Source organism: Leptobacterium meishanense, from assembly GCF_037645805.1.
Classification (GTDB): domain Bacteria; phylum Bacteroidota; class Bacteroidia; order Flavobacteriales; family Flavobacteriaceae; genus Leptobacterium_A; species Leptobacterium_A meishanense.
The window spans coordinates 1-230,686 of record NZ_JBBEXE010000006.1; the positions used below are offsets into that span (position 1 = coordinate 1).

Genomic DNA, 230,686 nt, shown 5'->3' on the forward strand with positions numbered 1-230,686 from the left:
TACCCAACCTCCCACTGCCATAAATGGCATGTTCGGTAAGGGTACTGTTGTTATAGATGGCCAACATCCAATGCGGCAGTCTGGCGCGTTCGCTAAAAATGTCTACCAGACATTTTTTATACGCTCCGCCCTCGGCCACGTCCCGCACATAATAGTCTGTTCGTGTCAAAGAACCACTTGTATTATAAATCTCTTTCTTTACCCGGTGGCCTTCCCTGCGCCTGCCGGCTCCTTCGCTAAAAACACCCACAGGGTATTTTCTTTACGCTCGGCCCTATAATACAACCGTATCAAAGGTACATTATTTTTTTGTACCTCGGAACCAATCCACTGGGGTATTGTTCTCAATTACTCATAACCCCAATGGCAACCATGCCCTAATTTGAATCATTACCACTCTTAATAGTAATATATCTTAGTTTGGGTTATTGTCTTTTCGAGACTTTACAAAAATATGCCAGAGAAAATATAAAATTATAGCTATAAAATTAACCCCAAAAATGTATGCTTTATCTCCATAAGTGAGGCCTAACTCGAACCTAAGACTAATAGCTTGAGTAGTATCATATATTTTGTTAGGAAGTTCATACTTACCACTTCTTACATAAATAGTTAACATTTGTGGAACTAACCATAAGTTTATTAGAAAAGGATATTTAAATTGACCTTTTACGAAAAACACAACTGTAACCAATCCTATAACTGATATAATAAGCGAGAGCAAATCAAACTCATCTCTATTAATATTTTGAATAATGGCAATCATACTGATTGTAACTATTAAAAGGATAGAAAGGATATAACTATTTTTACTTTTTTTCATAAAGCTCTTTCAAATAGTTTCCAAGATAGTTGTTTTTATAGTAACCTATAATAAATCTATCTTTACTTAATAATTTAAAAAGTATTCCCTTATTAGAAGTCTCACAAATTCTATATGTTATTAGTCCTTTTTCACTTTGTATTAATAGATTATACTCCTTAATTATATTAGGATGATTTATTAAGGTTGATTTATTATATACCAATAAATCAATTATTTTTCCTGTTTCAATACTATCCTTAATAAGAATATTTTTATTCAAAGTTTTATATTCAACACTTGGATTTCTTGTCAATCTAATATCTGAGATAAACATATTATCAAGTTCAGTTACATCATTGATAATTTGTAGTGCTTCATTTAAGGTATATTTCTTAAAAAGAGAATTAAAAATAAAAAATATAGATGTAACGATTAAAATCCCTGAAACTAATCTAACAAAAATTTCTTTCTTCTTTAAGAAAAAAGAAACAGAACTAATTAGGATTAATAGATAAATTAATTTTTCAAAGAAAAACTCAAAGTAAATACTTTTCATCTAAGTGCTATTGAAATACTCTTGTATAAGTTCTGTTTATAGTATAACTCGGACTTCCAAAATTTGATAAGCCTAATCCAAAACCTCTCGAAACTTCACTCTCAATAAAAGATCCATTCAAATTTACTCTCCAAGGTGTTGTTATGTCGAGAGTATTTGTTGTACTCCACCCGTTATAATCATCTAATGTTAAAAGACTATTATGCTTACGGGAATAATGATAATTTATACTTAAAGAGATCGAAAGTGAATTACTAGTAGACAGAGCAGCTCCACCGTTAACTGTTTTGCTCCAATTTCCATATGAATCGCCTACATATGACCCCCCAAATGTGCCAGACGGAACCCCAGGGATTCCAGTATATGGAACTGTAACTTGAGCTATTAATTCTAATCCATCTGGAGCAGCATTATATGCAGCATCAGCAATCGTATTTCTCACATCAGCAACAAAATTATCAGGGATATTTCTGATACGATTTAGATTCTCATTATTAATCCGATTCAATCTTTCTGCTTCATCATGAAACCCAAGTTCATGCAATTCTGTTACCTCTTGCCCTCCAAATCCGAATATGCTTTTAAATCCTCCCCATAGTCTGGCAAAAAAGCCTTGCCCTCTTGCAGTAACCGTTACTTCATTTAATTGTACAGCAGCAATATTATTACACGGAGGGTCCGGGCAATCCATTCCCCCATCGGGGTCAATCCTGTTCACCCAATTGTTCCCCATGGAGAGGTAGGGGCTATGGTACTGCCCTGCCGGGTCGGTAGTGAGCCACCTGTTAATCCTCGGGTCATAGAGCCTAAGTTCAAAGGCCGGTTTCCCTGTCTCAGGGTCGGTTTCTGCAAAGTCTCCCTGGTAGCCATATCTATAGGTGCCATCGGTAAGTTGGCGGTTTGGCATGGGCATCCCGCCTGGGTAATAATCCGTGGCATTGGTCAATCCGCCACTGCTAACCACCGCCCGTACATTCCCTAAATGGTCGGTGAGTTGGTACACACTACTGCCACTCTGCCTAAAGTAAATACCTAAACGATTGTTGCCATAAATGGGCTGTTCTACAAGGGTAGGCCCTAAAGGCGATGGAGACAAGGCATCTTCTGTATAGATAGCCATTACATTCCCTGCAACATCTCTTACATAATAGGTGTTTGTGCCTACTGCACCCACTCCTGTCGTTTGTCGTTGCTCTTTTTTTATACGTTGGCCACGGTCATTATAAAAAAAAGAGACACTGCTATTAAAACAAGGTGTAATTCCACCACAATTTTTACTCACTTTTGTTACCAAACCAGAAGCATTATACGTATATGTAAGAAATTCGTTTTCATCTTTTATGAGCTGTCCAATACTATTGTAAATATAGTTATTTATTGGTTGTGTTTGCAAATCATCTGCTGCGGTAGGTGTTGTTACAGCATCTTCTACATGATCTAGTTGGTTAGTCCCTAAAGTATAATGATACGTAAAAGCATCCATGGCATTGGTGTTGCTTTCGGTGTTTTTGTTGCGGTTTAGGGTCTGTATGTTGCCATTGGCATCGTAGGTAATGCCGGTTACGTTGTAATCGCCATTGGTGTTTTCTTCAAGACCGCCCACATCTACAATTTTAGCAGTTACCGTACTGCCCCCTTGCCCATGAAACCCGGGCAGCAGGCGAATGCTGTTGGTGGCCTGCAGGTTGAGGGTGTTGCCACTGGTTACAACAGTAGTAGCGGTCACGTCTTTTTCGGCAATAATACCGGTTGGCGTGCTGTACTGGCCAAACTGTGCGCCGGTGAGCCAGTTATTGCGGTTGTAGCTGTAGCTATAAATGTTCTCGGCACCGGCCAGGGGCTGAAACCCATTGTTCCACCGTAAGCCTTTGATGTTGCCGTCAAAACGGTCGGTACCATAGGTGGTGGTTTCTATTTTGTTGTTGTTGCGCAGGTAATCGGCACTATGGTAGTCAATGGCCATCCCAAAAAGGTCGTTGGCATCGCCACCGGGGTCTTTGGTGGGGCTTAGGCTGGGGTGGTTAATGTTTTTCAGTTGTCCTGCAAGGTTGTACACATAATCTATGCCCTGTAGGCCCTGTGCCAGGTTAACGCGTTTTAGGGCACCAGTTTCGTAATATTCGTAATCGGCATGGGTGGTGTAGTTAAGGTCATCCGTAGAGGTCTCCACTTTAATCAGTTGAGAAGCCAAATCGTACGTATATTTATGGATAAATGTTTCGGCAGGGATGTGTTTTTGGTAGATGGCTTTACTGATGTTCCCTTTTGCAAAGTCGTATTCATAATCGATGGTTTTTATGCCCAGACCAGAGATATCTTGTACCAACCATACCAATCTGCCATAAATATCGTAGCTGTACCAACTGGTAGTGTCCTCGTTATAGGTTTTGGACACATTGCCGGCCACATATCGCTGTTTGTATAAGAAAGAAGCGATTCCTGCCGTGGTTAACTTATCGTCTAAAGTTGCCTGGTCCGGGATGTCGTACAAAGTTACTTGTTGTTCGGTGGTATTGGCAGAAGTGAGGGGTGCATCGGGGTCAGCAGTAGTAAAATCCATTCCGAAAACCACGCCACTTTCTGTGGGCCTTCCCAATGCATCGTAATTGGTGTAGGAGAACTCGCCCGTAATGGCTTGTTTGCTGTTTTGGGAGTAGCGTATCTGCCCATCTTTCCGGTATTTAAACCTGGCAGTACCTTCGTCGGGGCTAGTGGTTTGCTGTAGCTGTCCCAATGAGTTGTAGGCAAAGGTGGTGCTAAGGTGGTTCAGGGGTTGCCTGGTGTCTATAAGCCGGCCGGCTTTGTCGTAGTAATTTAGGGCATAATCGTAATAATTTTCCTGATAGCTAAGGGTTATGGGATTGTAAATGTCATAATCTACAGGTAGTGTAACTTTGATACGGTACAACCCGGGGGGCAATGAGGCGGGTGATTCAAAAACACTCTTCTCGGTAGTAAGGTCATACATTGAGGTAAGCACAAAATCCGGATAAGGGTTTGTTATTGTAATTCCGCTACAACCGGTAGGAAGATGGATATCTACGTAGCCTTGTTTTCCTATGCTGAGCGTCATAAGACGTTTGGGCAACAAAGGGTTTTCTTCATTGCCACTACGTGCAGTGGCGAGGATGTTCCCGTCGCTATCGGAAAAGGTGACGGTTTCAATACCGTGCGGGTCGCGGGAGACAGTTTTTAATACTTTTCGGGAAACATTGCTATAGCCGGGATCGTTAAAGGCACCTGCTTGTGCCAGTTCTTGTGCCGCAGGCATGGTAAAGGAATACGATTGTGGCCATAGTTCTTCTGTTCCGGTGTTTACCTTATTCCCGCCAATAGCTTTTAGGATAGTACCGGGGGTGAGGGTACTGTACACGATTCTTGAGAACGGATAATCGGTCATGTCCTGAAAAGGTTCATCGGTATTGTTGTTGCTGTAATACCAACCCAATGTGCCTTGTATGGGGGCCACTTTTTTTGGGTTGTCAATGGTGTTCAGCAATACATTGGTGGCGTTGGTATCGTAATCGGCCACAGAATAGGGCTCATTATTGGTGGCTTTCAGTACAAAATTGTCTTCATAAGCAAACAAACTTCCGCCAATGGGGGTGCCAAAGGTTTGCAGTGCGTTCCTGCCGTGGTAATCGTAATAGGTTTCACTAATCCACCGTTTCCCGGTAAGCACGTCCCAGTTTTGTGTTTGGACGGGCTTTCCCAACAGGTTAAAGTAATTGACGTTTTTAAAAACGGTAGTGCCCTGCAAATCATAACGGATGCCACTTATCCAGTTTTTATTGTCGGCAGGAACAGGGGCAGGTTCTTGGGCGTTTACTAAAGAGTTTATGAATATGATAATAAAAAAAAGTCTTTTCATAATGTTGTATTTATCAGTCTACATAAAAAATTAAAATATTGTATTACATCTGTCGACTTCTGTCTTTTCTATACTGCAATTGGCAGTAATCTTGGTAACCCGGCAACGTATTAGTGGACACTCGAAAGAGGGTCCGGAAAATCCATTGGTTGCCTCCGATACAAAAAATGAGGTTCCGCCTCCTTCATAGGGACTCCATGTGCTAGTATTGTAATTCCAGTAGCTCCATTCGATGATATATTCACTTAACGAAATGTCGACATTAGTTCCGGAAGTATTATCGTATACATTAGCCCAATGCCGTTCTAGATCAAAAGTATCAGGATTGTAATTTGTCACTTCCAAATAGATACTTTGAATGGCAGAATCGCAAATGTTTGGCGGGATACAGTTGTCTATAGTCTCCTCACAACCGGCAACTGCCCCGTCTTTGTATTTATAGGTGTACTGGTTGGTAAGCTTAAAGCCTCCTGTTTCACCTGCTTGGTCAATGGCTTCGTTATAGGTTTTGCACAGCCGGCCTGCCGCGTCATAGACAAATCCGGTAGCCAGGTTGTTGGCATCTAAAATATATTTGAGCTCGTCAGTAGCGTTGTCGTACACATAACTGTTAATACTGGCATAGACAGGGTGCATGGTAAAATCATCAAAATAACGGTTGGCTACGATTTCATCGGTCACATAAAGGTTGACCGTGGTATTGTTTTGCAGTGGCACATAAAAATTATACTGTTCCCAACAGCCGGCAGTTACTTTTTCACTGGCATTGTACCGGGCCCCATTTAAGAAAAGGGTGGTGTTGCCCGTATCGCCAAAGTCAACCTTTTTTGACCAAACGGATACTTTATAGGTCCCCGGGCGGAAATCGCCGGCTCCGGTCCCCGAAACGATATCGCTTACTGTTCCGTTTATTTCAAAAGCTTTTTGTCCTAAACCAGTAGTTTTTACCGAATATTGACCGGTATGGGCTTCTTCCCTGGTACGGAGATTTGCCCCCAATACACCGCCGGGGAAGGTATTGGCTTTTACGGCTCCATATTCAGCCCCTGAGTAGTAAATTTCCGAGTACCGGGCATTGCCGGTTACCAGTACCTTACTTTCGTTATCTGCCATTTTGGTAGCAACATAGTTATTGTTTACATCCATGATCTCTAATGGTGATGACCAACGGTTGTAGCGGGTAATTTCGGTAGTTTTTAACCATTGTGAATTAGTTTGTACGGCTCCGTAGCTCCAGTCAAAGTAACTAGGGTCCAATTCTATTCCGTAAGTACCTTCGGCATCTACCACATCTTTCCACACAAAGGTTTGGTGTTTTCGCCATATATTGTCTGTTGGGAGCTTGTTTGCCGCCCCGTCAGGCCAGTTTTCTTTCCAGGTAGTGACATTGGCATCGATGGTTTTCCATTGCCCTGCTGTAAATACAGAGGTAACATTCATGGCTTCCTGGGTAAGCATGTTGGCGAGCAAGCGGTTGTCTGTTTTGGCCCCCATACCGGTATAGTTTGTGTAGGCGGGTACTTTTACCGTTTTTAACTGCGTGCCGTCACTAAGTTCGCTCCGGGTCTCGGTAAAGGAGCCAAGATAAGGGTCTATATTTGTGTAAACAAGGGTCTGTTCACCTACGGGCGAGTAATTGGTTACGGTACCGAGCATGTTGTTGTATTCGGTCCTGGAGGAAACACTCAACAGCCTTTTGGTTTCATTAGTATATATCGTAGTACCGTTGTCATTGGTACGGAAAACAGTTTTCATGGCATTGAACGATTCTTTTACATATCCTTTCCCTTCTTTATTGACCAGGTTCCTCCCGTTAATGTATTGGTTTTCTGTTTTTGAAATGACATGGCCAAGGCCATTGAGCTGTTCTATTGATTTTAGCTGACCTATCATGGCAGTATTAACGTAGAGGTCTATCTTTTTTCCGGCTACTTTTTTGGTATTATTCCCGTCCAGCACTTCTTGAACGCTTGCCCAGAAGATGTTGTCTTCTGAAGTATTGTTGGGATCCATAGCCTCCATGCTGATCTCCGGGTCAAAAATATTAAACACAGGGCGGAGGACATTGAACCGATACCTTGAGGCCGCTTGTGTGTTGTTATTGACATCTTTTTGTGATACGGTCACATATTCATACATTACTCCGGGAGGGGGCAATTCCGATTGATAAGGGATAAATTTTAGCCCATTTACGGGCGCGTAGGAAGTGATACCGGAGGTATTGCCCTGTAATCCATGACCCTGTGGGTAGGTATAATCATAGTCGGTTATATACGTGCCTTCATCAGAGATGGTGGTAAGCCGGCTGACCCGTAACCCGCCACCGGTTTCGTCTTCGGGGACTCTGTTTGCTAATAATCTATACTTAAAGCGTTTATTTCCATCACTTAACCAACCACAACCATCTCCTCCAAAAGGGGCTCTAAAATTTACAAACCGATCAACAACGCTTGCAGTACTGGATGTACCAGAATAATGACGAGAATAACTCCATGGATATTGACCACAAGTATTTCCGTTTCTATATGTGGTATTCGTATCATTAGGAAGTTTAATCTTTATCAATAAATTGGATAATGAAACAATTTCAAATGAACCCGCAAAATCAGCAACTCTATGTCCACAACTACCACAACTTGGGTTTCTGAAATATTGTGTATCTAAAAATATATTTTCATTTGAGTCAAAGTATTGCGTAAAATTGATGGTTTCATTTGTTATCACATTTGGATCTTGCCTAAAATAAATATATTTTATTCCATTCTCTAAAGTGAATTTTGCTTCTAAACCATCTTCCCAAAACCGCCTACCAAAAGCTTCGGTCCAGTACGTGTCTTGTTCATAATCTAGTTGTATTTTAGCCCCGGTGGGCATGGTAATTTCTTTTAAGCTCCAGGCTTTTATTTTGTCTTCGCCATTATACACGCCTTCTAAATAGCCCCAGTCATCCAGCTTTTCTTTTCTTAGGGCATTGTACTGTTTACGGAATTCAATATCTGAAAGCCCTTGCCCTATACTGCTTTTGGAAATATTTATTAAGCCTTCCATATAGTAACCATATTTCATAGGGGGCATGTATTGTTGCCCTCCTTTGCCAAGGAACAACACCTGATCTAAGGTGAGTTTCCCACGATTAGGGTTTCTATTGACTATTTCGGGAGGTGAAGAAGGGGAACTTTTGGCCAAGGTGTAACTATGGTTCAGCTGTACTACTCTGAGTGCTTTTTCACTTATAAAGGATTGTGGAATGTCATTGATGTCAATAACATTGTCTTCCTGATGGATCCCGTAACTATAGTTGGAACCGTAAACACTGATAAAATCTACTGACCGCCACAGGGGTTGGTGGTTTGTATCAGGAGTATAACCACTTATGTAACTTCCTAGCGTAGTATTGCTTTTAACCTTGGAAATAGTAGCAGCATCTTCATTCTTTACGAGTACAATTTTATCGAGCTTTAGGGAGTATTCACGGGCATAATTTACTTGCGATTCAAGTACATCAATAGGAACAGTTTGGTTGAAGCCTGCATTGGCGCCTGTGGGGCTCATTGTATTTATGTTGCCATCCGGATTACCAAAAATAGTACGGTCATTGTAGTTGTCGAATCTATATTGTAGATTTTGACCAACGGCATCGTATCGGATGTCTTTTACAAAAAAGGCGGTATGGGTACGGGTTTTTACCTTATCCAGGTAATAAAGTTGTTTTCTGCCAAAAGTATAGTATCCCCAATCATCGTCCAATATTTCATTTTCAATATTCGTATTGTAATCCTGTATGCCTTGCTCATAGGGTGTCCGCCATACAAAACCATCTGACCACTTGCCATATTCCAATTCTACCCAATAGCCTTCATCACCTTCGCTTAGGTAATTATCCCCATTGTCTAAATAATCTGGTCCTGTGATCCCGGTCAAAAGCCAATGGGTCGCATACTTGCTGTATTGCCTTTTTTCATTTACATGCCTTGCATTGCCATCATTTTGTTCTTTTTCATTCAATAAGGTCCTGTACACATACTCATAATGATAAACCGGAAGTGAAAAATGGTAGGTTTTCCCGTCGGGAGCTGTAATTTTATAGCCTCCGATGCCATCCGGGTCAAATTTTGAGATATTGCCCCTATCAATATCGGGAATGTTTTGAGGGGTAATTAATCCCTGACTCCTTGCATAACCACTAGCAATCTGACTATTGGTGTACACTTCAATAAAAGATGGGGTACGTGCCCTCCCATGTGCGTTTACATAGTTAGAGGCATGTCCTCCCCCTGACAAGAAAAAATCTATCCTACTGCCGGTTGAATTAATGATGTTACTAGGAGTTACAAGTTCGCTACTGGTAAATTGCCCATCAAAATAGAAATAAAGATCATTTGCTCCTTGACCAAACTGACGAGTGGCCACATTGGCATTGTTGTTTGTGCCATGATGGTAAAAGGTATGTATTTTTCTTCCATCTACATCGCTTTGAGAGTTGTCACCTTTCCCAAATAGGGTTATATTTTGAAAAATTCTAGGCTTGATGCTTCCCGTTACGCCTTGAGCGCTTACGTTGAAGTCATCATACCCCATGAAAGTGAAGTTTATTTTTTCATTTTCTGATTCTTGGTCTGCAACAAATTCTTCTTCCGGTTGGGGAAGGGTTTGGTGGTATATATCCATAGAATAGGTACGGTTTTGATAATCGGAGAACTCGGTATTGGCAAATCCTACGGGATTGGTACCAGCATTTGTTGCTTCAAAATAATTGGAAGCATACAAAGCACCCCATTCCCTGTGGTTATATCCTTTTCTGAGTTTATAGGTAACTTTTGAACGGCCAAATCCTAATGTAAGTGGAATACCGATAATGTGCAATGGCAAGGCAATATTTGTACTCTGCTGATTAATACTATAATCGCCTGAGGAAAAACTACTGGTGTTTAAGCCGGTTCCTCCACCGGTATTTCCGCTGGTTGTACCATTGCCACTAATATTTACTCCTGAATTTATTGAAAATCCTCCATTGGAAGAGAAATTGACACCGACAAATGCCTGGTTTTTATACCCTCCTTTGCTTGTCCATTCTTCACTTACGATTCTTGGCCCTCCTGAAACACTCCACTGGTTTTGTGTGGAATAAGATATCCCTCCACCAACTCCTAAGGGGCTATTCTGACCTCCTATGGCACTTCCTGCGCCAACACCCACAGTAACATTACCTGTCGTAGAAATAGCAGCTGAAGCAAAAGCAAAACTACCGCTCACGGTACCTGACAAACCTCTGTTGCCTCCCCAGTTTAAACCTACGCCTACAGATGCCCCTGCCGGAAAACCAACATCTGCACTGATACTGAAAAAGGTTTCTGACTTACTGAATGAAATGAAATTAATACTCTTCCCTCCATTCCAATCATCCGGAATTGCATTAAGGTTCCTGTTTATGGCTCCCGGATTTAAATACCAACCTAAACCGACCCATGAGGCATTTATGTCAGATGTAATACCGGCATGATATGATAAATTTACAGGGAATCCCCCTTCAGGGCTTGGGATTTCCATTAAAGGTAATACGTAAGATAAATCTCCTGATGACAGATTAACCATATCCGTAGCATCTACCGGCTCAAAACCGGCTGCTTCGGCTGCATTAGGACCTTGAGCTTTTATTCCATTTTGGACTAGTAAACTCAAGCAAAAAATTAAAATAACCTTGATTCTGTGGTGGGGTTTGGTTTTTGTCATAGTTATTAACTGTTAATAATAAAGCCCTTCGACTACGCTCAGGGCAGTTTTATTTAAAATTTTAATTTTGGTTCATTTTTTAAAGGGGCTACCAATATTTTAAAGGTAACTTCGCCAGTAAATAGCCCTATATCTTCAATACTTATGTTTATGTATTTTTCGTTTGTTATTTTTTCATCTCTAGGATAGACAAGCATCATGGTAGTGCTATTGCTCATCCCGTACATTCGTGGATATATGTAATCCAACAGTGGGATGGTGTCTTTTTTTGAGGTATAGAGGTGTACTTTGTCCCCCATTCCAAAAGCAAGCTGATTGACCATAGCTCCGAACTGGTTTTTATTACCGGCCACATTGCTTAACAATTCCCTGTTGTTTGCAGCCATGGAAAGGTTGAAATACAGGTATTGCCCATATTTGTTGCGGAGGCTATCAATGGTATGCTGCGTAGCATTTTTGGGTAATTCTTGTTTGACAAGCAAATCAGTAGGGCGATAAATAATGTTATAGGTTATGCCATTTACTAGTTTTTGATGTATGTACCCGTTTTTTTCTTCTTTGAGGTGTACCCAAAGAGCTTCTTCGGTATCGAAAGTTTTTGAGGTGCAACCGGAAAGGGCTAAAACGATTAGAAAGATGGAAGTCGGAAGCGGGAAGATGGAAGTTAGGAGTTGGGGACTGGAAGTCCGGTGGCAGAAGCAGGAAGCAGGAAGTTTGAAGGATATGCCACGTGCTTTTTTTACCATATTTAATAGCTGTTTCATCATATTTTCTTTTTAAACGCGGTCATCATATTCATTAATTGGTAGCAGTCATTATAAAAACCGTCGAATTCTTTTTTTAAAATATAGTTTCTTCGGTGCGATTTATGCAGGCATGTTATTACTTCTGCCAAAACTCCCAACTCCAAGCATTCCATCTCTGTTAATCATTTACTTTCCTTCGTATTGTTTATTGAGCCCCTCTAATATTTCTTGAGTAAGATTAGAAGCCTCGTCTGCATACATTATATTTCCACTACCACTGGCACCAAATACAATTCGGTAGCCTTTGTTCTTCCCATATTCTTTTACATAATCGTTAATGTCATTAATGACGGTTTGGGTTACTTTTTGGTCTTCTTCTTGGATCTGACGTTGTATAGCCTGCTGATAATTATTGAGTTGTTGTTGTTTGTTGCTTAAAAGCTCTTGCTTTAATTCCAACTCTTTTTTGGTCATGGAACTTCGTTCTCTCTCGTATATTTTTAATTCGTTTTGCCAGTCGACCAATAAGCTGTCTACGTTGGCTTTAAGGGCGGATGCTTTTTTATTGAATGCTTCACGTTCTATTTTGGTACGGGTATATCCATCGAGCAATTTATTGACATCTACGTAGACGAGTTCCGACTGTGATTGAAAGTAAAAAAAAGAGGTAATGCTTATTATAAAAGCAACAAGGGCAAGGGGCAATGTTATTTTATTCATTTTTATAGTTGTTAGTATGTAGTTTAATTTGTTGCCCCTTCGATTGCGCTCAGGGGACAGTTTTTTTCAGTTAAACGTTTTAATCATTGGATTGGGAATTAGTAAGCAGGAACTTTTCCAGTCTGGCCAATCGCGCTTCAAGCTCTTGATTTCTGTTCTTCTGTTTCTCCAATTCTTTTTCCTGTTGAATGGTATATAGTGTTAGTTCCTCTATTTTTTCGAGCAGTTTCATGTTCATAACCCCGAGTTCAATACCATTGGCTTCCATATTTTTAGCAGAAGGGATGTTGGGTAAATGCTTATTTTCTTTAATATAGTTTTGTAGTTCTTCTAAGGAGCGTAGCTTATAATCCTCATGAAACACGTAATCGGGACCGGGAACAGATAAATCTATTAATACCTCTTCAGAATGGATTACACCTTTTACCGTGAGTTTGGCATCAGGAACAGTTGTACCGATACCTACATTGCCATAATTAAAATAAGAATTCCCATTTGGATGTAACCTTATTTTCACCTCATCATTTTGATTTTTTATTAGGATCGGTTGATTATCAAGAGCATCAAAATTTAAAGCATTCCCTATATATCGGAATCTCATAGCATTTCCTGTAAACCTTACAATTTCTGCTCCATCAAACACTCCTTGATTGTTTCTGAACTTTAAGGAATAGTTATTATCTAAAATTATATTTCCTAATGATACATCCAGTTTCTCTGAAGGTGACGTATTTCCAATCCCTACATTGCCGTCACTATTATTGATAAACATACTTACTTTCGTAGTGGAATAGTCATTTTCGGAATGTAGTGGCGTTCTGGTAAACGCCAACCCATAATTATTTTCTGTACTATTTTTTAGTATTTCTAGTCCATTCGTTATGTATGAAGTTCCTGAACCGGACCATCTGTTCAAAAGTATAGCAGGCTCCTTACTGGAGCTAGGGTTCGCCGAAGTATTTATAGCTCCTATAGAAATTTTCATATTTGAACCATCTTTTATTTGAAGTTTTGATGATGGTGTAGTGGTGCCGATACCTACATCTCCATTAAAAATACCGCCATCAAATGTAGGTGTTATCCATTGCATGTTATTAGTTGCAATAACTGCACCCCAGCCATCTTCCGAGCTATATATACTCAATCCACCGCCATCATTTCCAGTTACTTCAGGGTAATCAGGATAAAAGTTAAGATCGTAATAAAGTAATCCATCTACTGCTGTGTGACTCCCTTTTTCTGTATTCAAAAAATCAATAGAAAATATTTCCTGAGCTAAAATTACACATGGAACCATCATTATCATGGCAAATAGCTTCTTTGAAAAATTGTATACTTTCATAATTACACTTTTATTATTTCTTCTTATAATTTTGTTCTATCATTGATAATCTTTTCTCTAAGATTTTTTGATATTCATGTTGTTCCATAATATAGAGTGTCAACTCCTCTATTTTTTCCAACAATTTCATGTTCATAGCTCCAAGTTCAATACCGTTGGTTTCCATGTCTTTGGCGGAAGGGATATTGGGTAAATGTTTGTTTTCTTTAATATAGTTTTGAAGTTCTTCCAAAGAGCATAGTTTATAATCCTCATGAAACACATAATCGGGAACGGGAACGGCTAGGTCTACTTTTACTTCTTCAGTATGGATTTTCCCTTTTACTGTGAGTTTGGTATCGGGGGTGACGATGCCAATACCTATATTCCCATTGGCAAGCATCGTCATATGCTTTGTAGTATAGCTTGTCCATTCAAATAAAGGTGGAGTTTGGATAGGGCCTGTTGGCCTTCGAGCATCAAAGTTTACCAAGGCATTGGTACCAATATCATTGGCTTCGGATGTTTTTCCAATTATCTGTATTGAAGATCGATTATCGCTTTCATGATGTCCTTCTATCAGAAGGATAAACTGCCCATCTGCTACTGTAGGGTTCACAATACTTAAATAATCTGCAGGAGCATCTTTTACTCGTAACCTCAAAAAAGCTTCCGTAGGTTCGTGCTGATTAATGATATCTAAATGATATGACGGGTTTCCTGTTCCAATCCCCATACGGCTTGCTACCAACAAATCGGAAGCAGGATATACAGAACCCCAGCCTACCGACACATTATGACCCGTATTATAGTTTAGGTATAGTCGGTCTATTTCTGTAGAGTTTGTTTGTTTGCTGTCAATATGCCGGGTTTTTAAATGATAGTTGCCATCTGCACCTATAGTAACATGTCCTTTTACCGTAAGCTTGGCATCAGGAGTAGCGGTACCAATACCCACATTTCCGTCAAATTGAACATTTTTAGGTCTAATAGCCAAAAGAGCATCCTCCCATACCCCATTTTTCCATGTAGATATTTCCATGGCATTTCTGGATTCATACCATCCAATAAACATTTTCTTATCATCGGATGTATTTGACAACTGTAATTGCCAATTATCAATGCCTTTAACTTCCAAAGGGAGTTCAGGGGTTGTCGTACCAATCCCTACAGAGCCTGTTATAGGAAATGTATTTTGAGCACTCACATAAGTGAGTACAAATAATAAAACAAATAATATAACTTTTTTAGTCATAATAATGTGAGTATTATTCGTACAAACATATATTTTTTTACCGTAAAAAATAACTTAATTGTTAATATTTTATTAAGAATATAAAAATTACTTTTCTTATTTTTGCTTCAAATAAAACAGAAATGCCTTATAATCAATTTGATATAAAGTTGAAAGCATTTAATCTTCAGGAAATGCTTATTGTGTTGGCCATTATTGGGGTTTTATTGTTGATTGCGTTGCCTAATTTAATGCCGCTTATTACTAAGGCTCGTACTGTAGAAGCCCAAACACAACTAAAAGCCATTTATAATGCACAGACCACCTACCGATATCTATATACCAAATACAGTATAAATTTTAATGAATTAGATTACGAAGCTCCTGTAACTGTATTACAAAACGGCACCGCTAATTATGTTTATGAACTCTTTGAAGCTACCAATACCACATTTAAAGCAAAGGCTACTGCAATTACTGATTTTGATGGTGACGGAATTTTCAATATATGGGAAATAGACGAAAAAGGTATTCCGAAACAAGTAGTAAAAGATTAAATAAATGTATCTTATAAAAATACTACTTATACTAGTTTTATTACTTGTTTTTTATGAAGATATTTCAGATAAACTAGTGCATTGGTTTTTATTCCCTATTCTAGGTTTTCTATTGGGATCACTTCACAAATCCTCTGTCGAAGTAAGTGTTTTTTTGGTTACTATTGGAATAAACATATTATTGGTTTCTATAGTTTTATTGTTATTATATGGCTATAGCAAACTGATTTTGAGATCAAGATTTTTAAATAAGAGTTTTGGCCTGGGTGATCTATTGCTATTTTACGCATTGAGCATTGGGTTTCCTACGGTTACTTTTGCTATTTTGTTTGCCTTTTCTATCTTTTTTAGCCTTGTTATACACCTGTTGATCAATAGATTAAAAAAAGGGAAACAAACCGTGCCATTAGCTGGATATATATCATTTTTTTATGCAATGGTATTTATCGGTTCTTTTTTTGATAATGTGCCTTCTTTATATCGATACTAGTCCTCATGGAAAATGCAACCTATCAAATACCCGTATCCTTACAACAACTCATTTCTGCTGAACAGGCTTTTCATTACCGTATTGTTCCTTCGGAAGCACAGAACGATCAGATTATCTTTAAAACAGATTTTGCAAACACCGAGGTATTGAGTAGCGAATTGCAGGTTATACTGAACAAAGAAGTTGCTTTATCAGTAGTTTCTTCCGATGAATTGGAAAGGTATTTGACTACTAATTACAGAAAATCTGAAAGGAGGCAATCGCAGGCATTGCATTTTACACCTGATTTTCTGGAAAATGTACTGCATACTGCCAAAAAGATAGGAAGTAGCGATATTCATTTTGAACCTTATGAACATATATGCCGTATCCGTTTTCGATTGGATGGGAAGCTTATAGAGCAATATGAGATCCCTATTGAGGAATATCCTGTTATTATCAATAAGATTAAGATCCGAAGCGGACTGGATATTTCGGAAAAACGCTTGCCACAAGATGGCCGGATTACTGTAGAGAGTGATTTTGACGCTTTTGACATTCGGGTTTCTTCATTACCAACACTTCATGGGGAAAAAATAGTGCTCCGTATTTTGAGCAGGGATTCCGGAGCTGTCCATTTGGCTGACTTGGGTTTTACCAAGGAAGAATTGAACATATACAAAGAAGCCATCAGAAATCCACACGGTATGATTTTGATATCCGGCCCTACAGGGTCGGGAAAAACAACTACGCTCTATGCTACACTAAAGCTGCTAAATGATAGCAAAACAAATATTTTAACTATTGAAGACCCTATTGAATATACACTAGAAGGAATCAATCAGGTGCAGTTAAAAGAAAATATAGGGTTAGACTTTGCCACTGCTCTACGTACATTTTTAAGACAAGACCCGGATATTATCATGGTAGGCGAAATACGGGATATGAAAACAGCCAATATGGCTATACGTGCCGCACTTACAGGGCATTTAGTATTGTCTACTATTCACACGAATTCGGCCTGGGCTAGCGTGTCGCGTTTAATCAATATGGGAATTCCTGCTTTTTTAATTGCCAGCACCTTAAATATTAGCGTAGCACAACGGCTAGTACGAAAACTTTGTGTGCATTGCAAACGGAGATCTAAAGTATTAAAAGAGATGCTCCCTGATGATTTTGTAATTCCTTCAGCGTTTACTTTCCATTATGAGGCTGTTGGTTGCAATGAGTGTTACCATACCGGTTATTATGGAAGAAAAGCAATTTATGAGATTATACCTATTTCTCGGGAATTGGTAATGCATATCAAAGAAAATGAACTGGAGATTGATCATTATCTCAAAGAAAATAATATAAAAACATTAAAAGACAATGCCATACAACTCGTGAAAGAAGGAACGACTTCCATTGATGAGGTGTATGCCATATTGGCCCATTGATTATGATTAAAAAATATATCCTACTAATGCTTGTTTTATACAGTTTTATAACTTATGGACAAGAAAATCAACGCCTTCAAAACATTAAGAACAATCTGGAATTATTGGCACAAGAGAATAAAGGGCTGACTGAAGGCCTTAAAATTGATATTAATGTGGCCAATGTAACGCTTTCTAATTTTCTTTTAGCCGTTTCCAAAGTACATAAAGTAAACCTTAATGTCGCTCCGGAATTAAGCAGTATTACATTGGTTAATAACTTCTCCAATGTTACCGTAGCCGATCTATTGGTGTTTCTCGTCAAAGAATACAATTTGGATATCGACTTTACAGGAAACATTCTTTCTATTAAGAAATACCAGCCGGCACTTATTCCCATCCCGAAAAAAGAAATCCCCATAGTATATGACGCTTTACAGGATGTGGTTTCCATTGATCTGAAAAACGATCTGCTTTACGATGCTTTTAGGACGATTATGGACAAAACCGGAAAAAACCTGGTTTTTTCTCCGGAAATAGAAGGAAAGCAGCTCACAGCATACATTACCGGAAGTGCCTTTGATAGTGCTATGGATAAATTAGCATTTGCAAATAATTTACATGTGTCTAAAACAAAGGATGGGTTTTATTTGTTTGAAAATAATGGACCAAACTTAACCAGTAATACAAACAATACTAATGTGAATAATGTGCAACGCCAACGTCCGGCAAGAAAAAGTTCAAACTTCTACTATCGTGTTTTAGATACAGTAAATAAAATTGTGGCAGTCGATTTTGAAAATATCCCTATAAAAGATATTATCAATGATATAGGGACGGATCTTCACATTAATGTTTTTACGGCAAAACCTTTGGATGAGGCTGGCACAGCTTCTTTAAAAGCAAAGTATATTGCTTTTGATGATTTGTTGGATAACATTTTTGAAAGCCAAGGAATAGCAATTCCTCCCACCCCAAACAATGGTATAAATAACAATCCTTCAAGACCCGGTGCTCCTGTAACTACTTCGGGAGTGTTTACATATAAAAAAGAAGGGAATATGTATTTTTTTGGAACCTCCGATCAGTTAAGCGTCCGAAAAATAGAGGTAATACAACTTATGCACCGCTCCGTAGAACTTCTGGGCGATCCCTCAGGTTCAGGGACCATCAGAAGTGCAGGAAGAACGGCACAAGGTGCTATAAATTACATTGGTGGGCCTCAAAATAATACCAACAACCCTGGATTCAGTAACAACTTTAATAATCCGAGGGTAAACACAACTACAACTTCTCGAGGTTTTAATAGCAATGAAAGTAAAGGGGAGGCATTGGTAAACATTTTGCCCGATGATGTAATAGGAAACCTTGACATAAAAATGGATTTTGAACTAAATAGTTTTTTAGTAAGCGGTCCGGCAACAGATGTGAATCGGTTTAAAGCTTTTATAGAACAAATTGACAAGCCTGTCCCTGTTATCTTAATTGAAGTAATGTTGTTAGAAGTAAGCAGGTCGTCTACCGTAGAAACAGGTATAAGTTGGGGAATTGGTGATGAACCTGTAGAAACAAGAGGCCGTTTATTTCCTGATACTGACATTACACTAGGCGCAGAAACAGTGAATAAAATTATAGGCGGATTTGATGGTTTTGGTTCTATCAATGTAGGGAGGGTAGTGCCTGAATTTTTTGCCACTATTAAGGCAATGGAAGCCAATGGAAACATCAAAGTGCGTTCTACTCCAAAACTCTCAACACTCAACGGACATAGAGCCACATTGTCTATTGGCGAAACTACTTATTATGTAGTGACCAGCCAGAATTTCTTTGGTTCGCAAATACCACAATCTTCTGAAATCAGAAACTTTCAGCCTATTGATGCCGAGTTGGCGGTAAGCATAAAGCCCCTGGTTTCCGGTGATGGGCAAATAACATTGGATATTAATGTAATTCAGTCTGATTTTAATGGAGAACGGATTGATGAAGAGGCCCCTCCAGGGCTTACTTCACGAGAATTTAACTCTATCATACGGGTTCGCGACCAAGATTTAGCCGTTTTAGGAGGATTGGAAGAGAAGGTAAAGAACGATTCCGGAACAGGAGTCCCTTTATTATCAAGAATTCCTATTATAAAATGGTTCTTTAGCACCCGAAAGCGGGAAGATTCTAAAAAGAAGCTTACCATTCTGATTAAACCTACTGTAATTTATTGATGCTTCGAAATGTTTTAACATATATAAAAGAAGGGAAACATTTTACAGGTGTGGAATGGGTTGAACATAATAATGAGCGTGCCATATATGTTAAATCACTTCTTTTTAAGAAAAATGAGTTAATGCCTCTGAATGCAATAAAAGTAGGCTCTTTAGAGGCTTTTAAAATAAATTTCAACAAAAGTATCCCTGTTTTTTTAGTTATTAATTCAAATCAGGTAATTACCAAATTCATGACACTTTCAAATGACACTTCACTTAACCTTGTAAACAAGGTATTTCCGAATATCAATATCCATGATTTCTATTATGAAGTGTCCAATTTAGGAGATAGCACCATGGTTTCTGTATGTAGAAAATCCTATGCAGAAGATGTGTTAAACAGATTTGAATCTCAAAAAATAATTGTAGCCGGATTATCGCTCGCTTTTCATCAAATTCGACACGTAAAAGCGTATATACAATCAGACACCATTGCTTTATCCACAGGGAACTTAACCAAGACTAGTAAGCAATATGAATTTGAAAATAGAATGTCTAAGGAAGCAATCAACTATGACATTAACGGAATTGCTGTAAAAAGTGAATGCCTGCTTTCTTTTAGTGCTGCATTACAACTCTTTTTTAAAAAGAAAGTCGACCATTCAAATTTTGATACACTAAATGAAACGCTACAAAAAACATTTTACCAGAAACGGTTTTTAAAACTTTTTCCAAGAGTTGCTATCGGATTTTTATTGATACTTCTGTTAATGAATTTTTTGACATTCAATTATTATTACAGAGGGGTCAGCAGATCAAAACTGGCTATGGAAGTAAACAATATTAACAAAAAAAAATGGGAACACATGAATGCGCTTGTGACCAATAAAGAAAAGCTTGCAAATGATATTATAAATGCAAATACCTCTAGAAGTGCTTTCTATATTGATGGTATTACTGCCTTGCTTCCTGCCTCCATTTTGCTAGATGAGATCAATTACCAACCGTTCAAAAAAAACATAAAAAAAGAAGAAAAAATTGTTGTTTACAAGAAAAGAATCCAAGTTTCCGGCAAATCAAAAGCAAGTGCGGAATTTTCTAAATGGGTTGAGCAGTTGGAAAAGCAGTCGTGGGTAAAAAATGTAGTTGTAGCAGCTTATGGTTATAAAAATAGGGATGTATTATCATTTACCATTTTAATTACACTAAATGATGAACCATAAAACAAAAAGCAGAGCCTTTATAGTTGTCTTTATTATACTGCTATTCTTATCGTATAAATTCGCAATTGTAAATACTTTGAGATATAGAAAAGAATATTCAGCACTTGTACATGAGCAACAAATATTCAATGATCTCCCAAAACAATTAGCATTATTAAATGAACGAAATGCCCACTATAATTCTTTACTTCAACGATATCAAGTCACAGAAACTTCTTTACAGAATAACTTATTAAAGTATCTTAATAGGATAGCTGAAGTACATCACTATAAACTGATAACTTTTAATGAGCCTCATGAATTTGCTTATGAAGGAGTCACAAGGAAAACCTACCGTTTTACAGTTGAAGGAGCTTATGAAGCTGTTCTAAAACTTATTTATCAACTGGAACAGAAAACAACCTATGGGGAAGTGATACATGTGTCTTTTGAAAAACAAAAAAATCACAAAACCCGAAAAGAGTATTTACAAGCTACCATAGCAATCCAGTATACTGATTGAATTGATGCACGAAAAAGAAAATTTTAGTAACTGTGGTGACATATTCTATTTAAAAACTCGATAGTTTAAGTCTATCTAGAAAGATTATGTGCTTATTACAATAACAAAATTTGTAAAGAAATTTAGCTTTAACAAAAAAGAACTTTAATAATCGTGATTGTTGTAATGTGATGAGTTGCCTATTATAATTCAATTTTCCAAGAAAGCAGGAAAATTATGCAATATTTTCTTGAGGATTTAGCCCCCTAATAAATATAATTTAGAGCCATGGCCCTAAAAAATAAAAGACTTGATAAGAGAGAGCACACCATCATAGTCACATATAGCGATAAAGTTCCCACATACGAGTATTGAATACAATTATACTGAGATACCATATAAGAGTGTGTCTTATTATTTAGGTTTTTTACTTCTCATTTGATTGCTGCATTAAATGCGTGATGCAGTCGTTGTTATATTGCGGTTTTTTTGGATTCCTTAATATTTTAGAACATCAAAATATAAGAGAGATTTTTCCTAAATGGATATACATAAGTGATTTTAGGTTTTGAAATTGAGATTCTAAAAGCAACTTTGACCTCTGCTTTGACCTTAAAATAAAAAAGCACCTACATTTAATTATAAGCGCTTGATTTTAAATGTGATCGCGACAGGATTCGAACCTGTGACCGTCTGCTTAGAAGGCAGATGCTCTATCCAGCTGAGCTACGCGACCATTCTACTTTTGATCTTTATTTGTCGGGGTGGCAGGATTCGAACCTGCGGCCTCCTGCTCCCAAAGCAGGCGCGATAACCGGGCTACGCTACACCCCGAAGTGCGGAGAGACAGGGATTCGAACCCTGGCGACAGTTTCCCGTCGACAGATTAGCAATCTGCTCCATTACCACTCTGGCACCTCTCCGTTGCAACAATTATTTGCGGATGCAAATGTAGCAGTTCACAAAATAGCACACAACTTTTTTTTTGTTTTTTACAGCTTTCCTATTCCGGATATTCAACTCTTAGATGATAGATGTTTGTTAACTTTTGTTTCAATACTTTTTTAACCATTTCAATCTCCTTAAATGTAATATTCGCATTTAAAAATTGTCCCACCTCTATTTGCTTATTAATTATTTTTTCCACAAACTCATCTATCACTAAATATGTAGGGTTTTTTAGGCTTTTAGAAGCTGCCTCAACTGAGTCTGCCATCATTAATATTGCTGTTTCTTTGGAAAAAGGAATAGGTCCTGGATACCTGAAATCGTCATCATTAAAACTTTCTTCGTTCTCTTTTTGTTTCCTGTAGAAATAATACACATATGTTGTTCCATGGTGTGTTCTTATAAAATCAATCACCCTATCTGGTAAGTTCGCTTTCCTTGCCATTTCTATACCTTCTATCACGTGCCTGATAATGATGTTTGCACTTTCTTGAGGTGATAGTTCGTCATGTGGGTTCACATTGGTTGTTTGGTTTTCAGTAAAATAGGTAGGGTTATTCATTTTGCCTATATCATGGTAAAGCGCCCCTACCCTTACCAACATGGCGTTGGCACCTACTTCATTAGCTGCAGCCTCTGCCAAATTAGCTACTTGAAGTGAATGGTGAAATGTACCGGGAGCCGTGTCTGAAAGTCTTTTCAATAATTTTGAATTGGTATCTGATAATTCTAAAAGCGATACATCGGAAACCAAACCAAAAATTTTCTCATAAATATAGATAAGTGGTTGGGCAAACAAAGTAGCCAACCCGTTTAAAATGAACAGCCCGAACATTATCCAGCTAATATTTCGGACACTTCCTTCATGAATAATATAGAAGGCAAAGTATGCTAAAACATAAATGAATGTTATCTGTCCTACTGATATAAACAAATTGGCCCTTTTATAAAGCTCAGAAACTGTTTGGATGGTCACTATTCCGGCAATTATTTGTAAAAAAACGTATTCAAATCCATTAGGTACTATAAAGCCTAATAATAAAACCGTAAGAACGTGTGTGAACAACCCCAGTCTAGCATCGAAAAAAGCCTTTAGAATTAATGGGAGTATACATAATGGAACTACATAAACATAAGCTGCATCATATTTTACGACAAGAGTGGTTAAAAATATCATGATAACCACATTGAAAAATATAAATGTTACTTTAGTATTGTTTTCAAATATTTTTTTTCGATATCTCTTCAAAAAAAGTAATAACATGAAAAGTGCAAGGGCTACAAGGATGGTATATCCGGAAACAATCCAAAAATAACTTTGCTCGTTCCACAATTGTGATTGGTATTCTTTTTTTAATGAATTGAGTATTGCATAATTCTCTCCTTCTACGACCTCTCCCTTTGCAATAATCCGTTTACCTCTATCTACATACCCTTGGGTTTCCACTATTTTATTAAGTGCCTCCTCTAGTGATTTAACGGTAAAATTCTCATCATAGTTTACATTTGCCCTAATGATGTCAAAAAATAGGTTATAATAAATGTCTAAATAAGCTATATCTTTTGTATTTCTCAGTTGAGAACTGATGAAAGGGCTGAGCTCTTCCAACTCAAAAAAATCTCCAAAGGTCAGCGTTAATTCCTCATTATTTTTAATGAGATAAACAATAGTTCCATTATCATGCTCCTTTTGAACAAAAATCACCCCATTAGCATAGATTTTATCTAGCATTTCTAGCCCTTCTTCTTTTAACCTTTTTCTTTGATAAAAAGGAATCGTATCTTTAAAGTAAACGGAAAAGCTTTTTTCAAAATCTTGGTAAACTTCCGTTACTATATCATTTTGATATGAATAGTAGTCAACATGATTATCCCGGACTTGTATTTTTTCACTCTCAATCTCTTCTTCTGTTTTATAAATAGCAAAATCAAAAGGTGCATATAAATTCTCGTGTTGCCATGGCTTTCCTTTTTGAAATTCATATTTGAATTTACCTCCCTTTGGAAATAAGTACACAATTAGGGCTGTTGCAATTACAAATAGAAAAACTTTGTATATAACCCCTTGATTTCTATATAGTTTATTAAAAAAACTTTTCATTTATTTTTAATATTACACTCAAATGTAGCAAAAATAGCTTGTTTAAACAGGTAATATGACATGCTTTAATTTATGAATATCTTTATAATTTGACTAATTTCGCAAACAGATAAAAAACTAAACACGGAATAATATGCCAAATAAAGTAGTGATCGTTTCAGCAGCAAGAACTCCTATAGGAAGCTTTATGGGGTCTCTTTCTAGTGTCCCTGCTCCAAAACTGGGTGCAATCGCCATAAAAGGAGCCCTGGATAAAATAAAACTTGACCCTTCATTGGTTAATGAAGTCCTCATGGGTAACGTTGTACAAGCAGGTGAAGGACAAGCTCCGGCAAGACAAGCCGCTATTTATGCAGGAATTCCTAATAGTGTTCCTTGTACTACCGTAAACAAAGTATGTGCCAGTGGTATGAAAGCAGTGATGCAAGGTGCTCAAGCTATTGCCTTAGGTGATGCAGATATTGTAGTAGCCGGTGGTATGGAAAACATGAGTGCCATTCCGCATTATATTCATATGAGAAACGGAGTGAAGTTTGGACCATCTACACTCGTAGACGGTATGCAAAAAGATGGACTTGTTGATGTTTATGATGGAAATGCGATGGGTGTATGTGCTGATCTTTGTGCCACTGAGCATAAATTTTCCAGAGAAGAGCAAGATACTTTTGCAATACAGTCATATAAACGCTCAGCCGCTGCATGGGCTTCCGGAAAATTTGCTGATGAAGTAGTGCCTGTTGAAGTGCCCCAGAGACGTGGAGAACCTATAATTGTTTCTGAAGATGAAGAATACAAAAATGTCATTTTAGATAAAGTGCCTAAGTTAAAACCTGCTTTTACAAAAGAAGGAACCGTTACTGCGGCTAATGCTTCTACTATAAATGATGGTGCAGGCGCAGTTGTTTTAATGAGTGAAAAAAAAGCAGTAGAAATGGGATTGACTCCCATGGCAACCATAAAAAGTTATGCAGATGCTGCACAAGAACCTAAATGGTTTACTACGGCTCCTGCAAAAGCTTTACCAAAAGCTATTGCTAAAGCAGGTATCAGTATTGAAAATGTAGATTACTTTGAATTTAATGAAGCTTTCTCTGTAGTAGGGCTTGCCAACATGAAACTGCTAAATTTGTCCGATGAAAATGTGAATATAAATGGAGGTGCTGTATCGTTGGGGCACCCTCTAGGTTGTTCGGGGGTACGAATCATTATTACGCTCTTGAATGTTCTTAAACAAAACAACGGAAAAATTGGAGCTGCAGCTATATGTAATGGTGGTGGTGGCGCATCTGCGATTATTGTTGAGCGAAATTAATTTAAGACACAAGTTCATTAATGCTATACGGGATTTCTAGCCTTAGTGTTATTCCAATGCGGATAGAACCTTCAGATACTTCTGAATTAATATCACAAATACTTTATGGTGAATTTTTTAAAGTTTTAGAACAACGAAAAAAATGGAGTAGGGTTCGAAATGCTTTTGACAATTATGAAGGATGGGTAGACAATAAACAATTTTCTTTAATTACTCAATCGGAATATGAAATATTAGAAGATACTCCTTTACAACTTTCAACAGATCTTATTGAATCAATTATAGATAATTTAGGTCACTTAACACCTATTGTCGCCGGAAGTAATATTAGTTCTTGTAGTTTTCTTGATCAGAAATATGAAGGGAATTTTACTGAAAATAAAAAAAGTAGAGATAATCTTATACAAGTTGCTTTTCTATATTTGAATGCTCCTTATTTATGGGGAGGGAAAACTCCTTTTGGGATTGACTGCTCGGGCTTCACTCAAATGGTGTATAAGATAAGTGGTTATAAATTGCTGAGAGACGCATCGCAACAGGCCACACAAGGAGAGGCATTGAGTTTTATAGAAGAAAGTTCTGTGGGAGATCTAGCATTTTTTGATAATGATGAAGGTGATATTATTCATGTTGGGATTATCATGAAAGAAAATCATATTATTCATTCACATGGAAAGGTACGTATTGACCGAATTGACCATACTGGTATATTTAATGTTGATACTAAAAAATATTCCCATAAATTAAGAGTCATAAAAAAAATTATCTAATAAAAAAGCACCTTCTTAAGGTGCTTTCAGTTTTTATAAATTATAACATAATTATTGCTCCAATGAGGCTAATTTAGTCTTCATTTCTTTGTATTTGTCATTCTCTCCTAGAGTACCATATATGTTCATTAAAGTTCTAACTGCATCCACATCATTAGGCTCTATATCTAATATTTTTTGCAAGTATGGTATCGCTGATCTATATAAGTTCTCTCTTTTTTCTTTTAATTCATCATATCGTGCATTATCTGCTCTGGAAGTTCCTAAACCATTCATTTCATCTACAATAGCCACCTCTTCGGAGAGAATCAATGAAGATATGTTCAAATAGCTATCTTTATAATTAGGATCTACTTCAATAGATTTTTCATAGTATTTTTTTGCTGCTTCATTGTCTCCTTGTTCAGCTGTGATGACACCTAAATTGAAATACAATATTGCATTATTAGGGTCTCTCTCTATAGCCTCTTCCATTGCCGCTTTAAATTTATCTTTTTGCCCTAATTTAATATATAAATTGGCCTCTGTAAGCAATAAACTTATATCTTCAGGGCTCGCTTTTCTAGCTTCTTTTATAGCTTCAATAGCTTTTTCATTTTCTCCTTTTTGGGTGTATATGAGTGCTATATTTTTTATTATCTCCGGAAATTTAGATTCGGTGTCTACTTCTCTAAAGTTTTTATAATCTTTAGATTTTTTAAAGATATCATATTCTGTTTTAGAAACTTCTTGCTCTTCGTTTGTAGAAGCATCCGTTACATAGTATTTCTTAGAAATCCCTGTATACCCTATATCCTTAAGCTCTATATAGTACTCTAGGGCTTTGTCATAATCCGGGATGCTTACTGCTGTAGATGCTGCAAAATATAAATAATCTGTTTGAGTCTTATTCAACTGATATGCCATGTATAGTAATTTACTCGACTTAGCATAATCTTTTTGCTCATTAGCTTTTACTGCATCATTGACCATATCTCCAAAAATAGTTTCCAGCAACTGATTTGCCTCATCTGTATAGGTCTTTTTACCACTTTCTTCTATACTTATAACTTTTTTGAATGATGCAATAGCTAGTTCATAAGAATCTCCTTTTTTAGCAGCATCATGATTAATTTTCCCTTCAATCAGGTAATATTGAGCTTTTGTTTTATCATCAGCAGATGCTATTAATGCTTTTGCGCTTTCTAAAGCTACTTTTGCTCCAGCTACATCTCCTTTACTTAGTGATTTTTCCGCTGTTTTTAATTCTTTTTTTTGTGCAAAAGATATCGTAGAAACTAATATTGCAGAAAAAATTAAAATCTGTCTTTTCATTTTTTTAATTGTTTTTTTTCAAAAATAAATAACTTAGATAAAATTTATTCAATTGTCGTGCCATTATTTTCATTTTCTTCACTTTCTTCCTCTTCTTTCATTACTTTCGCTACGCCAGCTATAGAGTCATCCCCTTTAATATTTATCAATTTCACTCCCTGAGTAGCTCTTCCCATTGTACGGAGGTTCTCGACTGCTAATCTAATCGCTATCCCTGATTTATTGATAATCATTAAGTCATCATTATCAGAGACATTTTTGATGGTTACCAATTTTCCTGTTTTTTCAGTAATAGAAATTGTTTTCACCCCTTTACCGCCTCTGTTTGTTATTCTGTATATTTCTTCACCGCTCTCAGGATCATTAATATAGGTTCTTTTTCCATAACCATTTTCAGATACTACTAAGACAGTCTCTTCTTCCGGGTTATTAATGGTTACCATACCTACTACTTCATCATTTTTATCAGCAAGGGTAATTCCACGAACTCCTGAAGCATTCCTTCCCATAGGACGGGTTTTCTCTTCTTCAAAACGGATTGCTTTTCCTGATTTTACAGCTAACATCACTTGGCTATTTCCCGTAGTGAGTTTGGCTTCTAAAAGTTCATCATCTTCCCTGATTGTAATTGCATTAATTCCATTTTGACGGGGTCTTGAATACTGTTCAAGAGAAGTTTTTTTGACAACTCCTTTTTTGGTTGCCATAATCACATAATGATTATTGATGTACTCTTCATCCTTGAGATCTTGCGTGCATATAAAGGCCTTTACCTTATCATCCTGTTCAATGCTTATAAGGTTTTGAATAGCTCTTCCTTTGGAAATTTTACTTCCTTCGGGAATTTCATATACACGCATCCAAAAACACTTTCCTTTTTGGGTAAAGAATAACATATACTGGTGGTTGGTCCCAACAAAAAGATGTTCCAGAAAATCTTCATTTCTTGTAGCAGACCCTTTTTGCCCTACCCCTCCTCTGTTTTGTGTTCTATATTCAGTAAGAGGCGTTCTTTTTATATATCCGGCGTGGGAAATAGTTATAACTACTTGTTCATCCGGGATCATGTCTTCAATACTTAAATCCCCTCCGGAATATTCTATATCAGAACGTCTTTCATCGCCATACTTTGCTTTAACTTCTAATAGTTCCTCTTTTATGATTTGCATTCTACGTTCCTTATGGGCTAAAATATCTTTACATTCTTCTATGAATTTTTTGATTTCTTCATATTCTGATCGGAGTTTGTCTTGTTCAAGCCCTGTAAGTTGGCGTAATCGCATTTCAACAATAGCTCTTGCTTGTATCTCTGTTAGTGAAAAACGTTCTATCAATTTTTCACGGGCTTCATCTGCATTACCTGATGCCCTTATGAGTGCGATAACTTCATCAATATTGTCAGAAGCAATAATTAACCCTTCCAGTATATGCGCACGCTCTTCTGCTTTCTTAAGTTCATATTCTGTACGGCGAACCACCACATCATGCCTGTGCTCTACAAAATAGCGAAGCATCTCTTTCAAATTGAGTAATTGAGGTCGCCCATTTACTAGCGCAATATTGTTCACACTAAACGATGATTGAAGTGCAGTATACTTGTATAGTGTATTCAAAACAATATTTGGAATAGCGTCACGCTTTAGCACATATACAATACGCATTCCTTTTCGATCCGATTCATCCCTGATATTAGAAATCCCATCAATTTTTTTATCATTTACTAAATCAGCAGTTTTTTTGATCATATCTGCTTTATTAACCTGATAAGGAATTTCTGTCACAATAATACATTCTCTTCCTTGAATCTCTTCCGTATGTGCTTTGGCACGCATTACCACACGTCCTCTTCCGGTCTTAAATGCTTCCCTTACACCTTCATATCCATAGATGATACCACCGGTTGGAAAATCAGGAGCTTTTATGTATTGAAGCAGTTCATCGATCTCAATATCATTGTTTTCTATATAGGCCACTGTTCCATCAACAACCTCTGCTAAGTTATGAGGTGGCATATTCGTTGCCATACCTACTGCGATACCAGAGGCTCCATTAATAAGAAGGTTCGGTATTCTGGTTGGTAATACTTTTGGTTCTTTTAGAGAGTCATCAAAATTCAATTGATGGTCAACGGTATCTTTGTCAATATCTGCCAACATGTCTTCCGAAATCTTACGAAGTCGTGCTTCTGTATATCGCATTGCCGCAGGGCTATCACCATCAACAGATCCAAAATTTCCCTGACCATCTACCAGCATATACCGTAAACTCCATTCTTGTGCCATGCGGACCATCGTATCATATACAGATGTATCTCCGTGTGGGTGGTATTTCCCCAGTACTTCTCCAACAATCCTTGCCGACTTTTTATAAGCTCTATTGCTCAATACACCAAGTTCATACATTCCATATAGAACTCTTCTGTGTACTGGTTTCAGTCCATCTCTGACATCTGGAAGTGCACGTGACACAATGACTGACATTGAATAATCAATGTAAGCCGATTTCATCTCATCTTCAATGTTAATAGGAATCAATTTTTCACCTTCCGCCATATCCTTAAATTTTATTGTTTTTCGTATTTACAAATCGTGCCAATATACATATTTTATTATTTTTTTGTTGCTAATGAAAGTCCATTTTTCATAGTATTTATTAACAAAATCCTGTTAAATCATGTACTCATTTGCACACTCCTAATTATCAATTGGTTTTACTAAAAAAGTTGTTATAAATTTTAAATAATTTAACGGTGTTCACTTTGGATTTTCTTGTTTTTTTTCGTCTCTTAGCCAAGAATAACTGGTTTTAGGTATAGTTTTTGACTTATTAAAGTTGTTTTTACTATTTTTAAATGATGAAAGGAGATTATTATGGATGATAATTTTTCACCAAGAGTAAAAGATGTTATTGCATATAGCAAAGAAGAAGCCCTGCGTCTTGGCCATGATTTTATTGGCACAGAACACCTAATGTTGGGATTATTGCGTGATGGGAGCGGAAAAGCTATCAATATACTTAATGCATTAGAAATAGATTTGGATCATTTGAGGAGAAAAGTAGAGATTCTGAGCCCTGCAAACCCCAACTCGACGCTTGTAGCCAATGACAAGAAAAACCTTCACCTTACACGGCAAGCAGAACGGGCACTAAAAACAACTTTTTTAGAAGCTAAGCTTTTTCAAAGCAGTGCCATTAATACTGCACATTTATTGTTATGCATATTAAGAAATGAAAATGACCCCACTACAAAGCTTTTAAATAGGCTTAAAGTTAATTACGATGGTGTTAAAGAGCAATTTAAATACATGATCACAAGCGATGATGATTATTTGGATTCCCCTTCCGCAGAATCTTTTTCTGATGATGCAGGAATCCCTGAAGAATCTAAAGAGAACCCTTTTAGCAGTTCATCAGCAAGCGGAAAAAGTAATAAAAAATCCAAAACACCTGTTTTAGATAATTTTGGACGCGATCTTACCCAATTAGCAGAAGAGGATAAGCTTGACCCTGTAGTTGGAAGAGAAAAAGAAATACAACGTGTTTCCCAAATATTAAGTAGGAGAAAGAAAAACAACCCTCTCTTAATAGGAGAACCGGGAGTTGGAAAATCAGCTATTGCTGAAGGCCTGGCACTACGGATAATAAAGAAAAAAGTATCTCGCATACTTTATAATAAACGTGTTGTTACGTTAGACCTTGCTAGCTTGGTTGCAGGTACAAAATACCGAGGGCAATTTGAAGAGCGCATGAAAGCGGTAATGAATGAGTTGGAAAAAAATGACGATATTATCCTCTTTATTGATGAAATCCATACTATCGTTGGAGCAGGTGGTGCTACCGGAAGCTTAGACGCTTCAAACATGTTCAAACCTGCTTTAGCACGTGGAGAAATTCAATGTATCGGAGCCACTACCCTAGATGAATACCGGCAATATATAGAAAAAGATGGTGCACTAGAGCGACGTTTCCAAAAAGTAATGGTAGAGCCTACATCTGTTCAGGAAACTATTGAAATTCTACACAATATAAAAGAAAAATACGAAGACCATCACAACGTAAATTACACTGATGAGGCTATTGATGCATGTGTAAAACTTACGCACCGCTATATAACAGACCGTTTTCTCCCCGATAAAGCCATTGATGCACTTGATGAAGCAGGTTCCAGGATACACATCATTAATATGGAAGTACCTAAACAGGTATTGGACTTGGAAAAACAATTGGAAGAAGTACGGGAATTAAAGAACTCCGTGGTAAAGAAGCAAAAATATGAAGAAGCTGCAAAGCTACGTGATGATGAAAAACGATTGGAAAAAGATTTAGCCACAGCACAAGAAAAGTGGGAAGAGGAAAGCAAGCTCCACAAAGAAATTGTAACAGAAGACCACGTAGCAGATGTAGTATCGATGATGAGCGGTATTCCGGTAAACAGGATCGCACAAACAGAAAGTAACAAACTGGCCAATCTTCCTGATTTAATTAAAAACAAGGTGATTGGGCAAGATGAAGCTGTTAATAAAGTTGCAAGAGCTATCCAACGAAACAGGGCCGGATTGAAAGATCCTAACAAACCTATCGGGTCATTTATTTTCCTTGGCCAAACAGGTGTCGGAAAAACTCAACTAGCAAAAATACTGGCACAGGAATTATTTGATTCTGAAGATACACTGATCCGAATTGACATGAGCGAATACATGGAAAAATTTGCTGTCTCAAGACTTATAGGAGCACCTCCCGGATATGTTGGTTATGAAGAAGGCGGACAGCTTACTGAAAAAGTCCGCAGAAAACCGTATGCCGTTGTATTGCTCGATGAAGTGGAAAAAGCACATCCCGATGTGTTCAACATGCTTCTACAAGTATTAGATGATGGCTATTTAACAGATAGCCTGGGAAGAAAAATCGACTTTAGGAATACTATTATTATAATGACTTCAAATATTGGGTCTAGACAATTAAAGGATTTTGGACAGGGTGTAGGGTTTGGTACATCTGCCAGAAAATCCCAAGCGGAGGAATACCAAAAAAGTGTTATTGAGAATGCACTTAAAAAAGCTTTTGCTCCTGAATTTTTAAACCGTATTGATGATGTAGTTGTATTTAATTCATTAAGTAAAGAACACATCAATCAAATCATTGATATTGAATTGGATAAGCTCTATGCAAGAATTAAAGATATTGGATATACTTTATCACTAAGTAAAAAGGCAAAAGATTATATTGCTGATAAAGGTTTTGATGAACAATATGGGGCACGTCCTTTAAAAAGGGCTATTCAAAAATATGTTGAAGACGCACTGGCAGAAGAGATTGTTAATTCTAAAATACAAGAAGGTGACAGTATTTTTATTGATATAGGTAAAAAAGAAGATGATCAGCTAAAAATTGAAATTAAAAAAGCGGAGAAACCTACAGAATCATAATAGAAATAGTCCTCCAAAATAAAAGCATATGAACAAAACATATGCTTTTTTTATTAGAAATAAATATCTTTATTTGTATTCATACTACAATAAATCGACTAAATGCTCAATAATAAAACTGTTATAGGAAGTGAAGAATGGGTTTCATTACCAGGACTCGCTATTCCTGCTATAAAAGTACGTGTTGACAGTGGCGCAAAAACTTCGGCGCTTCATGCTGTGAACATTCAGCCATTTCAACGAAATAATGAAACCTGGGTTACTTTTGACGTTTTTCCCGTTCAAAATAATGGTAAGAAACTGATCCACTGTGAAGCATTGGTTATCGATAAACGGATCATAAAAAGTTCTACAGGAAACAGGGAGAGCAGGTATGTAGTCCGTACTGTACTCAAAGTAGGTGATCAGAGTTGGGATATTGAAATCACCCTTACCAACCGCGATACTATGGGATATCGAATGCTTCTTGGCCGTGAAGCTATGAAGGGAAAAATGTTGGTTGACCCTGAAAGTAGTTTTTTATTAGGTGACTTGACTGATGAGGAAATCGATGCGAAATACAAAATCAATGTCAATAATTACTCCGGTTTAAAAATTGGGCTATTGGCAAGCAATCCTAACCTATATAGTAATAGAAGAATTATTGAAGCAGGAGAAAGATTAGGTCATGACGTACAGTTCTACAACATTCGCCAATGTTATATGAAACTGGATGCTAAAACTCCCGAAATCCATTACAGAGGTGGAAAAATACTGAATGATCTGGATGCTATAATCCCAAGAATAAGACCTAGCATGACGTATTATGGCTGTGCCTTGACTCGTCAGTTTGAAGCACTCAACATATACTGTCTAAATACTGCTGCTGCTATTAGCCAATCTAGAGATAAACTATACTCCCTCCAATTATTACTAAACAATGGGATAGGTATTCCTACTACCGGGTTTGCCAATTCTCCTCTCGATACCAATGACCTTATTAAAATGGTTGGAGGGTCACCTTTAATTATAAAATTACTAGAAGGAACACAAGGAAAAGGTGTTGTATTGGCCGAAACAAAAAAAGCAGCAGAAAGTGTGGTTAATGCGTTCAAGAGCTTAAATGCCAATATACTAGTTCAAGAATTTATAAAAGAAGCCAATGGAAAAGACATTCGGTGTTTCGTGATCGATGGAAAAGTAGTAGCAGCTATGCAGCGTGAAGCTCCTCCCGGAGAATTTAGGGCCAACATGCACTTAGGAGGTACAGCATCTATCATAAGAGTCACCTCGGAAGAGAAAAAAATTGCCGTGAAGGCCACCAAAGCTATGGGACTAAGAGTAGCCGGTGTAGATATCATCAGGTCTTCCAAAGGCCCTTTATTACTAGAAGTAAATTCTTCTCCTGGACTGGAGGGCATCGAAACGGCTACTGATAAGGATATAGCCTCTTTGATGATCAAGGCTATCGAGAAAAACGTGAAACACAAAATTGCTAAATAAAACTAGCTAGCGGTTTCTTTACGTTTAAAGATGAAAATAGCCTGTTTATCTATTTTTTTCTCCATTAAACGTTTTTTACAATACATTTATCGATGTATGTAATTGATAATGTAATGATTACGATCTATTAACGACTTTTTTAGTGTAACAAACGTTAATTTTCCCATAATGAGCAAAAAAATTAATTTTAACTTTGGTTCTTTAGAATTTCACGACTGCTACGCAATTGGGATAATCAATGAAGGAGAAAACGTAAGGTCGGATGAAAACCGACATTTAATAACTATGTGTGCCGAAAACTATTTAAATAAGCCATTTGGGTACATATACAATCGGACAAATTCATATTCTATTGATCCTACTATATATCTGGAAACTTCTAAAATGCGAAACCTTGTCGCAATAGCTGTTGTTACTTCCAATAGAATGCAGCGATTGAATGTAGAAATTGAACGTATTTTCTTTAATAAACCTTTTGAGCACTTTAATACCGTTGAAGAGGCAGAAGTATGGATGCGAAAAATGGTAATACATGCTAATCGTCAAGAAAGAATTCTTCAATCTCAAAACTCCTGAGAAATGCTACCGTTTCTACTATATCAGTATGTAGTATGCGGTCATTAGCGATAAACCCTACACTTTCCCTATACTTTTTCAATAATTTTTCCAGATAAGGTGCTGTTTTTACAGGTTCCCTAAATACTAGTGCTTGTGATGCGCTCATTAGTTCTATCGCTAATATTTTTTCTACATTATCAACAATTCTTTTACACTTAGTAGCTGCATTAGCTCCCATGCTCACATGATCCTCTTGCCCGTTAGAAGATACAATGCTATCTACGCTTGCAGGAGTAGCTAGTTGCTTGTTCTCACTAACAATACTTGCTGCTGTGTATTGTGGGATCATTAACCCTGAATTCAATCCAGGGTCATTTACCAAAAAGGTAGGAAGCCCTCGGGAACCTGATATTAAATGAAATGTTCTTCGCTCCGAGATACTTCCCAGTTCTGCCATAGCAATAGCTAAATAATCCAATGCTAGCGCTAGTGGTTGTCCATGAAAGTTTCCGCCTGAAATAATAGCATCAGTTGCTTCAAATATGTTTGGATTATCAGTAACTGAGTTAATTTCTGTCTTAAATGTTTTTTGTACAAAATCTAAGGTGTCTTTTGTTGCCCCATGCACTTGTGGAATGCACCTGAATGAATATGGGTCTTGTACATGGTGCTTTTTTAATTCTGATAACTTACTGCCTTCAATAATTCTTCTCACCTTCTCAGCAGTTTTTATCTGTCCGCCATGAGGCCTTATATGATGTATTCGTTTATCAAATGGTTCTAATCTTCCTAAGTAGGCATCTAAAGACATACTTCCTATAATGTCTGCTATGTGAGAAAGCTTATATGATCTGGACAGAACAGTTACACCATAGGCGCTCATAAATTGAGTTCCGTTAAGCAACGCCAATCCTTCTTTTGCCTGAAGGCCAATAGGTTCCCAACCAAGCTTTTTCAAAAGCTCTTCACTTCTTATTTTTTTTCCTTCATAATATACTTCTCCCTTTCCTATAAGCGGAAGTGCCAAATGTGCAAGTGGCGCTAAATCTCCAGATGCTCCCAATGAGCCTTGTGTATAAACTACAGGGTAAATGCCATTGTTAAAAAAATCAATAAGCTTGTTTACAGTTGCTAACTGTACTCCGCTATGCCCATAACTCAATGATTGTATTTTTAGAAAGAGCATTATTTTTACAATCCGTGCAGGCACTTCCTCTCCCATTCCACATGCATGGGACATTACCAGATTTTCCTGTAACTTGGCTAAGTGATTTTTGGATATTTTTACGTTACATAAAGAACCAAAACCGGTATTAATACCATAAACAGGCTCTTTTTGCTTTGAAAGTCTATTGTCCAGATATGATTTACACTTTTCAATATTAATTTTTGCTTCATCCGACAGTGCTAACATTTTACCGTTGTCAATCGCACCATTTATAGTGGCTATATCCAATATGTCAGAACTTATATAATGTATTCCTTTTTTCATGAATGATTAATGGTTATTTTGTCTTTAGATATAATAGTCCTATATGCTTCCCCTATAGCATCTATCAATGCTGTTGCTGTAAGTGCTTCCTCTCCATGTTGGGCTGCTGCACAATCACCCGCTTTTCCATGAAGGTACACTCCAAAAATAGCTGCTTTTAAAGGGTCATGTCCTTGTGAAACAAGTCCGGTAATCATTCCCGCAAGTACATCGCCACTTCCAGCTGTAGCCATCCCCGGATTTCCAGTAGTGTTAATATACAAATGATCTTCATTTATTGTGATTGTATGAGCTCCTTTAAGTACCAAAATAACAGCATGTTTTTGAGCAAATGCCTTAGCTTTCTCTAGTTTATCGAAATCGTTCTCCCATGTTCCTATCAAACGTTCTAATTCTTTCGGATGTGGTGTTAAAATAGACTTTGGTGGTAACAATTGAAGTCCTTTCTTTTGCTTTGATAATATATTCAATCCATCTGCATCAATTACTAAAGGGGCCTTATTTCCTTCGAGAAACTTCAAAAAGGCTTCTTTTGTTTCATTGCTGGTGCCTATTCCCATTCCTATACCTACAACTGTAGGGGTAAAATCGTATATGATCTCCGATAGTACATCTTTTCTTTCATCTGTTAAAACCATCACTTCTGGAACAGCTGTTTGCATAATATCATAACCGCACTCTGGCACATATGTTGTGACCAACCCAGCACCAACTTTGAGGCATGATTTGCTCGACAATACTACAGCTCCTATTTTACCATAACTCCCTCCAACAATGAAACTGTGTCCATAAGTCCCTTTATGGGTAAACTTTTCTCTAGGTCGATACAATGAATGGGCTGTATCCTCAATTACCAAATGTATGTTTGATTTTGTGTTTTTAATAAAATCCATATCTAGCCCGATATCCAATACCTCCCAATTCTTTATATATTGCCCTGTTTGGGGTAAAAAGAAGACCAATTTGGGTAACTGGAACGTCCATACATGGTCTGCCTTTATTACTGCTTCCTGATTTTCAGGAACCGCATACATATACATTCCCGATGGAATATCTATCGAATAAATAAATGCTTGTGTTTGGTTTAGGTATTCTATTAATGCAGCAACCCATGTATCCGGCTTTCTATTTAAACCTATTCCAAAAAGAGCATCTACGATAAGGTCATTTGCCTCTATTTTTGGAAAATCTTTCTCATTTGAAATTATTGTAGGTTCATAATTAAGTGATTTTAAACGATCCCTGTTTATCTGAAAATCTTTGGAGCGCTGTTGGCTAAAATTCACCTCATAAGCTGCCACATCATAACCCTGTGCTTTAAGCAACCTACATAGTACCAATCCGTCGCCTCCATTATTGCCCGTGCCACAAAAAATATGAATTTTTGGTTTTAATTCTTTATGACTTAAATGAAACGAATTAAAACAGCAAGTAGCTGCACGTTCCATCAATTCATCACTTGTGATTTTTTGTTTCTGAATTGTGAATTTATCAGCTTCATAAAGTTGTTCTACTGTTAATATATTCATTTTACAATAAAAAAGTTTTGAACCAATAACTTAACAAAAATATGACAACTATTTATACAGGATAGTAAATGTACTATTTTTAGTGTGATAACATGAAACAAATAACGACAAGCAAGTATAAAAATGCTATGTCTTTAGAGTTTGTATTTATTTTTTTAATATTGGGGATTTTATTAATGATGAACCATTAACTTTTAATATTTATATTAAAAATAACTTACAAAAAAGATGATTGTTATGTATAAAATGTAAAAAGGAGGTCTTATTTGTTATATTTTATCCACCACTACTTTATACGTTGGATCTTCAAGAACATTGACATCTATTATCTCTTCTGCATTTTTGAGTAGTTTTCTGCAATCTTTGCTTAGATGTTTCAAATGCACTTTCTTTCCTACTTTTTGATACCGTTCTGTAATTTTGTTGAGTGCTTCTATAGCCGACATATCTACGACACGACTTTCAGCAAAGTCAATAATTATTTCATCGGGATCGTTTAATATATCAAACTTTTCATTAAATACAGTGACAGATCCAAAAAATAAAGGCCCATATATTTCATAATGCTTTACGCCGTTCCCATCTACATATTTCCGAGCCCGAATCCGTTTGGCATTATCCCACGCAAAAACCAACGCTGCAATAATAACTCCAATAACTACTGCCAAAGCCAAGTTATGAAGTACTGCTGTTACCAAAGTAACTAGTACCATTACAAAAATATCAGATTTTGGCATTCTTCTAAATGTACGCAAACTAGCCCATTCAAAAGTCCCTATGGCCACCATAATCATCAATCCGGTCAGTGCTGCCATAGGCAACTTCTCTATCAGGTTAGCTCCAAACATAATAAACACCAATAGCATTACAGCTGCTACAATACCTGATAGCCTAGCTCTTGCTCCGGAAGAAATATTAATCAAACTCTGCCCAATCATGGCACATCCGCCCATACCTGAAAAGACTCCGGAAAGTATATTAGCTGTCCCTTGCGCTACCGCTTCCTTATTGCCCCTACCTCTTGTTTCTGTAATTTCATCAATAATATTCAATGTCAATAGACTCTCTATCAAACCAACACCCGCCACAATACCGGCATAGGGTAAAATAATACTGAATGTTTCTATATTCAGTGGAACATCGGGCATATGAAATGGAGGGAACCCCCCTTGAATGGAAGCCATATCCCCCACTGTTTTGGTATCGATACCCAATAAAATAACTACTCCAAAAACGACCAATATGGCTACCAATGATGCAGGGATAGCTTTACTAATTTTAGGTAATCCCCAAATAATGAGCATGGTAATGAGTACCAAAATTAATAATGTATGCAAAGGTGTTCCCGTCAACCATTGACCTGAGGCATCTTTAAATTGATCTAATTGTGACATAAAAATTATAATAGCCAGCCCATTGACAAATCCAAAAATAACAGGGTGAGGCACTAAACGCATTAATTTTCCTAATTTTAATACCCCGGCTATCACCTGAATAACCCCTGCCAAAACAACTGTAGCAAAAACATATTCTACCCCATGTGACTTTGCTAAAGCGGCAATAACTACGGCAACAGCTCCCGTAGCCCCTGAAATCATTCCGGGACGCCCTCCAAATACAGCCGTCACAAAACCCATTACAAATGCCGCATACAGTCCAGTTAATGGCGAAAGGCCTGCTATTAAGGCAAAAGCAACTGCTTCCGGTATAAGTGCCAAAGCAACTGTTAACCCCGATAGAACTTCTGTTTTATAATTAACTTTCTGGGATAAATCGAAAAGATTAAAATATTTTTTCATTCAATTCAAAATGTGTCGTTCCTGATTTTATTTTTAAGCCAACAAAAGTAACATTTTCAAGATCATAAATATCTTTTATTAAATATAGATAAAACCATCATGAACATATAAAGCGTGTATATCATTAGGATAAATAATGTAGTCTTTTGAAAAACAATTAAATAAAACAAAAAAAATAACTTTATTTAATTATATAACATTATATTTGCAGATTATACTAATTTATTAACTTATTTATAATGATAAAAGGAACAGTAAAATTTTTCAACGAATCAAAAGGTTTTGGTTTTATTACGGAAGAAGGATCAAAGAAAGAACATTTTGTTCATCATTCCGGTTTAATTGATAATATTCAGGAAGATGACGTTGTAGAATTTGAATTACAACAAGGTAATAAAGGATTGAACGCAGTAAATGTCAAAGTAATTTAATATATACGCTTTAATTTTTTATAAAAAAGGCCTGTCATATATGACAGGCCTTTTTCTATAGTAGTTAAAGCTTATTAAAAAATAATACAATTAATTGTTTAATTAAAAAATGTAAAGTATATTTGTCATATTGTAAAATATATTTAACTTTTAATATAATTAATTATGAATAAAAAACAACTGCTAGAATGTGAGCGCAAACGAATTCAAAAACTTAAACTTCTACCTAATGTATACAAGAAAATAGGTTGGGGCTTATTGATAACCGCTATTATTGTACTCATTGCATTAAAACTAATCCCTGGTGAAATAGAAATAGCAAAGGATATAACCAAGAAAGCATTATTGGTTTCTTTACTATTCCTTTCTGTTTCGAGAGACAAAATTGAAGATGAGTTAACAATAAAGTTACGTGCACACTCTTATTCATTAGCCTTTGTTATGGGGGTCATCTATGCATTAATACAGCCTTATATTACCTATGTAGTAGCGTTTGTGATCAAACCCGAAAAAGCTGCTTTCACCGAATTAGACGGTTTTGTCATCCTATGGTTTATGTTGATCGTTCAATTATTGTTCTTTTATGTGCTAAAAGCTACCCGATAATGCAGAATAAGATAAGAATAGAACGGGCTATCTTAGCTATTACACAAGAAGAATTGGCTAATAAGATCGGTGTTTCAAGACAAACCATTAACTCTATTGAAGCCAACCGATATGTACCCTCTACCGTACTAGCATTAAAAATGGCAAAAGTGTTTGGAAAAACTGTCAATGAGTTGTTTCAATTGGAAGAAAGCGATTAAATTAACCGCTCTATATCCTGTCAGTTCAAGCTATTTTTCAATAACTTTGCGCCAATTTTGAAATGAAATCTATGAAAAATACGGTCCTTACCAAAACACATATTGCCTTGGGGGCAAAAATGGTTTCTTTTGCAGGATATAATATGCCTGTTCAATATGATGGTGTAACTGTTGAACATGAAGCTGTACGTGATAATATAGGAGTTTTTGATGTAAGTCATATGGGTGAATTTTTGGTCAAAGGTGATCATGCATTAGCACTTATTCAAAAAATATGTAGTAATGATGCATCTAAATTGATAGATGGGCAAGCACAATACAGTTGCATGCCAAATGACTCAGGAGGGATTGTAGATGATCTAATTGTTTATAGGCTGAAAGAAGATGAGTATTTGCTTGTAGTAAATGCTTCCAACATTGATAAAGACTGGGAATGGATCAATAAACTTAATACTGTAGGGGCTAATTTGGTCAATATCTCTGATAATTTTTCATTACTTGCTATTCAGGGGCCAAAAACATTAAAAGTCATTCAACAACTCACTTCAATCAATTTAGAAGCTATAAAATATTATCATTTTGTCGTGGGCGATTTTGCCGGTATTGAGCATGTTATTATATCAGCAACCGGTTATACCGGAAGTGGTGGCTTTGAAATCTATTGTCACAACGAACATGTAGAACAAATATGGGATCGGTTAATGGAATTAAAGGTAAAACCCATAGGATTGGCTGCCCGCGATACCTTACGGCTCGAAATGGGTTATTGCCTCTATGGAAATGACATAGACGATACTACCTCTCCTATTGAAGCCGGATTAGGATGGATTACCAAATTCAACAAAGAATTTACCAACAGTAAAGCCCTTAAAAAGCAGAAAGAAGAAGGCGTATCCAGAAAATTAATTGGTTTCGAACTTCAAGAACGGGGCATCCCAAGACAGGGCTATAACATTGTAGACAACAATGGTAATCGTATTGGAAATGTTACCAGTGGAACCATGTCCCCCACACTTGGAAAAGGCATTGGGTTAGGGTACGTTCCTTCAGAAATGGCTTCTCCGGAAACTACTATATATATCCAGATACGAAAAAATGCAGTACCTGCGAAAATCGTAAAGCTTCCTTTTTATAAAAAGAAAGACTAAGTAATTTTAATTAAAAGTCAACTTTTAATGCGGATACTGATTCTGGGAGCAAGCGGATTTATAGGGAATACTTTATATAAAGAGTTTTGCTCTTATTTTGATACCTACGGAACGTATTTCACAAATAAATCTTACGCTGAAAATGGGCACTTTTATCCCTTCGATTTTGAAAAAGAAGGAATTGAGTCATTGATAAAATCCATACGCCCTACACACATTATTTCTTGTGTACGGGGAAATTTTGAAGCACAAATCGCACTACATGAAGAGCTTGCCGTATATGCTTCATCGTCTAGATGCAAAATTATTTTTCTATCGTCAGCAAACGTATTTGATGCCTTTACTAATTATCCTTCCTATGAATATGACAAAACGCTCTCTGAAAGTATTTATGGCCGACTGAAAATTAAAATAGAAAATATTTTATTAAAACTTCCTGAATCGCAATATATCGTTGCAAGGTTACCTATGGTTTTTGGACATGCCTCTCCCAGGATAAAAGAACTTAAAAAACACCTGGACCAAAAAGAACCTTATGAAATCTTTCCTAATTTGGTTATGAACACTACTACTGCTAATAAACTAGCGCAACAAATTCATTATATTATCAACCGAAAGAAAAAAGGGATATATCACCTAGGCAGCTATGATCTTATACATCATGATGAATTTATACGCGAACTTGCCAAAAAGCTAAAACACAAAGAACCGCTGTTCAAAAATGTATATACCTCTAATTTTGATCGTTTTTTAGCAGTTCTTCCAAAAGATAATCTACTCCCTAAAAACCTTCGTATTACCTGCCAGGAAGTTATTAACGAGAGCACAGAACTTTATTCGGATTAACCAGTTATTCTTTTATTTTTATAAAACAGCAATTTCGTTAAATTTACACTCTAAAAACACATTTCTATGGGAAGAGCTTTTGAATTTAGAAAAGCACGAAAAATGAAACGTTGGGCTGCCATGTCCAAAGCATTTACACGTATAGGGAAAGATATTGTAATGGCCGTACGAGAAGGTGGCCCACACCCTGAATCTAATGCACGCTTAAGAGCTGTTATTCAGAATGCCAAAGCTGTTAACATGCCAAAAGACAATATAGAACGAGCCATAAAAAAAGCTTCTGATAAAAATACTGAAGATTACAAAGAAGTCCTTTTTGAAGGATATGCCCCTCATGGCATTGCTGTTTTGGTAGAAACAGCTACTGATAACAATAACCGAACAGTAGCAAATATCCGTAGCTATTTTAATAAATGTGATGGTAACTTAGGAACGAGTGGATCTGTAGAATTTATGTTTGACCACACTTGTAATTTTCGAATCAATCCAGAAGGAATTGATGTAGAAAAATTAGAGCTCGAATTTATTGATTTTGGTGTGGAAGAAGTTTTTGTAGATGACGATGGTATCTTACTCTATGCGCCTTTTAATAGTTACGGAATCATTCAAAAAGAGCTGGAAAACAGAAACATTGAAATCCTTTCTTCCGGTTTTGAACGTATCCCTCAAATGACTAAAAAATTAATCTCGGAACAAATGGCAGATGTGGAAAAATTACTGGAAATGATAGAAGAGGATGATGATGTGCAAAACGTATATCATACCATGCAAGAAGCTTCCGAATAATGATCAATTAATTTTATCTCTTAACCCCATGTCAGGATTGCATCAATAAGTGCGACTAATATTAAAATATGACCATGAGAAACTACTTTTTTTTTCTATTCATAGTTACTTCCTTTTATAGCTATGCACAAAATATGAATACTGATAAAATTGGAGAAATTATATACCGTATAGCGGACAGTGTACAAGTGAATGGAAATGCATGGCAGTTTTCATATAAAGACCGTATTCTCATCTGTATCACTGATGAGAATGCAAACCGCATGCGTATCATCTCTCCCATTGCAGAACGTAGCAAACTAAGTGAAGATATGCTTCTTAATGCCCTCGTGGCCAATTATCACACCGCATTAGATGTAAAATATGCAATCTCAGATGAAATCATGTGGTCTATATTTGTACATCCACTAAAAGAGCTTTCAGAAGCCCAAATAGAAGATGCTATTTCCCAGGTATATTATGCCAATTATACCTTTGGGTACACTTACTCCAGCACTTCGCTTGTGTTTCCCGGAAATGAGAAAAAGAAAGAACCAGAGGAAAAATTAATAGAGAAAAAGTTCTAAATCTAATATTTATCATTTTTTCATCCTTTTCTTTTGATTAATTTTATAAACACAACACATAAAGAAAATATAATGAGAAAAATAATTAGCATTGTTATAGCGGCTGGGTTGATGGGCTGTTCTTCAACAAGTTTGATTAGCAGTTGGAAAAATGAAAATAAACCAAGTTTTTCTCCAAAAAAAACATTAGTGGTGGGCATGACGCAAAACTTATCTGCAAGGCAAAAGTTTGAGTCCTCGCTAAAAAAAGAATTTCTTGAACGAAACAGTATTGCAGAAGAAAGTCTCATCGAATTTGGACCTCATTTCTCACACAGTCAAAAATCAGAAGAAGAAATTAAAAATGCTGTGGAAGAATTAAGAAAAAAAGGATATGATGCTGTTTTAACAACTGTAGTGAAAGGTGTTGAAAAGAAAACTAGCTATACCCCTGAATCACTTGGCGTACAGTATCGAGGAACACGCTTCGGACGTTATTATTTTTTATATCAAGACATCTATTATAACCCCTCCTATTATAAAGAATACAACGTATATCGGGTAGAAAGTGCTTTATACGATATTAAAAATGACTCTCGTGAACCGGTATGGGTTGGAAATTTTGCTATTACTGACCCTGCTAATGTGGACAAAACTGTAAAAGATTATGTAAAAGCCATTATTCAGGAACTGGAGAACCAAAAATTAATATCTAATATCAATTATTAAGTGTAAGCAGGGATTTTTCCTGTTACTCCTTTATAAAATGCTCTCATCGAATCAAAATCAGCCTCTTTATTAGCTGTCGGATAAAAAGGTTCGGATATTTTTACCTCTTTTTTACCATAATCAAAAGCCACCATTACAATGGGGGCTTCAGCTTCTTTTGCTATGTAATAAAAACCTGTTTTCCATTCCGTGACTTTTTTTCTTGTTCCCTCAGGAGCCATCGCCAACCTAAACTGATCCCGGTCTTTAAATAATGCTGCTATTGCCTGCACTTTATTCTGCCCGGAAGTACGATCGATAGGCGCCCCTCCTGTCCATTTGAAATACCACCCAAAAGGTGGTTTAAAAAGTTCTTTTTTTGCAACATAGTTTATTTTTAGCCCGATTAAACTCCTAACATAAAGGCCTAGATAAAAATCGTGCCAGCTGGTATGGGGTACTACAATTATTACACATTTTTTAAGGTTAGGAAAATCCCCTGTTAATTTCCATTTCATTATTTTGTAAAAAATAAAACCTATTATTTTCCTAAGCATTATTGTTTTATTTGGTGAATTATGTTTTAAACAAATTCCAAAATTTGTTTAAGGGTATCTACCGTACGATAACCCCCATTGTCATCATCCTCATCTACCTCTTCATGAGTCCAAGTAGTATGAAAAGGCACATGAATAGCCTTTGCGCCAATATTTACCAAAGGTAAAATATCTGATTTTAGGGAATTTCCGATCATCAAGAATTCCGATACTTCTATTTCAAGGTGTTCTAGCAAATTTTGGTAGTTTGCTTCTTTTTTGTCGCTTAACACTTCAATATGATGGAAATATTCGGACAACCCTGACTTTTCCAATTTTCTTTCCTGGTCTAGCAAGTCTCCTTTCGTGAGCAATATCAAACGGTATTTTTTACTGAGTATTTGTAACACTTCTTCAACACCATCCAAAAGTTCTACCGGCATAGAGATCATTTCTTTTCCTAAATTGATAATCTCTGAAATAACCTCTGTCTGAATCTTTCCGTTGGAAAGGTCAATGGCCGATTCTATCATGGAAAGCATAAAACCTTTAATACCATAACCATACACTCCCAGGTTTTGCATTTCCATTTTGAATAGTTCCTGATCTATTTTATTTTCTGTTTCATATGCAGATAGTAGTTGTGCAAACTTATGCTCAGTTTCTCTAAAATAGGTTTCATTTACCCATAAAGTATCATCCGCATCAAAACCTATTACTTTAATTGCATTATAGTTCATTTTGAAAATATTTTTGAGCATTTTTCAAATCTTCAGGGGTATCTATCCCTATTCCGGAGATGGGGGTTTCTACCATCTTTATTTTTTTTCCATGCTCTAAATAACGTATGGCTTCTATCTTTTCTGTAGCCTCCAGAGGGTGCATGGTCATTTTCGGGAAATCAATCAATGCCTGCTTCCTGAAAGCATAAATCCCTTTGTGCTTAAAGTAGCGTACTGCTGTTTCCTTATCTCTGGGATATGGAATTGGAGAACGTGAAAAATACATAGCAAAGTTCCGTTGATCAACAATTACTTTCACTATGTTTGGGTTCTTAATTTCTTCCCAATCTGTCATAGGTGTCATTAGCGAAGCCAAGTCTATCTCTTGATTGGAATCATTATTAAAAACTTTTAATAATCTGGCAAGGCTTTCTGTATCAATAAACGGTTCATCTCCTTGTACATTTACTATAATATCTACCGCTAATTTCTCTGCGGCTTCTGCTATACGGTCGCTACCACAGTCATGCTCTTTTGTGCTCATAATAGCTTTTCCACCATTTCTAGTTATTTCTTCAAAAATGACAGCACTATCAGTAACTACATAGACTGCATCAAAGAGGGTTGTACTTTCAGCAGCTTCATATGTTCGAAGAATAACAGGCTTTCCCCCCAGGTTTTGCATAAGTTTTCCGGGAAAACGAGAGGCCTCATAACGGGCAGGGATCATTGCTATGGTTTTCACTTGCTGCTTTTTGTTTAAATAACTTTCAAAAATAAGTGTTCTAAATGGATTTTTATTTTCCTAAGCCTACTTTTAATAACGATCATATGAAAAAATCATCTTTAAAACCTATAAGGTACAGCTGGTTTTTGGCACGTGTAATTGCTGTATAAAGCCACCGCAAATAATCAACATCTATGCCGTTAGGCAGATAGGGCTGCTCAATAAAAACGGTTTCCCATTGCCCTCCTTGTGATTTATGACAGGTAATGGTATAAGAAAATTTTACTTGAAGCGCATTAAAGTGTTTGTTGTTCTTCACTTTTAAAAACTTTCGGTACTTCGATGTTTCTTCTGCATAATCTTTCATAACTTCTTGATAGAGCTTGTTAGATTCTTCATATGAAAGTGCCGGGGTTTCTGAGTGGATGGTATCTAATAACAGAACCGTTTCAAAAGGCTTTTGGTTGGGGTAATCCACCATTCGGATTTTTACTTCTGCAAATTTAAATCCATACAACTCTTTGATGGCAAAAATTTCCAGAATCTCGATAATATCCCCATTAGCTATAAAACCGGCTTCTGATGTTGCTTTTAGCCAAAAATAATTGTTCTTGACTACCATCATATAATCGCCTACGGCCAGTTCATTTTCAAGAAACAATATACGGCTTCTTATTTGTTGGTTATATTGGTTTGCACGCTTGTTTGAACGAACAATAATAACCGTTTCTTCTTTTCCATTTTCCCTATAAGCTGTGTCAATGGCCTCTTGTATTTCGTGTCCGTCAACAAGCCTAATAATATCCGTAAAACCATTTAGTTGGAATTGAAAACTTTGTGTGATTTTTTGTTCTATCTGTTCTCTTAAATTAGTAGCGTTTAATAATATTCCTGAGTCTTGTTCTTGGCGAACTACCTCATCAAGTTCCATTTGAACAACCTCCTTGTTATAATTCAGTGAAAGCGTACCGGCATTCAATGCCGGGCTTATGGACAGGTTTACCGGTGGTAATTGTGCAGTATCCCCAATCAAAATAAGCTTGCAGTTATGCCCTGAATAGACATAATAAATTAAATCATCTAACAGTGACCCGTTCTCAAATAGTTTAGAGTCACCTTGCATATCAGATATCATAGAAGCTTCATCTACAATAAAGAGTGTTTTCCTGTGTTTATTAGGTTGTAGTACAAAACTAACTCCTCCACTTTTTTGTTTTCTTGGAAAGTAAATACTTTTATGTATCGTAAGTGCGCCTTGCCCTGAATAGCTAGTGATTACTTTTGCTGCCCTTCCGGTGGGAGCTAATAGTACAAATCGTAGTGTAGCCCGCCATAAATTAGTAACCAATGTGCTTACAATGGTTGTTTTGCCTGTACCAGCATACCCTTTTAAGAGAAATAGTTGGTTATGGTTTGCTTCAAAAATAAAATCGGAAAGTTGTTGTAATACAATATCTTGCTTTAAAGTAGGTGTATGGGGAAATTTTTCCTTTAGCAATTTATAAAAAGAAGATGTATCCATGAAGCTTTTTTCCTTTTCAAAGTTAATGATGTTTTTTAAGGCAAAAACTTTCATGAATAAAAAAAAATTGTAGATTTGCGTAAACCCTTTTTAATATAACACTAAATAGTAAAATGAAAGCAGCTATACAAATTGTTCTTTGGTTATTATGTATTTTCTTTGTCTACAAGATATACCAATCTATTAACCAGCCTATTCAGTTTGAAAAAGTAAAAAAAGAACGGTATTCTGCCGTTATTGCAAAATTAAAAGACATTCGGGACTCCCAGGAAGCACATCGTTCTATAACAGGAAAATTTGTGGGGACTTTTGATAAGCTTATCTCATTTATAGATACTGCTGATTTTGTAATCACACAACAGAGAGATTCTTCCTATCTCGAGTATGACCCTGTCTATCGGATCGACATGCTAAAAGAAGTTGTTATTATTGACACTTTAGGCTTTGTTAAAGTAAAAGATTCATTATTTAAAGGTTCTGACCGATATAAAACTATGATGAATGTCCCTTATGCAAAAAATAATGAAAAATTTGCCTTAAAAGCCGATATTATTGAAAAAAGCGGCTACAAAGCAGCTGTTTTTGAAGCAAAAGTGGCTAAGAGTGTTATTCTTCATGACCAACCTAGATATTTAGTTGCACAAGAAAATGAGATGATATCAATTGATGAAGTTAATGGTCCTGAAATCATTGTAGGTTCATTATCAGAAGTTAGCACCAGTGGAAACTGGCCCGACATATATGACGCTAGAGAAAATAAGTAATATATCCAATCCAAAAGAGAAAGAACTGTCCATTCAGGTAAGCTTGAGTGGGCTTTCTTTTTGTGTTTTAAACCCGATCAAAAAATCCACCGAAGAATTACAGTATTATAGGTTTAGAAACATTGACAACCCTAATAAATTATTAAATGAAATTATTCCTTTATTTGATAATGCCCCAGATTTTAAAAGTTTAAAAAAAATAAAAGTATTGCATAGCAATGATCTCTCATCAGTAGTTCCAAAAAACTTATTTGATGAAAATAAACTTTCTGATTACTTAAAGTACAATATCAAAATACTTAAAAATGACTTCATTGCTTATGATACTATTGCAAATGGGGAAATTATTAATGTATATGTTCCTTATGTAAATGTGAATAATTTTTTACTTGACCAGTTAGGCCCCTTTGAATACCAGCACTCCTCTAGTATTTTGATTGATACACTTATAAAAAATACGCTTCTTGATGAAAAGCCTATCATGTATATCCATGTAGAGCAAACCCATTTTGAAGTCATTGTCATCCAAAATAAAAAATTAGTGTTTTATAACACATTCCACTACCAAACAAAAGAAGATTTTATATATTATATTTTATTTACAGCAGAGCAGTTGAAATTAGATCCAGAGGAGTTTCATTTACGTTTTTTAGGAGTAATCGCAGAACATGATGCAAATTATCAAATGGCCTATAAATATATTAGGCATATTACCATAGAAAATGATGCCTTTCATAACTATTCGGAAAATAGTTCTCCAAACAACCTTTTTTCTGATTTCATCTTACAAAATGCTTTTTAATGCGTATTATCTCTGGCAAATATAAAGGCAAGCGTATAACAGTTCCTAAAAAAGCTGCTGCTCAGGTGCGACCCACTACTGATTATGCAAAAGAGTCATTATTCAATATCTTAAACAATTATTATTCTTTTGAAGAAATTACCGTAGTTGATTTGTTTGCCGGCACCGGAAATATTAGTTATGAATTTGCCTCTCGCGGATGCAAAGATATTTTGGCTGTAGATAAAAACACCCAATGCATAAAATATATTGAAAAAACTGCCAATTCCCTTGTGATGCCAATAAAAACACTGAAAAATGATGTTTTTATGTTTTTGAAGCATCTCTCCATGAAAGCCGATATTATCTTTGCCGATCCTCCATATGCTATGACAGAAGAAGCTTTTGCTTTGATCCCTCAACTAGTTTTTGAAAATAAATTGCTTCATCCCGAGGGACTTCTAATTATAGAACATGCTAAACAAACTGACCTATCACATCTATATTATTATAGCCATACCCGAAAATATGGGAGCAGTGTTTTTAGTTTTTTTAAGCTATCAGCATAAATATAGTATAAAAGAGCATAGGGATTTTTAGGATATTTTCTTTATTTTCATTAATTTAGTTATCTCCCAATTTGAAAAAAACCTGAACCAATTTCTCCTATTGTGTTTATGTAATTCAAACAACTAATTAAACCAATAAATTATGAAAAAAGTCATTATTGTCTGTTTAACAGCTATGCTATTAATAGCCTGCCAAAAGCCTGCTCCCAAGCAGTATTTCACAGAAGCTCCTGAAATTGACCTTATTAAATCAAATGTAGGTTACTACCTTTCCGGGGATTGGGAGGGATTAAAAAGCACATATATAGATACTGCCAAAATATATCATAACAGTACTTCAGCTGTAAATGTAGATATTTCTATTGAACAGCTTAAAGAAGATATCCAAATGCTATCAAATTACGTCATGAAAGATTCTATTTTCTATGAAATGGTTGTAGAAGATGATGGGGATCGCTGGGTCAATATGTGGGGAAATTGGCAAGGCACTATAGCAGGAAGTGAAAAAGTAGTTGAAGTGCCCATACATATCACCTCAAAAATAAAAGATAATAAAATAATCGAGGAATATGGCTATTGGGATAACATGCCTATATATATGGCTGTAAAAGAAGCCTCAAAAGAAGAAGCAATAGAAGCACAAGAAGAATAAAAATCTGATAACCAACCAAAACAAAAGCATCTTATCCTAAGTTTAAAATCTTAGGTAAGATGCTTTAAATGAATAATAAAAAGCATGCTTATAAGCCGGATTCTGTAACTTAAATTAAAGCCCCTTATCATCTATCTGGGATATTAGTTGCCCAATACCTCTAACCGCCTACCCTCCAACGTTGGGCGAGCTGCCCTAATAATGTTGGTTTACATGGCGTTGCACCACATAGAGTTTACCTGATTTCACTACAGCATTACCTGTACATTCTTTCTGTTGCACTAGTCCTCACTTTTCAGCGGACGGGCGTTACCCGCTATGTTGCTCTACGGTGTCCGGACTTTCCTCGAAATCACTATTTCGCGATAAGGCAGCATGCTAATGCAAAGCTACATTTTTTATACCAAAAAAAGACATATGCCATTTCGGCATCTATCAAAATAATTTTTTTATGTACCTTATTTGTTGATAACTCATTCTAAAATACAACGTTAGAATCGAATAATCTGATTGCAATTTTTATCTTTGTGAATAATCCTGTTTTTTTGATGGAACATTTCATTGTATCAGCCCGTAAGTACCGTCCTCAAACATTTAAAGATGTTATAGGGCAACAAGCTATTACCAATACACTGATCAATGCCATCGAAAACAATCACCTAGCTCAAGCACTTCTTTTTTGTGGACCAAGAGGGGTTGGGAAAACAACATGTGCACGAATTTTAGCTAAAAAAATAAATCAAGACGGAACTGAGCGCCCTGATGAAGATTTTGCTTTTAATATTTTTGAATTAGATGCTGCATCCAATAATTCTGTCGATGATATCAGAAACCTCATAGACCAAGTACGCATACCCCCGCAAGCAGGGAAATACAAAGTATATATTATTGATGAAGTCCATATGCTTTCACAGGCAGCATTTAACGCCTTTTTGAAAACATTGGAAGAGCCCCCAAAACATGCTATATTTATTTTAGCGACTACTGAAAAACATAAAATAATCCCTACTATCTTATCCCGGTGCCAAATATTTGATTTTAAACGAATAACAGTAACAGATACTAAAGAATATCTAAGACGTATTGCTGATAGCCAAGGGATTGAAGCTGAAGATGATGCACTGCACATTATAGCACAAAAAGCAGATGGTGCTATGCGCGATGCGCTCTCTATCTTTGACCGCGTGGTGAGTTTTACAGGAAAGAAACTTACAAGACACGCTGTAACAGAAAATTTAAATGTATTGGATTATGATAGCTATTTTGCTATTACCGATCTTATCTTAACACGTAATATTCCACAGTTACTCACAAAGTTTAATGATATTCTTGCCAGAGGTTTTGAAGGACATCATTTTATAACCGGATTGGCTTCCCACTTCAGAGATCTCATGGTTTGCAAAAATGAAAGCACCATTCCGCTTTTAGAAGTTGGAGAAGATGCTAAAAAAAAATATCTAGAACAATCTAAGAAAACATCTCTCGAATTTCTAATGAAAGCCATTGAATTGGCAAATGAATGTGATTTAAAGTTCAAAACCAGTAAAAATCAACGGTTGCTCGTGGAGCTTTGCCTTATGCAGCTTGCCTCTATCAATTTTGATAGTGAAAAAAAAAATGATGGGCATTTCATAATCCCTCCACAACATTTCCATCAAAATGATACTGTCCAAAAAACACAAATTATAAAAAAACCTACAGATTCTCTTTCTGAAGAAGTCATTTCAATACCATATACAACAACAGAAGAAAAACCTGTGGCTGTTGCCGAAATTGCTCAACCTGTCTATACAAAGCTGAAAATAAGAAAACCGTCTCAAAAGATTTCTGGGTTATCTTTATCCAGCATAAAGGCTAAAAAAGAACATGAGAGAAATAAACATGATGCCCTAAAAACTGAAAAACTTCCTTCAGAACATTTCTCTGAAGAAAAGATGCAAAAAACATGGGAAACATATACCAAAATATTAGAAAAAGAAGGTAAAAAAATCATGGCCTCTAACCTTGCTGCAGATACCCCAAAATTAAAAAATGACAAAATCATTTGGATAGAACTTCCTAATGATACTATGAAAAAAGAAATTGAAAGGGAACAACACTTGCTATTAGATTATCTTAAAAAAAAGCTCAATAATTATACTATCAAACTTCAAATTGATGTGAATGAAACTACTGAACAAAAGTATGCATTTACTCCCCAAGAAAAATATGATAAATTAAAAGAAATTAATCCTCTTATCGACAAACTTAGAAACGATTTTAATTTAGATATTTAAAAACCCATTCGCTTTACGCGAAGCTTTAACTTCTGATATGCTGTTATTTGAAGCTTAGAGTAACCTGAAAAAACAGCAACAAGCTATGAAAAAAACGATCTATAGTATCATTACGGGATCAGGAAGTTATATCCCTTCGAAAATTGTTAAAAATGAAGACTTCTTAAACCATCATTTTTATGATTCTACCGGAAAAAAAATACAAAAAAGCAATAAAGAAATTATCGATAAATTTTTAGAAATTACTACTATTGCCGAACGCAGGTATGTGACGGACGATCTTGTAACTTCTAATATTGCATATCTTGCAGCAGAGAAAGCTATCAAATCCGCAGACATTGATAGAGAGACTCTTGATTATATTATTGTAGCCCACAATTTTGGTGATGTAAAACATGGCAGTAACCGATCTGATATGCTTCCAACTCTGGCAGCACGTGTGAAATATCAACTTAAAATCAAAAATCCCAATACAATAGCTTATGACCTTCCTTTTGGATGTCCAGGATGGATACAAGGTATCATTCAGGCTGATTATTTTATAAAGTCTGGTGATGCTAAAAAAGTTATGGTCATTGGGGCAGAGGTATTATCTAGAGTGTGTGACCCATACGATAGGGACAGCATGATTTATGCCGACGGAGCCGGTGCTACGATATTAGAAGCTAAAGAAAGTACTGAACCAGTTGGTATACTTGCCCATAAAACAAGGTCTGATACGTTCTTATATTCGAAAATGCTTGTTATGGGAAACTCCTATAAAGATGACCCTAGAATAAGTGATGATTTATTTCTAAAAATGAACGGGCGGAGGTTATACCAATATGCGCTAGAAACAGTTCCACAAACTATAAAGGAGTGTGTAGAAAAAAGCAATATACCTGCCGAGGATATAAAAAAATTACTCGTTCATCAAGCCAATGGAAAAATGGACGATGCTATTTTAAAGCGGTTTTATGAACTTTATGGTATTGTTGATATACCTAACGATATAATGCCTATGACCATCTCATGGTTAGGAAACTCATCTGTAGCCACCGTCCCTACACTTTTAGACTTAATTTTAAATAATAAACTCGATGCACATACAATCAATAAGGATGATATTATTGTTTTTGCTTCTGTAGGGGCGGGGATGAATATCAATGTTGTCACTTATAAAGCATAAAGCATGTACTAGAAATCTTATTTTTTGTTTATGATAAAAATTGTCTTAATTGTTTTACTAAGCATATTTTTTGTGTTAAATGGGATTAATCATTTTTGTAATAAAAAGATATTGGAAGAATATGCCCATAAGCGTGGGCTTTTTTCTCCAAAATTATCGGTCAGACTTGGTGGTGTTCTCCTTATAATTGGAGGTATCCTATTGAATTGGCACTTTACACAAAAAATAGCCATCATCTCATTATCTGTATTCCTAATCATAGCTACATTTACTATCCACAGTTTTTGGCTGGAAAAAGATCGTCAGCAACGCATGCTTGAGGTTATGAATTTTTCAAAAAACTTAGCCATATTAACAGAGTTAATTTATATTGGTTTTGCATGAAGTAATAATTATCTAAATTAAAATTTGATGCTTGGATTAAAATTGCCTACTGACCCTCGTTGGGTAAACATCGTAGAAAAAAACATACAAGAAATTTTAACGGATCATGCCTATTGTGAACAAAAAGCAGCTAGTACCGCTATTTCCTTAATTGTATCTTTTCCTGAGAAAAGCAAACTTGTTGAAGCAATGACCGCTCTAGTAAAAGAAGAAATCAGTCATTTTAAAATGGTTCATGACAAAATTCTAGCAAGGGGATGGACTTTGGGAAGAGAACGAAAAGATGAATATGTAATTGAGCTTATGAAATTTTTTCCAAAAGGAGGTAGTAGAGAAACGCATTTGATACACCGGTTACTATATGCTGCACTTATTGAAGCGCGAAGCTGTGAACGGTTTCGGTTACTTTCAGAAAACATTAATGATGATGAACTTGCTCATTTTTACAAAAGCCTTATGGCCAGTGAAGCCAATCATTATACCATGTTTTTAAAATTTGCCCGAAAATATGGCATACGAAAAGAAGTAGATGAAAAATGGCGAAGTTTACTGGAATACGAAGCTGAAATAATGAAAAGCCTTGGAAAAAAGGAAACAATGCATGGATAATCGTTATATGCCTTGTTTTTTAACGATTTATTTATAGTATTACCAAAAATCTTGTCTTATTTTTGAAGAAACCATAAAAATCAATTCATAATGAAATTAAAGACTTTTTTACTTGCCTTTGTTATTGCATCAATCTTTATTGCCTGTAATAAAAAGGGAAAAGATGATAGCGCATTTTCTGTACCGGTTGATTATTATAAACTCGACAATGGCCTTAAAGTAATATTATCCGAGGACAAAACAGCTCCTACTGCAGTTGTTGCAGTTTATTATAATATTGGTTTCAGGATTGAACCAAAAGACCGGACCGGTTTTGCCCACTTATTTGAACATATGATGTTCCAAGGTTCTCAAAACTTAGGAAAAATGGAATTTATAAAATTAGTTCAAAGTAATGGTGGCGTACTAAACGGCTCTACTCGATTCGATTTTACCAATTATTTTGAAATTATCCCTTCTCACAAAGTAGAAACCATGCTCTGGGCAGAAGCAGACAGGATGAGAGGCTTGAACATTACACAGGAAAATCTTACCAATCAACAAGGTGTTGTTAAAAATGAGGTGAAGGTAAATGTACTCAATCAGCCTTATGGTGGGTTTCCATGGTTGGATATGCCACAATATGCAAACACCAATTGGCACAATGCCCACAATTTTTATGGTGACCTCAAAGATCTAGATGCTGCTAACCTAGATGATGTTGCTAGTTTTTTCAAAACCTATTACGCACCAAACAATGCTGCCATAGCCGTTGTTGGTGATTTTGATAAGGATGAGATAAAAGGGTGGATTGAAAAGTATTTTGGAAATATCCCATCCTCCGAATTACCAGAAAAACCAGATATCTCTGAGCCTAAACAAATTGAAGAAAAAACATTTGTAAAAGTTGATTCATTAGCAAATAAACCTGCTATTGCTATTGCTTATCATATGCCAGAACGAAACACTGCTGAATACTATGCAATGGGGCTTCTAGATCAAATTTTAGTACAAGGTGATAATGGCCTGCTTGTTCAAAAACTGGAAAATGAAAAAGGATTTACATCTAATGTTTCAGGAGGGATAAATTACCTAGGGAACATGTTCAACTACAAAGGCCCAATGTTATGGATGTTCAACCTCACATACGATAATGAAGAAGACCGGGATGCTATTGTTTCCTCTGTGGATGAAGTACTAAATGAGCTCCGTAAAGGCATTTCAGAAGAAATGTTAGCTGATGCATTGGTAAAAGGCCGTTCTCAGTTATACGATGCATTATCAGGATTAGGAAGAGCAGATTTACTATGTAGTTTCGCGCTGTTTGATGATGACCCATCCAGAATCAATTACTTGGAAGATGAATTTAAAAAGGTTACCCCGGAATTGATCAATAAAACCATAGAAGAATATTTGAGACCTACTAACAGAACGATTTTGACACTTAAACCGTTAAATACTAAAAACTAAGTCCAATGAAAAAGTTATTTATTATATATTTCTTATTGTTTCTTGCAATTCCTTTAGTTTCTGCACAAGAAAAAGAACTTCCTCCAAAAGGAGGAGAACCTAAAGATTTTGCGCTTCCCGACAGAGAAGAAATCACCCTCGATAATGGATTAAAAATTGTATTAGCTCCCTACGGAGCTATCCCCAAAGCTACTATACGAATGGTTGTTAAGACAGGTAATATCCATGAGACTGAAAATGAAATCTGGTTAAGCGATCTTGTTGGTTCTATGATGCAAGAGGGAACTTCAGAATTCAATGCAAAACAATTGGCTGATAAAATGGCCCGTATGGGTGGTGACCTCAATGTGTTTGTAAATCAACATACCGCTAATATTTCTAGTGCCGTCTTATATGAGTTTGCTCCTGATGCCATTAATTTGATGGCTAAAGTACTAACGGCTCCTTCTTTTCCGGAAAGTGAATTAGACCGATTAAAAGGAAACTTAAAAAGAAACTTATCTGTAGCGCTCACCCGTCCACGTGCCCAAGCCTCTGCCAGTTTTTACAAAGGATTATATCCCGATCATGCTTATGGCAGAATATATCCTACACAAGAAATGATTGACAGCTATACGGTTGAGCAAGTAAACTCTTTTTACGACAATCAATTTGGTGCAAAAAGAACTACTGTTTATGTCGCAGGGAAATTTGATAGAGACAAAGTGATAAACACCATAAAGAATGCTTTTAACACATGGAAAGAAGGACCTGAAGACACATATCCTATCGCTACACCTGCTACTTTTGATAACCTTACAATTCAGATAACCGATCGTCCTAATGCACCGCAATCTACAATCTATTATGGATTACCGGTAGCGGATGTATCTAATTCGGACTATATTGCATTGGATGTTACCAATTCACTTCTTGGTGGCTCTTTCGGGTCAAGAATAACCAGTAATATTAGGGAAGATAAAGGATATACCTATTCACCAAGTAGTAGGCTAGATAACAAATATAAATCTGGAATATGGATGGAGGTTGCCGATGTTACCACGGAACATACCGCAGCTTCATTAGAGGAAATAAAAAATGAGATTATCCGCCTCCAAAATGAACCTCCTTCTAAAGAGGAATTGGCAGGAATCCAAAACTATGAGTCAGGGCTTTTTGTATTGCGAAACTCAAGTCCGGGGGGTATCATTAATCAACTCGTCTTTATAGATATCCATGATATGGATGATTCTTATTTGAAAAATAGGGTTAACAATATTATGAAATTAACTCCTGAGGACATTCAAAACATGACTAAAAAATATATCAACCCTGAGAATATGAATTTGGTTATAGTAGGAGATAAAGAAAAGGTTGAAAAACAACTTAAAGAAAAGTCAATCCCTATAAAAGATTAAAAATTTACACGAGTAGCAATAAAAAAGGGGAATTAAATTCCCCTTTTTTTATCAAATTATTTTTATTCTTAATCGTCTACTTGCATTTCACCACATACCACTCCGTGGGCAATTACATATATTTCTCCGGATAATCCTGTAACAGTATAAGAATCTGAAGTAGCATCTTCTAGATCATGCTTATATGGGAATTGCCCGGGGGCCACCGTGTATTTATTCCTTTTTTTAGGATATGGATCATTCCCTACATATAAATGAGTTTCACGCATTGTATAACCAGCATCAAGTGTATACGTGACTTCTGCTTCTCCTGTATTTTCATCATAAGCTACTGTCACCGTACCCACTAATGTTCCTTTGGAAATATCACACTGTCCTGCGCCTGCATATAAGTCGAAGGAATATTCGCCTCCGGAAAGAGGGCCATTGGTCCATCCCCAACGATTAAAACCATCTTCAATAAAACACATTGCATTATCATTCCCTTTTGCAAACATCGTTTCACATTTAAATTCTGTTTCTTCTTCTTCACACGAAAATTTAAGATTGTCTATTGCACCGGAATTGTTTAACAATAATTCCATTCTTGCAACGTCAGGAGTCGACTCCAAATCTACCAATTGTTTAGAATTGTCTTCTCCGGGAATAATCTCTTTGGTGAAAATTAAAGCATCACTTGCATCATATAGATTAACTACTGTAGGACTTAATGAAGGGGGATCTAAGTCGAGCATATCAAAAGAATGCAACGTAACCACTCCGGTACCTACATTACTGAAATCAATGTCATACTTAGAACCATCTACAAAGCTGTCGTCAGGATCTGAACTATTCAAATCTTCTGATAAAATCAATACTTTACCCAAAAAAATGTCATTAGATGGTTGATCACCATCAGCTGAAATACCGGGGCCTCCAAAAAGCGAATTAGGAGTCCCTAAATCATAATCTTCCCCTGTAGGATTTTCAGAATCAAAAACCATGGCCACATTTTGTCCCGGGAAATTAGGATTGGTTCCAAAAACTGAAATCCTTCCTGAACAACCCGGTGATACCACGGTTGAGACAATGTCTCCTGTATTGAATTCTTCAAAATCAATTACATACATTTCTTCTGAGCTAGTCTTAGCCAGAACATTATCAACAGGGGCATCTGAAATTGTATCAGCTTGTTCGACGTCACATGAAAGTAACATCAATACAACTAATACAAACAATGTGTTTAGTTTTTTCATATTATTTATATTTATTGGATAGGTACTATAAAATTATGACTAAACCATTGACTCTAAGAATTTCAACGACAAAAGGGAGTATTTGTCTTTGTTCCGTATAGTATAGTTACACTTATAGAATATTATCTGCTACCTTGCAAGTAATTGATCGCTATACTTTTTAGCTTCTTCAAAGTAAAGAAGTTTTATCATTCCGTCCGATAACCCTATCTTGGGAACATGTATTTTTTTTGCCCCGCTCCATTTTGTTGCCATTAAATAAATACGGGTAGCTGGAATAATTACATCAGCCCTGTCAGGGTTTAAACCGAGTTCAGAAATACGGTCTTCATAGCTCATCTCTTTGAGGAACTGATATTGTGCATTCAACCAGATATACGATAGGGGTTCGCCTATTTTTCTGCCGGACATTTTAAAAAGCTTGTTAATATTTCCTCCGGAACCAATCAAAGAAATATCTTTAAACTTTCCTGTATGATGTTTAATCCATTTTTCGATTTCTTTCCATACAACATCACTTATCATTTCATTGAGTAAACGTACCGTTCCTATTTTGAACGATCTTGATGAGGCTATTTTACCATTTGAAAAAACAGTAAACTCTGTGCTACCGCCACCGACATCTACATACAAATACGCTTTTTCTTTTTCTATCAATTGATTTAAATCAGTCGACGCTATAATAGCGGCCTCTTTTTTACCGTCTATGATCTCGATCTTTATCTCCGATTTGTTTAAAACCAAATCTGCTACTTCCTGTCCGTTATTGGCTTCTCGCATTGCAGAGGTAGCACATGCCATGTGTTTCTCAATTCCGTGTACTTTCATTAATAGCTTGAACGCTTTCATAGTGTCGATCATGCGCTCTATGTTGGGTTTCGAGATTTCTCCTACTGTAAAAGAATCTTGGCCTAAGCGTACAGGAACCCTTACTAATGAACTTTTACGAAACTGCGTAGGTTTTCCTTGTTCTTCAATAACATTGTTGATTAACAACCTTATGGCATTAGAACCTATATCAATCGCAGCAAATTTTCGTATTTTCAAAACCGGTTATCTTTAATTAGCTTCCTTATTTCTGCTCAAATAGTAATCGTACATAGCAAACTGAGAGCGAACTTTAGGATTATTGTTCTTTCTATAGGCGTTATCCTGACGTTCAGAAAAAACCCTCGCTTTTACATTGTCTTTCCAGCCTATTTCAAAAGTATCCATTAATTCTTTTTTAATATCATCATCATAAATAGGGCAACTTACCTCCACCCTATAATCAAGGTTCCGGGTCATCCAGTCTGCAGACGAAATATAAACCTTAGGGTCCCCTCCATTACCAAAAATATACAATCGGGGGTGTTCTAAGTATTTATCTACAATGCTAATTGCTTCAATGTTTTCGCTCATCCCCTCAACCCCAGGGATCATACAACATGTGCCTCTTACTATCATCTGGATTTTCACTCCTGCCTTACTGGCTTCATATAGTTTATCAACCATATCATAACTCGTTAGGCTATTCATTTTTAACTTCATATAAGCTTCTTTCCCTCCTCTTACATTGGCTATTTCATTATCTATGAGCTTAGAGAATTCTTTTCTGGTATAATGAGGAGAGACAATTAAGTGCTTATACCGGTTAATTTTATAACTGATTTCAAAAAAATCAAAGACTTTATTTACTTCTTTTAAAATCTTTTGGTTAGCTGTAAATAATGTATAGTCCGTATAAACCTTAGCGGTTGATTCATTAAAATTACCTGTACTTATGAAACCATAGCGTACTATTCTTTCTTTTTCCTTCCGCTCTATAACGCATATTTTACTATGAACTTTCAGCCCGGGAACCCCAAAAATAAGCTGCACTCCTTCTGACTGTAATTGTTCTGCATATTTGATATTTGCTTCTTCATCAAACCGGGCTTGCAGTTCAATTTGTACAGTTACTTTTTTTCCATTTTTAGCTGCATTGATGAGCGAGTTGGCTACATGTGATATTTTTGCCAAACGGTATACGGTTATTTTGATCGTTTTTACTTTTGGGTCTAATGCTGCTTCCCTTAGAAATTTCACCACGTACGAAAAGGTATGGTACGGTGCAAACTGCAAATAGTCCTTTTGTGTAATTTTTTCGAATAAACTCCCTTGTAAATTAAGCCCGGCAATGGGTAAAGGCACATATGGTTTGTACAGTAAATCTTTTCTTTCCAAGCTGGGAAACTTCATATAATCGCGCCTATTATGATAGCGGCCACCAGGAATTACGCTATCCGTATCATCAATTCCCATTTTATCCATTAAGAATTTTAAGGTGTCTTTGGCTATCTCCTTATCATAAACAAAACGTACAGGCTCACTAATTTTCCTTCCCTGCACACTGGTTGATATTTTTTCAATGAAGCTCTTACTCAAATCATTATCGATATCTAGCTCTGCATCACGCGTTATTTTTATCATATGTGCAGAAAGTGATTCGTAATTAAAGACACTGAATATATTGCGGAGACAATATCTGATCAGGTCATCTAGCATCATGATGTAATTTTTATCTCCTTCCTTTGGCAATACTACAAAACGGTCTATGGTCCGGGGGATTTCTATTAAAGCATAAGCACTGTTTTTTTGAGTGGATGAGCTTATTATCCTTTTTAATCCGGAAGGTCGCTCTCCGTTTTTCAGGACAATTTTAACTGCTAAATAGGCTGCACTGTCTTTTAAAAGAGGGAATTCTGCCAATTCATTGAGGATAATTGTCATCAATGCAGGGCTTACTTTTTGTGTAAAATATTCTTTTAAAAAGCTACTTTGAGATGGTGTTACTTCTGTTTCATCAATTAAAAAAATGTTTTCCTCTCTAAGTTTTTCTTCAATAGCACTCAATATAGTAAGGCTTTCTGCCTGTTGTTTAATAACTATTTGCGTGATATCTTCCAATAAATCCTTGGCGTTGGCACCTCCTAAAACACTTTTCCCTTTTTTCCCTGCTAAAGCAATTCGTTTTACTGTGGCATAGCGCACCTTAAAAAACTCATCTAAGTTATTGGAAAAAATCCCTATAAAACGTAATCGCTCTATCAGTGGCACTGTTTCATCCGCAGCTTCTTGAAGCACCCGGGCATTGAAATGCAACCAGCTGATCTCCCTATTGATGTATTGATTTTTAATTTCGTCCATTACCGTAAGCTCTTTGGGAATATCGTTTTAATAGTTTTTCCTTTGGTTATGTTCACCCATTCTTGTTCTTTAAAATCTACCACTACCACTCCACTTGTTTTTACATTGTCAATATACTGGTGTCCCAATTCATTTGCGATGAAAGTAAGTGCATCATTATGGCCAAAAATCAATACTGTGCGATATGTTTCAGGTATTGATTTTAGAAGCGACATAACCTTATTTCCACTAAAGTCATACAAATTTTTAACGATTTGAAGTTTAGCAAATGGAATGTCTAAGTTTCTCAAAAAAATCATGCACGTATGTAATGCACGATTTGCTGGGCTCGAAAAAACTACATCTACTCCTTGTGTATATTCTTTAATTGCTGATGCTACTATATGGGCATCATTTATACCACGTTCCATCAGTGGCCGGTCTTTATCATTTACTTCATATTCCCATGAGGATTTGGCATGTCTTACTATGATAAGTCTTTTCATTTCTAAGGTGCTAAACGTTCATATTCCCAATCTAACTTATCTGTTAATACATAGCGTATCCGGTCATGAAGCCGATTAGGTCTTCCCTGCCAAAACTCTATGGAAACCGGTTTTATCAAATAGCCTCCCCAATGTTCCGGACGTGGGATTTCCTTTCCTTTATATAGCGTGCTTAACTCTTCTAATTTATACTCCAAAACATCACGAGATGGTATTGTTTCACTTTGGTTGGAAGCAATAGCTGCTAATTTACTCCCTTCTGGACGCGATTCAAAATACCCATCGGAAAGATTGGTCGCTATTCTCTCAGCAGTGCCTTTTATAATAACCTGTCGCTCTGCATTCGGCCAAAAAAAAGATAAACAGACATTCGGGTTTGTTGCAATAGCCTTTCCTTTCTCACTTTTGTAATTGGTATAAAAAATGAACCCTTCATAGGTATACTTCTTTAAAAGAACGACACGTGTTTTAGGAAAGCCATCTAACCCAATAGTGGCAATTTGCATAGCATTGGCCTCGTCAGTACCTCCCAACTTTTCTACTTCATAGAACCACTTCTGGAATAGCTCCATAGGGTTTTCAGGGATATCCGTTTCTAGAAGTTCGTTCTTCTGATAGGATTTTCTGTAATTGCTTAAATCGCTTTCCATACTCCGGGTTTACAAATTGCAATTTACAAGATAATGAGAGGATGTAAAAGTGATATGAAAAAAGTTTGCTTAAAATTCAAATTCTTTTCCGTCATCTGCCAATAAAACATTCTTAAATACCGTTTGTGCCTCTTTTTTAAACACGTCTATTGTATCATAGCGGGTAGAAAAATGCCCTAGAATAAGCGTGTTAACAGCTGCCTGATGTGCTATTTGGGCTGCTTGTTCAGCAGTTGCATGCTTGGTTTGCGAGGCTAAATGCTCATGTTGGTTTAAAAAAGTAGCCTCATGGTACAATACTTCTACATTTTTGATCAAAGGGATCATTTCAGGATGGTATGCCGTATCACTACAATATGCATAGCTCTTTGGCGGCGGTGGGTCATAAGTGAGTGTTTTGTTAGGTATTACTTGTCCATTATCCAAAGTAATATCTTTTCCGTTTTTTATATTCTGATAATATACTTTGTCAATTTCATAATTCAGCACTGCATCCATATTTAATTTTCGTTCTCTAGGCTTTTCTTTGAACAAAAACCCATTGGTATATACTCTATGGTTGAGCGGAATTGTCTGGACAGTCACTTTTTTATCTTCAAAAACAAGTTTGGTTTCTTTTGAATTCAGCTCATGGAAAATAAGTGGATAGTTTGTCCACGAATCCCCTAATTTTAACAATAATGTAATCGCTTCTTTTATTCCTTTAGGCCCATAAATATGCAGCGCTTTTTCCCTTCCCAATAACCGAAATGTAGCAATTAATCCCGGTAATCCAAAAATATGATCCCCGTGTAAGTGTGAAATAAAAATATGTTGTATCCTAGAAAATTTTATCTTTTGCTTTCTTAGTTGCACCTGTGTCCCTTCCCCACAATCAATTAAAAATAAATGGTTTTTCATTTCTAAAACCTGTGCTGTCGGGTTCTTAAAAGTACGGGGGGTTGCTGAGTAACAACCTAGGATCGTTAACTTCATTTTTTTAGCATGAAATTTTTATAGGTTTTAAAAACCCAAGTCGCGCTCTATTTCTTCCATTTCAATAACATCATGCGCTTCTTGTATTGTTGGCACTACTATGAGCATATCGGGAAGCTCCTCATACGTAATTTTATCAGTAACCATCACAAATGATTTTTTATGTTTTTTGTGTGCTTCAGAAAGCTGTAAAAAAGCTGCTATGGTTTCCTGTTCAAAAGCGTCAAATGAAAAAAGGTTCAGTATAATATGATCATTCTTAAATTCAGGATACGATGCTTTATACTTAGACAAGAACGTTTCTATAGAGCCCGGTTCTTTTGTAATAATTGTGGTATTTCCTTGCTTGTCAAAAACCATTTCACTATTTAATTTTTGATGCTAAAAGGTAAATGACCGCCATCCGTATAGCTACTCCGTTCTCTACCTGGTTCAGGATAATTGCTTGCTTGGAATCAGCCACATCGCTCGTAATTTCTACTCCCCTGTTAATAGGTCCCGGGTGCATAATTACAATCTCTTTGTTCAACGAATCTAATAATGCTTTGTTTACCCCATATTGTTGTGTGTATTCCCTCGTGGATGGGAAATAACTGATATCCATTCGTTCATTTTGTACACGTAGCATATTGGCTACATCACACCATTCCAATGCCTTTCTCAAATTTGTTTCTACTTCAACTCCTAAAGAGGCAATATGTTTTGGGATAAGTGTTTTGGGACCACACACTTTTATATTGGCACCTTGCAGTTTTAATGCAAATATATTAGAGAGTGCAACCCTGGAATGTAGAATATCCCCAACAATGACAATATTTTTTCCACCAACTTCTCCCAGACGTTCTCTTATGGAATATGAATCTAACAATGCCTGGGTAGGGTGTTCATGCGCCCCGTCACCAGCATTTACAATACTGGCATTTACATGTTTAGATAGAAAAACGCCTGCTCCAGGATTAGGGTGCCGCATTACAATCATGTCTACTTTCATAGACAGGATGTTGTTGACCGTATCGATAAGGGTTTCTCCTTTTTTTACGGAAGATTGTGATGCTGAAAAATTGATAATGTCTGCTGAAAGCCGCTTTTCAGCCAGCTCAAAGGAAAGCTTGGTACGTGTGCTATTTTCAAAGAATAAATTGGCTATCGTAATATCTCTTAATGAGGGAACTTTCTTTATAGAGCGGTTGATGACTTCTTTAAAATGATCAGCTGTTTCAAAAATAAGCTGTATATCCTGTTTTTTCAGGTATTTTATTCCTAATAAGTGGTTGACACTTAATTCACTCATTATTGTGTTATTTATTTATTAAATGAACCGCGTCTTCTCCGTCATTTTCTTTCCACATCACTTTTACTTTCTCTTCATTAATAGCATCTACTTGACGTCCCCGATAATCAGGTTGGATTGGCAAATGTCTACTGAACCTCCGGTCTATAAGCGTCAATAATTCAATCTCAGTAGGCCTTCCAAATGATTGTATGGCGGTTAATGCCGCACGTATGCTCCTCCCGGTATATAATACATCATCTATAAAAACCACCTTTTTATTCTCTACTATAAAGTCTATATGGGTTTTATTGGCTTCTAACGTTTTCTCACCTCGACGGAAATCGTCTCTGTAAAAAGTAATATCCAAATAACCCAGTTGTATTGCTTTAATATGATATTCTTCCTTTAATATCCTGACCAAACGGTTAGCCAGATAAATACCTCTGGGTTGTATCCCAATGAGTACCGTATTTTTAAAATCGAGATGGTTTTCAATAAGTTGACATGCTAAGCGATGAAGGATGATATCAATTTCTTTAGAAGAAAGCAGTACTTTTTGACTCATAACGACAGTTCGAAACGTATGCAGGTTACAAAAGTACAGATTTTTAAGGAATATCCTCTATTACATTCTTCATTAAAAAGAAAAGTTTAATTACGGACAATTGCTTTATTTGTATATTTACTAACCCCTATACTACAATCAAACTAAACACGCCTTCTAATGTGCGATACTTTTGTATTATTTAAAAACAATGCGGCTAATGAATCTTTTTTCGCCAAAAATTCAGACCGGGATCCCGGTGAACCACAAATCATCCAAAAAATAACAGACGCAAAAGCTGATTTTAAAACAGCCTTTTTATTAGAAAAACTCTCAAAGTACACTAAAGGCCCATTCCAGCAATTAAAAAAAGTATTTCAAGAATTCAATCACCCATACGGGGCTATTATCTCAAGACCAATATGGATGTGGGGGGCTGAGATGGGCGTAAATGAAAAAGGGGTTTCTATTGGAAATGAAGCTGTGTTCTCCAAAGAAAAACAGAGTAAAGAAGGGTTGCTTGGGATGGACATCCTTCGACTGGCTCTTCATAATGGAGGAAGTGCTGAGGAAGCAGCAAATATCATAATCAACCTAATTGAAATTTATGGCCAAGGGGGGAATGGGAGCTACTCGGGCACATTAAGGTACCATAACTCTTTTCTGATAAAAGATTTTGATAAAGCCATCCTTGTTGAAACTTCCGGAAAAAACTGGGCCAAAAAAGAGATAACCGATTATGCTTCCATTTCGAATGCCTATAGTTTAAAAAATGATTATGAAGAAAGCAATTTATCAAATAAGGAGGTAAACTTCAAGAACCGTTTTGAACATAAATTTTTTGTGTTTTTCTCTAAAGGGGACCTTCGTCAAAAACACACTTGCAATGCTGCAAGTAAAATAACCCATTTAAATGATGTTTTCACTACCCTAAGGTCACACATACGAAACGATGATAAAATAACCCACGGAATGAAATCAGTATGCGTGCATCCGGGAATACTAGTAAAATCAGAAACTACTAATTCTATGGTGGTCACCTATACGCATAATCAATTTGTTGTTTGGCATACTAGTACCCCTAATCCATGTGTTTCCTTGTATAAACCTTTAATTTGGGAGCTTTCTGATGATGACCTTCCCTGGTTGGAAACACCCAAATTAAGTCTGAAATATTTTAAGACCAATAGATTGCTTTCTGAGAACTATGTGAAAAAACACCGTTATTTCTCAATGCATATAAAACAACAGCGCAACAAACTTGAAAATTCATTCATAAAATCTATTAATGAACATCTAACGGACCTGCAAGCACTAAAAAAAGCTATCCTTGCCTGTTATGAAAAAGAAACTGCATACGTTGATTCACAATTTCTTCAATATAAAACCTTAAAAAGTGAAACAGTTCAGTAAGAAAGAAAAGAAACAAATTATTGAAGATTTCCGCACGCACGTTTCCAGTGGAAAAGTGGCCATTTTCGAAAAATACAAGATGGACATTGTAATGGGCGAGCGTGAAGGGGTTTATTTTTGGGATATTACCGGAAGTAAAAAACTCATCAACTGTCATTCTAATGGAGGCGTCTTTAATTTGGGGCATCGAAATCCTAATGTTATTGCTTCTTTACATGAAGCTACCAAAGATTATGATATTGGTAACCATCACTTCATAAGTAACGGGCGAGCAGCATTAGCAAAAAAAATAGCTTCACTAACCCCAGGAGACCTTGACTGTACTGTTTTTGGGGTAAGCGGTGGAGAAGCCATTGATCTGGCCATAAAGCTGGCCCGGGGCTATACCAAGCGAAATGAAATTGTAAGTATTGAAGGAGGGTATCATGGGCATACCGGCTTTGCTTTAGCTGCAGGTGATGAAGCTTATAGGGCTCCTTTTGGAAAAATGTCACCCGGATTTATACAAGTTCCTTTTAATGATACGGCTGCTATGAAAAAAGTTATTACCGGAAATACAGCTGCCGTTATATTAGAAACTATCCCTGCTACCATGGGTATGGTGCTTCCTGATGAAGCATATTTAAAAAGCATTCGTAAGTTCTGTGATGAAACCGGAGCATTGTTAATTCTTGACGAAGTACAATCAGGACTAGGGCGTACCGGAAAACTTTGGGCTTTTGAGTATTTTGACATTATCCCTGATATTTTTGTGGCCGGAAAAGGGCTCTCAGGAGGTATTTATCCTATTACTGCTACTGTATTCCGAACACATTTAGAATCATTTTTCAATGAACATCCTTTTATACATGTAAGTACTTTTGGGGGTTCTGAAATTGGGGCGAAAGTTGCACTAAAAGTGCTCGAGTTATCATCAAACCCTACATTTCTGGATCATGTGAACGACATGGCAATTTTATTCAAGGAAGCAATGCAGAGATTACAAATTAAACATTCAAAATACATTAAAGGGTTTAATCAATTGGGGTTAATGATGGGGATCGTTTTTAAGGATGAAGACCTAGGGGTACTGTTTACCAAAGCAGCATATGAATGTGGGATGTTTGCTCTTTATTCTAACAATGATAAACGAATAACACAACTATTGCCTCCGTTAATTATTGAGGAGGAACAAGTCAATGAAGTTATTGACAAAATTGACAAGGCTACCCGAAAGCTTTCCTATTATAGAACCCTGCTCAGGGTAAAAAATGCTTTCGGCGAATTACTACCTTAATGCATTATGACTATGGTCTCTACAGATAAACTTCAAGATTTCGAAGATGCCCTTGATCCGGTAAGGCAAACGAATACTGCTTTTGATATGAAGATTTTAGGGTATGGTGAAATCAGTACCGTTTTTACTATTAACAATGGAGCAATGGCTTATAAACGATTGCCTGTTTTTTCATGTGCAAAAGAAGCTGAGGAATATGGCTTGTTGTACAAAAATTATAATGATAGCTTAACAAGAATAGGGATTCATGTCCCCGAATCGGAAGCATACACTGTCCGTGGAAAGAATGGAATTTATGTAGCATATCTGGCACAGAGAAAACTTGACGGAAATGCCATTGGGAATAAGGTAATTCATCATCATAGTGAAGAAGAAGTGATGATCCTATTCCGATTGGTTATTAGAGAGTTACTAAAAGTATGGGAACGTAATGCTAAAAACCCCGCTTTTCAAATGGGTCTTGATGCCCAAATATCTAACTGGGCCGTGAAGGACTATCATGGAAAAGACTTTAAAATTACTACGGAAACAGAATTGTTATTTATAGATACAAGCACTCCTTTTATTCGAAAAGATAGGCAAGAGCTGTTAAATGCAGAATTATTATTATTGAGTGCCCCTGCATTTATAAGGCCTCTATTAAGGAAGTTCTTTTTACAAGGTATCTTGGACCGTTATTATGATTTTCGATTGGTAGTTATTGACTTATTGGCTAATTTATACAAGGAGCAATTAGCTCATTTGCTTCCTAACTGCCTAAAGGTTGTTAATAATGAAATACAGCAACATAAACCTTTACTGGCTGATGTGTGCCCTATCACTGAAAGAGAATTACTTATATATTACAAAGAAGATAAGTTTATATGGAAACTATTTATGGCTGTTCGAAAGATGGATCGGTTTATACAAACAAAATTAATGCGAAAACGGTATGAATTCATTCTTCCGGGAAGAATAAAACGCTAGCCTTATGTCTTAAAAAAACAAACCCTTTTCCAATATCAGAAAAGGGTTTTCATATTTTGTGAGACTAGAAACTATTTTTTCTTGGTCTTTTTGTCCATCTGTTCTTTCAAATCTGCTAAGGCATCAATATCTCCCAATGTGGTCTTTTCTGCCTGAGCTGTTTTTTTAGCAGCTGCTTTTACATTCTTCTGCTCTTCTTCTTTAAAGATAGCTGTATGAGAAACCACAACTCTTTTTAGGTCTTTGTTAAATTCAATAACCTTAAAGTCTGCTGCTTCCCCTTTTTTCAACTTCTTGCCATCTTCTTTTTCCAGATAACGTGATGGAACAAAAGCAACAATATCTTCATTAAAATTAATAGTAGCTCCTTTGTCAACTATTTCAGCAATTTCAGCAGTATGAACTGTTCCTTCTGCAAAAGTTTCTTCATATTTGTCCCAAGGGTTTTCTGTTGTTTGCTTATGCCCAAGACTTAACTTTCTTCCTTCTACATCAAGTTCAAGAACTACTACTTCCAATTCATCACCGATATTTACAAATTCTGAAGGATGTTTAATTTTCTTGGTCCAAGAAAGGTCTGAAATGTATATCAACCCATCTATTCCTTCTTCTAATTCTACAAATACCCCAAAGTTGGTAAAGTTTCTTACAATACCTTTATGTTTAGACCCTACCGGGTATTTTGATGTAATATCAGTCCATGGGTCTGGTGTCAATTGTTTGATACCTAACGATATTTTTCGTTCATCCCTGTCTAAGGACAATACTACAGCTTCTACTTCATCTCCTACTTTAACAAAGTCTTGTGCAGAACGTAAATGGGTACTCCAAGACATTTCTGAAACGTGGATAAGCCCTTCTACACCTTCAGTTATTTCAATGAACGCACCATAGTCTGCAATAACAACAACTTTTCCTTTTACTTTATCGCCTACTTTAAGATCATCACTTAATGCTTCCCAAGGATGTTTCTGCAATTGTTTTAACCCTAGTTGAATTCGTGACTTGTTGTCATCAAAATCAAGAATTACTACGTTTAATTTTTGGTCTAATTCAAGAATTTCACTTGGATGGTTAATTCGACTCCATGAAAGGTCCGTAATATGGATTAATCCATCTACACCACCTAGGTCTATAAAGACACCATATGTGGTAATATTTTTAACTGTACCTTCAAGCACTTGTCCTTTTTCAAGCTGGCTGATAATTTCTTTTTTCTGTTCTTCAATATCTGCCTCAATAAGTGCTTTGTGTGAAACAACTACGTTTTTAAATTCATGGTTGATTTTTACCACTTTAAACTCCATAGTTTTGCCTACATACTGATCATAATCGCGGATAGGCTTTACGTCAATTTGAGAACCGGGTAAAAATGCTTCTATGCCAAATACATCAACAATCATCCCTCCTTTTGTACGGCATTTAACATATCCGTTTACAATCTCTCCTTTATCATGGGCTTCATTCACTCGATCCCATGCTTTTATAGTACGCGCTTTTCTATGTGACAATACTAATTGCCCTGTTTTATCTTCACGAACATCGATTAACACCTCTACCTTATCACCTACTTTTAAATTAGGGTTATAGCGAAATTCATTCAGTGAAATAACACCTTCTGATTTTGCATTAATGTCAATAATTGCTTCTCTGTCTGTAAGGTGTACTACTGTACCTTCTACCACTTCGTCATCTGTAGTATCTACGAAGTTTTTCTCTACAAGTTCTTCAAATTCCTTTAGCTTTTTATCTTCAATTTGGTCAATGCCTTCTTCGTAATTGTGCCAATTAAAGTTTGCTAAAAATTCTTCAGGGTTTCTCTCTTCCTGAACTTCTGGTTTTGTTTTTGCTTCAGCCATTGCTGAGAATAGTTTGTATTCTGTTCCTATGTCGAAAGATAAAGCTCATATTCACAGAAGCGTTAGTTATTTAGTTTGCTATATCCTTTTTTCTTTCGAGTCTTGCTAAAAAAGGAGCGCAAAACTACCACTATATTATTTGATTTACAAGTGTTTGTGTAAAAAATGATTTATGGAAAATTGAAAAGTTTCTTTTATATATTCTTTATCAAACTTGTTAATTCCCAATTAACCGAAGTGTATAATTATAGACTCGTTCAAATTGTTCTTCTAATCCCATGTCTGAATTATCAAATTCAATAGCGTCTTCTGCTTTTACGAGTGGTGAATTTGTTCTATGTGAATCTATATAATCACGATCCGTGATATTTTTTAGTACTTCTTCATAAGTTACTTTTTCCCCTCTTTCTAAAAGCTCTTTATATCTCCGGCCAGCTCGGGTTTCAGGAGATGCTGTTAAAAACAACTTCAATTCTGCATCAGGAAAAACAACTGTTCCAATATCCCTCCCATCCATTACAATACCCTTGTCTTTTCCCATTTTCTTTTGGATATCTACCAGTTTTTGCCGCACCTCTGTAACAGTAGCTATTTCACTCACATAATTGGATACTTCTAACGTTCGTATTTCTTTTTCTACATTTCTATCGTTCAAATATATTTCTGCGTATCCTAATGTTTCATTAAATACAAATTTCAATTTTACGTAGGGAAGTAATTTTACTAATGCGTTTATATTTGTATGCTTTCCCCCTATTAGGTCATTTTCCATAGCAAAAAGGGTTACCGCACGGTACATTGCACCTGTATCTACATATATATAGCCTAATTCTTTCGCAAGCCTCTTGGCAATTGTGCTTTTTCCTGTAGAAGAATACCCATCAATAGCAATCGTAATTTTTTTCATTTATTTTCTTTGAAGGTCGATCATTAAACCAAATAAACTTGTATTTGCTGCAACACTATAGCGTGCAAAGGTATAGTTAAATCTGATTCTATTCATTTTTACACCAAATCCGGCAGAAATTCCCGAGAAATTGCGTTGTTCTTCTATTCGTAATTCTTCTGCCCTTCTAAAATTATATCCAATCCGGATATTAAATCCCTTATCAGGAAATAATTCAGCACCAATTATTGTGTGTCTTATCAATTCTCTTAAAAACCCATCAGATTCTTTAATGGCAGCTCCCCCAATAGATTGTTCTTCCCGTGAAGGATTTGAAAAGTTTACATTCCAGAATTGAAGGTTTTCAAAAGTAACATGCCATCTAACTGGTACATACTGAAGCTTTTGGGAAAATCCTAAATTTATCTCAAAAGGCAATTTTTCCTGTTGTCCTGCATATGTAGTAAATTGTATTCCAATATTTCTAGCTACTAGTGCAGCATTAAAACGTATTTCTTCATTTTTATACACAATACCAAAATCAAAAGCGCCTCCCATGGAGTTATATTGATCTAATGTGGAAGAAATAAATTTCACATTAGTCCCTACATAAAGATCAGTCCATGGAATATTTAATGCATATCCTACAGAAATAGCTACTTCATTTCCTGTAAAATCACCCAGTTCATTTCCAAGTTCATCTCTTCCATCAAATGTCCCATAATCTATATATGTAATTCCTGCATGAAACGTTTGCACCCTCCTATCCCACATATAAGCATACGATGCAGAACCGTAGTTGACATCCCCTAGAAAATTAACATAGTTAAGGGCTAGTTGATTGCTCATCGCATTGTTTATGCTGGCTGGGTTGAATAGTGGCTGGGTGACATCGTAATCATAATTTGTGATTACTTTGCCTCCTAATGCAGCCTGACGGGGCGAGGATATAAGGTTAAGAAACTGGTATGTACTTCGTCCTCCTATCTGAGCAGATACAGTTGTTGCTAAGGAAACCACTAAAACCAGATATATACTGCTCTTACTGCACATGCTGCAAAGTAAATGAATCTTGTTTGAAAACGGGGTTTAACGCAAAATATTTTCTTTAATACAACAAAACCCGAAGATGCCTTCGGGTTCTTGTTTTGATTTTTTAGCTTTTGCATCACAGTTTTTTGGCATTCTTTACTTTCTGATTAGTAATTGCAATATCTATTACCTCACTCATCTCTGTAACATAGTGAAATGTAAGCCCTTTAAGGTAATCTTGTTTTATTTCTTCAATGTCCTTACGATTATCTTCACATAAAATAATTTCTTTTATGCGAGCACGCTTAGCTGCCAATATTTTTTCTTTAATGCCTCCTACTGGCAACACTTTTCCGCGCAACGTAATTTCACCGGTCATAGCCAAACTCTTTTTAACACGTTTCTGAGTAAATAATGATACCAAAGAAGTCAGCATGGTAATTCCGGCACTAGGTCCATCCTTCGGAGTAGCTCCTTCAGGTACATGAATGTGCACATTGTATTTTTCAAATACTTCCGGGTCAATACCCAATCGTTCTGCATTTGATTTCATGTATTCCATGGCTATCGTCGCAGATTCTTTCATCACCTGCCCTAAATTACCCGTAATATTTAGATTGCCTTTACCTCTTGATAAAATGGACTCTATAAATAAGATATCCCCTCCAACGCTTGTCCATGCCAGTCCCGTCACTACACCTGCTACTTCATTATTCTCATACTTATCACGTTCCAAGCGTGCAGGGCCTAATATTTTCACAATATCTTCATCGGTAGCTTTGATATTATAAGCTTCCTCCATCGCTATCGATTTAGCAGCATGGCGTACCATTTTAGCAATCTGCTTCTCCAATCCACGAACTCCCGACTCTCTTGTGTACCCTTCTACAATTTTTTCAAGCTCCCGCTTTCCTATTTTCATATCCTTTGTAGATAACCCGTGCTCTTTTAATTGTTTGGGCAATAGATGACGCTTAGCAATTTCTACTTTTTCTTCAATAGTATAACCGGTCACATGAATGATCTCCATGCGGTCTCTCAATGCCGGTTGTATGGTAGCAAGGTTATTGGCTGTAGCAATAAACATTACTTTAGACAAGTCATAACCCATCTCTAAAAAATTATCATAAAACTCCATGTTTTGCTCAGGATCCAATACTTCTAACATGGCAGAAGATGGGTCTCCCTGATGGCTATTACTGAGTTTATCAATTTCATCTAATACAAACACCGGGTTGGATTTCCCTGCTTTTTTTATAGATTGAATAATTCGTCCCGGCATAGCACCAATGTATGTTTTTCGGTGCCCACGTATCTCTGCCTCATCCCGCAATCCTCCTAATGACATTCGTACATATTCTCTTCCAAGTGCTTCTGCGATGGATTTTCCTAAAGATGTTTTTCCTACTCCCGGAGGGCCATACAGGCATAAGATAGGTGATTTCATATCACCGCGAAGTTTCAATACCGCTAAATATTCTATAATACGGCGCTTCACATCTTCTAATCCATAGTGGTCCCTGTCTAAAATACGCTGCGCTCTTTTTAAATCGAATTTATCTTTTGAATATTCATTCCATGGTAAGTCTAAAAACAGGTCTAGATAATTTCTCTGGATAGAGTATTCAGCCACTTGCGGGTTCATCCGTTGTATTTTGGCCAATTCTTTTTCGAAATGCTCTTTTACTTTAGCGTCCCACTTTTTGCCTTCAGCACGCTCATGCATTTCTTCTATTTCGGCTTCATAACTCCCTGTACCCCCTAATTCTTCTTGAATGGTTTTCATTTGTTGGTGCAAAAAATACTCACGCTGCTGTTGATCCATATCATGGCGCACCTTAGACTGAATGTCCTTTCGCAATTCCAGCTTCTGGAATTCAATGTTCATATATTCAAGCGTCGCCAACGCACGCTTGCGTAAATCGTTAATTACCAATAATCCTTGTTTTTCTTTTACCGTTAAATCCATATTGGACGAAACGAAATTGATAAGAAAAGAATCGCTTTCAATATTTTTTATTGCAAAGGAAGCATCACTAGGGATGTTAGGGTTTTCTTTTATAATCTGATAGGCCAACTCTTTAATGGAGTCTATGATAGCTCTAAACTCTTTGTCTCCTTTTTTGGGTTTAACTTCCGGCACTTCACTTATCGTAGCTGTCATATAGGGCTCTGTGGTCATCACCTCATTAATCTCAAACCTTTTCTTCCCTTGAATGATCATAGTTGTATTTCCATCCGGCATCTGTAGTACACGAAGTATGCGGGCTACCGTACCTAAAGAGTTTATATCTTTTATGGAAGGGTCTTCTACCGTTTCATCCTTCTGGGATACTACACCAATAACTTTATTACCATTATTGGCCTCCTTAATAAGCTTTATGGATTTGTCACGCCCCGCCGTGATAGGGATCACCACGCCTGGAAACAATACTGTATTTCGAAGTGGAAGTATCGGTAAAGTATCCGGTAAGGATTCATTGTTCATCTCTTCTTCATCTTCAGGGGTCATTAAGGGGATCAACTCCGAATCTTGATCAATTCCCTGAAGTGACAAATTGTCAATATTTAGTAGATTAAATTTTGCCATATGATTTTATTAGGTCATTGTGTCACCAAGAACCTATTTATTTTTTCTTGTGATATCACTTTATACGCCCTAAACTATCTTAAAACCAGTTTTTTAACCGATTATCTTCTTTTAAGGGCTATCTAAACTTGACAATTGTTATGCCAATTCAATAAATGAACACTATAAATAAAAACTTTCTAACGATTTTTTCTAAAAAACAATTTAAAACTGTAACAATTTGTATTTTAATTCATCTTTAATATAAACAATTAACTTTTTGAGCCAAGAAGTATTACATAATGATGTGTTGCTTGTACAGTGTGCTAAGGGAAATCAATTAGCACAAATGAAAATCTATGACAATTATTATCACGCTATGTATAATACCGCATATAGAATTGTAAAAAACCATGATGATGCAGAAGACATAATGCAGGAATCTTTTTTAAGTGCTTTTACAAAGCTCGATTCTTTTGATAAGAAAAGTTCTTTTGGTTCTTGGTTAAAACGAATTGTTATAAATAACAGCATCCATTATTATCGCATAAAACAAAAATATAATGAAACGTCATTAGAGAGAATCATTCACAAGGTCGAAGATGGCGATGTAGCCACTGCGCATGACATAGACAAAATGAAGGCTCAAAAAGTTTTGAAAACCATGCAAAGTTTAAAAGAAAACTACAGAGTTTCTTTGACCTTACATTTAATTGAGGGGTATGATTACGAAGAAATATGTGATATCATGAATATCAGCTACAATAATTGCCGAACTATGATATCCCGAGCAAAAGAAAGCCTGCGAAAAAAAATGATAGAAACATAAGATTATGGAAAAAGATACTATAAAAGAGTTGTTTGACCAACTTCAAAAAAATCTAGATGTTGAATCTCCAAAGTATGGACACAGGGAACGCTTTCAGGAAAAATTAAAAAATTATCCTCCTAAAAAGCGTACACAATTGAATTGGTGGAAACCTTTATCTATCGCAGCATCTATTGCCGTTCTTATCAGTATAGGAATTGGTTATTTTTCTTCCCTACAAACAAATAGCTTATCTCCTGAAGTAGCAAAAACCCAATTCTATTTCGCTTCACTCTTAGAACAAGAAATGGAAAAACTCGATGCTACTGCTACAAAAGATACAAGGACAATTGTTGCAGATGCTATGGTTCAACTAAAAAAAATAGAAGGTGATTATAAAACCATAGAAGAAGAGCTTTTAAAAAGTGGAGAAAGTAAACAATTGCTGTATGCAATGATCACTAACTTTCAAACACGCATTAATCTGTTAAAACAAGTTATAAATCAAATTGAAGAAGTAAAACAATTTAAAATTACACAAAATGAAAAAAACCGTATTTAATGTTTTTGTAGTATTTCTTTTGGTTCCCGCCATTGCATTGGCCGGGAACAAATGGAAAGGAAAACACACCAAAGAGAAAAAAATAAGCAAAGAATTTAATGTCTTAGCACCGGATGCCCTTTTAAAGGTGGATAACAGTTATGGAAACCTATACATCACTTCATGGGATGAAGACCGCATTGTTATTGATGTCACTATAAAGGTGAACGGGAATGATGAAAAAAAAGTCCAAAAACGATTGGATGCCATTGATGTTGAGTTTGAATTTTCCAGGGTTCTAGTTGCTGCTAAAACAACATTTGGCAGCACAAAAAATTGGAGAGGGAATAATGTGAATATGGAAATCAATTATACCATAAAAGTCCCCATTACCAATAATGTAGAACTCAAAAACAACTATGGAAGTATTTCCTTAGATAAATTACGTGGGAAAGCCTCTATAAAATGTAACTATGGTAAATTAGACATCGGAGAATTATTAGCAGATGAAAATACGCTTTCTTTTGACTATACTACAAGCAGTACTATCGACTATATGAAAAGTGGAGCTATCCATGCAGATTATTCAAGTTTTACACTTGATGCTGTTGAAAATTTATCATTAAAAGCTGATTATACCAATTCCGCTATAGAAAAAGTGAATGCTATTGAATACAGTTGCGACTATGGAAAACTAGCTATAGAAAAGGCTTCTGATATTACAGGAAAATCAAGCTATTTGACCACAGAGTTTGGTACTATTGATGGGAACTTGCAATATAAATCTGATTTTGGCTCGTTAAAGATTGTTGAATTATCTGAAGATGCCAAAAACATTCAAATTAAATCAGGGTATACCAATATAAAAATAGGGTATGCTCCCAGATATAGTGCCAGTTTCAATATCCAACTAGATTATGCCAGCCTGAAAACAGAAGGCAATGTTTCTTTTAACATTAAAAAAGAAGAACACAATAAAAAATACTATGAAGGCACCATTGGTTCTAAAAATTCAGGGAATAAACTTCTTATAGATTCCAATTACGGAGGGGTTAAATTAATTAAAAATTAAATCAATCAATTCACTTAAAACAATAAAAATGAAAAAACTAATCGTATTAAGCTTAAGTTTATTAGTATTCGCCAATGCCAATGCACAATGGGGGGATAAAAAAGTAAAAGGTAATGGAAATGAAGTTACCAAAGAACGGAACGTAGGAAATTATGAAAGCATTAGTGTCGCAGGATCTATGGATGTAACACTTGTGTCTGGAAGTGAAGGAAAGTTGACCATAAAAGCGGAAGAAAACCTTATACCTCATATTGAAACGGAAGTAAAAGATGGAAAACTTAAAATTAAAACAGAAAAAGGGTATAGCCTCCGACCTTCCGGAAATAAAAAAATACAAGTAACTGTTCCTTTTCGAGAGATTTCTGCCGTTTCTCTAGCGGGCTCAGGAGATATTGTTTCTAAAAACCCTATTAAAACCAATTCTTTTAAAGCAAGTGTAGCGGGTTCCGGAGATATAAACATACAGATTGAAGCAACCGATATTAAAGGAAGCGTTGCAGGTTCTGGAGATTTAAAACTAAGCGGGAAAGCTGTTAATTTTGATTGCAGTGTGGCAGGCTCGGGAGATGTTCATGCTTTTGAGCTAGTTGCAGATAACGTAGAGGTTTCTGTAGCAGGTTCTGGAGATGCTAGAGTACACAGCACAAGTTCTTTAAAAGCACGCGTAGTGGGTTCAGGAGAAGTTACCTATAAAGGAAACCCTGATAAAGTAGATTCCAAAGCTACAGGCTCGGGAACTATTCGTAAAAATGATTAATCCTTTTATAAAACAGGCTGGAAGTTTTTATCCAGTCTGTTTTTTTATACTATTTTTCATAGTTTTGGAAAAATACACAAAAATGAAAAAGCTCTTATTTCTTATTATCTTCCCTTACTTGCTGATAAACTGTAAACCGGAAACAAAAACCGCAACTGAGGATATAAAAAATCCTCAAACAAGAAATGTCAATAAAGATCCCAATAAAGCATTATTAGTTACCAGTGATGTGGATAATTTTTGGAATGCATTTGATAAAGCGTATGACACAGAAAAACAACAACTAAAAGAAGATGCCGTAACTATATTTGATACCTATTACTTAAAAAAAGGGAGTGAAGGGCTAAAGCAATTTGCAGAATGGAAATTTAGGGATTCGCTCCAATTCACCAATCAAATTGAAAAATATATAGATTACTACCTTTCTGCAAGGGAAAGTACCTTAGCGGTTACAAAACACACTGAAGCCATCAGGGATGCATACAGAAAATTTGATAACATCTATCCGGAAGCTGTCTTTCCAAACACGTATTTCGTAATAGGAATACTAAATTCAGGCGGTACCATATCAGATGAAGGACTTTTGATTGGTACTGAAATGTATGGAAGAACGGAGGAAACCCCTGTTGAAATACTGAGTGATTGGCATAATTCAGTCATTAAGCCCATAGAAAACATTTCCTATGTAACGGCTCATGAGTCCATTCACTACAATCAGAAATTAAAACCCAGTGGATCGTTACCCGACCTATTATCCAATGCCATTGTAGAAGGGGCTGCTGATTTTATAAGCAAATTAATTTCGGGAGGAAACTTCAACAACAGCCATATCCATGAATGGGCCAATAAAAGAGAAGCTGAACTTTGGAAGGAATTTAAAGAAGTTATGTATGAAAAAGAAGCTGTTAAAGATTGGATGTACAACAGTGTCAATGCCAAAGATAAACCAGCAGACCTTGGATACTATATGGGTTATAAGATCGTAGAACATTACTATAATAACACCTCTGATAAGGCTAAAGCCATCCGCGATATCCTTGAGCTTGAAAATGCTAGTGATTTTTTAAAAAAAAGCAATTACGCCTCTAAATTTGGCGAATAAAATTTTATAAAATTATAACCATCAACCCTATTTATTATGAATAAGATTCTAACATTACTTTTTATCGCGCTCGTTCTGATAAGTTGCAACAAAGAACAAAAAGAGGACCTTCTTGACATTACACTGGACTTTAATGGGAATAATCTGATTATCCATGCAGAGTTTAATCATTACAATGCAGAAAAGCAGATGGATTCCCTTCCTTTTTTGTTACATCCAAAATTTAAAATCAATTCCATTCAAGTGGAAAATTTAACGTCTTACGAATTTGTAGAAACAAATTACGATCCTAACTTATGGTTACACCTTGATAAGCCTGTAAAAGCAGGTGATGATATAAAAGTAACTTTTGACTATGAAATAGACCTCTCTGAGATGAATTACATTGATTCCGATTGGATCGAGCTTAACCTTGACAGGTACTGGTACCCGCATTACGGTAGCATGTATGATAAATTTATTTCAAATATTCATATAAAAAATCTCGACAATCGTTATTCGTTCGTTTCATACATGGATTCAGAGATTAAAGAACTGGCTGATGGCTCCTATAAAGTAACAAACACTAGACCCACTTTTGAAGCTTTTCTCTTAATTGGGAAAGATATGCGGTTCTGGGAAAGTGAAAAAGATGGAATTAAAATTGATTTTTTTGCCTCAGAAAAGGTTTCTGATTCGCTCCTCAATTCCATGAACACCAAAGTATTCAAAAGTATTCAACTATATAACAACACTTTTGGTACTGAAAAACCAATAACCAATTATAGAGTGGCATTGCGCAACACTACACAAGATCAAATTGGTTATCAATTTGCCAGAAATAATATGATGGTAACCGGTCCGGACTTTGATACCTACGGGGATTTAGCGCATGAAATAGGTCATTTTTGGTGGAAAAAAGAAGAAGAACATGTAAATGATCCATGGTTGAGTGAGTCATTTGCCAATTATGCCATGTTCATGGTCATAGAAGAATATGACAGCCCTGAAGAATATGACCGTCTTTTGTCTATCTACAAAAAAAGAGCCGAAGATTTGCCTCCAATAAAAGGAAACACCATGTTTTCAGAAAATGCTTTTAGTGTTTATTACATTAAAGGTTTTGTACTCCTTATGGAATTGGAAAAACGCATTGGTAGAGAAAAAATGATATCCTTATTGAAAGCCAGAATTGCTGATAAAACTGAGACTACAGACGAATTTTTAAGCCTAATGGAAAAAATACTTGGTAAAGAAGACAGGGACTTTTTTGAGAAACTCCTAGAATCTTAATAATTTTAAAATATACACAGGCTTCATTTATGAAGCCTGTGTATATTTTGGTATTCTAAATAAAAGCACTATCCCAAGAACAAAAAATACGCCTAAGAAGATGACCGAATTTCGCATACTTCCCGTAAGCTGTGCTATAAACCCATATAAAAACATTCCGATAACGATGCCTATCTTTTCAGCTACATCATAAAAACTAAAGAACGATGTCGTATCTTCTGTTTCTGGAAGGAATTTTGAATAGGTAGACCTCGATAATGCTTGTATACCCCCCATCACCATGCCCACAAATCCGGCAGCAATATAAAACTGCTGTGGTGTTTTGATGAAATACGCATAAATACATATCAACACCCATATGGCATTAATAACTATCAACGTTTTTATATTACCATATTTAAAGGAAGCCTTAGAAGTTAATGTGGCTCCTACAACAGCTACCAGTTGAATTAATAAAATACTGACTATAAGGCCCATAGTGCGTTCACTGTCACTTCCCCAAGCCAGTTCTTCTTCCCCAAAATAGGTTGCAATAAGCATTACTGTTTGTACCGCCATGCTATACACAAAAAATGCTCCTAAATACCTTTTCAGTTTAGGGGACTCTCCCAACCGGTGCCACACGCCTTTTAATTCCCTAAACCCCTTAAGAATAACCCTTTTTGTGGCTTTTTTACCCTGATCGTGCCCTTTTGGAAGGTAATAAAATGTATATTGACTGAAAGCCATCCACCAAACACCCGTCATTACAAATGCTAACTTGGTGGGCATCCCTGCTCCATCAAAACCAAACCATTCATATTTTAAAATCATGATAAGGTTAACGATCAATAAAATAACACTACCTATATAGCCCAATGAAAAACCTTTAGCACTGATACTGTCTTGTTGCTCTGCATAGGCAATGTCTGGTAAATATGAATTGTAGAATACCAAACTGTTCCAAAAACCAATAAGCCCTAAAAAGTAACATATCAATCCGAAATAAATATTTTCCAGAGAAAACCAATACAAACCAATACAAGAAACAGCTCCCAGGTAACAAAAAAACTTCATGAAAATTCGTTTGTTTCCTGTGTAATCGGCAATTCCTGATAATAGAGGGGAAAGAAACGAAACCACTAAAAATGCAGCAGCGGTTACGTAACTGATTAATGGTGCGCGGGTAATGAGCCCTCCAAAAATTTCAATTTTTTCAATATTGGCCTCCCTAAAAAGAGCTCCGTAAAAGAGCGGGAAAATTGCCGATGCAATAACCAAACTATAAACAGAGTTGGCCCAGTCATAGAAAGCCCATGCGTTGAGCAGTTTTTTACTTCCTTTTGGTAGCGCGGTTGTTGTTACAAATGATGCCATAGATGTAATTAAAAAAGCTGTTCATTGATTTATGAACAGCTCCTAATTTAAACATTTATTTTTACTCCAAATGACAATTGTTGTTATTGGAATTTAGTCACTCCAAATTTTTTGGCTTCTTCCACTGCTTTTGGTGCTAACGCAGTCAAATTTTGAATACGCGTTTCATTAGACGGGTGTGTGCTTAAAAACTCAGGAGGTGCTTGCCCTCCACTATTCACTTTCATTCTTTTCCATAGTTCGGCAGCTTCATACGGATTGTACCCTGCAATGGCCATAATTTGTATACCAATGGCATCTGCTTCACTTTCATGTTTTCGGCTAAAAGGGAGCATCACTCCTACCTGTGTACCAATACCATAGGCTTGCAACCAAGCATTCTGGGCTTCCGCTGATTTTTCACTAGTCGCTGCAGCTACACCCACACCAACTAATTGTTGTAATGTACCTGCACTCATTCGCTGCGCTCCATGGTCAGCCAAGGCATGTGCCACTTCATGTCCCATAACCACAGCCAAACCAGTTTCGGTTTTTGTGATGGGTAAAATCCCTGTATAAAAAGCGATCTTCCCTCCGGGCATGGCCCACGCATTTACTTGATCATCTTTTATTAAATTGTATTCCCAACGATAGTCTTTTAAATAACCGGGGTAGCCATTGGCTGTTAACCAACGGTCTGCTGCTGATGCAATGCGCGCACCTACCTTTTTCACTAAAGCAGCATCTGAGGTTCCCTTTATTACGTTACTTTCATCAAGTACTTGATTGTATTGCTGGAATGATGTGGGAAACAACTGGCTGTTACTTACAAAGTTTAATGTTTTTTTACCAGTAAACGGATTGGTTTTACATGATATAATAAAAGCTAAAATCAGTAAATATGATGCTCCTTTTTTCATAGTAAATATCTAATTTATTTGATTAAAAATACAAAATATTGTTTCTTAAACATATTACTATATAAAATATATTTAGAAATCTTTTTTTAATAATCACTCTTTCTAATTTAGCTTTTTACTGATCTGAAAAGAAAGGTTCAAAAATATGTAAATTGCAATTCAATAGTACTTACAAATATGGCTATCCCAAAAGGCAATGATATTTACCGACAGACTTTAGAAGTCCCAAAATGGATTCGCTATACAGGAAAGTTTTTACAGTTTATTTCAATATCCTTGGCTACCAGGTACGCCGCTAAATTATTTATGACCCCTTTTAAGTATAAAATACCAAAAAGGGAATCTCATATGGACCAACAAAGTAGACAGGAAAAACTGATTGTACCACAAAACCATAAAGAAATAGTAGTGTACAACTATGGTAGTGGTACAAAAAAAGCATTGTTAATCCATGGATGGAGTGGACGCGGAACCCAATTGGTCAAAATAGCCGATATGCTCTTAGATTCAGGGTATCAGACTATCAGTTTTGATGCCCCTGCCCATGGAAAAGCTTCGGGGAAAACTACCCATATGAAAGAGTTTATGGAAGCTGCGCTGTATTTGGATGAAAAGTATGGGCCTTTTGATATTGCCATAGGGCATTCACTTGGTGGGATGACTATTCTAAATGCCATCAAAAGAGGTTTGAAACTTCGGAAAGTTGTTACCATAGGAAGTGGTGATATTGTCACGGATATTATGGACGATTTTGTACATAAATTAGGGCTTAAACCTGAGATCAGTGAGCGAATGCGAAATTATTTTGAAAATCAATTTGGAGAACGAATGAATGACTATTCAGCGAGTTATGCTGCTAAGAAGGTAACCATCCCTGTGTTAGTCGTTCATGATGAACATGATGAAGAAGTTCCGGTAAGCGCCGCGATACACATTCACGAAAACCTGAAAAACAGCCAATTATTTACTACAAAAAATTTAGGGCACCGAAAGATTTTAGGAAATGGCACAGTTATTGAAAACATCCATAAGTATATAACTAACACTTAAAATTTTGCATTATGAAAAATAGTATACGATTTATCTTGCCTACCCTCGTTTTCTTTTTTGTTGCCTGTGAAGGCGATCCAGGACCTCCAGGACCAGAAGGGCTTCCGGGAATCAATATCCTAGGAAGTGTTTTTGAGGTAGAAGGCAGTTTCAATGCCGCTAATGATTTTTCATTATTTTTTGATTTTCCTACTTCCATAGAAGTATTTGAGTCAGATATCGTACTGGTATACCTTTTAGAAGATGTTGTAGATGATGGAAATGGCGGTACCGCAGATGTATGGACACCGTTACCACAAACATTTTTTGTAAATGGAGGTCTTCTACAATATACTTTTAACAATACCTTTTTTGACGTATTGATACTTTTGGATGCTAATTTTGACTTAAATATAGCCCCGGCAGCATTTACACAAAATCAAATATTTAGAATAGCCGTCGTTCCCGCTGAATTTGCAGAAGACCCCAATATAAATCTCAGTAGTCTTAGTGACGTAATGAATGCACTGGATATTAAAAACAGTGATGTTATCTCTCGAAGGTAACCTAATTCAATACAATTTTTATATACCAAGATTGTTTAGAGTTGATCTCTAAACAATCTTTTTGTTTTTTTAATATTTGATTTATAGTTAATTATATGTATATTTAAACTTCCCCTCCACTACGACCATCTTCTTTATTCTATATATTGCTAAAAACAACCAAAGTAAGTAACCAATAAACCAATTATAATCATGAGAAAATTATTTTTCATCGCATTGTTGCTATCATTTATTACCAATGCACAAGACAATCAAGAGGCTGTTATTTTTGAAAATGTGATGCTTACCGTACAGCCGGGAAAATCAAAGCAATTTGAAAAAGCCGTTGCCTACCACAACAAAAAGTTTCACAATCAAGATGCATATGGATGCAGGGTCTATTGGATAGCTTCGGGGCCCAATTCAGGAAAATATATTTGGTCCATGCCTTCTACATGGTCCTCTATGGATACCCGTCCACAAGATGAGAATGGGCATAATGACGATTGGGCTGCCAATGTAGAACCCACATTAAAAGCTGAGGTACATACCTCTTATTGGAAGACCAATGATAAGCATTCCAGGATCCATAAAGATTTTAAATTGGATAAACTTCTTATTACTTTTTTTGACATAAAAAGAGGAAAGGGAAAAGAAGCCATGGATTTAATTGCAAAAGTTAAAAAAGTGTATGCAGAAAAAATTCCAAATGAAACGTATGGTGTTTATACCAATGAAATGGGAAGTACCAAAGAAGGTAGGGATCTTGCGCTTGTTTGGTTTTTTGAGAAATCTTCATGGATGTCTGATGATCATGAGTTTCCCAAAAAATATGGGGAGATGTATGGCGAAGGGTCATGGGATACATTCTTAAAAGAATGGTATGATGCCACAAATGGAAGCGAAACGGAATTATGGGTCTATCGCCCAGATTTAAGTGGTTTATCTGCTGAAGTTGTTGCTGCTAGTAATTAAAAAACTAAAATAGTTCTCTTGTCTGTACCCAGGGGTACAGGAACAAAAAGTGATTTGTTAAACCTCACAAGCTTATGGAAGCTTGTGAGGTTTAACATTTTAAATTGGTAATATCACCTTAAAAATTAAGAGTTATTTAAAATAGTTTCGCCCTTACAATTTGTAACTTTATCAAAACTTAAAAGGAGTATGAAAAAAATCGCTTTATTAATCACTCTTTCATTAATTTTCAACTGTAATGGCAATGCTCAGAAAAAAAAAGAAAAAACAGAAGAAAAAAAAACCTATAAAGTATCTAAACCTGATGAGGAATGGAAAGCGCAATTGTCAAACATGGAATATTATGTGTTGCGCCAAAAGGGTACCGAGAGGGCAACTACAGGAATCTATAATAAATTTTATGAAGAAGGCACGTATGTATGTGCTGCTTGTGGTACAAAATTGTATGAATCGGAATACAAATACGATAGCGGGAGCGGATGGCCAGCTTTTGACCGTGGATACGATGAAAATATTGAATATAAAATTGATACCTCGTTAGGAATGACACGTACTGAAGTATTATGTGCCTCTTGCGGCGGGCATTTGGGCCATGTTTTTGATGATGGGCCACGTAATACTACCGGAAAACGCCATTGTGTAAATTCAGTCTCCTTAAATTTTATTCCTGCAAAAAATGAAAATTAATAAATATCCTATATCAAAAACCGAAGAAGAATGGAAAGCTCAACTTTCCAATGAAGAATATCGTGTGTTGAGGCAAAAAGGGACGGAATACCCACATACCGGAAAATACAATCTCCATTTTGATGATGGTAGCTATACTTGCAAAGGATGTGGAACGCAGCTTTTTGAGAGTGGTGCTAAATTTAAAAGCAATTGCGGATGGCCCTCTTTTGACGATGCCATGGAAGGTACTATTGAATATCGTATAGACAAATCACATGGAATAATACGAACCGAAATCGTATGCGCGAATTGCGGTAGCCATTTAGGGCATGTTTTTGACGATGGCTCTACTGAAACAGGACAGCGATATTGTGTTAATTCAGCTAGCCTTAATTTTAAAAACACAAAAAATGATGCATGAAAATTATTTGGATAGTGCCCTTAAGCTATTTCAATACTATAAATCATTAGGGAATAAAACACTGGCACTACTTACAGATGACAACATCCATTGGCAGAGTAGCGAGGAAAACAACAGTATTGCCATTATTGTAAAACATATTGCGGGGAACATGTTGAGCAGATGGACCAATTTCCTCACCGAAGATGGTGAAAAAGAATGGCGTAACCGTGATGATGAATTTGAGGATACCTACGCTTCAAAAGAAGAAATGATGGCGCATTGGGAACAGGGATGGAATTGCTTGTTTTCTGCCTTAAATTCCTTAAACCCTGAAGATTTTGATAAGATTATCTATATTCGAAATCAAGGGCATACTGTGGTAGAGGCTATCAATAGGCAACTGGCTCATTACCCTTATCACATAGGTCAGCTCATTTATATTGCTAAAATATTGAAAGGAAACAATTGGCAATCACTCTCCGTTCCGAAAGGGCAGTCTGAGAATTATAACACGGGAAAATTCAGCCAAAAAAAAGAAAGAAAGCATTTTACGGATGAATACATCAATCCATCCGAAAAATAGCTTCCTTTTTATTAATCAACACTTAGATCTATTCCCAATACCTTCACTAGAAAAGTAAGCTCGTCAGTTCTGGAATCGAGCCTTTGTTCTTTCGTAGTACCAAAGGTATGTGCTGCTCCATACATCATTTTCAATAGTATAGGGTTCTCTTCACATGTAGAGTTTGTTTGTAACGCTGCGGTATATTTATAGGCGTGTAAAGGTGGGGTTGTATCATCCTCATCCCCTATCATGATAAGCATTGGAGGATAACATGTCCCTTCTTTAATATTATGATATGGAGAGTACGACTTTAATATTTCATACTCTTCCTCAATATCTGGAGAGCCCAATTCTTGTATCCAATGATTTGCTCCTGTGAATTTAGGATACCTTAGCATATCCATTGCCGGCCTGTCAATAACGCTAGCTCCGTACAATTCAGGATTTTGATTAATAGCAGCCCCTACTAAACTAGCACTTATACTTCCTCCATTAGCTACTAATTTTTTAGGATGAACATATTTATTTTCAATAAGCCATTTAGATGCCATCACATAATCATCAATAGCATTTTGCCTATGCTGCTTTTTACCTGCCTCGTGCCATTCAAGTCCGTATTCTCCTCCTCCCCGTATTCCTGGTTGTGCATAAACTCCTCCCATTTCCAACCAAGTTATAACATGCTCTTGAAACCAAATAAATGATACCCATCCGAGTGCACCATATCCATATATAAATCCGGGGTTAGAACCATCCTTTTTAAGCCCTTTTTTATAGGTTATAAACATAGGCACTCTAGCCCCATCCTTACTTGTATATAAAACCTTTTCAACTGCATAGTCTTCTGCTTTCAGGGATTTTAAAGAACGTTTAAAGACAGCTACCTTCTCTGAACCTAAATCTAATTTATATATGGAGCTTGGGTCAATTAATCCTAAGAAATTATAAAATACTTCCGTATCATCTTGCTCTCCTGTAAAACCTCCCCATACAGAACCTCCAACAGGTAAAATTGGCGAATACAGATATTCTCCTTTTATATCAAAAACCTTGATTAACGGCTCTCCGTCTTTAGTGTATTTGACAACAAATTTATCGGCAAAAAAGCCAATAGCATTACCTCCTGTTAAGCTACCTGCTCCTATAGCTTCTTTTGACTCAGGGATAATCTCATAAATACCATTATTTTCTTTTTTAGTGATATCTACCCCTATTACCCTGCCATTTGGAGCGTTCAAATCTGTGTAAAAGAAAAAATGATTTCCTGTGTTCCCTAAAAACAAATAATTCGCATTGTCTTCTATAAAAAGTGGAGTTATTGAAGTAGTATTATCAATCTTAGTGTAATATATTCTATTGGTAACTTTACTTCCTTCCCTAGCTTCAATAATCAAATAATTCCCTTCTCTACTAACCTTCGGCGTATATAGCCAATCTTCTCCTATAAAATTAGACGGTAATGTAAGTACATCTTCTGATTGTTCTGTTCCGATCTTGTGATAATAAATAGCCGCATTTCCGGTTGGATTTGATAATGTTTCTTTGTTTTCAGGAGTTTTAAATTTACTATAATAAAATCCTTCGCTTTTTTTCCATACCGGGCTCCCTCCTATTTGATGCAATCCTTTCACAATTTCCCCATTACTTCTATTTGCTATATTATAAGTCCTTAATTCATACCATCTCTGCTCCCCTTCAGAAACGTTATATGTCAACCATTGGCCATCCATGCTCATTGTTAATACGGGATTGGCTCCTCTATTGGCAATTCGGACATCTTCATTATCGAATTTTGGATCTAATAGCAACTCTTCAGGTTCCGCTCCTTTTTGCACATAAATTTTTGGTTCCGATGCTCCTACTGACACTTTCGTGAAATAATAACTTTCTCCTCTTTTTATAGGATTTGAGTAACTATCATAATCTACATATTTTTTTAATTGATTTTTAATCTTATTTCGAATAGGCCCTTCTAAATATTCTTGTAACAACTTATCTTGTTCCTCAACCCATTTCTTAGTCTCCGGGCTATCCATAGCTTCCAACCATTGATATGGATCGGCTACTTCATCTCCATGGTAACTATCGTAATGGGTTATCTGTTTACTTTCCGGATAGTTTATTTTCTGCTTATACTCCTGATTACAAGCTATTCCTAAAATAGCTAAAAACAATAATGAATAATTCGATTTCATATACTTTTGATTATTATTTGGTACGAAGTAAAATATTATTATTGTTTTTCTCGACCGAGCCGATACGCTAGGTCTTATTTTAGGGAATATTTGGCTATTTTTACGTTAATATTTTCGCTATGAACCAATTATTATTGTTAGGGGCCGGACAAGGAGTTTTTATTAGTTTTTTCTTGTTGACACATATTAGAGGGAATATTAAGGCAAATCGATTGCTTGCGGCTTTAATTTTATCATTTGCTTTTTATATTGCTGTTCCTGTGCTTTACCAAACAAATCCTGATGATTTTTCACACCTTATAGGGATTGCGTTTATTCCTATTTTTTTGTTTGGGCCCCTCACCTATTTATATACTATAGAATTAACAGCCACTTATAATCTTAATTATAAAAAATGGCTACATTTCTTACCTGGAGCCCTAATTCTACTTTATTTCTTGCCGCATTATTTAAGTAGCTCAGGTGAAAAAATTGAATTCTTAAATAAGATAAAGGCTGAGGGATTGCCAACAAATCTAGTTTTAATATGGGGGCTTGCATGTATTCAAATCATTATATACAATTTTCTTTCAATAAAAATGCTAAAATCATATCAGGCATATTTACTTGAAAATTTCTCTGAAATTAGATTTATAAATTTAAAATGGTTGGTATTTTTCATGTATTTCAACGTATTTGTATGGATCATTTATACGGTGATTTTTTTAATTAATTTAAAGGTTGAAATTGACCCCTTTGGGGTAGCAGATAAGTTATTCAATTTAATGCTTGTTGTTTTTATATATGGGATTAGTTATAATATCCTTATGAGACCCGAAATATTTTCGGGAGTTATAAAAAAAGTCCCCTCCCACGAAAACAAGTACAAAAAAAGTGCTATTAAAGAAAATGAAGCTAAAAAAATATTGAATACCCTGAAGCATTTTATGCAAGAGAAACGGCCTCATCTTGACCCCGATATTACATTGAATGATTTATCAAAACAAGCCGGAATTAATGATAAATACTTGAGTCAGGTAATGAATCAGCTATCCGGTATGAATTTTTATGGTTTTGTTAATTCTTATAGGGTCAAGGAAGCCCAAAACCTACTAAAAGAAAATCCAGAAGCAACCATGCTGGCCATTGCTTTTGATGCAGGCTTTAAATCAAAATCGACCTTTAATGATGCTTTTAAAAAATTTGCAGGCATGACTCCTTCGGAATATAAAAAAACAATAAAATAAAAGATCTAATAAATAATTGTTGTTTTATAAATATAGTCTTTAAAAACATATTATGTAACTTCGTAGCCTCAAAAATTAGATACTAAATTTTATACTCATGAGTACATATGACGTAATTGTTTTAGGAAGTGGCCCCGGGGGGTATGTTACAGCTATTCGGGCATCCCAATTAGGGTTAAAAACCGCTGTGGTAGAAAAAGAAAATCTGGGAGGTGTATGTTTAAATTGGGGGTGTATCCCAACAAAAGCACTTCTCAAATCAGCACAGGTTTTTGAATACCTAAAACATGCCAACGATTATGGCTTAACAATCAAAGAATATGGCAAAGATTTTGATGCAGTCGTAAAACGAAGCCGCAATGTTGCTGATGGAATGAGCAAAGGTGTTCAATTCCTAATGAAAAAAAATAAAATTGATGTGTTGGAAGGTTTTGGTAAAATAAAACCTGGAAAAAAGATTGATGTTAAGGATAAAGACGGAAAAATTACCGAATATAGTGCCGATCATATTATTATTGCTACTGGTGCACGGTCTCGCGAATTACCAAGCCTCCCACAGGATGGCAAAAAAGTGATTGGCTACAGAGAGGCTATGACTTTGCCTAAACAGCCTAAAAAAATGATTGTTGTGGGAAGCGGTGCCATCGGCATTGAGTTTGCTTATTTTTATAACTCCATGGGAACTGAAGTGACGGTAGTAGAATACATGCCCAATATTGTTCCTGTGGAAGATGAAGATATCTCCAAACAACTGGAACGAAGCTTTAAAAAAGCAGGGGTTAAGATTATGACCAATGCTGAAGTTACGAAGGTGGATACTTCTGGAAAAGGGGTAAAGGCTACCGTAAAGACAAAAAAAGGAGAAGAAGTTTTAGAAGCTGATATCTTATTATCTGCTGTAGGCATTAAAACAAATATTGAAAATATTGGGATAGAGGATGTTGGTATTGCAACAGACCGTGATAAAATATTGGTCAATGATTATTACCAAACGAACATTCCTGGTTATTATGCCATTGGCGATGTAACTCCCGGACAAGCACTTGCGCATGTAGCCTCTGCTGAAGGAATCCTTTGTGTAGAAAAAATTGCCGGAATGCATGTAGATCCATTAGATTATGGAAATATTCCTGGGTGTACGTATTGCATGCCAGAAGTAGCATCCGTAGGGCTTACTGAAAAGCAAGCAAAAGAAAAAGGGTATGATTTAAAAATCGGAAAGTTTCCTTTTTCAGCATCCGGAAAAGCAAAAGCAGCAGGCAATGCCGATGGTTTCGTAAAAGTGATTTTTGATGCCAAATACGGTGAATGGCTGGGCTGTCATATGATTGGTGCCGGAGTTACCGATATGATTGCTGAAGCCGTTGTGGCGAGAAAGCTAGAAACTACAGGTCATGAAGTGCTAAAATCTGTGCACCCACATCCTACGATGAGTGAAGCTGTTATGGAAGCGGTGGCAGATGCTTACGGTGAAGTTATTCATCTATAAAACTTTTAACGGCAAGTACATAACCTTGTAGGCCAAAACCAATAATAATGCCTTTGGCATGAGGGGAAATATACGATTGGTGCCGAAAATCTTCCCGTGAAAAAGTATTGGAAATATGTACCTCTATAACTGGGGCCGTTATTGCTTTTACTGCATCTCCAATCCCCACAGAGGTATGGGTATAAGCAGCCGCATTCAAAATGATACCATCATAGCTGAAGCCAGTTTCCTGAATTTTATCAATCAACTCTCCTTCTATATTTGATTGAAAAGACTCCAATTCCACATTTTTAAAAGAAAATTGTAATTCCCTGAAAAAGTCATCAAATGTTTCATGTCCATAGATTTCAGGTTCCCTTTTCCCTAGAAGGTTCAGGTTAGGCCCATTTATAATAATTAGCTTCATTGCATACAGTTTTCGTAAAAGTATCAAAAATTAAAACATAAAAAAACGGGGGTATATTACCCCCGCCAAAATCTTCTATATTTTAGAAAATTAGTTAAAACGATATCCTATCCCTATGGTGAATGTGTTTATGTTAACATCATCTAAATCACGGATTACTTCAAACCCATAACGTACTTCAGCAGAGAAATTTGATGTAAAATCAAAACCAACACCTCCAGCAAGATCAATTCCAAATTTACCATCATCAACATCATCTTCTAAAATATAGTTGATCTGTGGCCCGCCTTGCAGGTTTATTTTATCAGCAACATAATACTTGAACATCATTGGTACATACAATGCATTCAAATCTTCTACAATACTAAACAATGCAGAAGGTTCAAAGTCAAAGGTTTCACTTAAAGAAAATTGATAGCCTGCGCCAAAATAGATGCCCCCCTCACTATCAGACCCTAAACCATCAATGTCTATATTGACATTGTTATAACCTGCCTTTAAACTAAACCCTTCACGTTGTGCGTTAGCAGTTTGTACAAAGGCAAAAGCAGCAAAAGCAGCAAAAAATAATAACTTTTTCATAAATAGATGTTTTTAGATTAATAAAGCGAAATTAAAACATTTTTATGGAAATTGAACAACCCATATGAAAGATTTTTATAAAACAAAAAAGCAGAAAGATTCTTTTTCCTTTCTGCTTTTAAATCAGTCTATTAATTCTTATTTAACCCCAAAAGTAAATAACAACCCAACATTGATAGTAAAATCACTAACAGTTGTGTCTTCAATTTTACCAGCACTTAGATAGGCTGCATTAACATTTAACACGCCATATTTAAACCCTACGGAAGGGCGAATTCCAAAATTAGATTCATCAACACCTGACCCCGAAAAACCAGCAAGATCATCTTGGCTTATATCAGTAAAACCAAGCCCTAATCCAACATAAGGCTTGAATTTAGTTACTCCAAAAAAGTAGCGTGCATTGGCCAAAAAGCTACTCATAGTTATATTTTCAAGAGATCCCCCTGAAACATCGGCTCCTATCAGGAAATCCCCCTGATACAATAAAGAAATATCAAAATTCTCGTTAATTCCATAACCAATTTCCCCATACCCAGAGATACCTCCATCTGCGAAATCAGTTATATCCCCGGTTGGAAAAGCATAACCTAAACCAAACCCTGCTTTAAATTGTGCATTAGCTGAAGTTGCTCCAAAAGCAATCATTACAGCAAGAAATAATAGTTTTTTCATGTAGTTATTTTTAATAATTAAGCTGCAAATATATCTTTTTTATTAAAATAAAATAAGTTTTGTTTGGCATTTATTTAAGAATATATATTCTATTTTGTAAGATAAAGGATAATCGGTTTATTATGTATATTTATCCATTATGAAATGGGGGTATGCTATTAAAGACTATGAGCATTATTTAAAAATTGAAAGAGGGCTTTCTATCAACTCCGTACACAACTATATTTTAGACATTAAACGCCTGGTTTCTTATCTTGAAGAACATCAAATACAACATTCACCTATAACTATTCCAGATGAAACTGTCCAACAATTCATCTATGTAATAGCGAAAGAAGTACAACCGCGTACACAAGCGCGCATTATTTCAGGCTTGCGAAGTTTCTTCAATTACCTTGTTTTTGAAGATTATCGCAATGAAAACCCTTTGGAGCTTATAGAATCACCAAAAATAGGTCGCAAATTGCCTGATACACTCTCTGAAGAAGATATTGATATGCTTATTGCTGCTATTGACCTATCAAAACCGGAAGGGGAACGCAACCGTTCTATGCTAGAAACCTTGTATGGTTGTGGTCTTCGCGTTTCAGAATTGGTCAACCTTCAGCTTTCTGACCTGTTCTTTGAAGAGGGTTTTATAAAAGTTACTGGAAAGGGCAACAAGCAGCGGTTTGTACCTATTAGTTCTTCCACACAAAAACACATTGAACACTATCTATATCAAATCAGGCCTCATATTGAAATTGAAAAAGGATATGAAGATATTTTATATTTGAACCGCAGGGGCAAAAAACTTACCCGTGCAATGATTTTTACCATTATTAAAAGATTAGCCGAAAAAGCAGGTTTACAAAAAAATATAAGCCCACATACTTTTAGGCACTCTTTTGCTACGCATCTATTGCAAAATGGAGCGGACTTGCGCGCTATTCAGCAAATGTTGGGACATGAAAGTATTACGACTACCGAAGTCTACATGCATGTAGACCGTACACATTTAACAGAAACTATTAACAAATATCATCCTAGAAAGTGAGCTAAATTAAACTGAATTAATGATGAACAAAACTTCCTTTTTTCTAATTATTTATGTAGTACTCGTTGTATTAGAATTACTTTCTAATTATATTTTTTCTAGCCCTTGGGCTCACTATATTACGAAACCAGCTATTGTAACTTCATTACTTGTCTATTTTCTATGTTCATCTATAAGATTACCTAGGGTAAAACTCTTTGCGTCATTGGCTCTAATAAGTTCTATAGGGGGTGACGTAGTGCTTATGTTTGTCGAAGAATCAAATCATTTTTTTATAGCCGGGCTCATTTTATTCCTAATTGCACACCTAATGTACATCATAACATTTAGCCTTCAAAGAAACAAAAAAATAGCCCTTCGAAGTATTTCATTCTTACTATTATCTTATGGTTTCGGTGTTTTTTGGATACTAAAAGACACTTTAGGTGCGCTATTGCTACCTGTAAGTTTTTACATGATCGTTATTCTAACAATGGTCTTGATGGCATATGCCCGAAAAGGCACAGTGACCAGAGAAAGTTTTGCGCTAGTTTTTATAGGTGCACTCTTTTTCATTCTATCAGATACATTACTTGCTTTTAATAAATTTTACTCATCTATTCCTTATGCAAAAATTTTAATCATGGGAACTTATGCCATTGCACAATATTATATTGTACATGGTATTTTAAAAAATAACCACCCTTTATCTATGCAATAACCATTTCATACTCACATCTTCATAATTCCGTTTTACGAAATCCAATGCGGCATTAAGCACCTCACCCATGTTTCGGCTTCTTTTAAATTTAAGGTCATATGTCAGTTCATATAATTCTTTTTTTAATTTTCCAACATGGTTTTTATCAGAAATTTGATCTTTTTTCATGGAAGCAAGTAGTTTTTTAATTCGAACATGGGAGCTTAGAATCCGTTTTGCCACTATAGAACGTTCTTCTATCTTATATTGTTCAATAGATGTTTTTTGAAGCTTATCATTTACTAATTTTACCATTTGAAAATTATCCTTGAAAAACTGCGGTAAATAAATTTTGAGATTCCCTTCATAGGATTGCTGGTCAAAATCAATAGCCCGTATCTTATAGATTACATGGTCAAAATCATGTGTCGGAATAATAACATAGTTATAGGATCTCATATCACCCAACAATCGGATCATACACCGTTCATTAAACTTTACAAATTCTTTGGCTATCTGTACTTTCTCAGATTCAGTACATTCAGGTAGCATCTCTTTTATAAATATATCTCCGGGGATTCCTGCTATATGTTCTTCGATTAACGTATTCCCATAAACTAAAAAATTAAGGTTGTCCGGAGACAATATATGCTCCAGTTCTAACCCATATATTCGAGAAGCATCAGCTTTTTTAATATAGAAATATGTAAAGTTGTCATTTAGAACATTCCGGATTTTTACCCGAAAAGGTTTTGAATTTCCAAAAGTGCAATAATCAACTGCATCTACATTTAGATAAGGAATAGTTGCTTCATTTCCATCAGAATGAAGAATGGTATATACACGCTTCAAACTATAATCAATTTCCGTGCGCTCATGTTCAGGATAATAAACCCGTATCCACAAAGTATCTTCTTCATTTTTATCATAAACTACTACAGATCCAGAGAATCGAAGAAGGTCATCATAGAAAATAGGAATTTTTATGTTTCGGTTGTATTTCTCCAAATACTTTTCAAGCGTTTCATTAATAGGAAAACTAGGTTTTTTCTTTGATATTAACTTATCTTGTACCACTTCTTTTTTGTTAAAAATGAACTATGTTGTAACAATATAACAATTAAATCGTCAATTAAGTAACATCAACTAAAAAGCGAACAGTTTTGCAAACTATTCTTACAATCGATAACCTTACTAAAAAGTATGGGTATGTAACTGCTGTAAAGAATTTGTCTTTCACCATAGAAAAGGGGAATGTTTACGGAATATTAGGTCCAAACGGAAGTGGAAAATCTACTACACTAGGAGTTGTTCTTAATGTGGTTAATAAAACTAGTGGAAGTTTTCTATGGTTTAATGGAAACACTAGCACACACAATGCACTAAAAAAGGTAGGGGCTATCATAGAACGTCCTAATTTTTATCCATACATGTCAGCAGAAAAAAATTTAAGGCTTGTATGTAAAATTAAAAATGTTCCATACGATAAAGTCCAAGAAAAATTAGATTTAGTAGGCCTATTAGAACGTAAAGATAGCAAGTTCCGTACATTTTCTTTAGGGATGAAACAACGTCTTGCCATTGCTTCTGCCCTCCTCAATGACCCTGAAATTTTAATTTTGGACGAACCTACTAATGGGTTGGATCCCCAAGGGATACATCAAATCCGGGAACTTATAAAAAAGATTGCTGCTACTGGTACTACCATTTTACTTGCTTCTCATTTATTGGATGAAGTAGAAAAAGTTTGTAGTCATGTAGTTATCTTGAGAAAAGGGGAAAAACTGTATTCAGGACGCGTAGATGAAATGATTGCTAGCCAAGGTTTTTTTGAACTCAAAAGTGACAATCAGGAAAGATTAGTCAAACTCTTGAAAAAAAACAATGCTTTTGATAGTGTTAAAACAGATGGCGAACTTGTCACCGCTTTTTTAAATGAGCCTATGGATGCTGCCGAATTAAACAGTATCCTATTTGAACAAGGCATCACATTATCACATCTGGTTAAGAAAAAAGAAAGTTTAGAAGAGCAATTCCTCACATTAACCAACAATCAATAGACAGAACAAAATGATACGACTACTCCAAATAGAATTTATTAAATTATGGAATAACCGTGCTAGCCGGTTTCTCATACTCTCTTATTTTATTCTTCTTACTTCCATAGCACTTATTGCAGCCATTAAGTTTGATATAGGCCCTATTAAATTTCATCTGGCAGAACAAGGGATTTTTAATTTCCCGTACATATGGCATTTCAATACTTATGTTGCCGCTATTTTTAAACTATTTCTCGCCATTGTAATTGTCTCTATGATGGCCAATGAGTATAGTAATAAAACTCTTAAACAAAACCTTATAGACGGATTAAGTAAACGGGAATTTATTCTATCGAAATTTTTAACCGTTATTTCATTTGCAGCCATTTCAACCCTCTTTATTTTTGTGGTTTCATTGATACTGGGGTTAATCTATTCTGATTATAATGAACCTTCTATTATTTTTTCTGATTTAGAATATTTGTTGGCCTTCTTCATAAAACTAACAGGTTTCTTCGCTTTTTGTTTGTTTTTAGGAATCCTTGTAAAACGATCTGCTTTTGCCTTAGGATTTTTAATTATATGGCAAATTATTGAAGGGATTACTTATGGGCTTATCCGTTGGAAATCAGATGAAAGCTTGGCAAGTTCCATTTCACAGTTCTTCCCGCTTAATGCCATGAGTAATCTTATCAAAGAACCCGGATCTAGGCTTTCTGCCGTTAAATCGGTTGCCAGTCAAATAGGGGAAGAATTCACCAAAGATTATACAGTGCATTGGCATGAAGTCCTTATTGTCTTGATATGGACTACTATATTCATTTACTTTTCATACACATTGTTGAAAAAGCGTGATTTATAAATCAAAAGCTTAAACCGTTTAATTAACAACAATTATTTTTTATGTTATGATAGCTTCTTAAGATAAATAAGTAATTTTATGGGCTTATTGTCATTTTAATGAGGCGAATCTTACCCTTTTTTATGTTTATGCTTTGCATATATAGCTATGCTCAGTCTCCCAATGATTGTGTTAATGCAATTGTTGTTTGTGGGAGTGGATCGATTAGCTCAAATGCTTCTGGTATAGGAACACAAGAGCTTTTTAATACAAATAATTGTGGAAGCCAAGAAAACAACAGTTTATGGCTACGTATCAATATTGTACAAGCAGGCACCCTAGGTTTTACTTTAACGCCAACAAATACTAATCTAAGTATAGATTATGACTTTTTCGTCTTCGGCCCAAATGTATCTTGCGGAAATATAGGTCAGGCTATCCGCTGTTCAACAACGAATCCTACACAAGCCGGCCTGACCAATAATTTAACTGGAATGAGTGATAATGAAATTGATTTTTCTGAGGGGCCAGGGTCACTTGGAAATAGTTTTGTAAGATCACTAGATGTTTTACCGGGCGAATCTTATTTTATTGTTATTGACAGGCCTATTGGTACAAGTGCTTTTACATTAGATTGGACCGGAACAGCGATCCAAGGAGGAACTTCTCCTTTTCCGGATGCGCCTGTAATAAACCAACCGGATGACATAGAGGTGTGTAGTTCTTCAGGAATAGCTACTTTTGATTTAGCCGCTGTTATTCCCCAAATAACTTCTGATGTGGTTAACAATACCATAAGTTTCCACAGCTCTGAAGCCGATGCAAATGATAATACAAACCCTTTGCCCTCTATGTATGATAATATCGCAAATCCTGAAACTATCTACGTAAGAGCCACTAATAATACTACAGGGTGTTTTTCTTTGACCTCTTTTAATTTAACCGTATCAAACACGCCTAACATTAATACACCTACTGATTTTGAATTATGTGATACAAACAATGACACTACCGAAACTTTCGATCTTTCTTCTAAAGACAATGAAATATTAAATGGGCTCGATCCTAACCTGTTCAGTATATCCTATCACGTAACCCTTAATGATGCTGAAAATGATAGTAATCCACTCCCAAACAATTATCAGAATACCTCCAACCCTCAAACGATCTATGCAAGAGTTGCTGATATTAGTACAGGATGCATAGGTATAGCCTCTTTTGATTTATTGCTCTTGCCATTACCAAATATAGCCACACCTACAAATTTTGAACTATGCGATATAGACAATGATATTGTAGAATCATTTGACCTCTCCTCTAAAGACAGTGAAATATTAAATGGGCTCGATCCTAACCTGTTCAGTATATCCTATCACGTAACCCTTAATGATGCTGAAAATGATAGTAACCCGCTCCCAAACAACTATCAGAATACTTCAAACCCTCAAACAATTTATAGCAGAGTTACCAATAACAATACAGGGTGTTTTGCTACAGCCGCTTTTGATTTAATACTCCTACCATTACCAAATATAGCCACACCTACAAATTTTGAACTATGTGATGAAGGAAGCGACGCTATTGAATCGTTTGATCTTTCTACTAAAAATAATGAACTACTAAATGGGCTCGACCCTAACCTGTTCAGTATATCCTATCACCTAAACCTTAATGATGCTGAAAATAATAGTAACCCGCTCCCAAACAACTATCAGAATACTTCAAACCCTCAAACAATTTATAGCAGAGTTACCAATAACAATACAGGGTGTTTTGCTACAGCCGCTTTTGATTTAATACTCCTACCATTACCAAATATAGCTACACCTACAAATTTTGAACTATGCGATATAGACAATGATATTGTAGAATCATTTGACCTCTCCTCTAAAGACAGTGAAATATTAAATGGGCTCGATCCTAACCTGTTCAGTATATCCTATCACGTAACCCTTAATGATGCTGAAAATGATAGTAACCCGCTCCCAAACAACTATCAGAATACTTCAAACCCTCAAACAGTTTATAGCAGAGTTACCGATAACAATACAGGGTGTTTTGCTACAACCGCTTTTGATTTACTGTTAATTTTGCTACCTCCTGCAAACAATAGTATGCTTCTTCAATGTGATGTAGATGTAACCGATTCTACCGACGGAATAACTGGTTTTAATTTAAATGAAGCTTACAATGCTGTTACAGGCAGTGTTCAAGGGTTAATACTTTCTTTCTATGAAACAACTACTGATTTGGTTAATGACAATCCTATTACAAACCCTATTGGTTACCAAAATACTATTGCTTTTAACCAAACTATCTTTGTAAAAGTAATTGACGAAAGTACCGGTTGTGAAAACACTGCTCAACTTGATCTACAAGTACAGCCTACATTTGCAAGCCTTCCGGAAATTGGCCCTTTCTTTACTTGTGATTTGAATGGTGAAGACAGTATACTTGAAGGCTCCTTTAATCTTGATATAATTAGAGACACCAATTACCCAAGCACCCTAGATGTTGCTTTTTATTCATCTCTTAACGATGCTGCTTTAGAGGTTAATCGAGTTAACGGCACCAATTTTATAAGTGAACCTACCACATTATTTGTTCGTATTGAAAATAACAACCAATGCCAAGGAATAGAACAATTTGACTTAATCGTTGACCCATTACCTATTGTCAATATTCAAGAAGAATATACACTATGCCTTAATAACTTGCCTCTTAATATAAACGCAGAAACAGGATTTGACACCTATCAATGGTTTAATATCAACACTAATAATGAAGTTTTAATTTCCCAAGCTCCAAATGTTGCTATTACAGAACCAGGAACCTACCGATTAGAACTAACTACCAACTATAATGATTTCGGAACTATTAGACAATGTTCTAACAGTAAAACATTTAATGTCTCTGTATCTAACATAGCTAGTATCACAAATATTGAGATAAATGACCTCAATGGGAATGATGATAACAGTGTTGTAATAAACGTAGGTGGAGAAGGTAATTATGAATTTGCACTAGATAGTGCTATAGGGACATACCAAGACAGTAACTTATTTGAAGGGCTCTCTCCAGGTATTTATACCGTATATATAAGAGACAAAAATGGCTGTGGCATTGTCGATGAAGAAGTCTCTGTAATTGGCTACCCTAGGTTTTTTACCCCTAATGGTGATGGAACTAACGATACTTGGCATATTTTAGGTATTAATGATATGGTACAGCAAAATTCAACCATCTTTATCTTTGATCGTTATGGAAAATTATTAACCCAACTTATTCCCGGCAGAGAAGGTTGGGATGGCACCTACAATGGAAATCCATTGCCTGCTTCTGATTATTGGTTTAAAGTAACCCTTGAGGACGGAAGACAGTTTACAGGGCATTTCGCTATGAAAAGATAGTTAATGTTTTTTAGTAACTTAGTCATAAGTGTTTGTCCCAAAAATACCTAGAAATTAACCATGAAGGCAAAACTGTCATTCTTAGTATCGTTGCTTTTATCAGGATATGTATCTGCTCAAATGGTTACCATTGACGATTCTTTTACCCCGGAACAACTCATCAGAGATATACTTATTCAAGGAGATTGTGTAGAAATAAGCAATGTAAATTCACCTTTTAATGGGGCTGTTAACGGCATAAATAGTTTTGGTTTTTTTGAAAAAGGTAATTCAAATTTTCCTTTTCAGGAAGGGATTGTGCTTACCTCAGGTGATGTTAATCAAGTTGGAGCTCCTGTTATCCCCGATCCTTTAGGTGAAGGTAATAATAATTGGGAGGTTGACCCCGATGTACTTACTTTTCTAGGTATTGATGATTCATTTAATTCAACAACGATAGAGTTTGACTTTATATCACCTTTTAATACTATTAGCTTTAATTACCTAATGGCTTCAGAGGAGTATTTTGGTGGTTTTGAATGTGATTTTTCTGATAACTTTGCTTTTTTAATTAAACCTGCCGATGATTCAGAGCCCTACAGGAATATTGCGGTGCTTCCCGGAACTGATATTCCTATTAGTGTAACTAACATTCATCCAGAGATAGAGGGATTTTGTGACGCTGAAAATGAAGAGTTTTTTGATGGGTATAATAGAGGAGATACCAATTACGATGGCCGGACTATCGTATTGAATGCCACTTCTGAGGTTATCCCTTTAAAAAAATACCGTATTAAATTAATCGTATCCGATAACCTTGATTCATTATTTGACTCTGCTATATTCATAGAAGGAGCTAGTTTTAACACTTCCATAGATTTAGGCGATGATATTATTTGTTTTCCGGGTATTGTATTAAATGCAGCAATAAATAGCGATCAAGCCCTCTACGAATGGTATAAAGACGATGTATTGCTGCCTGAAGAGACCAACGCTACATTGATTGTAAATGACTCGGGGGACTATAAAGCAATCGTAAATATTGACCTTAATGGCAAACTATGTACTTCAGAAGATACTATAAATGTTACAATAAATAAAATTAATACGCCCAACGATGTTGATATTTGTGATTCCGACAATGATCTTATAGAAAACTTTATCCTATCAACCAAAAATAATGAAATACTTAACGGACTTGATCCCGATGTCTTCGCTGTTTCATACCACTCAAGCCTTAATAATGCCGAAAACAACCTTGAACCATTACCTGATAATTATCAGATTACAAATAGCACACAGTCTATCTACGTCAGGGTAACAGACATAAATACAGAGTGTTTCGATACTACTACCTTTAACTTCAGTCTCTTGCCAGTACCAGAAATTGCCATCCCTGATAACGTGGAACTCTGTGATGCTGATAATGATAATACAGAAACATTTATCTTATCAACTAAAAACAATGAAATACTTAACGGACTTGATCCCGATGTCTTCACTGTTTCATACCACTCAAGCCTTAATAATGCCGAAAACAACCTTGAACCATTACCTGATAATTATCAGATTACAAATAGCACACAGTCTATCTACGTCAGGGTAACAGACATGAATACAGGGTGTTTCAATACTACCAATTTTCAGTTTATTTTACATCCGGTTCCTATAATCACTATTGAGAGTAGCCAAATTTTCTGTGTTGAAAACCTCCCTATAAATTTAAGCGCGCAAACTGGTCTGCCGAATGAACGTTATGTATGGTCTACAGGTGAAACTACTCCTGAAATTACTATTGCGAATGGTGGAGATTATTGGGTAACCGTTACAACTGAATTTGGCTGCGAAGCTTCTAAAAATTTTTCTATCACAGAATTTGATCCTGTTTCTATAGTTAATATCGATTTTGAAAATTTCAGAGAGCTACAAGATGTACTAGTAAACACCTCTGGAGGATCGGGTGACTTATTATTTACAATAGACGACCAAGAACCTCAATCATCAAATTTGTTTCATGATATTCCTTCTGGAAGACATACCATAACAATCATAGATCAGAATGGATGCCCAACAATTTCCGAATCATTTATGATAGTCAATTATTCAAAATTCTTTACCCCGAATGGGGATGGCATAAATGATAGATGGCACATGATTGGGATTGAATCAATACCGGAAATTACCATCTCTATATTTGACCGGTATGGAAAACTCTTAAAACAACTTTCTTTAGAAACAGGAGGCTGGGACGGTACTTATAATGGAAGGTTGCTTCCTTCATCCGATTATTGGTTTCTTGCTACCGGACAAGATGAAAATGGAAGTTTCAGCATCACAGGACATTTCACCCTCAAAAGATAGTTTGACAAATACAATATCTTAACATTTTTTAGTACCTTAGCTAGAAGTATTTGTCCCAAAAATACCACCCTTAACCATGAAATTTAAACAACTGTGCGTTTTGTTCCTTTTTCTGGCAGGATATGCATATTCCCAACAAGTTGTTATTGATGATTCGTTTACTCCGGAACAACTCATCAGAGATGTACTTATCCAAGGGGACTGTGTAGAAGTAACCAATATCAATTCTCCTATTAATGGAAGCCTAAATGATATAAATAGTTTTGGATTTTTTGAAAGGGGAACTTCCAACATTCCTTTTGAAAATGGAATTATTATCACCTCCGGAAATGTAAATGATGCCGGAGCTCCCATACAAATAGATGATTTAAGCCAAGGAAATAATGATTGGGGAACAGATACCGATTTAGAAAACGTTCTGGGGATTGACAATACTTTTAATGCTACCGTTATTGAATTTGATTTTATCTCTGCCTTTAACACTGTAAGCTTTAATTACATATTGGCTTCCGAAGAATATTTTTCGTTTTTCCCCTGCCAATATTCAGACAATTTCGCTTTTCTTATACGTCCTGCGGACAATTCGGCTCCCTATACAAATATCGCGGTGGTTCCTGGCACCAATATCCCAGTAGGAACAGATACTATCCATGATGAAGTAGATGGTGTATGTGCCGCTGAAAATGAACAGTTTTTCGAAGGCTTTAACCTTGGTGACACTAATTACAATGGCCGTACAACTACATTAACTGCCTCAACCAATATAGTCCCAAACCAACAATACCATATTAAATTGATTGTCGCCGATGGGCGCGACACCAATTTTGATTCCGCTATTTTTATAGAAGGAAACAGCTTTGACACTTCTGTAGATTTGGGGAATGATATTCAAACCTGCAACGATCAAGTAGTTTTAAGTGGAGATATAGGTAACCCAAATGCGATATATGAATGGTTTTTTAATGGTAATTCTATACCGGGAGAAAACAACTCAAGTATTTTAGCCACGGCTTCAGGAGCATATACAATACGTGTAAATATCCCTATCAATAATAATATTTGTACAGCAGAAGATACTATAAATGTAGCGCTATCGGTTCCTCAAAATATACCTAATATAGAAGATTTTGAATTATGTGACCTTCCTCCCTATGACCAAACCGAAATTTTTGATTTAAGCATAAAAGATGATGAAATTTTAAACAGCCTGCCTTTTTCAAACTACATCATTAGCTATCATTTTTCTGAAGAAGATGCAAATACAAACAGTAATGCTATAGAAGACCCTATCGAAAATACGGCTACTTTACAAACAATTTATGTACGTATAGAAGATACCAATAATGGATGTATCTCTTTCGGAACATTTAACCTAGTTGTTCCAGTCATAGAATTTCAACAACCACAAGCATTCCCAACTATATGTGGTTTATTTAATGCGCCTGTTGTTGTATTGGATTTAGTCACTCTAGCTGAAGAAATCGCTAATGAAAATACAGAATTAATTGTTCAATTTCACATACTTGAAGAAGATGCATTGAATACCACAAACCCGATACGGGACCCTATTTATGAAGTGTTCTTTTCCCAATCAGTATATGTAAGCATTTGGGACCCCAACACAGATTGTGTACGAGTAACTTCATTAGACTTTACAATTACAGACCCTCCCCCTATCCAGGAAGAGACCTACATCGATGCATGCGATGAAGACCATGATGGCTTTGCCGAATTTGACATGACTGATGCTACACAATTCATCTTAAGTGGACTTATTGGAATGAATGTATCACACCATCTATCATTTGGAGATGCAGAAAATAATACCAATCCCATACAAAACATTACCAATTTTGAAAATACAGTACCAGATGTTCAGTTTATATATCTAAGAGTAGAAGACCCTAATACCAATTGTTTTAGCATTGCTGTAATAGAATTGCATACTAATTATTTAATAACCGGAACAGGTGATGGTTATAATAATTGCTTTGATACGGATGGAGATGGCATTGCCGAATTTAATATGGATGTGGTAACCTCTACCATAACTGATGCAGATCCCGATATAGATATTACCTACTATCTAACACCAGAGGATAGAGAAAATGAAGTAAACCCCATAAATGAAAACATTCCGTTTTATAATACTACAAACCCACAAACTTTATATATCGTATTAACCAGTCCTACCTGTAGAGAAGAAAAAGAAATTGCATTACAGACTCATTTATCAATTGAAATCGGAGGAGTTCCAAATCAAGTATATGCCTGTGATGCCAACCCGGAGGAAGGGGTCATTGTAGATACATCTGAATTTGACGATATTTTTACATTAAAAGAAGGACAAACAGTATCCTACCACTACAGTGAATTAAATGCCGATTCTGGTAACCTCCCTATCTCAGGTCCATTTGTAATATATGAACCCGTAATTATCTATGCAGCTGTTCGTGGCGGTGATGGTGCATGTGTAGCAACCACATCTTTTACCATTAATTTTTCAGAACCCCCTGAAACTAACCCTCTAACGCCCCTCGCTGCTTGTGATGATGATATGGACGGTTCTATTGTTGTAGACTTAACATCCAAGGAACCACAAGTAATCGATAATGACACTAATATTGCTTTTAGCTACCATACATCACAACAAGATGCCAATGATGGAAGCAACCCTATAAGCAACCCTACAATATATGAATCTACAGGGGAAACTGTTTATATAAGAGTTGAAAGCACAGTGACAAGATGCTTTAGTACTGAAGTACTCGGAATAATTGCAATCCCTCCGCCTACAACTATTGCTGTAAGTGAATTTCAAGAATGCGAAACAGACGGAGATGGTATAGAATCATTTGAATTATATACAAAAGATAATGAAATATTAAATGGCCAACCCGATACATTTGTTGAATATTATCGAAATGAAAATGATGCCAACAATCGAACAAACAGTATAAATAAATTTTCTCAATTTCAAAACACTTCCAATCCACAGACCATCTATTACAGAATCAATAGTTCTTTTAATACCGGTTGCTTTGCAGTGGGAAGTTTTGACCTGGTTGTCAATGATTTGCCTGTCTATACAATTCCAACTGACATATCAATTTGCGATGATATTTCCAATGACCGCATAGAAATATTCGACCTCCAAACAAAAATTGATGAAATTACACTAAACAGTGTTGAGCCCTTGACGATTTCATTTCATACTTCAATCCCGGAGGCCGATTCAGGAACAAACCCACTCGATTTAAATTACTCAAATACCGAGAACCCACAAACTATTTATGCCAGAATTGAAAACAATATTGGGTGTTTTGCCGTAGAAACCTTTGAAGTAAATGTCGTTGAACCTCCCATATCTGATCAACCTGAACCTATAGTTGTTTGTGATACCGATTTGGACGGGATTATGTTATTTGATCTTACAACCATAGAGCCTACCATTCTCAATCCCAGACAAAATGACATCGCTATAGGTTATTTTTTTAGTGAGGATGATGCACTAAATAATATCAACGAAATTAATGACCCTGCCAATTTTACAAACTCCGAAGATCAACAAACGGTATATATTAAAGCAATCAACAACTTTACAGGATGTGCTACCATTGCAGAATTAAATATCACCGTCCATCTACCTCCGCAATTGAACCAAACCAATCAAGTAAATTATTGTGAAACCACTGACAATACCATAGACCTTTCTCTAATAAACCAACAAATTGTTGATGATCCTTTCGGATTGACTTTCAGTTATCATGCTACTGAGCAAGATGCCAGTAACAACAATAACCCCCTTAACAATGTTTATACATATACAAATACTACAGAACAAATTTATGCGAGAGTTGAGTTTAATGAAACCGGTTGTTTTGATACCAAGCCTGTAGAAATAATTATAGACCCTAATCCGACAGCCTTTCCTGTGCCAACAATAAGAACCTGTACAAATGATTATGAATATCCGTTTAACTTAACTGAACAAAATAGCAATGTATTAGGTAATCAGAACCCTAATGATTTTATGGTTACCTATCATCATTCAGAAGCAGATGCTAATCAAGCAAACAATGCAATTGAACAAACAAACAATTATAATGCTGTTAGCGGTGAAGTTATCTACACAAGAATTGAAAACAGAAACACAGGCTGTTTCGATACCGGTTCCTTTCAAATACTCTTAGACCCCATACCGGTAATCCCTATACAAAACCAACAAGTTTTCTGTTTAGAAAACCTCTCCATTACTATTGATGCACGAACAGGGTTGCCCAATGAAACCTATCAATGGTCTAACGGGGCAACAACACCAAATACAATAATTACAGAGCCCGGAGATTATTGGGTGACCGTAACTTCTGAAAGAGGCTGCCAGGCAACACAAAACTTTTCTATAATAGATGCTTCTCCCATATCAATTGTTTCTATCGATTTTGAGAACTTTACTGATTCTCAAGATGTTATTGTGAATGCAACCGGGGGATCCGGAAGTTTTCTCTATGTAATTGATGATGGAAACTCTCAGGAATCTAATATTTTTGAAGATGTTGTCTTCGGAAGGCATGTTGTCACAGTACTTGATCAAAATGGTTGTCAACCTGTTTCTGAACCATTTACAGTAGTCAATTATCCAAAATTCTTTACACCAAATGGTGATGGCATTAACGATACATGGCATATTATTGGTGTGAACTTACTACCGGGGACAGGCATCTCCATTTTTGACAGGTTCGGAAAACTGCTCAAACAAATCTCTTCAGAGACAGAAGGTTGGGACGGTACCTATAATGGAAAACCCATGCCTTCTTCCGATTACTGGTTCATCGCTACCGGTGAAGATGAAAACGGTCCGTTTGAAATAACTGGACATTTTAGCATCAAAAGATAAACAATTCATAAAACCTCACAGGCTTTGAAAACCTGTGAAGTTTCTTCATATAAAAAAGATCATTCTTCACACTACGAATCAAAGTATTAAAATGCTTTCTCATTCTATATTAGTTTGTTAGTTTTACAGTATGCAATTTGAAATCGAATCAGCATTCCTCCCTACTGGTGACCAGCCTGAAGCCATACACCAACTAGTTAGCGGAATACAGTCGCATGAAAAATACCAAACACTTTTAGGGGTTACGGGTTCAGGAAAAACATTTACCATTGCCAATGTGATTGAAACAGTGCAACGACCCACATTAGTGCTAGCACACAATAAAACCTTAGCAGCACAATTGTATTCCGAGTTCAAGCAATTTTTTCCAAACAATGCTATTGAATATTTTGTTTCCTACTACGACTATTATCAACCCGAAGCATATATCCCTGTATCTGGAACCTATATTGAGAAAGACCTTTCCATCAATGAAGAGATTGAAAAACTCCGGTTAAGTGCTACATCCTCCCTACTCTCAGGTAGAAGAGATGTCTTGGTCGTTGCTTCTGTTTCCTGTTTGTATGGTATTGGAAACCCCATAGAATTTCAGAAAAATGTAATCACCATTCAAAAAAACCAATTAATTTCCAGGACTAAGTTTCTACAACAACTTGTACAAAGCCTTTATTCCAGAACCTCAGCTGACTTTAATCATGGAAACTTTCGGGTAAAAGGTGATGTGATAGATGTATTTCCAAGCTATGCTGACAATGCATTTCGTATTCATTTTTTTGGAGATGAAATTGAAGAAATAGAAGCCTTTAACCCACTGTCTAATTTTATTACAGAAAAATATGACCGCTTAAATATCTATCCGGCGAATATGTTCGTTACCTCTCCTGATGTACTTCAAAATGCCATTCATCAAATCCAGGATGATATGGTCAAGCAAGTCAATTACTTTAAAGAAATTGGAAAACACCTGGAGGCTAGCCGGCTTGAACAACGCACCAATTTTGACCTTGAAATGATACGAGAGCTAGGATATTGCTCCGGAATAGAAAACTATTCAAGGTATTTAGACGGCCGCGAGCCCGGCACACGCCCATTCTGCCTGCTTGATTATTTTCCGGATGATTATATCATGGTTATTGATGAAAGCCATGTCACCATCCCACAAGTACATGCTATGTACGGTGGTGACCGTAGTAGAAAAGAAACATTAGTAGAATATGGTTTCCGCCTACCTGCTGCCATGGACAACCGACCTTTAAAATTTGAAGAATTCGAAACACTTCAAAACCAAGTAATCTATGCAAGTGCCACCCCTGCCGATTATGAGTTACAAAAAAGTGGTGGTGTATATGTAGAGCAAGTAATACGTCCTACCGGTTTATTGGACCCGAAAATTGAAGTTAGACCTAGTCTCAACCAAATAGATGACCTTATTGAAGAGATTCGGCAACGAGTAGAAAATGATGAACGGGTGCTGGTAACCACACTAACCAAACGCATGGCGGAAGAATTGACCAAATACCTCTCAAAAATCGCCATCCGGTGTAGGTACATCCATAGCGATGTGGACACCTTAGAACGTGTAGAAATCATGCAAGACCTTCGGAGAGGATTATTTGATGTCCTTATTGGTGTTAATTTGCTCCGTGAAGGGCTTGACCTACCTGAAGTTTCGCTTGTGGCTATTTTAGATGCCGACAAAGAAGGGTTCCTCCGCAGTGCACGCTCTTTAACACAGACCGTAGGAAGGGCTGCCCGAAATTTAAATGGAAAAGCGATTATGTATGCTGATAAAATAACCAAAAGCATGCAGAAAACAATTGATGAAACCAATTACCGGCGCGAAAAGCAAATTGCCTATAACGAAGCAAACAATATTACCCCGAAAGCATTGGTAAAAAACCTGGAAAATGCCCTTTCAAGAAAACAAATCAATCCATATCAGCAAGAAAACAATTTGGAAAAAGCTGCTGAACCTGATGTTGAATACCTTACCAAACCGCAAATAGAGAAAAAAATACGCGAGCAACAAAAAGCGATGGAGCAGGCAGCTAAAGAACTTGACTTTATGCAGGCCGCAAAACTTCGCGATGAAATTAAAATGCTAAAAGAAAAATTAAAAAGTTTGTCCTGAAAATACAGCTAATAGTTCATCCGATTGATGCGTATGCTGATCGCCTGTCTGCATATTTTTTAACACAAATGTACTGTCTTTTAACTCTTGAGAACCTATCATTATTACAAAAGGGACTTGTTGTTTATTGGCGTAATTCATTTGCTTTTTCATTTTAGCAGCATCCGGATACAGTACTGCTTTAAATCCGGCAGCCCTTAATTTTTTAAGCAGCTTCATTGCCTGCAATGCTTCTTCATCACCAAAATTAATAAATAGCACATCCACTGATTTTGTGATCGTTTCAGGAAATAACCCTAAAGCTTCTAACACCAAATAAATCCGGTCTAAACCAAATGATATTCCCACACCACTTACGCCTTTTAGCCCAAATACCCCCGTAAGGTCATCATAGCGGCCGCCCCCACCAATAGCTCCTATTTGCACAGCTTCTGGGGCTGCTACTTCAAAAATAGCCCCTGTATAATAGTTTAAGCCTCTAGCCAATGTTACATCAAGTTCCAACCCCATAGATTGTAAACCAAGTTCTCTGATCGTATTAATGACAAATGCCAGTTCCTCTACGCCTTTCAGCCCTTCTTCAGATGTTTTGAGCAGCTCTTTCAATTGTGAGATCTTTTGTTCATTGTTCCCTGTAAAATGAAACAAGGGCTCCACTTTTTCGATAGCTGAAGACGCAATACCCTTTTCTAGCATTTCTTTGATGACCCCTTCTTTTCCTATTTTATCGAGTTTATCTAACGCTACCGTAAAATCAATCAACTTATCCGCAGCTCCGATCACCTCCGCAATACCCGAAAGGATTTTCCGGTTGTTCAATTTGATGGTAACACCTGTTATTTTTAAATCAGAGAATACTGCATCGTACAATTGCAGAAACTCCACTTCCTGCCATAAAGACTGGGAACCTACCACATCAGCATCACATTGATAAAACTCCCTGAACCGGCCTTTTTGTGGCCGGTCAGCACGCCATACCGGCTGGATTTGATAACGTTTAAAGGGAAAATCAATTTCGTTTTGGTGCATCACCACATAACGCGCAAACGGCACCGTAAGGTCATAACGGAGGGCTTTTTCTGTGATATAAGGCAATAAGGTCGTTGCCTCTTTTTGGTTATAAATCCCCGGGTTTACTTTGCCTAAGTAATCTCCTGAGTTTAGGATTTTAAAAATCAACCGGTCACCTTCTTCTCCATACTTTCCTGTTAACGTTTCTAGGTTCTCAAAACTAGGCGTTTCTATCGGTTGAAACCCATAAATTTCAAACTGTTTTTTGATAATGGTTATGATATAGTTCCGTTTAGCAACTTCAGCAGGGGTAAAATCCCTTGTGCCTTTTGGAATGCCTGGTTTTTGCGCCATGAGTAATTACTGATCTTTAATAACACAACAAATATCCTATTTTTAGGTTGAATCTTAAAAGATCAATCCAAAAAATCAGAAAATAATCGATTCAAAATATTGATATAATTCGCCTTTTGTAATGACTGCCCCCTTCTCTATAAGGTGAAACTTGTCCATATGTTCATCTTCAGAGTAGTTTTTAGTAGCTGTCATTATTTCAACACTGTCGCTCAAAAAATTCTTTTTAAACCATTCAAAACCTTCCTTAGTTGTTATATCGATTACCGGGTTTAAGACTTTAATCGCTATGAGCTTCATTTCTCTGTTCGACAGGTAAAACAAATGCATTTGCTGAGGTGTTATGTTTTCTAAAAAGGTTACTTTACTTAGTACTTTTTCCCAGATAAGGTCACTAAATACATCGAGTTCCTGTTCAGCTACTGTCGGCTTCTCAGCCTTTATTTTCTCCCATTCTTCAGCTGTAATGGATTGTGTAGCCAAAAATTTAGCAAACTCTTCATGCAGTTCTTCAAACTGTTCTTTAGTAAGGCGCCGGTATTTCATGAAATAAACATAAAAGGCCGTTAATTATAACGGCCTTACTTATTAATTCTGTTATTTAATTATTTTGCTTCCGCCACTACATCAAATGGGAGCTCTACTACTACTTCTCTATGAAGCCGTATGGTCGCATTATATTTCCCAGCTCTTTTTACGGTTCCTCCAGTAATACTGATGTATTTTTTATCAATAGTGTGCCCTTCTTTTTCAAGAGTGTCAGCTAAATTGGCATTATTTACAGATCCAAAAAGTTTATCACTGTCTGCTGTCTTTGCCAATATTTTGACCTCTAATTTAGTAAGAGCATCAGCAATCTTTTGTGCATCCTCTATTATTTTCTTCTCTTTATATGCCCGCTGTTTTAAGTTTTCGGCAAGTACTTTTTTGGCTGATGGTGTAGCCAATATTGCAAATCCTTGTGGTATGAGATAATTACGTCCGTAACCATTTTTTACAACAACTACATCATCTTTAAAACCTAAGTTCTCTACGTCTTTCTTTAAAATAAGTTCCATAATTCTGCTTCTTTTTTATTTTAATAAATCCGCTACATATGGCATTAAGGCCAGATGACGTGCTCTTTTTACAGCTACTGATACTTTTCTTTGGTATTTCAATGAAGTACCTGTTAGTCTTCTTGGAAGTATTTTTCCTTGCTCGTTGACAAATTTTAGCAAGAAATCAGGGTCTTTATAGTCTATGTATTTAATACCGGACTTCTTAAATCGGCAATACTTTTTAGCCTTAGTAGTTTCTATATTCAATGGAGTAAGATACCGTATCTCCCCATCTTTCTTTCCTTTTGCTTGTTGTTCTATAGATGACATTTTTACGCTTTTTGAGTGAGTTTTGTTCTTCTTCTTTCTGCCCATGCTACAGCATACTTATCCAACTTAACGGTTAGATAGCGCATAACACGTTCATCTCTTTTAAATTCCAGTTCAAATGGCATGATTGCATCACCATTTACTTTGAATTCAAACAAGTGATAAAATCCACTTTTTTTGTTTTGGATAGGGTACGCAAATTTTTTGAGCCCCCAATCTTCTTTTGATACAAATTCTCCACCCTTGGAAAGTAAGAAATCTTCGAACTTCTTAACTGTTTCCTTTATCTGAGTTTCAGATAAAACGGGATTAAGAATGAAAACAGTTTCGTAATGATTCATAATCTATTTTTATATTATTTAATTTTGAAGGTTGCAAAAGTATTATTTTTATTCTAATATTCAAATTTTAAGGGATGAATGTCTCTTTTATATTAACAAAAAGTACGATTTTTTAACATTTATTTAGCAAATTGTTGTGGTATTGCTATTTTTTCACTAAACTTGTCACAATAAACAACCCCAATTATAGAAAAATGAGATTGAATTGTATCATAGTAGATGATTCCAATCTACAAAGGATGTCTGTTGCCCGTCTCATAAGAAATCACGCCTCATTAAACTTAGTTGCAGAATACAGTAATGGTATTGAAGCAAAAAACGGGCTAAAAAACAAAAAGGTAGATTTGATTTTTCTCGATATCGAGATGCCAGTAGTCAGTGGATTTGACCTTATTGAATCACTTGACGCCCCTCCCCAGATCATTTTAGTTACAGGAAAGGCTGATTATGCACTCAAGGCTTTTGACTATGATGTAACTGATTATCTACACAAACCCATTACAACTGAACGTTTTGAAGCTTCCGTAAAGAGAGCTATTCAAAACTATCAATTAATGAACGCCTCTAAGGAGGAAGGAGAGCACATTTTTGTAAAAAGCAACTTGAAAAAGAGAAAGGTTTTCCTTAATGAAATCAACTGGATAGAGGCTCTGGGCGATTACATAAAATTGGTGACGGACAGTGCAAACATAGTAGTGCTTTCTACCATGAAAGCATTTGAGAAGCAACTGCCTGAAGATCATTTTCTCAGGATTCACAAGTCGTATATTGTTAACCTCGACAAAGTTCAGAAGTTCAATAGTAGAAATGTTGAGGTAAATGGAAGGCAAATTCCTTTGAGCAGGAATAAAAAAACGGACCTTATTGAAGCACTCAATAATTTTTAATAGTTATCTACATTAAAAATTATCCGGATGCTTCGGTAGCTAGTTATGGATTGAAAACTGTTGTTGATACGGTGGATGGTTTCTTTTGCTTGTTTCACGGATTGTCCGGGGGCTATTTTCAATAAGATATCTTTAATATATTCGTTGCGTACCCTTCCTATAGGTGGAGATACAGGACCTAGTACATAACTCCCAAAATTATTTCGCATAGATGTAGCATACCAATTAGCTCCTTCGTTTACTTTGTGGTAATCTTTGTGCTTAAACGTTATTTTTATCAGCCTGTAAAAAGGCGGATATTTGTACTGTCTTCTGTCATTGATCTGGTCGTTGTACATTTCTTCATAGTTGTTTACGGATGCTTGTTGTAATATTTGGTGGTAAGGGTTATATGTTTGTATGATCACTTTACCTCTCTTTTTAGCTCTCCCTGCCCTCCCCGCTACTTGTTGTATAAGCTGAAAACTACGTTCATACGCCCTGAAATCAGGGAAATTCAAAAGATTGTCTGCATTCATAATCCCAACTAGTGAAACATTCCGAAAATCCAATCCTTTTGTCAACATTTGAGTTCCTACTAAAATATCTGTTTCTCGCTGTTCAAAGGCAGTAATGACCTTTTCATAACCATATTTGCCTTTAGTTGTATCTGAATCCATACGGGCAATTTTAGCCTCTGAAAAAAGCTGTTGAGCTTCATAAGCGATCTGTTCTGTTCCAAAACCTTTTGTATTTAAGTCGCTCATACCACAGGCCATACATTTCAGTTGTTGTGCTATATGATATCCACAATAATGGCATCGCAATTGATTGTTGTATTGATGATAGGTCAAACTAACGTCACAATTAGGGCATTGCGGGGAATGCCCACAGGTGTTGCATTCAACTACGGGAGCAAAACCTCTTCTGTTTTGAAAAAGGATGACTTGTTCTCCATCATGTAACGCTTCAGCTATTTTTTCTTGTAAACGGTCTGAAAAATGACCTTTCATTTTCTTCTTACGATGCTTCTCTTTAATATCGACTAATTCAATTTCAGGTAATAAAACACCTCCATGGCGCCGGTTAATTGTTACCAAACCATATTTTCCCATTTGCGCATTATGATAACTTTCTATGGAAGGAGTGGCAGAACCCAGTACAGTTTTAGCGCGGTGTATATTAGCCAATACAATAGCCGCATCTCTTGCGTGGTAGCGGGGTGCGGGATCAAATTGTTTGAAGGAGGTTTCATGTTCTTCATCAACGATTAGTAATCCTAAATCAGAAAACGGTAGAAATACAGATGAACGAGCCCCTAATACAATTTGGGCTTTGGAGTTATTTGCCAACACATTGTTCCATACTTCTACCCGTTCATTGACAGAGTATCTGGAATGGTAAACACTTATTTTATCTCCAAAATAATCTTGTAAGCGCTTAACCAGTTGTGTTGTAAGGGCTATTTCAGGAAGCAAGTATAACACTTGTTTGCCTTTTTCTATAGATGCTTCTATCAATTTTACATAGACCTCAGTTTTCCCGGAAGCTGTAATGCCATATAATAAGGTAACCGAATACGATTCAAAATATTTTTTAATTTCTTCTAAGGCTTTTTCTTGGTGTATATTGAGTTGCTTAGTCGGAGAAGTATCCTCATCGTATTGGATTCTGTCAACTTTAATAACATATTCCTCTAAAACTCCCTTCTTTATTAACGCTTTTAAAGAAGCATCGGAAGCATTGCTCTTTTCTTTTAATTCGGTTGCCTTAACAGGTTTCTTTGTGCTTGAAGCAAGCGCATACAACGTTAAAATAATAGCTCTTTGTTTAGGTGCACGATCTAAACTTTCTAACAATTCCTTCAATAATGTATCTTTAGAAGCATAATCGCTATGAATTTTTATGTATTTCACCAATTTAGGTTTGTACTGCTCATATATCTCTTCCTTTAAAGAAATGATGTTTTTATCTAAAAGACGCTTTAAAACAGGAAATATGTTTTTTTTGTCAATGATGGTTCCTACTTCATGAGCTTTTAACACAGGTTGATGCTGTAACGCTTCATATACCAACCATTCATCATCTTCTAATATTGATTCTTCTACGGAAACTTTTGCATTTCTCGTGATAATGGTTTCACTCTCCAGTAAAAATGCACTAGGAACTGCTGCCCGAAATACATCGCCGATAGTACACATGTAATATTCCGAAATCCAGAACCAATGCTGCAACTGTAAACTATTTACTAATGGCTTTTCATCCAATATTTGGTGGATCTCTTTTGCTTCATATGTTGTCGGGGGATTATAATGAACAGCATTGACCAATGCTGTATATATTTTGCTTTTCCCAAAAGGTACTGCTACACGCATCCCCGGCTGGAGGAAAACGGCTTCTGCCTGTGAAACTTCATAGGTAAATAATTTTTCTACAGGAATAGGAAGTATGACATCTATAAAATATCGCATGTAAAACCTTAGAGTTTCTTTTTCAAACTATTAATAGAAGCATTTAACTCAAATCCTAGCAATAGAATGTTAGAGTTCAACCAAATGTACAACATCAATATTAAAAGTGCCCCTATAGAACCGTAGAGTTCATTGTACTGTGAAAAACTTTCTACGTAGATACCAAATAAAAATGTGGTGAGTATAATAAGAATCGTTGTAAGCAATGCTCCGGGAGAAAAAAACCGCATTTCACGTCCCAGTGTAGTACCAAAATAATACAATATTGACGTAGCTATATAGACCATAATGACCAAAAAAGCATACTGTGCTATTTTTACTGAAGTTTCAAGGTTATCTAAATAGCCTTTTTCTGTTAATTTTTCTAACACATATACTTCAAAATAAATAAACCCTATAACAATAAGCAGCAATAAAAGTGCCATGATGATGGCTATTCCCAGCGATAAAAAATATTGTCGAATAACATTTCTGGTTATTTTCACATGGTAGGAAGTTTCAAAACCGCCAAAAATAGCATTGATCCCATTACCCATGAGAAATATAGAGAGCACAAAAACTGATGAAAGCAACCCCCCTCTCTTTTTTCCGGCAATATCTTCAAATATAGTATCGAAAAACTCATTGGTTCGGGGTGGTAACAAACTTTCAATAAAAGCTTGAAAATCGCCTTGAAAACCCTCTATAGGCACAAAAGGTATAAGGTTCAATACAAATAAAAGAAAAGGGAAAATAGCCATAAAAAAGCTAAATGAAATAGCACTTGCTCTATAAGTTAGCGCCCCTTTTATAATCCCAATCACATACATTTCAATGAGGTCATAGAGGGACAACCCTTCAAACGTCCGTAACTTTATCCTTTGTAATAGCTTTACAATACTTTTGACAATTGGAATTTTAGCTAACTTTTCTGATACTTCATCCGCCATATACCATTGCTTTTAAACTTAAGTCCATATTGTGTACAGAATGTGTTAGGGCCCCTGAAGAAATATAATCAACACCACATTCTGCATATTTCCTGATAGTCTGTTCATTAATACCTCCGGAAGATTCAGTTTGGCAACGGTCTCCTATAATATTAACCGCCTTGAAGGTTTCTTCATAGTTAAAATTGTCCAGTAATATCCGGTGTACACCCTCCGATTCCAATATTTCTTTAACTTCCTCCAAATTCCTCGCTTCTACAATTATTTTCAAATCTTTATTTTCTCGTTGCAAATACTCCTTTGTTTTCTTAATGGCTTTGGTGATACCCCCTGCAAAATCGATATGATTGTCTTTTAACATAATCATATCATATAAACCAAAACGATGGTTCTCGCCCCCTCCTATTTTCACAGCCCATTTTTCTATAGCGCGAATGCCGGGAGTTGTTTTTCGGGTATCCAAAATTTTAGCATTCGTGCCATCTAGCAGTTTTACATATTTTGCTGTTTTTGTAGCAATGGCACTCATTCGCTGCATTGCATTTAGAACTAATCTTTCTGTTTTTAAAATTGCTTGTGAACTGCCTGATACGTGAAAAACAACATCGCCTTTTTTAACTTTCTCCCCATCATTTATAAAAACGGTTGTTTCTAAATTAACATCTACATGCGTGAAAATTTTTTGAGCAAATGCAACTCCTGCAATAACACCTTCTCCTTTGACCAATAATTTAGCTTTTCCTTTGGCTGAAGCTGGGATGCATGCTAACGAGCTATGATCTCCATCTCCTACATCTTCACGAATGGCATTGGAAATGATATGGTCTAGCTCCCGTTGAAATTGTGATTGAGATATCATTTTAAAAAGGTTTATGCTAATGTACTAACTATCAATAAACCTTAAAAATCTATTTTAATTGACCCCATTTAAAATTTGTAATTTTACCACTATGAAGGTAACGTTGATTGCAATAGGAAAAACAGATAATACCGAATTACAAAAATTAATTGCTGATTATCAAAAAAGACTATCGCATTATGTTAATTTTCATCTTGAAATTATTCCGGATATTAAAAATTCAAAAAAGTATTCTGAAACACAACAAAAAGAGATGGAAGGTAATGCCCTTTTAAAAAAACTAAACACTACAGATACTTTAGTAATGCTTGATGAAAATGGAAAGCACTACACTTCCATGGCATTTTCAGAGTACCTGCAAAAAAAAATGAATGCAGGCACTAAAAGTTTAGTGTTCGCTATTGGTGGCCCGTATGGTTTTTCAGAAACTGTTTACAAACGTGGACAAGAAAAAATAGCCCTATCAAAAATGACCTTTTCACATCAAATGATACGTTTATTTTTTATTGAACAACTCTATAGGGGTTTTACCATATTGAGAAATGAACCTTATCATCATAAGTAAGTTAGGTTTTATTTTTCCGACTTCTTAATACAGTATCGATTGATACACCTGATTAAATGTAAAACCCCATCCTAACATGTTTTTTAAAAAATATGTCTTTTCTCTATTTTTTGCTATTCCTGTATTTTTGTTCAGTCAGGAAATTTCTATTCCACCATTTGGAAAAGGCCTTTTAAATATAAAAGCTAAAGACAGTTCATGGGCTATGAAATTTGCACTACGGATCCAATCCCGTGCTGTTTTTGAATGGGAGACACAGAATAGTGATTTGTCTAATTTTTCATCTGACTTTTTAATTCGGCGCGCTCATTTAAAATTTGATGGCTTTGTCCTTAATCCAAAACTACAGTACAAATTTGTGTTAGGCCTTTCTAATATAGATGCTTCAGGAGCATCTTCTTTCACCGGCAATGCACCCAGAAATATTTTTGATGCCGTCATAAAATGGAATTTTAAAGGCAACTTTTATATATGGTTTGGACAGACCAAACTCCCCGGAAACCTGGAACGTATTATTTCTTCTGCAGAGCTGCAATTTGTAGAACGGTCTTTGGTAGATGACAATTTTAATATTGATCGTGATATTGGGATACAACTCCGGCACCACTTTAAATTAAATAATAATTTTATCATACGAGAGCAGGTAGCCATCTCCCAAGGAGAAGGTAAAAACATTGTTACAGGAAACTTGGGTGGATATGAATATACCGGAAGGGTTGAGTTACTCCCTTTAGGTGCTTTCAAAAAGAAGGGTGAGTTTAGCCAAGGTGACCTCCGGAGAGAAGAAAAACCTAGATTAGCTATTGGTATTGCATATGATTTTAATGATGATGCCGTAAGGACAAAAAGTAATCGAGGGAACCACATGGTTACCAATACCGGATTTCATGAAACTGATATTAGCACCTTCTTTATAGATGCAATGTTTAAATACAAAGGTTTTTCTTTTACTGGAGAGTATGCAAATCGTAATGCGGACGATCCTCTCGCAAAAAATACTGATGGAAGTTTAACCGGTGATATTGTTGAAACAGGAAACGGGTTTAACTTACAAGTTGGATATTTGTTTCGTAATAATTATGAAGTTTCAGGAAGATACACAAATATTTCACTTGATGAAGTTGTTACCAGAAAAGGAATGAAAAATCAATTTTCTTTAGGGTTTTCTAAATACATTGTAAGCCATAAGCTTAAATTACAAACAGATATACGTTACCTGTCTCTAGAAAATAATGTAGATAAGCTCATATATAGGTTGCAGATGGAAGTCCACTTCTAAGTTTTTTTATTACTAAAATATATTTTTTAAATATTTTCCCGAATTTTTAACAATTATATATCATTAGCATTACATAAAAATTACTTTTCTATATGATATTTGACTTGTCTCTAGAGATATTATGATCTTTCATATAATCACTAGTTTTTGTCAATTAGATGTATGAAAATCACAGGCTGCCATGGCCAGGCAGCCTTTTATGTTATTAACAGTTCATATATATTATTGACTTAATGATAACGTATTGGAAACGTTAAGTTAACATTACTCCTAGTTAATTTGCAGTGACAAAAACTAGTAGTGATATGAAAATTATAATTCCCATAGCGGTACTGCTATGCATAACATTCTCTTCAAACGGACAAGAAATTATAGTTCCTTCATTTGGAAAAGGAATCTTTAATATAAAAAGCAAGGATACTACATGGAGTATGAAATTCGCAGCAAGAATGCAATTCTTGGGGATTTCAGAATGGGATGTGGAAGATGGTTCCATTGATAACCCTAATACAAATTTCCTAATAAGAAGAGCTCGTCTGAAATTTGATGGATTTGCCTTTACACCCAAGCTACAATATAAATTAGAACTTGGTTTATCTAATCGGGATATTTCAGGAAGTTCTGAATTTACCAATAATGCTCCTAGATACATATTGGATGCTGTAGTAAAATGGAACTTCTACAAAAATTTCACTTTATGGTTTGGTCAAACAAAACTTCCAGGGAATGTAGAGCGGGTAATTTCTTCTGGAAACCTACAACTGGTAGATAGATCTTTGGTAAATAGCAGATTTAATATTGATCGAGATATAGGAATACAAATACGTCATTATTTCAATTTAACAAATAAATTTATTATTCGGGAAAGTTTTGCGCTATCTCAAGGGGAAGGAAGAAACATTACTACCGGTAATCTAGGAGGGCATCAATACACAGGAAGAGTTGAGTTTTTACCTTTAGGAAATTTTATTAGTAAAGGTGATTACAGCGGAAGTGACTTAAAAAGAGAAACTAAGCCAAAACTAATGTTTGGTGTTACATATGATTTTAATAACAATGCCGTCAAAAACAGAAGTAATCAAGGAAGTTATATGATAAATGATATTGGGTTTTATGAAACTAACATCAATACATTATTTCTTGATGCCATGTTCAAATATAAAGGGTTCTCATTCATGGGAGAATATGCTAAAAGAACTGCTGACGATCCTTTTGCAAAAAATGCTGATGGAAGTTTAACAGGTGATATTGTTCAAGTTGGAAAAGGAATTAATTTGCAAGCCGGGTACTTACTCAATAACAACTATGAAATTTCAGGAAGATATACCAATATAAAACTTGAAAAAAATATTACCGGAAAAAACCCTGAAAACCAATACACATTAGGGATATCAAAATTTATAGTAGGGCATAAACTAAAAGTACAAACTGACATTAGTTATCTATCTATAGATAACAGTACTGATAAGTTAATGTATAGGTTGCAATTTGATGTTCATTTTTAATTAAATAATATAACATTATAGTAACATTTCACTGAAATTTAGTCTAGATATTTGTGAACAATTTTATATTTAAATAAATGGAAAATATTTATCTTTTAATGATTGTAGCTTTAGCTATCTTAGCTATTGCAGATCTAGTTGTAGGTGTTAGCAATGATGCCGTTAACTTTTTAAATTCTGCTATTGGTTCTAAGGCAATTTCTTTCCGGACCATTATGATTGTTGCTAGTTTAGGGATTTTTATAGGGGCTGTATTTTCCAGTGGCATGATGGAAGTGGCCCGTAAAGGGATTTTTGTTCCCGGACAATTTATGTTTTCCGAAATCATGATCATTTTCATGGCAGTCATGATTACCGATATATTGTTGTTAGATTTCTTTAATACATTGGGAATGCCTACTTCCACTACAGTTTCTATTGTATTTGAACTCCTTGGAGCAGCTGTAGCCATGGCATTGATAAAAATAAGTGCTTCTGAGACTGAATCTATTTCAGCATTGTCAAAATATATTAATTCTGATCAAGCGTTGCTTATTATCTCAGGGATTGTACTTTCAGTGGTTATTGCATTTACTGTTGGGGCTATTGTTCAATTGATATCAAGACTGGTATTTTCTTTTCATTATGAAAAAAAGATAAAAAATTTTGGAGCTATTTTTGGCGGGGTCGCTTTAACTGCTATAACCTATTTTATCATAATGAAAGGGCTTAAAGGCACTCCTTATTATAATATTTTAAAAGATGTTTTAGAAGGCAATGAGTTACTTATCATAGGTGGTAGTTTCATTTTCTGGATTCTTTTTTCCCAGCTTTTCATGAGTTTATTCAAAAAGAGTATTCTAATACTTGTTATTGCTATTGGCACTTTTGGGTTAGCTTTAGCTTTTGCAGGAAATGACTTGGTTAACTTTATAGGTGTTCCCATGGCAGCTTATCATTCCTATGAAGCTTGGTCTGCTTCAGGAGTAGAAGCCTCTCTATTTTCCATGGAATCACTGTCTAAAAAAGTCCCTACAGAACCGCTATTGTTATTTATAGCAGGAGGGATTATGGTATTAACACTTTGGTTTTCCAAAAAAGCAAGAACCGTTACAGATACTGAAATTGGGTTAGCTCGTCAAGGTGAGGGCCATGAAAAGTTTCAACCTAATCTTTTATCCAGATTAGTTGTAAGAGCTGTGTCAAACCTTAATAAGGTTATAATATTTATTATCCCGGACTCTACTAGGAGAAGAATAAATAATCAATTCGAAAAACCAGTAATCAACCTTCCGAAGAACAAACATTATGAACTTCCTGCTTTTGATATGATAAGAGCTTCTGTAAACTTAATGGTTGCAGGTATCCTTATCTCAATAGCTACATCAATGAAACTTCCCTTATCCACCACCTATGTTACTTTTATGGTGGCCATGGGAACATCGCTTGCTGATAGGGCATGGGGCAGTGAAAGTGCTGTATATCGTGTTGCAGGAGTGTTAAATGTAATTGGTGGATGGTTTTTTACTGCTGTTACTGCTTTTATATCAGCTGCTACCATGGCATATCTTATCCATATGGGTGGGCCTACGGCAATAGCTATTTTACTATTCGTTGCTATTCTTTTATTGATTAGAAACTATATTAAACATAGAGAAAAATCTAAAGAGGCTAGAGCTATAGATCGTCTACAAAAAGCTGAAAGTAAATCAGTACAAGGTGTGATCCAAGAAAGTGCCGATCATATTTCAGCTGTAGCCAATCGAGGAAATAAAATCTATCGCAATACCTTAGATGGTTTAGCAAGGCAAAACCTTCCTGTATTAAAGAAAAGCCGAAAAGGTATAGATAAATTGAATAAGGAAGTTGATGAGTTAAGAGATGATATTTTTTATTTTATTAAGAATCTGGATGATGCCAGTGTTGGTGCCAGCCAGTTTTATATACAATTATTGGGTTATTTACAAGATATCAATCAATCATTGGAGCATATTGTAAAAGTGAGTTATAAGCACGTAAACAACAATCACAAAAAGTTACGTTTTAATCAAGTAAAAGAGCTTAAGGAAATTGAGCTACAATTAGAAAGTTTATTTAGTGAGATAAAAGTTGTTTTTGAAAATAAAAAATTTAATAAAATAGGGAATATCATAGAAAAGAGACAACTTCTGTTTGATCATGTTTCTGAAAAAATAGAAAAGCAAATCAAAAGAACCCGTACTGAAGAATCTAGTCCTAAAAACACTACACTATATTTTAGCTTGCTTTTAGAAACGAAAGATCTTGTTTCAGCAACTATGAACCTTTTAGAGCAGTATTATATTGCATATGACAGCTCTGTGCAAGCTTCAAAACCTGGAAAAGTTGAAGAGAAGCAATAATGCTTTTTTGTTTTTATTCATAAATCTCCTTCATATATTTTTTATAGTTTTAACCCATGGAAAAGTTACTTAGAGAAAGGTTTGGATACCTTTTTGAGAAACCTCTCATGGATGAGGTCATTGCTACAGGGAAAAAAATGCATTTTTCTCAAAATGAGATTATAATTGATGTAGGACAAAAACTTACCCATATTCCCTTGTTACTAGAAGGACAAATTAAAATCCTTCGAGAGGATGGCAAAGGGGATGATTTACTGTTATACTTCCTAGAAAGCGGGGATACTTGTGCCATGTCACTAACGTGTTGTATGAATAAGCATAAAAGTAAAATCCGTGCCATAGCAGAAACGGACACTACCGTTATGATGATTCCAGAAGAAAAAATGCAAGAATGGTTCAATAAATATGAAAGTTGGCGAAATTTTGTACTAGAAAGCTACCAAATACGGTTTAATGAAATGATAGAAGCCATAGATACACTTGCTTTCATGAAAATGGATGAACGCCTCTACAAATATTTGACTGACAAAGTAAAATTGAATGCCTCTACCATTATTAAAAACACACATCAAGAAATTGCAGATGATTTACATACTTCAAGAGTTGTTATCTCCCGATTACTAAAACAACTTGAAAATGAACAAAAAATAAAACTACAACGAAATAAAATTGAGGTACTGGAATTTTAAAGGTAACTTTTATTACAAATACTCCGTCTCTATACCTTTATCTTTGCACTAAAAATATAAAATATGGAATATATCTTACAGCCTTGGCCGTGGTACATATCCGGCCCTCTTATTGCACTAGTCATGCTATTGCTCATCTATTTCGGTAAAACCTTTGGTATGTCCTCTAACTTAAGGACTTTTTGTACCATTGGAGGAGCCGGTAAATTTTCCGAATTTTTTAGGTTTGACTGGAAAGCACAGAAATGGAGCCTAACAGTTGTTTTAGGAGCAGTTATTGGTGGCTATATTGCCGTAAACTTTTTATCAGATTACAGTCCTGTGGCCATCAGTACACAAACTGTAACAGATCTCAAAGAAATTGGGTTTGCAGATGCAGGGGATGCTCTTTTACCTCCTGAAATCTATTCCATGAAAACATTGTTCAGTCTTAAAGGGTTCTTATTATTGGTTATCGGAGGTTTTCTGGTAGGGTTTGGGACACGCTATGCTGGCGGATGTACTTCAGGACATGCCATTACAGGGCTTAGCAGTTTGCAACTACCATCATTAATAGCAGTCATAGGTTTTTTTATTGGAGGACTGATTATGACTTGGTTTATTCTACCTCATTTATTTTAAAAAGGATTAAATTATGAAATACATAAAATTCTTACTTGTCGGAATATTTTTTGGAATTGTCTTAGTAAAATCAGAAGCTGTTTCCTGGTACCGGATCTACGAAATGTTTAAATTTCAATCTTTTCATATGTATGGGATCATAGGAACTGCTGTAATAATAGGGGCTATTGCTTTATTTATCATGAAAAAATTTCACGCAAAAAACCTTTTAGGGCATGAAGTATCAGTTCCTTTAAAAGAAAAAGGAGTATTTAGGTATATTGTAGGAGGAATTATCTTCGGTTTAGGGTGGGCATTAGCAGGAGCTTGTCCCGGACCTATGTATATTCTGCTAGGTGCAGGGTTCTACAGTATGTTTATTGTTATTTTAGCAGCCACATTTGGTACCTTTGTGTATGGGCTCTTAAAAAATAAACTGCCTCATTAATGGAAATATATGAAATTATCGGTTATGCAGGAGCCCTACTTATAGGGATTATTTTAGGGCTTATTGGTGGTGGTGGTTCTATTCTTACAGTACCCGTACTTGTATATGCTATAGGTTTAAATCCGGTAATTGCAACTGCTTACTCCTTATTCATTGTTGGCACATCCTCTCTGATAGGTGCGTTAGGGAAAATAAAAAAGAAATTAGTTGATTTCAGGACAGCTATTGTATTTGCTATCCCCTCTTTTATTGCTGTTTACATAACCAGAAGGTATATTGTGCCGGCTATTCCCGAAAACATCTTTATTATTGGCAACTTTGAGGTTACCAAAAACATAGGGATCATGGTCTTTTTTGCCATTATTATGTTAATGGCTTCTATTTCCATGATCTGGTCTAAGAAAAAAACTGAAGAGCAAGAAAAAACTATTCAGTACAATTACATGGCCATTATTTTAGAAGGGCTCGTTGTCGGAACACTTACCGGGATTGTCGGTGCAGGAGGCGGGTTCTTAATCATCCCTGCTTTGGTGCTTTTGGCAAAACTTCCCATGAAAAAAGCCGTTGGTACTTCCTTGCTTATTATTGCTTTCAAATCACTCATTGGTTTTATAGGAGATATCCAGAACCTGAGTATCAATTGGAATTTCCTGTTCATCTTTACATTTATCTCTGTAGTAGGTATTTTTATAGGCAACTATTTATCAAAATATATTTCAGGGAACAATCTTAAAAAAGGATTCGGATGGTTTACACTCATAATGAGTTTTTATATCATCTATAAAGAACTCTTCTAAGAGTATTTATGTGACAAATGTCACAAAGCAACAGCATACTATTTTGTATTTTTGAGTAACAAAAAATAAAATATCATTACAATGAAAATAGAACAAATATATACAGGATGTTTAGCTCAAGGAGCTTATTACATAGAATCAGGCGGAGAAGCTGCTATTATAGACCCTTTAAGGGAAACACAACCCTATATTGATAAAGCAAAAGCTGAAAACGCCCATATAAAATATGTTTTTGAGACACACTTCCATGCTGATTTCGTTTCAGGGCATGTTGACCTGGCAAAAAAAACGGGGGCTACAATTGTATATGGGCCGGGGGCTTCCACAAGCTATGAAATCTATACCGCTAAAGACGGAGAAGAATTTGCTTTGGGAAATATAAAAATAAAAGTATTACATACCCCGGGGCATACATTGGAATCGACTACCTATCTGTTAATTGATGAAAAGGGGAAAAAACATGCCATATTTACAGGCGATACTTTGTTCTTAGGAGATGTCGGACGTCCTGATTTGGCCATTAAGTCTGATTTAACAAAAGAAGATTTAGCCGGAATGTTATACGATTCATTGCGTAACAAAATTATGCCTTTAGCAGATGATATTATTGTGTATCCGGCTCATGGTGCGGGCTCTGCATGTGGAAAAAACCTCAGTAAGGAAACACAAGATACTTTAGGGAACCAGAAAAAGACCAATTACGCACTACGTGCTGATATGACCAAAGAGGAATTTGTTAAAGAAGTGTTGGAAGGCATATTACCTCCTCCTCAATATTTTGCGAAAAATGCGCTAATGAACAAAGAAGGGTATGCCGAATTTGATACAGTTTTACAAAAAGGAAACATTCCTTTAGATGCAGAAGAATTTGAAGCGTTGGCAAACCATGAAGGAGCACTGGTATTGGATGTACGTACACAACAAGATTATGTTACTGCACACATTCCAAACTCAATTTTTATAGGGTTAAACGGTTCTTTTGCCCCTTGGGTAGGCGCTTTAATTACTGACCTAAAGCAGCCTATTTTATTAGTGGTTCCGGAAGGAAAATCAGAAGAGGCTGTAACACGGCTTTCCAGAGTGGGATATGACAATACCTTGGGATATCTTGAAGGAGGGATCAATGCATGGGTAAAAGCCGGAAAAGAAACAGATACCTTAACCTCAATTCCTGCCGATGTTTTTGAAAAGGAATATAAAGAAGGCATGAATGTCCTTGATGTGAGAAAGCCGGGTGAATATGAATCTGAACATTTGGAAAATGCCGTTTCATTCCCGTTGGACTTTATCAATGAACATATGAATGAATTGAATAAGGACAAAAAATACTACATCCACTGTGCAGGTGGTTACCGCTCTGTGATAGCTGCTTCTATTCTAAAAGCCAGAGGGTTTATGAACCTTGTTGATATTGCAGGTGGTTATGGTGCTTTAAAGAAAACAGCTTTTCCTAGAACGGATTATGTTTGTCCGAGTAAGCTGTAATGCTTTATATAATAAACGGAGAAGTGGTTTGAGAATGACTCAAACCACTTCTTTATATAAATTAATCACTATAAGAGAAATCAGTCTCTAAAGAAGTTTCTGAACTCTCGCTTTTAGCCCTTTATGTGATTTCTGCACTCAATCCAGCTTCTAGAAGTAAAACACATCTTGGTTTAAGATCTTCGTAAGATCCTGTTTTGACAGTACATTTGCCTTTATAATGTACTATTATAGAGCATTGTTCTGCTTGTTCGGGGGTATGTTCACATACTCTTATCAATGTTTCGATAACATGGTCAAAAGTGTTCACATCATCATTAAAAAGGATAATTTCATGTTGTTTATCTTCTTTTTCGCTAATGAGAACCTCTTCTAAAACTTTTTCCTTTGTACTCATCACCAACATTTTATGCTAATTTACATATTTTAGGGCAACCCATGAATTCTTCTTAATTTTATCCTGTAACATTAATCCATGCTGCTTACATTTCTCTGAAATAACCGAAATATCTTCTTCATAAAAACCGCTCAGAAATAGTATCCCCTCTTTATCAAGATTCTTTACATAGACCGGAATATCTTGTAACAAAATATTTCTATTGATATTCGCTATAATGATATCGTATTTTTTGTTCTTCAATATGGATGCGTCGCCTTCATATATATTGATATATCCGCATTGATTGCGAGCTATATTTTCTAATGAGTTTAAGTAGCACCAATTGTCAATATCAATGGCATCTATTTGAACAGCTCCTTTTTTAGCAGCCAAAATGGCTAGAACACCTGTGCCACAGCCCATATCCAATACTCTTTTATTGTTCATATCTGTTTGTAAGAGATGCTGGATCATCATATGTGTGGTTTCATGATGGCCGGTTCCAAAACTCATTTTTGGTTCTATGACAATATCATATCGTGTTTTTGGAGTTTTATGAAACGGCGCCCTTATTATGCAAATACCATCCACTTCTATAGGATGAAAATTCTGTTCCCATTCAGCATTCCAATTGGTTGGTTCTATCTCTTTATAATTGTACTGAATCTGAAATGCCGGATTTTTTAATATGGTTATAGCCTTCAATATACCTTCTTTCCATACTTCCTTTTGCACATACGCAAGTATTCCGCTTTCATTTTCCACAAAACTTTCGAATCCAACCGCTCCTAATTCTGCTATCAAAATATCAGACGCTGGCTGTAATGGAGACACTTTGAACGTATATTCTACATAGGTTTGGGACATAGTCAGATAGTTTTTACAATAGCTATAAAATCCGCTGCTTTTAAAGATGCTCCACCTATAAGTCCACCGTCTACATCTTTCTGAGAAAAGATTTCTTCAGCATTTCCCGGCTTTACACTTCCTCCGTATAAGATAGAAACACCTTCGGCAGTTTCTGATCCATATCCATCAGAAATCGTTTTTCTTATAAAAGCGTGCATTTCCTGAGCTTCTCCAGGACTTGCTGTTTCCCCGGTACCAATAGCCCATACGGGTTCGTATGCAAGAACAATGTTCTTCCAGTCGGTTGTTTTCAGGTGAAAAAGCGCACTTCTTAATTGGGTTTCTACTATTTTGAAATGATTACCTGATTTTCGGTCCTCGAATTCTTCTCCAAAACAAAAAATAATGGTCATTTCATGTGCCAAGGCAGTATTTACTTTTTTCGCCAATAAAACATCGTCTTCTGAAAAATACGCGCGTCGTTCCGAGTGGCCTAAAATCACTGTTTGCACTCCTATACTTTTTAGCATGGATGCGGAAATTTCTCCGGTATATGCCCCTTTTTCTTCATGGTGCATATTTTGTGCCGCTATTTCTATAGGGCTTTGCCGCAAGGCTTCATAAGCACAGTATAGGTTGGTGAATGTAGGGGCTATAATCACTCCTGCTCTGGTTTCAGGAAGATTTTTTAATAGGTCTGATATCAGGTCTTCTGTTTCTGCTAGGTCATTGTTCATTTTCCAGTTGCCTGCAACTATTTTTTTTCTCATTTTTTCTTTTTTTCAGTTTTATATATGGCTTGTAAAACCTTTACAATATTATTATTCTAATCTGACTTTTGGATCAAGCCATCCGTAAATGATATCTACAAGAATGTTGATAACAATAAAAAGTGTTGCTACTACCAATACAGCCCCCATAATAACAGGTAGATCAAGCATATTTAGTGCATTCACGATCTCTTTTCCCAGCCCATTCCAACCAAAAATATATTCTACAAAAACAGCTCCTGCCAACATACTGGCAAACCATCCGGATACAGCTGTTATAACAGGGTTTAAGGCATTTTTTAAAGCGTGTCTTATTATGACCTGAAATTTACTAAGCCCTTTTGCGTATGCCGTACGGATATACTCCTGTTGAAAAACTTCTAACAGCGAGTTCCGCATTAATTGCACCACTACTGCCAATGGGCGAATGCCTAAAACAATGGCAGGCAAAATAAGGTTTTTCCATTGTATGGAAATCTGTTCTCCAAAATCATCTACCTCATAAAGGCTTCCGGTCATATTGAGATTGGTATACTCATGAAGCACAAAACCAAACAACCATGCAAAAATAATCGCACTAAAAAAAGAAGGGACACTCATCCCTAGTGTACTGAGTAGTTGAATGAGTTTATCTAACCATGAATCTTTATGTAATGCAGAAACAATTCCCAGACCAACTCCAATAACAATTGCAATAAAGATAGATGAAACGGCCAGCACAAAAGTATTTGGTAATGTTTCCCCAATAATATCAGCTACTTCTTTTCCATTCCTTTGAAAAGATTCTCTTAGATACGGGTATTTAATTGCCATAGAAATGTTCCCAAAAGAAAGTATTTTTCTTCCCGAATATTTATCAGTTGAAAAAAATGTGTAATCTTCAACATTTTTGGAATGAAAAGAGATGGGAGATACATCATTTAAGTAATATAGGTATTGAATTGTAACAGGCTGATCAAAACCATACTTTTTTTTAATAATGGCTAACTGTTCACTGTCTTCATTTTGGCCAAGCATCATACGTGCGGGGTCACCCGGAAGTACAGCAAAAAGAAAAAAGATAACAGTAACCACCCCAAAAAGTGTGAGTATGGCGTAGAAAATTTTATGTAAAAAATATGACCCCAACCGTCAATATGTTTTTATAATTGTATAGAATGATCAATTTTCAATAACCTCCGTGCTACTGGGTTTATTCGTTGATGTTATACAATCAAGTTTCCAACCCTCTTCAGAATATTTTTTATAAATGGCAACCCATGAAAATTCAGTTTTTTGTTTACTCTCTATTCCTTCTGCATTTTGATATTTAACAACTACTTCTTTATTCACCACAGTATATGCCATGCTATAATCATCAGAAAAGCGAATCACAGGAGGGTTTATATCATCCCATTTTTCAAACTCAACGGCATTAAAATATTTAGTAAAACGGGTTGTCATTTCTTCTTTAGTAGGAGTTGAAACCACACCATTGTTAACTGATATAAAATCATTTGAATTTTGATCTAAAAATTCTTTTACCATTTTTTCAAAATGATATTTTCTTTGCAAATTATGAAGCTCTAATATTTTCTCTTTTTCTTGATCAATATCTATTTTTTTTGAACCCTCACATGATATTAATATAAAAAACAGCATTCCAAATACTAATATATACTTATAAACCCTTGTTTTCATTCTTCTCAGTAATTAATCATTAATTCATCAATATCATTATAATGTAATTTCTGAATGATCGTCCCCTTATTCAATTTTACAATTCCTGGGTTGGAGCGTACAATTGTTTTTAAAGTGGTTTGATCAGTAAAATAAAAGTCGAAGTTCAATTTGTATTTCTTTTTTAATGGGCCTACTTCATTTTCATTGGAGGCTGACATACCTATGACGTTGTACCCTTTTTTTAATGCTTCGTCAGTTGTTTTCTTAATAGCCATGAATGCTTCCTTGTCTGATTTTGCTAAATCATAAGAAATAACCATGAGCAACTTCTCTTCATCCAAAAAAGCACCAGCAAAATCTTCACCACCTTTTTCAATAGTGAAATCATGTACAGGGGGTTCATAACCTTTTTGGATTTCGGTAGTTTCCACTCCTATAAATTCACCCTCTACAGAAGGGTACTCTCCAAACGTCGTTATGATTTTTTCTGTTCCGTTTACTTTAAATTTCCAGGCGTATTCATAGACCGCTTTGGGGGCGTCATCAGGAACAGACATCTTTTCTTTTATATTAGATCCTTCTTTATAAGCTCTGAAATCGATACTTGGCAAATGGTTCAACACATGATTGCTAAAAATAAAACAGGTAATGAGTGTTATAATGGTACTATACGCAGCAAACTTGAAGGAAAACAACGGTTTTATCTGTTTACTTCCAAAAAATAATATGAGAATAAAAGCTAACAATATGACATCTTTCGTAAAAGATTCCCAAGGGGTCAATTTTAATGCATCCCCAAAACAGCCACAGTCAGTTACTTTATTGTAATATGCTGAATAGAAAGTTAAAAATGTAAAGAAAGTAATCATGAGCAGTAAACTCCAAACAGTAAACTTAGCCCTGAAACCCACCAACAACATCACGCCTAATAAAACTTCAAATATTACTACGAATATAGAGATGGACAGTGCATGTGGTTCTAAAAAACCTAAATCCAACACCGCGGGGCTAAAGTATTCTTCCAGTTTATAGGAAAACCCTAAAGGGTCATTCAGCTTTACAAAACCGCTAATGATGAATAATACACCTACGAGTATTCTTGAAATGGCTACTGCTATTTTCATTATGATTCGTTTTCTTTTATTAAAATAAGTGCAAAAACTGCATAATTGATAATATCTTGATAGTTTGCATCTATCCCCTCACTTACCAATGTTTTACCTTTATTATCTTCTATTTGTTTTATCCTGAGTAGTTTTTGCAAAATAAGATCTGTCAATGAACTGATGCGCATTTCACGCCATGCTTCTCCGTAATCATGGTTTTTATTCTCCATCAACGTTTTAGTCTCTTGTACCATATCGTCATACATGGCAGTAGCCTCTTCTATAGAAAAGTCAGGCTGCTCGGCTATTCCTTTTTTTATTTGGATCAATGCCATAATAGCATAATTGATAATCCCAATAAACTCAGGCACTTCCCCTTCTTCAATCTTACGTTCCTTATTTTCCTGAAGGCCTCTAATGCGTTGTGCCTTAATAAATAGTTGGTCCGTTAATGAAGATAATCTAAGAATACGCCAAGCACTTCCATAATCTTTCATTTTTTTAACAAACAAATCACGACAATCCTGGATAACAGCATCGTATTGTTTTGAGGTATTTTGCATGTTGTTGATTCTATTTTGCGTAAATTTCGCTTAAAAATAGGGAATATAAAAAATTGCCGGCTAAAAAATGAACATCAATTGTAAAGGTACACTCATTGACCTGTCCAAGCCCAAAGTAATGGGTATTGTTAATGTAACCCCCGATTCTTTTTATGACGGAGGAAAACACTTTGACGAAAAAGCGATTTTGATTACTGTGGAAAAAATGCTGACAGAAGAGGCTACTTTTATTGATATTGGTGGATATAGTTCACGCCCGGGAGCCGATCATATAAGCGAAGAAGAAGAGTTAAACCGGACGGTCCCTGCTGTTGAACTAATTATTAAGTTTTTTCCTGAAACGCTTATTTCTATTGATACTTTCAGAAGCCGTGTTGCCAGAGAATGTATTGTAGCAGGTGCAGCCGTTGTTAATGATATTTCCGCCGGGGTTCTGGACAAAGCCATGTTAAAAACTATTGCAGAATTACAAGTTCCTTATGTAATGATGCACATGAAAGGCACACCGCAAGACATGCAAAAAAATATTTCCTATAATGACATTACGAAAGAGATGCTTTTTTATTTCTCTGAGAGGGTTGCCGAAGCTAGGAAATGGGGCATCAATGATCTTATTGTTGATCCGGGGTTTGGTTTTGCTAAAACATTGGAACATAATTATGAGTTACTCTCCAAATTAGATCTTTTTGCTCCGTTAAACCTTCCTGTGTTGGTAGGGTTAAGTAGAAAATCTATGATTTACAAATTGCTGGGGGCTTCTGCCGATGATGCTCTTAATGGAACTACTGCTTTAAATACTATTGCATTAATGAAAGAGGCACGTATTTTACGGGTTCATGATGTAAAAGAAGCAGTAGAGTGTGTAAAACTTATTAATCAACTTAATGGTTAAAATAATGCGAACATTTCTTTTTGGTTCACTTTTTTTAGTGCTTTTTAGCTCATGCAATACCAAAAAAACAATGCAGTTGGCTGAGGTTCCGAATGCAGAAATTACTGGCATTAGTGATATTTCCCAGGCATATCTTTTTTATAATGAGGAGACTTTACAACCTGAATTCAACCGAAAGAATTTAATTTCTACTACCCATTGGATTTTTCATGTTGATAAACGTTTATTAATGGAAGAAGTCGTTCCCAAAATTCAATGGCTACAACAAAAACGGAAAAAACCTTCTCCTCACAGAAATGAAGCAGCTAAAAATTTTTTCTCAGTCTCTAATACTTCTTTAAAAAATCTCTCCTTTATTGATTTTACTGATACAAAACATATATTTGAGGCATCGCTTTGTGCTGAAAAAACAAATGATAGTATTGATAACCGCTCCTTTGTTTTTAACAAAGACAATATACTCATTGAGGGAAGACCTACTTCTAAAGACAGCCTAATAATAGTTATAGAAGAATACAAAAACACAAATAACAAACCTTTTACTATCCATCTTAATTTCGATCAATCCTTAACCTTTCAAGAATATATAACAGCTATACAGTTCATTAAAAATACTATTGCTGAAGGTTATAGCATAGCTCCGGTCCATTACTTTTTTGACTCTTCACAACTGCCCTGCAGGAATGATTAACTATCTAGCTAATTTTGTTATTTTTACACAAATCCCGATACTGGTTTGGAATTATTCGATTTTTTAGATTTTAAAATTATAGATGTCATTGACATCCTATTAGTAGCTATATTGCTTTACTATGTATATAAATTGGTTAAAGGTACGGTGGCAATCAATATTTTTATAGGAATTGTTATTGTTTACCTTATATGGAAGCTTACGGAAGCTTTGCAAATGAAAATGGTGAGCGGTATTCTTGGAGGTTTTATGAGTGTAGGACTTATTGCACTCATTGTTGTTTTTCAGCAGGAAATTCGGAAATTTTTACTGATGTTAGGCTCTACCAACCTTACAGGGAAACGCAGTTTTTTAAAACATATTAAGCTTCTAAAACAAGACCCCTTAAATACGGAAACTAATGTGGAGGCTATTGTTGCTGCATGCGAACGAATGGGAAGTACACGAACAGGGGCTATTATTGTAATTGAACGAAACAACCATCTGGAATTTGTGAAAAGTACAGGAGATAAAATGAGCATTGAAGTTACCCAGCCTATTATTGAAAGTATTTTTTATAAAAATAGCCCATTACATGATGGTGCCATTATCATTGAAGGTAATTATATTACTGCAACCCGGGTAATATTGCCTGTTTCTAACGAGCGGAATATTCCACTTCGTTTTGGTTTGCGCCATAGGGCAGCTATAGGGATTTCAGAGAAGACAGATGCATTGGTATTGGTAGTTAGTGAAGAAACCGGACAGATTTCTTATATAAAAAATGGGGAATTTGTCCTCTATAAAGATATCCGGGAATTAATTGCGACGATACGAAAAGATTTGGCTTAACCAATCTGTTCTTCCTCAGCCATAAATTGAACTTCATATAAGTTTTTGTAGTATCCGCCTTCTATCTTAATCAGTTCATCATGAACACCTTGCTCTACGATATTACCAGCATCCATTACCAATATTTTTGATGCTTTTTTTACAGTTGCTAACCGGTGTGCTATGATGATAGAGGTTCTCCCTGCCGTTATCTTGTCCGTTGCTTTCTGAATGAGCTGTTCAGTATATGAATCTACAGAAGAAGTGGCCTCGTCCAGAACCAAGATACTAGGATCGCTAACGTATGCTCGTAAAAAAGCTATTAATTGGCGCTGGCCACTAGACAACATAGCCCCCCGCTCTTTAACATTATAATGATATGTATCTGGAAGGCTCATAAAAAAATCGTGAATACCTATTGCCTTTGCAGCTTCTATTACTGTTTCCTCTGATACATCCGGATTTTTCAATGTAATATTGTTTAATATAGTATCCGCAAATAGAAACACATCTTGTAAAACCACTGCTACTTGATTGCGTAGAAAAGGAAGTACATACTGGTTTATTTTGACCCCATCTACCTTAATTTCTCCGGATTGAATATCATAAAACCGGCTCAATAGATTAATAATAGTCGATTTTCCTGCTCCGGTTGCCCCTACAATGGCAATGGTTTCCCCGGGTTTGGCTTCAAAGGAAATACCATGCAGTACTTCTTCCCCTTCCACATAACCAAAATGTACATTATCAAACTGAATATGTCCTTTAATAATTGCCGTTGTATGTGTTCCTTTATCCTCTATTTTACTTTCTGTATCTAAAATATTAAACACACGTGTTGCCGCTACCATCCCCATTTGTAAGGTATTAAACTTATCTGCAATTTGACGTAATGGCCTAAAAAGCATTTGCGACATCTGTATAAACATAAAAATAGTTCCTAACTCCATTCCATTAGATTCTAGAACCGCTTGTAATCCTCCATACCAAACGATCAATCCAATTGTAATAGAGGACGCCAACTCAGCTATGGGAAAGAAAATGGAATTATACCAGACCGTTTTTATCCATGCTTTTTTATGTTTTTCATTGATTGCTTTAAATTTTTCATATTCAATAGCTTCTCTATTAAATAACTGTACAATCTTCATACCCGATATCCGCTCTTGTACAAACGTGTTCAATGAAGCCACTTGTGTCCTAACATCACTAAAAGCAGCTTTCATTGCTTTTTGAAAAAGTCTTGTGGCATAAAGGATTATAGGTAATATAAAAAATACGATTAATGACAATTTCCAACTCACCATTAACATCACAGCAGCAACAACCAACATTTTTAGCAAGTCACTTAAAATCATAAAAAATCCTTCACTGAAGATGTCTGCTATTCGTTCCATATCATTTACAGCACGTGTCACCAGCAGCCCAACGGAAGAATTGTCAAAATACTTCATTCGAAAGCGTGTCATATGCTTGAATAGCTTGATACGGACATCACGTACAATACTCTGTCCTAACCAATTTGCATAATATATGAAAGATAGTTGGCTTATCACTTCTAACAAGAGTAATAACCCCATAAGCCCAATGAAAATAAGAAGTCCTTCATGGTCTTTGTTTAAAATATAATTATCAACCGTTTCCTTGAGCAAATAAGGACGTGCTACTGCAAAGCCGGATAATAGAATAGCAATAACAGCTACCCCATAAAATGTAGCTTTATAGGGTTTGGTATGGCGCAACAATCGTTTAAAGAGCCTATAATCAAATGCTTTTCCCGTAGTGTCGCTCATTTAGTTTATAAATAAATCTGAAGGGTAATCAACATTCGTCAAATATAGTGCATGTGCAGGAACCGATACACCTGCTTGACTTCTATTTTTACTTTCTATGACTTTTTTAACATCTTCTTTAGACTTTTTACCATATCCAACTTCCAGCATTGTGCCTACAATTGCCCGTACCATATTGCGTAAAAAACGATCTGCCTTAATGGTAAAAACAAGAATACCTTGTTTTTGCTCCCATTCAGCCTGCATTATTTTACATAAGTACGTTTTCACGTCTGTATTCGATTTTGAAAAACATTTAAAATCTGAATAATCAAAAAGAACATCTGCTGCTTCATTCATTACTTCAATATTCAAAAAATCATGTACATAGTATGCAAGTCCATTCATAAATGGGTTTTTCTTTTGAATAATCCAATATTCGTACGTTCTGGAGATTGCATCAAAGCGTGCATGGGCTTGATCCTTAACAGGCATAATTTGATGGATCGCAATAGTATCAGGTAAAAATGAGTTTAAACGCTGTATAAGTTCATTCACATCAAAAGGTTTAACAATATCACAATGTGCAACCATTTGTTTTGCATGGACCCCTGCATCGGTTCTCCCCGCTGCTGTTAATATTATTTCAGTCCTCAACAATGTGGACAAAGCACTTTCTAACACTTCTTGAACGGTTGTAGCGTTAGGTTGCCGTTGCCAACCATGATATTTTTTACCATTGTATGAAAACTCCAAAAAATATCTCAAAAGAATCTGTTATTTTTGTTTGTATTCAAAGATACAGCAACAAGTTAGAAGTATAAAGCTGAATATGTAAAACCTAATTGATGATTAAGAAATCATAACCTCTGGCTTTAAACTTTCAACTTTTTTACTTTAATCTATTTTCTAAATGACCCGAATCCTTCTTTTATCAGACACACACAGCCATATTGATGAGCGGATGATAAAATACATGCAACAGGCTGATGAAGTGTGGCATGCAGGAGATATAGGAGATAGTGCTGTTACCGATGTAATAAAAGAGTTAAAACCCTTAAGAGCCGTTTATGGGAATATCGACGATGCAACAGCCCGAATGGAATTTCCTGAAAATGATCGGTTTATGTGTGAAGGTGTAGATGTATGGATAACACATATTGGTGGTTATCCGGACCAATATGACAGGCGTATTCGGGAAAAAATTAAAAAAGACCCTCCAAAGCTTTTTATTTGTGGGCATTCTCATATTTTAAAAGTAATCTATGATAAAGAACTAGGGCTGTTACATATGAATCCTGGGGCTGCCGGAAAACATGGATTCCACAAAGTCCGAACGATGCTCCAATTTGTTATTGACGGTAACGATATTAAAAACTTGGAAATTATAGAACTGGAACAACGAATATAAAAAAAGCCCGGATTTTCCGGGCTTTACGCACTAATATTTACTAAGATGTTAGGCTTATCGTAACCGGTCAACAGATTTTACGAGTGCTTCGTCCTTTTTGATGGCTTTATTGGCCAACACTAAAAAAACGATAGAAATAACCGGAAGAAGCATCCCAATACCCTTCTCAGAAACAATAGTTTCTCCGGATAGGTTTAGCGATCTTGTTACAAATATTCCTAGTAAAAAAAGGTTTAATATCATGTTCAATCTGTTCAACACAAATTGTAATTTTCTGTTTTTGTACAAAAAAATAGTTATAAAAGCCAATACAAGGCTTCCCGCAAACAATATCGAAAATACCATATTACTCTCGGCATATACTGCCTCTCCATCAGCATCATTCCATAATGGCATAAAAAAAGGAAGTACTCCCATTAATAGTACTACAATAAGCAGGTATAATGTCTGTATTCTTTGTATCATTTATTATTCACTATAAACACAGCAAAAATAAGTGTTCTTTTTTTAAAATAATACTTGATTGTTAAAATAAATTTGTATTATTGCGGTATCAAATCCACAATCTGGACGTTATCTTAGTTCGTTTGTACTTCAAAAAAATTCAACTTATTATTTTAAGTTTAGTGTTCTAAAACCCCAGTTTTAACTTATTAGTATTTCAATGTTTGAAATTTCAGATTTAAAAGAAAAGAAACTTACTGAATTACAGGAAATTGCGAAAAAATTGAATGTTCCTAAATTCAAGTCATTAAAAAAAATGGACTTAGTATATCAAATCTTAGATGTACAAGCTTCAAAACCTGTTTCCGCTAATCCCAGAAAAGAAGATATCTCAGCCTCTAAGAGTGAGACTCAAACTCAAAAAAAAACTCAGGCCAATAGACCCCGGGTGAAAAAAGCCAAGCCTTCTGATGAAGCTTCCAAAAGCATCCCTGAACAACAAAAACAACAAAGGGGCGAGGAAGTAAAAAACACACAAGAAAAGCCAAAAGAGGCTTATGAAAAGAAAGATAAAAAAGACTATCCACAAAAAAGGCAACAACATAGCAAAAGCCATCATAGCCAAAATGGAAACTCAAATAGCCACAAACACAAAGAAAATATAGACAAAGATAATTTTGACAGGGAAAAGAAAAACAGGTACCGCGATCCCGATTTTGAGTTTGATGGTATTATAGAAAGTGAAGGTGTCTTAGATATTATGCAAGACGGGTATGGTTTCTTACGGTCTTCAGATTACAACTACCTTTCTTCCCCTGATGACATCTATGTTTCTCAATCTCAAATACGTTTATTCGGGTTAAAATCAGGAGATACTGTTCTGGGAAATGTACGCCCTCCAAAAGAAGGAGAAAAATACTTTCCACTTATAAGGGTGAGCAAGATAAATGGTTTAGACCCCCAAGTAGTTAGGGATCGGGTTTCTTTTGAACATTTGACCCCTCTATTTCCTGAAGAAAAATTCAATATTGCAGAAAAACAAAGCGCTATATCCACACGGATTATGGACCTGTTTTCTCCTATAGGCAAAGGACAGAGAGGAATGATCGTATCTCAGCCAAAAACCGGAAAAACAATGTTGCTAAAAGACATTGCCAATGCTATTGCAGCAAACCATCCGGAGGTGTACCTTATCGCCCTATTGATTGATGAACGCCCCGAGGAAGTTACTGATATGCAACGCAATGTAAAAGGTGAAGTAGTAGCTTCTACATTTGATAAAGAAGCTCAGGAACATGTACGTATTGCCAACATTGTTTTAGAGAAAGCAAAGCGCTTGGTAGAATGTGGGCATGATGTTGTGATTTTATTGGACTCTATTACCCGTTTAGCACGGGCATACAACACTGTACAGCCCGCCAGCGGAAAGGTGCTTAGCGGAGGTGTAGATGCAAACGCATTACACAGGCCAAAACGATTTTTTGGTGCTGCCCGTAATATTGAAAACGGAGGGTCATTATCTATCATTGCCACTGCCTTGACAGAGACCGGTTCCAAAATGGATGAAGTTATCTTTGAAGAATTTAAAGGTACCGGTAATATGGAGCTTCAATTAGACAGACGAATTGCAAATCGAAGAATATTCCCTGCTATCGACCTTATTTCTTCTTCTACTCGTAGAGATGATTTATTGTTAGATGAGAATACACTGCAACGTATGTGGATCATGCGAAAGTATCTAGCAGACATGAATCCCGTAGAAGCGATGGAATTTATCTCCGATCGTATTAAGAAGACTATGAATAATGAGGAATTTTTAATGACAATGAACCAATAGAAATATATTTCATTAATTATAACAACAAAAAGAGGAACTTAAAGTTCCTCTTTTTTTAACCAGATTTTTATCTCTGACCATTTTAACTACGTTAGCTTATACACATTTGGCTATCTACGTATAGTTATTTATTAGTTAGGTTGTTCAATAATATATATTGTATCTAATAAAAAACAAAACATTATCTGTATACAAATCTATTGTACAATTTAGCATGCGACTAATAATATCGATAAACCCTTTTATAAAAACGATTATCGGTTTTTGCAATAGTAAAAAAGGTTGATACCTGTGGAAAAGCAGTTAAAAACTTAGGGTTTCTTTCTTGATAAGATGAAATTCTTTTATTATTTCATTTACAATAACAGCAACTGGTTTTATATCATGTATAAGGCCTGAAATCTGCCCTATTTCTAATTCCCCTTCATCTAAATCTCCTTCAAACATACCTCGTTTGGCACGGGCACGCCCCAATAATTCTTTTAATTGTTCCTTTGTAGGGTTTTGTGTATACAATTGCTCCAATTCTTGATAGAACTTATTCTTGAGCAATCGAACAGGTGCCAACTCTTTGAGGGTCAAAATCGTTTCTCCTTCCTCAGCTGCAACTACTTTTTGTTTAAAATTAATATGTGAAGAAGCTTCTTCACTAGCAACAAACCGACTGCCTATTTGCACTCCATCTGCACCTAAAACCATCGCTGCCAACATTCCCCTGCCAGTAGCAATGCCTCCCGCAGCAATCAATGGAAGCGTAATTTTTTCGCGCACCATTGGAATGAGGGTGAATGTAGTTGTCTCTTCCCTTCCGTTATGCCCTCCAGCCTCAAAACCTTCAGCTACTATAGCATCTACTCCTGCCTCCTGTGCTTTTAAGGCAAACTTTACGCTACTTACCACATGCACTACTGTAATCCCTTTTGCTTTTAGAAAAGGTGTCCATGTCTTAGGGTTTCCTGCTGAAGTAAACACAATCTTTACACCCTCTTCTACGATGATGTCCATGATTTTTTCAATATCGGGATACAACATTGGTACATTCACCCCAAAAGGTTTATCGGTAGCATTTTTGCATTTCTTTATATGCGTTCTAAGCACATCCGGATACATAGACCCTGCGCCTATCAACCCTAAAATACCAGAATTTGCTGCGGCTGCAGCTAATCGCCAACCACTTGCCCATATCATCCCGGCTTGAATGATGGGGTATTGTATATCAAAAAGTTTCGTGATTTTATTCTTCATTTCTCTATAAAAGTACTAAGAAATAACACCTGAACCTATTAATTCGTTATCAAGATACCAAGCTGCAAACTGCCCTTCGGTAATGGCGCTTTGCGGCACTTCAAAATCCACATAAAGTCCGGATGTTATTTTATAGAGTGTTGCATTTTGTAATGGCTGCCGATACCGTATACGTGCTTTTACTTTTAAGGATTCATCTGTTTTAAGCGTTAAATCTTTCCGCACCCAGTGCAATTCATCTTCACGAATAAATAAGGCTCGTCGAAACAATCCGGGATGTTCTTTTCCTTGTCCGGTATAGATAATATTTTCTTCCACATCTGTATCAATCACAAAAAGAGGCTCTATAGTACCTCCTACATTCAAACCTTTTCGTTGTCCCTTCGTAAAATAATGTGCTCCTTGATGTTTCCCTACTTCTTTTCCTGATGTTAAATTATAAGCAATTTTTTCAGCATGAAAAGCCAATTCAATCTCTTTGCTCTCAAAATCAGGGGTTTCACGATAGTACTTTTGATATTCTGAAGAAACTTCTATTATTTTTCCTTCTCTGGGGCGTAGCTTCTGTTGGAGAAACTCAGGCAATCGAACTTTACCAATAAAGCACAATCCTTGAGAATCACGTTTATCGGCTGTGACCAAACCTTCCTTTGTGGCTATTTCACGAACTTCAGGTTTCGTTAATTCCCCTATTGGGAATAACGTTTTAGATAACTGTCCTTGAGAAAGTTGGCATAAAAAATAAGATTGGTCTTTGTTCTTATCTTTTCCGGAAAGCAGTCTATATATTTCCTTTCCATCTTTTCTGATAGTACCCTTTCTACAATAATGGCCAGTAGCCACATAATCAGCACCTAAACTAAGGGCTATTTTTAAAAATACGTCGAATTTTATTTCGCGATTGCACAATACATCCGGATTGGGCGTACGTCCTCTTTCATATTCATTGAACATATAATCAACTATCCGTTCTTTATATTCTCTGCTTAGATCGACTGTTTGAAATGGGATTCCTAACTTCTCTGCTACGATCATTGCATCGTTACTGTCCTCCAACCAAGGGCACTCATCTGAAATGGTCACAGAATCATCATGCCAATTCTTCATAAAAAGGCCAATAACATCATATCCTTGTTCTTTTAAAAGATAGGCTGCTACGCTAGAGTCCACTCCTCCTGATAATCCAATAACAACTCGTTTCATAGTTTTTTCTGTAGTGCAAATTTATGAAAACATATAATTTCTAACTCTTTTTAGTTAAATGATAAATGATTGATTTAATATTTTTTGTTTAAATAAATATATCAAAAAAATAGACATTATATATTTTTATTATTTATAAAGCATTATGTATCAAAATGTTAATGTATTTATAAAATCGATAAACTGCATATTTCTATTTATTTTTTTGTTTAATTATTATATAATTTTGTTAAACAATAAATATTAAATCAATAATAATGAAAACCACTGCAAAAATTATCAGATTGCCCTTTTTAGTCATTCTGGCATGTATCTTCTCCTCATGTAGTAATGATGATGACAATAATATGGTTACTGAAGATGCTATGACCATAGCGGAAATTGCTTCAGAAACAGACGACCTAAGCAGCCTAGTAGCCGCTCTAGAGCGCGCCAATTTAGTAAGTGTATTAAATGGTAACGATGAGTTTACTGTTTTCGCGCCAACAAATGCTGCATTTGAGGCATTTCTCAACGGGACACCATTAGAAAATGTACCGGTAGCAGATTTACAACAAATCTTATTAAATCACGTAATTGCGGGAAAAAATGTAGCATCCTCATTAACTACCGGTTACTTTAATTCAGAATCAACAGCTGGAGTAAATGGCAACAAATTGAGTTTATACATCAATACCGTCTCAGGAGTTGAAATTAACGGCATTTCATCTGTTATTGAAAATGGTGCTGACATAGAAGCTTCTAATGGTATTATCCATATCGTAGATGCCGTTATAGGCCTTCCAAATATTGTTGACTTTGCTACCACAAATGATGCATTAACAAACTTAGTGGCCGCACTTACCGATGAAGGAAGTACTGTTTTTACTGATTTATTAGCATCGGAAGGGCCTTTTACGGTATTCGCCCCCAGCAATGATGCGTTCATTTCTTTCTTAAATGGCATTGATCTTAATGCTGTTGACAACGCCCTCTTGGCCAATTTATTGGCAAACCATGTGATTACAGGCGCCGGACTGCTATCTACTGATTTATCCAACGGGTATACAAATACTGCTGCTGTAAACAGTGATAATGATTTTTTAAGCCTTTATGTAAACATTGATGAAGGGGTTGTATTAAACGGTTCCAGTACAGTAATTATAGCAGATATTGTTGCTACTAATGGTATTATACATGTCATAGATGCAGTAATTGATTTGCCTAGTGTAGTAACATTTGCCGGCGCCGATCCTACTTTTGATTCACTTGTAGAAGCACTAACAAGAGGGGATCAACCAGATTTTGTTAGTGTACTATCAGGTACTACCGATGCACCTTTCACTGTATTTGCTCCTGTAAATGATGCTTTCCAAGCCCTACTGGACAGCAACAATGATTGGAACTCACTTGCAGACATTGATGGTACATTGCTAACAAGTGTACTACAACACCACGTAATAGCAAATGCAAACATAAGAGCCGAAGATTTAAGCGACGGGCTCACTTCCCCAGCTACTCTTGAAGGTGATGCATTGTTATTTAATATAGGAACCGATGTAACTATAACAGATGGCGCAGGAAATACAGGTATACGTGTTATAGCAACGAATGTACAAGCCACTAATGGAGTAATACACGCAGTAGATACTGTATTGATACCAGATACTATGAATTAAGCAATAATTTAGCTTGTTCCATGGCAATAAACCCAAAAGGTTTAGTTAGCCTATAAAAAGAGAGCGGAGAGTTTGAATATAAACTACCGCTCTCTTTATGTTTTATAATAGCTTTTAAAAAACTACTTCTTTTTATTTCGTGTTTTTTTCTGCTCTTCTGCCTGTTTCATCATCTCTTGCATTTTTTGCTGAAAACGCCCTTTCTTTTTAGGTTTTTTCTTGTTCTCTTCTATCTTCGCGTGGATCCTGTTTTCATCAATAATATAATTTTTGATCACCAACATGATAAAAATAGTAATCAAGTTAGAGATGAAATAATATAAACTTAGCCCACTCGCATAATTATTAAAGAACACCAACATTAATAGGGGAGACAAATACATAATGAACTTCATATTGGGCATTCCCGGCTGTTGTGTTTGCATGGTCTGCCCTGTAGTCATCGTCATGTAAATAAAAATAGCAATGGATGCTAAAATTGGGAATAAGCTCACATGATCACCATAAAAAGGGATTTTAAAAGGCAATTCAGCAATCACATCATATGAAGACAGGTCTTCTGCCCATAAAAATGACTTCTGCCTAAGGGCAAAAGCTGTTGGGAAAAACATGAACAACGCATAGAAAATAGGTAGTTGCAGCAATGCCGGAATACACCCGCTCATTGGGTTTACCCCTGCTTTTCCATACAGTTTCATGGTTTCCTGCTGGCGTTTCATAGCTTCGTCCTTGTATTTTTCATTAATTTCATTGATTTCCGGACGCAACACTTTCATCTTTGCCTGCGATAAATAAGATTTATAGGTTACTGGAGACAATAATAATCTAACAAGAATGGTCATTACAATAATAGCAATCCCATAAGGAAGGAAGCCACTCAACCAATTATATACCGGTGTAAATACATGCTTGTTGATCCATCCAAAAATCCCCCAGCCAAATGGAATAGAATCATCCAAATTAAGATCCTTATACTTCTGAAACACCTTTACATCCGTAGGACCGTAGTACCAATGCATTTTATGGTTCAACTCTCCTCCATTAAGTGCTAACGGGGCACTCGTTGTGTATGTTTTTGTCCATCGGGTTTCTTTGCTTTCCTCCCCGTCCACATGATCTTCCGAAGTTAGCTTTGCTGTTTTAAAAGGACTGTCAGCCACTAAAATAGCACTAAAAAAATGTTGACGGTACGATATCCATTTCACATTAGCCTCTGTTTCTTCATCGGCTCCTGTGGGGCTTAGCTTAGCTGTTTTCCCTCCTTCGTAATCATACGTTAACCGGGTATATCTATTTTCATAGGTAACACTCTTGGAATGCCGTATCCCTTTTTGCTTCCAGTCCAAAACTATGGGCTGAGAACTATTTAGCAATCCGTCCAGCCCTTGTGAACGGATGGTGAAATCAATTAAATAATCGTCGGGTTTTAATTCGTACCGGTATTCCAAAAACTGCGTTTCCGATACCTTCAACTTCATAGAAAGCACCTTATTTTCTCCATTTTGAGAAACAGTAGGCTCAAAATACAGGTCTTGCGTATTTAATATCCGGTTATCGGTAGTGCCAAAATTAATATTGAAAGACGCATTGTTTTCATTTACTAAGTATACAGGAATGGAATCGTAGGTGACATAATCCTTCATACGGGCTTTTACTATTTGCCCCCCTTTGTTACTGATTTCCATATACACCTTTTCATTTTCGAAAACGGTGACCCCTTCTTTGGCAGAAGGTAATGTTGCAGAATATCCAAAAGCCCCGAGTGCAGTTTTATATTGGGCCACAGTAGCCGAGTCCTGGAGGTTCACCACTGTCTCCTTTTCAGGGGTTTCTGTAATAACAGGCGCTTCTTCTTTTGCTTTTTCTACTTGCTCTTGCTTTACTTTTTGGGCTTCTATTTCTTCAGGGGTAGGCTGGTTTTGATAAAAGTACCACAGTATAATCAATCCTATCAGCACGAAACCGATAATGGAGTTGATATCAAACTTTTTTTCTTCCATATGATGAATTCTTGTTCTGGAGGCTTTTGCTTTTACTCTTTAAAAGCTAGCAAAGATATCTCCAAATATTATTTTTATGCCATTCTGGCGGTTGTTTTTTCTTTTTTGTACTTCAATGCTGCTCCTACAAAAGCTACAAATAATGGATGTGGGCTAGCCACTGTACTTTTATATTCAGGATGGTATTGCACCCCTATAAACCAAGGGTGGCTAGGCAATTCCACAATTTCTACCAAGCCCGTATCAGGATTTAACCCGGTAGCAACAAGTCCCGCTGTTTCTATTTGTTCTTTATAGCTATCATTAAACTCATAGCGGTGACGATGGCGTTCAGAAACCTGTTTTTCACCATATACCTCATGTACAATACTATCTGCTTTCAACTCACAGTCCCAAGCCCCTAAACGCATGGTACCGCCTTTATCGGTTACCTCTTTTTGGGTTTCCATCAGGTCGATCACCGGATGTGGTGTACCGGGGTCCATTTCTGTGGAATTAGCGCCTTTTAATCCCAGTACATTTCTGGCAAACTCGATCACCGCCATTTGCATCCCCAAACAAATTCCTAAGAAAGGGATGTTATGCTCGCGTGCATATTTTACGGTACTGATCTTCCCTTCTATACCGCGTTCCCCAAAACCGGGAGCTACCAAAATACCATCTAAATGGGCTATTTTCTCGGCAATCGTTTTCTCATCTATATATTCGGAATGGATGGACTCTACATTCACCTTTACTTCATTGGCAGCCCCTGCATGGATGAATGCCTCTAAAATGGACTTATACGAATCCTGCAATTCTACATATTTCCCTACCAAGCCAATAGTTACCTGATGTTTTGGGTTTTTATGGCGCTTTAAAAACTCGTTCCATTGGGTAAGGTCCGGTTGCGAATCATCCGGTAAGGCAAGCTTTTTCAAAGCCACTTTGTCCAAGCCCTCTTGCAGTATTAAATTCGGAACGTCGTATATAGTCGATGCATCTATCGATTGTATCACTGCTTCGCGCTTCACATTGCAGAACAATGCCAATTTATCACGCAGGTCATCCGAAAGTTCATGCTCGGTACGGCATACTAAAATGTCTGCCCGTATCCCGCTCTCCATTAAGGTTTTAACGGAATGCTGCGTGGGTTTGGTTTTCAATTCACCGGCAGCCGATAGGAACGGCACCAGCGTTAAATGCACCACAATGGCATTGTTATCGCCCAGCTCCCAAAGCAATTGCCGTACGGCTTCAATATAGGGCAATGACTCGATATCGCCCACCGTTCCCCCAATTTCTGTAATGATAATATCGTATTCGCCTGTCTTTCCCAGTAGTTGAACGCGTTCTTTTATCTCATTGGTAATATGCGGGATTACCTGTACGGTCTTCCCTAAAAACTCCCCTCTCCGCTCTTTCTCAATCACGCTTTGGTAGATCCGGCCGGTAGTTACATTATTGGCCTGTGAGGTGCGCACATTTAAAAAGCGTTCATAGTGACCAAGGTCAAGGTCGGTTTCCGCTCCGTCATCCGTCACATAACATTCGCCATGTTCATAGGGGTTTAAGGTTCCGGGATCTACATTAATGTACGGGTCTAGTTTTTGAATGGTGGTTTTGTACCCACGTGCCTGTAACAACTTAGCGAGCGAGGCTGCAATGATCCCCTTTCCCAAGGAAGAGGTTACCCCGCCTGTTACAAAAATATATTTGGTCGTAGCCATGGAATATGCGTTATGCTATTAACGCGCACAAAAATACGAATTGCCAACGGATAATGGAAACGTGCAGGTGGAATTATTTAATTATGAAGTGTCATTCCAGACCCTATACAGGGCAAGGGTGAAAAATCCAATTGCAAGAATAACAGCGTTAATATTTTTTTGAGATTTCTCCCCCTGATAGTCCATCAGGGTCGAAATGACGTGTACTAAATAACCTGATGGTTTAAAAACTCCCAGTTGGGATTAAAAGCGGTTATCAATGCATTTTTCTTCTCTCTTCGCCACTTTTTAAGCTCTTTTTCTCGCTTTATGGCCTCATTGCTATCCTCAAAGCCTTCATAGTACAATAAATAATAACAATTATATTTCCCTGCAAATGATTTTTTAGCATATTGACTATCAAAATAATGCTGTGAAAGCCGCCGTTGAATATCATTGGTCACGCCTATATAAAGTGTGGTCTTATTGCTATTTGTTGTTATGTAAACAAAGTACTTGTATAGCATAGCGATAAAAGTAGGAAAAATAGCTTGTATTGTTTTTGAATGGGAAGAATGTATATTAGATCTCTCAGTTGCTTTGCTCCTTCGAGATGACCAGGGGTTTTTTAAATAAAATACAAATGTCATTTCGAACCCTTTGCGGAGGCAAAGGTGAGAAATCTAGACAATAGTATAATAGAGTTCATTTTTTTTGAGATTCTCAGTTGCTTTGCTCCTTCAAGATGACCAGAGGTTTTTAAATAAAATACAAATGTTATTTCGAGTCCCTTGCGGAAGCAAGGGTGAGAAATCTAACTAAAGATGTAATAAGGTTTTGTGCTTTTTGAGATTTCTCCCCCGATATCCATCGGGGTCGAAATGACTAGGTGTTGGGATATAATTTTTGGATGTTCCGGATAAGGTGCTCCAGGCCATTGGTTTTTATTTCATAGACGGATTGCAGCATATCGCCCAGTTTTCCTTTCGGGAACCCTTTTTGCTGGAACCAGGTAAGATAGGCCACCGGCAAATCAATAAGATATCGATCTTTATATTTCCCAAAGGGCATTTTGTACCAGGCAAGTGTTATAAGGTGGTCTTTGTTCACAGGTGGTTCCATAGGGTAAAATTAGGAATGTGATTTTATATGGATTATTGAGTATTTTTAAATAGTTTTAAGTTGGGGGTCTCCACTAGCAAAGGATGCTAGCGGGAGCGAGGGGCGTAGTGCTTATAAGCATTCTTCTACTAATTGTTTATATAATTTTGATTGACCACCAGATCCAGGTAAAAAATTATCTCTGTTAAAGTCTGCATCAGTCAAATTTGATTTATCTAAAAGATCTTTATAATATTTTTTTTCGACTATAGAACCTATTTTTCCAGGCTCTACATAAGCGTCCTTAAAAAACCTCATTAAAGCTAAAAACCCTGTTGATTTGTTTAAAATCATTTCACGTTCAACTTTCCACCAAGCATCCGGCCATCTTTCTTGAACTGCATCGAAAAATTCCCATATTATTTTAGCAATATCTCCATCTTTTTCTTCGATAAATAAATTTCTTAATGGTCTTCTTTCTAACTCTTTACCTTCAAATTTATCAGGTGTTTTACCTTTTTTGTATGTATTTCTGTCATCCATAGGATCTTTTGAGAGAAAGTCAATTAATTTTTCAGAAAAGGTTGCCTGTGTAATAGTTTCCTTTTCCTTATCGTCGGCAGTACCTAATATTTTAATTTTATCTTTAAATGGTGAACCTTCTTTTTGATTTAATGCTCTTATGATGTTATGACAAGTTTTCTGTGGACTACGAAATTTAGCAAAAGCAAATAAGTCAGCAACTAGGGATCTATTTACTTTAGTTTGAGTTTTATTAATAGTTGCGAATACTATTGCCTGATCTTCCAGCTCCATTTCAATAAAGATTGTGACATTTACGTCAAAATCACTTCCTTTGCCTTCAAAGTCTTCCAAGCCAGCAATTCTATGCTGACCATCCAAAACTTTGGCTACATTGTCTCTAAAGGGTAGAAACATTATATGATTATCAGAGTCATATTCGACATCTTCCTCCTTTATATGCAATATAACAGAAGAAGGAAATGTGGCATCAACTAAATTGACATATTTGCCTAGCTCTCTAACTCTGTTTTTTGATAATTCTCTTTGTATTCCAGAGTATACTTCAACTTCTCTCTTTTCATCACCAACTTCTAATCTTCTGATATCAGCATATGATATTTTAACAAGGGCATCATGTTGCATGACTCCTATGTAGAATTTACCAATAGGTTGTTTAACCTCTAAACACTTTATTTCAATTCTTTGGTCTTCTGGCTTTATCATACTTTATAGTTGTTTTAGAATATCTTCAATACCTTGTTTTTGTGACGCAATTACATCAATTTTACGATGATTAAGTAAATTGGAATAGTAGTAAAGACCAAGTGTAACTAAAAATAAAACACCAGATGAATATTTTACAAATGTTATGTCATTATTAGTATTTGAAAGTTTCCAAGCATAAAATATTGAAACTGCTAATATTAACAATCCGCTCACTAATAAAAGAACAGAGTTTAAATCAGTATTTCTAACTTTATATGTATAGAATATATAGGCACTTGCAGTTAATAGGGAAGCACTATAAAGATAAAATTGTCCATCTATAAAAAATATGTTCCAACCTTCCCACGCATTGTAGTTCGCCACATAAAAAAGCAAACCCAACAGAAGAGGAAGAAGATTGCCAATTAAACTCACAATACAAAATATTGCTGTTTGTTGATGTTCTTTCATTCTAAAAATTCTTGATTATTAATTCCTTAACTTTAATTTTTTCTTTTTTGCAAGATATAAATCTATAAGCACTGCATTCAATTATTTCCCAATTGTTATATAAAGTTCTAATATCTTCAAGATCTGCATTTGATATTACAACTTTACATCCTTTCTGGGATTGGGCTTGAGCAAATTCAGCTAATTCTTCTTGTGAATTTTGATCAAATTTGTCCAACGTATAATGATTAAAATATGCTGTATCAGATAGTTTAGGGTAAGGTGGATCTAAATAGATCAAATCCCCGTCTTGCGTTGAATTATCAATACTATCATAATAATCAAAAGATAGGTTAGCTGTCTTCAATTTCTCACTAACATCTCTTAAATGTTCAAGACTTGAGAAAGCTGGATTTGCTTTGCCAAATGGGACATTGTATTTCCCAGATTTATTGACTCTATAAATTCCGTTAAAAGAGGTTCTATTTAAAAATACAAATCGGATGGCTTGTTCAAGAGTTTGATCTCCACTATATTTATTGAATTTATCACGAATATCATAATAAAGTTTTTCTTTTATTGGTGTTTTAAATTCGGATAATCCATTAAAAATGGAATCAGGATCATTTTTGATTTGTTGATAACAATTTATAAGGTTAGGATTTAAATCAGATAAAAATGACTGGTTGAAATCACTCTTTAAAAAAAATGATGCTCCTCCCAAAAATGGTTCAAAGAATCGGTCAATATTACTCAAATCCAGATTTGAAAAAATTTCATTTATCAGATTTTGTTTACCACCAGCCCATCTAATAAACGGTTTCAAGCTTTTATTCTCTTTTTTCAGATCTAAATTTATTTCTTCTTTCATAAATGTTTCTTCGCATTATACCCAACGTAGGGCTACATACCATTGAATTTAGCCTTATTATATTATATACGCCTACAAATCTAAGCTATTTTTAATAAAATGAATACCCCTACAAAAAAAGTAATTGATTACGGTAAAACTGTAGTTTTATAAAAAAGCGTCATTTCGACTCCGATGGATATCGGAGGAGAAATCTCATTAAACCAGCAACCCGTAAAAAAATAGATTTCTCTCCCACGCTACCCACGAAGGATTCGAAATGACCCTTACGTTTATACATAGAGGGTTAAAGAGAACTCATTTTCAACTAGCATAACTCAAAAATATTCCAGAATTTTGCAGCATGAAAGATTCGCCCACCGCGCTAAAGAATATGGGGCATATTGCCCTAGAGCAATTAAGTGATTATTTGGCCGATAGCCAACAAGGAACCCATCCTGTATTGGTGCAACGCCCCATTACCGAAATTGCTGCGCAACTGCAATTGGAAAAGTGGCTGAAGGACGGCGGTATGGACAGTGCCCATTTTGCTGGTTTCCTAAAAGCGTACCTGGAAAATTCACAGCACCTGCACCACCCGAAATTTATCGGACATCAAGTATCGGCACCGCATTATGCAGCAGGCATAGCCGATTTTATCCACGGTATCATTAACAACCCGATGGCCATTTACGAAATGGGGCCTTCAGCAGCTACTATTGAAAAGGTACTCGTCAACTGGATGTTGCAAAAAGTAGGTTGGTTAAAAGGCGATAGCCTTACCGAGGCAGATTCTTCAAAAACACAAGGAGACGGCGTGTTTACCCATGGGGGGTCCGTCGCTAATTTAACAGCCCTGTTAGCCGCGCGTGCTAAAATAGCCCCGGATGCCTGGACGGAGGGTAACCCAAGCGACCTGGCCGTGATGGCACCGGAGGTATCGCACTACTCTATTGCCCGTACGGTTTCCATCATGGGAATGGGCAGCAAAGCGATTGCCCCGGTAAGGGTGAACGAAAAAGAAGTATTGGACCCTGATAACCTGTACCCGGTATATCAGCAATTAAAAGCAGAAGGGAAACGGGTGATGGCTGTAGTGGCAAACGCTTGTGCCACTTCTACCGGTTTGTATGACCCGATAACGGAAATTGGGCTTTTCTGTAAAGAAAATGGGCTTTGGTTCCATGTGGACGGCGCACACGGCGCCGCAGCATTGATCTCCGAAAAAGAACGCGGGTTGCTAAAAGGTGCTGAAATGGCCGATTCCATGATTTGGGATGCGCACAAAATGATGCAGACTTCTTCGCTTTCTACAGCGGTGTTGTTCAAAGATTATAAAGCACTTCATCACACGTTTAACCAGAAAGGAAGCTATCTGTTTTTTGAAAAAGACCAGATTGGTGTGGATGTCATCTCAAAAGCGGTTGAATGCACCAAAGCAGCTTTGGGCACCAAACTCTTCCTTGCGTTGGCGGTAACGGGCGAAAAGGGCATGGCAGAATTTATTGAAGGACGATATGCTATTACAAAGGCGTTCCATGACCTTATACACAACCATCCGGATTTTGAATGTCCGTACTATCCGGAATCCAATGTGTTGTGTTTCCGTTATACCAAGTATGGGTTGGACAACGATTTTCAGTTAAAAATACGCAACGAACTGGTGAAACGCGGTAATTTCTTTATTACTTCTTCTATTGTAAATGACATTCGCTATTTACGTATTTCGGTAATGAATGAAGGTACCAACAAGGAACATATTCAAGAGTTGTTGCTTGATATTGAACACGTAGCAGCCGATCTGATAAATAGAAAAGTATAAAAAAGGAATACTCCTGTCAATTCGAGCGTCCGCCCGTTCCGTCGGACGGGCAGTCGAGAATTCTATTTTGTTAATGATAACGAAAAAGTGTTTCATCCCAATGCCATCGGGACAACCAATGTTAACTCTTTTTAGAGCTTTACTTTTAATTCTAGCCTGTAGATAAATTACCGTTCCGGAATACTTTTCAAAATCTCCAATGTATACTTCCAGAATTTTTGAACGGAAGAAATGCTTACCCGCTCATCGGGGGAATGTGCCCCTTTTATGGTTGGCCCATAACTGATCATGTCCATTTCAGGGTAGTTTTGTCCCAAAATACCACATTCCAGCCCTGCATGACAGGCTACTACCCGAGGTTTGCTACCAAACAGTTCTTCATATTTGGTTGCCAATACATGCAGTATGGGGGAATCCACATTGGGTGTCCATCCGGGATAACTTCCGGTGAAGCGTACCTCACAACCTGCCAGTTCAAAAGCAGCCCTTATGGTATTTGCTATATCCATTTTTGCCGATTCCACTGAAGAACGTGTAAGGCACGCTACCTGAATTTTTCCGTCTTTAACCAAAACACGGGCAACGTTGTTGGAGGTTTCTACCAAGTCATCCATATCGGCACTCATGGCATATACCCCATTTTGAACAGCATAGATGGCTCTGGTAATGCCTTCCTGTACACCGAGCTCCATTACTTTTTCAGGCAGATCGACTGCTACTGCTCCTATTTTTAAAACAGGCTCCGTTGTTTTTAATTCTTTTTTTATAGTGGTTGCCAACTGGTTAAATTCAAACAGAAAAGCATCGTGCTGCACTTTATCTACGATGACAATGGCAAAACTCTCTCTTGGAATCGCATTTCGGAGCCCGCCACCATCAATTTCGGCAATGCGCAATCCAAAACTCTCAAACCCGTCAAAAAGCAAACGGTTCATTATTTTATTGGCATTCCCCAATCTACAGTGAATGTCCATGCCACTATGCCCTCCTTGCAGGCCAGAAATACTAATTTTATATGCAATTGCCCCTTCCGGAACGGCTTCTTCTTTGTATGTCCGTTCAGCGGTGATATCGATCCCTCCGGCACAGCCAATATCAATTTCGTCATCTTCTTCGGTATCAAGGTTCAGTAAAATTTCTCCGGAAAGCACTCCTTCTTTTAGGCCCATGGCACCCGTCATCCCGGTTTCTTCATCAATCGTAAACAAAGCTTCAATGGCCGGATGTGGAATATCATTGCTTTCCAATATCGCCATGATGGCAGCCACTCCCATTCCATTGTCGGCTCCCAGTGTAGTGCCTTTGGCCTTTACCCAATCACCATCAATGACCATTTCAATACCTTGTGTTTCAAAATCAAACACGGTATCCGAATTTTTTTGGTGCACCATATCCAAATGCGATTGCATTACTACCGTTTTTCGGTTTTCCATCCCCGCAGTAGCCGGTTTTTTGATAATTACATTGCCTACCTCATCTTTGAAGGTTTCCAGTCCTAGTTGTTTTCCAAAGTCAAGCATAAATGCAATGACTTTTTCTTCCTTTTTGGAAGGTCTTGGCACAGCATTGAGGTCAGCAAATTTAGTCCATACTTGTTGGGGAGAAAGGTTTCGGATATCGGTACTCATCTGCTTTATTTTTATTTCACCGACAAATGTAGCCATTGTATGCCGGATTATGGGCAATTTATTTATTTTTGGCACATGACCAAACGAATGCAAACCATTATTGCGGTTTCTATTTTTCCACAAATAGTGATCGTGAAGCAACTTGCAAAATATCCGGAATTTATTGAAGCCTATTACAGCAATGGAGTTTATCCGTACCTGTCAAAAGGTTTTCGGTTTATTTTTGGTTGGGTCCCTTTTTCCGTAGGGGATATTTTTTATACCATTGCCGGTATTTTAATTATTCGTTTTCTGATCCGGAAAGGTTGGATGTTTTTTTATGAGACTAGGAATTTCTTCAGGGAAGTCTTTGTTGTGATCTCTATGCTTTATTTTATTTTCCATCTATTTTGGGGAATGAATTACTACCGATTGCCCGTTTCTGAGACTTATAATCTGAATGAAGACTATACTGAAGAAGCTTTAATGAATTTCACTGACCGCCTTGTTAATAAAGCAAACGAAGTACACCTGAGCATTACCAAAAATGATACAGTAATGGTAACCATCCCTTACACAACCAAAGAAATTTACCGGATGGCTGTTTCAGGATATGATCAATTGGAGAAAAATATCCCAGATTTGGCCTATCGCCCGGCAAGCATAAAGTCATCATTGTATAGTACTATGCTCACCTATATGGGTTATGGAGGTTATCTAAACCCTTTTACTCATGAGGCACATGTAAATAGGGTTGCATTTAGCTATAAGTACCCAACCGTTACTTGTCACGAATTAGCACACCAACTTGGTTATTCAGCAGAGAACGAAGCAAATTTTATCGGTTATCTGGCCGCCGTGAATAATGATGATATTTATTTTAAGTATTCCGCTTATGTGTACAGCCTTAGATATTGCCTAGGGGAAATTAAGAGAAGGGATGAAAACAAATTCAGGGAGGTGACTGCAAAGATCAATCCGGGAATTATTAAGAATTATATTAATGTCGCCAATTTTTGGAGCAAATATGACAATAGGGCCGAACCTATCTTTAAAAATTCATTCGACACTTTTTTAAAGGCCAATAACCAAAAAGAGGGCATCAAAAGCTATAATTATGTAATTGCACTCCTCGTCAACTACCATGAAAGCACACCACTATAAATGTTAAAAAAAGCTAAACAGGTGTTTCCTTCCTATCATTTGTATTATTTTTAGGGACTTTAAAAAATTACTAATCAACTATACATCTTATGAGAAAAAAAATATGGATGATCTTCTTTGTATGTTGTAGCCTGTCAGTTTTTTCACAGGAATACTTCCCAAAGAATGATGGTGTTAAAACAGTTAACAATAACTACACCGCTTTCACAAACGCCAAAATATTTGTAACCCCTACACAGGTTATTGAAAACGGGACCCTGCTTATCCAAAATGGAAAAGTAATCGCCTCTGGCACAACCGTTTCTATTCCGCAAAACAGTGTCGTAATTGATTTAAAAGGAAAATATATATATCCTTCTTTTATTGATATCTACGCTGATTTTGGTGTGGAAAAGCCAAAAAGAAATTCTAATTTTGGAAGGACTTCGCAATACGATGCTACCCGTGAGGGTTTTTATTGGAATGACCATGTAATGCCGGAAAACAAAGCTATTGAAAAGTTTAAATACGATAGTAAAAAAGCTGATGAGCTTATAAAAGCAGGTTTTGGAACTATCAATACACACATCCCTGATGGAATTGTAAGAGGAACCAGTGTCTTAGTTGCCCTAAACAACAAAGATGACAACAGTAAACGGATATTGGACCAACATGCTGCGCAGCATTTATCTTTTTCAAAAAGTATTGCATCCAATCAAAACTACCCTACCTCACTGATGGGGGCTATGGCACTATTGAGACAGTTCTATAATGATGCTGCTTGGTATGAAAAAGGAAATGCGTCCACAAAAGACTTTTCTATTGAAGCATTGTTAAAAAACAGAACCCTTCCGCAAATATTTGACGCAGGGGACAAACTAAATGGGCTCCGTGCCGATAAAATTGCTGATGAATTTGGCTTAAATTATATCATTAAAGGAAGTGGTAATGAGTTTGAACGCATCAATGAAGTGAAACAGACCAATGCCCGTTATATTATCCCTATAAAATTTCCGGATGCTTATGATGTAACTGATCCATATAGTGCCAGTAAAGTATCCCTTTCTGATATGCGCATGTGGAACCAGGCACCTTCTAACCTTGCAATATTGGCAAATAATGGTGTTTCTTTTGCTTTAACGACTGCAGATCTAAAAAAGGTTTCTGACTTTAAAGCTAACTTATTAAAGGCTATCGAATATGGTTTTGATAAAACCAAAGCATTAGAAGCATTGACCACCATTCCTGCAAGCTATTTAGGAAAGTCTAATGAGATTGGAACTCTTAAAAGTGGTGCTTATGCCAATTTCCTGATCACATCAGGGGATGTTTTTGATAAAGGGTCAACACTTTATGAAAACTGGGTGCAGGGAAATAAGAACGTTATTACCGATATGAGCATCAAAGATATTCGGGGAACATATGATTTAACCGTCGCAGGAGATTCTTATTCTTTGACCATCAAAGGAGAACTACCGAAGTTGTCATCTGAAATCAAACAAGATTCTACAAAAATTGAATCTAAGATGAGCTATGAAAATGGTTGGGTCAATATCTTCTATACACCAATAGATGAAAATAAAACAGAATTCGTTCGTCTTACAGCTGCTGTAACAAGCAATGATAATTTAGAAGGGAATGCTGTGCTTAACAATGGAGTAGCGACTACTTGGTATGCCAACAAAAAAGAAGCCCCTGAAAAAGAAGAAACCAAAAAGGATGGCAAAAAAGATGATGATATCACACTACTTCCTGTTACCTATCCCAATAAGCCCTACGGGTTTAAAGAAATGCCCAAACAGGAAACCATCTTATTTAAAAATGCTACTGTCTGGACCAATGAAGAACAAGGTATCTTAAAAAATGCCGATGTGTTGGTGAAAAATGGCAAAATTGCTGCTGTTGGCACTAATCTTTCTGAAAGTGGTGCTAAAGTGGTTGACGCTACAGGGAAACACCTTACTTCTGGAATTATTGATGAACATTCTCATATTGCTGCTGCTGCTATCAATGAAGCAGGCCATAATTCTTCTGCTGAAGTGAGCATTGACGATGTAGTGGATTCTGAAGACATTGATATCTACAGAAACCTTTCAGGGGGTGTTACCGCTATCCAAATCCTTCATGGTTCTGCGAACCCTATAGGAGGGCGTTCTGCACTCATCAAATTAAAATGGGGAGAAGACCCTGAAGATCTGTTGATAAATAATGCCCCTAAGTTTATAAAATTTGCATTGGGAGAGAATGTGAAACAATCCAACTGGGGTGATATCGAGCGAGTCCGGTTTCCACAAACCCGTATGGGTGTAGAACAAGTGTATATGGACTATTTTCAACGGGCAAAAGAGTATGATAACAAATGGAAAAAATACAATGCACTATCCTCTAAAGCAAAAGCACGTACAAAAGCCCCTAGGTATGATATTGAAATGGAAACTTTAGCTGAGATCATTAATAAAGAACGGTTCATATCATGCCATTCATATGTACAAAGTGAAATCAATATGCTCATGAAAGTTGCTGAAAGGTTCAATTTTAACATCAACACATTTACTCATATCCTGGAAGGTTATAAAGTAGCCGATAAAATGGCAGAACATGGTGCGGGAGGCTCTACTTTCTCTGATTGGTGGGCCTATAAATATGAAGTAAATGATGCTATTCCATACAATGCAGCAATTATGCACAATGCAGGTGTTACTGTGGCCATTAACTCAGACGACGCTGAAATGTCCCGAAGATTGAACCAAGAGGCAGCCAAGACCGTGAAATATGGTGGTGTATCTGAAGAAGAAGCATGGAAATTTGTTACACTAAACCCTGCTAAATTACTTCATCTTGATGACCGTACAGGGAGCATAAAAGTTGGTAAAGATGCTGACTTAGTTTTATGGAGCGAGCACCCGATGTCTATTTATTCTATTGCTGAAAAAACTATGATTGAAGGGATTGTATATTATGATTATGAGCAAATGAAGCAAATGAAAAATGAAATAGACAAAGAACGTAATCAACTGATTAACATGATGATACAAGCAAAGAATAAAGGAATGAAAACACAAGCACCTAAAAAAGAGGTGAAAGAACATTTACATTGTGATTCCTTATAAACCAAAAACAAAGAATTAAGATGAAAAATATAAAATATACAAAATTAGCTATTCTGTTTCTCTTTTCAGTAGCTATATGGTCACAACAAGCACCTGCTCCAAAACAGCCCGCAGCTACATTGATTATTGGGGCAACTGCCCATATTGGAAACGGACAAGTTATTGAAAACAGTGCTATTGGTTTTGATAATGGGAAAATTACCTATGTAGGGAACCAAAACAATGTCTCACAAGGTGATTATAAATATATAATTGACGCTACCGGAAAACATGTATACCCAGGGTTTATAGCTGCAAATAGCTCGCTAGGACTCGTAGAAATTGATGCTGTACGTGCTACGGACGATGATTCTGAAATAGGTGGCCTCATTCCACACGTAAGAAGCATTATTGCCTACAATGCTGAATCTAAAATTGTAGAAAGCATGCGCCCAAATGGCATACTACTTGCACAAGTGGCCCCTCGTGGGGGAAGAATATCCGGAACATCTTCTGTAGTACAACTGGATGCCTGGAATTGGGAAGAAGCTGCTATCAAAACAGATGATGCTATTCATATGAACTGGCCTAACAGTTTTGTAAGAGGTCGTTGGTGGCTAGGTGAAGATCCGGGCTTGAAGCCTAATAAGAAATATACAGAGCAGGTAGATGAATTAAAAACTTTTCTGAAGCAGGCCAAAGCCTACCTACAAGGCAGTCGATCACCAAAAAACCTTCCCTTTGAAGCCGTAGAAGGGTTATTCACGGGAAAGCAAAAATTATACGTAAATGCTGATGGTGAAAAAGAAATCACAGATGCAGTATATTTTTCCGAAAGCTTAGGTATCACAAACTTGGTTATTGTCGGAGGTGATGAAGCCGATAAAGTAGCCAAACTACTTGCACAAAAAAACATTCCGGTACTTTTAAGCCGTCCACACAGGCTTCCCGGAAAAGAAGATGACAATGCAAAACAGCCTTTCATGTTGGCCAAATTACTGGTTGAAGAAGGTGTTCTTGTCAGCATAGAGCCTAGTGGCCGGATGGAACGTATGAACACACGAAACCTGCCTTTCTATGCAGGATCTTTTGCTGCCTATGGATTGGATAAAGAAAAAGCCGTTCAAATGATTACAGGAGATGCTGCAAAAATATTAGGCATTGATGATTTTGCAGGTACACTTGAAGTAGGAAAAGATGCTACTTTGTTTGTCTCAGAAGGAGATGCTCTAGATATGAGGACAAACCGATTGTCTTATGCTTTTATCCAAGGGCGTAAAATAAGCTTGGAAACTCACCAAACCAAACTGTGGAAGCGTTATGTAGAACGATTGAGCAGAGAGTAATATGATAATACACATTTATCAAAAGCCCGAATCATTTTATTCGGGCTTTTGATTTTTAATCTTATTTTTGTTTATAAAATTCTTTCATTGAAACAAATCACCAGCATTCAAAATCCTTTAATAAAACAAACCCTAAAACTCAAAGATAAACCTAGAGAGCGTAAAAAATTGGGGTTGTTTATCATTGAAGGAATTAGAGAAATTTCACTGGCCATAAAAAACGGTTATGAAATTGAAAAACTATTATTTTGTCCGGATTTGTGCGCTTGGGAAACACTTTCTCAAATTTTTACCGATGAAGAAAAACACATCGAACTAACCAAAGAAGTCTATCAAAAAATAGCCTATCGTGAAACTACAGAGGGTATCATTGCTATTGCAAAAGCAAAAACTCACGAATTAAGTTCATTGACCTTCAAGAATAGAAATCCGCTGATTTTAGTCGCCGAAGCACCCGAAAAACCTGGTAACATTGGGGCATTATTGCGTACCGCTGATGCTGCAGGCCTTGATGCTGTTATTATTGCAAATCCTAAAACCGATTTGTACAACCCTAATATCATCCGGTCTAGTGTAGGGGGTGTTTTCACCAATCAGATTGTTATGGGGAGTACTTATGAAATTATTTCGTTCTTGAAAGAAAAAGATATTCATATCTATTGTGCCGCCTTATCAGCATCTGTTCCTTATTATACCATTGATTACAAAAAGCCTACAGCTCTCGTTGTAGGCACAGAAGCTACCGGATTAAATGACGAATGGTTACAGAACGCCTCAAAAAATATTATTATCCCCATGCAAGGGAAGATTGACTCTATGAACGTTTCTGTTTCTGCGGCAATCCTTATTTTTGAAGCTAAAAGACAACGAAATTTTAACTGACACAAATCCATGAACCCAACTTTCTTATTCTATACAATTATTGCTATCATTATCATTGACTTTACTATTGATAAAATAATAGATCGTTTGAATGCTCAAAAGTTTAATGACCCTATTCCGAAGGAACTCAGTGATGTATATGACGAAGAAGCTTATAAAAAATCGCAACTGTATAAAAAAGTAAACTATACATTCGGAATTATTACCAGTACTTTTTCGTTTGCCTTAATACTTGGTTTTCTTTTTCTAGATGGTTTTGATTTTATAGATACCATAGCCAGAAATTATACCGATAATCCCATTTTAATTGCCCTGATTTTTTTCGGGATTATTATGCTGGGAAGTGACCTTATAAATATACCTTTTTCCTGGTACCACACATTTGTTATTGAAGAAAAATTCGGTTTTAACAAAACAACGAAGAAAACTTTTATTCTTGATAAGATAAAAGGATGGATATTACTTATTATCGTTGGAGGAGGGATCCTTTCGCTGATTATGTGGTTTTATGAAGCCACCGGAAGCAATTTTTGGGTCTATGCATGGGGTGCAGTAGCAGTATTTAGCCTATTTGCAAATCTATTCTATAGCCGGTTGATCGTTCCTCTGTTTAATAAACAAAAACCTTTAGAAGAAGGATCATTAAAAAATGAGATTGAGAAATATGCTGCCAAAGTGGGCTTTACCTTAAAAAATATCTTTGTTATTGATGGTTCTAAGCGATCAACCAAAGCAAATGCCTATTTTTCAGGGTTTGGGCGTGAAAAACGTATCACCTTATACGACACATTGATCAACGATTTGGAAACCAATGAAATTGTGGCAGTACTTGCCCATGAAGTAGGGCATTACAAAAAAAAGCATATTATTTTCAACCTAATCACCTCCATTTTGTTAACCGGAATTACCTTTTATATTTTTTCATTGTTTATTAATTATCCTGAATTTTCACAGGCCATAGGCGTAAAAATTCCCAGTTTCCATGCCGGTCTTATTACGTTCGGGGTCTTGTATAGCCCTATTTCTGAATTCACGGGACTTATTATGAATTATTTCTCCAGAAAATTTGAATACCAGGCAGATGCCTATGCCAAAAACACCTTTGCGCCTGAACCATTAATCACTTCATTAAAAAAACTCTCAAAAAACAATTTAAGTAACCTCACTCCACATCCCGTATATGTATTCGTACATTATTCGCACCCTACACTCTTGCAACGTATCAAAAAACTTAAGGCATAGCTTTTGTTGTATAATAAGTAAGTTTATGGTACTTTTAGTGTATGGCAGTAATGGATATAGAACAGGAAAATAAAGCTATTGCCAAGCAATATAAGGAGTTGCTCCGCATCAGCTATCAAACACTTACCAATGAGGACAAAAAACTCATTCGTTTGGCGTTTGACACCGCTGTCGATGCCCATAAAGATCAGCGTAGAAAAAGCGGAGAGGCCTATATCTTTCACCCTATAAATGTAGCTAAGACAGTAGCTTCAGAGATAGGAATGGATGCCGCTTCCATCGCTGCCGCATTATTACATGATGTAGTTGAGGATACACAATACACTTTAGAGGACATTGAGCAACTTTTCGGAGAAACTGTGGCACGCATTGTGGACGGGCTCACAAAAATATCAAATCTGAGTACTGAAAAAGATATATCACTACAGGCTGAAAATTTCCGTAAAATGCTACTCACTTTAAATGATGATATCAGGGTCATCATTATCAAAATTGCAGATAGGCTCCATAATATGCAAACCATGGAATCTATGCCTGAAGACAAGCAAGTGAAAATTGCATCTGAAACACTCTATATCTATGCCCCATTGGCACACCGGATAGGTCTATACAATATTAAAACAGAACTTGAGGATCTTGGTTTAAAATATACAGAACCCGAGGTATATAATGATATTGCAAATAAGATAGAAGAAAGTAAAGATGAACAAAATGCCTACATTAAAGCATTTTCAAATGTTTTAAAAGAAAGCCTAGATAAAGAAAGTTTAAATTATCAAATAAAAGGGCGTTCCAAATCTATTTTTTCTATTCGTAGGAAAATGCAAGTTCAAAATGTTACCTATGATGAGGTATATGATAAATTTGCTATTCGAATCATCTATAAATCTGATTTGAAAAATGAAAAGTTCATAGCGTGGAAAATCTACTCTATTGTTACAGACCACTTTCGTCCCAACCCTATTCGACTTCGTGACTGGATATCATCCCCTAAATCCAATGGTTATGAAGCACTTCATATAACTGTAATGGGACCAAAAGGCCGTTGGGTAGAAGTACAGATACGCAGTGAGCGGATGCATGAAATTGCAGAAAAAGGCTATGCAGCTCACTTTAAATACAAACATGGTGAACAAAATGAACAAGGGCTCGATATATGGTTAAACCGGCTCCAAGAAGCCCTTGAAAATGCTGATAGCAATGCAGTTGATTTTGTAGAAGAATTTAAACTAAACCTGTATGCCAAGGAAATATTTGTTTTTACCCCTACGGGTGATCTAAAGTCACTGCCCAAAGGGGCAACTCCTTTGGATTTTGCATTTAACATTCACACAGAAGTAGGCATCCATACCAGAGGGGCAAAAGTAAATGGAAAATTAGTCCCTCTAAGTCATGAATTAAAAAGTGGTGATCAGGTAGAAATCCTCACTTCGGAAAAATCAAAACCTACAGCCAACTGGCTCGATTATGCCACCACGGCAAGAGCCCGGTCCAAAATAAAAACTTCTTTAAAAGAGGAAAAGAAAACAATTGCTGAAGACGGAAAAGAAATATTAAGAAGAAAACTTAAACAACTAAAAGTTCTCTTAAATGAAAAATCAGTAAACGAACTGGTTATTTATTTCAAACTAAAAACAAGTTTAGATTTGTTTTACAGAGTGGGTATTGGAACTATTGATAATCAAATGTTGAAAGACTTTGTAGCATCGCGCAATAATAGATTTATGAAGTTTATTAAAAACCGGATGCGAAAAAGTGCTCAGCCTGATGATATAAACAGAGAAGAAATCACCTCAAAATATGACCTGCTCGTCTTCGGTAAGGAAGAAGAAAAACTAAATTATAAACTAGCCAACTGTTGCAATCCCATTCCAGGAGATGATGTATTTGGTTTTGTAACTATCAATGAAGGCATAAAAGTCCATAAAAAAAATTGTCCAAATGCAATCTCTCTACAATCAAACTATGCATATCGGATCATCAATGCAAAATGGGTAGATTCCTCGCAACAAGAATTCACTGCTGTTATAAAACTTAATGGAATTGACAATATTGGTCTGGTAAGTGATGTCACAAAGATTATTTCAGACAATATGCATGTAAACATGAAAAATATAAGTTTTGATACGGATGATGGTATTTTTAATGGTAAAATTACAGTTGTGGTAAAAAACAATACAATACTCAAAAAACTGATGAATAACCTTAAGAAACTGAACGGAATAGATAAAGTCGTCCGAATTTAATTTTTAACTGTACATTTGTATGTTGAATTTTTGAGTAGCATATCATGGCGAATGACAAGAATCAGGAAATTGTAAAGAATGTTTTCACTACATTTTTAGAAGACAACAATCATCGAAAAACTCCCGAACGCTATGCTATACTTAAAGAGATTTATAATAGTGATGAACATTTTGATGTAGAATCGCTTTATATCAAAATGAAAAATAAAAATTATCGTGTCAGTAGGGCTACCCTCTACAACACCATTGAACTTCTTCTGGAATGTGGGTTGGTACGAAAACACCAATTTGGCCAAAATCAGGCACATTATGAAAAATCATATTTTGATAAACAGCATGACCATGTTATCCTTACCGATACAGGAGAAGTCATGGAATTCTGTGATCCACGGATACAAGCCATTAAAAAAACCATAGAAGAAGTTTTCGATATCAATATTCACAATCATTCTCTTTATTTTTACGGCACTAAAAACAACAAAATTAACTAAACTCAATTCACACAATATATGGCAGTAGATTTACTACTAGGACTACAATGGGGCGACGAGGGAAAAGGCAAAATTGTAGATGTTCTCACTAAAAACTATGATATCATAGCACGTTTTCAAGGCGGACCAAACGCTGGGCATACGCTTGAATTTGACGGTTTTAAACATGTTTTACATACCATTCCCTCTGGTATATTCCATAAAAATGCAGTTAATATTATTGGAAACGGAGTTGTTATAGACCCTGTCATTTTTAAAAAAGAATTGGATAACCTCGAAAAATTCAATATTGATATTCAATCTAAACTATTTATTTCTAGAAAAGCACACCTTATTCTACCTACACACCGATTGTTAGATGCTGCATCAGAGGCATCCAAGGGAAAAGCTAAAATAGGGTCTACACTTAAAGGAATAGGCCCCACGTATATGGATAAAACTGGACGAAATGGTATACGGGTAGGTGATTTAGAATTAACTGATTGGAAAAAACGTTACAGAGCTCTTGCTAACAAGCATGAAGCTATGATTAAATTTTACAACGTAGATGTACAGTACGATCTTAAAGAATTGGAGGAAGAATTTTACGAAGGTGTAGAAATACTCAAAAAACTTATGTTTATAGATAGTGAAGAATATCTATATAACGCTCAGAAAGAAGGCAAAACAATTTTGGCAGAGGGAGCACAAGGTTCTTTATTGGACATCGATTTTGGCACATATCCATATGTTACTTCATCCAACACTACTGCTGCTGGTGCTTGTACCGGACTGGGAGTAGCCCCTGGAAACATCGGAGAGGTGTTGGGTATTTTTAAAGCCTATACTACCCGTGTAGGAAGTGGCCCCTTCCCTACTGAACTTTTTGATGAGGATGGAAAAAAAATGGCAAAGGTAGGGAACGAGTTTGGAGCAACTACCGGAAGGCCAAGGCGTTGTGGCTGGTTAGACCTTGTTGCTTTAAAATATGCTGTTCAAATAAACGGTGTTACACAATTGATGATGATGAAAGGCGATGTATTGAGTGGTTTTAAAACACTAAAAATATGCACAGCATACAAATACAAGGGGAAAGAAATCTGTCATTTACCATATAATATTGAACCGGAAAATATTACTCCGATATATACAGAAATGAAAGGATGGGAAGATAATCTTACAAAACTCACGAATGCCGATCAGCTTCCGAAAGCACTTAATGATTACATTGGTTTTTTAGAAAGTGAACTTAACGTTCCCATAAAGATTGTTTCTGTAGGACCTAACAGGACACAGACCATTCATAGGTAAACTTCTTGACAAATCCTAAAAATAGCTTAACAAGCACTCTTCTATACTAAAAAGCATTATTTTTGAAGCAAAATTACATTGCTTTGAGGCTTATTCATATACTCATTACTTTTATTATTAGTTGTCTTTCATTTCTAGGAACTGCTCAAGAAAAGAAAAACATCACAATTGTCTACGGAGGAAATTTCACAAAAAATGAAATAAAATATCCCGGAGCCTCAATCTTTAGTAAAGACAACCGTCAAGTACAATTTGAACACCAAGGAGTAGACCTCTGGTGCGATGTAGCTATATACAATCAGAAAGAAAACCGTATAAAAGCTTTTGGTAATGTACGTTTCAACCAAGGTGATACTATCCAAATGCAAAGTGGTTATTTAGATTATGATGGGAATACCCGATTGGCATATGCCCGGGACAATGTAAAATTGAATAACCTACAAATGGAGCTCGCTACAGATACCCTTTATTTTGATAGAAACAAACAAGATGCCTATTATAATAGTTTCGGCACTGTTAAAGATTCTATCAATGTGCTTACCAGTGAAAAAGGGCATTATTACCTAGAACAAAAACGATATCAGTTCCTTAGTGATGTGAAAATAACCAATCCGGATTATGTGCTCAACTCATTACAATTAGACTATTATACTATAACCAAGCATGCATACATGTACGGGCCGTCCACTATTACCGGAAAAGATTATAAAGTTTATTGCGAACGAGGTTTTTATGACACTAGTGACGAGAATGGGTATTTCATTAAAAATTCAAGAATTGATTATAACAATCGTATCATCTATGGGGATAGCCTATACTTTGATAAGATAAAAGATTTTGCCTCTGCCACCAATAATATAAAAGTTATTGATACCATTAATAAAGGAATTGTGAAGGGGCATTATGCAGAAGTATATAAACAAAAAGACTCTGTTTTTATTACCAAAAGAGCTGTAGCCATCAACCTGATTGAAAAAGATTCCATGTACATTCACGGTGACACGCTTATGGTGACAGGCAAGCCTGATAACCGTATTATACGTGGTTTTCGGAATGTGAAATTTTACAAAAAAAACCTTAGTGGCAAATGCGACTCCATACATGTAAACCAAAAAACAGGATTGACCCAGCTTATCGGGGAACCCCTAGGGTTTAATGCAGAAACCATGAGTATTGCCGAGAAAAAGAAAAAAAGTCCTATACTATGGTCTGGAAAAAATCAAATGACCGGAGATAGCATTCACCTCATCACCAATATAGAAACCGAAAAACTGGATTCCTTAAAAGTATTGAACAATGCTTTCATTATTGAAAAAGATACATTAAGCGAAGGGTTCAACCAAGTTAAAGGAAAAAACTTATTTGGCCTTTTCGTTGAAAATCAATTAGATATTATTGATGTAATAAAAAACACAGAAGTTATTTATTATATGTACAATGACGAGAATGAACTTATTGGGATTGATAAAACTATTTGCAGTGCCATTAATATGACAATGACAGACAATCAAATTGAGGATATCACTTTTTTTACCAATCCAGATGGGGATATTTTTCCCGAAAAAGATTTACCAGTAAATGCACGTAAATTAAGTGGCTTTGTATGGAGGGGTGATGAAATGATTTCCTCTAAAGAGGATATTTTTGATGAGGATGACAATAACATACAGCTTGTTAAAATAAGAGGTATTGACAATCCTATTGATATTGATGCCGAAGAATATGAAAAACAATCGAAGAATGAACCTCCTAATGAGAAAAACACCTCTCAAAAACCAAATTCAAAAGGCACATCCCCTAATAGAAAGATAAAACCTGAGAATAAATAATTGTAATAAGCGTATTGCTGTATGAAGGATGACTTTTTTAAATATCAGGCACAAACATCGCCATACCCTTTAGCTATGGAAATAAGCCGGGCTGAAGGAAGTTATATTTATGATTCCTCCGGAAAACCTTATCTCGATTTTGTTGCAGGCATTTCTGCCTGTAGTTTGGGCCATCGGCACCCTAAAGTGGTCGCTGCTATAAAAAAACAATTAGATAGCTACTTACATGTAATGGTATATGGGGAATACATTCAGGAACCTGTAGTTACATATACAAAACTATTGGCAACACAACTTCCGCCTCCACTAGAAACCACTTACCTTACCAATTCGGGGACTGAAGCGATTGAAGGAGCACTAAAATTAGCCAAACGTGTAACAGGTCGGTACGAAATCATTGCCGCCCATAACGCCTATCATGGCAATACACAAGGAGCTATGAGTGTCATGGGTTATGAAAAACGAAAACAAGTATTCAGACCACTGATCCCTGGAACAAAGTATATACGATTCAACAATACAGATGACCTCAATAAAATAACACCCAAAACAGCTTGTGTCCTACTAGAAACTATTCAGGGAGGCGCAGGATTTATTGCTCCAAAAAACAATTACTTGAAAAAAGTCCGCGAACGATGTAATAAGACTGGCACTTTGCTCATTCTAGATGAAATTCAACCCGGATTTGGGAGAACTGGAAAATTTTTTGGTTTTCAACACTACGGAATTATTCCTGATATTCTAGTTATGGGAAAAGGAATGGGGGGTGGCATGCCTGTAGGTGCTTTCATGGCATCTAAAGAAATGATGGCCTGTTTAAAAGAACAACCTAAACTTGGTCATATTACTACTTTTGGAGGGCATCCTGTAATTGCCTCAGCTTGTTTGGCTACATTGAAAGAACTTACAGAAACCTCTTTAATAACTGAAACATTGGAGAAAGAGGCATTAATCCGGAAACTTCTGGTACATCCCCTCATAAAAGAAATAAGGGGAAAAGGATTGATGTTGGCCATGATGGTAGAAAATTCCAGTATTGCCAATTATGTTATATTGAACGCAATGAAAGAAAGATTGATCCTGTTCTGGTTGTTATATGAACCCCGGGCAATTCGCATAACACCCCCACTGACGATCTCTCAAAAAGAGATAAGAGAAGGTTGCCATGTCCTCATAAAAATGTTAAACAACTACAAAGAATAAAGCTGTTAACTAATTTGTTGATAATAAAAATCGCTTTCTAATAAACCAATACCATCATCTTTTAACTTTAATAAAACAGAAATAAAAAAGCATTTGTATGCCATTTAGTTCTAGTGAAGACAGAAACTTCCCCGTTTCGAAATTCGAATCTATGTTAAAAACCAACGACGTCTACTTCTTTGACGCTGCTGATTTTGAAGACATAGTTCACCATTATTTAGACATCGGTAAAGTCGCACTTGCAAAAAGAGCATTACAAATAGGCTTAAGCCAGCATACATCTTCCATTAATTTAAAATTACTCAACATAGAGGTATTAATTTTTGATGGTAAACTAGACCTTGCTGAGAAAATGCTAGATGAACTTATGGCTATTGAACATACTAATGAAGAAGTATACATACAAAAAGCAAGTATCTACTCTAAAAAAGATCAACATCATAAAGCTATTGAACTTTTAAAGACAGCAATGGCATACACAAACGATACTGTGGATATTTATTCCCTGATAGGTATGGAATATTTGTTCATGGATGACTACCAAGCTGCTAAAGAATACTTCATAAAATGTGTAGAAGATGATCCCGCTGATTATTCCGCGCTGTATAATGTGATTTATTGTTACGATAGTGTAAAAGACCATGATGGGGCTATCAGTTTTTTGAATACTTATATAGAAAATGACCCCTACAGTGAAATTGCATGGCACCAACTGGGCAAACAATTCTACGCAAAGAAGATGTATAAAGAAGCCATTGCTGCTTATGACTTTGCTATTATTTCTGATGATGCATTTGTTGGGGCATATATGGAAAAAGGAAAAGTCTTAGAAAAGCTGCACCGGTACAATGAGGCTATAGAAAATTATGAGATCACACTAAAACTAGATGACCCTACATCCTATGCTTACTTAAGGATCGGGAAATGCCATGAGCGGTTAGGCAATGTTGAACTGGCAGTAAAGTACTTGAATAAAACTGTGCATGAAGATCCGCTCTTAGATAAAGGTTGGATAGCAATTACTGATTTCTATTATAGAATTGGGGACTATCGAAAGGCTCGTTATTATATTAACAAAGCTTTAAATATTGACTGTGAAAATGTAGCTTACTGGAAACTTAGTGCAGAAATAAATAAAAAGTTAGACCTTCTCGAAGAAGCTGACCTTGCATATGAAAAGATAGTTACATTAGGTAATTATGAATTAAAAACCTGGATAGAATGGAGTGATGTTCTCTACAAACTCGGCGAATATGATACTGCTATCCATACATTGCTACAAGCAATAGAATTCTATCCGGACGAACCTGCTATTGAGTACCGTATTGCTGGTTTTTACTATCTTTCTTCAGATTCCCTAAAAGGATCCTATCACCTAAAAAATGCCTTAAGGAACAATTATAAGAAACACCACATACTTAAAGAACTTTTCCCTACTGTTTTTATTCGGAACACTGTTAAGAATATTATAACAGAATTTAAAAATATCCCTAAACAATAATTCCATACTTTTGTTCGACTTAACGCAGCAATATGCACCGATCGTTCAAAAATTATATGCTCATAACATTGAAAGGAATGGCCATGGGCGCAGCAGATATTGTTCCTGGGGTGTCCGGAGGTACCATTGCCTTTATTTCCGGAATTTATGAAGAGCTTATTGCTACCATTAATGGACTCAAAATAACATCTCTAAAAAAAATATGGAAAGAAGGCTTTCGATCATTCTGGAATAGTATCAATGGTAATTTTTTGTCTGCATTGTTATCAGGTATATTTCTTAGTATACTCTCACTTGCTAAAGCAATAAAATGGTTGCTGGAAAATGAGCCTGTGCTATTGTGGGGTTTTTTTTTCGGATTGGTCATAGCTAGTATCCTTATTATTATTAAAGGCATCTCAAAGTGGAACATAACAATGGGAATCTTTTTGATAGTAGGGACTCTTATTTCATATTACATTACCATCATGGAGCCCACCTCATCTCCGGATAGTTTTTTATACTTATTCTTCAGTGGGTTTATAGCTATTATAGCAATGATTCTCCCTGGTGTTTCCGGAGCATTTATACTTTTAATTTTAGGAGCATACAGTACGGCTATTGGCACCGTTAATTTGTTTTTGGAAAGTGTCTATGAGTTAAATTTCAACAAGTTCACAGAGGCATTTCTAAAATTCATTTCATTGGTATTGGGTGCTGTTCTAGGATTAAAAGTCTTTTCAAAAATCCTAGGCTGGATGTTTGAAAATTATAAAAACAGTACCCTTGCACTCTTAACCGGCTTTATGATTGGGTCATTAAATAAAATTTGGCCTTGGAAGAAAACCATAAGCTGGTATACTAACTCGCATGGAGCTAAAGAACCTCTGTTGCAAAAAAGCATTATCCCGACAGCTTTTGAAGGCGACCCTAAAATAATATGGACAATTTCATTGATCATTATTGGTTTTTTAACCATCTTCTTGTTGGAAAGAATTGCCTCAAAAACTAAAAAGCATGCATAACACCCGCACATTACAAGATCGTGTCTTTTTAGTTATAAAAGGGCTTGCTATGGGCGCTGCTAATAAGGTGCCGGGGGTTTCAGGCGGTATAGTAGCTTTCGTAGCTGGATTTTATGAAGAATTCATATACTCATTAAGAAAAATTAACGGAAAAGCATTCAAATTACTTATTAATGGACGGTTTAATAGTTGCTATCGTTATATCAATGGGCGGTTTTTAGGATTGCTTATGTTGGGGATGCTCATTAGTTACTTCAGTGTTTCCAAACTGTTAGACTATTTCATCGAAAAAAAAGAACTTTTTGTATGGGGAAGCTTTTTTGGCATGATCATCGGTTCTATTTATTATATCTCTAAAGATTTTCGGCACTGGAACAGAAAAACAATCACCTCATTTATTATTGGTATCACTATTGGGATATCCATAAGTTTCCTTGATCCTGCCAAGGAAAACACCAATTTGTTGTTTATATTCCTCTGTGGAATTATTAGTGTTTCCGGAATGACACTTCCTGGATTGTCTGGATCGTTCATCCTTATCCTTTTAGGAAATTACGTCCTCTTACTGGTAGATTCTGTAAACGCCCTTTATGATACCTTTGCCGAATTGTTTAGAGGCGATTTCAGCTTTGTTAACAATCAGGAGCGTCTAAGTGTACTAAAAATATTAGGTGTATTTACAATAGGGTCACTCACAGGTTTAGTTACCTTTTCACATTTGCTTTCTTATGTATTAAAACATTTTAAAAACAATACTACTGCACTCATCATAGGTTTCATTTCGGGTTCTCTGGGAGTGGTATGGCCCTGGAAAAAAACTGTTTTTAAAACCTCAGAGCCCGGAGCATATATACTCGACAGTAATGGCGATAAAATCATCCAAAACTACCAACGCTATATTCCTGATTTTACAACTATGGAAACCTGGTACACCTTCGGGTTTATTATCTTTGGAATCCTTATTGTCCTCTCATTAGAATGGTATGGAAGAAGAACTCAAAAAAAATAGCCATTTATTCGGTTTGATCGGAAAAAATATTTCTTATTCCTTTTCCAAAAAATATTTCAATAAAAAGTTTGAGGCACTAAGTCTGGAAGAATACCAGTATACAAACTTTGACATCCCTTCTATTAAATACTTCACCGCCATCATCCAGGAATACCAAAACCTCAAAGGGTTAAATGTTACCATTCCATATAAAGAACAGATCTTCCCTTTTTTAGATGTTATTGAGCAAGAAGCCTTTGAAATAGGTGCTGTAAATACTATTAAAATTGAAAATGGAAAACTAAAAGGATATAACACTGATTTTTATGGATTCCTTGCGTCCATTCAACCACACATACAACCACATCATAAAAAAGCACTCATATTGGGTACTGGCGGGGCTTCAAAAGCTATCGTTCATGCATTTAAGAAATTAAATATCGAATGCTCACTTGTTTCCAGAACCCCGAGAAAAGGCTGGTTTGACTATAATGACCTAAATTCAGCCATACTGAAAGAACATACTATTGTGGTTAACTGTACCCCATTAGGTACTCACCCAAAAACAGCAGAAAAACCAGCCATTCCATACAATTATATTACCGCGTCACACTTATTATACGATTTGATATACAACCCAACTAAAACAGCTTTTTTGAAGCAAGGTGAAGAAAGAGGTGCAATAATTTGTAATGGGTTGAAAATGTTAGAACTCCAGGCAGAAAAAGCATGGGAACTATGGAATTCTTAAACCCGGTATGTTTATAACCGTATTTTTTCATGGGTTTTTTTAAAATCTTTTGCTATTTTAATCGTTGTTAGTATCTTTCACTTTCTAAGTGGTGATGAATTTAAATATGTATTGAATTATGCTAGATGAACAAAAGGATAACCTGCCGGAGGCAGATGGAAAAAAAGAAGAATTAAAAGAAGTAAATTCGGAAGAAACAAAAGCTTCAAACAAAGAAGCGGAAAAGCAAATTTTAGAAAGTGATAATGATCCGTTGAATGAAATTGACGAATCAAATGCCGAAGATGCTGAAGACGAAGCTGTAAATGAGCGTCATACCATTCCTATGCCTGATTACCATGCCATGAGCATGGAAAAATTAATTGAAGAGCTGGAAAAGCTCGTCAAAAATGAAAAGGTACAGGCTATTAAAACTCATGTAGATAACATTAAACATGAGTTTGATGCAAAGTTCCAAGAACTTCTTGAGCAAAAGAAAGATGATTTTATAAATGATGGGGGCAATGAAATTGATTTTAGATACACCTCTCCATTAAAAACCAGGTTTTACAAAAGCTATTCCGAATACAAAGAAAAACGGAACCAATATTATAAAAACCTAGAGAAAAGCCTTAAAGAAAATCTTTCAAACCGATTAGCCATCATAGAAGAGCTCAAAGGGCTTATCAATGTAGAAGAAAATATCAATACCACTTATAAACATTTCAAGGAGCTTCAGGAAAGATGGTACAATGCAGGATCCGTTCCTAAGGTCAATTATAATGATTTATGGCGTACATACCACCACCATGTTGAAATTTTTTATGATTTTCTGGACTTAAACCGTGAATTAAGAGATCTTGATTTTAAACACAATCTGGAAGAAAAAGAAAAAATTATTACTAAAGCAGAAGCGCTTATTGAAGAAGAAGACATTCCTAAAGCATTTCGTGAGTTGCAAATTCTTCATAAAATATGGAAAGAAGAAATTGGGCCTGTTGACAGAGAGCACAGAGAAGATGTATGGAACCGTTTTAGCAATGCCACAAAAGCTATTCACGACAAACGCCAAGAATATTACAAAAACATAGATGCCGTATATGAAGCTAACTTGGTAAAAAAGCAAGAAGTAATAGCACAGATAGATGCCATAACTTCAAAACCTGTTAATACACATAGTGAGTGGCAAAATCAAATCAAAAAAATTGAAGCGCTCAGGGAAGCCTTTTTCAATATTGGAAAAGTTCCGAGAAAAGAAAGCAACACAAACTGGTCCCGTTTCAAAGAAGCCGTCAGGGCATTCAATCGAAACAAAAATGCATTCTATAAAAACCTAAAAAAAGAACAGCAAAAAAATTATGAGAAGAAACTAGAACTAGTAGAAATTGCTGAAGCAAATAAAGACAATGAAGATTGGGAAACAGCTACCGAAATCTATAAAAAAATCCAACAAGATTGGAAAAAAATAGGGCATGTCCCCAGAAAATTATCCGATGAAATATGGAAACGCTTCAAAGAAGCCTGTAATCATTATTTTGATCGGCTCCATGCACAACGAAATAAAAGTAGTGAAGAAGAACTAGAAGCTTATAACAACAAGAAAGCCTTTATTGAAACCCTTAAGGATGTTGAATTATCAGGAGATAAAGAAACTGATATGGCGATGCTTCAAGAGCATATAGCTAATTGGAAGACCATGGGTAAGGTGCCTTACCATAAACGAGCTATTGAGAATACATTTTATGACACATTGGACAAACTGTTTAAAAAACTAGGACTCGATAAAAAAGAAGCTACACTCATTAAATATAACAATAAGCTAGAACAACTTGCAAATTCAAATAACGAAAGGGCTATTGAAAATGAAAAAGTCTTTATAAAACGTAAAATTGAAGAACTAAAAGCCAAAGTACGGCAATTCGAAAATAACATGCAGTTCTTCTCAAACACCTCTAACGATAACCCCATGTTGAAAGATGTGGTGAATACCATTGAGCAACATAAAGAGTCGCTTGCACTGTGGAAAGCCAAGCTAAAACAGTTAAAAAGCATGGATTAAAACTGCTCTACCCTATGAGATTTCGACTATTTAAAAATATGAGCTGGAAGTATGCCATTGGCGAAGTTTTATTGACTTTTATTGCCATTAACCTCGCCATCGCTTTTAACAATTGGAATGAAGGCAAAAAGGCAGAAAAAGTAGAACAGGAACTCTTAAAAGAACTTAAAGAAAACCTTAAACGTGACTTAACTGATTTAGATGAAAACATTAATGGCGGTTATACATTTAGGATTCAAAAAAGGCAAGAGCTAATTGAACTTTTTTCTGAAAATACTCTAGAAAATGAAAAAGGGATTAAAAATATTTTGGGCTCACTTTTCAGTACAACTATTTTTATAACCAATGATGCGGCCTTTCATAATTTAAAGTCACAGGGGTTAAACATCGTAACAAATACTTCGTTAAGAAATGCTATAACTGCTTATTATGACACACGGGTAGAATGGTTCAAAGTTAACGAACAGGATTACCTCGATTACCATAAACAATACCTCTTGCCTGTGTTGGTCGAAAGTTTATTTAACGAGAATGATGAAATAGCCGTATTATTGGAAAAACACCCTCATTTCATAAACCATTTAAAATGGTTACAATTCATAGAAAAAAGCATATTAGCGTATTCCCAATCTTTAAAAAAAGACATTGAAGCGCTTATTTTACAAATTGATGACGAAATAAAGAATAAGTAAACAGGAATTATGCGCTTCCCAGCTTATTTAGCTTTTCTACTAACTTTTTACTTTTAGCTTCCAGTTCGGCACTTACTGCTTTAAGATGGGCTTTTCTGTTGGCTACACTTTTATCATTTACCTTTACAATGAGTTCGTCAAAGACTTGAATAGCTTCATCAATAATGGCATCCCCTTCTTTAGAAGGTGGTTTTAGGGTCGCCATTTCTGAAATGTACACTGCATCAATAATATCGCCCAGTACATTGTTTATGTCTCGTTTTAAATCTCTGATACTTGCCATAACTATTTTGTTTTTATGATTTATTGATTTTTTTCATTTATATATATACCTCCAAAAGTTTTACTCCGGATAGCGAATCGATATGCAACCGTTCTGTGTTGGCAGGTATTAATATCGTTTCCCCTTTTTTTATTTTTTCACTTCCATATTCATTTTTGAGAATGGCTTCTCCCCTCACACACATATAAATCGTAAAAGAACCTCTGTCGGTTATATCAGTAGTATAATGCCCTTCTATATCCAAATAATTAGTAATAAAATAAGGGCACTTAACTACTGCATTAGAAGTGTTTTGTTGTTTTTCATATGGCATTTTAAAATCCTCCTTTTTTTCATAATCAATGGCATCTAATGCCAGTGCAGTATGGAGTTCACGAGTATTTCCATCCTTGTCTTTCCTCTCCCAATCATATACACGATATGTAATGTCCGATGTTTGCTGTATCTCTGCCAGCAATACACCTGCCCCTATAGCATGTATTTTCCCTGTATTGATAAAAAATACATCCCCCTCTTTAACTTTTTCATAATTAAGGAGCTCTGGAAGTGAGTTGTTTTCAAGGTGCATTACATACTCCTGCTTTGTAACATCCTTGTTAAAACCCACTATAAGCTCTGCACCTTCATCCGCATGCATAATGTACCACATTTCTGTTTTTCCAAATGAATTGTGGCGTTTCATTGCCAATTCATCATTGGGGTGTAATTGAATGGAAAGGTCCAACTTAGCATCAATAAACTTTATCAATATCGGAAAGTCATTCCCAAATTTCTTGTACACACGATTGCCCATAAGTTTTCCCTGATAGGTCTCTATTAATTCTAACAAGGAAATTCCTTTGAGCTTTCCGTTAGCTACTTCGGAGATAGCACCCTCTACTGCAGAAATTTCCCAACTCTCCCCTATGGTGTCACCCTGGACAGGCTTTTCCAGTACATCTTTTAGTTTTGCACCTCCCCAAAGACGTTCTTTAAAAATCGGTTCAAACTTTAATGGATAGAGGTTCATTTACGCCTGTGTTTTTAATGATTCCAATGCTTTTTTTATATGATCAGTAGCCTTCATACTATTGAATACCATAATTACTTTTCCTTCCTTATCAAAAACATAGGTCTCCCTCCCAGGAAACAACCCAAAAAAATTGGCAGGTACACCAAATTGTTTTCGTACTTTTTTATCAGGATCGGCCAATAAAATAAATGGTAAATGATAGCTGTTAGCAAATTTTTTGTGGCTTTTGGAGGAATCAGAGCTAATCCCTATTACTTCTGCACCCATATCTTTAAAGTCTTGGTAAGCATCTCGAAATGAACACGCTTCTCTAGTGCATCCGGGGGTGTAATCCTTCGGATAAAAGTAAACTACAAAGGGTTGCTTTCCTACCAACTGGGTACTGCTAAAATCGTTTTCCTCCTGATCTTTCAGCGTGAATTCAGGGATGGTATCACCTATAGATAAACTCATACCGCTCCTTTATAAGTTACAAAATTTCTGGGGGTTTCATATAGCACGACTTCTAAATCCAATTTATTGTCCACGTGCTTTCTAAGACGGCTCCATATAACTACTGCAATGTTTTCAGCAGTAGGATTAAGTGATTTAAATTCAGGAACTTCTAGATTCAGGTTTTTATGGTCAAAAGCACATTCTATTTCCGTATAAATTAGTTTCTTAAGAACCGCTATATCCATTACATATCCTGTTTTCTCGTCTACTTCCCCTGTCACACCTACAATCAATTCATAATTATGCCCATGATAATTTGGATTGCTGCATTTTCCAAAAATTGCTGCATTTTCCTTGTCAGTAAGCTCTTTTATATGCAAACGGTGAGCTGCATTAAAATGTGCTTTTCTATACACCGTTACCCTCATTTTAACCTCAATTTTTTACCGGTATAAGATACATACATATCAGGTGATTTCCAATCCTTTTTCTTTTCACTTATTTTTGTCGCTGTAAAGAACTATAAAACCATGAAACTACTCAAAAAAATCCTTAAATATACATTGCTTGTATTAGGTTTCGTTTTTATTGTTTTACTGGTTTTGTTTTATAGGTTCTCCGCCCCAAAAACCAATGAAGCCATCCAAGATTTCTTTTCTGATGAAGGCCATGGGGCAACTATTCGTTATCTGGAGTTTGAAAACAAGAATGTCAGGGTTGTAACAACTGAAAAAGCTGCTAATGACAGCCTTCCTACCATTATTTTTATTCATGGGTCTGTAGGTTCTTCTATGGATTTTAAAAAGTATATGGTTGACCCAGAATTGAATAATAAAGCACATCTGATCGCTTATGACCGGATTGGTTATGGTGAGGAACAAACCGGATCAGTCTTAAATTCTATTGAGAAAGAAACAGCATTACTCCGAAAAATTGCAGGCGCATATGCTTCAAAAGAGATCATCCTTGTAGGTTATTCCTATGGCGGGCCCATAGCTTTAAATTATGCATTGGAACACCCTACAAAGCATGTGGTTTTATGTGCCCCTGCTTTGTATGCAGCCCATGAAAAGATTCCCGGAATGATTAAATTATACCAATGGAAGGCAACACGGTTTTTAGTCCCTGACATATGGAAAGGTGCATCTATAGAAAAACTTTCACATGCTCAAGATTTACGGTTATTTGAAAATTCATGGAAAAACAACATTGCTAATATTACTTCTATACATGGGGACAGTGACTGGGTAGTGCCTTATGAAAACTCCCTTGAATTACAAGGTGCATTATCAACAAAATCATTTCGTCTGGTTACAATAGAAGGTGAAGGCCATGCATTGCTATGGACAAGCTTTGCGCTTATCAAAAAATCGTTGCTAACACTTCTTTAGGTATTCATAAAACCGGTCAAAAATAATTTTGAACCAGGCAGTGTATTGTCCCGGATGTTGCTTAATAGCTTCCTTAACTGCTTCAAGAGGCATCCATTTCCAATCGGCAACTTCATTTTTATTGATAACCGGATCATTGTTATACGTTCCTATAAGTACGTGGTCGTATTCATGTTCTGTTAAACCATTATCAAACGGGGCCTTGTATACAAAAGACAAAAGTTCTTTTAAATCGGCACTAAACCCCATTTCTTCCATCAAGCGCCTTTTTCCAGCTGCGATATTGCTCTCTCCTTCCCGTTGATGACTACAACAGGTATTGGTCCATAAACCTGGAGAATGGTACTTATCAAAAGCCCGTTGCTGTAAGAGCAGTTCGTTATGGTCATTCAATATAAAAACAGAAAATGCCCTATGCAGCATACCTTTCTCATGCGCTTCCATTTTTGACATAAGCCCTAAGGGTTCATCATGCTTATTTACTAATATTACTTTTTCTTCAACCATATTTTTGCTCCCATACAAAACTACAAAATAGCTACTTGTTTTTAATTAGTTTTTGGTTATAATATGCAATCAAAAAATAAGCCTTGCCCTCAAAAAAAATTTAAAAGCAAGGCTATCCAAACAAATGTAAATAAAAAGATGTAAAGCAAAATGATAAGTGTATCCCTACACTTAGCGGCTAGCCTCTAGGATTGTCCATATGGACAATCCAAAGAGTCTCGCCTTGTCGGCCCCCCAACAACTAAATAAAAGCAAGTATTTCGTATACTACGTCTATATACAAAATACAATCGCTATGAAACGAATGCTATGAAGAACGACATGTAATTTGTAAAAAACATATTGACTCATAACACAATGCTAAAGTATGTATTATACATGGAACAAATGCTCTGGTTTCGCACAAAAAAAATACGGTTTTACCGTATTTTTTTACCTGTCTTTTTTACATTGATTATACTATACAAATCCCTTTTTTCGAGCTTCTTCTATAAGGTCTTCATCATCACCATCGGGGACTCCAAACATTGCTTTTAATTGTAACTTCCGTTTTTCTATGGCGCTTAACGATAAATCTACATGTTTGATCAAATTCTTGGTACGCACACCTCTGGACAAATGGTAAAGAATTTTCATGTTTTTGCTATCAACTTTATAATCATTGCTCAACTTTTGACGTATAAAATTTTTTGCTGTTGTAGTATAGTATGGCGGATTGTGTAATATAAGGTGAAATGCCAATGTCATTTCTCTATTGTCTACGTCCCCTTTTACCAAAAGCCCCTCGGGGTTTACCCGTTGCATAATACTGTTCAACCGTCCCGGTTCGCCATGCTGGGTAAGAACCACTATTTTTGTGTTTGGAGTGAGCTTTCTTACCAGTTCTGCCAAATCTTCACCGGTACTATACCCCTCGTATGGCTCAGAATCTCCCAGGCTTATATCTAAGAATATGAGATCGTACTCTTTCTTTTTAGCTGCTTTTTTGATCTTGCGCACAGCATCTTCAATTTCATAAACAGTACTAATGTCCAAGGGTTTTCCAAAATTGTCTTCTTTCAAAAGTGTTGCTTTGTAACCTTCCAAGGTCATTGGATGGTCATCTACCATTAAAATCCGGTATTTGCCTCCATCTTTGTCGGCAAACCTGCCTCCTTTAGGTTTTTCTGTCATAAAATAAATTTTTGTGTTAAACTATGGTTATCATTTTTTTCTAGCAGGGGGGCTGATATTTTTATGATAATTGTTGTTCCTTTTCCAATTTCAGGGAAACATTCGATGCTCCCTTCTATTTCTGCAATGCGCGATTTCATGTTCTTTATACCAATACCTTTCTTCACTTTTTCTTTATCAAAACCTTTTCCATCATCAGCAATGATTATACGTGCCCATTCTCCAATACTGTCAAAGGTAATCGTTACACTCTTGGCTTCCGCGTATTTTACCACATTTTGCAAGGCTTCCTGTATTACCCTGTACAAGTGCATCTTGGTTTTGTAGGGTACTTCGTCCCAATCTATCTTCTGTTGATCGTCCAATTTATAATTTATGCCCATCCCTTGCAACTGCAAATCCATCAATCCGTTTATTACATAACTGTACGCCTGCCGTTCATCAAAAATACTTTCTTGCAGGTCATGCGAAATTTTCCGGATATCTTTAGATATTTTCTGTATTTCCGCTATAAGCACTTTTCGTTTGCTAATAGCTTCTTCACTGGTGTCGTCATTCAGGTTGCCCAACATCATAAATATACTAAACATACGGCTTTGCACACCATCGTGCAATTCTTTGGAGATCCGCTCTTGTTCTTTCTCACGCGCTTCTTCCACACGGTCTTGCTGTGAGAGCATTAAATTGTACACCTCTTCATTGGCCTGTTGTTGCAACTGTTCAAACTCCAGTTTTTTGTTCTTAAGGCGCTGCCGTATAATAATGACCAGTAACAACCCAAGCAGTATGGCCGAAATGGCCGTGTACATATACCAGTTCATTTTCCGGGTAATGACAATGTTGAGCTTTTCCAACTTGTCCGTATCAAAACGGATACGGGCAAACTGGTTGCGTGTTTGCCGTTCTGCTTGTTGCAGGCTGTCACTTATTTGTATGTAGCGCGCCGCATATCCTTTTGCTTCATTTCCCTTGCCAAGGCGTGCCATTATTTGTAACGGTTTTAGCATATCGCCATAATTGTACACACCGGCTGCCAGGCCGTACACCTCGTTGGCATAGTACAAGGCCATGACGGTGTCTTGCATTTTTTCGTGGTACTCTGCAAGGTGCAGTCTGCTGGACATTTTACCTCCATAATCATTTAAACTATCGCGTATCACTAAGGGCTCCATATAGGCCTCCGGCAAGCCGGTGGTATCGCCTAGCAAAAAACGTGCATGGGCTCTGTTGCTGAGTAAGCGGGCATATACCTCCGGTTGCTCTTTTCTTATAGCAGGGTAGGCCAACGCTTGGTCATAATACGTAATGGCTTCTTTGTATTGGCCCATCTGTTCGTAGGTAGTCCCTATATTATTTAAGGAGGTTATTTCCAACCAAGGGATGTCTAATTTTCTACGTAAGTTATAGGCCTCTTTATCATAATTTAACGAGGCTTCATAATTTTCCATTTCTGATGCTATAAAAGCCAAATTGTTATATGCGGAGGCGAGCATACGGATATCCTCTGTATTTTCTAAAAAGGTAATGGCTTCTACAGTAGTGGCCTCGGCCCCCACATAATCCAGCGCATTTTTTTGCACAATTCCCATGTTTAAGAGCATTTTTCCTGTATTCAGTACATCGTTCAAGCTACGGTAATGGTTCTGTGCATTGTAAAAAAAGTAGTAGGCACTGTCGTTTACATTTTTTCGTAGGCAATAGGTGCCCAGATAGCGGTTGGCCGTGGCCAAGTGCAAGGTATCCTTTTCTTTTTGTGCCAGCTCTAAGGCCTGTTGACTTTCGGCCTGGAACTGTTTTAACGAGCCTATGCGATAGTAGCACAGTGCAATTTGCAAACGTGCCTTTGCTTGTACGGAATCAGGCTGCTTGGTTGCCCAGCCCCTTCCTTTGTCAATCCATGTTGCCTTTTCTGCAACAGACAAGGTATCTTCTTTGGCATATTGCAGGTACAGTGCCAAACTGTCCTGCGCTTGTACCGTACCAGTGGCGGCAATTTCCGTCGCTTTTTTGCAGGCTGTAGCAAATAGTAATACACTAAACACTGTTAAATAGTAGCTACTTTTCATAAAATTTTGTTAAAAAACTGCCTAAAAATAGTAAAAATAGCCGAGCCAAGCCATAAAAAAAGCAGTGCCCTACAGCCGCTGCTTTTTACTTTGATGTGACAGAATAATCCTTAGTCAATATCGGCAGGATCGTCTCCTTTGTTACCATTAGTCGCTGTGGTATCATACAAATCATCCTCTGTAGTGTTAGCACTACAAGAAATAGTGGCGGTAGTGCCTAAGGCCAAAATTGCAATCAGTATAATGTTTTTTAATGTTTTCATGTCTATGTAGTTTTAAGTTTTTGCTAGTTTTTCTTTTTGTAGTTAAAATTTAAATGTGTTGTAGCCGTGGCAGGGGTTATGTACCAAGAACCAGTATGGTACCTATAATTGCCTTGTTTGTGGGGCACCCACTGCCACATTAGCTACAATTTGCTACGCCAATAAAGCGTTGTTATGTATTCTAAATGCAGGACGGCATTTAAAAATATGGTAATATGTACGGCACTGCAGGTAGTTGTCCTCTACTAGCCATTGTGAGTGCACTTGTTACCTGTATAAAGAGAAGCTTCTTTTTAAACTCGTGATTCTATTATTCTCACAGAACGAAAATACGTAAGAATATTGTACTATTTAAAGGATATTTTGTTGTTTTAGTAGTTGTGCAGCAATTGTGAGTGGCTGACATTTTTTTAAGGGTAATTGACATGGTTTTGTTAAAACTCCAGTACATTCTTATGTTTCATTGCTTCTTTAATAGCTTCTACATTGCTCTTGTAGTTTCGGGAAAAGGGGATAAAGTCTTCGGAAGCTTTCATGGTAAAGCGAGATTTACCAAAGTGGATCCTGGATATGCAACCGGTGTTTACAATATAACTGTTGTGTATACGCACAAAACCATGGGGCAAAGACTCTTCAAAGCACTTAAGTGTTTTTATGGCGCTTACCTTTTCACCATTTTTCATGAAAATGTCTGTTGTATTATTATCTGCTTTCAGGTATTGGATTTCGTCCAGCTCTATGAAACGGTAATCCCCGTATGATTTTATACAAAGTGTTTCGGGGTTTTTACCATATTTTTTCTCATGCCTCATAAAGGCTTTTCGTATTTCAAAACTATTGACGGGTTTTAAAATATAATCGAGCACATCATTTTTAATGGCCTGCAAGGTATATTCAATGCTCTTGGTCACAACAATAATTTTTGGAAGTTGTACCAGGTAATTTTTCAATTCATGTACAAGGTTAAAATGGGTAATGTTCCCCAACATTCCCGGCGATTCAACTTCCAGGAACACGAGATCGGGGACTTCTTTCAGAATGAGATCCATACCCGACCTTTCATCATTGGCTACGCCGCGACAATAATAATTGGGAAATTCTTTGAGTATAGACCGAAGTTCATTAGCTGATTTTTCATCGTTATCAATTATAATATAGGAGTACTTCATGGCTATTGCATTTAGGTATGTTTTTTTTGTTCAGTACAACTACTGAAAAAGCATACATTAACACTTGATGAATTTACTATTTATCTATGAAGAATTATTGTGGTTTTACCATATATATATTGATACTTTGCACGAGAAAAAAGATAGAAATAAACTGATTAACAGGTAGTTATATTATTATATTATTTATAGTACCTCGTATTAAAAATAGCTAAAACTCCCTTATTTAAAGGGCTGGGACAGATTTCGGGATTCAGTTTAAAAAAATGGGGTTTTTTCTCCGTTTTTTGTTCTTTTTATTTTTCTTAAGGTAGAAAAATGCTAGAAAATGCATTTACAAGTATAAAAAATATAGCTTTTTAAAGAAATGTGAAACATGATTTTTTATAGATAAGGCTGTTCAAAAAGTTAAAAAAATCTCAAATATGCCATATTCTCCAATAATTATCGAAATGAAATGTCCCAATGATTTATTGGCAAAGAAGTCTTATTATAAGTTTATTGCTTTTATATAAATTTCTCTTCCTGTATACACAGGGTTGAAAATGATGTGCAGGGCTATTAAGGTTCTTTTAAAGAAACAAAAAAATGGCTTAATATATTAAAAAAGCTGCGCCTGCCCATATGGCAAACGCAGCAAGCTACATAGAAAAAAATGGTCTGCTTGTTTATTCCATGATTACAAATTCTGAGCGCCTATTCAATTGGTGTTTTTCTATACTACAAGGCACTCCGTTCCCACATTCGTTTACTAATTGTGTTTCACCATAGCCCCTTCCGGTAATCCTGGAAGGGCCTATCCCTTGTTTTATAAGGTAGTCAATTGTAGCCTTAGCTCTTTTTTCCGATAACCGCATATTATAGGCATCATTTGCCCTACTATCTGTATGCGCCCTGATATCGATTTTTATACTTGGGTATTTTTCCATGGCAGCCACTACTTTTTCTAATTCTATCTCGGCATCTTTACGGATTTTTGCCTTGTCAAAATCAAAATAGATCGGTTTTAGTTGTAATAGCTGTGCAAGATCGTCGCCTATACCGGCGGTAACGGTTTCTTTTTCCAATTCAAAATTTATAGTTAGCGTATCAGTACCATATGATGCCGACACTAATGTTTCTGAGGGTGTGTATGTTTCTTTTGTTGCCCGCATAAAATGGTCTTGTGTACAATCTATGGTTACTTTGTAGGTTCCTTCCGAATCGGTAACTACTGTTTGTAATAGTTCATTTTTGGTATTGATCACCAGTACTTGTGCATTTGGAATGGGTGTTTTTCTATTCTTATCTGTTATAACTCCTGTAACTACTTGTTCGCATTGTGTAACTAATGGTATGGTTTCAATAAAAAAGTAGATGTCATCACTCCCTACACCACCATCTCTATTGGAAGCAAAATAGCCTGTACTTTTTGCTTCGTCGATAATAAAGGAGAAGTCATCTTTGGGGCCATTTACAGGGCTTCCTATATTGTGTATACTTGATGGTTTCTCCATTTCAGCCACAAATATATCCAGACCTCCTAGGCCCGGATGACCGTCAGAGGCAAAATAAAGCTTTCCGGAAGTACTCATAAAAGGAAATGTTTCACGCCCTTCCGTATTGATTTCTTTTCCAAGGTTTATAGGTTTGCTGTAGCTTCCGTCTTCATGTATGGCTACACTATAGATATCGGACAACCCATACGATCCCGGCCTGTCCGAAGCAAAGTAGAGCTGCTTTTCATCAGTGCTTAATGTAGGGTGTGCACAGGAAAAGTCATCACTATTGAAAGGCAGTTCTGTAATATTGGACCAATTGCCATTGTGAAGTGTAGCTTTGTATATTTTCAGTTTATTGATCCCTTCTGCGTCTTTTCCGTATTTTTTATTGTTGTAATTGCTTCTGGTAAAGTACATCGTTTGACCATCTTTTGTAAATGTTGTGGTAGATTCGTGATAGCGCGTATTGATGTTTTTTGATAGTTTCACTGGGGTTGCCGTTGCTTGTTCTTTATTGACTTCACTACTGGTGTAAAGGTCTAAAAATGGTTGTTCATCCCATGAGTGTTTATATCTGGTGAGCACCCCGGTATCCCTTGCTGAAGAAAATATGAGTCCTTCTTTATAAAAAGAGGGGGCAAAATCCGAATAGGTAGAGTTAAGGGTCGCCAGTGCTATATCATATCTATCTGATTGTAACTTGATCTGCTCCAAGTAATTTTGCTGTGATGTATATAGCGCAGCTCTGCTATCGGTGCCTTTTGCTTTATTAAACATGTCCATCATACCATCCGCTTTAGTATACTCTTTTGTTGCTTTCAACGACTGTGCATATCGAAAATAGTATTCAGGTTCTATTGTTACATTTCGCATAGCCGTTAATTGCTCATACCATTTGGCGGCATCTTCATATTTAGCATTGAAATAGTAGGCATTTCCCAGCTTTTTATACAATTCGGCCGATTGGTACCCTTTATTGGCTACACGTTCATAAATATCTATCGCAGTAATAAAGGCATATTTATCATACTTCTTATCTGCCCGTTCTATTTTTCGTTGTTGTGCATGTACTGTATGGATAAGTAAAAATGTACATGCGATAAATATTATTTGTTTTTTCATGGTAGTGTTGTTTAGAAAAATCTAGGTGATACGGCTTTCTCAAAATTCTTAAGGAGCTCGAAACGGAGAAATACCTCAAAAGAACCATTATTGAAACGTGTTCCTCCCAATTCGGTAACTTCTTTGTCATATGCCAAACCCAACATAAATGAATCTGATATTTGAAACCCTGCCAAAGCACTTACGGCAGCATCCCATCGATATGCGCCCCCTAAAATGAATGTGTTATTAAACATAAAGTTGGCTGACATATCTACCTGAAGTGGTGCACCGGAAACAATTTTTGTCAATAGTGCAGGTTTGAACTTAACATTGCTGTTCAGATCAAACACATACCCGGTAATAGCATAATAATTAATGCGTTCTTCTGCTAAGAACGAAACAGCATTATTGGAGTTGTTGGATTCATCAAAATGGTCTGTTTCCAATAAGTTAGGTGCAGATACCCCAAGATAAAACTTGTTTGTATGGTAGTAGACGCCTAAGCCAACATTAGGGGAAAATTTATTGTTAATATTATCGGCAGCTGTCAGCTCGGGTTGGAATTGGCGCAGTTTTGTAAAATCAACATTTAATAAGTGCCCACCCCCTTTTAACCCGAAAGACAGTTTTCCTTTTTCTGATGTTGGTATGGTATATGAAAATGCTACGTCAAAGTACGTTTCTTCGTTTACGCCGTCACCAATGCGGTCGTTTACTATAGATAACCCTAAACCTACTCTACCGGTTTCTCCTATGGGCGAATGTATATTAAGTGTCTGGGTTTCGGGGGATCCATCGAGTCCTACCCACTGGCTCCTGTACAATCCTGCAAAGCTCAGTACTCCACGGCTTCCCGCATATCCGGGGTTTACGCTCAGGGTATTGTACATATATTGTGTGTATTGTGCGTCTTGTTGTGCATACACTTGGCAGTTTAGCAAGGTCATTAATAAAATTGCGGCTAAGTTGTACGTTTTCATTTGTTTATGTATTTGGCCAAAAAAGGGCTGTTTTTTTTATCTGTTAATATAGAGGTGTCCTGCTATGGTTTTGTTTCCTGTTTGTGCTACATAATTGATTACATAATAATACGTGCCAACAGGTAAATATTCCCCTTCGTTGATAGTCATATCTGCTGTGGACCTTCCATCAAAGAAATTATTTATCGGATTATATCCCCTAGTTTCAAAAACCAATCTTCCCCACCGGTTATATATTCTTACTACATTATTTGGAAAGTCTTGGATATTACCAATCACTAAAACATCGTTTTTTCCATCTCCATTTGGGGTGATCAATTGGAATACTTCTAATTCTCCTTCTGTTGTATTATTAGGGTCGAGATAATCAGGTGTACCGTCACCATCTGTATCGAAAGCATCTTCAGGATTACCGTCGCCATTTGGATCAGGGTTCTCATCAATGGTTGCTATATCATCGTTATCATCATCCGGGTCTAAATAATCAGGTGTACCATCGCCATCCGTATCATCAGGGCCGTTATTGTCATTATCAACATCGTATTCAAATTCTGTATCTACACTGTCCCCATCATCATCAATATCCCTGTAGTCCACATCTTCTGTTCCATCTGTATCGGGAAGGTCATTGGCTGGGTCATTTATTTCGTCATTTACATCCGGGCCATCATTTATATCATTCCCTTCAAATGCATCATCCAAACCATCATTATCAGTGTCTATACCTGAAAAGATGTTATCTGCTATCCCATCATGGTTAAAATCATTACCTTCAATAGCATCCGGAACACCATCATTGTCGGTATCATCATCCAGATAATCAGGGAGGTCGGTATTGTCCGTATTTATGGGGATCAACCCTTCATTCAACGGGTTATCATAGGCATCGTCCAACCCGTCACTATCACTATCTATACCAGACGGAGGAATATACCCTTCTGTAGTTTGTGCTTCCACATTGTCGGGGATTCCATCATTGTCACTATCTATGTCCATAAAATCCGGTATACCGTCGCCATCCGTATCACCACTTCCTTCAAGGGCATCTACAATCCCATCGCCATCACTATCAATAGTAATGGCATCAATTTGAGTTACTGTGGGGTCATCAGGGTTACCATCACCATCACTATCATTATCAGTAAGGTCATCTGGGTCATCCGATAAACTGCTTACCATATTGTTATTTGGATCTTCTGCTGTTACAGTGGCTGTGTTTTGAAAACTGCCTGCGTCTATATCTACTTGTGTAAGGGTATAAGTGGCTGTATATGAAGTATTATCTGATTCTCCGGGCAGCAAGCTTGGTATTGGGGTTCCAGTTACAGTTACCAGAGGATCTGTTATTTCTATATTATTTAGTGCAGTATTCCCTGTGTTGGTAATAGTGAAAGTATAACCGATTGTTTCGCCTGCCTGAAAAATGCCATCTCCATTTTCGTCATTAAAGATATCTACTTTTGTAAGTGTTAGCCGGTTTTGAGATTCTCGCCAATTGGGTTCACCTCCGGGAGAATCTGTGTCAGGAAATGGTGAAAGTGCCGTTTGCCCTCCATTGGTATAATTTTGGGAAGCACTTGTGTTTAAATTAATCAAATCAAAGTTATCATCGAGCCCATCACCATCAGTGTCAGATCCTGATGGTACGGTATCTGCAATTCCATCATCATCTGTGTCATATGCTTCGATAGTATCGCTTTCTCCATCCCCATCAGAATTTAAGTCAAGATAATCAGGAACTGTATCACTGTTGAACACAAATGTTCCGTCTGTATTTATTGGTATAATGGGGCTTGCATCATAATTGTCATCCACTCCGTTCCCATCAGCGTCATTTCCGGAAGGTGCTATATAGCTAAAAGTTGGTTGCGCTTCTATGTTATCAATAATTCCATCATCATCAGCATCTATATCTAGATAATCAGGATTGTCATTTGTATTGTTATCTGAATTGACAGCGATGTTGCTTACCCCTGCTCCATCAACCCCTCCATCTTCTGCAGCATCAGGAATCCCGTTTGTGCCCTGTAATCCATCTACTTGGCCATCTTGGTTGGTATCTGCCAACCCTGCTCCACTTTCTATTACATCATAAATACCATCATTGTCACTATCTAAATCTAATGAATTAATAATACCATCCCCGTCTAAATCTGTCAGAAAGCCTTGTGGGTTAATATAATTTGTTAAGCAAGAGAATTGAATCCCATGTTGCCGGGTAATTGTTAATCCGTTTACTGCCGTGGTTGCTATTGCTCCAAAACGGATTTTTAATGCTGTTTTATGTTTATATATTGCAGAGAGGTTAACAAGTGGTTGTCCGTTGTTTATTTCTAAATACTCTGTAGTGCCTGCAGTGGCTTCTAACCTGCTATTTAAATTAATGCTTAATTCTGAAGGGGTAGATGTTATATAGCAAGAAGGAACATCGGTGAAGTCTTGCTCTCTGTAATCGGTATTTCCATCTATATCAATAAAGTTTGCAATAAACTCGGGTAAAATGACAGGAATGGTAGTTCCACTTTGCACAAAGGATATCTCATATTCTACATAGCCTTGAGAACCTACATCGCCCAATAGGTACCGTGTCTCCGGTTTGAAAAATTCAGAATCTGTTATATCTTCATCAAAAGTAATCAGTATAGCATTCACAACACTTTTTATAGTCACTAGGGCATCTATTCCTGTTGTAACAGTTGTATAACGATATACAGCTCCCTGCTGCAAGTCTATACCGGATTCTAATACAGGTGTTCCACTAAAACTAAGAGATGGTGTAGTGCTACAGTCAGGCTGTCCTGATGGAATCGCTGTATTTTCCTGTACATCTGTAATACCATCATTGTCATCATCCAAATCGGTAATGTCTGAAATGCCATCATTGTCAAAATCATTTGTGATAGCATCTCTATAATCTACATCGCCCCCATTATTGGCATCTTCATCTATATCAGGAAAGTTATCGGTTTGTGTAGTATCATAGCTTCCATTAACATCCAGATAATCATCCGTAGTATCTAATAAATCATCCAAACCATTTATTCCAACTGTTCCATCTGTTATCCCATCATTGTTTGTGTCCAATGATCCATTTCCCGATTCAACAATATCAAAAACCCCATCGTTATCACTATCTAAATCTACAAAATCAGGCATGTCAGTACCATCGGTATTTTGGGGGGAAATGCCCCCAATATAATTCATATCTACCCCCCCAGAACTTACAGTCCCCGCCGGTGCTTCATAACCAGCTGTATTTTGTGCTTCTATATTGTCTGGGGTTCCATCATTGTCAGCATCTAAATCGTATTGGTTTGGAACACCATCGTTATCTTGATCGCACCCAAGCAGCATCAAGCGTACATTGTCTATTCCCAAATCGTTTCCGGCAGCTCCTTGCGACTGATTATTAATGATTACTAGATTTACTGTGGCCGTAGTCGCGACAAATTCTACTTCGACTGTTCGCCATATATCATCATTTTGAATTCCTGAACCTACTGAACTTTGTGAGACTATCGGATTACCTCCTGTATCTTCAACGCTCAATGAGAACTCAGGAATGTCAGCACATCCATCACACAACCCGGCTGCTGAAATGCTGTAACGATAACGCATTCCGGGAATAACTGCTATGGCACTTTCTCTGTAAATAGCTGCATTTGTGAAGTTTACAGCATCTATATTGATGAATAGATACCTTCCTAAGGCAGTACCGTCTGCATCTGCATCTGGAGAAGGGTTTGCGTTGGTTTCTGCATAAAATGCTCCCTGATCCGTTGAAGTTGTTACTACATAACCTCCATCATTCGGTTGGGTAGCATCAAAAGTATGACCTATTACACTTGTATTACTTGTAGGGGTCCCTACACCAAAATTGTCTATAAAAATTTGTTCTGTAGCTACAAAACTTGAGGAGGCACAAAAGTTATTCTCCACTGTATCCAATATGCCATCATTATCATCATCCGAATCGGTGATATCTGACCGTCCGTCACCATCAGTATCCGGAAGCACATTAATAAGTATGGTTGCAGTGGCACATACTTGAGGTGCCACTGCTGTATTGCACACTTGATAGGTAAGGTATACTGCTGTTCCTTCTTCTCCCGGTGCAGGTGTATAACTTATTTCACCTGTTATATTGTTAAAGGTTACAGCTCCTATGGCTGTGCCAATCCCCAAATCTACTATACTTATTGTTGCTCCTGGGATGAAATCATCATTCGCTAAGATATTGGTGGTACGAACTGTTCCTTCAGTTGCATTAAAAACATTGGCTACCGCAGTTGCTACCAATGGATTGGGATCAGTAGTGTCCGGATTTCCGTCATTATCGTCATCAGTATCTATGGTATCATCTATTCCATCGCCGTCTGTATCCACATAAATACTATTCTCATGAACACCGTCTACCTTAGTATATGTAGATGCGCCAATACTATATGCCCATAATCCAAATATTATAGATAATAGATATCCATTAGAAGTAAAAAATTTCATAGGCCTATTGTTATTTATTGGATTTCGGTGGTTGTATAATGTTGAATTTAAAAACTCAAATTGTCACCAAAATCTTCGACGAAATTATATTATTGCCTTTCGCACCCCAATTATTTTCGGTTATATGACTATATATCTAGATGAGTTGCATTTTTTATCATATAAATGGAAATATTAATTATACAGTTCTATTTATTTATGATGTCTTAAACGCTTTCAGATAAAATCAAAACAGTATTTTTGCACCTTTCAACAGAGGCTTTAATTATGGATATGATTACGGAAATAGCGAAGCGAAGAACTTTTGGCATTATCTCTCACCCAGATGCCGGAAAAACAACCTTAACGGAAAAACTATTACTCTTTGGTGGGGCCATTCAGGAAGCCGGAGCAGTAAAAAGTAATAAAATAAAAAAAGGAGCTACAAGTGATTTCATGGAAATAGAGCGGCAAAGAGGGATTTCTGTAGCTACTTCTGTACTGGCATTTATCTATAAAGACAAAAAAATAAATATTCTGGATACCCCAGGGCATAAGGATTTTGCAGAGGATACATATCGGACGCTTACGGCTGTAGATAGTGTAATAGTTGTAATTGACGTTGCAAAAGGTGTTGAGGAACAGACTGAAAAACTAGTTGAAGTATGTCGAATGCGCAACATTCCTATCATTGTTTTTATTAATAAACTGGATCGGGAAGGAAAAGATGCCTTTGATTTATTAGATGAAGTAGAGCAAAAATTAGGCCTCACTGTAACACCGCTCAGTTTCCCAATTGGGATGGGATATGATTTTAAAGGCATATATAACATATGGGAAAAGAACATTAATCTATTTGAAGGAGATAGCAGGAAAAACATTGAGGAGACTATTGCTTTTGATGACCTCACAAATCCTGAATTGGAAAAAATAATTGGAGAAGATGCTGCGATAGCATTACGTGAAAACTTAGAGCTTGTCTATGAAGTCTACCCTAATTTTAACAGAGAAGCGTACTTAAAAGGTGAATTGCAGCCTGTTTTTTTTGGATCTGCCCTTAATAATTTTGGTGTACGAGAGTTATTAGATTGCTTCATTGAAGTTGCTCCTTCCCCACGCCCAAAACAATCAGAAGAGCGCCTTGTAAAACCGGATGAGCCTTCTTTTAGCGGATTTGTGTTTAAAATTCATGCAAACATGGACCCTAAGCACCGAGACCGGTTAGCATTTATAAAAATAGTGTCCGGTATCTTTGAACGAAATAAGCCTTACTTGCATGTACGTAATAATAAAAAATTGAAATTCTCTAGCCCTAATGCATTTTTTGCCGAAAAGAAGGCAATTATTGACACTTCTTATGCCGGTGATATTGTGGGACTCCATGATACCGGAAATTTTAAAATAGGAGATGCATTAACGGAAGGAGAACTATTAAATTTCAAAGGAATTCCTAGTTTTTCCCCTGAGCATTTCAGGTATATTAACAATGCTGATCCTATGAAAGCCAAACAATTGACTAAAGGTATTGATCAATTAATGGATGAAGGTGTTGCACAACTTTTTACTTTAGAAATGAATGGTAGAAAAGTGATCGGAACAGTAGGGGCTTTACAATACGAAGTCATTCAATACCGATTGGAGCATGAGTACGGAGCAAAATGTACCTATGAAAACTTTCCTGTACATAAAGCGTGCTGGGTTGTCCCTGAAGATCCTAAAAATGAAGAATTTGCTGAATTTAAGCGTGTGAAACAGAAATTTTTGGCGAAAGACAAACAGGGGCAATTGGTCTTCTTGGCCGATTCTTCTTTTTCCATTCAAATGACGCAGCAAAAGTACCCTTCCGTAAAATTACATTTCACTTCAGAGCTTTAATTAATCTTTTGAACTGTCAAATGATTTTCTGCCAAACAGTATTTCAAAAAAAAGTTTGAAATCAGAGATTAAACTCCACACCGGATATTTAAATGTTGCCGGTTTGTTTTTCTCAAAAAAGTAATGGCCTACCCATGCAAAACCATAACCAACAATAGGGACAAATATCCATTCCCAGCCGCCTCTATAATAGACAAAAAACCCTGTAAGGATGAAAACAAAAAGAGTACCTATAAAATGTAGCATTCTACTTGTTCTGTTTTGATGCTCAGTCAGATAAAATTTATAGAATTCCCGATAGGTTTTTATTCGTTTGCCCATACACTAATTATTCAGGTTTCTTATAAAAATACAAAAACCCGCCAAAATTGGCAGGTTTTTTACTTTATCATTCTAAAAGTTCACTATGCTTCGCCCGTTGGCCCAAAGTTAAGAGGGATAGGTGGTTGCTCATAATCTTTTATAGTACCATGTGCTTTTTCAAAACGAGTAACATTATCATTCAATGCCTTAAGAAACCTTTTAGCATGCTGAGGAGTCAATATTATCCTACTCTTCACCTTTGCTTTTGGTGATCCTGGCATCATACTGATAAAGTCAACAACAAATTCTGATACTGAATGATTGATAATTGCTAAATTGGAATATATCCCTTCTGCAGTTTTTTCGTCCAATTCAATATTTATCTGTCCTTGTTTTGACTTCTCTTGCTTACTCATTTTCTAAAAGTTCATTTCTTGTTTTCCTGCCATAATCTCATCGTATTCTTCTTTTGAGCCTACAATGATATCATCATATTCTCTCATGCCTGTTCCAGCAGGGATTTTATGTCCTACAATAACATTCTCTTTTAAGCCTTCCAAATGGTCAACCTTACCATTAACAGCTGCCTCATTCAATACTTTTGTGGTTTCTTGGAAAGATGCTGCCGAAATGAATGACTTAGTTTGTAAGGAGGCCCTTGTTATACCTTGAAGTATCGGCGTTGCTACTGCAGGAACTGCATCTCTAGCAACTACTAGTTGTTTGTCAGTACGTTTCAATAATGAATTTTCATCTCGTAATTGACGGGATGTTACAATTTGTCCGGGTTTTAAGTTTTCAGAATCTCCGGCATCTTCCACTACTTTTTTACCAAATATTTCGTCATTTTCATGTATAAAATCATCCTTATGAACCAATTGATTTTCTAAGAAAGTGGTATCACCGGAATCTTGTATCTGTACTTTTCGCATCATTTGCCGAACGACTACCTCAAAGTGTTTATCATTTATTTTAACTCCCTGAAGTCGGTATACCTCCTGAACTTCATTCACAAGATATTGTTGAACAGCTGATGGGCCTTTGATGTTCAAGATATCATTCGGTGTGATAGAACCATCAGATAGTGGCATTCCTGCTCTTACATAATCATTTTCCTGAACAAGTATCTGGTTTGATAGTTTTACCAGATATTTTTTCACCTCACCTAACTTAGATTCTACAATGATTTCACGGTTTCCCCGTTTAATTTTTCCAAAGGAAACAACACCATCTATTTCAGAAACTACCGAAGGGTTTGATGGATTTCTTGCTTCAAACAATTCAGTAACTCTTGGAAGCCCTCCCGTAATATCCCCTGCTTTAGCAGATTTTCTAGGGATTTTAACCAATATTTTACCTTCTTTTATTTTATCTCCATCATTTACCATAATATGAGCTCCTACAGGTAGATTATAAGATCGTATCGTTTCTCCTTTCTCGTCTTTAATTAAAAGCGTTGGAATGAGCTTCTTATTACGAGATTCTGAAATTACTTTTTCCTGGAACCCGGTTTGCTCGTCAATCTCTACTTGATAGGTAACTCCTTGTTCAATATTTTCATATGCAATTACCCCTGAGTATTCGGATATAATTACACCGTTATATGGGTCCCATTGGCATATAGCCTCTCCTTTTTTAACACTTTTTCCTGATTTTACAAAGATTTGTGATCCATAAGGAATGTTATTGGTTCCAAGTGTAATACCTGTCTTCTCGTCTATAAATTTTACTTCTGATGTACGGGATATCACAATATCTACTGCTTTTCCTTCTGCATTTTCTCCTTTTACAGTTCTAAGGTCTTCGATTTCTAATTTACTATCAAATTTTGCTTCTATTTTATTTTCTTCAGAAATGTTTCCTGCAATACCTCCAACGTGGAATGTTCGAAGTGTTAATTGCGTTCCGGGCTCCCCAATGGATTGTGCAGCTACAACACCTACTGCTTCTCCTTTTTGAACCATTTTTCCTGTCGAAAGGTTCCTGCCATAACATTTAGCACAAATTCCTTGTTTTGCTTCACAGGTTAATGCAGAGCGCACCTCTACTTTTTCTATCGGTGCTGCTTCTATTTTCTTGATAGCCTTTTCCCTAATTTCTTCGCCAGATTCTACAATCAACTCTTCTGTCAAGGGATTGTACACATCGTTCAATGATACACGTCCTAATATCCGTTCTCCTAAAGATTCTACAACTTCTTCATTTTTCTTCAAAGGTGCTACTTCAATACCTCTTAATGTACCACAATCTTCTATTTTGATAATAACATCTTGCGAAACATCTACCAATCGACGTGTCAAATAACCAGCATCTGCTGTTTTCAAAGCGGTATCTGCCAATCCTTTTCGGGCACCGTGCGTAGAAATAAAGTATTCAAGGATGGATAACCCTTCTTTAAAATTAGATAAAATCGGGTTCTCAATAATTTCACCTCCACCGGCTGTTGATTTCTTAGGTTTTGCCATCAATCCACGCATACCGGTCAACTGACGTATCTGCTCTTTAGATCCTCTTGCCCCCGAATCGAGCATCATATATACAGAGTTGAACCCTTGATTGTCTTCTCGGATCCTTTTCATTGCTAACTCTGTAAGACCTGCATTGGTTGATGTCCAGATATCAATTACTTGATTATAACGTTCATTATTTGTAATAAGTCCCATGTTATAGTTCATCATAATTCCATCTACCTGCTCATTGGCCCCATCAATCATTTGTTGTTTTTCTTTCGGAATGATGATATCTCCTAAACTGAATGAAAGTCCTCCTTGGAAGGCAAAACCATATCCCATATTTTTAATCTTATCAAGGAAATCAGCTGTAGTCGGAACACTTGTTGCTTTTAAGATATTACCAATAATATCTCGTAATGACTTTTTTGTCAATACTTCATTCACATAGCCTGCTTCATTTGGAACTACTTGGTTAAACAATACTCTTCCAACAGTTGTTTCAATGATTTGAGGGGTTAACTCTCCTTTTTCATTAAAATCAAGTGTCCTTACTTTAATAATCGCATGTAAATCAACTTGTTTTTCGTTGTATGCGATCACCACTTCCTCAGGAGAGTAAAATATCAATCCTTCACCTTTTACAGGATGCTCAGGAGTACTCCTTCTATCTTTGGTCATATAATATAGCCCGAGAACCATGTCTTGAGATGGTACCGTAATTGGTGATCCATTTGCAGGGTTCAAGATATTGTGCGAAGCTAGCATTAATAATTGTGCTTCTAATATTGCTTCAGGCCCTAATGGTAAATGCACTGCCATTTGGTCACCATCAAAGTCAGCATTAAATGCTGTACATACTAATGGATGTAATTGAATAGCCTTACCCTCTATAAGTTTTGGTTGGAATGCCTGAATCCCCAAACGGTGAAGTGTGGGGGCACGGTTAAGCAATACCGGATGTCCTTTTAATACATTTTCGAGAATGTCCCAAACTACGGGTTCTTTTCTATCTATAATTTTCTTAGCAGACTTTACTGTTTTAACAATGCCCCGTTCTATGAGCTTCCGGATAATAAACGGTTTGTACAGCTCTGCAGCCATATCTTTTGGAAGGCCACACTCGTATAGTCTAAGCTCAGGACCAACAACAATAACAGAACGTGCCGAATAATCAACCCGTTTTCCTAAAAGGTTTTGACGGAAGCGTCCTTGTTTTCCTTTTAAAGAATCTGAAAGGGATTTTAATGGTCTGTTTGATTCTGTTTTTACAGCTGATGCTTTTCGTGTATTGTCAAAAAGAGAATCTACTGACTCCTGAAGCATCCGTTTTTCGTTACGGAGGATAACTTCCGGGGCTTTAATTTCGATCAATCTTTTTAAACGGTTATTTCGTATAATAACTCTTCGATATAAGTCATTCAAATCAGATGTAGCAAACCGTCCTCCATCAAGTGGTACTAATGGACGTAGTTCCGGTGGAATTACCGGGATTACTTTCAAAATCATCCACTCCGGATTGTTCTCTCTATTTGATTGTGCTTCTCTTAATGACTCTACTACTTGAAGCCTTTTAAGTGCTTCTGCTTTTCGCTGCTTTGAGGTTTCATTGTTTGCCTTGTGACGAAGTTCATATGAAAGTTGGTCTAAATCAATTCTTGCTAATAAATCGAGCAAGCATTCTGCTCCCATCTTAGCTATAAATTTATTGGGATCCGAGTCTTCTAGATATTGGTTTTCTGCAGGAAGCGAATCTAAAATATTTAAGTACTCTTCTTCAGTCAGGAAATCCAATCTATTTAATTCTTCACCGTTAGCGTTCACCGCAATCCCTGGCTGAATAACCACATAACGCTCATAATAGATAATCATATCGAGCTTCTTTGATGGCAACCCTAAAAGATACCCTATTTTGTTGGGCAACGAACGGAAATACCATATATGTGCAACAGGAACTACCAAATTGATATGTCCAACTCTATCACGACGTACTTTCTTTTCAGTAACTTCCACTCCACATCTGTCACAAACAATCCCTTTGTAACGGATTCTTTTGTATTTCCCACAAGCACATTCATAATCTTTTATCGGTCCAAAAATGCGTTCACAAAACAATCCGTCGCGCTCTGGCTTATGGGTTCGATAATTGATGGTTTCTGGTTTTAATACTTCTCCTCTTGACTCTGCAAGCATTGACTCGGGAGAAGCTAAACCAATTGAAATTTTATTGAATTTCTGAACTGTATTTTTATCTTTTAATCTTGCCATAATATATGGTGGTGATGAATTAACTTATTTTAATTTATTTACAACAGTATTTACTGTTCTTATTCTTCTAATCTAATATCTAATCCAAGGCCTTTAAGCTCATGCATTAATACATTAAATGATTCCGGTAGTCCGGGTTCAGGCATGGTTTCTCCTTTAACGATTGCTTCATAGGTTTTTGCCCTACCGATCACATCATCCGATTTTACCGTAAGGATCTCACGCAATGCACTAGAGGCTCCATATGCTTCGAGTGCCCATACCTCCATTTCACCAAAACGTTGACCTCCAAACTGTGCCTTACCACCAAGAGGTTGTTGTGTAATAAGTGAGTATGGACCAATGGATCTTGAGTGCATCTTGTCATCAACCATGTGACCTAACTTAAGCATATAAATAACCCCAACAGTTGCAGGCTGATCAAAACGTTCTCCTGTACCCCCATCATACAAATAGGTATGTCCAAATCTTGGTATTCCAGCGCTATCTGTAAGTTCATTAATTTCATCTAATGAAGCTCCATCAAAGATAGGCGTAGCAAATTTTTTGTCAAGTTTTTGCCCTGCCCAACCTAATACAGTCTCATAAATCTGTCCAATATTCATACGGGATGGTACTCCAAGAGGATTTAAGACTATATCTACCGGAGTTCCATCTTCCAAGAAAGGCATATCTTCTTCTCGGACTATTCTGGCAACAATACCTTTGTTACCGTGACGTCCTGCCATCTTATCTCCTACTTTTAGCTTCCGTTTCTTAGCAATATATACTTTGGCAAGCTTCATAATTCCTGATGGAAGTTCATCTCCTACTGAGATCGTAAACTTATCTCTTCGAAGGGCTCCCTGAAGATCGTTCAATTTTATCTTGTAATTATGGAGTAAGTCTGCTACAAGCTTATTAGTATGCTTATCCGTTGTCCAACCTCCTGCTGTTAAATGTGCAAAATCATCCACAGCATTGAGCATTTTAAGTGTGAATTTTTTTCCTTTTGGAAGAACTTCTTCTCCTAAGTCATTTGATACCCCTTGAGATGTTTTTCCATTTACCAATGAAAATAGCTTCTCTACCAATACATCTTTTAAACCTTCAAACTTAGTTGCATACTCCATTTCCAGTTTTGCGATGTCTTCTTTGTCCTTTGCACGCCTTCTCTTGTCTTTTAGTGACCTTGAAAACAGTTTTTTATCGATAACAATACCACTAAGTGATGGTGATGCTTTTAATGAAGCATCTTTTACATCACCCGCTTTATCTCCAAAGATGGCACGAAGAAGTTTTTCTTCCGGTGTTGGGTCTGATTCCCCTTTAGGTGTAATTTTACCTATTAAAATATCACCGGGCTTTACCTCAGCTCCTATACGTATCATACCATTTTCATCTAAATCTTTGGTAGCCTCTTCAGATACGTTTGGTATATCATTTGTTAGCTCTTCTGCACCAAGCTTAGTGTCTCTTACCTCTAACAAGTACTCATCAATGTGAATGGATGTAAATATGTCTTCTCTTACTACTTTCTCAGATATTACAATTGCATCTTCAAAGTTGTACCCTTTCCATGGCATAAATGCTACTTTGAGGTTTCTTCCCAAGGCAAGCTCTCCTTGTTGGGTTGCATAGCCTTCACATAATACCTGTCCTTTAACAACCTTATCCCCTTTGCTAACAATAGGTTTTAGATTAATACACGTCCCTTGGTTGGTTTTTCTAAACTTAATCAGTTTATATGTCTTATGGTCATCTTCAAAACTTACCAGCTTTTCTTCATCTGTTCTATTGTACCTGATGACTATTTTGTTTGCATCAACATGTTCAACAACCCCATCATTTTCCGCATTAACCAATACTCTTGAGTCAGACGCCACACGACGTTCTAATCCTGTCCCTACTATGGGGGACTCTGGTCGTAATAATGGAACTGCCTGTCGCATCATATTTGATCCCATCAGTGCACGGTTTGCATCATCATGCTCTAAAAATGGGATAAGTGACGCTGAGATGGATGCAATTTGGTTAGGCGCTACATCTGTATAATGAACCGCTGAAGGTTCTACAACAGGAAAGTCGCCTTCTTCACGGGCAATCACCTTGTCTGTATCTACAGTTCCATCTTTTTTAAGTGGGATGTTAGCTTGAGCGATCTTTTTCTCTTCTTCCTCTTCCGCACTTAGGTATATAATATTTTTCAGATCAACCTTTCCATTTGCTACTTTTCTATATGGGGTTTCTATGAATCCCATGTTGTTTACTTTTGCAAATACACTCAATGAAGATATTAAACCAATATTTGGACCTTCGGGTGTTTCTATAGGACATAAGCGCCCATAATGTGTATAGTGAACATCACGAACCTCAAATCCGGCACGCTCTCTAGATAATCCACCAGGTCCTAATGCAGACATTCTTCTTTTGTGAGTTATCTCTGCTAACGGATTTGTTTGATCCATAAATTGAGATAATTGATTCGTTCCGAAGAAGGAATTTATCACAGAAGACAATGTTTTTGCATTGATAAGGTCAATAGGTGTAAATACTTCATTATCACGAACATTCATACGTTCACGGATGGTTCTAGCCATACGTGCCAACCCTACACCAAATTGTGCCGATAGCTGCTCACCAACTGTTCGTACACGTCTGTTGGAAAGGTGATCAATATCATCAATTTCTGCCTTTGAGTTAATCAACTCAATCAGATATTTGATAATGGTAATAATATCTTCTTTTGTTAAGACTTGTTTATCCATAGCAATGTCAAGTCCTAATTTCTTATTCATTCTGTAACGACCAACCTCTCCGAGGTTATATCGTTGGTCTGAGAAGAATAATTTATCAATAATGCCCCTAGCAGTTTCTTCATCTGGCGGCTCAGCATTACGCAATTGCCTGTAAACATGCTCTACTGCTTCTTTTTCAGAATTCGTAGGGTCTTTTTGTAATGTGTTATGAATAATCGCATAATCAGAAGATTCGATATCTTCTTTGTGCAACAGTATAGTTTTTGTGTCTGTTTCCAGTATCTGTTCCAGATGTTCTTTTTCTAAAATGGTGTCCCTATCCAGAACAATTTCGTTTCGTTCAATTGAGACTACTTCTCCTGTATCTTCATCTACAAAATCTTCATGCCATGTTTTCAATACACGTGCTGCTAGCTTTCGTCCCAATACTCTCTTAAGTCCTGTTTTTGTTACTTTTACTTCTTCAGCAAGGTCAAATATTTCTAAGATATCCTTATCCCTTTCATACCCTATAGACCTTAAAAGGGTAGTTACCGGTAATTTTTTCTTTCTATCAATATAAGCGTACATAACACTATTGATATCGGTAGCAAATTCTATCCAGGAACCCTTAAACGGGATTACTCTGGCAGAGTATAGTTTTGTTCCGTTCGCATGAAATGACTGGCCAAAAAAGACTCCCGGAGACCGGTGTAATTGAGAAACTACAACACGTTCCGCTCCATTTATAACGAAAGTTCCACTTGGGGTCATGTAAGGTATCACACCTAAATATACATCCTGTACAATAGTTTCGAAATCTTCGTGCTCCGGATCGGTGCAATAGAGTTTTAATCTTGCTTTTAAAGGAACGCTATATGTTAACCCTCTTTCGATACACTCTTGAATAGTATATCTCGGCGGATCTACAAAATAATCGATAAACTCTAATACGAATTGATTTCGTGAATCTGTAATTGGAAAGTTCTCCATGAAGGTATTATACAATCCCTCATCTCCTCTTTCTTCTGATTTGGTTTCCAGTTGGAAAAAATCTTGGAATGATTTTATTTGAATATCTAAGAAATCCGGATAATCGGGTGTGTTCTTAGCGGAAGCAAAATTTAACCTTTCAGTCTGACTTGTGAACATCAATGAACAAAATTTTGATTAAAATAAAATAGTTATATCGTATATACTTTTAATATACGCAAAAGGGTTTAGGTCTTATTCCGCTTAACGGAAAGACCTAAACCAAGATTGTTGGCTTGGCGAACTTATTTAAGCTCAACCTCTGCTCCAGCCTCTTCTAAAGATTTCTTAATGCCTTCGGCTTCTTCTTTAGAAACAGCTTCTTTTACTGCTTTAGGAGCGCTATCAACTATGTCTTTAGCTTCTTTTAGCCCTAAACCGGTAAGTTCTTTTACCAACTTAACTACTGCTAGTTTAGAACCTCCAGCTGCTTTAAGGATTACATCAAATTCTGATTTTTCCTCAGCAGCTTCCCCATCTCCTGCAGCAGCTCCGCCTCCTGCTACAGCTACAGCAGCAGCGGCAGGCTCAATGCCATATTCTTCTTTTAATATATCAGCTAACTCATTAACTTCTTTTACGCTTAAGTTAACTAATTGTTCTGCGAATTCTTTTAAATCTGCCATTTTCTATCGTTTTTAAATTTTAAAAAATATAATTTATTTAAGTGCGTACTCGTTATTTTTCAGATAATGTTTTTAGGATGCCTGCAAGTTTTCCTCCTCCTGATTTAAGAGCAGAAACAACATTTTTAGCAGGTGATTGTAACAATCCAATGATGTCACCAATTACTTCTTCTTTAGATTTTATATTAACTAATGCATCTAACTGACCATCCCCAATATATATTGCCTCTTCAATAAAGGCTCCTTTAAGGAGTGGTTTGTCTGATTTCTTTCGGAAGTTTTTAATCACCTTTGCCGGTGCATTTCCAGTTTCTGAAATCATCAAAGAGGTGTTCCCTTTTAATATGGATGGTAATTCTCCAAAATCTTTATCTGATGCTTCCATTGCTTTTGCAAGCAATGTGTTTTTAACTACTGCGAGTTTTACATTTGCTTTGAAACAAGCTCTTCTTAAATTAGAAGTTGTATCTGCGTCTAACCCTGATATATCTGCCAGATATATATTTGTATTATCAGCTAACTGCGCAGTTAAATCTTTTATTACCGTTGATTTTTCTTCTCTAGTCATGATTTAAAGTTCTTAACTACCAATTATACTGCTTTTGGGTCAACCTGAACACTTGGGCTCATGGTACTGGACATATAGATACTTTTGATATATATCCCTTTCGATGCAGTTGGTTTTAATTTTATTAATGTTTGAATTAATTCATTTGCATTTTCTGCAATTTTCTCAGGACTGAATGATGATTTTCCGATAGCAGCATGGACGATTCCGGTTTTGTCAACCTTGAAATCTATTTTACCTGCTTTTACATCGGAAACTGCTTTTGCAACATCCATTGTAACGGTTCCTGTTTTAGGGTTTGGCATTAATCCCCTAGGTCCAAGAACTCTACCTAATGGCCCTAATTTACCCATAACACTTGGCATGGTAATGATTACATCAACATCTGTCCAGCCATCTTTAATTTTTTGCAAATACTCATCTAATCCTACATAGTCTGCTCCGGCTTCTTTAGCTTCTGCTTCTTTATCTGGAGTTACCAGTGCTAAAACTTTCACATCCTTTCCAGTTCCATGTGGTAATGTTACCACTCCTCTAACCATTTGATTAGCCTTACGTGGATCTACTCCCAAACGTACTGCTAAGTCTATGGATGCATCAAATTTTACGTTCGTTATTTCTTTCACTAAGTTCGACGCTTCTTGAACTGAATAATGTTTATTATTGTCAATCTTAGCTAAAGCCTCTTTTCTTTTTTTTGTGATTCTTGCCATTTCTTAGATTCTTTTAAAATTTAAAAAGGCTTTGGGCCTGTAACCGTTAATCCCATGGATCTTGCAGTACCTGCAACCATACTCATAGCAGATTCTATGGTAAATGCATTAAGGTCCTGCATTTTGTCTTCTGCAATAGTCCTTACTTGGTCCCAAGTGACTTTTGCTACTTTCTTTCGGTTAGGCTCTCCAGAACCACTTTTTACCTTAGCCGCTTCCAATAACTGAACTGCCGCTGGCGGTGTCTTGACTACAAATTCAAATGATTTGTCTTTGTAAACGGTGATAACAACAGGTAATACTTTGCCAGGTTTATCCTGCGTACGTGCATTAAATTGCTTGCAGAATTCCATAATGTTAACACCTGCGGCACCTAAAGCGGGTCCAACCGGTGGCGACGGGTTCGCAGCACCTCCCCTAACTTGTAGTTTAACTACTTTATCTACTTCTTTTGCCATTGTTTTTAATTTAAATTGAAAGTACCTTAAAATTGGAAGCTAGGCACTTTTATATAATTGTGTAACAATTTTATACTTTCTCTACTTGCATGTAGCTTAATTCTAAAGGTGTTTTTCTTCCGAAAATTTTCACCATCACCTCAAGTTTACGCTTTTCCTCATTTATTTTTTCTACGGTGCCATTAAAGCCGTTAAATGGCCCGTCTATGACTTTTACGGTTTCTCCAATTACAAAAGGAATAGCAATATTATCTGTTTTAATAGCAAGCTCATCTACTTTTCCGAGCATTCTATTAACTTCTGATTTTCTAAGCGGTATAGGGTCTCCACCTTTTACTTCTCCCAGAAAACCTATAACGCCCGTAATGGACTTTATAACATGTGCTATTTCCCCTGCCAAGTTAGCTTTTACCATTACATAACCTGGAAAATATACCCGTTCTTTATTTACCTTTTTACCATTCCGGATTTGAACAACTTTCTCAGTCGGTACTAGTACTTCATCAACATATTCTGAATAACCTAACCTAGTTACTTCATTCTCAATATACGATTTCACTTTGTTCTCTTGGCCGCTTACTGCTCTTACTACATACCAATTTTTCACTAATCCTTCTGCCATTATTTTATCCTAGTTAATTAAATTAAAGTATAGGGCAATAAGTTTTTGAAAGCCTGTGTCTACCCCCCATATTGCTAACGAGAAAATAATAGAAAATACAGCTACTACCATCATAAGCTTTTGTCCTTCTGCCCATGAAGGCCAACTAACATCGTTAGTTAATTCTTCATATGACTCTTTAATATATTTAATAACTCCCATATTATTGTTCTTTGCACGGGAGGAGAGACTCGAACTCCCGACACCTGGTTTTGGAGACCAGTGCTCTACCAACTGAGCTACACCCGTTTATTTATGTTTTTCTTCTCAAAAAAATATCGAGATAAATTGTATTGTTATTTAATCGTAAAGGTATCCCGAAAAAATCCGGGACACCTTCTATCGATTTATATCAATAAATCTTAGTCTAAAATTTCTGTAACCTGACCTGCTCCAACTGTTCTACCTCCTTCACGGATAGCAAAACGCAAACCTACATTAAGGGCAATTGGCTGAAGAAGCTCCACAGTAATGGTAAGGTTATCACCTGGCATTACCATTTCTACTCCATCAGGCAAATTGATAGTTCCCGTTACATCAGTTGTACGTACGTAGAACTGAGGACGGTAGTTATTATGGAACGGTGTATGACGTCCACCTTCTTCTTTTTTAAGGATATAAACCTCTGCTTTAAATTTAGCATGAGGAGTAACAGATCCTGGCTTACAGATAACCATACCTCTTTTAATATCTGTCTTTTCAATACCTCTTAAAAGAATACCTACATTATCTCCTGCCTCTCCTCTATCAAGAATTTTACGGAACATTTCAACACCTGTAATAGTTGATGTCAATTTCTCGGCACCCATACCAATGATATCTACAGGATCTCCTGTGTGTGCAACACCGGTTTCAATACGTCCTGTAGCAACAGTACCACGACCTGTGATAGTAAACACATCTTCAATAGGCATTAAAAAGTCTTTGTCAACATCCCTCTTAGGTAACTCTATCCAGCTATCAACTGCAGCCATTAATTCCATAACAGAATCAACCCATTTTCCTTCTCCGTTAAGCGCTCCAAGCGCAGAACCTTGAATGACAGGGGTATTATCTCCATCATACTCGTAGAAACTTAGAAGTTCTCTCACTTCCATTTCTACTAATTCTAACAATTCTTCGTCATCAACCATATCAACTTTATTCAAGAATACAACAATTCTTGGCACACCAACCTGACGACCTAAAAGGATATGCTCACGTGTTTGTGGCATAGGGCCATCTGTTGCAGCAACAACAAGGATAGCACCATCCATCTGAGCAGCACCTGTTACCATGTTTTTCACATAGTCGGCGTGACCAGGACAGTCAACGTGTGCATAGTGACGGTTTTCTGTTTGGTATTCAACATGTGATGTGTTAATTGTAATACCTCTTTCTTTTTCTTCCGGAGCGTTGTCAATAGACGCAAAATCTCTTACTGCTGAAAGGCCTTTATCTGCCAATACTTTAGTAATTGCAGCAGTTAAGGTAGTTTTACCGTGATCTACGTGTCCAATAGTACCAATATTTAAGTGGGGTTTGGAACGATCAAAAGTTTCCTTTGCCATGATTTAATAATTTTTAATCTTAGTTATATATATTAGTGTTCAATTTTATGCTAATATGAGCCAATGACGAGATTTGAACTCGTGACCTCTTCCTTACCAAGGAAGCGCTCTACCCCTGAGCTACACCGGCCTTTGAGCGGGAGACGAGGTTCGAACTCGCGACATTCAGCTTGGAAGGCTGACGCTCTACCAACTGAGCTACTCCCGCATATTCAATTACAAATTGACATTATGGTCGATTTATAATTGTGGGGAGAGCAGGATTCGAACCTGCGAAGGTAAAAACCAACAGATTTACAGTCTGTCCTCGTTGGCCGCTTGAGTATCTCCCCGTATCGTTTTTAAAAGAACTTTCTAAAGGGTCTTTTGAGCCGATGGAGGGACTCGAACCCACGACCTGCTGATTACAAATCAGCTGCTCTAGCCAGCTGAGCTACATCGGCTTTTTTCAATAAAAAAAGTCCGCTATTTCTAACGGACTGCAAATGTAGAGATTTATTTTTTTATTCAAAACATTTTTGTTTTTTTTTTAGTTATATATGAGCCCTTAATTTTCCTTTTCTTTTTAATAGTACTCTTTCCAATGAATCGGTAGCTGTATCAAGTGCTTCTTCGAAAGTTTTACATTGTTTTTTAACCATAAATGAATCGCCTGGAACATATACTTTTACTTCTACTATTTTATTCTCCTTACTACTTGTATTCTCTACTTTCAGATATACATCCGAATGAATAATCTTATCATAAAAATTCTCTAATTTGTCCATTCGTTTTTGAATGAAGTCAACTAATTTACCATCTACTGTAAAATTTACAGATTGAACGTTTACTTTCATTTCACCTGGTTTTTATATTAAACTTCGTTTTTATAAGGCCATTATGTTAATTTTTATTTCTGGGGTGTGCCTTCTTATATACTTTTTTTAATTCTGAGATACTGTTATGGGTATATACTTGTGTGGATGCCAAACTGGCATGGCCCAGTAACTCTTTTACCGAATTTAAATCTGCACCTTGATTGAGCATGTGAGTCGCAAAAGTATGCCGTATAATATGTGGACTCTTTTTCATTTTTGAAGATGCCATACTAAAATAATTATTTATAATTCTATATACAAGCATTTCATACATTTTATTCCCTTTTTTTGATAGAAACATATATTCATAAGCTTCCTTATTAACGAATTGTTTTTCTCTAACATCCATATATTGTTTTATGGATTTTTCTAATGATGTAATAATGGGAATAATCCGTTCTTTATTTCTTTTTCCTAAAACCTTTATGGTCATAGACGAAAAATCGATATCATTTATTTTTAAATTGATCAATTCACTTCTTCGAATTCCTGTAGCATAAAATAATTCTATAATCAACTTGTTTCGAAAGCCTTCAAAATCATCATTGAAAGGAACCTCCGTTAGTACTTTTTCCATTTCTTTTTCAGAAAAAGGGACTTCTACTTTTTTAGGGATCTTTAATGCCTTGTGTTTTATGAGTGGGTTTTCTTTTATACTCCCCGTTTTGAGCAAGAATTTATAATAGGCCTTTAAAGATGCTACTTTTCTGTTTATAGATCGGTTTGAAATGCCTTCTTCTACAAGTTGGACAATCCAGCTTCTGATTTGAGAATAATTTACATTTTCTATGGTTTCAACTTCATAAACTTCTTTACAAAAACTTAGAAAAGCTTCTAAATCTTTTTTATAAGCTGCAACCGTATGCTTAGAGTATTTTTTTTCAAGAAGAAGATAATCTGTGAGAGAGGTGAATAGCATACACTAATATTGTTATATAAAATTACAAAATATATTTGTGTATGTATGCTTATAAAAAAAGCCTTGATAGAAGAAACTATCAAGACTTTTTATCATTAAAAATATAGAAATTAAATTTCTTCTTGGTCTTTAAGGTTTTGAATATATTGTGCCTTTTGGATTTCAGCCCTTCTCCGTACGGAAGGCTTGGTATATTGTTGACGGCTTCTTAATTGACGCATTGTGCCTGTACGATCAAACTTTCGCTTGTAACGCTTTAAAGCTTTATCGATATTTTCTCCTTCTTTTACGTGTATGATTAACATATGCTTACCACCCCCTCTCTTTTAGAGGTTGCAAAGATAGCGGATTTATCGAATTTCAAAAATTATTTTAAAATATTTCTTGCAATCACCAATTTTTGAATTTCAGTAGTACCTTCACCTATGGTACATAATTTGGCATCTCTGTAAAATTTTTCTACTGGGAAATCTTTGGTATAGCCATACCCTCCATGAATCTGGACTGCTTCGTTGGCAATTTGCACACATATTTCTGATGCATACATTTTAGACATTGCACTCAACTTTGTCATCTTCCTTCCGGCATTTTTTTCATAAGCAGCTTTATGGAGTAACAATTCAGCTGCTTCTATTTGTGTAGCCATATCAGCCAGTTTAAAAGATATCCCTTGAAACTCGCTAATGGGTTTTCCAAATTGAACTCGTTCTTTAGAATATTTTAATGCAGCTTCATAAGCTCCTTTAGCAATCCCTAATGATAATGCTCCTATGGAGATTCTTCCTCCATCAAGGATTTTCATGGACTGGATAAAACCGTCTCCAACCGCACCTAAACGATTTGTGTCAGGAATTCTACAGTTATCAAATACAAGTTCAGCAGTTTCACTGGCACGCATTCCCAGTTTGTTCTCTTTTTTCCCACTACTAAATCCGGGAGTACCTTTTTCAATAGCAAAAGCTGTCATACCATGAGAATCACCTTTTTCACCAGTCCGAACAATAACAACGGCGATATCTCCACTTTTGCCATGGGTTATAAAGTTCTTAGTTCCATTGATAACCCAATCATCTCCATCTTTTACTGCTGTAGCATTCATCCCACCAGCATCAGAGCCTGTATTGTGTTCTGTAAGGCCCCAAGCCCCAAGCCATTCTGCAGTAGCTAGTTTTGGGATCCAGCGTTGTTTCTGTTCTTCATTTCCAAAGGATAAAATATGATTGGTACACAAAGAATTATGCGCTGCGACTGATAGCCCAATAGATGGGTCTACTTTTGCTATTTCTTCTATAATGGCAATGTATTCATGATACCCTAATCCGGAACCTCCGTAAATTTCAGGTACTAATACACCCATAAAACCCATTTCTCCTGCTTTCTTGAACACTCCTATCGGAAACTCCTGAGATTCATCCCAATCCATTACATGAGGGCGAATGTATTGTTCTGCAAACTCTTTCGCTGAAGCAGCTACCATTTTGTGGGTCTCAGAGTAATCAAAATTCATTTGTGTAGCAGTATCTATACTCATTATTTTAGGCTTTTATTTAGTCGTCAAATATAATTCAATTCTATTAATTTTTTCAGTGGGGAAATCTTGAATTTTTGTTAATTCTTTTATAGATTCTATCTGCCCATGTTTAGTTCTGTATGAGATAATATCCTTTGCTTGTTTATAGTTGACATATGGAATGGCTGCCAATTCATTTAATGACGCTGTGTTTATGTTTACTTTCTTTATATTTGGAGGTGATAAAATTGTGTATTTTTCCAATAGTTTTTCAACTACCTCCGGAGCTAGCCCATACACTTCTTTTAACTGGCTTTCTTCTGAAAAGCCGTATAGCAAATCCCTATATTTCACAATCCGTTTCGATAGGGTTTTCCCAATACCATTTATTGCTTTTAATTCTTCTGCAGTAGCGGTATTTAAATCTTTTTTAGGAAGAGTGGTCAATATTTTTTTATTCAAATTCGGAGCAATAGATTTTTTATTTTGTCCAGGAAAGTTCAGATATGGTTTAATATTGTTCATCAAAGAATCTGATGCCTTAGTTATTTTTTGAAATTCTTCTAATGTATAGACTTGTTTTCCAGTCTTTCTATATTTTAAAAAACGGTCAATTTCTTGCTCATCCATTCCTAAAATGTATCCTCTGTAATCATTTAAATAATTTGCATTAAACGGATAAATTTTAATCTTTTTATTTTCTTCTACTTCCTTCTTCAATGAATCGACCTGATTATTTAAAACAGTTAATTCTTTTTCATTAACTATCACTGAATCATTTGAAGAGAAATCAACGAAAAAATAAATACATTGAAAAATCACTATCAGGATTATCAAAAAGAAAATCCCACTTCGTTGTTGTTTGTTAAAAACAAAGTGGGATTTCATATTTTCCATCTTCTTAAATAGAAACTTTTATTTTGCCATGGCTTTTATAGCATCTAAATATTTATTCATTTCTTCTCTTACTTTAGGGAATAAGAAAAGTAAACCTATCATATTAGGGAACACTAATGCCAATATCATTGCATCTGAAAATTTGATAACAGCATTTAATGTAGTAGAAGCACCTATGACTATAAATATCATAAATAACACTTTATAGGTAAGGTCTGCTGCTTTTCCTTTTCCAAACAAATACTTCCAAGACTGTAATCCATAGTACGACCATGATATCATAGTTGAAAACGCAAATAATACAATAGCTATAGTAAGTACTTTTGAAAAATGGGGAATTACAGAATCAAATGCTCTGGAAGTCAATTCTACCCCTCCAACTGATTTTCCGGTTTCGTTCAATATTACATTTCCTAAACCATCACCACCATATTTGAATACAGTTTGCGCTGCCTCGCCATCCATGTTAAAGAAGATAATAACCAATGCGGTCATGGTACATATCACTACAGTATCGATAAATGGCTCTAGCAATGCTACAATCCCTTCACTCGCCGGGTATTTGGTTTTTACTGCGGAGTGCGCGATAGCTGCCGAACCGGCACCTGCTTCATTAGAAAATGCGGCTCGTTGGAAACCAACAATAATAACACCTATAATACCTCCTAAACCGGCCAGTGGTGTAAATGCACCTTCTATAATGAGCATGAAAGCATCCCCTATTTTGGTGAAATGTGCAAATATGATAATCAATGAAGCTAGCACATAAATACCTGCCATGAAAGGGACTATTTTTTCTGTTACATTAGCAATTCGTTTAATCCCGCCAATAATTACTACGGCTACAATCCCTGCTAACACTAGTCCTATCCAAAAACCGGATACTTGAAAATTCCATCCTACTAAATCTGACAATTGTTGTGCTGCCTGATTGGACTGAAAGGCATTTCCCCCTCCAAAAGAAGCTCCTACACATAATATAGCAAATACAGCAGCTAATACTTTTCCAAGACCTTTAAGTCCTCGTTCTTTTAATCCTTTTGATAAGTAGTACATCGGTCCACCATATACAGTTCCATCCGGGCCAACATCACGGTACTTAACCCCAAGTGTACATTCTACAAATTTGGACGACATTCCTAAAAGACCACATACAATCATCCAAAAAGTGGCGCCAGGCCCTCCTATAGCGATAGCTACTGCTACACCTGCTATATTACCCAATCCTACGGTTCCTGAAACAGCAGTTGCCAATGCTTGAAAGTGGCTAACTTCTCCCTCTTTGCTTTCATCCTTAATTGTTCCAATAACATCTCCTCCCACACTTAACCCAGGAGCATCATCTACCCCTGCTGTCGCACTGTGGTGATCTAATTCATCATATTTCCCACGTACGGTATTAATGGCAAGTGGGAAATTTCGGATGTTTGGAAACCTAAAATAGAGTGTGAAAAATGTGGCCCCAACAACCAATAATATCAACACTATGGGGATATCAAATCCTGCTATCGGAACAGGGTATAATACTTTATGTTCCCACCAGTCGGCAATAGGCTGAAACCATTCATCTATACGTTGTCCCAATCCCTTTTCTTGAGCAAACATCATTAAAGGGGATACAAGTAACAACAAAGAAAAAAATCTTTTTTTCATAATGTAGGTATTGATTAATTTTATCTGTTTAGTTTTTAACAGTCGCCAATATCCTAAAAAAAAGTGGCTAAATCAAATTTTTTATTTCTCAAATATATTTTTAGGGATGTTGAACATAGCATTCAATTTTTTGATTTGTTCAGGACGCCCTAATACGACTAATTTGGATTGTGGGAGTAATTGTGTTTCACCTTCCGGGTTGATAATATACTGTCCTTCAGGCTCTTTATAACCTATTACGGTACACCCTGTCATTTTCCTTAAATCTAAATCTATAATTGATTTGTATTGATACTCTTCGGGCAATGCATCTATGGCTACCTCTTCTAAATTGATAGTGTTTTCTCCCTCTATGGAAAGCTGATCTAGAAAAGACATCATATCAGGCATAATGACCAATGATGCCATGTGATCACCTCCTATTTTATCGGGCATAATGGTTTTATTAGCACCTGCCAATTGTAGTTTGGATTGAGATGTTTCCTGAGAAGCCCTGCTAATGATGTATATTGTTTTATTTAGTTGTCGTGATGATAACACTACAAATAAGTTATCAGAGTCGTTAGGCAAAGTGGTGATTAAACACTGTGCTCTTTCTATTCCTGCATCTATTAATGTTTCATCATTATTTGCATCGCCTTTCACAAATAAAATATCCGCTTCGTTCTCTTCTATAACTCCTTCATCATTTTCTATAACTACAAAAGGGCGCCGATATGCTTTCAGCTTTGCAGCAGCCTGCTTTCCATTCCTTCCAAAACCACAGATAATAATATGGTTTTTCATTTGATCAATCTTTTTCTTCATCTTTTTCATTTTTAGTTGTTGAAAAGAACTTTTTGTCAAAATATACTCAGTAATGACTGATATGGCATATGCGAATATAAAAACGCTTGATATAATCAGGAATATTGTAAATATTTTAGCAGTATCATCTACAGGTTGTACCTCACGAAAACCTACTGTGGTTACCGTAATAATTGTCATATAGACCGAATCTATCCATGAGAATCCCGATAGAAAACGGTAGCCGATTACACCCATTGAAAAAACGAGAAAGAGTAAGGCTAGTGCTGTATAAAATTTTGATCTAAAGAGTTTAAACATATTATAAATCAAATACTGAGGTACGTTTAGTGTAAATCAAATCCTTTAAACGCAACCAAAATGCCAGGGTTAAATAGACTGCAAACCACACTCCAAAAGTGGCAAAAGAGACATAAATGAAAAACAACCGTACATTTTTTGCCTTCATCCCCAGACGTTCTGCCAAACGGGATGATACTGCAAAACCATGCTTTTCAAAGAAATAACGAATGTTGTTCATCCATCCCATGAAACAAATTTGATGATTTTTTATGAATAAAAAAAGTACTCGCTACCCCTTTAATAATGTATTGCCTACAGCACACCGCAAACAATTGTTCTTCATGCAAAAGTCATTATATAATTGCAAAACACCTTGGCTTTCCAATGCAGATGGTATTTCCATACCTATGTTTTTGTACTTATCCGAAATACTATTTTTTTCTGCTTTTATAGCTGTAATTAACTGCAATAATACATCGTTTTCGTCATTTCCCATATATTTTGCATAGCAAAACTTTATAGGCAATATCGTATTGATGATTAATAGATCTATAAAGCTTTTAGAGACTTTCTTGACCTGTTCTCTGGATTGTTTCCCGAAAGTGTAATGGGTCTCCCAATATACAGAGGTTGCTACATCAAATAATTTATACAACGCCTCAACAGTATTTGTCTTAATAATCTCGGAAAACAAATTTTGATACCGGTAATACAATGTGGCTAACTGCGATAACCGCACCGTAGGGAAGTTAGCCGGACGTAACTTAAAAAACTTCGGAGCTATCGGACCGTCTTGTATTGTTACAAACTTATTTTTCAAGTACGCATATTCTTTTTGAAGTGCCCCGGGGTACGTTTCTAATAGATTGGTTGCTTTTAACAGACCAGTGACTCCCATAAGCAATGCTTCTAATTGCACGGGGTTCGACCATACTTTTCTAACAACAGCAAAATCCAACCGTTTCGCTGCTTCATAAAACGCTTCTCCATTGATATTCAATCCAAAATTGCGCATCAACATCTTAAAAAGAACAGCTTCCCAGTCGTTTTGAGAAGCTTCCAGTTCTTCAAGAATACGGGTGGCTTTGTTTTCTAACCGTTCAAAATACAGTCGCTCCAACCAGTTTTTCACAACAAAACTGTTTACTGAGCAAAGGCTGTTTTCGCAATTAATAAATTGTTGTTTTCCGGATACCAGTGTGTTGTAGTTGTCCAATAAATGTGCTGACACCCTATCCTTCAATTCCAGGGTCGGCAACAATGTGTTGTCACTCCGGTACACTTCTATATCATGTTCCCATACTACATGCAAGATCACATTGTTATAATTTTTATCTTTCTCGTGCCCGTGTGCATACCAATCCGATGATTTTACGTGTATTTCCACATTTCCTGCCCAAAGTTGCTCCCCTATAGAAAGCTTTGCATTGAAAAAATCAGGGCCTGCGTGTAAATTATGTATACCTGTATCGACTAAGTAAATAGTTTCACCTGCCGTGCTTTGTAAATTGGCAGTTTTCATTTTTTTGTATTTCCATATGTACTGTAAAAAATCTTCTTTCATGTGGTTAAATATAAAAATTAACTTTAAAAAAAGAACAGATAATCTTACATTAAATTCTGAATTATGAACAATCTTCTTAAATCTATTTTTATTGCTACGTTTCCGGCTTTTGCCATGATTATTGCTATTGATAGTATTATTCATATGATCCAAAACGATATAGGCTATCGCTATCTAGGACGGTTGGTCAGTTCTGGAACTATCGCTTTCTTATTCGCTTCCCTTTTTATTTATAAAAGGGCACGGACAGAACGCAATCTAAATCTTTATACTATTTTCATTGCTTTGGGTTTTCTCATCAGCTTTATTGGAGGCAGTTTTGTGGAAGGAAACAGCCTGTTAGGTGCTTCCATGAGTTTTATATTATTGGTATTATGGATAGCCTACATAAAATGGTATTCTGAGTTTGGAGAACGAAAAAGTGAGCTGCTCAAAGTAGGCAACACCTTGCCGGAATTCACCTTGGAAGATGGGGATAAAAATAAAGTCCTTTCTTCCAGCTATCTAGGCAGTCCTACCATTTTTTTGTTTTACCGGGGAAATTGGTGTCCGTTGTGTATGGCACAGATCAAAGAAATTGCTAGACAATACAAAGAACTTGAAAAAAGAGGGGCAAAAGTGGTGTTGATAAGCCCACAACCCCATAAGTTCACCAAATCATTGGCAAAAAAATACGATGTGAATTTTGATTTCTTGGTAGATGTAAATAACACCGTGGCAAAACAATTGGGCATTCTTACTAAAAATGGTATTCCTGCAGGGTTTCAATTATTTGGTTACAGTAGCGACACCATTATGCCAACAGTGGTGATTACGGATAAAAAGGGGAAGATAATCTTTGCAGATCTTACCGACAACTACCGTGTACGCCCTGAACCAGAAACTTTTTTGCAGGTGTTGGGACAATAAGAGAAAATTTGTTCTTTTTCTATATCTTAATATTAGTAGTATGATTTAAAAATCACTATAGAAACAAATCCTGTAATGACGCTCCCATAAAAAGCCTAAAGAAATTATAACAATCTCCCCATAATTTCAAGTTAATAATAAAGTCCTAAACTATTTTTAATGTAATTGTAACATTTTGACAATTCTCGTATCTAAAAGGTGAATTGAATAATTAACAATTTAAATTTTAGAAAAATGAAAATGAAAATCTTAACTATATGCTTTTTTACAACTATGTGTGTAAATGTATATGGACAAACGACATCTTACCCTTTTGAAATTCAAAAAACGGGACAAGGAAAATCATCAATAATTTTCATTCCAGGGTTTGCTTCTTCAGGAGAGGTGTGGAATGAAACAAAATCTGAATTTGAAAAAGATCATACTTGTTACTCTTTAACCATGGCAGGGTTTGCAGGTATGAAGCCAGAAGAAAACTCAACCTTTGAAAACTGGAAAGTTGCCATTGCCCATTTTATAAAAAATACTAAAATTGAAAAACCAATCATTGTAGGGCATAGCCTAGGTGGTGCTTTAGCTTTAGCTATTGCGTCTGATTATCCAAACTTAATTAGCAAAATTATTGTAGTTGATGCGCTACCATATTTGGCAGCTTTAATGAATCCGAATTTTGAAAGCAATGAAAACAATGATTGCTCTAAAACAGTCTATCAGATGACTTCAATGACAGACGAACAGTTTTATCAAATGCAGAAAATGTCTGTCCCAAGTCTTTTAGCTGATACAACAATGCAGAAAAAGGTGGTGAATTGGAGTGTTACATCCGACAGAAAAACATTTGCAGAAATGTATTGCGATTTTTCAAACACAGATTTGCGAGAGAGAATTAAATCGATAAAATGTCCAAGTTTGATTTTATTAAACTCAAACTTTTCAAGCATTAAATCTAATATAGAAAAGCAGTATGAAAATTTGAGAACTGCTAATTTGAAGTATGCTACAAAAGGCTTACATTTTATTATGTATGATGATAAAGAGTGGTATTTTGAACAATTAAATCATTTTTTAAATTAATAATCAGATGAAAAGAAAAAATAAATTTCCTGTTCTACCAGTCGCTTTGGGGATTGGAATAGCAATAGGTACAGCGTTGAAAAATTTCTCAGTTGGTATTGGGGTGGCTATAGCAATATATATAATTATTAAATTTTATAAAAATTAGGAAGAAACCAAACAATGAAATTTGATGAAATATACAAATCATATTGGCAAAAAATATTTCGTTTATGTATGGGGTTTGTTAATGATTTTGATTTGGCACAAGATTTAGCTCAAGAAACATTCATTATTGTTTGGCAACAATTACCAAAATTTAAAAACAAGTCTGCTATTGGTACTTGGATTTATAGGATTGCTTCCAATAACTGTTTACGGCAATTGGAGAAAGAAAAACGAATCAAGAAATCAAATTTACCATTAAATCTTAAGGAAGAAACTATAGAGTCTAATGAACATCAGATACAAATGCTTTATCAGTTTATTTCTGAGTTGCCCGAAACAGACCGTATCATTATTTCATTGGAATTAGAAGATATAAAACAAGCAGAAATTGCTAAAATTGTAGGTCTTTCTGAAGTGTATGTAAGAGTTAAAATTCACAGAATAAAAGAAAAATTAAGTGAAAAATTCAAAAATAATGAACAATAATACTGATTTTAAAAATATTTGGCTACAGCAAAAAGTTAGTAAGCCCGATATTGAAGAATTACACAATAAATTGAAACAATATAAGAATTCTACTATACGAAAACTTATCAAAACAAATGTGTTACTTATAGCAACAAGTGTATTTATGCTTTTTATTTGGCATTATTTTCAACCACAAATGATTACAACCAAAATTGGAATCATTTTGATTATCCTGGGTATTTTCGTGTTTCTATCTGCCAATAATCAACTGCTTCCAATTTTTAAAAAAAACGATAACACACAGAGCAATATTGACTATTTAAAAAGTTTAACTGCCATAAAAAAGAAACAAGTTTTTTTACAAACTACCATGTTAAATCTATACTTGCTTATGTTTTTAATTGGCCTATGCTTATATATGTATGAATATACATCTAAGATGACACTTTTTTGGGCAATTGTTACATATACCATTGCACTTGGTTGGATTGGGTTTAATTGGTTTTATACACGACCAAAAACAATTAAAAAACAAAAAGGTAAACTAAATGAGTTAATAAGCAAATTTAAAGATTTAAATAATCATCTGAATGAAGAATAAAAAAGCTACTGCTAAAAATTATTCCGCAGTGATCGGGTCTATCACATGTGCTACTTCATTCACAGAATTTACCGGAAAACCACCCTTTTTGGCATGCTCCCTGACCATGGTCTCGTTCGGGGCTATGTACACACAGTATATCTTGTCGCCGGTCACATAACTATGTACCCATTGTATCTGTGGACCCATGCTTTCCAATACGCCACAAGACGTTTGGGAAATACCTTTTAACTGTTCAGGGGTAAGGCTGCCTGCCCCCGGAAGTGCTCTTTCAATTACATACTTTGGCATAATATTGTTTTTTAGTTTGCCATCAGCATGTTTTCGGTTATATTACGGGGAAGTAAAGGATGTGGAACAAAAGTAAAGTTACGAAAAATTTGCCATTATAAAAACGGGGCACCCTACCCAAACATACCATTTGGTAAGGGCAGGAGAGCCAGTATTGATTTTACTCGACAATAGCACCTTCCCATTCCAAAATGCCCCCCAACAGATTGTAGGTATTGGTATAGCCCAAACCTTTCATGATTTGGCAGGCCTGCGCACTCCGCTTTCCGGAGCGGCAATACACATAGTAGTTTTTGGCTTTATCCATTGGCAATAAGTTATCTATAAAAGCCTGGCCTCCATAAATATCATTGTTTACAGCATTGGGGATATGCCCTTCTTCATATTCCTCAGAGGTACGCACATCGAGCACTATAGCGTTATTGTCTTCACTAAACTGTGAAGCCCATTCTTGTTGTGTAAGGTCTGTCATCTTTTTTTGCTGTAAAAATAGGATTTTATGCAGCATTTTAAAATATAAATGCCGTAAACTCATTATACTTTAATAGAGCAACCTATGGCCCTTGTGGTCTTCACAGGGATTTCCTGTCCAGCCAACATGGCATCTATGGCATCTTCCAGATAGTTGGTTTCTACAGCAGCAGCATCTTGATAATTGTCATCAATAGCTCCAATATATTTCACCTGATTGCCTTTAGCTGTTTTTTCCAATAAAAATACATGCGGGGTCCGGGTAGCGCCATACTGTGGGTAAATTTTTTGACCTTCATCGATCAAATACGGGAAAGTAAACCCTTTTTCTTTAGCGCGTACCTGCATCTCTGCAAAACTATCCTCCGGTTTCGATTCCGGATTGTTGGGATTGATAGCTATTACCGGAACACCTTTTGTTTTGTATTTTTTATCTAGGGCTACAATGCGGTCTTCATATGCTTTAGCATACGGGCAACTGTTACAGGTAAATATAACAATGAAGCCTTTGGCATCTTTAAAATCGGCTAGGGAAACCATTTTCCCATCGATATTTTTAAGTTTAAAATCTGTGGCATAATCACCTATGCCATATCCGGGTTTGCCAATAGTATTAGTGGTGAATGCCGAAGCTATCAGCAAACATACAATAAGCGTGGTGGTTTTTAGTAATTTCATTTTTTATGTTTTTAAGTTGAACATTTATGTTGATGTGTTTATTTGTTTAGGAGTTTAGTTTTTAGTTAATTTTTAATCTCAAATTTGTGCTCACAATTCATAACTATCAATCATCCCTTTTCAATCAATATGTTTCTTCACTTCTTTCTCCAATTCTTCATATGTAAATGATTGTTCATAAAAACTGCGTTTGTTCTTGTTATAAATAAGTGTGGCCGGTATGGCACCAGACCATTCTTTAGCCACTTTCGGTATCCAGTCATTTTGTTTTGGATCGTCTAGCATGATTACTTCCGATTGCAGCTGTCGTTTCGTTAAAAACGGCATCAATTGGGTATCAATCATCCTTGGCATATCCAAACTTACAAATACCACCTCTACATTTCTATTTTTATAATTACTTTGAAGTTTTTCAAAATAAGGCATTTCTTCAACACAAGGTTTACACCAAGTAGCCCAAAAATTGATCACGTAGGTTTTGTCATCATTCTTTTCCAAGTAAGGTACAAAACCTACGTAGTCAAAAATTTTCAAAGAAACATCATCTGATGCTACCACTCGTTTAGGAGCTATTGCAATAGCTGTTATCGGATCGTCTATACCTTTTTCTCTCTTGCTTTCCGTTTTACAGCTTCCTAAAGTTACAAAAACCAATAAACATATGATTGCTCTCATCTTTCTCATTTCTACAATAAAAATACGCAGCCTATACTTTGCCTATACATCTTTAACAAAAATTTATCAGTTAATTAACATCATAAAAAAATTATGTTTATACATTTGTATATACAAATTTTGTAACTACATGAGTGTTGAATTACATATCAAGGCAACGCAAAAAATCCCTTTAGAAAAAAAAGTCATTATCCATATGATGATTGCTGAAAATAATATCAAAGAAACACTAAGTGAAGCTCTAAAGCCTTTTGATGTTTCTGTACAGCAATTTAATGTTTTGCGCATTTTGCGTGGACAAAAAGGGAGGCCTGCCAATATGTTTACCATTCAGGAGCGCATGGTGAATAAAATGAGCAACACAACCCGGTTGGTGGACAAACTGGTTGCAAAAAGCTTTGTAAACAGAGCAGTGTGCCCTTCAAACCGTAGAAAGGTAGAAATTAACATCACTAAAAAGGGGTTGGATGCTTTAACTAAGATGGACACTATCATTGACAATACTGAAAAACAACTATTAAGTTCCTTTTCTAATAAAGAGCTTGAACAATTAAATTCGTTACTTGATAAATTTAACTAAAAACAATTTTTAATACTTAAAATTCAGAAAAATGAAAAACAAATTTTTAAACATTGCATTAGTACTAACTGTAGTACTTAGCACCTTATCTTTTACGAATGTAGATGAAGATAAAAAAGAAGTAAAGGCGGATAAAAGTAAAATTACTTGGAAAGGGTATAAAGTGACCGGGTCGCACGAAGGCACCGTTAACCTAAAAAGCGGCCACTTTACTTTTGATGAAGGAAAACTTACCGGGGGGGAATTTGTAGTAGATATGACTTCATTGACCAGTACTGACCTTTCCGGGGAATACCAACAAAAATTGGACGGGCACCTAAAGGCGGATGATTTTTTTGGGGTTGACAAACACCCTACTGCTAAACTGGTGATCACCAATGTAGAAGCATCTGGAAAAAATTCTTATGAAGTTACCGGAGATCTTACTGTCAAAGGAGAAACCAACCCTATTACGTTTGATCTTTCTGTTTATGGAAGCAAAGCAACAAGTGCCTTAAAAATTGACCGTACCAAATATGGCCTGCGATATGGTTCAGGAAGTTTCTTTGATAATTTAGGCGATAAAACCATCTATGATGAGTTTGATTTGGTAGTCGATCTAGAATTTTAATCTTTTTGTTTGATAAAACAATTTTCATTTCTATATTTGACCCATTGAGGTAAAAATGAATCAAACTATAAATCATACTTGGTGGTGGAACTTACGAACAGCAAATGTCGTGAGGTAGCACTATTGTAGTACGGTTAAAAACATACAAAGGCTTGTCAATCACGACAAGCCTTTTTTAATGCCCAATTTTATTAAAAGTATTGCTTAACGAAATGAAAAAATACCTGTTAACTACACATTATCAAAAGATATTGGCAGATACCATTACCCCTGTGAGCGTTTATTTAAAGCTCAGGGACAAGTACCCAAACAGCCTCCTGCTGGAGAGTAGCGATTACCATGCCAACGACAATAGTTTTTCGTATATCTGTAGCAACCCCATTGCCTCCATCAAAATAGAGAATGAAACTGTTATACAACTATTTCCCGATGGTACGGTAGAAACAATAACGATTACACCAGACACCAATGTACCGGAAGTCATCTCGCAATTCTCCAAGCGGTTTTCGGCAACCAACAACAACTTCAAGTTTGCAAATAATGGCCTCTTTGGTTACATCGCTTATGATGCCGTCCGTTACTTTGAAGATATTGCACTGTCCAAAAAGCAAGGTTCATTGAACATTCCCGATGTCTATTATGCCATCTATCAGAACATCATTGCCATTGACCACTTTAAAAATGAAGCCTATATTTTTGCACATTGCTATGAGAAGGAAAGCAATATCCCTGAAATAGTCCAGTTACTACAGGTAAAGAATTTTGCTTCGTATAATTTTTCCAAACAGGGCGTAGCCACTTCCAACCTTAATGACAATGATTATAAAGAACACGTAACCCTCGCAAAAAAGCACTGCCAGCGTGGCGATGTGTTCCAATTGGTACTATCACGAAGGTTCTCACAAGCCTTTAAGGGCGATGAATTTAACGTGTACCGGGCACTCCGGTCCATCAACCCCTCCCCTTACCTGTTTTATTTTGATTATGGTGATTTTAAGATTTTCGGAAGTTCGCCCGAAGCACAACTGGTCGTAAAAGATGGAAAAACAGAAATACACCCCATTGCAGGGACCTTTAAACGTACCGGAAATGACCTTCAAGATGCAGAACTTGCCAAAAAACTGGCAGTTGATAAAAAAGAAAACTCCGAGCATGTGATGTTGGTCGATCTGGCCCGGAACGACCTCAGCAGGCATGGCAATGATGTAAAAGTGGAAACCTATCGGGAAGTCCAATTTTTTTCCCATGTTATTCACCTCGTATCCAAAGTCACCGGGAAAATGCACAAAGACACCAATACCATGCAGGTAGTGGCCGACACATTTCCCGCAGGCACCCTGAGTGGTGCGCCTAAACACAAAGCCATGCAACTCATTGAGCAGTACGAAAAGTGCAACCGTGATTTTTATGGCGGAGCCATTGGTTTTATGGACTTTGAAGGGAATTTTAACCATGCCATTATGATCCGAACTTTTTTAAGTAAAGACCATTGCCTGCATTATCAGGCAGGTGCCGGATTGGTCTCCGAATCCGATCCCGAAAACGAATTACAGGAAGTATACAATAAACTCGGTGCCCTTACCAAAGCACTTGAAATTGCAGAAAGCATATGAAAAAAGTATTAGTCATAGATAATTACGACAGCTTCACCTATAACCTGGTGCATTATCTAGAAGATTTGGATTGTGATGTTACCGTGCTACGCAATGACCAGCTTACACTGGAAGATATAGCACCTTTTGGTAAAATTTTACTGTCCCCCGGACCCGGTATTCCCGATGAAGCAGGCCTTTTAAAACCTATTATTGAAAAATATGCCCACACAAAAAGTATTCTCGGTGTATGCCTTGGCCAGCAGGCTATTGGAGAGGTTTTTGGAGGAAAGCTCATCAATTTGGACACGGTCTATCATGGGGTTGCAACAAAAGTGACCATCACGGTAGATGATGAGCCGTTATTTGCCGGTATGGAAAAAGAAATTGAAGCCGGCCGGTACCATTCATGGGTGGTCGATAAAAATTTGCCCGATGTACTGGAGGCTACCTCTTTTGACGAAAATGGACAAGTAATGTCGCTCCGTCATAAAATATACGACGTAAAAGGTGTACAGTACCATCCTGAATCGGTGCTTACGCCCAATGGAAAAAAAATATTGGAAAACTGGATAAAATTATAATGATGAAGGAATTACTCAACAGGCTTATTAACCACGAAACCATTTCCAAAGAAGAGGCAAAAGCAGTTTTGGTAAACATTTCTAAGGGGGAATACAACACCAGTCAAATTGCTGCTTTTTTAACGGTGTATATGATGCGAAGCATCACTATTGAAGAGCTGGAAGGTTTTCGGGACGCGCTCTTAGAGCTCTGTGTTGCTATTGATTTCAATGGTTATGAGACTATTGACTTGTGTGGGACCGGTGGTGATGGCAAAGACACTTTCAACATTTCTACCCTTGCTTCTTTTGTGGCTGCCGGGGTGGGTATCCCCGTTACCAAGCACGGCAACTATGGGGTGTCCTCCAAATGTGGTTCCAGTAATGTCATGGAATATTTGGGCATAAAGTTTTCCAATAAACCCGATTTTTTGAAACAATCGTTGGATGAAGCAGGTATTTGTATTTTACACGCTCCTTTGTTCCATCCTGCCATGAAAAACGTAGCTCCCATCCGGAAGGAACTTGGGGTAAAGACTTTTTTTAATATGCTGGGCCCTATGGTAAACCCTGCCTTTCCGAAAAACCAGATTGTAGGGGTGTTCAATCTTGAACTGGCCCGGATGTACGGGTATCTCTATCAAAATACCAATAAAAACTTTACCGTACTTCATGCCCTTGATGGGTATGATGAAATCTCCCTCACCGGAAATACCAAAACCATCTCCAACAGTTCCGAAGGCATCCTAAAACCTGAAGATTTTGGAGTAGATACACTTTCAGAGGTTGATATTATAGGGGGTAACACCATTGAAGAATCTGCAAACATATTTATGACTGTACTGAATGGAAAGGGTACAGAAGCACAGAACAATGTGGTATGTGCCAACGCAGGGATTGCTATTGCAACCATAAAAGGAACAAGCCCAAAAAAAGGGTTTGAACTGGCAAAAGAATCATTGTTAAATGGCAACGGTCTAAAGGCTTTGAAAAAATTACAGGAACTGAGCAGAAACTAAAATATGAAGTGTGATATAGTATTGATTAGTTAGAAATGAGTATTGAAAAAATGTAAAATTCAAAATTTGACATTAAAAATTTAAAATTAAACAAC

Annotated in this window: 202 protein-coding genes, 8 tRNA genes and 1 other RNA gene; 98 read left to right on the forward strand and 113 right to left on the reverse strand. The window is 36.3% G+C overall.

The window, feature by feature from the left end; genetic code table 11:
* The 10 genes from WBG21_RS07370 to WBG21_RS07410 form a co-directional block, all read right to left on the reverse strand.
* Positions 1 to 250 (reverse strand): hypothetical protein (locus tag WBG21_RS07370; protein WP_340076393.1); only part of this gene is annotated, 250 nt, incomplete at its 3' end.
* Between the two features lie 165 nt (positions 251 to 415).
* Positions 416 to 766, reverse strand: coding sequence for a hypothetical protein (locus WBG21_RS07375; RefSeq protein WP_340076395.1), 351 nt, complete (start codon positions 764 to 766; stop codon positions 416 to 418).
* Between the two features lie 43 nt (positions 767 to 809).
* Positions 810 to 1,361, reverse strand: a complete 552-nt coding sequence (locus WBG21_RS07380) for a hypothetical protein (RefSeq protein ID WP_340076397.1) — start codon at positions 1,359 to 1,361, stop codon at positions 810 to 812.
* A gap of 7 nt (positions 1,362 to 1,368) precedes the next feature.
* Positions 1,369 to 5,232 (reverse strand): RHS repeat domain-containing protein, encoded by a 3,864-nt coding sequence (locus WBG21_RS07385; protein WP_340076400.1) that lies wholly within the window; start codon positions 5,230 to 5,232, stop codon positions 1,369 to 1,371.
* A gap of 30 nt (positions 5,233 to 5,262) precedes the next feature.
* A complete protein-coding gene (locus tag WBG21_RS07390; protein ID WP_340076402.1) occupies positions 5,263 to 10,911 on the reverse strand; it encodes an RHS repeat domain-containing protein in 5,649 nt (1,882 codons plus the stop codon).
* 104 nt (positions 10,912 to 11,015) lie between these two features.
* Entirely contained in the window at positions 11,016 to 11,726 is a 711-nt protein-coding gene (locus WBG21_RS07395) for a hypothetical protein (RefSeq protein ID WP_340076404.1), read from the reverse strand.
* On the reverse strand, positions 11,726 to 11,881 hold the full coding sequence (locus tag WBG21_RS11245) for a four helix bundle protein (RefSeq protein ID WP_413789397.1): 156 nt from the start codon (positions 11,879 to 11,881) through the stop codon (positions 11,726 to 11,728). Before WBG21_RS11245 ends, WBG21_RS07395 begins: the two co-directional genes overlap by 1 nt.
* Positions 11,882 to 11,894: 13 nt before the next feature.
* Positions 11,895 to 12,428: an OmpH/Skp family outer membrane protein gene (locus tag WBG21_RS07400; RefSeq protein WP_340076406.1), complete on the reverse strand. Its 534-nt coding sequence runs from the start codon at positions 12,426 to 12,428 to the stop codon at positions 11,895 to 11,897.
* Between the two features lie 79 nt (positions 12,429 to 12,507).
* On the reverse strand, positions 12,508 to 13,770 hold the full coding sequence (locus WBG21_RS07405; RefSeq protein ID WP_340076408.1) for a hypothetical protein: 1,263 nt from the start codon (positions 13,768 to 13,770) through the stop codon (positions 12,508 to 12,510).
* Between the two features lie 13 nt (positions 13,771 to 13,783).
* Positions 13,784 to 15,004 (reverse strand): Ig-like domain-containing protein, encoded by a 1,221-nt coding sequence (locus WBG21_RS07410; protein ID WP_340076410.1) that lies wholly within the window; start codon positions 15,002 to 15,004, stop codon positions 13,784 to 13,786.
* A gap of 122 nt (positions 15,005 to 15,126) precedes the next feature.
* Here WBG21_RS07410 and WBG21_RS07415 point away from each other — a divergent pair, with 122 nt between their 5' ends.
* The 5 genes from WBG21_RS07415 (at position 15,127) to WBG21_RS07435 (ending at position 21,347) form a co-directional block, all read left to right on the forward strand.
* Positions 15,127 to 15,540, forward strand: coding sequence for a type IV pilin protein (locus tag WBG21_RS07415; RefSeq protein WP_340076412.1), 414 nt, complete (start codon positions 15,127 to 15,129; stop codon positions 15,538 to 15,540).
* A gap of 495 nt (positions 15,541 to 16,035) precedes the next feature.
* A complete protein-coding gene (locus WBG21_RS07420; protein ID WP_340076414.1) occupies positions 16,036 to 17,448 on the forward strand; it encodes a GspE/PulE family protein in 1,413 nt (470 codons plus the stop codon).
* 26 nt (positions 17,449 to 17,474) lie between these two features.
* Positions 17,475 to 19,640: a type II secretion system protein GspD gene (locus tag WBG21_RS07425; RefSeq protein ID WP_340076416.1), complete on the forward strand. Its 2,166-nt coding sequence runs from the start codon at positions 17,475 to 17,477 to the stop codon at positions 19,638 to 19,640.
* Positions 19,640 to 20,845: a hypothetical protein gene (locus tag WBG21_RS07430; protein WP_340076418.1), complete on the forward strand. Its 1,206-nt coding sequence runs from the start codon at positions 19,640 to 19,642 to the stop codon at positions 20,843 to 20,845. The genes WBG21_RS07425 and WBG21_RS07430 overlap by 1 nt, the downstream gene beginning before the upstream one ends.
* Positions 20,846 to 20,921: 76 nt before the next feature.
* Positions 20,922 to 21,347, forward strand: coding sequence for a hypothetical protein (locus WBG21_RS07435; RefSeq protein ID WP_340076420.1), 426 nt, complete (start codon positions 20,922 to 20,924; stop codon positions 21,345 to 21,347).
* Positions 21,348 to 21,988: 641 nt separating this feature from the next.
* Here WBG21_RS07435 and WBG21_RS07440 read toward each other — a convergent pair.
* The 4 genes from WBG21_RS07440 to WBG21_RS07455 form a co-directional block, all read right to left on the reverse strand.
* Positions 21,989 to 22,062 (reverse strand) — tRNA-Arg (locus WBG21_RS07440).
* Between the two features lie 23 nt (positions 22,063 to 22,085).
* A tRNA-Pro gene (locus WBG21_RS07445) sits at positions 22,086 to 22,160 on the reverse strand.
* A gap of 5 nt (positions 22,161 to 22,165) precedes the next feature.
* Positions 22,166 to 22,249, reverse strand: a tRNA-Ser gene (locus tag WBG21_RS07450).
* A gap of 80 nt (positions 22,250 to 22,329) precedes the next feature.
* Positions 22,330 to 24,375, reverse strand: coding sequence for an HD family phosphohydrolase (locus WBG21_RS07455; protein ID WP_340076422.1), 2,046 nt, complete (start codon positions 24,373 to 24,375; stop codon positions 22,330 to 22,332).
* Positions 24,376 to 24,508: 133 nt separating this feature from the next.
* On the opposite strand from WBG21_RS07455, the gene WBG21_RS07460 reads away from it, so the two are divergent.
* Both WBG21_RS07460 and WBG21_RS07465 read left to right on the forward strand, forming a co-directional pair.
* Positions 24,509 to 25,687, forward strand: coding sequence for an acetyl-CoA C-acyltransferase (locus WBG21_RS07460; protein ID WP_340076425.1), 1,179 nt, complete (start codon positions 24,509 to 24,511; stop codon positions 25,685 to 25,687).
* Between the two features lie 20 nt (positions 25,688 to 25,707).
* Positions 25,708 to 26,457 carry a C40 family peptidase gene (locus WBG21_RS07465; RefSeq protein WP_340076426.1) on the forward strand — a complete coding sequence of 250 codons (750 nt, stop codon included), beginning with the start codon at positions 25,708 to 25,710 and terminating at the stop codon, positions 26,455 to 26,457.
* Positions 26,458 to 26,508: 51 nt separating this feature from the next.
* Here WBG21_RS07465 and WBG21_RS07470 read toward each other — a convergent pair whose 3' ends face one another.
* Together WBG21_RS07470 and gyrA are read right to left on the reverse strand one after the other, a co-directional pair.
* Positions 26,509 to 27,771, reverse strand: coding sequence for a tetratricopeptide repeat protein (locus WBG21_RS07470; RefSeq protein ID WP_340076428.1), 1,263 nt, complete (start codon positions 27,769 to 27,771; stop codon positions 26,509 to 26,511).
* A 44-nt stretch (positions 27,772 to 27,815) separates the two neighbouring features.
* The gene (gene gyrA / locus WBG21_RS07475; protein ID WP_340076430.1) at positions 27,816 to 30,323 is read right to left on the reverse strand and encodes a DNA gyrase subunit A; all 2,508 of its coding nucleotides are present in this window, start codon (positions 30,321 to 30,323) and stop codon (positions 27,816 to 27,818) included.
* A gap of 318 nt (positions 30,324 to 30,641) precedes the next feature.
* On the opposite strand from gyrA, the gene WBG21_RS07480 reads away from it, so the two are divergent.
* The 3 genes from WBG21_RS07480 to WBG21_RS07490 all read left to right on the forward strand — a co-directional run bounded on the left by WBG21_RS07480 (position 30,642) and on the right by WBG21_RS07490 (position 35,255).
* The gene (locus WBG21_RS07480) at positions 30,642 to 33,197 is read left to right on the forward strand and encodes an ATP-dependent Clp protease ATP-binding subunit (RefSeq protein WP_340076432.1); all 2,556 of its coding nucleotides are present in this window, start codon (positions 30,642 to 30,644) and stop codon (positions 33,195 to 33,197) included.
* A gap of 102 nt (positions 33,198 to 33,299) precedes the next feature.
* Positions 33,300 to 34,679 (forward strand): 30S ribosomal protein S6--L-glutamate ligase, encoded by a 1,380-nt coding sequence (gene rimK, locus WBG21_RS07485; protein ID WP_340076434.1) that lies wholly within the window; start codon positions 33,300 to 33,302, stop codon positions 34,677 to 34,679.
* 168 nt (positions 34,680 to 34,847) lie between these two features.
* Positions 34,848 to 35,255, forward strand: a complete 408-nt coding sequence (locus tag WBG21_RS07490) for a hypothetical protein (protein WP_340076436.1) — start codon at positions 34,848 to 34,850, stop codon at positions 35,253 to 35,255.
* Here WBG21_RS07490 and hutH read toward each other — a convergent pair.
* From hutH to WBG21_RS07505, 3 genes are all read right to left on the reverse strand, one after another.
* Positions 35,215 to 36,729, reverse strand: coding sequence for a histidine ammonia-lyase (hutH, locus tag WBG21_RS07495; protein ID WP_340076437.1), 1,515 nt, complete (start codon positions 36,727 to 36,729; stop codon positions 35,215 to 35,217). The two genes, WBG21_RS07490 and hutH, sit on opposite strands and share 41 nt — an antisense overlap.
* The gene (locus tag WBG21_RS07500; RefSeq protein ID WP_340076439.1) at positions 36,726 to 38,258 is read right to left on the reverse strand and encodes an NAD(P)H-hydrate dehydratase; all 1,533 of its coding nucleotides are present in this window, start codon (positions 38,256 to 38,258) and stop codon (positions 36,726 to 36,728) included. Before WBG21_RS07500 ends, hutH begins: the two co-directional genes overlap by 4 nt.
* 269 nt (positions 38,259 to 38,527) lie before the next feature.
* A complete protein-coding gene (locus tag WBG21_RS07505; RefSeq protein WP_340076441.1) occupies positions 38,528 to 40,057 on the reverse strand; it encodes a SulP family inorganic anion transporter in 1,530 nt (509 codons plus the stop codon).
* 239 nt (positions 40,058 to 40,296) lie between these two features.
* Between WBG21_RS07505 and WBG21_RS07510 the strand changes: the two genes are divergently transcribed.
* From WBG21_RS07510 to WBG21_RS07545, 8 genes are all read left to right on the forward strand, one after another.
* Positions 40,297 to 40,488 (forward strand): cold-shock protein, encoded by a 192-nt coding sequence (locus WBG21_RS07510; RefSeq protein WP_340076443.1) that lies wholly within the window; start codon positions 40,297 to 40,299, stop codon positions 40,486 to 40,488.
* Positions 40,489 to 40,653: 165 nt separating this feature from the next.
* Complete coding sequence (locus WBG21_RS07515) at positions 40,654 to 41,094, forward strand: hypothetical protein (RefSeq protein ID WP_340076445.1); 441 nt, start codon at positions 40,654 to 40,656, stop codon at positions 41,092 to 41,094.
* Positions 41,094 to 41,294 carry a helix-turn-helix transcriptional regulator gene (locus tag WBG21_RS07520; protein WP_340076447.1) on the forward strand — a complete coding sequence of 67 codons (201 nt, stop codon included), beginning with the start codon at positions 41,094 to 41,096 and terminating at the stop codon, positions 41,292 to 41,294. The genes WBG21_RS07515 and WBG21_RS07520 overlap by 1 nt, the downstream gene beginning before the upstream one ends.
* A 71-nt stretch (positions 41,295 to 41,365) precedes the next feature.
* Complete coding sequence (gene gcvT / locus WBG21_RS07525) at positions 41,366 to 42,442, forward strand: glycine cleavage system aminomethyltransferase GcvT (protein WP_340076449.1); 1,077 nt, start codon at positions 41,366 to 41,368, stop codon at positions 42,440 to 42,442.
* Positions 42,443 to 42,469: 27 nt separating this feature from the next.
* A complete protein-coding gene (locus WBG21_RS07530; protein WP_340076450.1) occupies positions 42,470 to 43,288 on the forward strand; it encodes a sugar nucleotide-binding protein in 819 nt (272 codons plus the stop codon).
* Positions 43,289 to 43,354: 66 nt separating this feature from the next.
* Positions 43,355 to 44,074: a YebC/PmpR family DNA-binding transcriptional regulator gene (locus tag WBG21_RS07535; RefSeq protein WP_340076452.1), complete on the forward strand. Its 720-nt coding sequence runs from the start codon at positions 43,355 to 43,357 to the stop codon at positions 44,072 to 44,074.
* 134 nt (positions 44,075 to 44,208) lie between these two features.
* On the forward strand, positions 44,209 to 44,640 hold the full coding sequence (locus WBG21_RS07540) for a hypothetical protein (protein ID WP_340076455.1): 432 nt from the start codon (positions 44,209 to 44,211) through the stop codon (positions 44,638 to 44,640).
* Between the two features lie 72 nt (positions 44,641 to 44,712).
* Positions 44,713 to 45,348, forward strand: a complete 636-nt coding sequence (locus WBG21_RS07545) for a hypothetical protein (protein WP_340076457.1) — start codon at positions 44,713 to 44,715, stop codon at positions 45,346 to 45,348.
* On the opposite strand, the gene WBG21_RS07550 is transcribed toward WBG21_RS07545, so the two are convergent.
* The 4 genes from WBG21_RS07550 to WBG21_RS07565 all read right to left on the reverse strand — a co-directional run bounded on the left by WBG21_RS07550 (position 45,345) and on the right by WBG21_RS07565 (position 48,834).
* On the reverse strand, positions 45,345 to 45,845 hold the full coding sequence (locus tag WBG21_RS07550) for a 1-acyl-sn-glycerol-3-phosphate acyltransferase (protein ID WP_340076459.1): 501 nt from the start codon (positions 45,843 to 45,845) through the stop codon (positions 45,345 to 45,347). The two genes, WBG21_RS07545 and WBG21_RS07550, sit on opposite strands and share 4 nt — an antisense overlap.
* Before the next feature lie 65 nt (positions 45,846 to 45,910).
* Positions 45,911 to 46,603, reverse strand: a complete 693-nt coding sequence (locus tag WBG21_RS07555) for an HAD family hydrolase (protein WP_340076461.1) — start codon at positions 46,601 to 46,603, stop codon at positions 45,911 to 45,913.
* Positions 46,593 to 47,315, reverse strand: a complete 723-nt coding sequence (gene kdsB, locus WBG21_RS07560) for a 3-deoxy-manno-octulosonate cytidylyltransferase (RefSeq protein ID WP_340076905.1) — start codon at positions 47,313 to 47,315, stop codon at positions 46,593 to 46,595. The genes WBG21_RS07555 and kdsB overlap by 11 nt, the downstream gene beginning before the upstream one ends.
* Positions 47,316 to 47,412: 97 nt before the next feature.
* On the reverse strand, positions 47,413 to 48,834 hold the full coding sequence (locus WBG21_RS07565; protein WP_340076908.1) for an ATP-dependent DNA helicase: 1,422 nt from the start codon (positions 48,832 to 48,834) through the stop codon (positions 47,413 to 47,415).
* 113 nt (positions 48,835 to 48,947) lie between these two features.
* Between WBG21_RS07565 and WBG21_RS07570 the strand changes: the two genes are divergently transcribed.
* From WBG21_RS07570 to WBG21_RS07585, 4 genes are all read left to right on the forward strand, one after another.
* Positions 48,948 to 49,598, forward strand: a complete 651-nt coding sequence (locus WBG21_RS07570) for a hypothetical protein (protein ID WP_340076464.1) — start codon at positions 48,948 to 48,950, stop codon at positions 49,596 to 49,598.
* The gene (locus WBG21_RS07575) at positions 49,576 to 50,400 is read left to right on the forward strand and encodes a DUF3822 family protein (RefSeq protein ID WP_340076466.1); all 825 of its coding nucleotides are present in this window, start codon (positions 49,576 to 49,578) and stop codon (positions 50,398 to 50,400) included. The genes WBG21_RS07570 and WBG21_RS07575 overlap by 23 nt, the downstream gene beginning before the upstream one ends.
* A complete protein-coding gene (locus tag WBG21_RS07580; protein ID WP_340076468.1) occupies positions 50,400 to 50,948 on the forward strand; it encodes an RsmD family RNA methyltransferase in 549 nt (182 codons plus the stop codon). Before WBG21_RS07575 ends, WBG21_RS07580 begins: the two co-directional genes overlap by 1 nt.
* Positions 50,949 to 51,090: 142 nt before the next feature.
* A complete protein-coding gene (locus tag WBG21_RS07585; protein ID WP_340076470.1) occupies positions 51,091 to 51,600 on the forward strand; it encodes a hypothetical protein in 510 nt (169 codons plus the stop codon).
* 75 nt (positions 51,601 to 51,675) lie between these two features.
* Here the strand turns inward: WBG21_RS07585 and rnpB are convergent.
* Positions 51,676 to 51,982: RNase P RNA component class A (rnpB, locus tag WBG21_RS07590), an RNA gene on the reverse strand.
* Between the two features lie 166 nt (positions 51,983 to 52,148).
* Between rnpB and WBG21_RS07595 the strand changes: the two genes are divergently transcribed.
* The 6 genes from WBG21_RS07595 to WBG21_RS07620 all read left to right on the forward strand — a co-directional run bounded on the left by WBG21_RS07595 (position 52,149) and on the right by WBG21_RS07620 (position 58,883).
* Positions 52,149 to 53,876 carry a DNA polymerase III subunit gamma/tau gene (locus WBG21_RS07595; protein ID WP_340076472.1) on the forward strand — a complete coding sequence of 576 codons (1,728 nt, stop codon included), beginning with the start codon at positions 52,149 to 52,151 and terminating at the stop codon, positions 53,874 to 53,876.
* Between the two features lie 85 nt (positions 53,877 to 53,961).
* Entirely contained in the window at positions 53,962 to 55,044 is a 1,083-nt protein-coding gene (locus WBG21_RS07600) for a 3-oxoacyl-ACP synthase III family protein (RefSeq protein WP_340076474.1), read from the forward strand.
* A gap of 30 nt (positions 55,045 to 55,074) precedes the next feature.
* Positions 55,075 to 55,428, forward strand: coding sequence for a DoxX family membrane protein (locus WBG21_RS07605; protein WP_340076476.1), 354 nt, complete (start codon positions 55,075 to 55,077; stop codon positions 55,426 to 55,428).
* Positions 55,429 to 55,455: 27 nt separating this feature from the next.
* Positions 55,456 to 56,037: a MiaE family protein gene (locus tag WBG21_RS07610; RefSeq protein ID WP_340076478.1), complete on the forward strand. Its 582-nt coding sequence runs from the start codon at positions 55,456 to 55,458 to the stop codon at positions 56,035 to 56,037.
* A gap of 90 nt (positions 56,038 to 56,127) precedes the next feature.
* Positions 56,128 to 57,486 (forward strand): M16 family metallopeptidase, encoded by a 1,359-nt coding sequence (locus tag WBG21_RS07615; RefSeq protein WP_340076480.1) that lies wholly within the window; start codon positions 56,128 to 56,130, stop codon positions 57,484 to 57,486.
* 5 nt (positions 57,487 to 57,491) lie between these two features.
* Positions 57,492 to 58,883, forward strand: a complete 1,392-nt coding sequence (locus tag WBG21_RS07620) for a M16 family metallopeptidase (RefSeq protein WP_340076482.1) — start codon at positions 57,492 to 57,494, stop codon at positions 58,881 to 58,883.
* 68 nt (positions 58,884 to 58,951) lie between these two features.
* On the opposite strand, the gene WBG21_RS07625 is transcribed toward WBG21_RS07620, so the two are convergent.
* The 9 genes from WBG21_RS07625 to pyrR all read right to left on the reverse strand — a co-directional run bounded on the left by WBG21_RS07625 (position 58,952) and on the right by pyrR (position 67,234).
* Positions 58,952 to 60,118 carry a hypothetical protein gene (locus WBG21_RS07625; RefSeq protein ID WP_340076484.1) on the reverse strand — a complete coding sequence of 389 codons (1,167 nt, stop codon included), beginning with the start codon at positions 60,116 to 60,118 and terminating at the stop codon, positions 58,952 to 58,954.
* Between the two features lie 129 nt (positions 60,119 to 60,247).
* Positions 60,248 to 61,165, reverse strand: coding sequence for a Ppx/GppA phosphatase family protein (locus WBG21_RS07630; RefSeq protein WP_340076486.1), 918 nt, complete (start codon positions 61,163 to 61,165; stop codon positions 60,248 to 60,250).
* A 12-nt stretch (positions 61,166 to 61,177) separates the two neighbouring features.
* A complete protein-coding gene (ppk1, locus tag WBG21_RS07635; RefSeq protein WP_340076488.1) occupies positions 61,178 to 63,286 on the reverse strand; it encodes a polyphosphate kinase 1 in 2,109 nt (702 codons plus the stop codon).
* Positions 63,286 to 63,771 carry a SixA phosphatase family protein gene (locus WBG21_RS07640; RefSeq protein ID WP_340076490.1) on the reverse strand — a complete coding sequence of 162 codons (486 nt, stop codon included), beginning with the start codon at positions 63,769 to 63,771 and terminating at the stop codon, positions 63,286 to 63,288. The genes ppk1 and WBG21_RS07640 overlap by 1 nt, the downstream gene beginning before the upstream one ends.
* 2 nt (positions 63,772 to 63,773) lie before the next feature.
* Positions 63,774 to 64,421, reverse strand: a complete 648-nt coding sequence (pdxH, locus tag WBG21_RS07645; protein WP_340076492.1) for a pyridoxamine 5'-phosphate oxidase — start codon at positions 64,419 to 64,421, stop codon at positions 63,774 to 63,776.
* Positions 64,422 to 64,490: 69 nt separating this feature from the next.
* On the reverse strand, positions 64,491 to 65,396 hold the full coding sequence (locus WBG21_RS07650; RefSeq protein ID WP_340076494.1) for a ribonuclease Z: 906 nt from the start codon (positions 65,394 to 65,396) through the stop codon (positions 64,491 to 64,493).
* Positions 65,397 to 65,423: 27 nt separating this feature from the next.
* Entirely contained in the window at positions 65,424 to 65,756 is a 333-nt protein-coding gene (locus tag WBG21_RS07655; protein WP_340076496.1) for a ribonuclease Z, read from the reverse strand.
* Between the two features lie 4 nt (positions 65,757 to 65,760).
* Positions 65,761 to 66,687, reverse strand: a complete 927-nt coding sequence (locus WBG21_RS07660; RefSeq protein ID WP_340076499.1) for an aspartate carbamoyltransferase catalytic subunit — start codon at positions 66,685 to 66,687, stop codon at positions 65,761 to 65,763.
* Between the two features lie 7 nt (positions 66,688 to 66,694).
* Positions 66,695 to 67,234: a bifunctional pyr operon transcriptional regulator/uracil phosphoribosyltransferase PyrR gene (pyrR, locus tag WBG21_RS07665; protein ID WP_340076501.1), complete on the reverse strand. Its 540-nt coding sequence runs from the start codon at positions 67,232 to 67,234 to the stop codon at positions 66,695 to 66,697.
* A 159-nt stretch (positions 67,235 to 67,393) separates the two neighbouring features.
* Here pyrR and WBG21_RS07670 point away from each other — a divergent pair, with 159 nt between their 5' ends.
* The 3 genes from WBG21_RS07670 to WBG21_RS07680 are packed head-to-tail and all read left to right on the forward strand — an operon-like array spanning position 67,394 to position 70,868.
* Positions 67,394 to 68,626: an Ntn hydrolase family protein gene (locus WBG21_RS07670; RefSeq protein WP_340076503.1), complete on the forward strand. Its 1,233-nt coding sequence runs from the start codon at positions 67,394 to 67,396 to the stop codon at positions 68,624 to 68,626.
* Positions 68,610 to 69,902 (forward strand): aspartate aminotransferase family protein, encoded by a 1,293-nt coding sequence (locus tag WBG21_RS07675; RefSeq protein ID WP_340076505.1) that lies wholly within the window; start codon positions 68,610 to 68,612, stop codon positions 69,900 to 69,902. The genes WBG21_RS07670 and WBG21_RS07675 overlap by 17 nt, the downstream gene beginning before the upstream one ends.
* Before the next feature lie 12 nt (positions 69,903 to 69,914).
* Positions 69,915 to 70,868 carry a DUF6206 family protein gene (locus tag WBG21_RS07680; RefSeq protein WP_340076507.1) on the forward strand — a complete coding sequence of 318 codons (954 nt, stop codon included), beginning with the start codon at positions 69,915 to 69,917 and terminating at the stop codon, positions 70,866 to 70,868.
* Between the two features lie 71 nt (positions 70,869 to 70,939).
* On the opposite strand, the gene rpsA is transcribed toward WBG21_RS07680, so the two are convergent.
* The 4 genes from rpsA to lon form a co-directional block, all read right to left on the reverse strand.
* Positions 70,940 to 72,727, reverse strand: a complete 1,788-nt coding sequence (rpsA, locus tag WBG21_RS07685) for a 30S ribosomal protein S1 (protein ID WP_340076509.1) — start codon at positions 72,725 to 72,727, stop codon at positions 70,940 to 70,942.
* A 217-nt stretch (positions 72,728 to 72,944) separates the two neighbouring features.
* Positions 72,945 to 73,634, reverse strand: a complete 690-nt coding sequence (gene cmk, locus WBG21_RS07690) for a (d)CMP kinase (protein ID WP_340076512.1) — start codon at positions 73,632 to 73,634, stop codon at positions 72,945 to 72,947.
* Positions 73,635 to 74,666 carry a type IX secretion system protein PorQ gene (porQ, locus tag WBG21_RS07695; protein WP_340076514.1) on the reverse strand — a complete coding sequence of 344 codons (1,032 nt, stop codon included), beginning with the start codon at positions 74,664 to 74,666 and terminating at the stop codon, positions 73,635 to 73,637.
* 115 nt (positions 74,667 to 74,781) lie between these two features.
* The gene (gene lon / locus WBG21_RS07700; RefSeq protein WP_340076516.1) at positions 74,782 to 77,235 is read right to left on the reverse strand and encodes an endopeptidase La; all 2,454 of its coding nucleotides are present in this window, start codon (positions 77,233 to 77,235) and stop codon (positions 74,782 to 74,784) included.
* Positions 77,236 to 77,494: 259 nt separating this feature from the next.
* Between lon and WBG21_RS07705 the strand changes: the two genes are divergently transcribed.
* The 6 genes from WBG21_RS07705 to WBG21_RS07730 all read left to right on the forward strand — a co-directional run bounded on the left by WBG21_RS07705 (position 77,495) and on the right by WBG21_RS07730 (position 82,766).
* The gene (locus tag WBG21_RS07705) at positions 77,495 to 78,043 is read left to right on the forward strand and encodes an RNA polymerase sigma factor (protein WP_340076518.1); all 549 of its coding nucleotides are present in this window, start codon (positions 77,495 to 77,497) and stop codon (positions 78,041 to 78,043) included.
* Positions 78,044 to 78,047: 4 nt separating this feature from the next.
* Positions 78,048 to 78,584: a hypothetical protein gene (locus tag WBG21_RS07710; RefSeq protein WP_340076520.1), complete on the forward strand. Its 537-nt coding sequence runs from the start codon at positions 78,048 to 78,050 to the stop codon at positions 78,582 to 78,584.
* On the forward strand, positions 78,565 to 79,635 hold the full coding sequence (locus tag WBG21_RS07715) for a hypothetical protein (protein ID WP_340076522.1): 1,071 nt from the start codon (positions 78,565 to 78,567) through the stop codon (positions 79,633 to 79,635). The genes WBG21_RS07710 and WBG21_RS07715 overlap by 20 nt, the downstream gene beginning before the upstream one ends.
* A 28-nt stretch (positions 79,636 to 79,663) precedes the next feature.
* The gene (locus WBG21_RS07720; RefSeq protein ID WP_340076524.1) at positions 79,664 to 80,392 is read left to right on the forward strand and encodes a head GIN domain-containing protein; all 729 of its coding nucleotides are present in this window, start codon (positions 79,664 to 79,666) and stop codon (positions 80,390 to 80,392) included.
* An 82-nt stretch (positions 80,393 to 80,474) separates the two neighbouring features.
* Complete coding sequence (locus tag WBG21_RS07725) at positions 80,475 to 81,494, forward strand: gliding motility protein GldB-related protein (RefSeq protein ID WP_340076526.1); 1,020 nt, start codon at positions 80,475 to 80,477, stop codon at positions 81,492 to 81,494.
* A gap of 36 nt (positions 81,495 to 81,530) precedes the next feature.
* Positions 81,531 to 82,766: a M1 aminopeptidase family protein gene (locus WBG21_RS07730; protein WP_340076528.1), complete on the forward strand. Its 1,236-nt coding sequence runs from the start codon at positions 81,531 to 81,533 to the stop codon at positions 82,764 to 82,766.
* Between the two features lie 27 nt (positions 82,767 to 82,793).
* Here WBG21_RS07730 and WBG21_RS07735 read toward each other — a convergent pair whose 3' ends face one another.
* Positions 82,794 to 84,122, reverse strand: coding sequence for an MFS transporter (locus WBG21_RS07735; protein WP_340076530.1), 1,329 nt, complete (start codon positions 84,120 to 84,122; stop codon positions 82,794 to 82,796).
* 83 nt (positions 84,123 to 84,205) lie between these two features.
* Entirely contained in the window at positions 84,206 to 85,021 is an 816-nt protein-coding gene (locus tag WBG21_RS07740) for a M48 family metallopeptidase (RefSeq protein ID WP_340076532.1), read from the reverse strand.
* A gap of 177 nt (positions 85,022 to 85,198) precedes the next feature.
* Here WBG21_RS07740 and WBG21_RS07745 point away from each other — a divergent pair, with 177 nt between their 5' ends.
* From WBG21_RS07745 to WBG21_RS07770, 6 genes are all read left to right on the forward strand, one after another.
* A complete protein-coding gene (locus WBG21_RS07745; RefSeq protein WP_340076535.1) occupies positions 85,199 to 86,071 on the forward strand; it encodes an alpha/beta fold hydrolase in 873 nt (290 codons plus the stop codon).
* Positions 86,072 to 86,082: 11 nt separating this feature from the next.
* Complete coding sequence (locus WBG21_RS07750) at positions 86,083 to 86,616, forward strand: collagen-like protein (RefSeq protein WP_340076537.1); 534 nt, start codon at positions 86,083 to 86,085, stop codon at positions 86,614 to 86,616.
* A 192-nt stretch (positions 86,617 to 86,808) separates the two neighbouring features.
* Positions 86,809 to 87,570 carry a hypothetical protein gene (locus WBG21_RS07755; RefSeq protein ID WP_340076539.1) on the forward strand — a complete coding sequence of 254 codons (762 nt, stop codon included), beginning with the start codon at positions 86,809 to 86,811 and terminating at the stop codon, positions 87,568 to 87,570.
* Positions 87,571 to 87,759: 189 nt separating this feature from the next.
* Positions 87,760 to 88,257: a peptide-methionine (R)-S-oxide reductase MsrB gene (msrB, locus tag WBG21_RS07760; protein WP_340076541.1), complete on the forward strand. Its 498-nt coding sequence runs from the start codon at positions 87,760 to 87,762 to the stop codon at positions 88,255 to 88,257.
* Complete coding sequence (gene msrB, locus WBG21_RS07765; RefSeq protein ID WP_340076542.1) at positions 88,247 to 88,660, forward strand: peptide-methionine (R)-S-oxide reductase MsrB; 414 nt, start codon at positions 88,247 to 88,249, stop codon at positions 88,658 to 88,660. Before msrB (WBG21_RS07760) ends, msrB (WBG21_RS07765) begins: the two co-directional genes overlap by 11 nt.
* On the forward strand, positions 88,650 to 89,225 hold the full coding sequence (locus WBG21_RS07770; RefSeq protein WP_340076544.1) for a DUF1572 domain-containing protein: 576 nt from the start codon (positions 88,650 to 88,652) through the stop codon (positions 89,223 to 89,225). Before msrB (WBG21_RS07765) ends, WBG21_RS07770 begins: the two co-directional genes overlap by 11 nt.
* 11 nt (positions 89,226 to 89,236) lie before the next feature.
* Here WBG21_RS07770 and WBG21_RS07775 read toward each other — a convergent pair whose 3' ends face one another.
* Positions 89,237 to 91,402: a prolyl oligopeptidase family serine peptidase gene (locus WBG21_RS07775; protein ID WP_340076547.1), complete on the reverse strand. Its 2,166-nt coding sequence runs from the start codon at positions 91,400 to 91,402 to the stop codon at positions 89,237 to 89,239.
* Between the two features lie 119 nt (positions 91,403 to 91,521).
* On the opposite strand from WBG21_RS07775, the gene WBG21_RS07780 reads away from it, so the two are divergent.
* Positions 91,522 to 92,628 (forward strand): helix-turn-helix domain-containing protein, encoded by a 1,107-nt coding sequence (locus WBG21_RS07780; RefSeq protein WP_340076549.1) that lies wholly within the window; start codon positions 91,522 to 91,524, stop codon positions 92,626 to 92,628.
* A 97-nt stretch (positions 92,629 to 92,725) separates the two neighbouring features.
* On the forward strand, positions 92,726 to 94,117 hold the full coding sequence (gene lpdA, locus WBG21_RS07785; protein ID WP_340076551.1) for a dihydrolipoyl dehydrogenase: 1,392 nt from the start codon (positions 92,726 to 92,728) through the stop codon (positions 94,115 to 94,117).
* Here lpdA and aroQ read toward each other — a convergent pair.
* From aroQ to WBG21_RS07800, 3 genes are all read right to left on the reverse strand, one after another.
* Positions 94,104 to 94,523 carry a type II 3-dehydroquinate dehydratase gene (gene aroQ, locus WBG21_RS07790; RefSeq protein ID WP_340076553.1) on the reverse strand — a complete coding sequence of 140 codons (420 nt, stop codon included), beginning with the start codon at positions 94,521 to 94,523 and terminating at the stop codon, positions 94,104 to 94,106. The genes lpdA and aroQ overlap by 14 nt on opposite strands.
* Positions 94,524 to 94,613: 90 nt before the next feature.
* Positions 94,614 to 95,105: a porin family protein gene (locus WBG21_RS07795; RefSeq protein WP_340076555.1), complete on the reverse strand. Its 492-nt coding sequence runs from the start codon at positions 95,103 to 95,105 to the stop codon at positions 94,614 to 94,616.
* A 138-nt stretch (positions 95,106 to 95,243) separates the two neighbouring features.
* Positions 95,244 to 95,780: an outer membrane beta-barrel protein gene (locus WBG21_RS07800; RefSeq protein ID WP_340076557.1), complete on the reverse strand. Its 537-nt coding sequence runs from the start codon at positions 95,778 to 95,780 to the stop codon at positions 95,244 to 95,246.
* 139 nt (positions 95,781 to 95,919) lie between these two features.
* On the opposite strand from WBG21_RS07800, the gene xerD reads away from it, so the two are divergent.
* Positions 95,920 to 96,816, forward strand: a complete 897-nt coding sequence (gene xerD, locus WBG21_RS07805) for a site-specific tyrosine recombinase XerD (RefSeq protein ID WP_340076559.1) — start codon at positions 95,920 to 95,922, stop codon at positions 96,814 to 96,816.
* A 22-nt stretch (positions 96,817 to 96,838) separates the two neighbouring features.
* Positions 96,839 to 97,516, forward strand: coding sequence for a lysoplasmalogenase (locus tag WBG21_RS07810; RefSeq protein ID WP_340076909.1), 678 nt, complete (start codon positions 96,839 to 96,841; stop codon positions 97,514 to 97,516).
* On the opposite strand, the gene WBG21_RS07815 is transcribed toward WBG21_RS07810, so the two are convergent.
* A complete protein-coding gene (locus WBG21_RS07815; protein ID WP_340076562.1) occupies positions 97,502 to 98,572 on the reverse strand; it encodes a hypothetical protein in 1,071 nt (356 codons plus the stop codon). The two genes, WBG21_RS07810 and WBG21_RS07815, sit on opposite strands and share 15 nt — an antisense overlap.
* A gap of 86 nt (positions 98,573 to 98,658) precedes the next feature.
* Between WBG21_RS07815 and WBG21_RS07820 the strand changes: the two genes are divergently transcribed.
* The 6 genes from WBG21_RS07820 (at position 98,659) to uvrB (ending at position 113,153) form a co-directional block, all read left to right on the forward strand.
* Positions 98,659 to 99,555, forward strand: coding sequence for an ABC transporter ATP-binding protein (locus WBG21_RS07820; RefSeq protein WP_340076564.1), 897 nt, complete (start codon positions 98,659 to 98,661; stop codon positions 99,553 to 99,555).
* A 10-nt stretch (positions 99,556 to 99,565) separates the two neighbouring features.
* A complete protein-coding gene (locus tag WBG21_RS07825) occupies positions 99,566 to 100,396 on the forward strand; it encodes an ABC transporter permease (protein ID WP_340076566.1) in 831 nt (276 codons plus the stop codon).
* A 128-nt stretch (positions 100,397 to 100,524) separates the two neighbouring features.
* Positions 100,525 to 103,785 carry a T9SS type B sorting domain-containing protein gene (locus WBG21_RS07830; RefSeq protein ID WP_340076568.1) on the forward strand — a complete coding sequence of 1,087 codons (3,261 nt, stop codon included), beginning with the start codon at positions 100,525 to 100,527 and terminating at the stop codon, positions 103,783 to 103,785.
* 60 nt (positions 103,786 to 103,845) lie between these two features.
* Positions 103,846 to 106,125, forward strand: a complete 2,280-nt coding sequence (locus WBG21_RS07835) for a T9SS type B sorting domain-containing protein (RefSeq protein ID WP_340076570.1) — start codon at positions 103,846 to 103,848, stop codon at positions 106,123 to 106,125.
* Between the two features lie 76 nt (positions 106,126 to 106,201).
* Positions 106,202 to 111,022 carry a choice-of-anchor L domain-containing protein gene (locus tag WBG21_RS07840; protein ID WP_340076572.1) on the forward strand — a complete coding sequence of 1,607 codons (4,821 nt, stop codon included), beginning with the start codon at positions 106,202 to 106,204 and terminating at the stop codon, positions 111,020 to 111,022.
* A 130-nt stretch (positions 111,023 to 111,152) separates the two neighbouring features.
* Complete coding sequence (gene uvrB, locus WBG21_RS07845) at positions 111,153 to 113,153, forward strand: excinuclease ABC subunit UvrB (protein WP_340076574.1); 2,001 nt, start codon at positions 111,153 to 111,155, stop codon at positions 113,151 to 113,153.
* On the opposite strand, the gene hisS is transcribed toward uvrB, so the two are convergent.
* The 5 genes from hisS to rpsF form a co-directional block, all read right to left on the reverse strand.
* Positions 113,136 to 114,518, reverse strand: coding sequence for a histidine--tRNA ligase (gene hisS / locus WBG21_RS07850; RefSeq protein WP_340076577.1), 1,383 nt, complete (start codon positions 114,516 to 114,518; stop codon positions 113,136 to 113,138). The two genes, uvrB and hisS, sit on opposite strands and share 18 nt — an antisense overlap.
* 75 nt (positions 114,519 to 114,593) lie before the next feature.
* Positions 114,594 to 115,064, reverse strand: a complete 471-nt coding sequence (locus tag WBG21_RS07855; RefSeq protein WP_340076579.1) for a DUF6495 family protein — start codon at positions 115,062 to 115,064, stop codon at positions 114,594 to 114,596.
* A 59-nt stretch (positions 115,065 to 115,123) separates the two neighbouring features.
* Entirely contained in the window at positions 115,124 to 115,576 is a 453-nt protein-coding gene (gene rplI / locus WBG21_RS07860; RefSeq protein ID WP_340076581.1) for a 50S ribosomal protein L9, read from the reverse strand.
* 15 nt (positions 115,577 to 115,591) lie between these two features.
* On the reverse strand, positions 115,592 to 115,888 hold the full coding sequence (gene rpsR / locus WBG21_RS07865) for a 30S ribosomal protein S18 (RefSeq protein ID WP_340076583.1): 297 nt from the start codon (positions 115,886 to 115,888) through the stop codon (positions 115,592 to 115,594).
* 2 nt (positions 115,889 to 115,890) lie between these two features.
* The gene (gene rpsF, locus WBG21_RS07870; RefSeq protein WP_340076586.1) at positions 115,891 to 116,229 is read right to left on the reverse strand and encodes a 30S ribosomal protein S6; all 339 of its coding nucleotides are present in this window, start codon (positions 116,227 to 116,229) and stop codon (positions 115,891 to 115,893) included.
* Between the two features lie 194 nt (positions 116,230 to 116,423).
* On the opposite strand from rpsF, the gene WBG21_RS07875 reads away from it, so the two are divergent.
* Positions 116,424 to 117,116, forward strand: a complete 693-nt coding sequence (locus WBG21_RS07875; protein ID WP_340076588.1) for a LytR/AlgR family response regulator transcription factor — start codon at positions 116,424 to 116,426, stop codon at positions 117,114 to 117,116.
* Here WBG21_RS07875 and priA read toward each other — a convergent pair.
* From priA to nadC, 3 genes are read right to left on the reverse strand one after another with little or no spacing between them, the layout of a single operon-like run.
* Entirely contained in the window at positions 117,113 to 119,566 is a 2,454-nt protein-coding gene (gene priA / locus WBG21_RS07880; protein WP_340076590.1) for a replication restart helicase PriA, read from the reverse strand. The two genes, WBG21_RS07875 and priA, sit on opposite strands and share 4 nt — an antisense overlap.
* Positions 119,567 to 119,574: 8 nt before the next feature.
* Positions 119,575 to 120,495, reverse strand: a complete 921-nt coding sequence (locus WBG21_RS07885) for a YihY/virulence factor BrkB family protein (RefSeq protein ID WP_340076593.1) — start codon at positions 120,493 to 120,495, stop codon at positions 119,575 to 119,577.
* Positions 120,485 to 121,354: a carboxylating nicotinate-nucleotide diphosphorylase gene (gene nadC / locus WBG21_RS07890; RefSeq protein ID WP_340076595.1), complete on the reverse strand. Its 870-nt coding sequence runs from the start codon at positions 121,352 to 121,354 to the stop codon at positions 120,485 to 120,487. Before nadC ends, WBG21_RS07885 begins: the two co-directional genes overlap by 11 nt.
* A 91-nt stretch (positions 121,355 to 121,445) precedes the next feature.
* Between nadC and rlmH the strand changes: the two genes are divergently transcribed.
* The 9 genes from rlmH (at position 121,446) to WBG21_RS07935 (ending at position 131,082) form a co-directional block, all read left to right on the forward strand.
* Positions 121,446 to 121,919 carry a 23S rRNA (pseudouridine(1915)-N(3))-methyltransferase RlmH gene (gene rlmH, locus WBG21_RS07895; protein WP_340076597.1) on the forward strand — a complete coding sequence of 158 codons (474 nt, stop codon included), beginning with the start codon at positions 121,446 to 121,448 and terminating at the stop codon, positions 121,917 to 121,919.
* A 76-nt stretch (positions 121,920 to 121,995) separates the two neighbouring features.
* Entirely contained in the window at positions 121,996 to 123,198 is a 1,203-nt protein-coding gene (locus WBG21_RS07900; RefSeq protein ID WP_340076599.1) for a porin, read from the forward strand.
* Positions 123,199 to 123,503: 305 nt separating this feature from the next.
* A complete protein-coding gene (locus WBG21_RS07905) occupies positions 123,504 to 124,703 on the forward strand; it encodes a porin (RefSeq protein ID WP_340076602.1) in 1,200 nt (399 codons plus the stop codon).
* Positions 124,704 to 124,780: 77 nt separating this feature from the next.
* Complete coding sequence (locus tag WBG21_RS07910; RefSeq protein WP_340076606.1) at positions 124,781 to 127,063, forward strand: inorganic phosphate transporter; 2,283 nt, start codon at positions 124,781 to 124,783, stop codon at positions 127,061 to 127,063.
* A 56-nt stretch (positions 127,064 to 127,119) separates the two neighbouring features.
* Entirely contained in the window at positions 127,120 to 127,752 is a 633-nt protein-coding gene (locus WBG21_RS07915) for a Crp/Fnr family transcriptional regulator (protein WP_340076608.1), read from the forward strand.
* A gap of 63 nt (positions 127,753 to 127,815) precedes the next feature.
* On the forward strand, positions 127,816 to 128,373 hold the full coding sequence (locus WBG21_RS07920) for a YeeE/YedE family protein (RefSeq protein WP_340076610.1): 558 nt from the start codon (positions 127,816 to 127,818) through the stop codon (positions 128,371 to 128,373).
* A 13-nt stretch (positions 128,374 to 128,386) separates the two neighbouring features.
* Positions 128,387 to 128,800: a DUF6691 family protein gene (locus WBG21_RS07925; RefSeq protein WP_340076612.1), complete on the forward strand. Its 414-nt coding sequence runs from the start codon at positions 128,387 to 128,389 to the stop codon at positions 128,798 to 128,800.
* Entirely contained in the window at positions 128,800 to 129,597 is a 798-nt protein-coding gene (locus WBG21_RS07930) for a sulfite exporter TauE/SafE family protein (protein WP_340076615.1), read from the forward strand. Before WBG21_RS07925 ends, WBG21_RS07930 begins: the two co-directional genes overlap by 1 nt.
* 81 nt (positions 129,598 to 129,678) lie before the next feature.
* Positions 129,679 to 131,082, forward strand: coding sequence for an MBL fold metallo-hydrolase (locus WBG21_RS07935; RefSeq protein ID WP_340076617.1), 1,404 nt, complete (start codon positions 129,679 to 129,681; stop codon positions 131,080 to 131,082).
* Between the two features lie 121 nt (positions 131,083 to 131,203).
* Here the strand turns inward: WBG21_RS07935 and WBG21_RS07940 are convergent, their stop codons facing one another.
* The 7 genes from WBG21_RS07940 to WBG21_RS07970 are packed head-to-tail and all read right to left on the reverse strand — an operon-like array spanning position 131,204 to position 136,411.
* On the reverse strand, positions 131,204 to 131,479 hold the full coding sequence (locus WBG21_RS07940; protein ID WP_340076619.1) for an ATP-dependent Clp protease adaptor ClpS: 276 nt from the start codon (positions 131,477 to 131,479) through the stop codon (positions 131,204 to 131,206).
* 15 nt (positions 131,480 to 131,494) lie between these two features.
* On the reverse strand, positions 131,495 to 132,328 hold the full coding sequence (gene prmA, locus WBG21_RS07945; RefSeq protein WP_340076622.1) for a 50S ribosomal protein L11 methyltransferase: 834 nt from the start codon (positions 132,326 to 132,328) through the stop codon (positions 131,495 to 131,497).
* Positions 132,329 to 132,330: 2 nt separating this feature from the next.
* Complete coding sequence (gene tpiA / locus WBG21_RS07950) at positions 132,331 to 133,080, reverse strand: triose-phosphate isomerase (RefSeq protein WP_340076624.1); 750 nt, start codon at positions 133,078 to 133,080, stop codon at positions 132,331 to 132,333.
* A 51-nt stretch (positions 133,081 to 133,131) separates the two neighbouring features.
* Entirely contained in the window at positions 133,132 to 134,208 is a 1,077-nt protein-coding gene (locus WBG21_RS07955) for an ABC transporter permease (RefSeq protein WP_340076626.1), read from the reverse strand.
* Positions 134,209 to 134,241: 33 nt separating this feature from the next.
* Positions 134,242 to 134,760, reverse strand: coding sequence for a hypothetical protein (locus WBG21_RS07960; protein WP_340076627.1), 519 nt, complete (start codon positions 134,758 to 134,760; stop codon positions 134,242 to 134,244).
* A 5-nt stretch (positions 134,761 to 134,765) separates the two neighbouring features.
* Entirely contained in the window at positions 134,766 to 135,866 is a 1,101-nt protein-coding gene (locus WBG21_RS07965; RefSeq protein ID WP_340076628.1) for a BT_3928 family protein, read from the reverse strand.
* On the reverse strand, positions 135,866 to 136,411 hold the full coding sequence (locus WBG21_RS07970) for a DUF1599 domain-containing protein (protein ID WP_340076630.1): 546 nt from the start codon (positions 136,409 to 136,411) through the stop codon (positions 135,866 to 135,868). The genes WBG21_RS07965 and WBG21_RS07970 overlap by 1 nt, the downstream gene beginning before the upstream one ends.
* Before the next feature lie 67 nt (positions 136,412 to 136,478).
* On the opposite strand from WBG21_RS07970, the gene folP reads away from it, so the two are divergent.
* Genes folP through WBG21_RS07985 form a run of 3 tightly spaced genes read left to right on the forward strand, consistent with a single transcriptional unit; the run spans position 136,479 to position 138,825 of the window.
* Complete coding sequence (folP, locus tag WBG21_RS07975) at positions 136,479 to 137,303, forward strand: dihydropteroate synthase (RefSeq protein ID WP_340076632.1); 825 nt, start codon at positions 136,479 to 136,481, stop codon at positions 137,301 to 137,303.
* Positions 137,304 to 137,307: 4 nt separating this feature from the next.
* On the forward strand, positions 137,308 to 137,994 hold the full coding sequence (locus tag WBG21_RS07980; RefSeq protein ID WP_340076634.1) for a hypothetical protein: 687 nt from the start codon (positions 137,308 to 137,310) through the stop codon (positions 137,992 to 137,994).
* Between the two features lie 45 nt (positions 137,995 to 138,039).
* Positions 138,040 to 138,825 (forward strand): diadenylate cyclase, encoded by a 786-nt coding sequence (locus WBG21_RS07985; RefSeq protein ID WP_340076636.1) that lies wholly within the window; start codon positions 138,040 to 138,042, stop codon positions 138,823 to 138,825.
* Here the strand turns inward: WBG21_RS07985 and WBG21_RS07990 are convergent.
* Both WBG21_RS07990 and truA read right to left on the reverse strand, forming a co-directional pair.
* The gene (locus WBG21_RS07990) at positions 138,822 to 140,597 is read right to left on the reverse strand and encodes an ABC transporter ATP-binding protein (protein WP_340076638.1); all 1,776 of its coding nucleotides are present in this window, start codon (positions 140,595 to 140,597) and stop codon (positions 138,822 to 138,824) included. The two genes, WBG21_RS07985 and WBG21_RS07990, sit on opposite strands and share 4 nt — an antisense overlap.
* On the reverse strand, positions 140,598 to 141,344 hold the full coding sequence (truA, locus tag WBG21_RS07995; protein ID WP_340076641.1) for a tRNA pseudouridine(38-40) synthase TruA: 747 nt from the start codon (positions 141,342 to 141,344) through the stop codon (positions 140,598 to 140,600). It lies immediately after the preceding gene.
* 145 nt (positions 141,345 to 141,489) lie between these two features.
* Here truA and WBG21_RS08000 point away from each other — a divergent pair, with 145 nt between their 5' ends.
* Positions 141,490 to 141,987: a metallophosphoesterase family protein gene (locus WBG21_RS08000; protein ID WP_340076643.1), complete on the forward strand. Its 498-nt coding sequence runs from the start codon at positions 141,490 to 141,492 to the stop codon at positions 141,985 to 141,987.
* Positions 141,988 to 142,041: 54 nt separating this feature from the next.
* Here the strand turns inward: WBG21_RS08000 and WBG21_RS08005 are convergent, their stop codons facing one another.
* Complete coding sequence (locus tag WBG21_RS08005; protein WP_340076645.1) at positions 142,042 to 142,452, reverse strand: DUF4293 domain-containing protein; 411 nt, start codon at positions 142,450 to 142,452, stop codon at positions 142,042 to 142,044.
* Between the two features lie 199 nt (positions 142,453 to 142,651).
* Here WBG21_RS08005 and rho point away from each other — a divergent pair, with 199 nt between their 5' ends.
* Positions 142,652 to 144,268: a transcription termination factor Rho gene (gene rho / locus WBG21_RS08010; protein WP_340076647.1), complete on the forward strand. Its 1,617-nt coding sequence runs from the start codon at positions 142,652 to 142,654 to the stop codon at positions 144,266 to 144,268.
* 303 nt (positions 144,269 to 144,571) lie between these two features.
* Here the strand turns inward: rho and WBG21_RS08015 are convergent, their stop codons facing one another.
* The gene (locus tag WBG21_RS08015) at positions 144,572 to 145,513 is read right to left on the reverse strand and encodes an NAD(P)H-dependent flavin oxidoreductase (RefSeq protein WP_340076649.1); all 942 of its coding nucleotides are present in this window, start codon (positions 145,511 to 145,513) and stop codon (positions 144,572 to 144,574) included.
* A gap of 15 nt (positions 145,514 to 145,528) precedes the next feature.
* Positions 145,529 to 146,716: a tRNA 2-thiouridine(34) synthase MnmA gene (gene mnmA, locus WBG21_RS08020; protein WP_340076651.1), complete on the reverse strand. Its 1,188-nt coding sequence runs from the start codon at positions 146,714 to 146,716 to the stop codon at positions 145,529 to 145,531.
* A gap of 257 nt (positions 146,717 to 146,973) precedes the next feature.
* Between mnmA and WBG21_RS08025 the strand changes: the two genes are divergently transcribed.
* Entirely contained in the window at positions 146,974 to 148,374 is a 1,401-nt protein-coding gene (locus WBG21_RS08025; RefSeq protein WP_340076653.1) for a fasciclin domain-containing protein, read from the forward strand.
* Positions 148,375 to 148,496: 122 nt separating this feature from the next.
* On the opposite strand, the gene yidC is transcribed toward WBG21_RS08025, so the two are convergent.
* From yidC to WBG21_RS08060, 7 genes are all read right to left on the reverse strand, one after another.
* On the reverse strand, positions 148,497 to 150,374 hold the full coding sequence (gene yidC / locus WBG21_RS08030) for a membrane protein insertase YidC (RefSeq protein WP_340076655.1): 1,878 nt from the start codon (positions 150,372 to 150,374) through the stop codon (positions 148,497 to 148,499).
* 74 nt (positions 150,375 to 150,448) lie between these two features.
* On the reverse strand, positions 150,449 to 152,083 hold the full coding sequence (locus WBG21_RS08035; RefSeq protein ID WP_340076657.1) for a CTP synthase: 1,635 nt from the start codon (positions 152,081 to 152,083) through the stop codon (positions 150,449 to 150,451).
* A 206-nt stretch (positions 152,084 to 152,289) separates the two neighbouring features.
* A complete protein-coding gene (locus WBG21_RS08040) occupies positions 152,290 to 152,589 on the reverse strand; it encodes a GIY-YIG nuclease family protein (RefSeq protein ID WP_340076659.1) in 300 nt (99 codons plus the stop codon).
* A gap of 358 nt (positions 152,590 to 152,947) precedes the next feature.
* Entirely contained in the window at positions 152,948 to 153,184 is a 237-nt protein-coding gene (locus WBG21_RS08045; protein WP_340076661.1) for a DUF3820 family protein, read from the reverse strand.
* Between the two features lie 111 nt (positions 153,185 to 153,295).
* Positions 153,296 to 154,411, reverse strand: a complete 1,116-nt coding sequence (locus tag WBG21_RS08050; RefSeq protein WP_340076663.1) for a DGQHR domain-containing protein — start codon at positions 154,409 to 154,411, stop codon at positions 153,296 to 153,298.
* Positions 154,412 to 154,414: 3 nt separating this feature from the next.
* Positions 154,415 to 154,864: a hypothetical protein gene (locus WBG21_RS08055; RefSeq protein ID WP_340076665.1), complete on the reverse strand. Its 450-nt coding sequence runs from the start codon at positions 154,862 to 154,864 to the stop codon at positions 154,415 to 154,417.
* A 1-nt stretch (position 154,865) separates the two neighbouring features.
* Positions 154,866 to 155,714: a DNA adenine methylase gene (locus WBG21_RS08060; protein ID WP_340076668.1), complete on the reverse strand. Its 849-nt coding sequence runs from the start codon at positions 155,712 to 155,714 to the stop codon at positions 154,866 to 154,868.
* Between the two features lie 511 nt (positions 155,715 to 156,225).
* Between WBG21_RS08060 and WBG21_RS08065 the strand changes: the two genes are divergently transcribed.
* Positions 156,226 to 157,515: a pyridoxal phosphate-dependent decarboxylase family protein gene (locus WBG21_RS08065; protein WP_340076910.1), complete on the forward strand. Its 1,290-nt coding sequence runs from the start codon at positions 156,226 to 156,228 to the stop codon at positions 157,513 to 157,515.
* A 167-nt stretch (positions 157,516 to 157,682) separates the two neighbouring features.
* On the opposite strand, the gene WBG21_RS08070 is transcribed toward WBG21_RS08065, so the two are convergent.
* The gene (locus tag WBG21_RS08070; protein WP_340076911.1) at positions 157,683 to 159,143 is read right to left on the reverse strand and encodes an aminoacyl-histidine dipeptidase; all 1,461 of its coding nucleotides are present in this window, start codon (positions 159,141 to 159,143) and stop codon (positions 157,683 to 157,685) included.
* A gap of 39 nt (positions 159,144 to 159,182) precedes the next feature.
* Here WBG21_RS08070 and WBG21_RS08075 point away from each other — a divergent pair, with 39 nt between their 5' ends.
* The 16 genes from WBG21_RS08075 (at position 159,183) to WBG21_RS08150 (ending at position 180,857) form a co-directional block, all read left to right on the forward strand.
* Positions 159,183 to 160,286 (forward strand): DUF3810 domain-containing protein, encoded by a 1,104-nt coding sequence (locus tag WBG21_RS08075; protein ID WP_340076670.1) that lies wholly within the window; start codon positions 159,183 to 159,185, stop codon positions 160,284 to 160,286.
* An 89-nt stretch (positions 160,287 to 160,375) separates the two neighbouring features.
* Positions 160,376 to 163,375: an amidohydrolase family protein gene (locus tag WBG21_RS08080; protein WP_340076672.1), complete on the forward strand. Its 3,000-nt coding sequence runs from the start codon at positions 160,376 to 160,378 to the stop codon at positions 163,373 to 163,375.
* Positions 163,376 to 163,395: 20 nt separating this feature from the next.
* Entirely contained in the window at positions 163,396 to 164,700 is a 1,305-nt protein-coding gene (locus WBG21_RS08085; RefSeq protein WP_340076674.1) for an amidohydrolase family protein, read from the forward strand.
* Positions 164,701 to 164,787: 87 nt separating this feature from the next.
* Positions 164,788 to 165,582 (forward strand): TrmH family RNA methyltransferase, encoded by a 795-nt coding sequence (locus tag WBG21_RS08090; RefSeq protein WP_340076677.1) that lies wholly within the window; start codon positions 164,788 to 164,790, stop codon positions 165,580 to 165,582.
* 9 nt (positions 165,583 to 165,591) lie between these two features.
* The gene (locus tag WBG21_RS08095; RefSeq protein ID WP_340076679.1) at positions 165,592 to 166,824 is read left to right on the forward strand and encodes a M48 family metallopeptidase; all 1,233 of its coding nucleotides are present in this window, start codon (positions 165,592 to 165,594) and stop codon (positions 166,822 to 166,824) included.
* Positions 166,825 to 166,865: 41 nt separating this feature from the next.
* A complete protein-coding gene (locus WBG21_RS08100) occupies positions 166,866 to 169,070 on the forward strand; it encodes a RelA/SpoT family protein (RefSeq protein WP_340076682.1) in 2,205 nt (734 codons plus the stop codon).
* Positions 169,071 to 169,114: 44 nt separating this feature from the next.
* Positions 169,115 to 169,561, forward strand: coding sequence for a Fur family transcriptional regulator (locus WBG21_RS08105; RefSeq protein WP_340076685.1), 447 nt, complete (start codon positions 169,115 to 169,117; stop codon positions 169,559 to 169,561).
* A gap of 18 nt (positions 169,562 to 169,579) precedes the next feature.
* A complete protein-coding gene (locus WBG21_RS08110) occupies positions 169,580 to 170,851 on the forward strand; it encodes an adenylosuccinate synthase (protein ID WP_340076687.1) in 1,272 nt (423 codons plus the stop codon).
* Positions 170,852 to 170,913: 62 nt separating this feature from the next.
* A complete protein-coding gene (locus tag WBG21_RS08115) occupies positions 170,914 to 172,680 on the forward strand; it encodes an OstA-like protein (RefSeq protein ID WP_413789398.1) in 1,767 nt (588 codons plus the stop codon).
* A gap of 21 nt (positions 172,681 to 172,701) precedes the next feature.
* Complete coding sequence (locus tag WBG21_RS08120; RefSeq protein ID WP_340076689.1) at positions 172,702 to 173,883, forward strand: aspartate aminotransferase family protein; 1,182 nt, start codon at positions 172,702 to 172,704, stop codon at positions 173,881 to 173,883.
* 97 nt (positions 173,884 to 173,980) lie between these two features.
* Complete coding sequence (locus WBG21_RS08125) at positions 173,981 to 175,384, forward strand: tetratricopeptide repeat protein (RefSeq protein WP_340076691.1); 1,404 nt, start codon at positions 173,981 to 173,983, stop codon at positions 175,382 to 175,384.
* A 56-nt stretch (positions 175,385 to 175,440) separates the two neighbouring features.
* Positions 175,441 to 176,388 carry a DUF368 domain-containing protein gene (locus WBG21_RS08130; RefSeq protein ID WP_340076694.1) on the forward strand — a complete coding sequence of 316 codons (948 nt, stop codon included), beginning with the start codon at positions 175,441 to 175,443 and terminating at the stop codon, positions 176,386 to 176,388.
* Positions 176,381 to 177,397, forward strand: coding sequence for a DUF368 domain-containing protein (locus WBG21_RS08135; protein WP_340076697.1), 1,017 nt, complete (start codon positions 176,381 to 176,383; stop codon positions 177,395 to 177,397). Before WBG21_RS08130 ends, WBG21_RS08135 begins: the two co-directional genes overlap by 8 nt.
* On the forward strand, positions 177,372 to 178,127 hold the full coding sequence (locus tag WBG21_RS08140) for a shikimate dehydrogenase family protein (RefSeq protein ID WP_340076699.1): 756 nt from the start codon (positions 177,372 to 177,374) through the stop codon (positions 178,125 to 178,127). The genes WBG21_RS08135 and WBG21_RS08140 overlap by 26 nt, the downstream gene beginning before the upstream one ends.
* A 118-nt stretch (positions 178,128 to 178,245) precedes the next feature.
* Positions 178,246 to 180,165: a DUF349 domain-containing protein gene (locus tag WBG21_RS08145; protein WP_340076701.1), complete on the forward strand. Its 1,920-nt coding sequence runs from the start codon at positions 178,246 to 178,248 to the stop codon at positions 180,163 to 180,165.
* A gap of 38 nt (positions 180,166 to 180,203) precedes the next feature.
* Positions 180,204 to 180,857, forward strand: coding sequence for a DUF6090 family protein (locus WBG21_RS08150; protein WP_340076703.1), 654 nt, complete (start codon positions 180,204 to 180,206; stop codon positions 180,855 to 180,857).
* Between the two features lie 7 nt (positions 180,858 to 180,864).
* Here WBG21_RS08150 and WBG21_RS08155 read toward each other — a convergent pair whose 3' ends face one another.
* Genes WBG21_RS08155 through WBG21_RS08170 form a run of 4 tightly spaced genes read right to left on the reverse strand, consistent with a single transcriptional unit; the run spans position 180,865 to position 183,015 of the window.
* Positions 180,865 to 181,140, reverse strand: coding sequence for a hypothetical protein (locus WBG21_RS08155; protein WP_340076705.1), 276 nt, complete (start codon positions 181,138 to 181,140; stop codon positions 180,865 to 180,867).
* A gap of 37 nt (positions 181,141 to 181,177) precedes the next feature.
* Entirely contained in the window at positions 181,178 to 182,149 is a 972-nt protein-coding gene (locus WBG21_RS08160; RefSeq protein WP_340076707.1) for a type I phosphomannose isomerase catalytic subunit, read from the reverse strand.
* Complete coding sequence (locus WBG21_RS08165) at positions 182,150 to 182,605, reverse strand: peroxiredoxin (RefSeq protein ID WP_340076709.1); 456 nt, start codon at positions 182,603 to 182,605, stop codon at positions 182,150 to 182,152.
* Positions 182,602 to 183,015 carry a 6-pyruvoyl trahydropterin synthase family protein gene (locus WBG21_RS08170; RefSeq protein WP_340076711.1) on the reverse strand — a complete coding sequence of 138 codons (414 nt, stop codon included), beginning with the start codon at positions 183,013 to 183,015 and terminating at the stop codon, positions 182,602 to 182,604. Before WBG21_RS08170 ends, WBG21_RS08165 begins: the two co-directional genes overlap by 4 nt.
* 102 nt (positions 183,016 to 183,117) lie before the next feature.
* On the opposite strand from WBG21_RS08170, the gene WBG21_RS08175 reads away from it, so the two are divergent.
* On the forward strand, positions 183,118 to 183,978 hold the full coding sequence (locus tag WBG21_RS08175; RefSeq protein WP_340076713.1) for an alpha/beta fold hydrolase: 861 nt from the start codon (positions 183,118 to 183,120) through the stop codon (positions 183,976 to 183,978).
* Here WBG21_RS08175 and idi read toward each other — a convergent pair.
* From idi to WBG21_RS08215, 8 genes are all read right to left on the reverse strand, one after another.
* Positions 183,964 to 184,485 (reverse strand): isopentenyl-diphosphate Delta-isomerase, encoded by a 522-nt coding sequence (gene idi, locus WBG21_RS08180; RefSeq protein WP_340076715.1) that lies wholly within the window; start codon positions 184,483 to 184,485, stop codon positions 183,964 to 183,966. The two genes, WBG21_RS08175 and idi, sit on opposite strands and share 15 nt — an antisense overlap.
* Before the next feature lie 459 nt (positions 184,486 to 184,944).
* Entirely contained in the window at positions 184,945 to 185,658 is a 714-nt protein-coding gene (locus WBG21_RS08185) for a response regulator (protein ID WP_340076717.1), read from the reverse strand.
* Positions 185,655 to 187,724: a tetratricopeptide repeat-containing sensor histidine kinase gene (locus WBG21_RS08190; protein ID WP_340076719.1), complete on the reverse strand. Its 2,070-nt coding sequence runs from the start codon at positions 187,722 to 187,724 to the stop codon at positions 185,655 to 185,657. Before WBG21_RS08190 ends, WBG21_RS08185 begins: the two co-directional genes overlap by 4 nt.
* 110 nt (positions 187,725 to 187,834) lie before the next feature.
* Positions 187,835 to 187,987, reverse strand: a complete 153-nt coding sequence (locus WBG21_RS08195) for a hypothetical protein (RefSeq protein ID WP_340076722.1) — start codon at positions 187,985 to 187,987, stop codon at positions 187,835 to 187,837.
* A gap of 434 nt (positions 187,988 to 188,421) precedes the next feature.
* A complete protein-coding gene (locus WBG21_RS08200; RefSeq protein WP_340076724.1) occupies positions 188,422 to 189,156 on the reverse strand; it encodes a LytR/AlgR family response regulator transcription factor in 735 nt (244 codons plus the stop codon).
* A 668-nt stretch (positions 189,157 to 189,824) separates the two neighbouring features.
* Complete coding sequence (locus WBG21_RS08205) at positions 189,825 to 191,759, reverse strand: OmpA family protein (RefSeq protein WP_340076725.1); 1,935 nt, start codon at positions 191,757 to 191,759, stop codon at positions 189,825 to 189,827.
* 11 nt (positions 191,760 to 191,770) lie between these two features.
* Positions 191,771 to 192,721 carry a PorP/SprF family type IX secretion system membrane protein gene (locus WBG21_RS08210; RefSeq protein WP_340076726.1) on the reverse strand — a complete coding sequence of 317 codons (951 nt, stop codon included), beginning with the start codon at positions 192,719 to 192,721 and terminating at the stop codon, positions 191,771 to 191,773.
* Between the two features lie 36 nt (positions 192,722 to 192,757).
* Positions 192,758 to 197,224: a T9SS type B sorting domain-containing protein gene (locus WBG21_RS08215; protein ID WP_340076728.1), complete on the reverse strand. Its 4,467-nt coding sequence runs from the start codon at positions 197,222 to 197,224 to the stop codon at positions 192,758 to 192,760.
* A gap of 267 nt (positions 197,225 to 197,491) precedes the next feature.
* On the opposite strand from WBG21_RS08215, the gene WBG21_RS08220 reads away from it, so the two are divergent.
* A complete protein-coding gene (locus WBG21_RS08220; RefSeq protein WP_340076730.1) occupies positions 197,492 to 199,078 on the forward strand; it encodes a peptide chain release factor 3 in 1,587 nt (528 codons plus the stop codon).
* Here WBG21_RS08220 and WBG21_RS08225 read toward each other — a convergent pair whose 3' ends face one another.
* The 25 genes from WBG21_RS08225 to WBG21_RS08345 form a co-directional block, all read right to left on the reverse strand.
* Positions 199,079 to 199,399 (reverse strand): Mpo1-like protein, encoded by a 321-nt coding sequence (locus tag WBG21_RS08225; RefSeq protein ID WP_340076732.1) that lies wholly within the window; start codon positions 199,397 to 199,399, stop codon positions 199,079 to 199,081. It lies immediately after the preceding gene.
* Between the two features lie 83 nt (positions 199,400 to 199,482).
* Positions 199,483 to 199,797 (reverse strand): DUF3467 domain-containing protein, encoded by a 315-nt coding sequence (locus WBG21_RS08230; protein ID WP_340076734.1) that lies wholly within the window; start codon positions 199,795 to 199,797, stop codon positions 199,483 to 199,485.
* A 3-nt stretch (positions 199,798 to 199,800) separates the two neighbouring features.
* Positions 199,801 to 204,099, reverse strand: coding sequence for a DNA-directed RNA polymerase subunit beta' (gene rpoC / locus WBG21_RS08235; RefSeq protein WP_340076736.1), 4,299 nt, complete (start codon positions 204,097 to 204,099; stop codon positions 199,801 to 199,803).
* Positions 204,100 to 204,158: 59 nt separating this feature from the next.
* Positions 204,159 to 207,968: a DNA-directed RNA polymerase subunit beta gene (rpoB, locus tag WBG21_RS08240; protein WP_340076738.1), complete on the reverse strand. Its 3,810-nt coding sequence runs from the start codon at positions 207,966 to 207,968 to the stop codon at positions 204,159 to 204,161.
* A gap of 125 nt (positions 207,969 to 208,093) precedes the next feature.
* Positions 208,094 to 208,474, reverse strand: coding sequence for a 50S ribosomal protein L7/L12 (gene rplL / locus WBG21_RS08245; RefSeq protein WP_340076740.1), 381 nt, complete (start codon positions 208,472 to 208,474; stop codon positions 208,094 to 208,096).
* 52 nt (positions 208,475 to 208,526) lie between these two features.
* Positions 208,527 to 209,042 carry a 50S ribosomal protein L10 gene (gene rplJ / locus WBG21_RS08250; RefSeq protein ID WP_340076742.1) on the reverse strand — a complete coding sequence of 172 codons (516 nt, stop codon included), beginning with the start codon at positions 209,040 to 209,042 and terminating at the stop codon, positions 208,527 to 208,529.
* A 23-nt stretch (positions 209,043 to 209,065) separates the two neighbouring features.
* The gene (gene rplA, locus WBG21_RS08255) at positions 209,066 to 209,755 is read right to left on the reverse strand and encodes a 50S ribosomal protein L1 (RefSeq protein ID WP_340076745.1); all 690 of its coding nucleotides are present in this window, start codon (positions 209,753 to 209,755) and stop codon (positions 209,066 to 209,068) included.
* A gap of 20 nt (positions 209,756 to 209,775) precedes the next feature.
* Entirely contained in the window at positions 209,776 to 210,213 is a 438-nt protein-coding gene (gene rplK / locus WBG21_RS08260) for a 50S ribosomal protein L11 (protein WP_340076747.1), read from the reverse strand.
* A gap of 70 nt (positions 210,214 to 210,283) precedes the next feature.
* Positions 210,284 to 210,835 (reverse strand): transcription termination/antitermination protein NusG, encoded by a 552-nt coding sequence (gene nusG / locus WBG21_RS08265; RefSeq protein ID WP_340076749.1) that lies wholly within the window; start codon positions 210,833 to 210,835, stop codon positions 210,284 to 210,286.
* Positions 210,836 to 210,844: 9 nt separating this feature from the next.
* The gene (gene secE, locus WBG21_RS08270; protein WP_340076751.1) at positions 210,845 to 211,036 is read right to left on the reverse strand and encodes a preprotein translocase subunit SecE; all 192 of its coding nucleotides are present in this window, start codon (positions 211,034 to 211,036) and stop codon (positions 210,845 to 210,847) included.
* 14 nt (positions 211,037 to 211,050) lie between these two features.
* Positions 211,051 to 211,123, reverse strand: a tRNA-Trp gene (locus WBG21_RS08275).
* A 113-nt stretch (positions 211,124 to 211,236) separates the two neighbouring features.
* Positions 211,237 to 212,424: an elongation factor Tu gene (tuf, locus tag WBG21_RS08280; protein WP_340076753.1), complete on the reverse strand. Its 1,188-nt coding sequence runs from the start codon at positions 212,422 to 212,424 to the stop codon at positions 211,237 to 211,239.
* A gap of 58 nt (positions 212,425 to 212,482) precedes the next feature.
* Positions 212,483 to 212,554: transfer RNA gene (locus tag WBG21_RS08285), tRNA-Thr, on the reverse strand.
* A 5-nt stretch (positions 212,555 to 212,559) separates the two neighbouring features.
* Positions 212,560 to 212,632 (reverse strand) — tRNA-Gly (locus tag WBG21_RS08290).
* 41 nt (positions 212,633 to 212,673) lie between these two features.
* A tRNA-Tyr gene (locus WBG21_RS08295) sits at positions 212,674 to 212,756 on the reverse strand.
* A gap of 37 nt (positions 212,757 to 212,793) precedes the next feature.
* Positions 212,794 to 212,867 (reverse strand) — tRNA-Thr (locus tag WBG21_RS08300).
* Positions 212,868 to 212,957: 90 nt separating this feature from the next.
* A complete protein-coding gene (gene hpf / locus WBG21_RS08305) occupies positions 212,958 to 213,260 on the reverse strand; it encodes a ribosome hibernation-promoting factor, HPF/YfiA family (RefSeq protein ID WP_340076755.1) in 303 nt (100 codons plus the stop codon).
* Between the two features lie 46 nt (positions 213,261 to 213,306).
* Complete coding sequence (locus tag WBG21_RS08310) at positions 213,307 to 214,200, reverse strand: tyrosine-type recombinase/integrase (protein WP_340076757.1); 894 nt, start codon at positions 214,198 to 214,200, stop codon at positions 213,307 to 213,309.
* Between the two features lie 110 nt (positions 214,201 to 214,310).
* On the reverse strand, positions 214,311 to 214,505 hold the full coding sequence (rpsU, locus tag WBG21_RS08315) for a 30S ribosomal protein S21 (RefSeq protein ID WP_340076759.1): 195 nt from the start codon (positions 214,503 to 214,505) through the stop codon (positions 214,311 to 214,313).
* A 62-nt stretch (positions 214,506 to 214,567) separates the two neighbouring features.
* Positions 214,568 to 215,707: an acyl-CoA dehydrogenase family protein gene (locus WBG21_RS08320; RefSeq protein WP_340076915.1), complete on the reverse strand. Its 1,140-nt coding sequence runs from the start codon at positions 215,705 to 215,707 to the stop codon at positions 214,568 to 214,570.
* 36 nt (positions 215,708 to 215,743) lie between these two features.
* Positions 215,744 to 216,481 carry a ComEA family DNA-binding protein gene (locus WBG21_RS08325; RefSeq protein WP_340076761.1) on the reverse strand — a complete coding sequence of 246 codons (738 nt, stop codon included), beginning with the start codon at positions 216,479 to 216,481 and terminating at the stop codon, positions 215,744 to 215,746.
* Between the two features lie 144 nt (positions 216,482 to 216,625).
* Positions 216,626 to 218,260 carry an alanine/glycine:cation symporter family protein gene (locus WBG21_RS08330; RefSeq protein WP_340076763.1) on the reverse strand — a complete coding sequence of 545 codons (1,635 nt, stop codon included), beginning with the start codon at positions 218,258 to 218,260 and terminating at the stop codon, positions 216,626 to 216,628.
* A gap of 81 nt (positions 218,261 to 218,341) precedes the next feature.
* Positions 218,342 to 219,367, reverse strand: a complete 1,026-nt coding sequence (locus WBG21_RS08335) for a potassium channel family protein (RefSeq protein WP_340076766.1) — start codon at positions 219,365 to 219,367, stop codon at positions 218,342 to 218,344.
* 1 nt (position 219,368) lies between these two features.
* Complete coding sequence (locus tag WBG21_RS08340; protein WP_340076768.1) at positions 219,369 to 219,596, reverse strand: PspC domain-containing protein; 228 nt, start codon at positions 219,594 to 219,596, stop codon at positions 219,369 to 219,371.
* Between the two features lie 42 nt (positions 219,597 to 219,638).
* A complete protein-coding gene (locus WBG21_RS08345) occupies positions 219,639 to 220,913 on the reverse strand; it encodes a DUF2851 family protein (protein ID WP_340076770.1) in 1,275 nt (424 codons plus the stop codon).
* Between the two features lie 63 nt (positions 220,914 to 220,976).
* On the opposite strand from WBG21_RS08345, the gene WBG21_RS08350 reads away from it, so the two are divergent.
* From WBG21_RS08350 to WBG21_RS08370, 5 genes are all read left to right on the forward strand, one after another.
* The gene (locus WBG21_RS08350) at positions 220,977 to 221,822 is read left to right on the forward strand and encodes a peroxiredoxin family protein (protein WP_340076772.1); all 846 of its coding nucleotides are present in this window, start codon (positions 220,977 to 220,979) and stop codon (positions 221,820 to 221,822) included.
* A 234-nt stretch (positions 221,823 to 222,056) separates the two neighbouring features.
* Positions 222,057 to 222,896 (forward strand): alpha/beta fold hydrolase, encoded by an 840-nt coding sequence (locus tag WBG21_RS08355; protein ID WP_340076774.1) that lies wholly within the window; start codon positions 222,057 to 222,059, stop codon positions 222,894 to 222,896.
* Between the two features lie 7 nt (positions 222,897 to 222,903).
* Entirely contained in the window at positions 222,904 to 223,044 is a 141-nt protein-coding gene (locus WBG21_RS08360; protein WP_340076776.1) for a hypothetical protein, read from the forward strand.
* 14 nt (positions 223,045 to 223,058) lie between these two features.
* Positions 223,059 to 223,529, forward strand: a complete 471-nt coding sequence (locus WBG21_RS08365; RefSeq protein WP_340076778.1) for an RNA polymerase sigma factor — start codon at positions 223,059 to 223,061, stop codon at positions 223,527 to 223,529.
* Positions 223,501 to 224,112 carry a hypothetical protein gene (locus WBG21_RS08370; RefSeq protein ID WP_340076780.1) on the forward strand — a complete coding sequence of 204 codons (612 nt, stop codon included), beginning with the start codon at positions 223,501 to 223,503 and terminating at the stop codon, positions 224,110 to 224,112. Before WBG21_RS08365 ends, WBG21_RS08370 begins: the two co-directional genes overlap by 29 nt.
* Before the next feature lie 18 nt (positions 224,113 to 224,130).
* On the opposite strand, the gene WBG21_RS08375 is transcribed toward WBG21_RS08370, so the two are convergent.
* From WBG21_RS08375 to WBG21_RS08390, 4 genes are all read right to left on the reverse strand, one after another.
* Positions 224,131 to 224,403 carry a DUF4242 domain-containing protein gene (locus WBG21_RS08375; RefSeq protein ID WP_340076782.1) on the reverse strand — a complete coding sequence of 91 codons (273 nt, stop codon included), beginning with the start codon at positions 224,401 to 224,403 and terminating at the stop codon, positions 224,131 to 224,133.
* 160 nt (positions 224,404 to 224,563) lie between these two features.
* Positions 224,564 to 224,875, reverse strand: coding sequence for a rhodanese-like domain-containing protein (locus tag WBG21_RS08380; protein ID WP_340076784.1), 312 nt, complete (start codon positions 224,873 to 224,875; stop codon positions 224,564 to 224,566).
* Between the two features lie 62 nt (positions 224,876 to 224,937).
* Entirely contained in the window at positions 224,938 to 225,552 is a 615-nt protein-coding gene (locus WBG21_RS08385) for a thioredoxin family protein (protein WP_340076787.1), read from the reverse strand.
* 120 nt (positions 225,553 to 225,672) lie between these two features.
* Entirely contained in the window at positions 225,673 to 226,227 is a 555-nt protein-coding gene (locus WBG21_RS08390; RefSeq protein WP_340076789.1) for a TlpA disulfide reductase family protein, read from the reverse strand.
* Between the two features lie 130 nt (positions 226,228 to 226,357).
* On the opposite strand from WBG21_RS08390, the gene WBG21_RS08395 reads away from it, so the two are divergent.
* The 5 genes from WBG21_RS08395 (at position 226,358) to trpD (ending at position 230,591) form a co-directional block, all read left to right on the forward strand.
* Positions 226,358 to 226,807 (forward strand): MarR family winged helix-turn-helix transcriptional regulator, encoded by a 450-nt coding sequence (locus WBG21_RS08395; RefSeq protein ID WP_340076792.1) that lies wholly within the window; start codon positions 226,358 to 226,360, stop codon positions 226,805 to 226,807.
* A 31-nt stretch (positions 226,808 to 226,838) separates the two neighbouring features.
* Positions 226,839 to 227,417: a YceI family protein gene (locus WBG21_RS08400; protein ID WP_340076795.1), complete on the forward strand. Its 579-nt coding sequence runs from the start codon at positions 226,839 to 226,841 to the stop codon at positions 227,415 to 227,417.
* A 212-nt stretch (positions 227,418 to 227,629) separates the two neighbouring features.
* Positions 227,630 to 229,030, forward strand: coding sequence for an anthranilate synthase component I family protein (locus WBG21_RS08405; RefSeq protein ID WP_340076798.1), 1,401 nt, complete (start codon positions 227,630 to 227,632; stop codon positions 229,028 to 229,030).
* A complete protein-coding gene (locus WBG21_RS08410) occupies positions 229,027 to 229,593 on the forward strand; it encodes an anthranilate synthase component II (protein ID WP_340076801.1) in 567 nt (188 codons plus the stop codon). The genes WBG21_RS08405 and WBG21_RS08410 overlap by 4 nt, the downstream gene beginning before the upstream one ends.
* A gap of 2 nt (positions 229,594 to 229,595) precedes the next feature.
* Positions 229,596 to 230,591: an anthranilate phosphoribosyltransferase gene (trpD, locus tag WBG21_RS08415; RefSeq protein WP_340076804.1), complete on the forward strand. Its 996-nt coding sequence runs from the start codon at positions 229,596 to 229,598 to the stop codon at positions 230,589 to 230,591.
* Positions 230,592 to 230,686 lie beyond the last annotated feature (95 nt).

What these genes read in the sequence shown, in the direction of transcription:
- WBG21_RS07465 (WP_340076426.1), top strand. Translation starts at nt 25,708, where the DNA reads ATGCTATACGGGATTTCTAGCCTTAGTGTTATTCCAATGCGGATAGAA.
- WBG21_RS08405 (WP_340076798.1), top strand. Translation starts at nt 227,630, where the DNA reads ATGAAAAAATACCTGTTAACTACACATTATCAAAAGATATTGGCAGAT.
- WBG21_RS08125 (WP_340076691.1), top strand. Translation starts at nt 173,981, where the DNA reads ATGCCATTTAGTTCTAGTGAAGACAGAAACTTCCCCGTTTCGAAATTC.
- WBG21_RS08205 (WP_340076725.1), bottom strand. Translation starts at nt 191,759, where the DNA reads ATGAAAAAACAAATAATATTTATCGCATGTACATTTTTACTTATCCAT.
- WBG21_RS08335 (WP_340076766.1), bottom strand. Translation starts at nt 219,367, where the DNA reads ATGTTTAAACTCTTTAGATCAAAATTTTATACAGCACTAGCCTTACTC.
- WBG21_RS07600 (WP_340076474.1), top strand. Translation starts at nt 53,962, where the DNA reads ATGAAAAAAACGATCTATAGTATCATTACGGGATCAGGAAGTTATATC.
- WBG21_RS08395 (WP_340076792.1), top strand. Translation starts at nt 226,358, where the DNA reads ATGAGTGTTGAATTACATATCAAGGCAACGCAAAAAATCCCTTTAGAA.
- WBG21_RS08210 (WP_340076726.1), bottom strand. Translation starts at nt 192,721, where the DNA reads ATGAAAACGTACAACTTAGCCGCAATTTTATTAATGACCTTGCTAAAC.
- yidC (WP_340076655.1), bottom strand. Translation starts at nt 150,374, where the DNA reads ATGGAAGAAAAAAAGTTTGATATCAACTCCATTATCGGTTTCGTGCTG.
- WBG21_RS07430 (WP_340076418.1), top strand. Translation starts at nt 19,640, where the DNA reads ATGCTTCGAAATGTTTTAACATATATAAAAGAAGGGAAACATTTTACA.
- WBG21_RS08185 (WP_340076717.1), bottom strand. Translation starts at nt 185,658, where the DNA reads ATGACAGAAAAACCTAAAGGAGGCAGGTTTGCCGACAAAGATGGAGGC.
- WBG21_RS08075 (WP_340076670.1), top strand. Translation starts at nt 159,183, where the DNA reads ATGCCGGATTATGGGCAATTTATTTATTTTTGGCACATGACCAAACGA.
- WBG21_RS07925 (WP_340076612.1), top strand. Translation starts at nt 128,387, where the DNA reads ATGAAATACATAAAATTCTTACTTGTCGGAATATTTTTTGGAATTGTC.
- WBG21_RS07380 (WP_340076397.1), bottom strand. Translation starts at nt 1,361, where the DNA reads ATGAAAAGTATTTACTTTGAGTTTTTCTTTGAAAAATTAATTTATCTA.
- tpiA (WP_340076624.1), bottom strand. Translation starts at nt 133,080, where the DNA reads ATGAGAAAAAAAATAGTTGCAGGCAACTGGAAAATGAACAATGACCTA.
- WBG21_RS08230 (WP_340076734.1), bottom strand. Translation starts at nt 199,797, where the DNA reads ATGAGTAAGCAAGAGAAGTCAAAACAAGGACAGATAAATATTGAATTG.
- WBG21_RS07555 (WP_340076461.1), bottom strand. Translation starts at nt 46,603, where the DNA reads ATGAACTATAATGCAATTAAAGTAATAGGTTTTGATGCGGATGATACT.
- WBG21_RS08065 (WP_340076910.1), top strand. Translation starts at nt 156,226, where the DNA reads ATGGACAGTGCCCATTTTGCTGGTTTCCTAAAAGCGTACCTGGAAAAT.
- WBG21_RS07680 (WP_340076507.1), top strand. Translation starts at nt 69,915, where the DNA reads ATGGTCTCTACAGATAAACTTCAAGATTTCGAAGATGCCCTTGATCCG.
- WBG21_RS07535 (WP_340076452.1), top strand. Translation starts at nt 43,355, where the DNA reads ATGGGAAGAGCTTTTGAATTTAGAAAAGCACGAAAAATGAAACGTTGG.
- hisS (WP_340076577.1), bottom strand. Translation starts at nt 114,518, where the DNA reads ATGGCGCAAAAACCAGGCATTCCAAAAGGCACAAGGGATTTTACCCCT.
- WBG21_RS07795 (WP_340076555.1), bottom strand. Translation starts at nt 95,105, where the DNA reads ATGAAAAAGTTATTATTTTTTGCTGCTTTTGCTGCTTTTGCCTTTGTA.
- WBG21_RS07615 (WP_340076480.1), top strand. Translation starts at nt 56,128, where the DNA reads ATGAAATTAAAGACTTTTTTACTTGCCTTTGTTATTGCATCAATCTTT.
- WBG21_RS07395 (WP_340076404.1), bottom strand. Translation starts at nt 11,726, where the DNA reads ATGAAACAGCTATTAAATATGGTAAAAAAAGCACGTGGCATATCCTTC.
- WBG21_RS07595 (WP_340076472.1), top strand. Translation starts at nt 52,149, where the DNA reads ATGGAACATTTCATTGTATCAGCCCGTAAGTACCGTCCTCAAACATTT.
- WBG21_RS07980 (WP_340076634.1), top strand. Translation starts at nt 137,308, where the DNA reads ATGCGAACATTTCTTTTTGGTTCACTTTTTTTAGTGCTTTTTAGCTCA.
- msrB (WP_340076541.1), top strand. Translation starts at nt 87,760, where the DNA reads ATGAAAAAAATCGCTTTATTAATCACTCTTTCATTAATTTTCAACTGT.
- WBG21_RS08120 (WP_340076689.1), top strand. Translation starts at nt 172,702, where the DNA reads ATGAAGGATGACTTTTTTAAATATCAGGCACAAACATCGCCATACCCT.
- WBG21_RS07800 (WP_340076557.1), bottom strand. Translation starts at nt 95,780, where the DNA reads ATGAAAAAACTATTATTTCTTGCTGTAATGATTGCTTTTGGAGCAACT.
- folP (WP_340076632.1), top strand. Translation starts at nt 136,479, where the DNA reads ATGAACATCAATTGTAAAGGTACACTCATTGACCTGTCCAAGCCCAAA.
- WBG21_RS11245 (WP_413789397.1), bottom strand. Translation starts at nt 11,881, where the DNA reads ATGGAATGCTTGGAGTTGGGAGTTTTGGCAGAAGTAATAACATGCCTG.
- nadC (WP_340076595.1), bottom strand. Translation starts at nt 121,354, where the DNA reads ATGATATCTCAATCACAATTTCAACGGGAGCTAGACCATATCATTTCC.
- trpD (WP_340076804.1), top strand. Translation starts at nt 229,596, where the DNA reads ATGAAGGAATTACTCAACAGGCTTATTAACCACGAAACCATTTCCAAA.
- WBG21_RS07545 (WP_340076457.1), top strand. Translation starts at nt 44,713, where the DNA reads ATGAGAAAAATAATTAGCATTGTTATAGCGGCTGGGTTGATGGGCTGT.
- gyrA (WP_340076430.1), bottom strand. Translation starts at nt 30,323, where the DNA reads ATGGCGGAAGGTGAAAAATTGATTCCTATTAACATTGAAGATGAGATG.
- rplI (WP_340076581.1), bottom strand. Translation starts at nt 115,576, where the DNA reads ATGGAACTTATTTTAAAGAAAGACGTAGAGAACTTAGGTTTTAAAGAT.
- nusG (WP_340076749.1), bottom strand. Translation starts at nt 210,835, where the DNA reads ATGGCAGAAGGATTAGTGAAAAATTGGTATGTAGTAAGAGCAGTAAGC.
- WBG21_RS07905 (WP_340076602.1), top strand. Translation starts at nt 123,504, where the DNA reads ATGAAAATTATAATTCCCATAGCGGTACTGCTATGCATAACATTCTCT.
- WBG21_RS07520 (WP_340076447.1), top strand. Translation starts at nt 41,094, where the DNA reads ATGCAGAATAAGATAAGAATAGAACGGGCTATCTTAGCTATTACACAA.
- WBG21_RS08055 (WP_340076665.1), bottom strand. Translation starts at nt 154,864, where the DNA reads ATGAAAGAACATCAACAAACAGCAATATTTTGTATTGTGAGTTTAATT.
- WBG21_RS07585 (WP_340076470.1), top strand. Translation starts at nt 51,091, where the DNA reads ATGAAAAAAGTCATTATTGTCTGTTTAACAGCTATGCTATTAATAGCC.
- WBG21_RS07855 (WP_340076579.1), bottom strand. Translation starts at nt 115,064, where the DNA reads ATGAAATACCGGCGCCTTACTAAAGAACAGTTTGAAGAACTGCATGAA.
- WBG21_RS07530 (WP_340076450.1), top strand. Translation starts at nt 42,470, where the DNA reads ATGCGGATACTGATTCTGGGAGCAAGCGGATTTATAGGGAATACTTTA.
- WBG21_RS07670 (WP_340076503.1), top strand. Translation starts at nt 67,394, where the DNA reads ATGTGCGATACTTTTGTATTATTTAAAAACAATGCGGCTAATGAATCT.
- WBG21_RS08375 (WP_340076782.1), bottom strand. Translation starts at nt 224,403, where the DNA reads ATGCCAAAGTATGTAATTGAAAGAGCACTTCCGGGGGCAGGCAGCCTT.
- WBG21_RS07770 (WP_340076544.1), top strand. Translation starts at nt 88,650, where the DNA reads ATGATGCATGAAAATTATTTGGATAGTGCCCTTAAGCTATTTCAATAC.
- WBG21_RS07875 (WP_340076588.1), top strand. Translation starts at nt 116,424, where the DNA reads ATGAGATTGAATTGTATCATAGTAGATGATTCCAATCTACAAAGGATG.
- prmA (WP_340076622.1), bottom strand. Translation starts at nt 132,328, where the DNA reads ATGTCCCAAACCTATGTAGAATATACGTTCAAAGTGTCTCCATTACAG.
- WBG21_RS07740 (WP_340076532.1), bottom strand. Translation starts at nt 85,021, where the DNA reads ATGAAAAAAGGAGCATCATATTTACTGATTTTAGCTTTTATTATATCA.
- WBG21_RS07825 (WP_340076566.1), top strand. Translation starts at nt 99,566, where the DNA reads ATGATACGACTACTCCAAATAGAATTTATTAAATTATGGAATAACCGT.
- porQ (WP_340076514.1), bottom strand. Translation starts at nt 74,666, where the DNA reads ATGTGCAGTAAGAGCAGTATATATCTGGTTTTAGTGGTTTCCTTAGCA.
- WBG21_RS08100 (WP_340076682.1), top strand. Translation starts at nt 166,866, where the DNA reads ATGGCAGTAATGGATATAGAACAGGAAAATAAAGCTATTGCCAAGCAA.
- lpdA (WP_340076551.1), top strand. Translation starts at nt 92,726, where the DNA reads ATGAGTACATATGACGTAATTGTTTTAGGAAGTGGCCCCGGGGGGTAT.
- aroQ (WP_340076553.1), bottom strand. Translation starts at nt 94,523, where the DNA reads ATGAAGCTAATTATTATAAATGGGCCTAACCTGAACCTTCTAGGGAAA.
- WBG21_RS08155 (WP_340076705.1), bottom strand. Translation starts at nt 181,140, where the DNA reads ATGGCAAGTATCAGAGATTTAAAACGAGACATAAACAATGTACTGGGC.
- WBG21_RS07710 (WP_340076520.1), top strand. Translation starts at nt 78,048, where the DNA reads ATGGAAAAAGATACTATAAAAGAGTTGTTTGACCAACTTCAAAAAAAT.
- WBG21_RS07375 (WP_340076395.1), bottom strand. Translation starts at nt 766, where the DNA reads ATGATTGCCATTATTCAAAATATTAATAGAGATGAGTTTGATTTGCTC.
- WBG21_RS08200 (WP_340076724.1), bottom strand. Translation starts at nt 189,156, where the DNA reads ATGAAGTACTCCTATATTATAATTGATAACGATGAAAAATCAGCTAAT.
- WBG21_RS08105 (WP_340076685.1), top strand. Translation starts at nt 169,115, where the DNA reads ATGGCGAATGACAAGAATCAGGAAATTGTAAAGAATGTTTTCACTACA.
- mnmA (WP_340076651.1), bottom strand. Translation starts at nt 146,716, where the DNA reads ATGAAACGAGTTGTTATTGGATTATCAGGAGGAGTGGACTCTAGCGTA.
- WBG21_RS08390 (WP_340076789.1), bottom strand. Translation starts at nt 226,227, where the DNA reads ATGAGAGCAATCATATGTTTATTGGTTTTTGTAACTTTAGGAAGCTGT.
- WBG21_RS07505 (WP_340076441.1), bottom strand. Translation starts at nt 40,057, where the DNA reads ATGAAAAAATATTTTAATCTTTTCGATTTATCCCAGAAAGTTAATTAT.
- WBG21_RS08135 (WP_340076697.1), top strand. Translation starts at nt 176,381, where the DNA reads ATGCATAACACCCGCACATTACAAGATCGTGTCTTTTTAGTTATAAAA.
- WBG21_RS08345 (WP_340076770.1), bottom strand. Translation starts at nt 220,913, where the DNA reads ATGAAAGAAGATTTTTTACAGTACATATGGAAATACAAAAAAATGAAA.
- WBG21_RS07835 (WP_340076570.1), top strand. Translation starts at nt 103,846, where the DNA reads ATGAAGGCAAAACTGTCATTCTTAGTATCGTTGCTTTTATCAGGATAT.
- rimK (WP_340076434.1), top strand. Translation starts at nt 33,300, where the DNA reads ATGCTCAATAATAAAACTGTTATAGGAAGTGAAGAATGGGTTTCATTA.
- WBG21_RS07930 (WP_340076615.1), top strand. Translation starts at nt 128,800, where the DNA reads ATGGAAATATATGAAATTATCGGTTATGCAGGAGCCCTACTTATAGGG.
- idi (WP_340076715.1), bottom strand. Translation starts at nt 184,485, where the DNA reads ATGGTTGAAGAAAAAGTAATATTAGTAAATAAGCATGATGAACCCTTA.
- WBG21_RS07810 (WP_340076909.1), top strand. Translation starts at nt 96,839, where the DNA reads ATGAACAAAACTTCCTTTTTTCTAATTATTTATGTAGTACTCGTTGTA.
- rho (WP_340076647.1), top strand. Translation starts at nt 142,652, where the DNA reads ATGTTTGAAATTTCAGATTTAAAAGAAAAGAAACTTACTGAATTACAG.
- WBG21_RS08195 (WP_340076722.1), bottom strand. Translation starts at nt 187,987, where the DNA reads ATGAAAACATTAAAAAACATTATACTGATTGCAATTTTGGCCTTAGGC.
- priA (WP_340076590.1), bottom strand. Translation starts at nt 119,566, where the DNA reads ATGCGATATTTTATAGATGTCATACTTCCTATTCCTGTAGAAAAATTA.
- WBG21_RS07540 (WP_340076455.1), top strand. Translation starts at nt 44,209, where the DNA reads ATGAATACTGATAAAATTGGAGAAATTATATACCGTATAGCGGACAGT.
- WBG21_RS07570 (WP_340076464.1), top strand. Translation starts at nt 48,948, where the DNA reads ATGAAAGCAGCTATACAAATTGTTCTTTGGTTATTATGTATTTTCTTT.
- WBG21_RS08095 (WP_340076679.1), top strand. Translation starts at nt 165,592, where the DNA reads ATGAACCCAACTTTCTTATTCTATACAATTATTGCTATCATTATCATT.
- rplK (WP_340076747.1), bottom strand. Translation starts at nt 210,213, where the DNA reads ATGGCAAAAGAAGTAGATAAAGTAGTTAAACTACAAGTTAGGGGAGGT.
- rpsF (WP_340076586.1), bottom strand. Translation starts at nt 116,229, where the DNA reads ATGAATCATTACGAAACTGTTTTCATTCTTAATCCCGTTTTATCTGAA.
- WBG21_RS07755 (WP_340076539.1), top strand. Translation starts at nt 86,809, where the DNA reads ATGAGAAAATTATTTTTCATCGCATTGTTGCTATCATTTATTACCAAT.
- WBG21_RS08160 (WP_340076707.1), bottom strand. Translation starts at nt 182,149, where the DNA reads ATGAACCTCTATCCATTAAAGTTTGAACCGATTTTTAAAGAACGTCTT.
- WBG21_RS08045 (WP_340076661.1), bottom strand. Translation starts at nt 153,184, where the DNA reads ATGGAACCACCTGTGAACAAAGACCACCTTATAACACTTGCCTGGTAC.
- WBG21_RS07625 (WP_340076484.1), bottom strand. Translation starts at nt 60,118, where the DNA reads ATGAAAAAACTAAACACATTGTTTGTATTAGTTGTATTGATGTTACTT.
- rlmH (WP_340076597.1), top strand. Translation starts at nt 121,446, where the DNA reads ATGAAGGTAACGTTGATTGCAATAGGAAAAACAGATAATACCGAATTA.
- hutH (WP_340076437.1), bottom strand. Translation starts at nt 36,729, where the DNA reads ATGAAAAAAGGAATACATTATATAAGTTCTGACATATTGGATATAGCC.
- WBG21_RS07990 (WP_340076638.1), bottom strand. Translation starts at nt 140,597, where the DNA reads ATGAGCGACACTACGGGAAAAGCATTTGATTATAGGCTCTTTAAACGA.
- WBG21_RS08380 (WP_340076784.1), bottom strand. Translation starts at nt 224,875, where the DNA reads ATGACAGACCTTACACAACAAGAATGGGCTTCACAGTTTAGTGAAGAC.
- WBG21_RS07750 (WP_340076537.1), top strand. Translation starts at nt 86,083, where the DNA reads ATGAAAAATAGTATACGATTTATCTTGCCTACCCTCGTTTTCTTTTTT.
- kdsB (WP_340076905.1), bottom strand. Translation starts at nt 47,315, where the DNA reads ATGATCCCTGCCCGTTATGAGGCCTCTCGTTTTCCCGGAAAACTTATG.
- WBG21_RS08110 (WP_340076687.1), top strand. Translation starts at nt 169,580, where the DNA reads ATGGCAGTAGATTTACTACTAGGACTACAATGGGGCGACGAGGGAAAA.
- rpsA (WP_340076509.1), bottom strand. Translation starts at nt 72,727, where the DNA reads ATGGCTGAAGCAAAAACAAAACCAGAAGTTCAGGAAGAGAGAAACCCT.
- WBG21_RS07960 (WP_340076627.1), bottom strand. Translation starts at nt 134,760, where the DNA reads ATGAAAACAAGGGTTTATAAGTATATATTAGTATTTGGAATGCTGTTT.
- WBG21_RS08330 (WP_340076763.1), bottom strand. Translation starts at nt 218,260, where the DNA reads ATGAAAAAAAGATTTTTTTCTTTGTTGTTACTTGTATCCCCTTTAATG.
- cmk (WP_340076512.1), bottom strand. Translation starts at nt 73,634, where the DNA reads ATGAAAAAAATTACGATTGCTATTGATGGGTATTCTTCTACAGGAAAA.
- WBG21_RS08320 (WP_340076915.1), bottom strand. Translation starts at nt 215,707, where the DNA reads ATGAATTTTGATTACTCTGAGACCCACAAAATGGTAGCTGCTTCAGCG.
- WBG21_RS07910 (WP_340076606.1), top strand. Translation starts at nt 124,781, where the DNA reads ATGGAAAATATTTATCTTTTAATGATTGTAGCTTTAGCTATCTTAGCT.
- rpoC (WP_340076736.1), bottom strand. Translation starts at nt 204,099, where the DNA reads ATGGCAAGATTAAAAGATAAAAATACAGTTCAGAAATTCAATAAAATT.
- ppk1 (WP_340076488.1), bottom strand. Translation starts at nt 63,286, where the DNA reads ATGGACGAAATTAAAAATCAATACATCAATAGGGAGATCAGCTGGTTG.
- WBG21_RS07460 (WP_340076425.1), top strand. Translation starts at nt 24,509, where the DNA reads ATGCCAAATAAAGTAGTGATCGTTTCAGCAGCAAGAACTCCTATAGGA.
- gcvT (WP_340076449.1), top strand. Translation starts at nt 41,366, where the DNA reads ATGAAAAATACGGTCCTTACCAAAACACATATTGCCTTGGGGGCAAAA.
- WBG21_RS08355 (WP_340076774.1), top strand. Translation starts at nt 222,057, where the DNA reads ATGAAAATGAAAATCTTAACTATATGCTTTTTTACAACTATGTGTGTA.
- hpf (WP_340076755.1), bottom strand. Translation starts at nt 213,260, where the DNA reads ATGAAAGTAAACGTTCAATCTGTAAATTTTACAGTAGATGGTAAATTA.
- WBG21_RS07400 (WP_340076406.1), bottom strand. Translation starts at nt 12,428, where the DNA reads ATGAATAAAATAACATTGCCCCTTGCCCTTGTTGCTTTTATAATAAGC.
- WBG21_RS08140 (WP_340076699.1), top strand. Translation starts at nt 177,372, where the DNA reads ATGGAAGAAGAACTCAAAAAAAATAGCCATTTATTCGGTTTGATCGGA.
- WBG21_RS08310 (WP_340076757.1), bottom strand. Translation starts at nt 214,200, where the DNA reads ATGCTATTCACCTCTCTCACAGATTATCTTCTTCTTGAAAAAAAATAC.
- uvrB (WP_340076574.1), top strand. Translation starts at nt 111,153, where the DNA reads ATGCAATTTGAAATCGAATCAGCATTCCTCCCTACTGGTGACCAGCCT.
- WBG21_RS08350 (WP_340076772.1), top strand. Translation starts at nt 220,977, where the DNA reads ATGAACAATCTTCTTAAATCTATTTTTATTGCTACGTTTCCGGCTTTT.
- WBG21_RS07610 (WP_340076478.1), top strand. Translation starts at nt 55,456, where the DNA reads ATGCTTGGATTAAAATTGCCTACTGACCCTCGTTGGGTAAACATCGTA.
- WBG21_RS07515 (WP_340076445.1), top strand. Translation starts at nt 40,654, where the DNA reads ATGAATAAAAAACAACTGCTAGAATGTGAGCGCAAACGAATTCAAAAA.
- WBG21_RS07410 (WP_340076410.1), bottom strand. Translation starts at nt 15,004, where the DNA reads ATGACTAAAAAAGTTATATTATTTGTTTTATTATTTGTACTCACTTAT.
- WBG21_RS07840 (WP_340076572.1), top strand. Translation starts at nt 106,202, where the DNA reads ATGAAATTTAAACAACTGTGCGTTTTGTTCCTTTTTCTGGCAGGATAT.
- WBG21_RS07480 (WP_340076432.1), top strand. Translation starts at nt 30,642, where the DNA reads ATGGATGATAATTTTTCACCAAGAGTAAAAGATGTTATTGCATATAGC.
- WBG21_RS07385 (WP_340076400.1), bottom strand. Translation starts at nt 5,232, where the DNA reads ATGAAAAGACTTTTTTTTATTATCATATTCATAAACTCTTTAGTAAAC.
- WBG21_RS07775 (WP_340076547.1), bottom strand. Translation starts at nt 91,402, where the DNA reads ATGAAATCGAATTATTCATTATTGTTTTTAGCTATTTTAGGAATAGCT.
- WBG21_RS07935 (WP_340076617.1), top strand. Translation starts at nt 129,679, where the DNA reads ATGAAAATAGAACAAATATATACAGGATGTTTAGCTCAAGGAGCTTAT.
- WBG21_RS08060 (WP_340076668.1), bottom strand. Translation starts at nt 155,714, where the DNA reads ATGAAAGAAGAAATAAATTTAGATCTGAAAAAAGAGAATAAAAGCTTG.
- WBG21_RS07605 (WP_340076476.1), top strand. Translation starts at nt 55,075, where the DNA reads ATGATAAAAATTGTCTTAATTGTTTTACTAAGCATATTTTTTGTGTTA.
- secE (WP_340076751.1), bottom strand. Translation starts at nt 211,036, where the DNA reads ATGGGAGTTATTAAATATATTAAAGAGTCATATGAAGAATTAACTAAC.
- WBG21_RS08130 (WP_340076694.1), top strand. Translation starts at nt 175,441, where the DNA reads ATGCTCATAACATTGAAAGGAATGGCCATGGGCGCAGCAGATATTGTT.
- WBG21_RS08070 (WP_340076911.1), bottom strand. Translation starts at nt 159,143, where the DNA reads ATGAGTACCGATATCCGAAACCTTTCTCCCCAACAAGTATGGACTAAA.
- WBG21_RS07970 (WP_340076630.1), bottom strand. Translation starts at nt 136,411, where the DNA reads ATGCAAAATACCTCAAAACAATACGATGCTGTTATCCAGGATTGTCGT.
- WBG21_RS08145 (WP_340076701.1), top strand. Translation starts at nt 178,246, where the DNA reads ATGCTAGATGAACAAAAGGATAACCTGCCGGAGGCAGATGGAAAAAAA.
- WBG21_RS07885 (WP_340076593.1), bottom strand. Translation starts at nt 120,495, where the DNA reads ATGGCGGATGAAGTATCAGAAAAGTTAGCTAAAATTCCAATTGTCAAA.
- WBG21_RS08400 (WP_340076795.1), top strand. Translation starts at nt 226,839, where the DNA reads ATGAAAAACAAATTTTTAAACATTGCATTAGTACTAACTGTAGTACTT.
- WBG21_RS07470 (WP_340076428.1), bottom strand. Translation starts at nt 27,771, where the DNA reads ATGAAAAGACAGATTTTAATTTTTTCTGCAATATTAGTTTCTACGATA.
- WBG21_RS08015 (WP_340076649.1), bottom strand. Translation starts at nt 145,513, where the DNA reads ATGAAGAATAAAATCACGAAACTTTTTGATATACAATACCCCATCATT.
- WBG21_RS08360 (WP_340076776.1), top strand. Translation starts at nt 222,904, where the DNA reads ATGAAAAGAAAAAATAAATTTCCTGTTCTACCAGTCGCTTTGGGGATT.
- WBG21_RS08005 (WP_340076645.1), bottom strand. Translation starts at nt 142,452, where the DNA reads ATGATACAAAGAATACAGACATTATACCTGCTTATTGTAGTACTATTA.
- WBG21_RS08000 (WP_340076643.1), top strand. Translation starts at nt 141,490, where the DNA reads ATGACCCGAATCCTTCTTTTATCAGACACACACAGCCATATTGATGAG.
- WBG21_RS08175 (WP_340076713.1), top strand. Translation starts at nt 183,118, where the DNA reads ATGAAACTACTCAAAAAAATCCTTAAATATACATTGCTTGTATTAGGT.
- WBG21_RS07660 (WP_340076499.1), bottom strand. Translation starts at nt 66,687, where the DNA reads ATGAGTGAATTAAGTGTCAACCACTTATTAGGAATAAAATACCTGAAA.
- WBG21_RS08225 (WP_340076732.1), bottom strand. Translation starts at nt 199,399, where the DNA reads ATGGGCAAACGAATAAAAACCTATCGGGAATTCTATAAATTTTATCTG.
- WBG21_RS07500 (WP_340076439.1), bottom strand. Translation starts at nt 38,258, where the DNA reads ATGAATATATTAACAGTAGAACAACTTTATGAAGCTGATAAATTCACA.
- WBG21_RS07420 (WP_340076414.1), top strand. Translation starts at nt 16,036, where the DNA reads ATGGAAAATGCAACCTATCAAATACCCGTATCCTTACAACAACTCATT.
- WBG21_RS08220 (WP_340076730.1), top strand. Translation starts at nt 197,492, where the DNA reads ATGGATATGATTACGGAAATAGCGAAGCGAAGAACTTTTGGCATTATC.
- WBG21_RS07915 (WP_340076608.1), top strand. Translation starts at nt 127,120, where the DNA reads ATGGAAAAGTTACTTAGAGAAAGGTTTGGATACCTTTTTGAGAAACCT.
- WBG21_RS07575 (WP_340076466.1), top strand. Translation starts at nt 49,576, where the DNA reads ATGACGCTAGAGAAAATAAGTAATATATCCAATCCAAAAGAGAAAGAA.
- WBG21_RS08365 (WP_340076778.1), top strand. Translation starts at nt 223,059, where the DNA reads ATGAAATTTGATGAAATATACAAATCATATTGGCAAAAAATATTTCGT.
- WBG21_RS08035 (WP_340076657.1), bottom strand. Translation starts at nt 152,083, where the DNA reads ATGGCTACGACCAAATATATTTTTGTAACAGGCGGGGTAACCTCTTCC.
- WBG21_RS07830 (WP_340076568.1), top strand. Translation starts at nt 100,525, where the DNA reads ATGCTTTGCATATATAGCTATGCTCAGTCTCCCAATGATTGTGTTAAT.
- WBG21_RS07900 (WP_340076599.1), top strand. Translation starts at nt 121,996, where the DNA reads ATGTTTTTTAAAAAATATGTCTTTTCTCTATTTTTTGCTATTCCTGTA.
- WBG21_RS07735 (WP_340076530.1), bottom strand. Translation starts at nt 84,122, where the DNA reads ATGGCATCATTTGTAACAACAACCGCGCTACCAAAAGGAAGTAAAAAA.
- rplA (WP_340076745.1), bottom strand. Translation starts at nt 209,755, where the DNA reads ATGGCAAGAATCACAAAAAAAAGAAAAGAGGCTTTAGCTAAGATTGAC.
- rplJ (WP_340076742.1), bottom strand. Translation starts at nt 209,042, where the DNA reads ATGACTAGAGAAGAAAAATCAACGGTAATAAAAGATTTAACTGCGCAG.
- rpsR (WP_340076583.1), bottom strand. Translation starts at nt 115,888, where the DNA reads ATGTCATCTATAGAACAACAAGCAAAAGGAAAGAAAGATGGGGAGATA.
- tuf (WP_340076753.1), bottom strand. Translation starts at nt 212,424, where the DNA reads ATGGCAAAGGAAACTTTTGATCGTTCCAAACCCCACTTAAATATTGGT.
- WBG21_RS07490 (WP_340076436.1), top strand. Translation starts at nt 34,848, where the DNA reads ATGAGCAAAAAAATTAATTTTAACTTTGGTTCTTTAGAATTTCACGAC.
- WBG21_RS07655 (WP_340076496.1), bottom strand. Translation starts at nt 65,756, where the DNA reads ATGGTTTTTGACAAGCAAGGAAATACCACAATTATTACAAAAGAACCG.
- WBG21_RS07620 (WP_340076482.1), top strand. Translation starts at nt 57,492, where the DNA reads ATGAAAAAGTTATTTATTATATATTTCTTATTGTTTCTTGCAATTCCT.
- WBG21_RS07405 (WP_340076408.1), bottom strand. Translation starts at nt 13,770, where the DNA reads ATGAAAGTATACAATTTTTCAAAGAAGCTATTTGCCATGATAATGATG.
- rpoB (WP_340076738.1), bottom strand. Translation starts at nt 207,968, where the DNA reads ATGTTCACAAGTCAGACTGAAAGGTTAAATTTTGCTTCCGCTAAGAAC.
- pyrR (WP_340076501.1), bottom strand. Translation starts at nt 67,234, where the DNA reads ATGAGTCAAAAAGTACTGCTTTCTTCTAAAGAAATTGATATCATCCTT.
- WBG21_RS08340 (WP_340076768.1), bottom strand. Translation starts at nt 219,596, where the DNA reads ATGGGATGGATGAACAACATTCGTTATTTCTTTGAAAAGCATGGTTTT.
- WBG21_RS07580 (WP_340076468.1), top strand. Translation starts at nt 50,400, where the DNA reads ATGCGTATTATCTCTGGCAAATATAAAGGCAAGCGTATAACAGTTCCT.
- WBG21_RS07965 (WP_340076628.1), bottom strand. Translation starts at nt 135,866, where the DNA reads ATGAAAATAGCAGTAGCCATTTCAAGAATACTCGTAGGTGTATTATTC.
- WBG21_RS07730 (WP_340076528.1), top strand. Translation starts at nt 81,531, where the DNA reads ATGAATAAGATTCTAACATTACTTTTTATCGCGCTCGTTCTGATAAGT.
- WBG21_RS08385 (WP_340076787.1), bottom strand. Translation starts at nt 225,552, where the DNA reads ATGAAATTACTAAAAACCACCACGCTTATTGTATGTTTGCTGATAGCT.
- WBG21_RS07455 (WP_340076422.1), bottom strand. Translation starts at nt 24,375, where the DNA reads ATGAAAAGTTTTTTTAATAAACTATATAGAAATCAAGGGGTTATATAC.
- rplL (WP_340076740.1), bottom strand. Translation starts at nt 208,474, where the DNA reads ATGGCAGATTTAAAAGAATTCGCAGAACAATTAGTTAACTTAAGCGTA.
- WBG21_RS08170 (WP_340076711.1), bottom strand. Translation starts at nt 183,015, where the DNA reads ATGAGGGTAACGGTGTATAGAAAAGCACATTTTAATGCAGCTCACCGT.
- WBG21_RS08165 (WP_340076709.1), bottom strand. Translation starts at nt 182,605, where the DNA reads ATGAGTTTATCTATAGGTGATACCATCCCTGAATTCACGCTGAAAGAT.
- rpsU (WP_340076759.1), bottom strand. Translation starts at nt 214,505, where the DNA reads ATGTTAATCATACACGTAAAAGAAGGAGAAAATATCGATAAAGCTTTA.
- WBG21_RS07715 (WP_340076522.1), top strand. Translation starts at nt 78,565, where the DNA reads ATGAAAAAAACCGTATTTAATGTTTTTGTAGTATTTCTTTTGGTTCCC.
- WBG21_RS07640 (WP_340076490.1), bottom strand. Translation starts at nt 63,771, where the DNA reads ATGAAAAGACTTATCATAGTAAGACATGCCAAATCCTCATGGGAATAT.
- xerD (WP_340076559.1), top strand. Translation starts at nt 95,920, where the DNA reads ATGAAATGGGGGTATGCTATTAAAGACTATGAGCATTATTTAAAAATT.
- WBG21_RS07725 (WP_340076526.1), top strand. Translation starts at nt 80,475, where the DNA reads ATGAAAAAGCTCTTATTTCTTATTATCTTCCCTTACTTGCTGATAAAC.
- WBG21_RS08190 (WP_340076719.1), bottom strand. Translation starts at nt 187,724, where the DNA reads ATGAAAAGTAGCTACTATTTAACAGTGTTTAGTGTATTACTATTTGCT.
- pdxH (WP_340076492.1), bottom strand. Translation starts at nt 64,421, where the DNA reads ATGGAAAGCGATTTAAGCAATTACAGAAAATCCTATCAGAAGAACGAA.
- WBG21_RS07510 (WP_340076443.1), top strand. Translation starts at nt 40,297, where the DNA reads ATGATAAAAGGAACAGTAAAATTTTTCAACGAATCAAAAGGTTTTGGT.
- WBG21_RS08050 (WP_340076663.1), bottom strand. Translation starts at nt 154,411, where the DNA reads ATGATAAAGCCAGAAGACCAAAGAATTGAAATAAAGTGTTTAGAGGTT.
- WBG21_RS07940 (WP_340076619.1), bottom strand. Translation starts at nt 131,479, where the DNA reads ATGAGTACAAAGGAAAAAGTTTTAGAAGAGGTTCTCATTAGCGAAAAA.
- WBG21_RS07720 (WP_340076524.1), top strand. Translation starts at nt 79,664, where the DNA reads ATGAAAAAACTAATCGTATTAAGCTTAAGTTTATTAGTATTCGCCAAT.
- lon (WP_340076516.1), bottom strand. Translation starts at nt 77,235, where the DNA reads ATGGCAAAATTTAATCTACTAAATATTGACAATTTGTCACTTCAGGGA.
- WBG21_RS07650 (WP_340076494.1), bottom strand. Translation starts at nt 65,396, where the DNA reads ATGAAGTTAACGATCCTAGGTTGTTACTCAGCAACCCCCCGTACTTTT.
- WBG21_RS07550 (WP_340076459.1), bottom strand. Translation starts at nt 45,845, where the DNA reads ATGAAATGGAAATTAACAGGGGATTTTCCTAACCTTAAAAAATGTGTA.
- WBG21_RS08410 (WP_340076801.1), top strand. Translation starts at nt 229,027, where the DNA reads ATGAAAAAAGTATTAGTCATAGATAATTACGACAGCTTCACCTATAAC.
- WBG21_RS07920 (WP_340076610.1), top strand. Translation starts at nt 127,816, where the DNA reads ATGGAATATATCTTACAGCCTTGGCCGTGGTACATATCCGGCCCTCTT.
- WBG21_RS07425 (WP_340076416.1), top strand. Translation starts at nt 17,475, where the DNA reads ATGCTTGTTTTATACAGTTTTATAACTTATGGACAAGAAAATCAACGC.
- WBG21_RS07780 (WP_340076549.1), top strand. Translation starts at nt 91,522, where the DNA reads ATGAACCAATTATTATTGTTAGGGGCCGGACAAGGAGTTTTTATTAGT.
- WBG21_RS08085 (WP_340076674.1), top strand. Translation starts at nt 163,396, where the DNA reads ATGAAAAATATAAAATATACAAAATTAGCTATTCTGTTTCTCTTTTCA.
- WBG21_RS07565 (WP_340076908.1), bottom strand. Translation starts at nt 48,834, where the DNA reads ATGGATACATCTTCTTTTTATAAATTGCTAAAGGAAAAATTTCCCCAT.
- WBG21_RS07415 (WP_340076412.1), top strand. Translation starts at nt 15,127, where the DNA reads ATGCCTTATAATCAATTTGATATAAAGTTGAAAGCATTTAATCTTCAG.
- WBG21_RS08150 (WP_340076703.1), top strand. Translation starts at nt 180,204, where the DNA reads ATGAGCTGGAAGTATGCCATTGGCGAAGTTTTATTGACTTTTATTGCC.
- WBG21_RS08025 (WP_340076653.1), top strand. Translation starts at nt 146,974, where the DNA reads ATGAAAACCACTGCAAAAATTATCAGATTGCCCTTTTTAGTCATTCTG.
- WBG21_RS08080 (WP_340076672.1), top strand. Translation starts at nt 160,376, where the DNA reads ATGAGAAAAAAAATATGGATGATCTTCTTTGTATGTTGTAGCCTGTCA.
- WBG21_RS08215 (WP_340076728.1), bottom strand. Translation starts at nt 197,224, where the DNA reads ATGAAATTTTTTACTTCTAATGGATATCTATTATCTATAATATTTGGA.
- WBG21_RS07745 (WP_340076535.1), top strand. Translation starts at nt 85,199, where the DNA reads ATGGCTATCCCAAAAGGCAATGATATTTACCGACAGACTTTAGAAGTC.
- WBG21_RS08040 (WP_340076659.1), bottom strand. Translation starts at nt 152,589, where the DNA reads ATGCTATACAAGTACTTTGTTTACATAACAACAAATAGCAATAAGACC.
- msrB (WP_340076542.1), top strand. Translation starts at nt 88,247, where the DNA reads ATGAAAATTAATAAATATCCTATATCAAAAACCGAAGAAGAATGGAAA.